Below are 230,686 nucleotides of genomic sequence, written 5' to 3' on the forward strand. Positions count from 1 at the left end.
CGGCCCTTCATCATTTCGCGACCGGCCTTGGCCAGGGCCACGAAGCTGTAGGCGCTGATGTCATGAGCGATGCGGAAACCTTCGCGCGTGGTGGCTTCGGTGAAGTCGCCATCGAGCTGGTCGCCAGGCGCGAAGCCGACCGAGTGAACGATCACGTCCAGGCCGTCCCACTTCTTGCTCAGCTCTTCGAAGACCTTGTTGATCTCTTCGTCGCTGGCCACATCGCAAGGGAAGCACAGCTCAGGGCCCGAACCCCAGCCTGCTGCGAACTCTTCGACACGACCCTTGAGTTTGTCGTTCTGGTAGGTGAAGGCAAGCTCTGCGCCTTCACGATGCATGGCGGCGGCAATACCGGATGCGATGGACAGTTTACTGGCGACACCGACGATCAGGACGCGCTTACCGGCGAGAAAACCCATGTGTTGTTCCTCTTCAGGTTCAGGTTAATCGACAGCTACCGGCGCCAGGAAGGCGGCCTCCAGCAGCTGCTGTGTATAAGGATGTTGCGGTGCGGCGAAGATATCCTGCGCTGCACCCTGTTCGACCACTTGGCCTTGCTTGACCACCATCAACTGGTGGCTCAGCGCTTTGACGACAGCCAGGTCATGGCTGATGAACAAATACGTCAGGTTGTACTTGGTTTGCAGCGAGCGAAGCAGCTCGACGACCTGACGCTGTACGGTCCGGTCGAGGGCCGAGGTCGGCTCGTCCAGCAAAATCAGCGCCGGCTTCAAGACCAGCGCACGTGCAATCGCGATCCGCTGGCGTTGGCCACCGGAGAACTCGTGAGGGTAGCGGTGCCGGGTATCCGGGTCCAGACCAACCTCCCTGAGCGCTTCGATAATCGCCGTCTGCTGTTCGGCGGCCGTACCCATGCCGTGGATTCGCAAGCCTTCGCCAACGATTTCAGCCACCGACATGCGCGGGCTCAAACTGCCAAACGGGTCCTGGAAAACCACTTGCATCTGCCTGCGCAGCGGACGGATTTGCTGTTGCGACAGGGATTCTAGCGCGTTGCCCTTGAACCGTATGATGCCCTGACTGCCGATCAGTCGAAGAATCGCCAGGCCCAGCGTCGATTTGCCCGACCCGCTTTCACCCACAATACCCAGTGTTTGCCCTTGCGGCAGGCTGAAACGTATGCCGTCCACCGCCTTGACGTGGTCGACCGTACGCTTGAGCAGGCCTTTTTTGATCGGGAACCAGACTTTCAGGTCCTCGACTTCAAGCAGCGGGGCGCCGGCGGCGTTGGTCGATGGACCGCCGCTGGGCTCCGCGCTGAGCAACACTTGGGTGTAAGGATGTTGCGGCGAACGGAACAATTCTTCGCACGATGCCTGTTCGACGATGCAACCGCGCTGCATGACACATACTCGGTTGGCTATTTGCCTTACCACGTTCAAATCGTGGCTGATCAGCAGCAGTGCCATGCCCAGGCGAGCCTGCAACTGCTTGAGCAGTTCGAGGATTTTCAGCTGTACCGTCACATCCAGCGCAGTGGTCGGTTCGTCGGCAATCAGCAGCTCGGGTTCATTGGCCAGGGCCATGGCGATCATCACACGCTGACGCTGGCCACCTGAAAGCTCGTGTGGCAGTGCTTTGAGGCGTTTGTGTGGCTCAGGTATGCCGACCAGATCGAGCAGCTCCAGCGTGCGCTCGGTGGCGGCCTTGCCAGTCAGGCCCTTGTGCAGGCCCAGCACCTCGTTGATCTGTTTTTCCACTGAATGCAGCGGATTGAGCGAGGTCATCGGTTCCTGGAAGATCATGGCGATGCGGTTGCCACGGATCGAACGCAGTTTTTTCTCTTCGACTTTCAGCAGGTCTTCACCCGCGTAGCGGATCGTGCCGCTCGGGTGGCTGGCGATGGGGTAGGGCAGCAGGCGCAGGATCGAGTGCGCGGTGACTGACTTGCCCGAACCGCTTTCGCCGACCAGCGCCAGCGTTTCACCGCGACGAATATCGAAGCTGATGTTCTCGACCACCCGTTGCCGCGAGTCGCCCGTCACGAACTCGACCGCCAGATCGCGGATTTCGATCAGATTGTCATTGTTCATCTTATTTCCTTGGGTCGAAAGCATCGCGGGCGGATTCGCCGATGAACACAAGCAGACTCAGCATGATGGCCAGCACAGCGAAGGCGCTGATGCCCAGCCAGGGCGCCTGCAGGTTGGATTTGCCCTGCGCTACCAGCTCGCCCAGTGACGGCGAGCCGGCGGGCAGGCCGAAGCCCAGAAAGTCCAGCGCCGTCAGGGTGCCGATGGCCCCGGTGAGAATGAACGGCAGAAAGGTCATGGTCGATACCATGGCGTTGGGCAGGATATGGCGGAACATGATTGCGCCGTTCTCCATGCCCAGCGCCCGCGCGGCCCTTACGTATTCCAGATTGCGGCCACGCAGGAACTCGGCGCGCACCACGTCCACCAGGCTCATCCAGGAAAACAACAGCATGATGCCCAACAACCACCAGAAGTTGGGTTGTACGAAGCTGGCAAGGATGATCAGCAGATACAGTACCGGCAGGCCCGACCAGACCTCGAGGAAGCGCTGGCCCAGCAGGTCGACCCAGCCGCCATAAAAGCCCTGCAAGGCGCCGGCGATGACGCCGATGATCGAGCTGAGGATGGTCAGGGTCAGGGCGAACAGTACCGAAATCCTGAAACCGTAGATCACCCGTGCCAGGACGTCACGGCCCTGATCATCGGTGCCCAGCAGGTTCTCCCGCGAAGGCGGCGCCGGAGCAGGGACTTTCAGGTCGTAGTTGATGCTCTGGTAGCTGAACGGGATGGGTGCCCACAGGGTCCAGCCATCCTTCGCGGCGAGCAGTTCCTTGATGTATGGGCTCTTGTAGTTGGCTTCCAGCGGGAATTCGCCACCGAAGGTGGTTTCCGGGTAACGCTCGAATACCGGGAAATACCAGTGGCCGTCGTAGCGCACAGCCAGCGGTTTATCGTTGGCGATCAGTTCGGCGCCCAGGCTCAGGCCGAACAGAATCAGGAACAGCCACAATGACCACCAGCCACGCCTGTTGGCCTTGAAGCGTTCGAAGCGACGGCGATTGAGAGGAGACAGCTTCATATCAATGCTTCCTGCTTTCGAAGTCGATGCGCGGGTCTACGAGGGTGTAGGTGATATCGCCGATCAGCTTCACCACCAGCCCCAGCAGGGTGAAGATGAACAGCGTGCCGAACACCACCGGATAGTCGCGGTTGATCGCGGCTTCAAAGCTCATCAGGCCCAGGCCGTCCAGCGAAAAGATCACTTCCACCAGCAGCGAGCCGGTGAAGAAGATACCGATGAACGCCGACGGGAAGCCGGCGATCACCAGCAGCATCGCGTTGCGAAACACATGGCCGTAGAGCACCTTGTGGTTGCTCAGGCCCTTGGCTTTGGCCGTGGTCACGTATTGCTTGCTGATTTCGTCGAGAAAGCTGTTCTTGGTCAGCAGCGTCATCGTGGCAAAGTTGCCGATCACCAGTGCGGTGACGGGCAATACCAGATGCCAGAAGTAATCGAATAGCTTGCCCAGCGTGCTCAGTTCGTCGTAGTTGTTGGAGGTCAGCCCGCGCAGTGGAAACCAGTTGAAGTAGCTGCCCCCGGCAAACACCACGATCAGCAGAATCGCGAACAGGAACGCCGGAATGGCATAGCCGACAATGATTGCCGAACTGGTCCATACGTCGAACTGGCTGCCGTGGCGCGTGGCCTTGGCAATCCCCAGCGGGATCGACACCAGGTACATGATCAGGGTGCTCCATAACCCGAGGGAAATGGACACCGGCATTTTCTCGACAATCAGGTCGATGACCTTGGCATCACGAAAGAAGCTGTCGCCGAAATCCAGCGTGGCGTAGTTCTTGATCATGATCCACAGGCGTTCCGGCGCCGACTTGTCGAAACCGTACATGCGTTCGATTTCCTTGATCAATGCCGGGTCCAGGCCTTGCGCGCCGCGGTAGTTGGAGCCGGCCACCGATACTTCGGCGCCGCCCCCGGCTATCCGGCTGGTGGCGCCATCGAAGCCTTCGATCTTGGCGATCATCTGTTCGACCGGGCCACCGGGGGCGGCCTGAATGATGACGAAGTTGATGATCAGGATGCCGAGCAGGGTAGGGATGATCAGCAGCAGCCGTCGCAGAATATAAGCCAGCATGTTATTGCTCCGCGTTCGCAGGCTTGGCCTGATCAGGGGCTGACGGGGTCGCGGCCACCGGTTTGACATCCGGCCTGGCCCACCAGGTCATCAGGCCGATATCGGAAAGTGCTTCGGCCTTGGGATGGTCGAGGTGATTCCAGTAAGCCACCCGCCAGGTCTTGATGTGCCAGTTCGGAACGACGTAAAAGCCCCACAGCAGCACACGGTCCAGTGCCTTGGTATGGGTGATCAGGCTTTGCCGTGAGTCGGCGTTGATCAGGCCGTTGACCAGCTCATCCACTGCAGGGTCCTTGAGGCCCATGAAGTTGCGGCTGCCCGGGTTGTCGGCGCTGGATGAGTCGAAGTACACGCGCTGCTCGTTACCTGGCGAGCTGGACTGCGGATAGCCAGTGACAATCATGTCGTAGTCCCGCGAGCGCAGGCGGTTGATGTATTGCGACACGTCGGCCCGACGAATCACCAGCTCGATACCCAAGTCGCTAAGGTTGCGCTTGTAAGGCAGCAGAATGCGCTCGAACTCGGTCTGGGCCATCAGAAACTCGATTTTTACCGGGTTGCCCTGCGCGTCGACCATCTTGTCGTCGACGATCTTCCAGCCCGCCTCCTGCAACAGCTGGAAGGCCCGGCGCTGCTGCGGACGGATCATACCGCTGCCATCGGTGACCGGCAGGGTGAAGGGTTCGCTGAACACGCGATCCGGAATCTTGCCGCGCAACGGTTCCAGAAGCTTGAGTTCTTCGGCAGACGGCAGGCCGCTGGCGGCCATTTCCGAGTTGTCAAAATAACTTTTGGTGCGGCTGTACGAGCCGTTGAACAGCTGTTTGTTGGTCCACTCGAAGTCCAGCAGCAGAGTCAGCGCCTCACGGACCCTGACGTCCTGAAACACGGGCTTGCGCAGGTTGAAGACAAAGCCCTGCATGCCCGTCGGGTTGCCATTGGGAAGCTCTTCCTTGATCAGCCTGCCGTCGCGCACTGCGGGCGTGTCGTAAGCGGTTGCCCAGTTCTTGGCACTGGTTTCCAGCCAATAGTCGAATTGCCCGGCCTTGCCGGCCTCCAGCGCTACCGTATTGTCGCGGTAGTAGTCGGTGGTCAGCACGTCAAAGTTGTAGAAACCCTTGTTGATTGGCAGGTCCTTTGCCCAGTAATCCTTGACCCGCTCATAACTCACCGAACGACCGGCCTTCACGTCGGCGACCTTGTAGGGGCCGCTGCCCAGCGGGAAGTCCAGGTTGCCCTTACTGAAATCGCGATCGGCCCAGAAATGCTTGGGCAGCACCGGCAACTGGCCAAGGATCAGCGGCAACTCGCGGCTGCCCTTGTGCTTGAACTTGAACAGCACGCGCAGCGGATCTTCGACGATGACCTGATCGACGTCGGCGTAGTAGCCCTTGTACATGGGCGAACCGTGCTCCATCAGGGTCTTGAAGCTGAATTCGACGTCGTCGGCGCGGATCGGGTGGCCGTCATGAAAGCGCGCCTCGGGGCGCAGATAGAAACGCACCCAGCTGTTGTCCGGGGACTTCTCGATCTTGCCCGCGATCAGTCCGTATTCAGTGAATGGCTCATCCAGGCTCGAGCGGGCAAGGGTGTCGTAGATCAGACCGATATCGTCTGCCGGTACGCCTTTGTTGATGAACGGGTTGAAGCTGTCAAAGCCGCCGAAGCCTGCCTGACGCAGCGTGCCGCCCTTGGGGGCATCCGGGTTCACGTAGTCGAAGTGCTTGAAATCAGCCGGGTACTTCGGCGCTTCGTCATACAGCGTCACGCCATGCTGAGGCGCAGCCTGTACTGTGCAGGCGAGGCTGGCCAGCAGCAGGCCTGCTGCCTGCGAGCGCAGGGAGTGCAGAGGGTTCATCGGGGCTTCTCCAGAGTCTTGAGCCACCACGCACGCAGCCCCAGAGTGTAGGGCGGTGTAGTGACCATGGCGAATCGGTTGCGATAGGCAAGCCGATGATTATTCAGATACCAGTTGGGGATGCTGTAGTGCTGAGACAGCAATACGCGGTCCAGCGCCCGCGCCGCGGCGACCTGTTCGTCCCGGGTTTGCGCGGCCAGCAGTTTGTTCAGCAGGGCATCGACCACGGGGTTGGCGATACCCGCGTAGTTCTTGCTGCCGTTGATCGCAGCCTGACTGGAATGGAAATACTGCCACTGCTCCAGACCGGGGCTCAGGGTCTGTTGCAGGGTCATTAGAATCATGTCGAAATCGAAACGGTCCAGACGTTGCTTGTACTGGGCGCGGTCGACGGTGCGCAGCCCTGCATTGATCCCCAGGCGGCGCAGGTCTTCGATGTAGGGTTGCAGAATGCGTTCGAGGTTGGGGTTGACCAGCAGGATCTCGAAGCGCAACGGTTGCTTGTCGGCATTGAGCAAACCCTTGTCCGACAGCGTCCAGCCAGCCTCGGCAAGCAGCTTCAGGGCCTTGCGCAAGGTCTCGCGCGGGATTGCGCCACCATCGGTTTTCGACGGGGCGAACGGCTGGGTGAACAGGCTGGCGGGCAACTGATCGCGGTAGGGCGCCAGGAGCAGCCATTCGGCCCCGGTCGGCAGGCCCGTCGCGGAAAACTCGCTGTTGGGGTAGTAGCTGATCGAGCGGTCATAGGCGTCGCTGAACAGCGTGCGGTTGGTCCATTCGAAATTGAACAGCAGACCCAGGGCTTCGCGCACGCGGATGTCGGCGAAGGCGGCGCGCCGGGTGTTCATGAACAGTCCCTGGGTCTGTGTCGGTATGCGGTGGGGGATCTGCGCCTTGATCACCTGACCATTGGCCACCGCGGGGAAGTCGTAGCCACTGGCCCAGTTCTTGGCCTGATGCTCGATGTAGATGTCGAATTCACCCGCTTTGAACGCTTCGAACGCCACGTCGCTGTCGCGATAGAACTCGACCTCGACCCGGTCGAAATTGTATTTGCCGCGGTTGACCGGCAAGTCCTTGCCCCAGTAATCCTTGACCCGCTCGAACACCAGTTGCCGACCCGGCTGCACGCGAGTGATGCGGTAAGGGCCACTGCCCAGCGGCGGCTCGAAGGTAGTCGCCTTGAAATCCCTGTCCTTCCAGTAATGTTGCGGCAACACCGGCAGTTCGCCCAGGCGCAGGATCAGCAGCGGGTTGCCCGAGCGCTTGAAGACAAACCGGATGCGATGACGGTTGAGAATGTCCACGCGCTGCACTTCCTGCAAGGCGGTGCGGTATTGGGGGTGACCGTCCTTGAGCAGTGTCCGGTAGGAAAACGCCACGTCGTAGGCGGTGATGGGCTTTCCGTCATGGAAGCGCGCCTGCGGGCGCAGGTTGAACACCACCCAGCTGCGGTCCTCGCTGTATTCCACCGACTGGGCGATCAGCCCGTAACTGGAGGTCGGTTCATCGCCGGATGGGTCGTATTGGCCTGTGCCGACCATCAGCGGTTCATTCAGCTCGTTGACACCATACTGCAGGAAGTTGCCAGTCGAGACCGGGCTGCTGCCCTTGAATGTGTAGGGGTTTAACGTGTCGAACGTGCCGAAGGCCATCATTCTCAGGGTGCCACCTTTCGGCGCCTCGGGATTGACCCAGTCGAAATGAGTGAAGCTGGCCGGGTACTTGAGAACACCAAACTGCGCGTAACCATGACTTTCGGTGATGGCTGCGTTGGCGCAGAAGCTCAAGGCCAGGCTGAGGGTCAGCAGGAAGGGACGTATCACGATCCAGACGGCCTGGGCTTTCGGGTCGCTAACAGTAACAGCTTGTTCCAGCTGGAAAAAGACTGCAGGTGATGGCGCTGCCGGGCTGCATCGGACACCCGCCCCAAGGTTATCGAAGGGCAAGTGGCCGTGCGCATCAGTGTGGCAGGTAAACGGTCAGGGTCTGGCCGGGTTTGAGAGCCTGCCCGCTACGTGGATTCCAGCGCTTGAGATGTTGCATCTCGACGTTGAAGCGCTTGGCGACCAGGTACATCGAGTCGCCTTTCTGGATCTTGTACTGCATGGATTTCTTTTCGCTGTCCTTGCCACCGGTGCTGGCGACCGACTTGCTGGCGGCTTTGCCGGCAGGTTTGCTGGTGTCCTGCATGACCAGCGTCTGGCCGACCTTGAGCTTCTTGCCGGTCAGCTTGTTCCAGCGTTGCAGGTCTTCGACATCCACCTTGTTGGCTTGCGCGATGGTGGTCAGGTTGTCACCGCTGCGCACCTTGTAGCTTCGGGTACGTGACGGCTTGTCGTTGCTGGCCAGCGCTTCGAACACGGGTTGTGAATTCTGCATGCCCGGCTTGACCGGTATGCTCAGTGATTGACCGACCTTCAGGCGGTTGCCGGACAGCTTGTTATTGCCCTTGAGCGAGCTGACCGTGACCTGATAACGACTGGCCAGGCTTTCCAGGGTATCGCCCTTGCGCACCCGATAAGGCTGCCAGGCGACCAGTTCTTCCTGTTTCATGGTCAGCAGGCTGGCCGTCAGCAGTTGCGCCTTGGAAGTGGGCACCAGCAGGTGCTGGGGGCCATCGACGGTCAGGCGCTTCTTGTAGGCGGGGTTGAGCTGGATAAGCTCGTCTTCGTCGATATCGGCGGCGCTGGCCACTTTGGACAGGTCGACACGCTTGTTGAGCTCGACGACTTCGAAGTAGGGCTGGTTGGCGATCGGGTTCAGATTGACGCCGTAAGCTTCCGGCGACAACACCACCTGGGACAGTGCCAGCAGCTTGGGCACGTAATCGCGGGTTTCCTGCGGCAGCGGCAGGTTCCAGTAATCGGTCGGCAGGTTGAGTTTGTCATTGCGCTCGATGGCGCGGCTCACCGTGCCTTCGCCGGCGTTGTAGGCTGCCAGGGCCAGCAGCCAGTCACCGTTGAACATGTCATGCAGGCGGGTCAGGTAATCCAGTGCCGCAACGGTCGAAGCCTGGATGTCGCGACGTCCGTCATAAAAGCTGGTCTGGCGCAGGTTGAAGTAACGCCCGGTCGACGGGATGAACTGCCAGAGGCCGACCGCCTGGCTGCGCGAAACGGCCATCGGGTTGTAGGCGCTTTCGATGACCGGAAGCAGCGCCAGTTCCAGCGGCATGTTGCGTTCTTCAAGGCGCTCGACGATGTAGTGCATGTACAGGCTGCCGCGCTCGCCAGCGTTTTCCAGAAAGGAAGGGTTGTTGGCGAACCACAGGCGCTGTTGATCGATGCGGGGGTTCTGATCATTGCCTTGTTGCAGTTGAAAGCCCTGACGCATGCGCTCCCAGACATCCTGTGGAGGTGCGAGAGGGGTGGCAGGCTTGTGCGACAGGAAAATCGGTTTTTGCTTGATGCTGGCGGCCAGGTTAGGCGCGCGATGGCTATTGACCGGGTCGACGCTGGCGGTGCTCTGGCAACCGGCCAGAAGGGCACTCGCGGTGACGGCCATGGCCTGAGCCAACCGAGTCAATGCGTCCGAATGTGAAGGCTTGCTGGTAGATGACGACATTGTTCGGGGGGTACATCCAGACGAAAATGTCGGGCGATTCTAGGAAGCAGCCTGCCGTCGGTCAACCTTTCAGAATTTTATTGCGGTTTTAAGGTCGGGTCAGAACTTATCTTTCCAGGCCCTCAAGCTGGCAAAGACCGCACTCTGCGAGGTGTTTTGCCCGCCGCTCCGTTCGTCCGCTTTTTCTTTAACGGATGTTTCCCCGGTACGCAGGAACGGATTGGTACGTTTTTCCAGGGCCAGATTCGACGGAAGACTGATGCGATTTTCGCTGCGCCAGCGCGTCACTTCGGCCAGGCGTTCGGCGATATCGACATTGTCGGGCTCGACGGCCTGCGCAAAGCGCAGATTGCTCAGCGTGTATTCGTGAGCGCAGTAGATCAGTGTGCTGTCCGGCAGATCGGCCAGGCGGCTGAGAGAATCGTGCATCTGTTGCGGCGTGCCCTCGAACAACCGTCCGCAGCCAGCAGCAAACAGCGTGTCGCCGCTGAACAGCAGGGGGGTCGTGGCGTCCTCGTGATAGAACGCGATATGCCCCAGCGTATGACCAGGGACCGCATGCACTACAAATTCAAGGCCCAGCACGGTCAGTCGGTCATTGTCGACCAGCGCGACATCGCGTGCCGGTATGGTTTCGGCTGCAGGGCCCAGCACGCGCGCCGCGGTCGACTGCTTGAGTTCCGCAACGCCGCCCACATGATCATTGTGATGGTGGGTGATCAGGATATCGGTCAGCCGGTAGTCGGGATTCTGCGCCAGCCAGCCCAGCACCGGCTTCGCGTCGCCCGGATCGACGACAGCGCACTGCTGGCTCGAAAGGTCTTGTAACAACCATATGTAGTTGTCATTGAAAGCAGGAAGGGCATGGATCTGTATCATGGCGCAGTTCGCATAGCGGCAGACAATGGTGCATCTTAGAGTCTGTTGCCGCTGTATGCGAGCACCTCTGGAGGAGAACTCATGACCGATGAAGCGTTCGCTCAGGCTGATCCTGAGTGGCTTGCATTGATCCGCGCTGCCCGTGAATGGCTTTCCGGGCCGCTCGGGCAGCTTCTGCTCGAAGAGGAACGGCGCATTCTCGACGAAGAGCTGGGGCGGTACTTCGGCGGCTATCTGGTGCATTACGGCCCGTCGGCGGAAAGCCCGCCAGTGGCTCCCCAGGTGCAGCGCAATGTACGCCTTGGTGCGCCGTTGCCGGGTGTCGAGATCGTCTGTGAGGAACAGGCGTGGCCATTGAGTGAGCACGCGGCCGATGTCGTGGTGTTGCAGCACGGCCTGGATTTCTGCCTGTCGCCCCACGGCCTGCTGCGCGAAGCGGCCAGCAGCGTGCGGCCGGGCGGGCACTTGCTGATTATCGGCATCAACCCCTGGAGCACCTGGGGCATACGTCACGTATTCGCGCGGGATGCGTTGCGCAAGGCGCGCTGCATTTCATCCTCGCGGGTCGCTGACTGGCTGAATCTGCTGGGCTTCGCGCTGGAGAAACGGCGCTTCGGATGCTATCGTCCGCCTCTTGCTTCAGCAGCATGGCAGTCGCGTCTTGCAGGGCTCGAACGCCTTGGCGAGGGGCGTCAGAGCCCCGGTGGCGGCTTCTATGTACTGGTGGCGCGCAAACTGGTGGTCGGCCTCAGGCCCTTGCGTCAGGTGCGCCGCGACCCCATTGGCAAACTGATCCCCATGCCGATGGCCAAGGTCAGCCGCAACACTCAGGACCAGGCTTGAATAACGCCTTGCTGCACATGAAGCCCATCATTCTGGAAAGGTCGTAATGAGCGATAGCGTTGAACTCTTCACCGACGGTGCCTGCAAGGGTAATCCTGGCCCGGGCGGTTGGGGGGCCCTGCTGGTGTGCAAGGGCGTCGAAAAAGAGTTGTGGGGTGGCGAAGCCAATACCACCAACAACCGGATGGAACTGACCGGTGCGATTCGCGGGCTTGAAGAACTCAAGCGCCCTTGCGAAGTGACGCTGGTGACCGACTCTCAGTACGTGATGAAAGGCATTACCGAGTGGATGGTCAACTGGAAGAAGCGCGGCTGGAAAACCGCTGCCAAGGAGCCTGTCAAAAACGCCGATCTGTGGCAGCTTCTGGATGAACAGGTCAGTCGCCACACGGTGAAATGGCAGTGGGTGCGCGGGCACATCGGCCACCCTGGCAACGAGCGTGCCGACCAGCTCGCCAACCGTGGCGTCGACGAAGTGCGCGGCATCCGGCACGGCTAGACGCGCACGGGCTTGCAACGGCCGCTGCGTGCTAGAATCGCGGCCTGTACATGAGGCAACAGTCAATGGCATTGCAAAACCTGGATAACAGATCCATCGTCCTCGATACCGAAACCACCGGTATGCCGGTGACGGATGGTCACCGCATCATCGAGATCGGTTGTGTCGAGTTGATCGGTCGCCGCCTGACCGGTCGGCATTTTCACGTTTACCTGCAACCTGATCGCGAAAGTGACGAAGGCGCGATCGGTGTTCACGGTATCACCAATGAATTTCTGGTCGGCAAGCCGCGGTTTGCCGAAGTCGCCGATGAATTCTTCGAGTTCATCAAAGGCGCGCAGCTGATCATTCACAACGCAGCGTTCGACGTTGGCTTCATCAACAACGAATTTGCCTTGATGGGTTCGCAGGACAGGGCTGATATCACCCAGCACTGTTCGATTCTCGACACCCTGATGATGGCGCGAGAGCGTCACCCGGGTCAGCGCAACAGTCTGGATGCACTCTGCAAGCGCTACGGCGTCGATAACTCGGGCCGTGAGCTGCACGGCGCATTGCTCGACTCCGAGATTCTGGCCGACGTCTATCTGGCGATGACCGGCGGTCAGACCAGCCTGTCGCTGGCCGGCAATGCTTCCGATGGCAACGGTTCGGGCGAAGGCTCTGGCAATCGTGGCAGCGAAATTCGCCGCCTGCCTGCCGATCGCAAGCCATGCCGCATCATTCGCGCCTCTGAAAGTGAGCTGGCCGAGCACGAAGTGCGTATGAGCACCATCGCCAAGGCTTGCGGTGCTCCTCCGCTCTGGGTACAGATGCTGGAAGCCGGAGCGCAGGCATCTTCCTGACAGCAAGCGGCAAAGGTGAAATGAGCGTGGCACATCCTGCTTTGAGCATTCGGGTTGCAGACGAATGCTTCGAGGACTACATCCTCAACAGCGAATTCACGTTTACAGTATTTGGCTATGCGCAGCCGCGTATCGGCGAGCCCGTGGATTCATGGCCGGTCGAGCTGGTCGAGCCGTACAGCAAGAATTATGGCATCGACTCTCAGGAATTTGCCGATCATCGTGAAGCCGCCACCAGTTCGGTGATGGTTGCCTGGCTGGATGACCACGCCGTCGGCCATATCGTGATGAGCACTCACTGGAGTGGATTCGCGTATATCGATGAGCTGGCAGTGGACGAGTCGGCGCGCCGTCATGGCGTCGCACGCTCGTTGCTCGACGCGGCGCAATTCTGGACTCGTAAGCGCAATCTGCCTGGCATCGTTCTGGAAACGCAGAACAATAACCTGGGGGCCTGCAGGCTGTATGAGAGTTGCGGGTACGTGGTAGGCGGGGTGGATCACATGCGCTATCGGGGCATTGATCCGAACACTCGTGAAACGGCGATTTTCTGGTATCTGATCTTTTCGGATTAACAGCTTCCCGCTGGCCATGCAGCCAAGGCGGGAATGCTGCCGTTATTACGTGGGTGTACGGGTAATTTTTATGCCCGATTGCACCAGCTCGAAGTCCTCACCACCCAAATGCTTGACCCGGTCGCCGATTGCCAGCCTGTAGGTGATCACCGGCTGACCGCCCTGCGCCTCATCCGGCTGCGATTCCTGGAACTCATGAACCGGATAAACGCGACCTTCGGCGTCCCTGGCATGAAATTGTCCGACGAGAACTGAAGCCATTTGCTCTGTAACCTCTGAAACTGAATATAACTGCTGGTTTACGAATCCATCGAGGCTAGTAGACCACTGATCTATAGGTGAGTTTGCCTTTGAGGGAAAAAATAATCCCTGCCGTTCAAGCGCGTAGGGAATTGACTGGCGCAAAGGTCGTCTAAACCCGGCTTCTGTTCTATACCTAACCTTCCCTTGAATCAGATGACGGATATTTTCATGAGCCAGGTTCATACCATTGCCGTATTGGTCGGCAGTCTGCGAAAAGAGTCCATCAACCGCAAGATCGCTCTTGCTCTGGCAGAACTGGCACCTGCCAGCCTGAAACTGAATATTGTCGAGATCGGTGATCTGCCGTTGTACAACGAAGACATCGATGGCGACTCACCGCCGCCTGCATACACCACCTTTCGCGAGCAACTGGGCGCTGCCGACGGCGTGCTGTTTGTTACCCCGGAATACAACCGCTCGGTGCCCGGTGCCCTGAAAAACGCCATCGACGTGGGCTCGCGTCCTTACGGCAAAAGTGCCTTCAACGGCAAGCCGGGCGCCGTGATCAGTGCCTCGCCGGGTGCTGTCGGTGGCTTTGGTGCCAACCATCACCTGCGTCAGTCGCTGGTGTTTCTGGACGTGCTGTGCCTTCAGCAGCCCGAAGCCTACCTGGGCGGCGCCGGGAGCTTTTTCGACGAGTCCGGCGCGTTGTCCGATAAAACCAGGCCCTTCCTGCAGAAGTTCATCGATGCCTTCGCCGCCTGGGTCGGGAAGAACGGCAGGGCTGCTGCCCACTGATTTTTTGACGAAGCGCGTCTGCCGATCGATTGCTTTATGTAACGCAGGCGCGTCGGTCCATCCCCATAAGCTGTTTCCTTTTTCTCTGCCACGCGCCTGGGCGCTGTGCGCAGAGGCGCCCTCCAAAGGAAACAGTACATGTCAGCAGCTCCCTATTTTTTCAGCGACTCTCTGCGCGCGCGCTTCACACAAGACATTCGGGACGCTATCGAACGGTCTCGAATCAGCCATGACGACGGCGCGTGGTTGCAGCTATTGGCTGCCGAAAGTAACGAGCCCACCAGCGATGCGGCTCCCCGAGTCGACCGGCTGCTGATAAGCGACGCGCAGCCCGTTAATGCGGAATTGGCCGCAGCCCTGTTCATCAGTGATGCCGCCAACCCCTCGGCGCGGGTCTTTCTCAGTACCCTGGCCTTCGGCATCGAGCAATTCGAGAGTCGCAGCGCGCTGTTCAACGCCTTGCAGCAGCGATTCGACGATATCACTGCCTTGTCGATCGTCGAGCGCGAACGCATCGAAGGCTCGCTGTTTGACGCCCGCACGCAGGCCGTGCTGCGCCAGCAGGCCGGGCATCTGCAGCGCCTGGCGGCCAGGTTGGAGGCGCTGCCTGATTTTCGACAGGCGACAGGCAAGGCCTTTCAGGATGTGCTGGTAGAAAGGGGCATCGACGTCGTTGCCCAGACCGTCCAGCTTGTGCACACGGCGCCCGGTGCTGCTCCGGCAGCGTCAACAGTCGTCGGAACTCAATACCTTGCCGATGCCGCCATGCAGGCGTTTTCCTACGAATCCCTGCCGCAAGGCCAGACACGTCGCTATCTGGATACCAAGGGGGCGGCGTTACCCGAGGCACAGGCGATCGTTTTCGATCAGGCGCTGGCAGACTCGGCTGCTTCAGTCGGCACCGCGTATGAGCAGTTGCTGTCTGACTACTGGACGTCTCAGGGGCAGGATGGGCGCACGCGTCGCGACCTCACCGCTGATGCGCTTGCAGAGTGTTTTCGCCAGCATCTGTTATCGGGCAGGGCGCACCGCAACATGACGGAGGCTGAATATCGCTGGCTGCTGACCCTGCTGCCTTCGCAGCCTGGCGGGCCCGCTGCGCCGGTGCCAAGGGTACGCAGGTTATCAGTTGTCGTGGCCGGCCAGGACCCCGTCAAGCTGGTCGGCGTATTCCTCATCGATTTCCCCGGAGAGGCGTCACCGGCGGTATTTCTCTATTCGTCATTGCCGGGCTTCCTGCGCTTCGGCGATCAGGCTCAGGCCACCGAGCATGTGCTGAGGGGCCCTTCACGCGCCGGACTGTTGTTTTACTCATCGTTGAATGATCATTCCGTCATCAGCCTGGAAGGTCAGCTTGAGCTGCGTCACGACACGCTCACCGAGGATTTTTTCAGCGAATTCATTGATGCCCTGATCGCCTTGCAAGAGCGCGACCTGCGCTACGTACTTGACCTGCCGGCCCTTCATTCCGAAAAAAATCCGGCTCGGATTGACGATGCACTGGACATCCGCAAGCTGCTCGATGGTCGGCTCTTGAACACGCACGACGCAGGGCGCTGGCGTCAGGACCGGCTGAGCTTTGACAGCGTCTGGGGGGCGGCTGCCCAGAGCAGTGTCAGTGAACGGCCGAACTTGATTTCAGACCCGTCCTACAACTGGATGGGCAAGTTGAAAAAGCTCGACGCCTTGCTCGGCAGCGTCGATGCCCTGCATCCCGGTGCAGACGGCTGCATGCATCGCGCGCTCAACCTCTATCTGGCTTTGATCGGCGGTCCGCCCCTTGATGCCCGCAAGCTTTGGGTGCAGGCGGATGTCGCTGAGGCGACGCCGGTGCCAGTGTTGACGCTGGCGCTTGAACGGGTGTGCGGTTACGCAAGCATCCCCCTGGCTGACAGCATCGTTCTCGCCGGGCAGATCACTCCGGTGGCGGATCAACCGGTGCAGCGTCTGTCGCTGGCATTGCTTGAGCAGATATTGATCTGCGTGCAGGCAGATTTTGCCCATCGCTTCGAGGGTCAGATCAGCGAGTTCTACTCACGTACGATTCGCCAACGCGATACCAGCATGCATCCCGACGTGATATCCGCCCTGGTCCGGGAGTACTCGCTGCGTCTTGAGTTGCTGGTCGAACGGCGCACGGCCACGCTGCCTGTCGCTTTCCTCGACAACGTACAGCAGGTCCTCGACAGGCCGTTGCCGGCACTTCGGCAGACGTTGGGCGAGGCGCGCGTCGATGTTTTTAGGGTGACGGTTCAGTACGACCCGCAGGTGCCCGTGGTCAAGGTAACCAATGCGTTTGTGGTCACTGGCAGGCTTCCCGACAGTAAGCCCGTCCTGTGGATCCTGGATCAGGGACTCGTCGGTTTTGAAACCCTGCAGGCGCTGGAAGAGTATGTCGCCGGGCGACTGACAAGCATGGAGCTGAGCTCGCAGGTGTCAGGCGTTATCGCTGAACCTGACCGACGCATGTTACTCGGCCAGCGTGCCCGTCGAGGGACGCTTGAACTCAAGGTCGTCCTGCAACCCATTGAAGGGCATTTCATCGAGGCATTGCAGCGCGACGAGGTCGAGCGCCAGCAGCGTACGGTGGCCGATCTTTATCGGCAGTCCATAGCCTGGCAGGTGCCGTCGGAACTGTTCGCCAACCTGCTGAGTGCCGCAGAGCGGGATGACCGAAATCGTCAGGCCCTCAATTCTCTGGGGGTTGCCATTCAGCTCATCATTTACAAAGCGCTCGTACCTTCATGGGTCAGCGAGGCGTCGAAGCGTGATCAGGTCATTCTGGTCGAGACCCTGCGACGGTTTTATGTGACCTGTGTCGGCGAGAAGGACTTTCTGTTCGATATTCCAAGCTTCTACGATTACTCCCTCAAGCAACTCAAGCGCAGGTTCGACAAGGACTTCGCAAAGCCTCGGCCTGATCCTGAAAACGTGCGTGTTTCGCTGACGCACTACGTCCCCGCCCCGGTGGCGCCGGGCGAGTTGCCCCAGTCGATACCTGCGGCTACCCAGGTCGTCAGCGAAAACCTGGTGGAATTTGCAATCAACCGCTTTCTGTCCAGGCAGGACGGGGTCATTCTGCTCTCCTCAAAGGATGGCACGCCGCTGGACGTGGCCCTGACACCTGTGTATCTGCGTGAGCTGGTGAGGTCGCTGGACATCGCCTCGGGTTACCGCACGATGCTGAACTCGGTGCTGGCCGAGACGAGGCCGGATTATCTCGAGCGCCGCAAACTGTTCGTCGAGCAGGTTCCTTCGCTGGATATTTTGCGAGCCTTTGCTTCCAAGCTGAAAAACGAGCTGTCCGAGCAGGCGTATCGGATTATCGAAAACGTACTGAGCATGCCTGATGCGGTCGCGCGCCTGCCGGTCAACGGCTGCCAGATGATCCTCAGTCCCTTGAAACTGCTGCCGGCCAAGGAGGGCTGGGAGCCGACCGTCGTGCTCAATACGTACCTGATGGGGCCAATGGAAAATCAGCCGGGACCGTGGGTGCTTTATGCGCCCCTGCACGACGAGTTCGTATTCAAGGAGTATCCCGACCAGGCTGCGCTGGTGCTTGATATTCACACTTCCGCCTATTTCCAAGCGTACATTCTGGACCGGATCGACCCCGATTTGCGCAAGATTTACGACAAGGGTGGCTTTGTGGAGCCGCACCTGCCTTTCAGTACCGAGTCCTCTTTCGATCTGCCGTTCGAGCGTGCTGCCCCTGTCACCGTGCAAATCGATCCCTATGAGGGGAATTGCCTGTTGCTGATGTTCAAGGGCGCTGTGGATATTCTGAAGTTGCAGGTCAAGCAGTACAGCGTCACCAATGCCGAACACCGCCGCGCGGCGACGCAGTATCTGTTCACGCTGGGCGCAGAGCAATTCATGGCGCTCATGCCCGGACGCCTGGGGGCACTGATCGGCATCATTCAGGGGGAGACATTGTTGAACCTGTCGCTCATCTCGGCAACGGATCAGCAATGGGGTCAGGCGATCTCGGAGTTCATGACGGCTCTGAGCGTGATGATTTCTTCCGGGCAGAACCCTGCGGAAGCCGCATCACTGACGTCTCATGAGACCAGCGCCTTGCTGGATGACCCAACGTCGCCCGACCCGCTTGTGCAATTGATCGATGCCGCTGATACGTTCGAGTTCTCTTGGGGCAACAGCTCTCTGACGCAACAGATACGGGAGCGTTTGCGCGAGTTCGAAGTTCACGACATAGCCTTGTACACGCTGCAACGCGATGAACTGTTAAGCGTCTACCGCGATCCTGTTACCGGCAGGGCGTATGCAGCCATAGGTGGGAAAACCTATGAGGTGCAGTCAGATGAGGACGGTTGGTTCATTGTGTCGGGCGACAGGATCGGTCCCTCGGTGAGTCTGGATGCGGATCAGCAATGGAAGCTGGACATCCAGGGCGGACTGCGCGGTGGAGGAGGGGCGCTTACCCGTATGGAGGGCAGTCTTGTCGACGATCTGGTTGATGAAATCATGGTTGTCAGCGCTCGAGGCATGCCCGAAATTCGTCATCGCCACCGGGATATGGCTTTGACCATCGAAGATGCCTGCCTGCAGGCGCAGCGCTATCTGGAAAACGCTCTGGACAACCTGACCAGACGCTTGCCGGACAACAAGCTGGATCCGCGTGCGGCGAAAATACTGAGCGATTTTTTTGCGCAGAAAGTGCCTGACGATCGACTCTACGAAGTGACTAAAAAAGCTGTCACCGGTCTGTATCAGGAGTTGATAGACCCTTCGCTGTCGCCCATCGACTCGCCGCGTTATGTGGTCGGAGTCAATCGAATGGGCAACGAATCGGCCAGCGCGTTCATCTTCGAAGCAGACCCGGCGCGGAGGATTTTTCTGACGGAGCAGTTTTTTCGACTGCCGACCTATCGATTGAAGCTCAGCGCGCAACGTGCCGGGGAGTTCAAGTTTCCTCAGCATTACCGGGCCGCGATCCTGATTCATGAGTTATCACATATGGTGCTGAAAACGGATGACATTGCTTACGTGGACTCACAGGCCCCATTCATCGATTTGCTTGAAGATGCACCGACCTATCGACTGCGGATCAGAAACGAACTGATTTATCAGCAGCAAAAGACGCTGTCCTTTCATACAGACCGCGACAAGTTGTTCAAGCAGCTGGACGAAGATTCGTGGCGCGACCTGAGGCGAATGGATGGTAATGGAAAACAGACGATTCTGCGCATCGCTGGCAAGAGCACGCTCGAAGAGGCGCGTGATGTGTTTTATGAAGACGTCCACAAGCGGGTCGACATCATGCTCAAAAATGCCGACTCGGTAGCCTTGCTGGTGACGTTGCTGGGGCGAGAGCGATTTGTGAAGCCCTGATGCTCTGCCCCGGCGTACCGCATTGAGCGGTCACTGCGCCTGAATCAGACCAGATAATGACGCAGTTCCCGGGCGATCAGCAGGCGCTGGATCTCACTGGAGCCTTCGTAAATCTGGGTGATGCGCGCGTCCCGGTAGAAACGCTCGACAGGGTAGTCCTCCAGGTAGCCATAGCCGCCATGAATCTGGATTGCCTTGGAGCACACCCATTCGGCCATTTCAGAAGCGAACAGCTTGGCCTGAGAGGCTTCCGACAGACACGCTTGCCCGGCGCTGCGCAGCCGCGCAGCGTGCAGGGTCAGCAGGCGGGCGGCGTTGATCCGGGTGTGCATATCGGCCAGCAGATTGGCAATACTTTGATGTTCGATGATCGGTTTGTCGAACTGCACCCGTTCACGCGCATACGCCAGCGCTGCTTCGAAGGCGGCGCGGGCGATTCCCAGTGCCTGCGCGGCGATGCCGATGCGGCCGCCTTCCAGGTTGGAGAGGGCGATAGACAGCCCCTTGCCACGCTCACCCAGCAGGTTGGCGGACGGGATTCGGCAGTTGTTCAAGGTGACCGCGCAGGTGTCCGATGCCCGGATGCCCATCTTGTGCTCGCTGCGATCCACCACGAAACCAGGGTTCTCGGTCGGTACCAGAAAGGCTGACAGGCCCTTTTTGCCGAGCGCCGGGTCGGTCACTGCAAACACGATAGCCAGTTGTGCCCGTTTGCCATTGCTGACGAACTGCTTGGCGCCGTTGATCACCCACTGATCACCCTGCAACTCGGCACGAGTGCGCAGGTTGTGGGCTTCAGAGCCTGCATGCGGTTCGGTAAGGCAGAAACAGCCGATGGCCCGGCCTGTGGCCAGTTTTTCCAGCCAGGCATGTTTCTGCTCATCGGTCCCGTAGTTGAGGACCGGCCCGCAGCCCACGGAACTGTGAACACTCATCAGCGTGCCGGTGGCGGCGTCGGCGGCGGAAATTTCCTCAACCGCCAGTGCATAGGCAACGTAGTCGATGTAAGTGCCACCCCATTGCTCTGGCACCACCATGCCCAGCAGGCCCAACTCACCGAGCTTGGCCACCAGCGCGTCATCGATCCAGCCGGCCTTTTCCCAGGCTTGGGCATGTGGGGCAATTTCGTTGCGGGCAAAGTCGCGCGCCATGTCGCGAATCATTACCTGTTCTTCGGTCAATTCAAGATCGTGCACGGCTCAATTCTCCAGACCGCTGAAGAAACTCTGCACCTGCGCGGCACTGACGTCCTGCGCGCTGGCGTGTTTCCATTGCGGCTTCTTGTCTTTATCGATGATCAGCGCGCGTATGCCTTCAATCAGGTCACCGCGTTCGAACCATTGGCGGTCCAGATGCAACTCCATGGCGAAGCAGGCCTGCAGCGGCAGATGACGACCACGGCGCAGCATTTCCAGAGTCACGGCCATGCCCAGCGGCGAATGAGCGTTCATTCGACTGACGGTATCCAGCGCCCACTCTCTGGTATCGCCGATGACCACTTGCTGAAGCTGTTCGAGCATGCTGGGGACATCCGGCAATCCGAAAAAGTGGTCGATGGCGTGGCGCAGGGCTTCCAGCGGCGGAGAGGGCAGGCGCTGGGTGGCCAGCTTGGCCAGCGCACCCTGCAGGTCCTTGAGTGGGGTCGACTTCCATTTCAGATGGTCGAGCATATGGTCGAGGCGCGGCAGGAGTTCGCTGTTCATCGACCAGTTGGCAAGGCCGCAGTACAGCGCATCGGCGGCACCGATCTGCGACCCCGTCACGCCCAGCCAGGTCCCCACTTCGCCGGGCAGCCGCGACAGAAAATAACTGCCGCCGACGTCAGGGAAATAACCAATGGCGACTTCGGGCATGCCGAGGCGGCTGCGTTCGGTGACCACGCGCAGGTCGGCTCCCTGAACCAGGCCCATGCCGCCGCCCAGCACCAGACCGTCCATCAGGGCCAGTACCGGCTTGCGGTAACGGTGAATGGCCAGATCCAGCTCGTACTCTTCGGCAAAAAATGTGTGATGCAGATCCTGGCCGTTCTGGTGGCTCTCATACAGTGAACGGATGTCGCCACCGGCGCAGAATGCCTTGCCGCCCGCACCACGCAGGACCACGGCATGAACCGAGGGGTCGTCGGCCCAGCGGTCAAGTTGCTGGCGAAGTGTGCGGACCATGTCCAGATCGATTGCGTTCAGGCCTTCCGGGCGATTGAGGGTCAAGTGACCAATGTGGTTACGCACGTCGACAACGATCGAATCCCTGCTGGCGGATGGTCGAACCGAGCGGGCCGATGAAACCTGTGAACTCATTCTGAACTCCTTGTTCGGTTGCGCTTTTTTCTTATTCGAGCGTTCGAGCGTCGCAGAAGATCCTAGCAGCGCAAATGTGCAAAGCAAAACTGCGTTTAAGCATAGTCTGAAGTTTCAGATATCCACTGTCTGGCGCATTCGCAACTGCTGGAGCGATGCTGTATTGCACTGACCAACGCGAATCATTGCCTGGCGGATGAGTATTATGACTGTCATTAATGTCACAAAAGGGAATTCCTCAGGTGTACCCCATGAAAGTCCCCGTTTCTGTCGTTTATGAGCGATAAGTATGCCCCACGCGAGTGGGCCGCCCACGAGCGTCCGACCATGCCTGGCTCGCCGTCGACGCCGCTGCATTCGACTGCGCGGCGTTGGGCGTTTGCTGTCGTAGGGGTGATCGTCGCGCTGACCGGTGGGCTCGGCAACGCACTGGTGGTCGCCAACCTGCCGTATCTGCAGGGCGCGCTGGGGGCGACGTCGCAGGACATCGCCTGGCTGCCGGCGGCCTACATCATGACGAACGTATCGATGAATCTGCTGCTGGTGAAGTTTCGTCAGCAATTCGGTCTGCGTGCGTTCACCGAGCTGTTTCTGGTGCTGTACGCGCTGGTGACGCTGGCGCATCTGTTCGTCAACGACATCGATTCGGCCATCGCTGTACGTGCGGCACACGGCATGGTTGGCGCTGCACTCAGCACCCTGGGGCTGTATTACATGATCCAGGCTTTCCCGCAGAAGTGGCGGCTCAAGGCGCTGGTACTCGGGCTTGGCACCGCCCAGCTGGCAACGCCGCTGGCGCGGCTGGTGTCGGAAGACTTGCTGCAAATTGCCCAGTGGCGTGGCCTTTATCTGTTCGAGCTGGGCATGGCGCTGCTCTCGCTGGGCTGCGTGCTGATGCTCAAACTGCCGCCTGGCGATCGCTTCAAGGCGTTCGAGAAGCTCGATTTCCTCACCTTCGGCCTGCTGGCCACCGGTTTTGCGCTGCTCTGTGCGGTGCTGTCGCTGGGGCGTATCGAATGGTGGCTGGAAGCGCAGTGGATTGGTATCGCCTCAGCGGCATCGATTGCGCTGATCTGCGCTGGACTGGCCATCGAGCATAACCGCAGCAATCCGTTGCTGATCACTCGCTGGCTGGGCAGTGGAGCGATTCTGCGCCTGGGCTTGGCCGTCATCCTGTTTCGCGTGGTGCTGTCCGAACAGTCGGTCGGCGCTGTCGGGTTTCTTCAGGCGCTGAACATGGGCAGTCAGCAGTTACACACGCTGTACCTGGTGATGCTGCTCGGCAGCGTTTCGGGGCTGGCGGTCAGTGCGCTGACCATCAATCCGGCACATCTGATCAAACCCTTGCTGATCTCCCTGGCGATGATGGCAATCGGTGCCTGGATGGACAGTCACTCCACCAACCTGACCCGCCAATCGAACATGTACCTCAGCCAGTTTCTGCTGGCCTTCGGCGGCACGTTTTTTCTCGGGCCTACCCTGGTGCTGGGGATCAGCGGCGTGCTGGCGAACCCGCATAACATGGTCAGTTTTTCGGTGTTGTTCGGGATCACTCAGAACATCGGCGGGCTGATCGGGTCTGCTGCATTGGGCACCTTTCAAGTGGTGCGCGAGAAGTTTCATTCCAGCCACATCGTTGAACACCTGACCCTCATCGATCCGCTGGTACAGGCGCGACTGCAGAGTTACAGCGCCAGCTACAGCTCGGTGATCGCCGACCCGTCGTTGCGCAACAGTCAGGGCATCCGCACGATGGCCACGGCCGCGACCCGGGAAGCCAATGTGCTGGCTTACAATGATGTGTTCATGCTGATCGCGCTGATTGCCGTGCTGACCATGATCTGGATTTCAGCCCGGGTCCTGTGGCTGAAAATGACCACTCAACCTCTGCCGCTGGCACCCATTGCACCTGCTGCTCCGCCCACCGTATCCAATTCCGGCGTTAAATCTTCATGACCGAATCCAAAACCCCAGATACCGAAGCCCCGCGCAACTCGCCGCCACCGGCTCCGTTGACGTCCCCGGTGACCAGCAAGCCGCGCTCGACCCGCAAGCGTGTCGTGTCTTCGGTGATTTTCGGCGCCGTTGCCCTGGCCGGGGTGCTGGTGGTGCTGTACGCCTGGCAACTTCCGCCGTTTGCCAGCCCGATCGAGAGCACCGAGAATGCGCAGGTCAAGGGCCAGACCACGCTGATCGGGCCGCAGCTGAGCGGGTATGTCTACGAAGTACCGGTGCAGGACTTCCAGTTCGTCAAGGCCGGTGATCTGTTGGTGCGTCTGGATGACCGTATCTATCGTCAGCGCCTGGATCAGGCCATTGCACAACTGGCTGTGCAGAAGGCCTCGCTGGCCAACAATCTGCAACAGCGGCGTAGTGCCGAAGCCACCATCGGCCAGCGCCAGGCCGAACTGCAGAACAGCATCGCCCAGAGCCGCAAGAGCGCTGCCGATCTGCGGCGTAATCAGGCGCTGGTGACCGACGGTTCGGTTTCGAAAAGCGAGCTGGATGTCACGCGTGCCGCCGACGCGCAGGCGAACGCTGCCGTTGCCGAAGCCAAGGCAGTCTTGCAGATCGCCCGTGAGGACCTGCAAACAGTCATCGTCAACCGTGGCTCGCTGGAAGCCTCGGTCGCCAATGCGCAAGCGGCTATCGAGCTGGCGCGCATCGACCTGGACAACACGCGTATCGTTGCCCCGCGTGACGGGCAGTTGGGGCAGATCGGCGTGCGTCTTGGTGCCTATGTCAATTCGGGTGCGCAGTTGATGGCACTGGTGCCCGAGCAGCGCTGGATCGTGGCGAACATGAAAGAAACCCAGATGGCCAATGTGCGCCTGGGGCAGCCGGTGAGCTTTACCGTCGATGCGCTCGACGGCCACCAGATGCACGGCCACGTACAACGAATTTCGCCCGCTGCGGGTTCGGAATTCAGCCTGCTGCCTGCCGACAACGCCACCGGCAACTTCGTGAAGATTTCCCAGCGTATCCCGGTACGCATCGTGGTCGATGCCGATCAGCCCATGCTTGAGCACCTGCGGCCTGGGATGTCGGTGGTCGTGAGCATCGACACCAGCGCGGACGGCGATGTGCCGCCTGATCCGGCGGTGCGCTGAACCTTTGGATCATCGCTGATGCTGGACGCGGGCAGGATTCGATGAGATGCAGTCATGACGCTCTGCGCCATCCACCCCTGATGCGAAACAACGTCATGCCTTACTCGCGGCCGCTGCCAACGCAGTGCTTTTCGACCGCGATGGCACAGACGATGCAGAGTGCGACGTAAGTGACGGCTGAGTCCTGGCCCTGATTCGGGGGTTGCCTGGCAGGACGCCAGGCAAACGCAACAGGCATCAGAACAGCTTGCTGAACACCCAATACAAAGAACCTGACAAGAGGATTGCCGCCGGCAGGGTCAGAACCCAGGCCGTGGCCAGATTGCGCAGGGTACGCATTTGCAGCCCCGAGCCATTGGCGACCATCGAACCGGCCACGCCGGACGACAGCACATGGGTCGTCGACACCGGCAGCCCGTACATGTCCGCCGCCCCGATCGTGAACATCGCCACGACCTCTGCCGACGCGCCCTGAGCGTAAGTCATGTGCGTCTTGCCGATGCGCTCGCCCACAGTCACCACGATACGCTTCCAGCCAACCATCGTGCCCAGCCCCAGGGCGATGGCCACGACAATCTTGACCCAGGTCGGAATGAACCGCGTGGCACTGTCGATCTGACCCTTGAACGCTTCAAGCTTGGTCCTGGTATCCGCGTCGAAATCGCCGACCTTGTTTTTCTCCATCAGGCGGATGGTTTCCGAGGTCAGGTACATGTCGTTACGCACGTTGGTCACCGCTTCGGCAGGCACCTTCGAGAGCGAGCCGTAGCTGGCGACCTGATTGCCGATCTTGCCGGTCATGACCGCCAGCGCAGGGATCAGGTCGGGGCCGGCCTGTTTGCTGACCAGATAATCGGACAGGGTCTTGCGCGAATCGGTCGGGGCGGGCAGGGGAACGCTGCGCATCAATGCCTGCTGGGTGACCTCTGCAATCGCACCGAACTGAGTGGCCTGATCGGCGGGCATGGTGCGGTTCAGCGCATAAGCCATCGGCAGGGTACCGACCAGAATCAACATGATCAGGCCCATGCCTTTCTGCCCGTCGTTGGAACCGTGCGCGAACGAAACGCCCGTGCAGGTCACAATCAGCATGGCGCGAATCCACAACGGTGGCGGCGCATTGCCTTCCGGAGCCTTGTACAGCGCGCGGTTCTTGATGAACATGCGCATGGCCAGCAACAGCAACGCGGCACAGCCGAAACCTACCAGTGGCGAGAGCAGCAGTGAGTAACCGATCTTGGTGGCCTGCGACCAGTCCACACCGCTGGTGCCGTCGCGGCCGTGCATCAGGGCGTTGGCGATGCCGACCCCGATGATCGAACCGATCAGCGTGTGTGACGAGGACGCCGGCAGACCCAGCCACCAGGTGCCGAGGTTCCAGATGATCGCCGCGATCAACAGCGCGAAGATCATCGCGAAGCCTGCCGATGAGCCGGTCTGCAGAATCAGTTCCACCGGCAGCAGGGCAATGATGCCGAATGCCACCGCGCCGCTGGAAAGCATCACGCCGAGAAAATTGAAAAAGCCCGACCAGACCACGGCAAAGCCCGGCGGGAGGGAGTGGGTGTAGATCACGGTGGCGACGGCGTTGGCCGTGTCATGAAAGCCGTTGACGAATTCGAATCCCAGCGCGATCAACAACGCTACACCCAACAGCACAAACGGGGTCCAGGTGGTGACCACCGTGCCCATGTCGTCAACGTCCTGTTTGAGGCTGTAGCCGGTGAACAGCAAGCCTGCGATAAGTATCGTGAAGAAAAGTATCATGGTCATTCGGCTGGGCTTGCGACCGAATTGACTCGCTGACAGGCTCGCCTTGCCGAGAGCGTCTGGAGACAGTGCGTTTGTAGCCATGTTCGCAATCCTGGATTGAAAGAATATTGACATGGTCATTGCAAAATGTGACAGAGATGCGACATGCCACCAATCAGTGCGCTTTTGCGCCAGATTTCTGACAACCGGCAGGCCGCTCAGTAGTCTCCGCGTTTGCGGAACGCCCAGCGCCCGGCAACCAGCGTGAAGGTCGCCACCAGCGCCACCAGAATCCAGAAGCCCTCAGGGTCGGACGCCAGCGGTACGCCCCCCACGTTCATGCCGAAAAAGCCGGCGACAATGTTGATCGGCAAGGCCAGAACAGTCACCACGGTCAGGGTAAACAGGGTTCTGCTGCTTTGTTCGTTGAGGTTGGCGGCAATTTCTTCCTGCAACAGTTTGATGCGCTCGCCCAGCGCCGTGAGGTCGTTGATCACCAGCGAGGACTCTTCGATGGACTGACGCAATGCCTGGACATCCTGTTCGCGCAACCATTGCGGAGGTTTGTGCAACAGGCGCATCAACGAACCGGGCTCCAGCGCCAGCAGGCGTTGCAGACGTACCAGCACCCGGCGCATGGCGCCGAGTTCGGAGCGATTGTTGCTCAGTCGCTGCGAAAGCAACTGGTCTTCGATGCGGTCGACGTTGACGCTGGTCTTGCGCAGAAACTGCGTCAGCACTTCGCCCTGATCGCTCAGCAAATGGGCGAGGAGTTCCAGCGGTGAGTCGAATTGCTCGCCGCGTTTGACTGCCGAGCGCAGCTTGTCCACCGAACGCAGCGGCTGCAGCCGGGCGGTGATCAGCAGACGCTGGCGGGCACATACCCACAAGGTGGAAATATCCGTTGAGAGTCTGTTGAAGTCGAACACCACGTCGTTGACGACCGCCAGCAACGTGGTATCCACGTGCTCGATCCGGGTCGAGCGCGAGCCCTCGTGCAATGCCTCGAAAAACTCTTCCGGAAGATCCAGCTGGGTTTTCATCCAGCGCTCGCAGGCCGCATGCGAGAGGTTCAGGTGCAGCCAGATGAAGTCGTTCTCTTCGGGAGGGTTTTGCAGGTAATCCAGCGCGGCAGCCGAACCGATTTCCTGGCCACTTTCACCGTGGCGAAACCGGAAGCCGTAGAGCAGACCGAAAAGGTCGGAGTCCTGATGATGGTGCGCGATACTGTGGTTCATGGCTGTCCACGTGCGGCCTGGCCCGGGCAGGGAGGCGAAGGCCGCATGATGACAAGGCGTTATTTCATATTTGTGACAGCTTGTTGCCGGGTGTGTCATCTGTCATACCGGCAAGCGGCTGGGTGGGCAGCCGTTCAGTCAATCGACAGCTCGCTGTCGCATTGACAGCGGTCAGACCATCGCCAGCGGCACCTTGCGAGTGGGCGCAGGCCATGCCAGATCGATATCGGCCAGATCACGCTCGGTCAGACGAATCTGCTCGGCCGCGATGTTCAGACGAATGTGTTCCGGGTTGGTCGCCTTGGGAATGGCGATCATGTTGTCCTGACGCAGCACCCAGGCCAAGGAAATCTGTGCCGGTGTTGCATCGTGGCGTTTGGCGATTTCGTGCAGGGCAGGGTGGTAGAGCAGATCGCCAGCCTGACCGATCGGGCAGTACGCCATCAACGGCAGATGACGGTCCGCGCTCCACAGCATCAGGTCGAACTCGATGCCGCGTTGCTCCGGGTTGTAGAGCACCTGATTGGTGGCACAACGCGGGTTGTTGAGCTCGATCATGTCCGGCACATCAAAGTTGGAAACACCCCAGGCACCGATTTTGCCCGCTTCACGCAGACGCTCGAATGCCTCGACCGTCTCGGTCAGCGGGTACTGGCCAGGCCAGTGCAGCAAGTACAGGTCGATGTAGTCGGTGTTCATTCGTCGCAGGCTGGCCTCGCACGCGGTCGGGATACCGGCGCGGCTGGCGTTGTGCGGGTAGACCTTGCTGACCACGAATACCTTGTCCCGCTGTCCGGCAATGGCTTGACCGACGATTTCCTCGGCTGCGCCATCGGCGTACATCTCGGCGGTGTCGATCAGGGTCAGGCCCTGTTCGATACCGAGGCACAGGCCCGCGATCTCTGCCGAGCGCTGATGCCCTTTTTCACCCATGTGCCAGGTGCCCTGACCCAGCACTGGTACGGTTCTGCCTGCCAGCTCCAGTGTGCGCATGTGACCCCCTGCAATTAAATAAGCAGCTAATGAGCGGTTGAATAAGCAGGTCTCAGGCAACAAGAGGCGCACGAGGTTCCGTACGCCCGCCAATCACCATGCAGATTTAAACCCGGAACTGCTTCAGCAAGGTGTTCAATTCTTCGCTCAACCCGCGCAGGTGCAGACTGGCCGAAGTCGACTGTTCGGCGGCCAGTGCCGTGCTCTGGGACAATTGTGCGGCCTGGGTAACGTTCTGGTTGATGTCATCCACCACGTGCGTCTGCTGCAGGGTGGCACTGGCGATGGAGGCGTTCAGGCTGTTGAGGTTGCGCAGCGCCTGACTGATTGAGGTCAGGCTCTGACCGGCCTGATTGGCCTGCTCGATGGTCAATTGCGAGGAACGGCTGCTGTCGCCGATCACCTTGACCGCTGCATCGGAATGCTTTTGCAGGCGTTCGATCATTGACTGGATTTCTGCGGTCGACTTCTGCGTGCGCTGGGCCAGCAGGCGCACTTCATCGGCCACCACGGCAAAGCCGCGGCCCTGCTCGCCGGCGCGCGCCGCTTCGATGGCTGCGTTCAGCGCCAGCAGGTTGGTCTGCTCGGCAATCGAACTGATCACTTCCAGCACGCTGCCGATCTGTGTGCTCTCGCTGGCCAGACTCTGCATCACTTGCACGGCCTGACCAATGGTGCTGGAGAGGTGTTCGATCTGGCGCAGGCTGTTATCGATATTGATTTGGCCCTGCTGTGCCTGCGACTCGGCATCGCGCATTTCGCTGGCGGCATGTTCAGCGTTCTTGGCCACGTCCTGCACGCCGTAGGTCACCTCGTTGACCGCCGTGGCAACCAGATCCATTTGCTGCGATTGTTTTTCGCTGCGGCCTTGCGCCTGTTCGGCGTCGCTGCCCAGATCGGTCGAGGCCTGGCCCAGCGCCACGGCAGAGTGCTGCAACTGACCGACGACATTGCGCAGCTTGGCGACAAAGGCATTGAAGTGCGTACCCAGTTCAGTGATTTCATCCTTGCCGTGGGTTTCCAGCGTGCGGGTCAGATCGCTTTCGCCACTGGCAATATCGGCCATCGCATCAACCGCCGCTCTGAGAGGGCGCACGATGCTGCGTACGATCATCACCAGCAGCAAGACCATGATCAGCACGATGCCGGCGATGAACATCCCGGCGTTCCACAGCTGTGTCTTGAACTCTGCCGCCACGTCGTCGACGTACACGCCGGAACCCAGAATCCAGCCCCATGGCTGAAACAGCTGCACGTAGGAGGTCTTTTTCACCGGCTCGCTGGCGCCGGGCTTGGGCCAGCGGTAATTCACCATCCCGGCACCCTGGGCTTTGACCAGCGTGACCATTTCGTTGAACACCGCAAAGCCATCCGGGTCCTTGATGGTCGACAGATCCTGGCCTTCAAGTTTGGGGTTGGTGGGGTGCATGATCATCACCGGGCGCAGGTCGTTGATCCAGAAGTAGTCGCTCTGGCTGTAACGCAGGCTCTTTATCTCTTTCAAGGCCTGCTGTTGCGCAGCCTCGCGTGTCATGCCGCCTGCAGCTTCAAGCCCCTGATAAAACGAGAGGATGCCGCTGGCAGTCTGCACCACATGCATGGTTTTCTCGGCCTTGGCCTGATACAGGTCGTTATGCAGCTGCCTGAGCAGCGTCGCCGACAGGACGAATAGCATCAGCACTGAAACGACAAGAATCAGCCACAGACGGCGACTGATGGACAAACTGCGCATACTCATGATTGGCATCCCATGCATTATTTTTTTTCTTCTGATGAATCCGATCCGCGCAACGCGCGATTCAGAGCCTTTCAAGCATCTCGGCGCATCCTGACCAAACATGAGCGGCCGGTCACACTTTTTAACGGCGTACACCGCTATGGCGAAAGGCTTACAGCAACAGACGCGATTGGCTCTATCGACGGACCCTCAGTGAATGTAGGATCCAATTCAACAGCTGCAGCGAAGGAACGCCGCAGTGATCAGGGAGGATCGACCATTGCCAGGAGGCTACTGACAGGATGTCGGAATGGTCATGTTGCAAAACCACCCGCTTCGGCGGGTTTTTTGCGTCTGCAGGAAAGCAGGGCGGGTTCAGCGGTCCGGCTCGCAGCCCTTGAGCACCAGCCTGAGGATGGTCCGGGTTGCCGCCTCGTAATCGGCGTCCTGCAGTTTTGCCTTGCCGGTGACCGTTGCGATCTGCCAGTCGAAATCGGCATAGGTCTGGGTCGCGGCCCAGATGGTGAACATCAGGTGATGAGGATCGAGCGGGGCGATCTGTCCGCTGTCGATCCAGGCCTGGATGCATTCGATGTTGTGCCGTGCCTGGCCATTGAGCTGTTCAATCTGCTGCGCTGTCAGGTGCGGGGCGCCATGCATGATCTCGCTGGCGAACACTTTCGAGGCGAAGGGCAGGTCGCGGGAAATCTGGATTTTCGAACGGATATAGCGGCTGAGGACTTCGGCAGGTATGCCTTCGGGATTGAAGGGTGTCGAGGCACGCAGAATGGGCTCGATGATGCTTTCCAGCACCTCGCGATAGAGGTTTTCCTTGGATTTGAAGTAGTAGTAGACGTTGGGCTTGGGGACACCGGCCTTGGCTGCGATGTCGCTGGTCTTGCTGGCGGCGAAGCCCTTGTCGGCAAACTCCTCGCTGGCAGCGCGCAGGATGAGTTCTTTGTTGCGCTCGCGGATACTGCTCATGACCCGGTTATTCCCTTGCCTGCATGGCGGTCGCGCATGTTAGCACCGGGTTTGCGCAGCGCTCAATGTTGACGGCCCGGGGCAGGGTTGCACCGGGCCGTCTACTCAGGCGCTCATCAGTTCCTGGACTCTGGCGGCCAACGCGTCAATCGCAAATGGCTTGGTCAGTACGCGCATTCCTGGCCCGAGCTGTTCGTCACCGATGGCGGCGTTTTCCGCGTAGCCGGTGATGAACAGTGTCTTCAGATGCGGGCGGACCTCGCGTCCGGCATCGGCCATTTGTCGTCCGTTCATGCCGCCCGGCAGGCCCACGTCAGTGATAAGCAGGTCGATATGCACATCCGAGCGCAGCAGTTTGAGGCCGGCCAGGCTGTCGGCGGCTTCGATCAGCGTATAGCCCAGGTCACCGAGGGCATCGGTGAGCAGCATGCGCACCGTGGGTTCGTCGTCCACGATCAGGATGGTTTCCCCGGACTGGGTAAACTCGAATGGCGCCTTGTGCACATCGCCTTCGTCCCTGGCCGCAGTACCCTCGTAGCGGGGCAGGTACAGCGATATCGCGGTTCCCTTGCCAACCTCAGACTGAATGCGCACGCGTCCGCCGGACTGATTGGCAAACCCGTAAATCATCGACAGGCCCAGCCCGGTGCCCTGACCAATGGGCTTGGTGGTGAAGAAGGGGTCGAATGCCTTGGCGATGACATCAGGCGTCATGCCGGTGCCGGTATCGGTCACGCACAGCGAAAGATAGTGGCCCTCAGGCATATCGTGTGCGCGTGCCACATCGCCGTCTATCCAGCGGTTGCTCGCCTCAATGGAGATGCGTCCGCCGTCCGGCATCGCATCGCGGGCGTTGATGCACAGATTCAACAGCGCGTTTTCCAGCTGGCTGGCATCGACCAGTGTCGGCCATAAACCCATGGCACCTATGGTCTCGACCACGATGCTGGGGCCGACCGTGCGCTGGATCAGATCGGTCATGCCTTTCATCAGCCTGTTCACGTCGGTCGGCTGCGGGTCCAGGGTCTGGCGTCGAGAGAAGGCCAGCAGCCGGTGCGTCAGGGCCGCTGCACGTTTGGCCGCGCCCTGGGCCGTCACGATGTACTTGTCAACCTCGCCCCAGCGGCCTTGCTCGATCCGCGAGCCCATCAGTTCCAGGGCGCCGGAAATGCCTGCCAGCAGGTTGTTGAAGTCGTGGGCGAGGCCACCGGTCAGTTGCCCGACCGCTTCCATTTTCTGTGACTGGCGCAGCTTCTCTTCGGCCTGCATGAGCTCGGTGGTGCGCGCTGCCACGCGTTGCTCAAGCGTGTCGTTGAGTGCCCGCAGCGCGGCAGTGGCACGGTCGCGTTCGGCTGCCACGGCGCGTCGTTCGTCAACGTTGATGAGCACACCGGGGAAGCTCAGTGGCGTGCCATCCTCCGCTCGGTCGACCCGGCCGTTGGCTTCGATCCAGTAGTAGACCCCGTCAGTACGACGAACGCGGTACTGGTGGGCGTAAACACGTCCGTTGGTGATGACCGCATTGATCGCATGGATCAGGCATTGCTTGTCTTCCGGGTGAACAGTGGCAATGACTTGCTCCAGACTCAGGCCTTCACGGCCCAGCCCGGGGTCCAGACCGAAGGCCTTGGCGAAGGCTTCGTCGACGGTAAAGCGATCGGTCGGCAAGTCCCAGTGCCAGGTGCCGATGATTGCACCGGCGGCCAGGGCGAGCTGAACACGGTCGATGTTTTCGCGTGCGACGGCCTCACTGGTGCGCAAGCGCTCCTCGGCATCGCGTCGCGCCGTCACATCGCTGAAGATCACCGCAATCTGCCGGTCAGCCGGCTCACCGACACGCACCGCCTTGACTTCGAACCAGCGCTCGAAAGCCTTGGCATAGTTCTCGAAACTGGCAGGCTCGCCGGTTTTTGCGACGTGCCCATAGGCTTCGAACCAGAACCGCTCCAGGTCCGGCGCGAACTCGGTCACCCACTTGCCGCGCAGATCGACGCCGGCCTGACGTTCAAAAGCGGGGTTGGCTTCGATGAAGCGGTAGTCCACGGGGCTGTCATCGGCATCGAACTTGACCTGAATGATGGCGAATGCAGCTTCGATGGTCTCCAGCATGGCCCTGGAGCGCTCTTCGCTCTGGCGCAGCGCCGTCTCGGCCTTGCGCATCTGTGACATGTCGAGCATTGCACCGATCATGCGCACCGCCTGGCCGTCGGTATTGCGTATTACATGGCCGCGGTCCAGTACATCGGCATAGGACCCGTCCAGCCGACGAAAGCGGTATTCATCCGTCCAGGCAGTGCCATTGCCGTCGATCACGGCGTGAATGGAGTTGTACACGCGGCTACGGTCGTCGGGATGGATCTGGCTGATCCACCAGTCACCAGAGTTGTCCAGGGTTGCCAGCGGGTGGCCGTAAGCCTCCTCAAGCGCGTCGTTCCAGAGCACCAGATTGGCTGCAAAGTCCCAGTCCCAGATCGCGTCGTTGGTCGCCTTGGCGGCCAGCCGATAACGTTCCTGGGCTTCCTCGGTCGCGCGGCGCGCCAAGTGCTCGCGGGTGCGATCGCGCAGGATCTTCACGAAACCGAGGTGCGTATTCCTTTCGTCGTAGAGCGGCATCATCTCGCCCGATGCCCAGAACAGCTCACCGTCCTTGCGCAGGTGCCAGCGCTCGTCCGACGCCCGGCCTACGCTCAGCGCCAGCTGCATTTCATGCTCTATCCGGTCGTTGGCCAGGTCTTCGGGCGTAAAGAAACGCTCGGCGCTCTGACCGACCATCTCATCCTGGGTCCAGCCCAGAACCTGTTCTGCGCCCGGGTTCCAGTCGGTAATGATGCCGTTGCCATCGGTCAGGATCATGGCGAAATCCATCGCGCTTTCAAAGACTGCGCGCTGGCGTGCCTCCTGGCCAACGGCTACGTGTCGAGGGGTATTCGTTGCGGCGTCGATGCCGGCTTCTTCAAGCATTCTGCGCAGGTCCACGATCTGCGCTTCAAGCTCTTCTCTTGTCAGGTCTTTCAGAGCGCCTCCCGCTCACACGTTATGTTCGGCATGGGCGGGCACTTGCCGGTGGCCTGCTTTGCACGTTGAATCCGGTCGTTATTGATATCTGCATTTGCCTGTGTGCGTCCCGGGCGCGAGTATCAGCGAATAGACCACTTTCTCTCGGCAGGCTGCACCTGATGTGCCTCTTTCTATGGCGACCACCATACAGTCATTGTCGCGCTTGAATTCACGTCCTGTCGTGACCGCAGCGCAGTGGCCGTGTCAGTGGACATCTGCCGACGAATCGGGTTTCGACGGATCAGGAATTTAAAGCAGCCATCGTGTCCTGAGCCGATTCAGGCGAGATGGTCAAGGCGCGGCGATTTGTCCGGGTATTCATCGGCCTGTGGAGGGCTTTCTTTATAGGGCGTCAGGTCAGGGGAACAACTTTGTTTGCAGGCTGCGCACATTGCTCATGACCTGATGCGAATTATGCTTGCGGGTCAGCCTTTTTTCAGGGGTTCTGCGGAGCGCATGCTAGGATTTACCCTTTCGTTATGCGAAACGTGCCCTTCGTATGTCCATCGATGCAAACAGTTCCGGTACACCCGCTGCAGCCAAGCAGCCCGCAGCCAAGCGTCGCCTGCCCAAGGGCGAGGTACGCAAGGCCGAAATCATCAAGGCGGCCATGACCCTCTTCGCTCGGGATGGGTATGCCGGCGCCTCGCTGACCAACATTGCCAAGGTGGCAGGTCTCTCCCAGGTCGGCCTGCTGCACCACTTCCCGACCAAACTGGTGCTGCTGCAAGCCGTTCTCGAACATCGCGACCAGTACATTGCCGCCAGGCTGCAGGATGCCGATCAGGTCGCTTCTCTGGATGGGTTCCTGTCGTTTCTGAAGCAGGTCCTGAGTTTCAGTATCGAAGACGCCGCGGTCAGCCAGGCGCTGATGATCATCAACACTGAAAGTCTCTCGGTGACGCATCCTGCACACCGCTGGTTCAGCGAGCGTTTCGCGATCGTGCACGGCCATCTTCAGGCGCACCTGAAGTTGCTGGTCGAGGCAGGCGAAATTCGAGCGGATGTTGACGCAAGGCAGATCAGCCTGGAGATAGCCGCCATGATGGATGGCATGCAGATTCAATGGCTTCGATCGCCAGGGGATGTGCAGATAGAGGCGGGGTTTGCCAGGTTTCTCGAACGACTGGCGCGGGATCTGGCTGCACGCTGAGTTGCGGGCATTTGCCAGGCAGGCATCGGTGGTCCTGTCGACCACCGATGCCTTTGGCATGTGAATGTTGCCTGGGATGAATGTGGCTTAGTAAGCCTGTTCTGCCTCGACCTGTACGGCCTTGCGCAGGGGGATCGGCAGCGGGTTGGAGTCGCGAGTGGTCAATTGCTCCGGGTACAGCGCTACAACCGTGCGGTCGAGCGTCAGGTTTTCCGAGTCCTTGCCCACCAGCACCTTGAACTTGCCAGGGTCAACGTTCCAGCTCACCGAGTTGGCTGAGTAGTAAGCGAACGAGCGCGAGTCCAGGGCAATGGTCACGGTCTTGCTTTCGCCAGGCTTCAGGTAAACCTTGGAAAAGCCCTTCAGCTCTTTTTCTGGACGATCAACCAGCGGCTTGGAAGGCTGCACGTACAACTGAGCCACTTCAAAACCGGCCTTGTCACCCGTGTTGGTAACCTTGAACGACGCTTGAATGGTCGCACCCGGTGCCAGCACGTTGCTCGACAGCTTCAGATCGCTGTACGCGTAAGTGGTATACGAAAGCCCGAAGCCGAATGGGTAGAGCGGTTTGGTGTGCTTCTTGTCGTAACCGCGATAGCCCAGGTACAGGCCTTCGCTATAGCTCATCTCGACAGGCGGGTTAGGGCTGCTGAAATAGTACGGCACCGGGTTCGAGTACGACGCATAGCTCGGATTGTCCTGCGCCTTCTTGTCCAGCGTGATCGGCAGCTTGCCCGATGGATTGACCTTGCCGAACAGGATTTCAGCAAGTGCCTGGCCGCCCTGTTGCCCTGGATACCAGGCATGCAGAGACGCCGCTACCTTGTCAGCCCACGGTTGCATGTCCATGCCACCGCCACCGTGCAGCACCACGATGGTTTTCGGGTTGGCTTTCTGAATGAAACCGATCAGCTCGGACTGAAATTGCGGCAGTTCGAACGGACGATCAAGCGACTCACCCTCGTACTCGAAGTTATTGCCGGCGGCTACCACGACAGCGTCGTAATCCCCCAGGTTCTTAGGTGGACGCAACGCTGCCCAGCTCATCTGCACGCCGTTCATGCCGCCCAGTACCGGGGTGAAGTTGCCCTTGAGCCGGCGGTATTCGAGGCGCACGTTGTATTCGCTGCCAGCCTTGAGGTTCACGGTTTTAACCGTCCGCGGAACCACTGGAATCAGGTCGAACGAGACTTGCGAGCCCTCGTCCTCGAGCACCAGTTCATCATTGATCCAGAGTTTATAGGCACCGTCCGCGCGGACCTTGAACACCTGTGGACCGGTGATCGTCGGTTTGATCTTGCCAGTGAAACGGGCCGAGAACGAGCCGGCTGAAGGGCTGTAGCCATTGACCGCGCTGCTGCCGTAATCAGTGACGTTGGTATTGGTAATCCAGTCCAGGTTGACGCCCGGTTCGATGCGGGTTGCCACCGGGTCGCCGGACAGCGAGGTGTTGGCGTAATACTCGGCTTTTACGCCGGTATTGCTGATCGCCTGTTGGTCACTGCCTGGCTGATACCAGACCGACGATTTGGGGTTGAGGCTCATCTGTGGCAGGTAGTCCACATTGGACGGGTCAGACGCCAGTTGCTTGAGTCCGCTCACTTCGGTGACATAGCTGGCCGGCGCCGAATAGGCAGTACCGAACGGCGCGGTCGGCGGCTGCATGGCCATGTCGCCAATCACGGCAATCCTTGCGTTTCTCGGCAATGGCAGGAGAGGTTTCTGACCGTCCACGGGCTCGTTGCGCAGCAGGACGATCGATTCGCGGGCCACGTTCAAGGCCGCCAGTTGCCCGTATTCACGATGCTCCAGTGGCTGCGCCTTGTTGATCCCCTTGTCAAAGCCGTAGCTGACCAGCGCTCTCAGGTTCCTGCGCACCTTGTCGTCGATCACGCTCTGGTGCAACTGACCATTCCAGACATAAGGCAGCAGTTTGGCTTCAGTAAACTGAAGGCCGCTGGGCATGTCGATATCGGTGCCTGCCCAGGCACCCTTGAAGGCGTCCTGAACCGAGTTGAAATCGCTCATGACGTTACCTTGAAAGCCCCACTGGCCTTTCAGGATATCGGTGATGAGGTGATGGTTTTCACACGCGTATTCACCGTTGATCTTGTTGTAGCCACACATGACCGAGGCAATATTGGCGTTCTTGACCAGCGACTCGAAGCCCGGCAGGTACAGCTCCTGCATCGCTCGTTCGTCAATCTTCACATCCAGATAATGACGGTTCGCTTCCTGCTCGTTCATCAGGTAATGCTTGGCGGCCGCCTGGATGCCTTGAACCTGGATACCGTTGGTGACTGCCGGTGCCAGTACTGCGCCGAGAAACGGATCTTCCCCGCTCATGTACTCAGCCGCCCGGCCGTTGAACGGCGTGCGGTACAGGTTGATGGCTGGTGACAGCATCTGCTGCCCACCCGCGATGCGGGTTTCGTAGCCGATGGCCAGACCGAATTCCTTGGCGCGATTGATGCTCCAGGTGGCCGCAAGTGCTGACGGGGAAGGGTACTGCGCGCCGAACGTCTTGCCGCCGACCAGTACACCCATGGCCGAGTCATAGGCGACCGTGCCCTGCAGGTTGAACTTGTCCAGCTTGGGAATCATGCGGCCGTCGTCAACGCGCGAAAAATTGATTTTTTCCGATTGCGTCATGTTGTCCAGCATCGCGCCTACGCGCGCTTCCACTTCATTGCCGGTCATCGGCGTGACAGCGAATACGCTGCCTGCCTGGGCGATACCGAGCGCCAACAGGCTCAGGCCCAGGCCTTGTTTGATCATGGACACGGAGTTATTCCTTACGTCATTCATAGGTTGATCGGTTGCAGTCAGTGGGTCACTCAGTGGTCTTCATTGCCGGCAGGGGCGTCAGCAGTGTCGATCGGCGCATCCACCACCGTTTGCGCGCCATTGGGCGTTTTCTGTACGGCAGCGTCGGCACCGGTGATCTGCTCACGCTGAGCATCGACTTCTGCGCGGCGCTCGCTCGACGTGGATGGCAGCGGGTTCTGCCTGTCAGCGGCAGACACCGGCAGGGCGGCAAGGGACATCAGTAAAGTGGCAACAACAGGCAGCAGGGGGCTGGCCATCGGGAGAATCTCCAAACAGAAATATGAAACAGGCAGACAGGCAAGTCGGCAGCTCAGGGCCGCTGACAGTTCATTCAAGGCGTGCGTGACAAACAGAAAATTGCTGAAAGGTAAAATACACGAATTAAATTTTATATAGTCGATAAGTGCTAAATTCTAGTAACGTATATTTGGTATTTAAGTTGTTTTAATTCCAGATTAATAACTTTTACGACAATATAATCGGGTATTTTTTGATTTTTTAGGGATTAATCATCTTTTTAAAAAGCAGAGTGGTCGCTCTGTTTTTTGGTTTTCTCTGGCTTTTCATGCGGTGGCGTGCTGATAAGCGCAAGTAGTGCTGACGCCTGAATACTGGCAGTGAGTGCCAGTATCATCACGTCGCTGTCAGGCCCGTTGAATAAAGTCCGGACGCTGTCGAGGAGCGTCTATATCTGCCTGGACTGGAGTGAACGCACCCCGCACATTGGTGGCGCTCTGGGGGCGGCGCTGCTGGAACTGATGCTCAAGGGTGGCTGGGTAAGCCACCATCTGGATTCCAGAGCGTTGAAGCTGACGCCCAAAGAGGCGGGCGGGATGGCGGAGGCGTTTGGGGTGTAAGGCGTAACCACGCCGCTACCGAGCATGTCCGGTAGCAGCGTGGCTCAGGTTCAGAAGCTGTACTTGGCCGTCAACGCATAGCTGCGCGGGTTGCCGTACACGTCGGTGGAGCCCCATACCGAGCTTGCGCCAATTGCCGTGTAGTAGGTGCGGTCGAAGATGTTGTTGGCGTTCAGTTGCAGGTCGAGGTTCTTGCTCACCTGATACCCCGCCATCAGGTCGGCGACGGCGTAGCTGCCCTGTTCCAGGCGATAGCTGCCATCGGTGAGTGCGATGTCGTTATACATGCGGCTCTGCCAGTAGACGTTGCCGCCGACACGCATTTTCTCCAGTGCGCCCTGCAGGCGATAGACCGTCGACACCTTGAACAGATGCTCGGGCGTGTCGGTGTCGAAACGCTGGTTCTTTTTCGTCGGATCGGCGTCCTTGAGGTAGTGGGTGCGGGCGTAGGTGTAGCCTGCGCCGACTTGCCAGTTCTCGGTCAGCGCGCCTTGCACTTCCATCTCGACGCCCTGACTGCGTACCAGACCGGCAGCGTCGTAACAGGTCAGGACCGCGCAGCCCGCCTGGGTCGGTGACTGGGTCTTGAGGTTTTTCTGGTCGATCTGGAACACCGCCAGGGAGGTATTGAGGGCGCCGTTGAAGTATTCACCCTTGATACCGACTTCATAGTTTTCGCCGACCACGGGCTTGAGCACCTTGCCGGACAGGTCCTGTGCGCTCTGCGGCTGAAAGACATCGGTGTAGCTGGTGTACAGCGAGTGGTGTTCATCCAGCTTATAGATCAGCCCTGCGTAGCGCGTCAGATTACGGGTGACTTTGTAGTCTTCATCGTCGGCGCGGTCATCGTAGTCGTACCAGTCCAGACGGCCGCCGAGGATCAGGGTCAGCGGATCGGCCAGGCTCAGGCGTGTGGTGAGATAGACGGCGTCCTGAGTGGCGATGCTGTGCGTCTTGCCATCGCGGACGAAGTCCGGCTTTGGCGCGCCGATGGGCAGACCAGTGTCGTAAGGGCTGTACTCCTTGCTGGTCTGGTCGTATACGCGCCGGCTGGTGCCGACCACCACTTCATGAGTGCGGCCGAAAGCTTCGACCGGTCCACTGGCATAGACATCGAAGGCGGTCTGCTTCTCTTCCGGCCTCGACTGGTAGGCCGTGGTTTCCAGCGGGCCGTTGTAGCGAGACAGATAGGTGCCCGAAAACAGGCCTTCCAGCGACGAGCTCGAGCCTGCTACGCGCAGTTTCCAGTCATTGTCGAAACGGTGCTCCAGCTCACCGAACACGGTGTCTATCTGGATTTTCTTGTTTTCCCAATCCGAGCCGGAATAGGTGGAGCGCGGCAGGTTCAGGTGGTGACCATCGACGCCGAGGGGCAGGCCGCCCCAGAAGTAGTTGGTCTGATCTTCCTGACGAGACAGGCCCAGGGTGGCGGTCGTCGCGTCACTCAGATCGGCTTCGACCACCCCGTAGAACACGCCGTGATCGCTCTTTTCCTTATCGCGGAAGCTGTTGGCATCCTGGTAGGAACCGACTATCCGGCCGCGAACCGTGCGGCTGTCGTTCAGTGGGCCGGACGCGTCAAACACGCCACGGTAATCGTCCCAGCTCCCGACCGTGCCGGTGAGGGTGACCTGTGGCACGGCGGTAGGGCGCTTGCGCACCATATTGATCGCTGCCGAAGGATTGCCAGACCCTGTCGCCAGGCCAGTCGCACCCCTGATCACCTCGACATGATCGAACATGGCCAGATTGGGTTGAACGCCTGCCGTGTAGCCCGAGTACGAGGCGGGCAGGCCGTCGTACATGATGTTGTCGATGTCGAAGCCGCGCGACGTGTAGGTTTGCCGACCGGGGCCGCTGGACTGATCAAGGAACAGACCGGGCGTGTACCTGACCACATCATTGATGCTGGTCATGGCCTGATCGTCCATGCGCTGACGGGTTACGACCGTCACGGCCTGCGGCGTTTCACGAATGGTCAGCGGCAACTTGGTCGCGGTCTGCATCGGGCCGGTGGTGTAGGACTGACTGCCTTCGGTGGTGGAGCCAAGTTGATCACTGCTGATCTGCGTGGCGCCCAGTTCCATAGTCGTGGCGGGCTGTTCCTCAGCGGCAAAGGCTGCCTGCGTGGTGGCAGCCCAGATGCCCATGGCCAGCAGACCCGGTGTGAAACGATTACTGCGTTGTGATTGTTGCCCCGACATGAACCCGACACTCCCTCGATGCCCTCCATGGCAGGATGATAATAGTGTTGATAATGGTTCGCATTAGTGTGACAGGTTGTTTCCCACAGAAAAAGACACTGCGAACAAATAGTTAACAAAATTTTCACATTCCACATTGAGGTCGGGCGTGTGTCGTCTTAAGGGGCTGATGGGTCTTCCATCGAGAAACGCTATGAAAATCTTGTACATGAAATTACATTGGTACAAGTTTTTATGACTGCGGAGCCTCTTCCATTGACCCAAGCCCCTCGTCTCCACCTGATCCTCGGCGATCAGCTTTCCTTCGATCTCGCATCCTTGGCGGGGCTGATCCCCGAGCGCGACACGGTCCTGATGGTCGAGGTCATGGAAGAGGCGAGTCATGTGCCGCATCATCCGCAGAAGATTGTGCTGATCTTCAGCGCCATGCGTCATTTTGCCGAGGCGCTGCGTGAGCGTGGTGTTCGGGTGCAGTACGTCATGCTCGATGATCCGCAGAACACAGGCTCGGTGCCGGGGGAGTTACAGCGCTGGCAGGCCCTGTTGCGAGCAGAAGAGCTGCACATCACCGAGTGCGGCGACTGGCGTCTGGAGCAGTCGATCAAGGACTGCGGGTTGCCCATCCAGTGGCACGCCGATACGCGCTTTCTCTGTTCCCGTGACGAGTTCTCGTCGTGGGCGCACGGCAAGAAGCAGTTGCGCATGGAGTTCTTCTATAGGGAGATGCGCCGCAAAAGCAGGCTGCTGTTGAACGGCGACGGTACGCCGGTCGGTGGTGCCTGGAACTTTGATGCCGAGAACCGCAAGGCGCTGCCCAAGGGCGTGGCAGCGCCATATCCGCTGCGCTTTTCCGCCGACACCATCACCTGCCAGGTACTGGAGCTGGTAGGTGAGCGCTTTGCCAGCCATTATGGCTCGCTGGATGATTTCGACTATCCGGTTACGCACGTCGATGCTCAAGCGCTATGGGAGTACTTTCTGGATTACGGCCTGGCCGGTTTCGGCGATTATCAGGACGCCATGGCCACTGGTGAGCCTTTTCTGTTTCATGCCCGGATCAGCGCGGCGCTGAACATCGGGCTGCTGGATTTACGCCAGGTGTGCAGTGACGTTGAATCCGCGTACTGGTCGGGCAGGGTGGGGCTGAATGCCGCCGAAGGTTTCATTCGCCAACTGATCGGCTGGCGTGAGTATGTGCGTGGCGTCTATTGGTTGAAAATGCCCGATTACGCGGGCGGTAATCTGTTCGGTAACAGCCGGCCGCTGCCCGCGTTTTACTGGACCGGCGAAACGAAGATGAACTGCATGAGTCAGGCCATTGGCCAGAGCCTGAAGCATGCCTACGCCCACCATATTCAGCGTCTGATGGTGACCGGCAACTTTGCCCTGCTTGCCGGCATCGTGCCGGAGCAGATCTGCGAGTGGTACCTGGCGATCTACATGGATGCCTTCGACTGGGTCGAGCTGCCCAATACGCTGGGCATGGTCATGCATGCGGATGGCGGCTATCTGGGCTCCAAACCTTATTGCGCCAGTGGCCAGTACATAAAACGCATGTCTGACTATTGCCGCGGCTGTGCGTACAAGGTCACTGAAAGCACCACTGAGGATGCCTGCCCGTTCAATGCGCTCTACTGGCATTTCCTGATGCGTCATGGCGACCTGTTACGTCGCAATCAGCGCATGGCGATTATCTATAAAAACCTTGATCGCATGGCTGAGCCCAAGCAACAGGCGCTCTGGGAGCGCGGTGAGCACTTGCTGGCCAGACTGGATGCCGGAGAGGCGCTTTGAAAAAGAGTGAGTTGCCGGTCAAAACCTGTGCGGTCTGCGGGCTGCCGTTTACCTGGCGCAAGAAGTGGGCGCGTTGCTGGGATGAGGTGCTTTATTGCTCTGAGCGTTGCCGGCGAAACAAGCGCACTGCAAGCCAATAGCGTTTTCAAAATATTTCGAAATGAAAAGCGCTGAACTATCGCTTGGTCAGCACGATCATTCCTTATGCGCATTCAGCGCGACCCCGACCTGCCAGCGCATCCGCGCTGAGTTTTGATCCAGGGTCGCCGAACGAAAAGGAGCCGTCATGACCGTAACCACCCATCCCGTCTACCGCTACACGCCAGGCCCGCTACATGCGACCTTGCTTGCCGGAACCGTGCCTTTGTTTCTCGGCGGCTTGCTGAGTGATATTGCCTATTACCAGACCTTTCAGGTTCAGTGGAGCAACTTTGCCGCCTGGCTGATCGCCGGAGGCCTGTTGTTCTGCGGGCTGGCGTTGCTGTTTGCGCTGGTCAATCTGGTTCGCGCCGATCACAAGGCCGGTCGTCCCGTGGTGTACTTCCTGTTGTTGCTGGTTACCTGGGTACTGGGTCTGGTCAATGCCTTCGAGCATGCGAAAGACGCCTGGGCGGTTATGCCGTCTGGCTTGATCCTGTCGGTCATTGTTACTGTTCTGGCCTGCGTTGCGACGTGGACCGGGCTCACCAGCCTGCGTTCCGGAGGTGCAGAATGAGAAATATCCACGCATTGACTGCATTGAGCATGGCGCTGCTGCTGAGCGCCTGCGGTGGTGAAGCCGACAGCACTCAGGCGCGCGGACCGGACCCGAAGTTGCCGGACCCGCAACGTGGCCTGTTGCCGAGCATGAAGATTGCCGAGCCGACGGCTTGGGGCGATCAGAAGCCTGCCGTGCCTGAGGGTTTCAGTATCACGGCGATTGCCAGTGATCTGAATATTCCACGTCAGTCCATCGTTTTGCCCAATGGCGACATTATCGTTGCCGAAGGGCGCGGCGGCAGCGCTGCCAAGCTCAAACCCAAAGACGTGATTGCCAGCGTCATCAAGGCCCAGGGCAACACCAAGGTCAAGAGCGGTAATCGTCTGACACTGTTGCGGGACGCGGACGGCGACGGCAAGTATGAGCTGAAAACGGTCTTTGCCGAGAACCTGAATGCGCCCTATGGCCTGGCCTTCGCGAACGGCAAGCTGTACGTGGCCAACCAGGATGCGCTGGTCAGCTTCGATTATCAGGAAGGTCAGACCAAGGCCAGCGGTGAGCCGACCAAGGTCACCGATTTGCCTGCGGCGATCAACCACCACTGGACCAAGTCGCTGACGGCAAGCGCTGATGGCCGCTACCTGTATGTCGGTATCGGCTCGAACAGCAACGTGACCGAGCGCGGCATGGAGGTCGAGATCGATCGGGCGATGGTCTGGCAGATCGACGCCGCCACTGGTGCGCACAAGCCTTATGCGACCGGTCTGCGCAACCCGACGGCACTGGCGATTCAACCGGGCACCGGGCAGTTGTGGACGGTGGTCAACGAGCGTGACGAGCTGGGGCCTGATCTGGTTCCGGATTACCTGACCTCGGTGAAGGAGGGCGCGTTCTACGGCTGGCCTTACAGCTATTGGGGCCAGAATGTCGACACGCGTGCCCAGCCGCAGAATCCGGCCAAAGTCGCTGCGGCGATCAAGCCTGATTACAGCCTTGGTTCGCATGTCGCCGCACTGGGCGTGTCGTTCTCGATCCCGGCCATGGGCGACAAGTTTGCCGACGGCGTGTTCGTTGGCGAGCACGGCAGTTGGAACCGCGATAACCCAGTGGGTTACAAGGTGATCTTTGTGCCGTTCAGCAATGGACGTCCTGCCGGCGAGCCTGTGGATTTCGCAACCGGTTTCCGCGGAGCTGACGGCAAGACTCGTGGCCGGCCAGTGGGCGTGACAGTTGATCCGAAAGGCGCACTCATCATCGCCGACGACCTGGCAAACACCGTCTGGAGAGTGACCCGCAACAAGTAGGTCACATGGCCTGGGGTCGTTGTTGAGTGATCGTTCCCAAGCTCTGCTTGGGAACGCCGTTCGTGAAGCTCTGCGTCAACCATGCAACCTCGACGCAGAGCATCGGCCTGATGGCCAGTCCTGGCTGAGCTTACCTCGCGTCATCCACACAAAATTCTTTCGCAAGGTGGCTTCGATACGGGCTTACACGTTAGGGTTGGCCGCATCCACGCGCTGGCCTGAGTGGCTGGTCGCTGACATTCCCGAATTCTGGAACCGCTGTGAGTCGCTTTGAAACCGCTGGAAATGTAGATACAAAACCCGCTTCATGGTGGGCCGTTGGTAGCGTATCGCTTGGGTCGTTCGCCACCGTCACCACTGAATTTCTGCCGGTCGGGCTGCTGCCCGATATCGCTCACGACCTGGGAACCAGCATCAGCCAGACAGGCTTGATGATGGCCGTTCCCGGCGTCCTCGCGGCCATTTCGGCACCGTCCTGTATTGCCCTGTTCAGTCATGTCGACCGCAAGCGCCTGTTGCTCGGACTGTTGTCGATATTGCTGGCATCCAACCTGATCGTCGCGCTGTCCACGCACTTCTGGCTGACCCTTGCGGGCAGGGTCCTGCTCGGCTTCGCGCTGGGCGGATTCTGGACGATTGCCGGTTCGCTCGGGCCTCGTTTGAGGCCGGGCAAGGAGGGCGTCAAGGCTACCGCCTATGTGCTGGCCGGCGTCTCGATCGGCACCGTCGCCGGGATTCCGGCCGGTACGTTGATCGGTGAAGCCTTCGGCTGGCGGGCGGCATTTGAAGCAGCGGCAGTGGTCACGGTGGCAGTGGGGTTGTTGATCGCATTCTTCCTGCCTGCGTTGCCGGGCGAGCGTTCTGCCGGCATCAGCCAGATGCTGTCATTGGCTGGCGAGCAGCGCATTCGTCGAATGTTCGCTGCCGCACTGTTGATCTATGTGGGGCACTTCGCGGCGTACACTTACCTCGCGCCCTTCGTGCAGGAATTCGCGCATATTCAGGGCCAGGCCCTGGGGGCATTGCTTTTCGCGTTCGGCCTGGCGGCGGTTGCAGGCAATCTGGCCGGTGGAGCCCTGGCGGCCAGAAGTGCGCCGTCCTCGGTGCTGATCATGACTCTGCTGATGCTGGGTTCGCTGACTGCGCTGCTGATGTTCGTCGGCAACCCGTGGCTGCTCTGGCCGGTGATTCTGGTCTGGGGGTTCGCTTTCGGGATGATCCCCATCACCACGCAGATCTGGTGTTTCGAAGCCTCCAATGATCGCGTGGAAGGTGTTCAGGCGCTGCTGGTCTGTGTGGTGAATCTGTCGATTGGCGGCGGGGCGTTCATTGGCGGCGTGGCGTCCGGTCGGGCCGGCTTCACCGCTGCCATCGTGATCGGCGCGGTGTGTGCCGCGCTGTCCATGCTCACCGTGATGCTGGCGATGCGCAGCTCAAGACCGGTCAGTTGCACAGACTGATCTGCCGATAGCGGAATACCGCGGCGATGCCGAATGCATCGTCGCGATACCTCATTGCACCCTCAGCCTGCCTTGAAAAACGCGACCTTGCGGGTCAGGCGATCCGCAAGCTGTGCCAGCTCCTCGCTGGCGGTAGCCACCTGCTGCGATCCATTGGCGGATTTGAGTGTCGAGTCGTGGATGCTGGTGATGTTCATCGCAACGTCTTCTGCCACTGAGCTCTGTTGAACCGAAGCGCTGGCGATCTGCGCGTTCATGTGATTGATCGCACTCACTTCCTGATTGATTCTCGACAGGGCGCTTTGGGCATTGCGTGTCTGCTCCACGGCGCGATTGACCAGTTCACAGCTGTCGCGCATGTTTTGTGCCGCGGTTTCAGTACCACCCTGCAGCGTGCTGATCATGTTTTGAATCTCCTGGGTCGACAGCTGGGTGCGATTGGCCAGCGAACGAACCTCATCGGCCACGACCGCAAAACCTCTGCCATGCTCGCCCGCGCGGGCGGCCTCAATGGCTGCGTTGAGCGCCAGCAGGTTGGTTTGCGAGGCAATCGAGTTGATCACCTCGATCACCGTTTCGATCTGCTCGCCGTGCCGTGACACCTGCTCCACGGTGCTGGTGGTTTCAGTCAGCGTGGCCGCCAGTTGTTCGATGGCGGTGGTCGTACCTTCGACGAGGCTGTTGCCGTTCGCCACCTCACTGTCAGCCAGGCGCGCAGCATCTGCGGCCTGTGCTGCGTAGCCCGAGACTTCACTGACCGTCGCGGCCATTTCACTGATCGCAGTGGCCACCTGTTCGGCTTCACGGGTCTGCACCATGATCTGGGTGTTGTTGGCGGAGGAGGCTGCCGACAGCACGGTAGAGGACTGGCTGACCTCCTGAGCGGCCATTCGCACTTCGGTAATGGTTTCCGAAAGACGGCTCAGCGCCGTTTTCAGCACACCCATGACGCTGTCGGGATACGCTGTGGTGATGGTTTGCTGCAGATCGCCCGCAGCCAGTCGGCGAATGGCCTCGGCAACGTCGACAGGCTCCGCGCCCAGCGTCTTTTTCACGAAGCGAATGATGAACGCCGACAGCGCAATGCTCAGCAGTACAGCGAACGCAGTGGCCAGCAGCATCAGGCCACGGAACTGGCTGGCGGTCGCCTGCACATTATCCAGCTGAACCCTGATCGAGGCTTCCTCATGGTCGATGAGCGCATTGATACGCTTCAGCCATTCGCTGTAGTCGCCGGAGGTCTGGCTCAGCAAAAGGGCCTGGGCACCGGCGATGTCTCCGGCACGGCGCAAGGCAATCACGCTCTTGGTAGAGCCGAGCGTTTGCTGTTCGATTTCCTTGATGCCACGCAGCAATTGGCGTTCCTCGGCACTTATATTCTGCTTGGCGAACAACTGCTCCATCGGTACAGCCGAGTCGACATAGTCCTTTTCAAGACGGGTCATCTCTGCCAGATGCAGCGCCAGGTCCTGATCGTTGTTGACCAGCACGGCATCGCGCAAAGCGATTGCACGGTTGTGCACGCTGCCCCGGAAGTTGATCGCATAGCGCTGTACCTTGGCGGCATTTTCGCCTACGTCTTCCAGGGTGCTGTCGATGAACCCGACCCGCTGAATGCCAACGGCTGTGATCAAGATGAGCAGCGAGACGACGGCGGCAAATCCCAAGCCGATGCGCGTAGCCAGAGAAACCTGATTTTTCATGAAATGAACCCGAAAGAGGCAAGAGAAAAAGTCGAATTAAATAATGGCAAAGAGCCTTTATTCAGAATGGCCTGACGATACCGCCCAGTCGACTGACTGACTAATAGATATTTGCGTACAGTGACATAGACAGGTGTTATTTCAGAACGGTGTGACAGTTACGAAAGCTGCGGTGCATTCTTTACGGGTATTCGTGGTCGCAGTCTCCAACAGGTAACCGGCGAGGCTCACGCCATTCGCCGGTCCCGGGGTTCTGCAGCGCCGGTCAGACGAAACCGGTCACTGCATGGGGCACGTACGGTGCCTCGAGGCGTTTGATGTCCTCATCACTGAGCACCAGTTGCAGTGCTGCGATGGCATCGTCCAGCTGCGTCGCCTTGGAAGCACCGACGATGGGCGCTGATACACCGCGTTTGGCCAACACCCAAGCCAGTGCGATTTGCGCCATCGGTACCCCGCGCTCTGCGGCAAGCTGCTCCACGGCATCGATCACTCGACCGTCTTCCTTTTCCGTCGCCTCGTAAAACGACTGGCCGGAAACGTCGGTTCTGGTCCGCTCGGTCTGCTGACCATGGGGCCTGGTCAGCCTGCCGCGTGCCATCGGGCTCCACGGCATCAGGCCGACACCCTGATCGATACACAGCGGGATCATCTCGCGCTCTTCTTCGCGATACACCAGGTTCAGGTAGTTCTGCATCGAGACGAACCTGCTCCAGCCATGCGCGGTTGCGACCTGCTGGGCTTTTGCGAACTGCCATGCGTACATGGAGGACGCGCCGATGTACCTGGCCTTGCCGGCCTTGACCACATCGTGCAGGGCTTCCATGGTTTCTTCGATGGGCGTGTCATAGTCCCAGCGATGGATCTGGTACAGGTCAACGTAGTCAGTGCCGAGTCGCGTCAGGCTCGCGTCGATACTGGACATGATGGCCTTGCGCGAGAGGCCCTTTTCGTTAGGGCGGGTCGAGCCTTCCCACATGTTCGCCGGAAAAAACACCTTCGTTGCGATCACGGTCTCGTCGCGACTCGTGAACTCTTTGAGCAATTTGCCGACGATGGTTTCCGAGGTGCCTGCCGAGTAGCTGTTGGCCGTGTCAAAAAAATTGATGCCTTGCTCGACGGCGTGTTTGATGATCGGCCTGCTTGCTTCTTCGCCCAGTGTCCAAGGGTGCGTTCCGGCATCGGGCTCGCCGAATGTCATGCATCCAAGGCACAGTCTGGAAATATCCAGTCCTGTGTTGCCAAGCTTTACGTAGTCCATGAATCCTCCATCTACCGTTGATTGATCAGTCGCCGAGCAGTTTTGCGTTTACAGATGGGGCAATGCCTGCCCGAAACAACTCTCTTTGGCGCGATTGGTTCTATAGTTCTAATTCTGTAGAACTATAAGCGACTGTGCACGATTCGGGAGAGCAATATGGCCAGGCTGGAACAGATAGGGTTTCTCGGTTTCGATGTATTCGGCACCGTTGTCGACTGGCGAAACGGCGTGGCGCGGGCCGCGGCGCCCTTTCTGCAGCGGCATGGCGTGGACATCGATCCCCTTGATTTTGCCGATCAGTGGCGGAGCCTGTATCAACCTTCCATGCAGCGCGTGCGTGCGGGTGAGCGCCCCTACGTGACACTCGATGTGCTCAACCGTGAGAGTCTCGAAACCGTGCTGGCGCGCCACGAGGTGGATTTCGGCAGCATCCCCGGGGCCGAGCTCGCCGAACTGAACAAGGCCTGGGAGCGGCTCGATCCATGGCCTGACTCGGTCGCAGGCCTGACCCGATTAAAGCGCAGATTCTCGATCGGTACGCTATCGAACGGACACATCGCCGGAATGCTCAACCTGGCTAAATTCGGCGGACTGCCCTGGGACGTCATCGTCGGCGCGGAGATCGCCGGCACCTACAAACCGATGCCCCAGACCTACCTGAAGTCTGCAAAAGCAGTGGGCCTGGCGCCGCATTGCGTCGCCATGGTGGCTGCGCATAACGCCGACCTGACTGCCGCACGTGCGAATGGCTTCAAGACCGTTTTCGTCCGACGCCCCGCCGAGCACGGGCCAGGCCAGACATCTGACCTGACCGCCGAACAGGACTGGGACGTGATCGTCGATTCCCTGACCGAAGCGGCTGACGCGCTCGATTGCTGAAGCGCCTGTTACCTGGGTGGACCGGTTACCCGCGCAAGTCTTTCCACATATGCACCTTGGCGACGAATCCGGTGCCTACAGCGACTGCAAGGGGTTCGATGCCAAAGGTCACGAAGCCCATGCGCTCGTACAGCCCGACTGCTTCGGCGTTGCCCTGCGTGACAGTGAGCTGGACGACCAGAAGCTTGGGCCGGGTTCGGGCATGGTCGAGCACGCTGCGTACCAATCGAGAGCCGATGCCTCTGTTCCTGTGCGCCAGTGGCACATACATGCCGAACAGGGTCGATTTGTGTCGGGCCTTCTTTCGGGTTTCGACGCAAAGGCCGGCTACACCCAGCAAGAGACCGTCTTCAACGGCGGCAAACACTACTTCGGTTGCGTCAGCGCTGTCATCGAGCCTCTTCTCCCACCACTGGGCAGGCAGCACTTCGCGCTCCTTCACGTCGGAGGTAAAGGCGTCTGGATGACGTTCATAGGCCTCGAGCATCAAGGCGCGATAGGCAGGTGCATCGGCCGGAGTCAGTCGTCGGTAGGTGAGGGTCATGGAGGCCGGGCTCGTGTGAGTCAGTTTTCGAGTATTGCATTGCGCGCGGGGAAAAGTCGCCGCCGGACGCTGAAATTTCAAACCGCTCTCCCGCCTGGACAGCAGTGCCGTTTGACGGACACTTTCGCGGTTTGTAACTTTTTGTTTGCCTCATCGCCGAAAATCGTGGTTATTATCCCCGGCGCCCAGGGCCAAAAACCCAGCGCCAATGACTGTCACGGGTTCACAGACTCCGCAGTCACAGCCGATCGGGTCCACCCTGGCGCTGACACCCCGGCGCAGGCCGTTCCCCGTCGTTGACCCTCAAACGGAAGATGAGGTTTCAATTGGTCACGCGGTATGCAAACGTCAGTTCCAAGGGCAGAGCGATCAGTCTCGTCAACGAGCCAGCCACCCCCCTTTCTGTAGGCGAGTCGCGCCTTGCCGCGTTCGTCTGTCATCCCTCTGCGATCCCCCCGAGCGCTTGCATGTCAGGTCATGACATGAGCCCGAGAGCCCGCGCCGCACCTTCTCCCTGAGTCTCGATGTTCATCCGGCATTTCTCATGCCGTGCCTGACGGGCTTGCTGCTCTGCGCTCCCGTCTGCTCATAAAAAAATAATCTGCTCACGGACGGTGATTTCTGATGGTCGACCAATCTTCCTCGCGCGGGACGGGCTTCGCTCATCCTGATACAGAGCAACCATTTGACCAAAACCAGTGTGTGCACGGCCTTTTCGAGGCACAGGTGCAGCGCAAGCCTGCCGCCATCGCGGCACGCTTCGAGCTGGACACGCTTGACTATGCGACGCTCAATACCCGTGCCAACCGTTTGGCCCACTACCTGCGCAGCCTCGGTGTCGGGCCGGATGTGCGTGTCGGGATTTGCCTGGAGCGCTCGCTGGACATGCTGGTCGGCGTGCTCGCGGTACTCAAGGCGGGCGGTGCCTACGTGCCGCTGGACCCCGCGTACCCGAAAGCCCGTCTGGCACACATGCTGGCAGACAGCACGCCACGCGTACTGCTGAGCCATGCTCCGGCGCGCGCGGCGTTGTTGGCGGCGCTGGAGAAGGTTGGAGTCGCAACGCAGGTGCTCGATCTGGCCGATAGCCGGCTGTGGGCAGCGCAGCCGACGCACAACCCTGACCCACACGCGGTTGGTCTGACGTCCCGCCATCTGGCGTACGTGATCTACACCTCGGGCTCCACCGGGACGCCCAAGGGGGTCATGGTCGAGCACCGTGGGCTGATCGCGGTCAGCGCCGCCTGGGAGCCGTTGTACGCGCTGCACAAGCCCCTCAATCACCTGCAAATGGCCGGGTTTTCCTTCGATGTGTTCAGCGCCGACCTGATCCGCGCACTGGGTTTTGGCGGCACGCTCGTGCTCTGTCCGCGAGACACGTTGATGGACCCACCTGCGCTGTATCGCCTGTTGAGCGAGGCGCGCATCGATTTCGCGGACTTCGTGCCTGCGGTGCTCAACCTGTTGCTGACCTGGACGCAGGAGGCAGGGCGCGACCTGTCGTTCATGAACACGGTGGTTTGCGGCTCGGACATCTGGACAGCGCACAGCGCGCGCCAACTGCGTGGGCTGTGTGGCGAGCCTGTACAAATCGTCCAAGCCTACGGTGTTACCGAAGCGAGCATCGACAGCACCTGTTTCGAGTTCGAGCCCGACAGCCACGTCGATGCGGTGCTGCCCATTGGGCGGGCGTTGGCCAACACGCGGATTTACCTGCTCGATACCGCTGGCGAGCGTGTTCCTCAGGGCGTGACCGGCGAACTGTACATCGGCGGCGCGGGGGTAGCGCGCGGCTACCTGAATTTGCCGGAACTGACCCGCGAGCGCTTCATCGACAGCCCGTTCGTGGCCGGTGAGCGGTTGTACCGCACTGGCGACCTGGCCCGCTATCGGGCTGACGGCCATCTGGAGTTTCTCGGGCGCAACGACTCGCAGGCCAAGCTGCGCGGCCTGCGCCTGGAACTGGGTGAAATCGAGGCGTGTCTGGCCGAGGTTGCCGGTGTGCGTGACAACGTGGTTGTGCTGCGCGAGGACAACGCGGGCGTGCCCAGGCTGATTGCCTACTTTCGCGAACAGACCGGCGCAGCGCTGACGCCCAAAAGCCTCCGCCAGCATCTGCAGCTCAGCCTGCCGGACTACATGATTCCTGCCGCGTTCGTACGTATGGACGCGCTGCCGCTGACCGCCAATGGCAAGCTGGACCGCATCGCACTGCCCGAGCCGGGGGATGACGCGTTCGATCGGCATGTTTTCGAAGCCGCGCAAGGCGCGCTGGAAATGGATATTGCGGCCATCTGGGCCGAGGTGCTGGGCGTCGAGCGAGTCGGTCGCCAGGATCACTTTTTTGCACTCGGCGGCCACTCGCTGCTGGTGATGCGCGTATTGGCCAAGGTTCGACAGACGCTGCATCTTGAGGTGTCACCCTCAGCCCTGTTTACCGCCCCCGTGCTGCAGCAGTTCGCCGAACGACTGAGCACTGCTCAGCAGGGCGACGCTCGTCCACCGATCATGGCTGTAGAACGTAGCGGGGCACACATGTTGTCGTCTGCTCAGCAGCGTCTGTGGTTTCTGGCGCAGATGGAAGGCGGCAACGCGGCCTACCACATGCCCTTGAACCTGCGCCTGCGCGGGCCGTTGCAAGTGGCCGCGCTGGAGCGCAGTTTCAATCAACTGGTGGCCCGCCACGAGGCGCTACGCACCACGTTTTTCGCGGTCGAGGGCGAGGGGCGGCAGCGCGTTGCGGCGGCGGGAGCGATCATTCCGTTGCCAGTCATCGATCTGCGCGGCGAGCACGATGCCCAGGCGCGTCTGCTGGCGTTGATCGACGCAGAGGGCAGCAAGCCGTTCGACCTGGCGGTGGGGCCGTTGATACGCGTCCGCCTGGTCAAACTGGCCGATGATGATCACGTGTTGTTACTGACCCAGCACCACATTGTTTCGGATGGCTGGTCGATGGGCGTGCTGACCCGCGAGTTGGGGCTGCTCTACGCAGCGGCTATTCAGCAACCGGCCGCGCTCGGGCAGTCCCTGGCACTGCCGCCGTTGCCTGTCCAGTATGTGGATTACGCGGCCTGGCAACGCCAGTGGCTGTCCGGTGAGGTGCTGGACGCGCAGCGGTGCTACTGGCGTGAAACCCTGAGCGGTGCGCCGCTACTGCTGGAGTTGCCCACCGATCACAAACGTCCGGCGGCCCAGGATTACCGCGGCGGCTTCGTGCCGCTGGTCTTTGACCGCGCGCTGACAGCACGGCTCCGAGTGTTGGCTACGCAGCAGGGCACCACGTTGTTCATGAACCTGCTGGCGGCCTGGTCGCTGCTGCTGATGCGTCTGTCAGGGCAGGATGACGTGGTCATTGGTGTGCCCTCGGCGAACCGCAGCCAGCATGAGCTGGAAGGGTTGATCGGGTTCTTCGTCAATACCCTGGCCCTGCGCATGACCCGCTCCGGCAGCCCGACGGTGGCCAACTGGCTGCAACAGGCGCGCAACGTAGCGCTTGCCGCTCAGGAACATCAGGACTTGCCGTTCGATCAAGTGGTGGAGTTGCTCAACCCGCCGCGCAGTCTGGCTTACAGCCCGGTGTTCCAGGTGTTGTTCGCCTGGGAGCAGCATCAGGATTCGGATCTGGAGTTGTCCGGGCTCGACGTCAGCGTGCTGCAAAGCGTCCAGCCAGTGGCCAAATTCGACCTGCAACTGGCACTCAGCGAACGTGACGGACAAATCGTCGGTGGCCTGGAATACGCGTCGGGGCTGTTCGAGCCGGAGACCGTGGTGCAGATGGGCGACTACCTGCGCCGCCTCCTCATGCAGATGGTTGAGGACAGCGAACAGCCGCTGGCGACGCTCGACCTGCTCAACGCCGAGCAGCACCGACGGATCGTCCACGACTGGAACCGCACCGAGCGCGAAACCTCGGCACAGCCCGATTGCGTCAAGCGCTTCGAAGCCGTGGCGCAGCACACACCCGACGCCGTGGCGTTGCTGGCCGATGAGCGAGCGCTGACTTACGCTGCGCTCAATCTGTCTGCCAACCGCCTGGCGAATTACCTGATCGAGCAGGGCGTGGGTCCCGAGCAGCGCGTGGGGCTGTGTCTGGAGCGCTCGCCGCAGATGATCATCGGCCTGCTGGCCATTCTCAAGACCGGCGCCGCTTACGTGCCGTTCGATCCGGCATATCCGGCCGAGCGGCTGGCGTTCATGTTCGCGGATGCCGCTCCAAGCCTGCTGCTGACCCAGACTGCACTGCGTGCCGGTCTGCCGCCATTGCCCGACACGCTGCCGATCTGCTGCCTCGACGTGGAGGCGCAGCGCTGGTCTGGGTATTCCGAGGCCAACCCGCAAGTCCCCGTCAGCCCCGGCAACCTGGCTTACGTGCTCTACACCTCCGGCTCGACCGGGCGGCCCAAGGGCGTGGCGCACAGTCGTGCCGCCCTGGATAACCTGATCGCCTGGCAACTGGAGCAAACGCCTGCGTCACAACGCGTGCTGCAATTCGCATCGTTGAATTTCGACGTGTCGTTTCAGGAGATCTGCAGCACGTTGTGCCAGGGTGGCAGCCTGGTGCTGATGAGCGAAGCCGGCCGCAAGGACCTCGCTGCGCTGCGTCCGACGCTGGTGGCCGAGGGCGTACAACGGGCGTTTCTGCCGTTCGCCGTGCTTCAGCAACTGGCCAGTTTCACTGAAACCGGCGCGTCGGTGCCGATGCCCTTGCCAAAGGGCGGCTGCGAAATCATCACCGCTGGCGAGGCGTTGCTCGTCAACGACGAACTGCGTGCCTTTGTCTGCGGCCTTGGCGGTGCACAACTGCACAACCAGTACGGCCCGACCGAAACCCACGTGGTCAGCCAGTTCAGCCTGAACTGTGACGACGCCACGCAGTGGCCGGACGCACCGCCGATTGGCCGGCCCATCGCCAATGCGCGTTTGTATGTGCTGGACGGCGACCTGAACCCGGTGCCGGTCGGCGTGGCAGGCGAGCTGTATATCGCCGGTGCGTGCCTGGCCCGGGGTTATCTGAATCGTCCGGACCTGAGCGCTGAACGCTTCCTGCCTGACCCGTTCAACCCACTGCCTGGTGCGCGCATGTACCGAAGCGGGGATCTGGCGCGGTTCCAGGCCGACGGCAATGTGCAGTACCTGGGGCGCATCGACCAGCAGGTCAAGTTGCGCGGTTTTCGCGTCGAGCTGGGCGAGATCGACAGCCTTCTGCACCAGCAACCCGGTGTGCAGGAAGCGGTGGTGCTGCTGCGCGAAGACGTGCCGGGCGACAAGCGTCTGGTGGCCTACGTGGTGGGGCCTGCAACCGCCGAAACGCTGCGTGCCGAGCTGCACCGCCACCTGCCGGAACACATGGTGCCGACGGCCTGGGTGGCGCTGGCGCAATTGCCGCTGACCCGCAACGGCAAGCTCGACCGTCAGGCGCTGCCGGTGCCAGAGCGGCAGGCCGCCAGTGCCTATGTGGCACCGCGCGACGAGACCGAGCGGCAGATGGTGTGCATCTGGGCCGAGGTGCTCAAGTGCCAGCAGGTTGGTATTCACGACAACTTTTTCGAGCTGGGCGGGCATTCGCTGCTGGCCACACGGATGATCTACATGATCAACCAGCGCATGGGCGCGCAACTGTCCCTGAGCAGCCTGTTCAAGACGCCGGTGCTGATGGACCTGGCCGAGCAGGTGCGGCTCGGGCGGGGTGACGGGCCTTCGCTCGACACACCCTTTGCCCCGATTGAAGCTGATCGCAGCGCACGTTTCGCGCCGTTTCCGTTGACCGACATCCAGCAGGCGTACTGGTTTGGCCGCGAAGCGTCGGTCAGCCTCGGCGGGGTCAGTGCCCACGGTTATGAAGAGCTGCGCATCCCCGGCCTTGATGTGCCACGTTTCGAGCAGGCGCTGAACCGCATGATCCAGCGGCATGACATGCTGCGCGTGGTGTTCCTCGGCGACGGCACGCAGCAGGTTCTCGACAGCGTGCCGACCTACCACATGCCACGCAACGATCTGCGCGGCCTGTCCGCCGACGCCGCGCAGCAGGCCCTGCAAGACACCCGCGAACGTCAGTCCCATCAGGTCCTGGACGCCGGTCGCTGGCCGTTGTTCGAGTTCAGTCTGTCGTTGCTCGATGAGGGCATCAGCCATCTGCACATCAGCCTTGATGCCCTGATCGTCGACGCCGCGAGTACGCAGATTCTGGCGCGCGAACTGATGGCATTTTATGCCGACCCGCAGTTGCAATTGCCCGAACCGGGTCTGACCTTTCGCGATTACGTGCTGGCCGAGCAGCGCTTGCGCAATGACAGCCGCTACGCACAGGCGCTGGACTACTGGCGCGAGAAGGTTGCCACGCTGGCACCTGCGCCGGACCTGCCGCTGGTGTGCCAGCCGGAAAGTATCAGCCAGCCGCACTTTACCCGCCGCGACCGCGAGCTTTCAGCGCTGCAGTGGTCACGGCTCAAGGAACTCGCCAGGCAATTTGCCGTGACGCCGTCGGTGATGCTGCTGACCGCGTTCAGCGAAGTGCTGGCGCTGTGGAGTCGGCAGCCGCGCTTCACGTTGAGCCTGCCGCTGTTCAACCGCATGCCGCTGCACCCGGATGTTGATGAAATCATCGGTGACTTCACCTCGCTGGTCTTGCTTGAGGTCAATCTCGACGGGGCCGCGAGCTTCATCGACAAGGCGCGTGCCGTGCAGGCACGGCTGTGGCAAGACATCGACCATTCGGTGGTCAGCGGGGTGCGCGTGCTGCGTGAATTGTCCCAGGCCCGTGGCGTGCAGCAGACCGCCATGCCGATCGTGTTCAACAGCACCCTGTCGGAAGCCGCGCCGGAGCTGGCCGAATTCAATCTTGCCGACGCCCTGAATGCCGAGCACATACACAGCATCACCCAGACCCCGCAGGTCTGGCTTGACCACACGTTGCTGGAGCTGGAAGGGCGCCTGCTGTTCAACTGGGACAGCATCGACGAGTTGTTTCCGCAAGGCCTGATCGAACAGATGTTTGTCGCCTACAACGCGCTGCTGGATCGCCTGCTGCAGGCCGATGCCTGGAGCGCCGGCACGGTGGACCTGATACCGCTGGCACGCTTGCCGGTGCCCGAGGCCGGGCCCTTTGACTCGGCGCTGATGCACGAACTGTTCGATCGCCAGGCACTCGCTGCGCCGGATGCGCTGGCGGTCATCGGCACCCAGCGGCAGTTGAGTTATCGCCAGCTGCGAGCCGAAGCGCGGCAACTGGCGGCGCTGCTTCAGCGTCGCGGCGTGGTGCCCAATCAACTGGTCGCGGTGGTCATGGAACGGGGCTGGGAACAGGTCGTCGCGACGCTGGCGATCCAGTACGCTGGCGGGGCCTACCTGCCGCTCGACCCGGCACTGCCGACCGAGCGTCTGGAGCACATCCTGCAACGCGCCGAAGCCAGCCTGGCGCTGACTCAGCCGGCACTGCTGCAACGTGTCGAGTGGCCGGCGCAGGTCCAGGTGATCAGCGTGAGCGACCCGATCATTGCCGACGCTGGCCTTTGCGATCAGTCCGAATTACACGCCGTGCATCTCACCCCGGACGATCTGGCCTATGTGATTTACACCTCGGGTTCGACCGGTCTGCCCAAGGGCGTGGTCATCGATCATCGCGGTGCGGTGAATACGCTGCTCGACATCAACCGGCGCTTTGCCGTCGGCGCTGCGGACCGGGTGCTGGCGGTTTCGTCGCTGAGTTTCGACCTGTCGGTCTATGACTTCTTCGGCACGCTGGCCGCTGGCGCGGCGGTGGTGTTGCTCGAACCGCAGCAGGCCCTCGACCCGGCGCACTGGCTGAAGCTGATCGAGCGGCATCAGGTCAGCCTGTGGAATTCGGTGCCAGCCTTGTTCGGCATGTTGCTGGAGTATGTGCAAGGCGAGCGCAGCGCGTTGCCGTCGTGCCTGCGCGTGGCGATGCTGTCAGGCGACTGGATTCCCCTGACGCTGCCAGAGCGTGCCTGGGCGCTGCAGCCGGCGTTGCAACTGATCAGCCTTGGCGGGGCGACCGAAGCGTCCATCTGGTCGATCCAGTATCCGCTGCAGCAGGTCGACCCCGCGTGGCGCAGTATTCCCTATGGCAAGGCGCTGGATCACCAGCGCTTCTATGTGCTGGATGACGCCTTGCAGGTTCGCCCGACCTGGGTGGCGGGTCAGTTGTATATCGGCGGTATTGGTCTGGCCAAGGGCTATTGGCGTGATGAAGCCCTGAGCGCCGGCAGTTTCTTCGCCCACCCGCTGACCGGCGAACGTCTGTATCGGACCGGCGATCTGGGGCGCTGGCTGCCCGACGGCAATATCGAGTTTCTCGGGCGGGAAGACACCCAGGTCAAGGTCCAGGGGCACCGCATCGAGCTGGGCGAGATCGAAGCGGCGCTCAATCGCCATCCCGGCGTGCAGAGCGCCGTGGTGCGGGTGCTCGGCGAAGCGCTGGGCGAGAAGCGGCTTGCGGGTTATGTACTCAAGGCCGATCCCTCGTTGCAGGCCCTTGATTTTGCCCAGTACCTGGCAGACAAACTGCCGGCCTACATGGTGCCGACTTCGTTTACCTTCGTGCAGGAGTGGCCGCTGTCGGCCAATGGCAAGGTCGACAAGAAGCGCCTGCCGCAGCCAGCGCAGATTCAGGATGCCGGCCCCGCGCTGGAAGTGGAGGGGCCACAGGAGCAACAACTGGTGATGATCGTGCAGGGCGTGCTCAAGCGTGCTTCGATCGCTGCCGACGCCAATTTGCTCAACCTGGGCGCCACCTCGATCGACATTGTCAGGATCAGCAATGCGCTGTCCGGCGAACTGCAGTTCCGTCCCAACGTTGCGCAATTGCTGGCACAGCCGACCTTGCTCAACCTGCTCGGCATGTACCGCCGGAATCTGGCCAACGGCAGTGTGGTCGACAGCGTTCGGCAGCGCGCGGGTTCGTCCGAGCAGGTGATCGAGGATCCGCAGCAGCGGGCGCGCTTCAAGGCTGACCAGCGCGGTCGGCGGACGTTCACCCCAGAGGTTGCGGCGCTGAATCTTGCGCGTCCGGATGATCCGGCGTTCGCGCGGCGCTTCAGCGATTACCGCTCGGTACGCCAATTCGCTGACCGACCCATTCCGACCGAGGCGTTTGCCGGGTTACTGGCCAGCCTGGCGCAGGGGCAATTGCACGGCGAGGTCAAATACCAGTTCCCGTCCGCAGGCGGCCTGTACCCGATCCAGTGCTACCTGTACGTCAAACCGCAGCGGGTAAACGGCGTCGCTGCCGGCGCCTATTACTACGACCCGGTTCAACACCGCCTGCTGATGCTCGACAGCGAGCCGCTCGACCCTGACACCTACGATTATTTCGTCAACCGCCCGGTGTATGAAAACGCCGCGTTCTCGCTGTTCTTCATCGCCGACATGGCCGCGATCCGGCCGCTGTATGGCGAGCGCAGTCGCGACTTCTGTCATATCGAAGCCGGGGGCATGGCGCAATTGTTGACCATGACGGCGGTGGAGCAGGGCCTTGGCCTGTGTGGCATGGGCTCGCTCGAAGAGCAGCAATTGTCGGCCCTGTTCGACCTGGGACCGAATCATCAGTTGATCTACTCGATGGTGGGCGGCCTGCGCACTGCCGACGAACAACGCCGCGCGCAGGTCGAGGCGTTCGCCTCTTCCGCGGATCAAACGGACGACGCCAGCGACATGGAGGAGATAGAGATATGAATGCCTATCAATTGCTGGAGTTGTTCGGTCGCCACGCCGTGGTGCTTGAAGTGGACGGCGAGAAACTGCGTTGCAAGGCGCCGCGCGGCTTTCTGAATGACGAGATGTTGCAGGCGCTCAAGCAGCACAAGGCAGAGCTGATTGCCTTGCTGAGCGGCACCGACCCGGCCGCGATTCCTCGGCGTGCCGCCGGGCAAACGGCTGTTCCGCTGTCGTTTTCACAACGCCAGCTGTGGTTTCTCGATCAGATGGAACCGGGCAATGCGTTCTATAACGTGCCCACTGCGGTGCGGCTGAAAGGCGTGCTGGATGTATCGGCGCTGGAGCGGGCGCTGAACGAATTGATCACGCGCCATGAAATATTGCGCACCACGTTTGCCAGCGTGGACGGCGAGCCACGGCAGATCGTGCACCCGGCGATGCCGCTGGTGATGCCACGTGTCGACCTGCGTAACCTGTCGCCGACGGCGCGCCAAGCGCAGGTCAGCATGGCGGTGGAGCAGGAGGCCAAAGCACCGTTTGACCTGGCCGGCGGCCCGTTGCTGCGTGCCTCGCTGCTGCGTTTGGCGGATGAGGAATATCTCTGGTTGTACAGCGTGCACCACATCATCGCCGATGGCTGGTCGATGGGCGTGATCCTTCAGGAAGTGAGTACCGTGTATGGCGATTTTCTGCGCGGTCAGGCGTCCAGTCTGGCGCCGCTGGCGGTGCAGTACGCTGATTACGCCTGCTGGCAGCAACAGCGGCTGAGCGACGAGGCGCTGGCCGGGCAACTGGACTTCTGGCAGCGCACGCTGGCCGACGCGCCACCGCTGCTCGACATGCCCGCCGACCGGCCGCGTCCGACCGTGCAGCGCTACGTCGGGGCGACCTTCAGCTCGACGGTCGACGGCACCACCTTGCGTGCGCTCAATGCGCTGGCCAGACAGACCCAAGGCACGCTGTTCAACGTGCTGATCGGCGCGCTGTCGGTCCTGCTCTGGCGCCACAGCGGTCAGCGGGACCTGTGCATCGGCACGCCATTCGCCAACCGCAGCCGTCCCGAAATCGAGCCGCTGATCGGCCATTTCGTCAACACTCAAGTGATTCGCCAGCGTCTCGATCCGCAGCAGACCTTTGCCGAGCTGTTGCGCGAAGTACGCGCCACTCTGCTGGATATCCATGCGCATCAGGATGTGCCTTTCGACCGCGTGGTGGAAGCCGTCAACCCGCAACGCGATACCGCGTATTCGCCTCTGTTTCAGGTCATGATGGTGTTGCAGAACACCCCAGGCAATGCCGCACAGATGCCGGGCCTGAGCATGACGCCATACGGCACCGGGAGCGCCACGGCCAAGTTCGACCTGGCGTTCGAATGGGTTGAGCGCGACGGTGTGCTGAGCCTGCTGGTGGAATACAACACCGACCTGTTCGACCAGACCAGCATTGAGCGCCTGAGCGGGCATTATCGTCAGCTGCTGGAACAGGTGGCGCTGAACCCCAAGCAGTCTGTGGGTGCTCTGGCGCTGATCAGCGATGCCGAACGTGAACAGATTCTGAATGAGTGGAACAGCCCGGCACCGCTGGCCCAGCCCGTCGACTGCGTGCATCGCCTGATCGAGGCTCAGGTCACGCGTCGGCAGGCCGAGTGTGCGGTCATTTTCGAAGGTCGATCGCTGAGCTACAGCCAGCTCAACAGTCAGGCCAACCGCCTGGCGCATCACTTGCTCACCCTCGGCGTCGGCCCGGATGTGCGCGTGGCGGTGTGTATCGAACGTTCGCTGGAACTGCCGGTGGCCTTGCTGGCGGTGCTCAAGGCCGGGGGCGCCTATGTGCCGCTGGACCCGGATTATCCGTCAGGGCGCCTGCGGCATATTCTCGATGACACGTCCCCGGTAGTACTGCTAGCCCAAGGGCCGACGCGCAAGATCCTGCGCGAGGCCCTGCAAGGTGCGGATTTCGAGGTGCCGATCCTCGACGTGCAGGCCGATGCCGTGCTCTGGGCCGAGTGCCCGTCGGACAATCCGCAGCCGCAGCGTGTCGCGGTGAACGCCGACCATCTGGCGTATGTGCTGTACACCTCCGGCACCACGGGGCTGCCCAAGGGGGCGATGGTCACGCATCGCGGGCTGAGCAACCTGCTGCTCTGGTGTCAGCAGTTCTGCGGCGAACGCGGGAGCATGCTGCACAAGATTCCATTCGGTTTCGACGCTTCGGCCTGGGAGATCTTCTGGCCGTTGCTCACCGGGGGCAGGCTGGTCATCGCCCGTCCCGGCGGGCATTTCGAGCCCGGTTACCTGGCGCAGGTGGTACGCGAACAAAGCGTCACCGCGATGGTGTTCGTGCCGGCCATGTTGCAACTGTTTCTGGAGGTCGAAGAGGTCAGCGCCTGTCACACCCTGAAGGATGTGTTCAGTGGCGGCGGGGAGCTGTCGCCCGCAGTGGCCAGGCTGTTTCAGGCGCGTCTGCCACATGCCCGCCTGCATAACGTCTATGGTCCGACCGAAACCACAGTGATCAGCAGTGTCTGGACGCTGGAGCCCGGTGCCGACGTTCCGCCGCGCCAATTGCCCATTGGTCGGCCCATCGCCAACACCCGTTTTTACGTGCTCGACGAGCGTGATGCGCCGGTGCCGGCCGGGGTCACCGGTCAGTTGCACATTGGTGGTGTCGGCGTTGCACGGGGTTATCTGGGGCTGGACGAGCTCACTGCCGAACGGTTTATCGATAACCCGTTCGTTGCCGGTGACCGGTTGTACCGCAGCGGCGATCTGGCGCGTTATCGTCCGGACGGTCAGTTGGAGTTTATCGGTCGCAACGACTTTCAGGTCAAGTTGCGCGGCATTCGCCTGGAACTGAGTGAAATCGAAGCGCGGCTCGACCTGTTCCCCGGTATTCGCACCAGTGTGGCGTTGATCGTCGGTGACAGCGCGCAGAACCAGCGCCTGGTGGCGTGCTGCGTCACCGACAGCGCAGTGGACGAATCCGCACTGCGTGCGCACCTGGCAACGACCCTGTCCAGCGCCGTCATGCCCAGCGCTTATCTGTGGCTGGACGCCTTGCCGCTGACGGTCAACGGCAAGATCGACCGTGCCGCCCTGGCGGCACTGGCCGATCAGGATCTGGCCGACCGGCAGGTCAACCTCGGCAGCCCCAGAGACCATATCGAGCTGACCCTGTATCAGATCTGGAAAGACCTGCTGCTGGTGCCGCAGATCGGCATTCGCGACAACTTCTTCAACGTCGGCGGGACATCGATTGCGGCGATCAAGATGGCCTACGAAATTGGCCGGGCGTTCAGCGTCGAGGTGCCTGTGCGTGTGATCCTCGGCCACCCGACCATCGAGGCGCTGGGCGGCTGGCTGCGTACCGGCGCCAGCCTGGCCGCGGCGCAGGACAACCTGATCGAATTCCGGCGCGGTGCCGGGCAACGCAACGTGGTGTGCATTCACCCGGCGGGCGGCACGGCGTTCTGCTACCTGTCGCTGGCCAAGGAGCTGCCGGAAAGCATCGGTGTATACGGTGTGCAATCGCCGGGGTTGAACCCTGGAGAAAGCACCGAGCCGAGCGTTGAAGCAATGGCCGACGCCTATCTGCGGCGGATCGCAGCGTTGACCTCACAACCGCTGGTGCTCACCGGGCTGTCGTTCGGTGGTCTGGTGGCGTACGAAATGGCCCGGCTTCTGACGGCTGCCGGCCATCGTCAGGTGACGGTGGTGCTGCTCGATACCCAGGGTTCGGATGACCCGGGGTTCCGGCAACAGATCGGGACGGTGGACATGGCTGAGTTCCGCGACAAACTGGTGCGCTTCAACGGCATGTACCCCGGCATCGAAGACGCGCAGGTCGAGCGGTATTTCCATCTTTACAACCACAACCGTCTGGCTATGGCCGCTTACGAGTGTGCGCCACACGCCGGACGCATCGTGTTGATTCAGGCCCGTGAAGGCTTCAGCCGCACGCAGTTGCATGAGCTGCGCAGCTTCTGGCGTCGCCGCGCGGGTGACGGTTACAAGGCCCGGCTGGTGCACGGCGGGCACTGGGACATGCTGGAAAGTGCCGAGGTGCATCGTGTCTCGCAGACGCTCAGGCAAGAGTTGCAACGTTTCGACACGCAGGAGGCGCGATGATGAGTCGGCACGAGGAGAATATCGCCCGCAACTCCATGACCCTGCTGTCGCGTTTTGCCGAGCAGGTACGCCGTAATCCTCAGGCGCTCGCCGTAATCGACCGGCAGGTACGGCTGACCTACGCGCAATTGGCCAGCGCCAGTGAACGCATCGCCAAAGGGCTGCTGGCACAAGGCGCAGGCCCTGCGGAGCCGATTGCCCTGTGCATACCGCGCGGCTGGCAATGGGTCGCCACGATAATCGCCGTGCTGAAAGTCGGGGCTGTGGTGGTGCCGCTGGATCGGGCCAGCCCGGCCCGGCGTCGACAGCTGATGCTCGACGACGGGGGTTGCGTCGGGCTGGTGACCCTCGGCGAAGACGCGGACACCTTGGCAGCGCCACAACGTGGCTGGTACGTCAGCGTCGAAACCCTGCTGGAATTCCCCGATCAACCGGCACTGCCGCTGCCCGAGGATTTCGCTGCGTCGAGTTTCCTGTTCTACACCTCAGGCACCACCGGCACCCCGAAGGCTGTGGAGGTGGGCGAGCGCGGCCTGTTGCGTCTGGCCCGGACCGACGGCTGCCTCGACATTCGCGCAGGCGAGCGCGTGGCCTGCCTGTCCAACCCGGCGTTCGATGCCTGTAATTTCGAACTGTGGGCACCGCTGCTCAACGGCGGTTGCTGCGTCATCATTGCCGACGCAGACCTGCAGGACGCGCAACAGCTGGCCAGCGTGCTGGAAACGCAGCGGGTCGACAGCCTGTTCATGACCGTTTCGCTGTTCAACACCTTGAGCGCAGATAACCCCACCTGTTTCGCCAGCCTGCGCCAGGTGCTGATCGGCGGTGAGCAGGTCAGCGCCGCGGCGGTGCGTGCCTGGTATCAGGCCAATCCCGACAGCCGCTGCCGGATTTTCAACGCCTACGGACCCACTGAATGCACCACCTTCGCCGTGTGCTATCCGATCCCCCGCGACTTTTCCGGTGATGCGGTGCCGATCGGTCGGCCATTGCCCGACACCGGCGTGCAAGTGCTCGACCCGCAACAGCGCCCGGTTGCTCAAGGCGAGGCGGGTGAGCTTTACCTGAGCGGCAGCGGGATCGCACGCGGTTACCGCAACCGTCCCGCAGAGACCGCGCAGCATTTCCTGCGCCTGCCGACAATCGAGGCCGGTGACGTGCTGCATTACCGAACCGGCGATCAGGTGCGGGTCAATGGCGACGGGCTGATCGAGTACCTGGGGCGGATTGACCGTCAGGTGAAGGTCCGCGGTTTTCGCATCGAGCCGGGCGAGGTCGAGCAGCGTATTCTGGAGCACCCGAAGGTGGCGCAGGTGCATGTCTGTACGCGCAGGCAGGCAGCTGAAGACCACCAGTTGCTGGCCTTCATCGTGCCGCGCGAAGCGCTGGACTATCGCGATTTCGATCAGCACCTGCGCGAAAACCTGGCGGTATGGATGCGCCCGCATCAACTGTTTGTGCTGCAGCGCCTGCCGTTGACCCGCAATGGCAAGATCGATCAGCGTGCGCTGCTGGAGCAGCCCTTGAAGCCGTGGCGACCACAGGCCGGTTCACGTCCTGACGAGCAACACTCGCCCACGCTGGACTGGCTGCTGACCCGGGCCCGCAGGTTGCTGGCGCAACCTGAGCTGAACGGCGAGGATGACTGGCTGGGCAGCGGCGGCGACTCGCTCAAGGCCATGCGTTTGCGCTCTGCAATCCGCACACACTGGCGCCGGGAAATCACCCTGGGTGCGCTGCTGAGCGAATCGTTTTCGGCACTGGCCGAGCGCCTTGGCGATGATCAGGGTGCGGAATCTGCCTATCCGCCCGCGCCGCCCGTCAACCGTTCAGGGCGTGCGCCGGCCACTGCCGAGCAAAGTCGCCTGTGGTTGATGCAGCAGCGCGCGCCGCAGGCGACGGCCTACAACGTGCCAATCATCCTGCACCTGGCGGCAGGCGTGGAGCTGAACGCATTGGCCGACGCCGTGCAGCGCCTGCTGACCCGGCACAGCGGGCTGCGCACGGCGTTCGTGTCCGCTGCTGAAGGGCTGCATCAGCAGGTTCACCAACGGGACGCGGTGTGCCAGAGCTTTGCCACAGGAGCGTTCAGTGAACAGACCTGGCGCAGCTTTGCAGCCCTGGTGTTCGGTACACCTTTCGATCTGGCAACATCGGCGCTGTGTAAGGCCTGGCTGCTGCCGTTTGCCGATGGCAGCTGTCGCTTGCTGCTGAACCTGCACCACGTGGCCATCGACGGCTGGTCGATGAACCTGTTGTTCGATGATCTGGTGCAACTGTACGACGATGCGCTGCAGGGGCGGCCGAGTGCCGAAACCTCGCCCGGTCTGGGCACGCTGGAGTTCGCACTCTGGCAACGGCAATGGCGTGTCGACCCGCGTTACCGCGATCAGCGCCGCGCCCTGGCCGGGTTGCACCGTCAGCACCCGGCGCCTTCGCCCGCGCTGCTGCCGGTTCGTGAGCCAGACCCGCAGGCACGGCTCTATCGTCAGCCGCTGGGAGCCACGCGCAGTGCTGCACTGGATCGGTTTTGCAGCCGCCAGCGCGTCACTCGTTATGAGGTGCTGTTCAGCGTTTATGCCTGGAGCATTTACGCCCTGACCGGTTGTGAACGGCCACGCATCGCCAGCCCGGTATCCAACCGTCCGCTGAGCGAATTCGAAGACGCAATCGGGATGTTCGCCAACACTGTGCTGATCCCCACGGCGTTCGACGGCGACAAGGCGCTCGACCAGCAGCTGCATCAGCAAACCGCCACGGTGCGTGAGGTGCTGGCCTTGCAGGACGTCGCTCTGGCGGACCTGGTGGAAGACCTGCGGCTGTCGTCGAGCAGTGCGCTGTTCGATTTCATGTTCGTGCTGGAGAACACCGACTACGCCAGGCTGGCCCATACCGGCCTGCGGGCCACGCTGGAATTCAACGAGACGGTGCAGGCCAAGTGCCCCCTGACCTTGCTGGTGGTCGATGCCGGGTCCCAACTGGAATGCTGGTGGGAGTACCAGTGCAGTTATTTCGATGCGGCACAAATGGTCGCCGTCAATCGGCTGTTGCAACAGGGGCTTGATCTGCTACTGGAGAAGCCGTCGGCCACCCTCGATGCGCTGCTCACGCCTTACCGCTTCAGCCTGCCGCCCGCCAGTCAGGGCGGCAGCGCTGAGCCGCCGTTCAACACCGTGGCCGACTGGTTCGCCTATCAGGTCAGTTGCACGCCGGATGCTCCGGCACTGGTCGCCGATCAGCAGTGCATCAGCTACGCCGAACTGGATGCACTGGCCGATACGCTGGCGGCCACCCTGATCGAGCAGTGTCCGTTGCCGGAGGAAAATGGTGCGCCGCTGCAAGTGGTCCTGTACCTCGAGGCGTCGGTCGAGCACATCGTGGCCTTGCTGGCGCTGGCCAGGCTCAACCTGACGGCTGTGCCCCTCGATCCTGGCTATCCGCTGGCGGTGCAGCGTCAGGTCATGCAGCAGGCACAACCCGGCTGTGTGCTGTACAGCGCGGCCACCGAGGCGGCACTGGAGCAATTGAACGCAGACCGACAGATCTGTCATCGGGTCGACCTGAGCGCTGCGGCACGACCGTTCGAGCGTCGCCGTCACGCGGGGCAACGACCGTTGTACACGCTGTTCACGTCCGGTTCGACGGGCACCCCGAAAGGGGTTCAGGTGCCGGACCGGACCCTTTGCAATCTGTTGCACTGGCAGCGCAATGAGGGGCAGTTGCCAGCGAAGTCAGTGACCCTGCAATTCTCCATGCTGTCGTTCGATGTGTCGTTTCAGGAGATTTTCAGCACCCTCTGCGGCGGAGGCTGTTACCACCTGATCAACCCGCGCTGGCGGCAGGATGCCCAGGCATTGCTGAGCTATCTGGTGCAGACGCGCATCGAGCGGTTGTTCCTGCCATGCGTGGCCTTGCAGCATCTGGCGCAGACCGCTGTCAGCCAGGGCGTGTATCCGCAGGCGTTGCGCGAAGTGATCACGGCGGGCGAGCAACTGCTGTGCACCGAGGCATTGCGCAACTGGTTCGGCGGCATACCCCAGGCACGGCTGTTCAATCATTACGGCCCGACCGAAACCCACGTGGTCAGCGCCTGGCGCTTGCCTGCGGCGGTTCAGGACTGGCCGCTGCGCGCGCCGATCGGGCGTGCAGTGAGCAATGCACGTCTGCTGCTGGTGGATGAACACGACCGGCCGGTGCCGCGTGGCAGTCAGGGCTATCTGCTGGTGGCAGGGCCGATGATTTCGCGCTGCTACCTCGCTGACCCGGTGCTGAATGCCGCGCGCTTTGTCGAGTTGCCGCAAGCTGAGGGCATGACCCTGTTCTATCGCTCCGGGGATCTTGCGCGGGCTGATGAAAACGCCTGCCTGCACTACCTGGGTCGGGACGATCAGCAGATCAAGATCAGTGGCCAGCGTCTTGAACTGGGGCAGATCGAGGCCGCGCTGATGCAGGTCGCTCAGGTGAGCAACGCGGTGGTGGCCACGCAGGGTGAGCCGCCCCGGCTGGTGGCCTGGTTGCACAGCGAGGGTACGCTGCCCGATGCACAGCAGTTTGACCGACAGATCAGCCTGCACCTGCCAGCGCATGTGCGTATTGACGAGTACCGGCGGGTTGTCACCTGGCCGCGCACGCCGAGCGGCAAGGTTGATCGCAGGGCGCTGGGAGATCTGGGCGAGGTGTTGCAACGGCAGCGCACCGGGCTGCCTGCGGCGCCGTTGAGCGCACTTGAACAGCAATTGAGCGAGTTGTTCGTGGCGGTCATCGGTCGCGACATCGAGCCTGATCAGACCTTCTTCGAAGCCGGCGCCACCAGCCTTGGCCTGATGCGCCTGCACGCCCGTTACAACGAAGCACTGCCGCAGCCGGTGGCAATGGCAGCGTTGTTCGAGCATGTCAGCGTGCGTCGCCTGGCGCAGCATTTGTCCTTACCAGCAGGGCAAATGCCCGCGGCTGCTGAGGGCAATGAGCGAGGTGCCAAGGCTGGCGAACAACCCATGGCGATCATCGGCATGTCGGTGAATGTGGCCGGGGCGAGCAACCTCGCCGAGTTCTGGGCGATGGTCCAAGGAAACCGGTTGGGCATCGAGCAGTTCGACGCCGCCGAAGGGCTGCTCGGAGCGCGCAGTCAACTGACCGGCCTGCTGGATTTCGATCCCGAGTATTTCGGCATCAGCCTGCAGGAAGCACGGTTGATGGACCCGCAACAGCGGCACCTGCTGATGGGCTGTGTGCAGGCATTGCAACATGCCGGGCTCACGCCCAAAGCCGACGGTCCGCGCATCGGCCTGATCGCCAGTTGCGGCGAAACCACGTATTTCCAGCAAATGCTGCGAGAAACCGCTGAGGGTGATCTGCCGGACGGCTTTCAGATGGCGCTGCACCACGACAAGGACTTTCTGGCCACCAAGGCGGCTTACCACCTCGACCTCGGCGGCCCGGCACTCAGCGTCCAGGCGGCATGCGGCAGCTCGCTGATTGCCGTGCACCTGGCGGCGGCGATGCTGCGTCAGGGCGACAGTGACGTGATGTTGGCCGCCGGGGTGTTGATCGACCCGACTCTGACCGATGGCTACCGCTATCGTCCACAGCACATTTTTTCCCGCGACGGGCTGTGTCGCCCGTTCAGTGACGACGCCAGCGGCACCATCGGTGCCAGCGGTTATGGTGTGGTAGTACTTAAACCGCTGGACCGTGCCCAGGCCGACGGCGACCGGATCTACGCACTGGTCGAAGCCTCTGCGCTGAACAACGATGGCCGCGCCAAGATGAGTTACACCGCGCCGTCGGTGGCGGGGCAGAGTGCTGTGATCAGCGAGGCGTTGCGCAAGGCCGGGGTCAGTGGCGCCGACATGGGCTACATCGAGGCCCACGGTACCGGCACACTGTTGGGCGACCCGATTGAAGTGGCTGCCTTGACCAAGGCGTTCGGCGCGGCGCCGGCCGCCAGTTGCGCACTGGCTTCAGTGAAAAGCCAGGTGGGTCATCTGGGCGCGGCTGCCGGCGTGGTCGGGTTGATTCGCGCGACGCTTGCCGTGTTCCACGGAGTGATCCCGCCCAACCTCGGCTTTGCCCGAATCAATCCTCAAGTCGATCTGCAGCGCTCGCCATTCTACATACCCAGCACCTCACGGCCCTGGCCCGAGGGGCGTCGGCGTCTGGCCGGGGTCAGCAGTTTCGGCATCGGCGGCACCAACGCGCATGTGATTGTCGGCGCCGCGCCGCAGCAGACAGACCGCGTCGAGGATTGCCCGGCGTGCCTGCTGCTGTCAGCGCACAGCCGTACTGCCCTGGAGCGGGACATGCTGGCGATTGAAGCCTGGCTCAACGCCTTTCCCGAGCAGCAGGCCGCGTTGCTGCGTTACCTGCAAAACGGTCGACGCGCGTTGCCCTGGCGCTTCGCGATGATCTGCCCGCCCGGTCAGACGCCGCGCCTGCAAGCCTCGTTGATCCAGGAGGTGAAGCTTTCTGACGTGCGAGTAAACGCCAGCGAGCATTCGCCGCAGGCTCTGCTGGACGCCTGGTATGCGGGGGCCAGTATCGAAGGGTCGACCGGTTCGGCGCCGCCACCCTGGGACTTGCCACCGTCGGCATTCGATCTGCAGACCTTTCGCTTCAAAGCGGCCGCTCGCACCGAACTGCAGAAATCGTCAGTCGTCGAGCGTCAGCCGCTGGCGGACTGGTTCTATCAGCGTCAGTGGCAGCGGGTAAACCGTCTGCGTACAAACCCGACTGGCGAGGGTCGTGAAGTGCTGGTGGTGTGCAGCCATGAGCGTCTGGATGCCACCACGCTTGGCAGCCTGCAGAGCGTCTATCGGCACGTCATTGAGGTGCAGGCCGGCAATGGCTACCAGCAGCTTGGCCTGAATCGTTATGAGCTCGACCCGCTGGACCCTGTGGCGTTGGGTCGACTGATCACTGCGCTCGATCAGAGTGGGCAGACGGCGACCGAACTGGACTGGCTGCATGCCTTGCCGCTGTCGGTGGGCGGGGCGGTTGACGAGCAAAGCCTGGCGGCCGCGCAATGGGCCTGTCTGGATACGCTCAGCGCGTTGTTGCAGGCCTGGGGGCAGAACGCACAGAAGACCGCCCTGCGGCTCTGGCTGCTGTCCTGGCAAGCGTGCCCGGTGAACGGCCAGGTCATGCGTCCGGAACTGGCGGCGCTGGCCGGTATCACCGAAGTGGCGCCGCAGGAGTACCCAATACGCTGTCACTGGCTGGACCTGCCCACGGCGCAGTTGAGCACCCAAGCTCCGCACCTCGCGGCGCTGCTTGCCGAACCGGCGTCGCTGCCGCGACGCATGGCCATTCGTGATGGTTATCTGTGGCAGCCACAGCTGCTGGCCAGTCCGCTGGCGGCTCCGACGGCGGCTTCGAATCTGCTGCCGGCGAACGGCACGTTCCTGGTGCTGGGCGGCACAGGCGGCATCGGTCGTACCTTGTGTGAACACCTGCTGCGATCCGGCCAGCGCCGGGTAGTGCTGCTGTCGCGAGGTGGCGGGTGCCCGAAAGAACTGGACGCCTATGCTTCGCGCATCGACAGCATCGCTGCGGATATCGCCGACCTGGCGCGCTGGCCCACGGTGCTGGAACACTTGCGTGAGCGTTATGGGCACTTTGACGGCGTGATTCACGCGGCTGGCACCGGAGCAGGCAGTCTGATCCGTCAGCGCGATGCCCAGGTGCTGTCTGGGGCGATGGCCAGCAAGACCCGCGGCATGCTGGCGGTCGAAGCGTTGATCAAGCAGATGACGCCTGGGTTTGTGCTGTACTGCTCTTCGATGTCGGCACTGTTCGGCGGCGCCGGGCACCTGGACTATGCCGCCGCGAGTGCCGTGCTTGACGGTTTCACCCACTACCGTGCACACGCCGAAAATGGCTGTGTGCGTCTGGGCATCAACTGGGACATCTGGCGCGATGTCGGCATGGCCGCTGCCAGTGGTGTCGGGGATGACGCGCATCAGCGACACCTGGCGGTCGGCATGTCGGCACAGGAGGGTTGCTGGGTATTCGATGCAGCCATGACGGCTCAACTGCCGCAACTGCTGATCTCGACCACCGATCCGGACACGGCGCGACAGTTTTACCCGGTTCGCCACAGCGCAGGTTCGACGCTGGCCGACACTGCGCCAGTGCTGGCGGCAGACACTGCAGCGCCGGACCGTCTGCCCGAGCATCTGCATGACTGCCTGTGCAAATGGCTCGGCGTGAGTGTGCTGCAGCCGGATGCTTCGCTCTATGAGCTGGGCGCCGATTCTCTGACCCTGCTGGACCTGATCGACGAACTGCAGGCCGCGACTGGCGTGGTCTTCCAGTTGTCGCAGTTCAGCCACAAGGTCAGCCTGGCCGAGGTGCTGGCGCTGGTGCGGACGTCAGTGCCCGAACCGGCTGCGGACGAAAACCAGTGGGCTGATGCAGTGAGGATCGATCAGTGGCATGCGGGCGCGGGCCGCGAGCGCCTGTATCTGATTCACCCGGTGGGTGGCGACGTGCAGGCGTATCGCGAGCTGGCCTCGGCGCTGCACCCTGATCTGGGCGTGTGGGTGATCGCCGATCCGGCCTTGCGCCTGCCCGAACTGCCGAACATCAGCGTGGATGAGCGCGCGCAGCTGTATCTCAAGGCGTTGCAGGCCCATCACCCCGACGGCACGGCATGGCGTCTGGCTGGCTGGTCGTTCGGCGCATGGGTGACGCAGGCGATGTGCAGCCTGCTGACGGAGGATTGCGAGCAGCCGTTGTTGTACCTGATCGATCCCCCCGCGCCGGATGCGGGTAACGAGCTGGCGCAGATCGGTGAAGCGCAGATTCAGCAGGTCTTCCAGCGCGAGTTTTCTGCACGGCGCGGCCTCAACACAGCCACCGGCACGACCAGCGAAGACACATCGCGTTACCTGCAAAGCCTGATTGTCTGCTGCCAGAACAACATGGCGAGCATGGCGGGCCACCGGCCCGTGGCGTTGTCGCGCACTCCCGTGCGGCTATTCATTGCCACGCAGCCCAATCCTTATGGCATGGGCAGCGCCTGGCGGATGGCCGATCTGCAGCGGGCCTGGCAAGGGCTGTTGCCGCACCTGCTGAGCTGGCAAGCACTGGACACCGATCACTACGGCATTGTCGCAGCGCCCTGGGCGCAGGTGATGGCCGAGATGATCAATGCCGATCTGTCGGCGGAGCAGGGCTGAACGTCAGCGGCAGGCTTTTCAGGCGGGGCTTATGTCCCCGCAAACGAACCACGGGCATGGTGATCGGCCATGCCAACAACCTGAAGGTGAGGGATCATGGATCAAATGGCACTCAAGGCCATAGAAGGCATCGCAGGCGCCGTGCGTGCGCCGTATCAGAGCATCACGGTCGACCGCCTGACACCGATCATCGGTGCCGAGGTCAGCGGTGTCGATCTGTCGCAGCCACCCAGTGCGGAGCAGTTGACGGAAATCCGCCGGGCCTTTCTGGAAAATCATGTGCTGGTGTTTCGCGATCAGCACCTGACGGTCGAACAGCACAAGGCGTTCGGCCGACTGTTTGGTCCGTTGCGCGCCTTGCCGGTGGACAGCATCGATGGCGATGACCCGGAACTGGTCGTGGTGCGCGCCAATGCGCAATCGCGTTTCGCTGCGGGCGAGCTATGGCACACCGACGGCACCGCTGATCTAGAGCCTTCAATGGGCTCGATGCTGTACGTCAAGGAAACCCCCGCCATCGGCACCGGCGGCGACACACTGTTTGCCAATATGCACCTGGCCATTGAAATGCTCTCGCCGGCGATGCAGCAGTTTCTCGGCGGGCTGACAGCCATTCACGATGGCGAGATTCCGTGGAAAGGCTATCAGCCGCCCGCCAACCTTCCGAAAAGCGAACACCCGGTGGTGGTTCGCCACCCTGAAACTGGGCGCCGCAGCCTATTCGTGAATTCCGGGTTCACCTCGCATATCGTGCAACTCTCGCCCGGCGAGAGCCGCACCGTACTGAATATGCTGTTCGATCTGATCGCCCGCGAACCCTGCCTCAGTTGCCGCGTGCGCTGGGAACCGAACACGCTGGTGTTCTGGGATAACCGCTGCACCCAGCATCACGCGGTGTGGGATTACTTCCCGCACTCGCGCTATGGCGAGCGAGTGACGATTCTCGGAGGGCGGCCCCAGGCCTGAAGGTGTTTGCGATTGACCGGCGAACGCCGGTCAGTTGCTTCATCAGCGCAGTGGCAGGTGGTATATCAGGTCGTCGAACCACTGATCGCCGATTTGATAGGCCTGCGGGACACGGCGCTCGAAGGTAAAGCCGCATTTCTCCAGAACCTTGCAGGAAGCGATGTTGCCGTCGGTCACGGTCGATTCCAGTGAATCCAGGCCGATGGCTGTTGCGTAGTCGATGATTGCGCGGCGTGACTCGGTGCCGAAGCCCTTGCCTTGATGTTCCGGCAGTAACAGACAGCCCACTTCGGCATGACCCGGCGACAGGATGCGAAAGCCGCTGACCCCCAGCTCTGCATCGTTTTGTGTGTCGGTGACCACCAGGCACAGCCAGTGATCGGACTCCGGCGTCCATTCGGGGAGGCGATGATCGAAGCCTTTGCGGATCTGCGCTTCTTCGATTTCTCCGAATACGTAGCGCATGGTCTCGGGCTCGGAGTGCAGCCTGAAAAACAGCGGCCAGTCGCTGGCGAGCAGGGTTCGCAGATAAAGTCGTTCGGTGTGTAGTTCCAGCATCCGTTGCTCCCGGGACAATCAAAAAAGGCACAGGGTTTTGTACCCGGCCTGCGGCCAATGATCAATAATGCACGCGCATTTCATTGCCATTGCTCACGGCAATCGTGGCGCAACGAGGCAGGGTCACATCCTTCTGCAGGTCAGGGACGAGTCAATGGCATTTCGCGTATTGGTCATCGGCGGCTACGGCAACTTCGGCAGCCTTATCTGCAATCATCTGGCGATGATGCCGGACATCGAACTGGTCATTTCCGGTCGCGACCCGCGCAAGCTGGCGGAAAAGGTTGCCGCACTGCAAACACTGGCTGGCAGATTCTGCGAGAGCTGGTGCGTGGACATCATGCAGGACGGCGCGGACAGTGAGCTGGGTGAATTGGGCATTGATCTGCTTATCCACACGGCGGGGCCTTTTCAGGGGCAGTCGTATGCCGTGGCCCGGCATTGCATTAAGGCGGGTGTGAATTATTGCGACCTGGCGGATTGCCGGGCATTTGTCGCCGGTATCGCCGGCCTCGATGCCCAGGCGCGTGAGGCAGGTGTCAGCGTGTTGAGCGGTTGCAGCTCGGTGCCGACGCTTTCGGCGGCCATCATCGATCAGCATCGCCAGCGTTTTCTGCGCATCGATTCGATAGAGCATGGCATCTCCTCGGCAGCGAAAATGCCCGGTCTGTCGACCGTGCGTGGCGTACTGGCCAATGCCGGGCGGCCGATCAGGCAACTGCGCAACGGCAAGGTCCACGAAGTCCATGGCTGGATGGACCTGACCCTGCGCCGGATGCCCGGCATGGGCACACGGCTGGTGGCCAATGTCGACGTCCCGGACCTGGATGTATTCGCGACACGTTATGCCGCGCAGCATCTGAGCTTCAAGGCCGGCTCCGCGCTCAAGGCCGGCGGCATCGCGACCTGGCTGCTGGCGCTGGCGATTCGCTGTGGGCTGCTGCGCGATCCTGCGTCATGGGCCGAGCGCCTGTACCGTTGGGGCGCGCGCTTTGAACAGTGGGGTGATCGAAAGAGCGCGATGTACATCGATGTCGATGGCGTCGACTTCACCGGCCAGCCGTTGTACATGCGTGCGCAATTGACTGCACTGAACGACAAGGGCCCGGAGATCCCCGGCAGTGCTGCCGTCGCGCTGAGCAGCAAAATGGCCGGTGGCTATCGCCCACAACCGGGCGCACGGGCCTGCGTCGGAGAAATCACCGTAGACGAGTACCTGGCAGCGATCAACGAGCCGGAAAACATCCGACTGGATGTTCATTTCACCGACCGCAACGTCTGACGCTGTTGCCAATCTCCGATGGCTCCGTACAGGCGAAGATCAAGGCAGTTTCATTGCGTGATCTTCCGGTTTCGCGCGGTGCCAATCATCGGAAAAATTCTGCTCAGGCGATTTAAATAAATATTCATCATCGCGCGCCGGCCCCGTAATTCATGGGCTTCAGGGTGCCTTCGATTGGCGCGTGCGTGATTCCGATAACGTTAACTATCAAGTTAAATCTTTCAGCGCCGACTCACGGGTATTCCGAAAAATCAAAGGCACACATGCAATGAGCGCAAAATGGTTGGACAATCTGAAAGTCAGCAAGAAGCTCGGGCTGGGCTTTGCCGCTATTTTGCTCGGAGTACTGACCGTCACCGTCATCGGCTACTCCAGCACCAACCTGCTGATCGAGCGCATGGGCAAAAGCAGCAAGGTCGCCGAGATCAAGGCTGACGTCCTGAATGCCCGGATTGCTGCGCAAGCCTATGCGACCGGCCCTACCGCCGCAGGTGTGCAGAATTACGCCAGCGCGCTGGATACCTTGAGCCGCAGTGTCGATCAGGGCCTGCAGGTGTTCGTGATCTCGAGCAACCTCGCCAAGCTGCGCGAGATCAAGGAGCAGGTGGGCGGTCTGAAGCAGACCTTCGACCAATTGGTGGGCATCAATCAGAAAGTCGACGAGGCGTTGAAACCGATCATCAAGGTGTCCGATGACGTCAGCGCGACCTTCGAGAATCTGCTGAACAAGACCATTGACGACACCTTGCGCTCGCCAAATGAAACCGGCATCAGGCAGGTCAAGATCGCTGGCGACCTGCGTAACGGCATGACCAATTTCCGTCTGGTGTTTCGCCGCTACCTGAGCGTTCCGAATGCCGACAACCGTCAGGCCACCTATAAGGCCGCCGACGCCCTGATCGCACAAGTGGACGCCGCTCGCAGCCAATTGCCTGTCGAGGCAAATGCTGCAGTGGATGCCGCGCTGGTGGCGTTGAAACAATACAAGGTCCTGATGTCGTCGATTTCGGACATGCTTCAGCAGACCGAGCAGATCCGCAACGATCTGCAACAGCAATCCGTAGCGACCGCAGCCCGTGCCGATGATCTGGCAGCGCTGCAGGTCATCAGTGCCAAGAAGGAACAACAAACCGCTGTGGTGCAATTGCTCAGCGTAGCGCTGGTCGTGCTGCTGGTCGGCATCTTTGCTGCGTTCCTGATCACGCGTCAGATTACCGTGCCGTTGAACAGCACCGTGATTGCGGCGCGCCGGATTGCCGACGGTGATCTGACCCATGACAGCAGCACCACCCGCCAGGACGAACTGGGCCTGCTGCAGAACACCATGCAGCACATGACTGTTTCGCTGCGCGGCCTGATCGGTGGCATCGGCAACGGTGTTACGCAGATCGCCACGGCGGCCGAACAATTGTCTGCGGTCAGCGAGCAGACCAGCGCGGGTGTCACCCTGCAGAAAAACGAAGTCGATCAGGTCGCCACTGCCATGAACGAAATGGCCTCTACCGTACAGGAAGTGGCGCGCAACACCGAAGACGCTTCGCAAGCCGCCAAACAGGCCAGCGAGCGCGCTGCCCACGGTAGCAGTGTGGTGCAGCATGCTACGCGCGAAATCGGGCAATTGGCCGGTGAAGTGCAGCAATTGGGTGAAGCCATGCAGCGTCTGACCGAAGACAGCGGCAAGATCGGCAGCGTGATTGACGTGATCAAGGCGGTCGCCGAGCAAACCAACCTGCTGGCGCTCAACGCAGCCATCGAGGCCGCAAGGGCAGGCGAGCAGGGTCGCGGTTTTGCCGTGGTGGCTGACGAAGTCCGCTCGCTGGCTCAGCGTACGCAGAACTCCACAACTGAAATCGAAGCGCTGATCCAGGCGTTGCAAAAAGGTACAGGCGCCGCCTCGGGCCTGATGGACGCCAGCCTGCAGCGCACTGAAGGCACCGTGGTGCTGGCTCGTCAGGCCGAACAGGCGCTGGTGGAAATCAACCAGTCCATCGGCACCATCGAACAGATGAGTCAGCAGATTTCCGCCGCGGCCGAGCAACAGAGCGCCGTGACCGAAGAAATCAACCGCAGCGTACTCAGCGTTCGCGACATTGCCGATCAGTCCGCTTCTGCCACTGAGCAAAGCGCTGCGTCGACCGTCGAGCTGGCCCGTCTGGGCAGCGATTTGCAGAGCATGGTCGCGCGTTTCAAGATTTAACCTGCGCCAGGCTCTGTACGAAAAGTCGGCGAGCGAAGGTCAGGCGAGGCAAAAACAGGCGAGGAACGGCCGGGGTCGCGTTCGACTCTACGTGTTGTAAATGAGCATTCCGATTGGACTCGCCTCCGACCCTGTTTTTAACGAAGCATCACCGAGCGCAGCCACTTTTCGTACAGAGCCTAAGCAAAGTCGATCTCCTGACCCCATCAGGAGGCCGACTGCCGTTGTTCCGCCCGCACCACCATCCACACGCCGATACCTGACACCGCCATGCCTGACGCCATCTGCCAGGACAGCGGTTCGTCGAACATCGCCCAGGCCCAGAGCATCGTCACCGGTGGGCTGAGGTACAGCACGCTGGCGACGCGGGTCGCCGTCGCGCGGCGCAGACACACCCAATACAGTCCGTACCCGCCCAGGGTTGCCAGACCCACCGTCCATAGCACGCTCAGCGCAAAGCCGGTACTGGCTACAGGCGCCAGGCTGCCCTGTGTGCCCTGAATAATCGCGAAGGCCATGCTGGAAACAGCGCATTGCAGCCACAGGTTGGGCAGCAGTGCCATAGGCTGCGCGGTGCTGGACTGTTTCTGCCACAGCGTCGCGATGGCCAGTGACAACATGCCCAGCAGCGGCAGGCCGTAGGCCCACAACGGTGCGTCACCTACCGCCAGCGCGCTGTAGGTCACCAGCACTACACCGATCAGCCCGACCAACAGTCCCGCCCAGATTTGCCAGGCCAGCCGTTGTCCGAGCACCACTGCCGCCAGGAGCGCCATGCCCATGGGCAACAAATCGGCAAACAGTGCGGCGAGTCCGGCGGGCACGCCCAGCGCAATGCCCTGCGTGACACCGGCGACGTAGCCGGCCATGGCCAGCAGGCCGATACCTGCGTTTTTCAGCAGCGTGGCCGGCGCGATCGATCTCAGTTGCCTGGCGACAAAAGGCAGCAGGATCAGGGTGACCACCACACAGCGCCAGAACACCACCAGCAGCGGCGGCGCATGTTCCAGCGAAAAGCGTGCGCCGACGAAACCCGAACTCCAGGTCAGAACCAGCGCAGCTTCAAGCAGGGGCAAGGGAATGGCCTGGTGCCAGGCAGGCCGCGAGACGCTCGGAGCAATCGACAGGTATGAGTTCATGGACGCAGGTTACGAAAACGGCGTAGTCTAATAAATCAAAATTAAATGCATGACTTATTCAGGAAATCTGAATCATGACGGCCATTCTCGACATCGAACTGGTGCGCACCTTCCATGCGGTGGCGCGGATAGGAAAGTTTTCGGCGGCTGCCGAACAACTTCATAAAAGCCCGGCAGCAGTAAGTGTGCATATCCAGCGCCTCGAGGCCGTGGCGGGCGGGCGCTTGCTCAACCGTGACAACCAGGCGGTGTCGCTGACGGCATTGGGCAAGCGCCTGCTGTTGTCGACGACAGAGTTGCTGTCCACGCATGACCGGGTGCTGGCGGATCTGCAAGGTACTCATCTGGCCGGACGCATCACGCTGGGGGTTCCGGATGAGTACGCCGTGCATGTCATTCGCGACATCCTGCCAGTGTTCGCGGCCGCGTGGCCCAATGTCGTGCTGGAGTTGAAATCCGCACCCAGCTACTCCCTGCGCGAGCAGGTTGTGCGTGGCAAGTTGCAGACAGCAGTGATCGCGCAACCCAAAGGGCAACTGAGTGCTGATACGCAGTTTCTGGTATCGACCAAGCCGGTCTGGGTCGGGCCGGCCAGTGCCGCACTGGCATCTGCGGACCCGTTGCCGCTGGCGATTCACGCAGCGCAATGTCCTTATCGTGAAGCCATGCTGGCGTCACTCAAAGACAACGGCCGCAAAACCCGTGTAGTTCTCGAAAGCCCGTCCAACCAAGCGATCAAAGCCTGTGTGGAAGCGGGTCTGGCGATCAGCCTCATCGATCGGAGCGGGGTCACGGAAGCCATGCAGATTCTTGATGACCTGCCTGAAATACCCGAGCACGAAATCGTCTTCCTGCGCTCGCTGTCGTCGCAGAACGACGAGGCGGTGAGCCTGCTGGCGCAGGCGCTGCAGAAGTATTTTCGGGTTTAGCCGGCAACACTGCAGCCGAAGTGTGTTATCGACTGCAGGAACGCTTTCGGCTCAACCGTCCTTGAACAGAAAGCTGTAGGCATTCAACGCCGGCACGCCGCCCAGGTGGGCGTAGAGCACTTTCGAGCCTTCGGGGAATTCGCCGTTGCGCACCATGTCGATCATGCCGTGCATGGATTTGCCTTCGTAGACCGGGTCGGTCAATACGCCCTCCAGGCGGGCGCAGAGGCGGATGGCTTCGAGGGTGCCATCGTTCGGCAGGCCGTATTCCGGGTAGGCATAGCGGGTGTCGAGCACCACGTCTTCGGCGGTGATTTCGCGGCCCAGCTCCACCAGTTTTGCGGTGTTCTGAGCGATACGCAGAACCTGCGCGCGGGTCTTTTCCGGTTTGGCCGACGCGTCGACACCGATCACACGCTGTGCCCGGCCATCGGCAGCGAATCCCACCAGCATGCCTGCGTGAGTACTGCCGGTTACCGAGCAGACCACGATGTAGTCGAACTTGAAGCCCAGTTCTTCTTCCTGCTGGCGCACTTCATCGGCAAAACGCACGAACCCCAGGCCGCCATAAGGGTGCTCCGAGCAGCCCGCTGGAATCGGAAACGGTTTGCCGCCGCTTTCCTCGACGTCGGCCATGGCCTTTTCCCAGCTCGGGCGAATGCCAATATCGAAGCCTGCCGAATCCAGGCGCACATCGGCGCCCATGATGCGCGACATCTCGATATTGCCGACCCGGTCGTACAACGCGTCGGAATAGTTGACCCAATTCTCCTGAACCAGCACGCACTTCATGCCCAGATGCGCCGCGACGGCTGCCACCTGACGGGTCTGGTTGGACTGGATGCCACCGATCGACACCAATGTGTCGTAGCCGCCGTCGATGGCTTCCGGCACCAGGTATTCCAGTTTGCGGGTCTTGTTGCCGCCGAAGGCCAGACCGCTGTTGCAATCCTCGCGCTTGGCATACAGCTCGACCTTGCCGCCCAGATGCTCACTCAAGCGTTTCAGTGGGGTAATAGGCGAGGGGCCGAAGGTCAGAGGGTAGCGCTTGAACTTGCTCAGGTTCATATCGGGTCTCCGTTGATAAGTTGATCCGGGCACTGAAGGTGGAACTCGATGTGTTTATCGAGCGGCCCGGCATGGCTCCCATCATAGGAAAACTGCGAATAATCGTGGTTGCAAAGAATTGTCTATCTACAAAATAAGCGTTAGCCTGAACACAACTAAACAGATTTTTATTGTGTGAATTTTATTATGAAAGCAATAAATGAACGCACTAAAAAGTCCGGTGCTGACATGACGCCGCTGCTGGACAGGATTGACCGCGCCATCCTCAAGACCCTGCAACGTGACGCGTCCATTTCCAATGTGGCACTTGCCGAGAAGGTCAAACTGAGTCCGCCTGCGTGCCTGCGGCGCGTCGAGCGGCTGAAAGAGGCGGGCGTGATCAAGGGCGTGGTGGCGTTGCTCAATGGCGATGTTCTGGACGCAGGCATGGTGGTGCTGATCGGTGTCGTACTGGACCGCTCGACACCGGATTCATTTGCTCAATTCGAAGCCGCCGCGCAGAAGGTTTCCGGCTGTATGGAGTTTCATGTCGTCACCGGCGAGTTCGACTACTTCATGTTGCTGCGCACCAGGGACAGTCAGAGCTTCAACCGCCTGCACGCCGAACAGTTACTGTACTTGCCCGGTGTCAGACAGATCCGTTCGTTCATGGGGCTGCGTCAGGTCGTTTCCACGACACAGTTGCCCATTTGACGGTTTCGGCGTGGCCTGTTTGCTGCATGCAGCGTCAAACGTTCACGTCTGACCAAGGTCAGAGTTGCTGACTGCCACATGATTGACTCTGGCGCATGATTCAATCAGCGCCGTTTCTTTTTTTACTTGCTCAAGGATTTTCATTTTGGCTGCTGGAAGCTTGCTTACCCTGCTTGACGATATTGCGACGTTGCTCGATGACGTGGCGCTGGCCACGAAGAAGACGGCGGGTGTGCTGGGTGATGATCTGGCGCTCAATGCCCAGCAGGTCACCGGTGTTTCAGCGGATCGCGAATTGCCGGTTGTCTGGGCCGTGGCCAAGGGGTCATTGCTCAACAAGGCCATTCTGGTTCCGGCAGCGCTGTTGATCAGTGCCTTCGCACCCTGGGCGATTCTGCCGTTGCTGATGATCGGCGGTGCGTTTCTGTGCTTCGAGGGCTTCGAGAAAATCGCCCATAAATGGCTGCATCCCGAAACCGGTGAAGAGCATGAGCAGCGCAAGCAGGCGTCGACGGATGCGTCCGTGGACATGGTGGCGTTCGAAAAGGAGCGCGTAAAAGGCGCGATTCGCACGGACTTCATTCTTTCCGCGGAAATCATCGTGCTCGCGCTGGGCGTGGTCTCGGCCAGACCCTTCATGGATCAGGTCGGTGTGCTGGTCATCGTCGCAGTGCTGATCACCGTGGGGGTCTACGGGCTGGTGGCCGGTATCGTCAAACTCGACGACCTGGGCCTGTACCTGAAGAAAAGCGCAGCTTCGGTGTCACAAAAGATCGGTGCCGGCCTGCTGTGGCTGGCACCGGTGTTGATGAAAGTGCTGTCGATCGTCGGTACTGCCGCCATGTTCATGGTCGGCGGCGGGATCCTGGTCCACGGTCTGCCGTTCGCTCATCATTGGGTCGAAGGCGTGACTGAAGCGGCAGCCGGTACGGTTGGCGGTCTGTCGATGATCGTTCCGACGCTGATCGATGCTGTTGCCGGGATCATTGCCGGTGCCGTGCTGGTGCTGGTCGTGACGCTGGTTGGCAAGGTCTGGAAAGCTACGAAGGAGTGAGTGGAGCCGGTCATCCACACTTCTGATCCAGGGCCGTGGGCGCGAGCCGGGCGACGCTTAGCTTGCTCGCGAAGGGGCTGGTACAGCCAACCGAAGGGTGTCTGAAACACCGCCTTCGCGAGCAAGCTCGCTCCCACAGAGACCTATGTAACGTAGAGCTTGGGAGTGAGCGTCATCACCGTCAAACAACGTGCTTAGAAGAACACCTTCACCAGCAAACTCGCGGTGTTCTGATCGGTGTCGAAGGAGCTGGTGTCCTTGATGCCGTATTTGTTGGTCCAGTAGTCGTACTCAATACCCACGTAGAGCTGCCGCTCCGGGTAATTCAGTGCCTTGCCCAGGTCATACTTGATCTGCGGGTTGAAGTGCAGGTTGGAGTGGTAAGTGCCACGCGAGGTCTTGTCGTTGTCGACCACCCAGTCCATGAAGCCGTCGATCAGCACATCCGATTTGCCCACCGGGATGGTGTAGGACCACACCGGAGTGATCTGCCACACGCCGTCGCCCGGGCGATTGCCTTCGGTCTGGCGCTGGTAGAAGTTAAGCTGGAAGTAGTCGAAACCCGGTATCTTCAGGTCGAACGCCGGACCGATCAGGTACGACTCGTTATCGCCTTCACCGAACTCGTAAGTTGCGGCAATCAGCACATCGCTGATCGGCCCGAACTCGAACTTCTGGCCGAAGATCTTGCCCAGCGACAGGCGTGGCGAGAACTCGCCGTAATAGGTGTTATCGCCAGCGGTTGCGTCTTTCTTGCCGTTGTAGAAGATCTTGTCGACGAAGAAGAAGTTGTCGCCGTACTTCCAGCTGTCCGCGTGCTCAAAGGTAAAGGTCTGCTGATTTTCCGGGTTGACAGCAAAGTCTCGTCCATTGAGATAGGTCAGGCTATTACTCTGCCACTGGAAGATATCCCCTGCCATGGCGGGTGCGGCAGCCAGCAGACTGCTGGCCAGTAATGCACTGGAAATCGTACGGTTCATGCGGTGAGCCCCTTGATGTAGATCGTGATTTTTTCGGACTGGCGCTCTATGCGTGACGCCTTGTCGGTGGTTGCAATAATTTGTCTGTCTGGTCAGCTTTGTGTTGTTAGCAAGAGCTGCGCCAATCAGTGAAAAAAAGTTTAAGTAACCCTTCAAACCGATATCGAAGTGTCGATTTCAGGTCTTTTTTTCCAATGCACAGCGTTCTGCGTGCCGTTCAGCCAGTGGGCCGCCCGGTCGGGTTCAGTTAGCGGGAAAGTGGTGGGCGGGTTGGCAGCGGCGGCGGAGGATACTGACTCGCGTCGCCGTGCTCAAGTGCTCCAGAGCAGGGCGTCTGGAGCGAAAACAGGGCAATGCCCGTTGCTTCAGTTGATGTGCGCGCCCTGATCGATCCAGGCGCCTACCAGATCACGTTCCTGCTGGGTCATCTGGGTAATATTGCCCAGCGGCATGATCGGCGCGGTGATCGCCTGCGCCTTGATACGCGGTGCCTGTTGCTGAATCTGCTCAGGCGTATCGAACATCACGCCGGCCGGAGCGACGCTGAACAACTGACTGGTAGGCGTGGCCGAGTGACAGACCGAGCAACGTTGCCGAATGACGTCGTGCACCGTGTTGAAGTCTGCACCTGCCACCTTGGCAGGTTCGGGCTGGGCAGACGCTGCCTGGGCAGGCGCAGCGGCGGGTTGCGCAGGTTGCTCATCAGCCCGATGACCGCCGACCGCTGTACCGGGCAGTGGCTGATAGACGATCCTGGCCGGTGGTTGCGCAGGGCCGGTGACATACGCCAGGCACAGCATGCCCAGCGCCGCGACCGGCAGGGTCCAGGCGAAGCGGTGGCTGTTGTGCCGCGTATTGAAGTAATGGCGGACCAGCACGGCCAGCAGCGCGATGCCTGCGAGAATCAGCCAGTTGTACTCACTGCCGTAAGTGCTTGGAAAGTGATTGCTGATCATGATGAACAGCACAGGCAGAGTGAAGTAGTTGTTGTGCCGTGAACGTAACAGGCCCTTTGCCGGCAGGCTTGGGTCCGGCGTACGGTTCTCGGCAATGGCGGCTACCAGCGCGCGCTGGGCCGGCATGATGATGCGGAACACGTTGCCGACCATGATGGTGCCCATGATCGCGCCCACATGCAGATAGGCACCGCGACCGCTGAACACTTTGCTGAACCCGTATGCCGCCGCGACCAGCAGCACGAACAGGACCACGCCCAGCAGGGCAGGGCGCTTGCCCAGTGGCGAGTCACACAGAAAGCTGTAGATGAACCAGCCGACGAACAACGAACCCAGGCCGATGTGCACGCCCTCGGCACCACTCAGGCTGCTGCCCGGTGCCAGCAGGTACAGCGTCGGGTTGGCGTAGAACACCACGCACAACAGCGCGACCCCTGACAGCCAGGTCGAATAGGCTTCCCATTTGAACCAGTGCAGATTCTCCGGCATGGTCGGCGGTGCGAGCTTGTACTTCTCCAGGTGGTAGATGCCGCCGCCGTGGATCGCCCACAGATCACCCGACAGGCCTTCACGCGGGTTACTGCGGTTGAGGTTGTTCTCCAGCCAGACGAAGTAGAACGATGCGCCGATCCAGGCGACGCCGACAATCATGTGAATCCAGCGCACGCCCAGATTCAGCCATTCCATCATATGTGCCAGCACGGTGTTTACCCTTCCAGTGGGTGGGGATCGAGAACCAGCAACTGGCTCTCGGCAAAGTAATGCTCGTCGCAGTTGTTGCCTTCGCCACTGCGATCAACCACCAGGAAGTCATCCCGCTTTTCGATCGTCAGCACCGGATGGTGCCAGACGCCGCGATGGTAATTGACACCCTGCCTGCCGTTCGACACGAAGGCGCGGGTCAGCTCTGATTCAGGCACATCGCCAACCGGCGCGACCACGATCAGAAAGGGGTTGCCGAGCAACGGCACGAACGCCTGACTGCCCAGCGGATGACGCTCCAGCATGCCGATGGTCAACGGCATCGGCAGCGCTTCGGCGCGGAAGATGCTGATGATCGCCTTGTCTTCCGGCTGCGCGGTCTGCACATCAGCCAGACGATGAAAGCGCATGGTCGAGCCGTTATTGATCATGAAGTGATCGCTGCCGTCGGTTTCAATCACATCACCGAATGGCGCAAAGGCTTCCTTGGTCAGTGGCTCGATTATCAGTTTGCGCATGCGGGTTCTTCTTCAATGGTTTTGAGGGTGGGTCGTTTGCACATTCGTATTGATGACTATCGTGCCAATGCTCTGCGTTGGCATGCATTTCGTGACGCTCTGCGTCACAACTCTACGCCGCGCCACACATACTCAAGACTGGACGCAGAGCGTCCGGAACTGCATTCCCACGCAGAGCGTGGGAACGATAGCCTGTTGCCTTCTGCTGACTTCCGACGCGTTGTTACCTGGCCACCTTGCCCAGTACTCGCAGGCGGCTCACGCCCCCGTCCGGGAATACGTTCAGGCGGATGTGGGTGATCGGGCCGATCGCCTTGATCTGCTCGGCGAACTCGTGTTCTGCGTGCATGGTCAGCTTCTGGCTGGGCAGCAACTCGCGCCAGAACAGGCTCTGGGTTTCGATCTGGCTGTCGGTGCCACCCTTGACCAGAGCGCCCTGAATCGAGCAGCTGTCCGGGTAGTTACCTTTGAAGTGCAGGGTATCGACGATGACTTTCTCGACTTCGCCCTTATGCCCGAGTGCCACAATCACCCAATCGTTGCCGGGTGTGCGGCGGCGCGCGGTTTCCCAGCCGTCGCCCATGTTCACACCGCGCCCAGGGTTGAGGATATTGCTCATGCTGCCGTAATGCTCATCGGAGCAGGCAATCGATCGGCCGCCATTGAGCGCTGCAACCAGATCGATCTGCTCGTCCTCGCTGACTTTCGACCAGTCGCGATGCGGTACACCGTACACGCGCAGACGCGCGACGCCGCCATCCGGGTAGATGTTGAAGCGCAGGTGGCTGAACGCCTGATCGTTGCTGATCTCGTGGTAATGATGGCTGTTGCCTTGCAGCTCCACAGACGGCAGCACTTCGGTCCAGGCAGTGTTTTCATCGGGCTCGCCCGACGCCAGGAAGCACGCCTCCAGCGACGCGGAAGGCGGGAAGTTGCCGGTGAAAAACGAGGTGTCGATGTCCACACCCTTGATGGTTCCTGCCACACCGAGGCGAATCACTGCGCTGTCGTACCCTTCGAAACGCTTGCGGCGCGACTCCCAGCCGTCCATCCACTTGCCGTTGTCGTCGAACACGCCTTCTTTCCAGACGGCCGGGGTCGGCTGGAACAGCCGGTTGGCGTCGGCGAACCAGTCATCGGTGACCGAAAGGATTTTGGTGCCCAGACGTGCGTCGGCCAGGTTCACGAACTTCTCGAACGGTGCGGCGTAAACTTTCATGCTCTTTGTCTGCCTTCTGAATACGGTTATGACTGCGACGCTCAAAGCGCCTGTAGACGAAACAGTGCGATCTTGTTGATCTCGGCCAGGGCGCAAGCAAACTCGGCCTCGGGCGAGTGGTGGATGCGTTGTTCGAACGCTGCCAGAATTTTGTGCCTGTCGCTGCCCTTGACCGCCATGATGAACGGAAAGCCGAAGCGGGCCTTGTAAGCCTCGTTCAGCTCGGTAAAGCGCTGGAACTCCTCAGGCGTGCAGTGGTGGATACCGGCGCCGGCCTGTTCATCGGTACTGGCCTGAGTCAGCTCGCCCTGGACGGCAGCCTTGCCTGCCAGGTCCGGGTGGGCATTGATCAGTGCCAGTTGTTGCTCGTGTGTGGCACCCAGCAGGATCTCGCTCATGCGTGCGTGAAGGGTCTCGACCTGATCGAGATGCGCGCCTGTGCTTTGGTCGAACGCTTGCTGCGCGACCCACGGTGAGTGTTCGTAGATATCGGCAAAGGCCGCGATGAACGCCTCCCGGCCCAGGCTTGAAGGTGTCAGTGTCTTGAACGTGCTCATTGCTCGGCCTTGCCGCTAAACGGATGTTCAGTGTGCCAGTGCCGGGCGATATCGACACGACGGGTAAACCACACCTGCTCATGGCCTTTGGCGTACTCGATGAAACGCTTGAGTGCGGCGAGGCGGGCGGGGCGGCCGATCAGGCGGCAATGCAGGCCGATGGAAAGCATCTTCGGTGCGTCTTCGCCTTCGGCATACAGCACGTCGAACGCATCCTTGAGGTACTGAAAGAACTGCTCGCCATTGTTGAAGCCCTGCACCTGGGTGAAACGCATGTCGTTGGTGTCCAGGGTGTACGGAATCACCAGATGAGGCTTACCGGTCGGGTTGTTCGGCTCCCAGTACGGCAGGTCGTCGTCGTAGGTGTCGCAATCATAGAGAAACCCGCCTTCCTCCATGACCAGGCGCCGGGTGTTGGGGCCGGTGCGCCCGGTGTACCAGCCCAACGGCCGTTCGCCGCTGATGTCGGTGAGGATCTGGATCGCCTGGCGCATGTGCTCACGCTCCTGGGCTTCGTCCATGTTCTGGTAGTCGATCCAGCGATAGCCGTGGCTGCAGATCTCATGACCTTCGGCGACCATGGCGCGGATTACATTCGGATGACGTTGCGCAGCCATGGCCACGGCAAAAATGGTCAGGGGGATATCGAACTGCCTGAACAGCTTGAGAATGCGCCACACACCGGCGCGGCTGCCGTACTCGTACAGCGACTCCATGCTCATGTTGCGCTGGCCCTGGAGTGGCTGCGCGGCAACCATCTCGGACAGAAAGGCTTCTGATTCCTTGTCGCCATGCAGAATATTGCGCTCGCCACCTTCCTCGTAATTCAGCACGAAAGACAAGGCAATGCGCGCATTACCCGGCCAGCGTGGGTGAGGCGGGTTGTTGCCGTAACCGATCAGGTCGCGTGGGTAGTCAGCGCTCACTGCAAGCTTCCTTTTTCTACATGGGGTGCGTTGGATGCGTTAAGTCAGGTGCAATGCCAAGAGCGGTCAAGGCACTGTTGAGTCAAGATTGTATACAATTTTGTTTTCAGCTTGTAACCCTGTACGTTTCTGCACCGAAGCGTCTCGATAAGCGTAAAACAAGCAAGAAACCTGCCTGACTGGTCAGCTAATCGTAAAAAACCTGATATTTTTCCTCTGCTTCCTATATCTCTGGCCAATCCTGCGCCCAGTCGGCGTCCTGGCCACGGGCTGTTGAACGATCAGGAATTTATTGTGTACAGCTTTTCCCGAAAGTGTCTTAATCGGTCGCAATCGCACGATGTAGAGCACTTCATTGGTGCACTGCTTGACCATGGCCGGATGTGAGGAGTGAAGTTTTGGGAAAATTGACCACACATGTACTGGATGCCGCCCACGGCTGCCCAGGCAGCGCCATCCACATCGAGCTGTACCGGGTCGAAGGCCAGCAACTGCTGCACGTTGTCAGTGCGCTCACCAATAGCGACGGACGTTGCGATGCGCCGCTGTTGCAGGGCGAGGCCTATCAATCCGGCGTCTATCAGTTGCACTTCAAGGCTGGCGATTATTACCGCGCGCGGGGCGTGGCCCTGAATGAGCCTGCCTTTCTCGATGAGGTGGTGCTGCGCTTCGGCATTGATGCAGGTCAGGAACACTTTCATGTGCCGCTGTTAATCTCGCCATACAGCTACTCGACGTACAGGGGCAGCTGAATACCTCTTGCCCGCCCCACACTGCGGGCTTTTTTTTGCGCGTGTCTGCGCTTTTGCCCTGTGTACAATGCGCCAGTCCCGATGCCGTCATCCACCTGCGCACGAGTGCCCATGAACGACCAGTCCCTGCCCCTCAAGAAACAGCCGCGCAGCCTTGGCTCAAGCCGTAACGTCACGCAGGACGATGTCGTTTACGAACATGTCTTCGATGCCATTCTGGAACAGCGGCTGGCGCCGGGTACCAAATTGAGTGAAGAGGCGCTGGGCGAGATTTTCGGTGTGAGCCGTACCATCATTCGTCGCGCCCTGTCGCGGTTGGGCCATGAGGGCGTCGTGCTGCTGCGCCCCAACCGTGGCGCGGTGGTCTCCAGCCCCAGCGTTGAAGAGGCGCGGCAGGTGTTTTTCGCCCGGCGTATGGTCGAGAAGGCAATCACTGAACTGGCGGTCGAGCACGCCACTGCCGAGCAACTGGCCGAGCTGCGCCAGATGGTCAGCGACGAGCGCGACAGCTTCGCCCGCGGTGATCGGGGTGCCGGTATTCGTTTGTCCGGCGAATTCCATCTTCAGTTGGCCGTGGCCGCTAGAAACGCGCCGCTGATCAGCTTCCAGCGCAGCCTGGTGTCGCAGACCTCGCTGATCATTGCCCAGTACGAAACCGGCAATCGCACGCACTGTTCCTACAATGAGCACAGCCAGTTGATCGACGCCATCGAAGCCCGTAATGCGGCACTGGCCGTCGAATTGATGATGCATCACATGGACCACATCGACAGCAAACTCAACCTTGACGAAGACAGCGCCACGGATGATTTGCATGCGGTGTTCTCGCACGTCATGGGCCGGAAAAAACCGGGGCGTTGAGGCTGTGTGGATGAACAATTATCGTGCGACGCAGAGCGTCGCGACCTGCATTCCCACGCGGAGCGTGAGGAACGATCATCTCAACTATCGTGCTGATGTTCTGCATCGGTCTGAACAGACAATCCGATTATCGTGCGACGCTCAGCGTCGTCATGCCGTTCCGGACGCTCTGCGTCCTCTTGGCGACGCAGAGCGTCGAGGAACCAGCATCTCAACTATCGTGCTGATGTTCTGCGTCGGTCTGAACAGACAATCCGATTATCGTGCGACGCTCAGCGTCGTCATGCCGTTCCGGACGCTCTGCGTCCTCTTGGCGACGCAGAGTGTCGAGACCTGCATTCCCACGCTGGAGCGTGAGTGGCGAGAGTTGTCCTGAGAGCAGGTTCAACTCCGCTCATGCACCAATCGCCCACCTGACCAGGTCTGCTTCACAGTCCGGTCATCACCAATCGTCATCAGCACGAACAGAATCTCTTCGATGCCTTTGGCTTGCTTCAAACGATACGACAGCAGCGGGGTGGCGTTGTAGTCGAGCACCAGGAAGTCAGCCTCGTTGCCTGGCTTCAGGCTGCCGACCTTGTCTTCCAGGCGCAGTGCCCGCGCGCCGCCCAGCGTCGCCAGGTACAGCGACTTGAACGGATTGAGCCGCGCGCCCTGCATCTGCATGACCTTGTAGGCCTCGTTGAGGGTCTGCAGAATCGAAAAACTGGTGCCGCCGCCCACGTCGGTACCCAGACCGACATTCACCTTGTGCTTCTCGGCCATCGGCAAGTTGAACAGGCCGCTGCCCAGAAACAGGTTGGAGGTCGGGCAGAAAGCAATCGCCGAACCGGTCTGCGCCAGTCGGGCGCATTGTTCGTCGCACAGGTGCACGCCATGGGCGAACACCGAGCGCTCGCCGAGCAGGTTGAAGTGATCGTAGACGTCCAGGTAATGCTTGCGCTCCGGGAACAGCGCCTTGACCCACTCGATCTCCTGAAGGTTCTCGCTGATGTGGGTCTGCAGGTACAGGCCGGGGTATTCGGTCAGCAACTGGCCGGCCAGACTCAACTGCTCCGGGCTACTGGTTGGCGCGAATCGTGGGGTCACTGCGTAGCTCAAACGCCCTTTTCCATGCCAGCGTTCGATCAACGCCTTGCTGTCGGCATACCCGGATTCTGGCGTATCGACCAGGTAGTCCGGCGCATTGCGGTCCATCATCACCTTGCCGGCGATCATGCGCAGATCAAGTGCCTGCGCCGCGCTGAAAAACGCCTCGACCGATTCCTTGTGCACGCTGCCGAACACCAGTGCCGTGGTTGTACCGTTGCGCAGCAGTTCCTTGATGAAGATGTCGGCCACCTGTGCTGAATGCGCGGGGTCGGCGAACTGGCTTTCGCAGGGGAAGGTGTAGGTGTTGAGCCAGTCCAGCAACTGCTCGCCGTAGGCGCCGATCATGCCGGTTTGCGGCAAGTGAATATGGGTGTCGATGAACCCCGGTGTGATGAGTGCGTCCGGGTACTCGATCAGCTCGACATCGTCGTCGAGGCGCTCCAGCAGATCGGCAGCGTGACCCACCGAAACGATCTTGCCGTCCTCGACCAGCAGCAAGCCGTCGGCAAAGTATTCACAGGATGCCTCCAGCGCCACTTCGGCCGGGTCGGCGAGGCTGTGAACGATGGCGGCGCGGTAGGCTTTACGGCGGGAAACTGAACTCATGGCACTCTCGTTGTGACTCATTGCGACTGACTGCGGCGCGATGCAGGCAGCAGTCTGGCGATAGGTTCGGCGTTGGCGGTGTGTTGGCCAAAGCTGACATTGTAAGTGGCGATTATTTCCGCGGCGATCGACACCGCGATCTCGATGGGCAGCTTGCCTTTGACCTCGGCCAGGCCCATCGGGCAACGCATGCGTTGCAGCAGACTGGCGTCGAAACCGCGTTCCCGCAAGCGATGTTCGAACTTGACCCGTTTGGTTTTCGAGCCGATCAGTCCGAAGTAACCGAAGTCACCACGCCCGAGGATGGCGGCGGTCAGTTCCAGATCCAGTTGATGGTTGTGGGTCATCACGACGCAATAGGTGCCCACAGGCAGTTGCGCGACCTCGTCGACCGGCTCGTCATTGACGATCTTCATCACGCCATCGGGCATCGACTCGGGGAATTCATGCTCGCGGCTGTCGATCCAGCGCACCCGGCAGGGCAGGCTGGCCAGCAGCGGCACCAGCGCGCGGCCGACATGACCGGCACCGAACACGGCGATCTGCGCGACGGGCTCGCCCATCGGTTCGAACAACAGCACGTTCACGCCGCCGCAGCACTGGCCCAGGCTTGCACCCAGGTTGAAACGTTCCAGGCGCGTCTGCCGTGTGCCGCTGGCAAGCATCTCGCGGGCGATCTCCATGGCCTTGTATTCCAGGTGGCCGCCACCGATGGTGTCGTGGATGCGCTCGGCGCAGACCACCATTTTCGATCCGGCATTGCGCGGCGTGGAGCCCAGCTCCTCGATGATCGTCACCAGAATGCCGGGTTCACCACGGGCCTGCAGCTCGGCCAGGGCGCTGATCCAGTTGTTCATTTCTGCTCCAGGACAGAGTGATCCAGGCCAGGCGCCTTCGCGAGCAAGCTGGCTCCCACGGGGGCATCCTGAATAGGTAAGGGCGAGCCTGGCGAAGCTTCACTTGTCCGCGAAGAGGCTGAAACAATCGGCTCGGCGCCTTCGCTGGATGCGCGACGCGCGGCGCTGTTCTGGCGCATCTGTTCACAGCCCCACAGCACTTTTTCCGGCGTCGCCGGGGCGTCGATGTTTGGTTGATGACGGTAGTCACCCAGGCTCGCCACGGCGTCCTTGATCGCGCACCAGGCGGCGATGCCGAGCATGAACGGCGGTTCGCCAACGGCCTTGGAATGAAACACCGTGTCTTCCGGGTTCTTGCGGTTCTCTACCAGCTTGATGCGCAGATCGAGCGGCATGTCCGCCACTGCCGGGATCTTGTAGGACGCCGGGCCGCTGGTCATCAGCTTGCCCTTGTCATTCCACACCAGTTCCTCGGTGGTCAGCCAGCCGGCGCCTTGAATGTAGCCGCCTTCGACCTGACCGATATCGATGGCCGGGTTAAGCGACGCGCCGACGTCGTGCAGGATGTCGGTGCGCAACATCTTGTATTCGCCGGTCAGCGTATCGACGATGACTTCCACGCAGGCTGCGCCAAAGGCGTAGTAATAGAACGGCCGGCCACGCGCCTGGCTGCGGTCGTAAAAAATCTTCGGCGTCTTGTAATAGCCGGTGCTGGACAGCGACACCTGGCCCATCCATGCCAATTGCGCCAGTTCGGCGAACGGCAGGAACAGCTCGCCGATCCGCACATGGCCATTGCGGAACTCGACGTCCGCTTCGCTCACCTGATAGTGCCTGGCGGCAAACTCCACCAGCCTTTGCTTGAGGATTTCAGCGGCATTCTGTGCCGCCTTACCGTTCAGGTCCGTACCGCTCGAAGCGGCAGTGGGCGAGGTGTTGGGCACCTTGTCTGTGTTGGTCGCGGTGATCTGGATGCGCTCGATGTCCACCTGGAACACCTCGGCCACGACCTGCGCAACCTTGGTGTTCAAGCCCTGGCCCATTTCGGTGCCGCCATGGTTCAGGTGGATGCTGCCGTCGGTGTAGATATGAATCAGCGCACCGGCCTGATTGAGAAAACTGGCGGTAAACGAGATACCGAACTTGACCGGCGTCAGCGCCAGGCCTTTTTTCAGCACCGGGCTGCCGGCATTGAACGCATGAATCGCTTCGCGGCGCTCGGCGTACTGGCTGCTTTGCTCGAGGTCGGCGGTCATCTCTTCCAGCAGGTTGTGTTCGACCGTCTGGTAATAGTGGGTGACGTTACGCTCGGTCTTGCCGTAATAGTTGGCCTTGCGCACGTGCAGCGGGTCCTTGCCCAGGAAACGTGCAATGCAGTCCATGACCTCTTCGATGGCGACCATGCCCTGCGGGCCGCCAAAGCCCCGGTAGGCGGTGTTGGAGGCGGTGTGCGTCTTGCAGCGGTGGCCGTTGACGGTGGCTTCACCGAGGTAATAGGCGTTGTCGGCATGAAACATGGCGCGGTCGACGATGGACGCCGACAGGTCCGGCGAATAGCCGCAGTTGCCGGCCAGATCCAGTTGTATGCCCTGCAAGCGACCGTCATCATCGAAACCCACGTCGTACTCGATGTAGAACGGGTGGCGCTTGCCGGTCATCTGCATGTCTTCGAAGCGTTGCAGGCGCATCTTGGTGGGCTGGCCGGTCAAGCGGGCAATCACGGCGCACAGGCAGGCCGGGCTGGCCGCCTGGGTTTCCTTGCCGCCAAAACCACCGCCCATGCGCCGCATGTCGACCACGATGCGGTTCATTGGCACGCCCAGCACCTCGGACACCAGCTTCTGGATTTCCGTGGGGTTCTGGGTCGAGCAATAGACGATCATGCCGCCGTCTTCGGTCGGCATCACCGACGAGATCTGGGTTTCCAGGTAAAAATGTTCCTGGCCGCCAATGTGCAGGTTGCCCTGCAGGCGGTGGGTTGCGCTCGCCAGCGCAGCGGCAGAGTCGCCACGCTTGTGCGTATGGCTGTCGAGCACGAAGTGTTTCTGGCGCAGGGCCTGGACCACATCCAGCACCGGTTCCAGGTCTTCGTATTCGATGATCGCCGCCATGGCCGCCTGGCGTGCAATGTCCAGGTCGCGAGCCGCCACGGCGAGCACCGGTTGCCCGACGAACTCCACCTTATCGATGGCCAGCAGTGGGTCGCCGGGCAGCAACGGCCCGATGTCCTTGAGCCCCGGAATATCCTGATGGGTAATCGCGATGCGTACACCTTCGAAGGCGTAGCAGGGCGAGGTATCGATGCTGACGATACGCGCATGGGCACGGTCGGAAAGACGTGCGTACACGTGCAACTGGTTGGGAAATTCCAGACGATCGTCAATGTACACCGCTTCGCCGGACACGTGCTTGTCGGCACTGTCGTGCTTGACGCTGCGGCCGACGCCGGTGTTCAGGCCTTGTTGAAATACTGCAAGCATCTCGGCCTGGGTGAGGTGTGGGGAATGCTCAGACATAGTCAGTCACCCGCGTTGGAACGGCTGGGGTCTGTAACTCGATGAAGTACTTGCGCAGCAGGTTTTGCGCGCTCAACAGGCGGTATTCCTTGCTTGCGCGGAAATCCGACAGCGGAGTGAAATCCTCGCTCAGTGCAGTGCAGGCGCGTTCGACGGCTGCATGGCTCCATGGTTGCCCGATCAGCGCCTCTTCGCAGGCCGCTGCACGTTTCGGAATCGCCGCCATGCCGCCGAACGCCACGCGAGCCTCGTGGACCATGCCATCTTCCAGGGTCAGGCGAAAAGCCGCGCAGACCGCCGAGATGTCGTCATCGAGCCGCTTGGAGACTTTATAGGCGCGGAAGATCTGCCGCGATGTGGCGGTGGGCACGATGATCTTTTCGATGAACTCGCTTTCCTGGCGGGCCGTGACCTTGTAGTCGATGAAATAGTCTTCCAGCGCCAAAGTACGCTGACTGTTGCCTTTGCGCAGCACGACCTGCGCGCCAAGGGCGATCAGCAGCGGCGGGGAATCGCCGATGGGGGAGGCGTTGCCGATGTTGCCACCCAGCGTGCCCTGATTGCGGATCTGCAACGAGGCGAAGCGCTGCAGTAACTCGCCAAAGTCCGGGTACTCGGCCTTGAGTGCGGCATAACAATCGGTCAGCGGAGTCGCTGCGCCGATCTCCAGGCGGTCGTCGAAACGCTTCACGCCCTTCATCTCGTCGATGTGTCCGACGTAAATCATCACCGGCAACTGTTTGTGAAACTGCGTGACTTCCAGAGCCAGATCGGTGCCTCCGGCCAGCAGGCGCGCCTGCGGATGGCTGTCGTAGAGGTCCGCCAGATCCGCCACGGTCAGCGGAATGAAGCAGCGTTTTTCGCCGTCATTCAGTTCATCGGTGCCGGCCGGAGCGATGGCGCGCAAGCGTTCGACGGTCTGCGCCTGGCGCTGATCGAACTGATCCGGCAGGCGCTGCGCGCAAGACTGCTCGGCGGCGGCCAGAATAGGGCGGTAGCCGGTGCAGCGACACAGGTTGCCGGCCAGGGCTTCGTGGGCCTGATGGGCATCGGCTTCGCTGCTGTTCTTTTGCAGGGCAAACAGCGACATCACAAAGCCCGGGGTACAAAAGCCGCATTGCGAGCCATGACACTCGACCATCGCCTTCTGCACGCTGTGCAACTGGCCCTGATGCCTGAGGTCTTCGACGCTGATCAATTGCTTGCCGTGCAGCGACGCCATAAATGTCAGGCACGAATTGAGGCTGCGATAACGCAGCGTTTGCTCGCCGTCAGCGTCACTGTGCAACTCGCCCACCACGACGGTGCAGGCACCGCAGTCACCACTGGCACAACCTTCCTTGGTACCGGGCTTGTGTGCCTGCTCACGCAGGTAGGTCAGCACGGTCATGTTCGGATTCAGGCTGCGCTCGGTTTTTAGCTCTTGGTTCAAAAGGAACTGAATCACGGCGCAAAGCCCTCACGTTTATTGTCATCAGACATGTCGATGAATCTATCAGCTCTGTTTATTGGGTCAATTTGTTTCTGACTTCGGAGTCAGGAAATTGAGTTTTTCGGCGATCTGCCGATCAAACAACCTCTGGTTCTTGAATCGCCTGCCGGGTGTATTCAAGGTTTTGCGTATTTCGTGCCAGTTTCCGTGTTTATGGCCCTGCGCCACCCGTGCCGGTTGCGATACACTCCGCGACTTGCATGCTGAACTGGTTTTTTCTGAAGGATAGTCATGACGTTCAAGGCCCCGGACAGCCTCGCTGAGCAAATTGCTCATCATCTTGCCGAGCGGATCATTCGCGGTGAGCTCAAGCCTGGAGAGCGTATTCAGGAGCAGAAAGTCACGCAGGCGTTGAACGTCAGCCGTGGCTCCGTGCGCGAAGCACTGCTGATTCTGGAGCGCCGCCACCTGGTGGTGATCCTGCCGCGTCGTGGCGCGCAGGTCACGGTGCTCAACGCCCATAACGTCACCAGCCTGTGCTGCCTGATGAGCGAGCTTTACATTCTGCTGGCCAATGCGGTGGTCGAGCGCTGGAAGACCGAGGACGATCTTGCGCCGTTTCTGCAGATACAACAGCGTCTGCAGGGCAGTTTCCAGCAGCAGGACGTCAACGCATTCGTCGAAGAGAGCTTCAATGTGATGCGCGCGGCCTATCCTTTCGCCAACAACCCGTACCTCGAGGAAACCGTCGAGAACCTGCAGCCTTCCATGAGCCGCAGCTATTTCCTCGCGCTCGAGCAACGCAAGGCTGATATGGGTGACTACCTGGCATTGTTCGACGAACTGCTTGGCGCAGTGGTGGCGCGGGACATACCGAAGATTCGTGTCGTGCTGGTCAGCTACTGTCAGCGCAGCTGCCAGCTGGTGCTGGCCGCCCTGGCAAAGGGCTGACGCCGTGCGCCTGAAGTGCATCAAGCTGGCGGGGTTCAAATCTTTCGTCGACCCCACCACGGTGAACTTCCCCAGCAACATGGCGGCTGTCGTCGGCCCCAATGGCTGTGGCAAATCCAATATCATCGACGCCGTGCGCTGGGTGATGGGCGAAAGCTCGGCCAAGAACCTGCGCGGCGAGTCGATGACCGACGTCATCTTCAACGGCTCCACCAGCCGCAAACCGGTCAGCCAGGCCAGCATCGAACTGGTCTTCGACAACTCGGACGGCACGCTGGTCGGCGAGTACGCGGCGTATGCGGAAATCTCCATTCGCCGCAAAGTGACCCGCGACAGTCAGAACAGCTACTACCTCAACGGCACCAAATGCCGCCGTCGCGACATCACCGACATCTTCCTCGGCACCGGCCTGGGGCCGCGCAGCTATTCGATCATCGAACAGGGCATGATCTCCAAGCTGATCGAAGCCAAGCCCGAAGACCTGCGCAACTTCATCGAAGAGGCCGCAGGGATTTCCAAGTACAAGGAGCGGCGCCGGGAAACCGAAAACCGCATTCGTCGCACCCACGAGAACCTGGCGCGTCTGACCGACCTGCGTGAAGAGCTCGAGCGTCAGCTGGAGCGTCTGCACCGACAGGCTCAGGCCGCCGAGAAGTATCAGGAATACAAGGCCGAAGAGCGTCAGTTGAAAGCGCAATTGTCGGCCCTGCGCTGGCAGGCGCTGAATGATCTGGTGGGGCAGCGCGAGGCGGTGATTGGCAATCAGGAGGTCGGCTTCGAGGCGCTGGTGGCCGATCAGCGCAGTGCCGATGCCAGTATCGAAAGGCTGCGCGACGGCCACCATGACCTGTCCGAGCGCTTTAACCTGGTGCAGGGCCGCTTTTATTCGGTCGGCGGCGACATTGCCCGCGTCGAGCAGAGCATTCAGCACGGTCAGCAGCGGCTGCGCCAATTGCAGGATGACCTGCGCGAAGCCGAGCGTGCCCGCCAGGAAACCGAATCGCACCTTGGGCACGACACCACCTTGCTCGCCACCCTCGGCGAAGAGCTGGAGATGCTCGAGCCCGAGCAGGAAATGACCAGCGCCGCCGCCGAGGAGTCGGCCATCGCTCTGGAAGACGCCGAAGCGGCCATGCAGGGCTGGCAGGAGAAGTGGGACGTCTTCAATCAGCAATCCGCCGAGCCGCAGCGTCAGGCACAGGTCCAGCAGTCACGCATTCAACAGCTGGAACAGAGCATCGAACGCCTTGCAGAGCGCCAGCGGCGGCTGGCCGAAGAGCGTCAACTGCTGGCCGCTGACCCGGAAGATGCGGCCATTCTGGAATTGAGCGAAGACCTCGCCACCCGTGACATGACCCTTGAAGAGCTGCACATGGGCGAGGAGCAGGCGGTCGAGCGTCTTGAACAATTGCGCGAGGCGTTGCAGCACGCCAGCCAGGCGCAACAGCAGGCGCAGGGCGAGCTGCAACGGCTCAACGGCCGGTTAGCGTCCCTGGAAGCGTTGCAGCAGGCGGCACTTGACCCGGACACCGGCACTGCCGAGTGGCTGCGGGATCAGCAACTGGCCGAACGGCCGCGTCTGGCCGAGGGGCTGAGCGTCGAAGCCGGCTGGGAACTGGCCTTGGAAACCGTGCTTGGCGCGGATTTGCAGGCCGTGTTGGTGGATGACTTCGACGGGCTCGATCTGGCCGGTTTTCAGCAGGGCGATCTGCGCTTGATCAGTGCGGGTGCCGACACGGTTCGCGCGCCCGGTAGTTTGCTGGAAAAGGTCGACAGCACGGTTGATCTGTCCGCCTGGCTGGGTCAGGTGATACCGGTGGAGAACCTGGACCAGGCGCTGGCGCGGCGTGCACAACTCAGCGCCGGGCAAAGCCTGATCAGCCGTGACGGCTACTGGGTGGGGCGGCACTTTTTGCGTGTACGCCGCGCCAGCGAAGCGCAGAGCGGGGTGCTGGCGCGCGGTCAGGAATTGCAGCAGCTGGGTCTGGAGCGCGACGAGCGCGAAGCGACTCTGGCCACCCTGGAAGAGCAGTTGCTGGTCTTGCGCGAGCAGCAGTCGCAGCAGGAAGACGCTCGTGAGCAGTTGCGCCGTCGCGTGCAGGACGAAACCCGTCAGCAAAGCGAACTGAAAGCGCAGTTGTCGGCGGTCCGGGTAAAAGTCGAGCAGTTGACCCTGCGGCGCTCTCGTCTTGATGAAGAATTGGCCGAGTTGGGTGAGCAACGCGCTGTCGAGCACGAGCACCTCGGCGAATCGCGCCTGCAATTGCAGGATGCACTGGACAGCATGGCGCAGGATACCGAGCAGCGCGAGGTGCTGCAGGCCCAGCGTGATGCGCTGCGTGAGCGTCTGGACCGGATACGTCAGGATGCGCGGCAGCACAAGGATCACAGTCATCAGCTGGCGGTGCGTCTGGGCTCGATCAAGGCGCAATACGATTCGACCCGTCAGGCGCTGGAGCGCCTGCGCATGCAGTCCGAAAGGCTGACCGAGAAGCGCGAGCAACTGAGCCTGAATCTGGAGGAGGGCGAGGCACCGCTCGAAGAACTGCGCCTCAAGCTTGAAGAACTGCTGGAGCGGCGCATGGTGGTCGATGACGAAATGCGCATCGCCAAGAACGCACTCGAAGACGCTGACCGCGAATTGCGCGAGGCAGAAAAGCGCCGCACCCAGGCCGAGCAGCAATCGCAGCTGCTGCGTGGCCAGCTGGAACAACAGCGTCTGGAGTGGCAGGCGCTGACGGTGCGTCGCAAAGCCTTGCAGGACCAGTTGCATGAAGACGGCTATGACCTGCATGGCGTGCTTGCGACACTGACGCCGGAAGCCAGCGAACAGGCTGCCGAGCAGCAACTGGAAAGCATCGCCGGGCGTATTCAGCGCCTGGGCGCGATCAACCTCGCGGCCATCGACGAGTATCAGCAGCAGTCCGAGCGCAAGCGCTATCTGGATGCGCAGGATGCCGATCTGGTCGAAGCGCTGGACACTCTGGAAAACGTCATTCGCAAGATCGACAAGGAGACCCGAAACCGCTTCAAGGATACCTTCGATCAGATAAACAGCGGAATTCAGGCACTTTTCCCAAAAGTTTTCGGTGGCGGCTCCGCTTATTTGGAACTGACGGGCGAAGATTTACTCGATACTGGGGTGACAATCATGGCGCGTCCCCCCGGCAAGAAGAACAGCACCATTCATTTGCTGTCGGGTGGTGAAAAAGCCCTGACGGCGCTGGCGCTGGTTTTTGCCATTTTCAAACTCAATCCTGCGCCGTTTTGCATGCTTGACGAGGTGGATGCGCCGCTGGATGACGCCAACGTGGGTCGCTATGCACGTTTGGTGAAAGAAATGTCACAAACGGTGCAGTTCATCTATATCACCCACAACAAGATCGCCATGGAAATGGCTGATCAGCTGATGGGGGTAACGATGCACGAGCCCGGCTGTTCGCGGCTGGTGGCGGTGGATGTGGAGCAGGCGATGGCGCTGGTGGATGCCTGATTCGACGCCTCGTTTTGCGGGCAAGTGGCTGTCCAGAGGCCTGAAAACGAGACGCTGGTACATGAGATGGCAACTTGGGCGGCGAAGAGACGTAACAGACGGTGTAAAGTTACCTTTGGTCGTGCTAGTTTAGTGACCACTTTTTATTTTCGCGTGGGCGAATTGCCAGTCAGAACATAGACTTGGCACCACGTATTAAAGGGGTTTAGGCCCTTATTTTCAGATTTCTTCATTAGAGGCACTGGATTACATGGAAATCGGTCTGCGCGAGTGGCTGATCGTCATCGGCATAATAGTCATCGCCGGTATTCTCTTTGATGGCTGGCGCCGTATGCGCGGCAGCAAGGGTAAATTGAAATTCAGACTGGATCGGAGCTTCTCCAACCTTCCGGATGAAGAAGAGACCACGTCTGCCGAACTGCTCGGGCCGCCTCGTGTGCTGGATACCCACAAGGAGCCGCAGCTCGACGAGCACGATCTGCCGTCCATGAGCGCCAGCCCGCGTGAAGGCAAGCGTGGCAACAGCGAGAAGCGCAGTGACAAGAAGCGCAAGGATGAGCCACAGCAGGGCGACCTGAACCTGGATCTCGACGGCCCGAGCCTGTTTACCGCACGCGACGACGATTTCCCGGACGACAAGCCGGCCCAGCGCATCACCGAAGACAAGGACCTGCCTCCGGTAGAGGAAGTGCTGGTCATCAGCGTGATCTCGCGCAGCGAAGGCGGTTTCAAGGGCCCGGCGCTGTTGCAGAACATTCTGGAAAGCGGCCTGCGTTTCGGTGAGATGGATATTTTCCACCGTCACGAGAGCATGGCTGGCAACGGCGAAGTGCTGTTCTCGATGGCCAATGCGGTCAAGCCCGGCGTGTTCGACCTGGACGATATCGACCATTTCAGCACCCGTGCAGTGAGCTTCTTCCTCGGCTTGCCAGGCCCTCGTCATCCCAAGCAGGCATTCGACGTGATGGTTGCCGCCGCTCGCAAGCTGGCTCACGAGCTGGATGGCGAACTGAAGGATGATCAGCGCAGCGTCATGACCGCCCAGACCATCGAGCATTATCGCCAGCGCATCGTCGAGTTCGAGCGTCGGGCGTTGACCCAGCGTCGCGGTTGAGCGAACCCTTGGGCAGGTCTCCGATCATGAGCGTGCTGCGGCCCGCTCTGGCGGGGCCTGACCTGAACAGAACAGAGCCAACAGATTAAGCAGCCTCGGCTGCTTTTTTGCTTTTTGAGAGAACACCGTATGAAGGCCGTCGAAACCCGAATCCTCGAACTGCGTGCACAGCTGGATGAGCACAACTACCGCTACCACGTTCTGGATGAGCCGAGCATTCCGGATGTCGAGTACGACCGCCTGTTTCACGAGCTCAAGGCTTTGGAGGCGGAAAACCCTCATCTGGTCACTCCCGATTCGCCGACGCAGCGGGTCGGAAGCGCGGCCTTGTCGGCGTTTACCCAGGTGCGCCACGAAATGCCGATGCTCAGCCTGGGCAACGCGTTCGAAGAAAACGACATGCTCGAATTCGATCGCCGGGTCACCGAGGGGCTGGATCTGCCAGCCGGCGACCTGTTTGGCGAAGGCAGCAAGGTGCAGTACAGCTGCGAGCCCAAGCTGGACGGTCTGGCAGTCAGCCTGCTGTATCGCGACGGCGCGCTGGTACGGGGGGCGACGCGCGGCGACGGCACCACCGGCGAAGACATCAGCGTCAATGTGCGCACAGTGCGCAACATCCCGCTCAAGCTGCAGGGCAAAGGCTGGCCGGATGTGCTGGAAGTGCGCGGTGAAGTGTTCATGTCCAAGGCCGGTTTCGAGCGCCTCAACGCCAGTCAGCTGGAAATCGGCGGCAAGACCTTCGCCAACCCGCGCAACGCAGCGGCAGGCAGCCTGCGTCAGCTGGATTCCAAGATCACGGCCAACCGGCCGCTGGAGTTTTGCTGCTATGGCCTGGGCCAGACGTCGGCGGAAATCGCCGACACTCATATTGGCGTGCTTGAAACGTTGAAAAAATGGGGCATGCCGGTCAGTCGCGAGCTGAAACTGGCGAATGGCGTCGAGGAGTGCCTGGCCTATTACCGCGATATCGGTGAGCGACGCCTGACGCTGACTTACGAGATCGACGGCGTGGTGTTCAAGGTCAATAACCTGGCAGCGCAGCGCGAACTGGGCTTCCGCGCCCGTGAGCCGCGCTGGGCGATTGCCCACAAATTCCCCGCCATGGAAGAACTGACCGAACTGCTGGATGTCGAGTTCCAGGTAGGCCGCACGGGCGCAGTAACGCCGGTCGCGCGGCTCAAGCCGGTCAAGGTGGCAGGCGTCATGGTCGCCAACGCCACGCTGCATAACATGGACGAAGTGGCGCGGCTCGGCCTGATGATTGGCGACACGGTAATCATCCGGCGTGCCGGTGACGTGATTCCGCAGGTAGTGCAGGTGGTTGCCGAGCGCCGCCCCGAGGATGCCAGGGCGGTGCAGGTTCCACAGACCTGCCCGGTGTGCGGCTCGCATGTCGAGCGCACGCAGCTGATCAAACGCAGCAAAGGCAAGGAAACCGTCACCGAGGGCGCGGTGTATCGCTGTGTCGGGCGTCTGGCCTGCGGTGCGCAACTCAAGCAGGCGATCATTCATTACGTATCGCGTCGCGCCATGGACATCGAAGGGCTGGGTGACAAGACCATCGAGCAACTGGTCGATGAGAAACTCATCGGCTCGCCTGCCGATCTGTACAAACTGAAATACGAACAGATCATCGACCTGGAAGGCTTCGCGGAAATCTCCAGCAATAAACTGCTCAAGGCCATCGCCGACAGCCGACAGCCGACCCTGGCGCGTTTCATCTATGCCTTGGGCATTCCCGATGTGGGTGAGGAGACGGCCAAGGTCCTGGCGCGTTCGCTGGCGTCGCTGGAGCGTGTCCAACAGGCCTTGCCGGAAGTGCTGACCTACCTGCCGGATGTCGGCCTGGAAGTCGCATACGAGATTCACAGCTTCTTCGAGGACGAGCACAACCGTAGCGTCATCGATGCGCTGCTCGGTGAATGCGGTTTGCAATTGCAGGACCAGGGCGAGCTGGGCGCCGAGTTCGCGGCCAGCACCACGCTGGAAGGGATGATCGACAAACTGAACATTCCGTCGGTAGGGCCGGGTGCTGCGCAGAAACTGGCGGACCGGTTCGGTACGCTGGAAGCCATCATCAGTGCCGACTGGCTGGACATGCGTCAGGCACTGCCGGAGAAGCAGGCCAAGTCGGTTCGCGATTTCTTCGACGACAGCGCAAACGCCGAGCGCGCCCGCGCCATCGAAGCCCAGCTCAAGGACTTCGGCATGCACTGGCGCAGCGAGAAAAAAACCGTCGAAGGTTTGCCGCTGGCTGGCCAGACCTGGGTACTGACCGGCTCGCTGGAGCGCATGAGCCGCGATGTCGCCAAGGAAAAGCTCGAAAGCCTCGGTGCCAAGGTGTCCGGCTCGGTCTCGGCCAAGACCCACACCGTGGTTGCCGGGCCGGGTGCCGGCTCGAAGCTGACCAAGGCCAACGAACTCGGCCTTACCGTGCTGGACGAAGATGCACTGCTCAAACGCTTGGCCGAGCTGGGTGTGGCGGTTGATTGAGGAAGACCGACGCTCCGTATGCCCTGATTATCGTGCGACGCTCCGCGTCGCATGCAGTTCTGGACGCTCTGCGTCCGGTCTTAAGTGTGATGGCGCAGCGCAGATCTGTGACGCGGAGCGTCACGCACGGCATTCCCACGCTGGAGCGTGCGGAACGATAATCCCGACTACCGTGCGATGCTCTGCTTAGGCATGTCTTGATCATCGTGCGACGCTCCGCGTCGCATGCAGTTCTGGACGCTCTGCGTCCGGTCTTGAGTGTGATGGTGCGGCGTAGATCTTTTGCGCGCAGCGTCACGCACTGCATTCCCACGCTGGAGCGTGAGGAACGATAATCCCGACTACCGTGCGACGCACCGTTTTGGCCCATGAACACGCCGTAAGCCTCATCATCCATGCCGCTCGATAATATTTTGAACCCCTGAAGCGTCGGTATGATCTAGTCCATGCAAGGTCAACGGGAGATCGCCATGTATCGCTTTTTCGAGCAACTGAGTTCACGCATCACCGCCCCATTTGTCGGCGAATCCAAACGTAACAGCAAGGTCTGGCAGTGCACCTGTGGCCAGTCGGTGTTTTTCCCCAATACCCAATGCCTGGCCTGTTCTGCAGCGCTGGGCTACCTGCCTGAGCAGGGGCGTGTCGCTACGCTCGAAGCGGGGCCTGAGCCTACTACCTGGCGCCTGAGCGATGAGCCGGGTGCCGGGCTGTATCGGCGTTGCGCCAACCTCGGCACCCCGGCAGCCTGTAACTGGCTTTTTCCAGAGCATAATTCCGGCGAATTCTGTGTTGCGTGCAGCCTCAATCACACCATTCCCGACCTGTCGGTGGTTGAAAACGGCGAGCGCTGGCGCAAGGTCGAGACCGCCAAACGGCGTCTGGTCGCGCAGCTGATTTCCCTGGGCCTGCAGGTCATTCCCAAGACTGTCGACGAAGAGACCGGCCTGGCCTTCGACTTCGTCGGTGTCGATCTGGAGGGCAACCTGCCAACCACAGGCCATGCCAACGGCCTGATCACCCTGAACATCGAAGAAGCCGACGACGCACACCGTGAAGCGATGCGCGTGCAGCTGCACGAACCCTATCGCACCTTGCTTGGCCATTTCCGTCATGAAGTCGGCCACTACTACTGGGATCGGCTCATCGCCAATACCCACTGGCAGGACAGTTATCGCAACCTGTTCGGCGACGAGCGCGCCAGCTACGCCGACGCGCTCGATCATCACTACCAGAACGGTGCGCCGGACAACTGGCAGGAAAGCTTCGTCAGTGCCTACGCGACCATGCATCCGTGGGAAGACTGGGCCGAAACCTGGGCGCATTACCTGCACATGATGGATGCGGTCGACACCGCGCTGGGGTTTGGCATGAGCGCTCGCGACATGGAGCTCGACTACCAGCCGTTTCCGCTGGAAGTGCTCTACGACCCTCAGCATCCGGGCGGCCCGGCGTTCCTGTCGTTCGTCAATGCCTGGATCGAGCTGGCGAGCATGCTCAACGAGTTGTCACGCAGCATGGGGCAGCCGGATTTCTATCCGTTCGTGCTGCCTCAAGCGGTCATCGCCAAGCTGCACTTCATCCACCTGGTTATTCAGGATGCCGGTGGCAAGGCCGATGAGGTTTTGCAGGCCCAGTAACGCGGGCCATGCCTGACACGCTTCGGCGGCGTGTCAGGCCTTTGTGCAAAAGCGGCTCAAAGCGTCAGGGTCAGCCTGCGCTCGAAACCGATCCGCCCGCGATACGCCTCACCGGTATCGATCCAGCCCTGGCCGGTATAAAGCCCGATGGCGGCCGAGTTGTCCGCATCCACCGACAGCATCAATTGAGTGATGTCCGGCCATTTCAGGCGCAACGCCGCAGGCAACGCTTGCAGGCACGCCTTGCCCAGCCCCTTGCCCTGTTCACGGTGATCGATCTGCAACGCATGCAGTGTCGCCGTCAGAGCCTCCTGAGCCCAGTGCGGCAGACAATCATCGCGCTTGAGCAGGAAGAACCCCACCGGCTTCTCGTCACCAAGCAGCGCGAAGCCGCAAATATTCGGGCTGGGTCTGACCAGAAGCGTATTGAGCGCGGTATAGATGTCGCCGGAGAACTGTATCTGTTCCTGCGTAACCTCGAGGTATCCGAGCTGTTGGCGTTGAGAGGCGCTGAGGTCGTGGTAGTCGACCAATCGAGTCTGCATGAGCAACCTGCTGGCTGATTATGGTTGAGGCGGGCAGGGTACAGGATCGAATGGCGCCGTTTCGAGGATTTGTAACGCTGATGACCGGCACGCAGTTGCCTTTCAGCCCCGGCACACAAGTGCTTGAGCCCCCTCGAAATTTTTATCCGCGGCAACGGTTGTAAACTCGCGCAAGACCGGTACAATGGCGCGGCTCGCCAACTGGTGAGTGTCGTTATGGTGACCCCATCGGTCCCCCCGCAACGATTACCCGTGAACCTGGTCAGATCCGGAAGGAAGCAGCCACAGCGGGAACATTGTGTGCCGGGGTGTGGCTGGTGGGGGCACCACCTATCTCTAGGTCCTTTTCTGAAAGTGGCCTGCTCGTAAAAATGAAAGCCTATTCCTGTTTCGACGGCGCCCTGCGCTGGCGAGAACTTCGTGCGTCTGTAAAAACAGTCTGCCCGGCACGGAGATAACCGCCGGATGTCTCCAGGCCGGCGGTTAATCCTGCATGGCCTGCCTTACTGCCATCGTGCCAGGAAGATGGAGCGACCACTCTGATGGGGCGAGCGGTGTACCAGTTTGGGAATGCTGTCTTCGCAAATACCTTTGCCCGCAAAGAAATAGAAGCGGTCTTGCTTGGCTTCTCTGGTTCTCTGCTCGACCGCCCTGGCATCCAGAGGCGTCATTTTCCCAAAATGCCCCGCTTCAAATATTCCTTCTGATTCTGCGCGCTTCACGTATTCGGTGCCGCGCCCCTCGATGGTGGCGATGCAGATGACCTTTTTCGGCCCCTTATCCTGATGCCATTGGTCTGCGCCCTGATTTTTGGCCCTTCGCAGTTGGAACTCATGAGGCCTCAATTGTTGTTGCTTCCCGGTAAGAGTGGTTGCAATGTCCTTCGCTACGGCTGTCGTTGATCGTTCGTAGTCGGTTGCTTTCAAATCAATAACCTTTCCAACGGTCTCCTGTCTCCAGGCGGGGTTACTGAGACTGCTTTGCTCATGCAAAAAACGTCTTGTAGGTTCTGCTATGGGAACGGTGAAATACCCTTTCTCCATGAGTTTTGCCGTCTTTTCCTGAATCTGTTCCGGCTTCAGCTTCAACTCATCAAAAGGCTGGGGCTGGGTGTAGTAAGCGATGTGCCAACTCCGCCGCGAATGCCGTAGGTCACGGATATTTTCCTCTGCTTGAATGTGGTGTTAACCACGAATTGGCCTTTTGGGCCGCTTGAACGCTTGGGGCTTGGTAGCCCGTCGCTCGGGGCCGTGAGTGGCAACTCATTGAGGAGAGGTTCCATGCTGTCCGATCAGTTTCGACGAACAGTGAAAACTCGGTGTGCGTTCAGGTGATCGATCAATAGCCAATTCAACTGAACCCTCACTTCCACACATCCCCTAACTCCTTACGCGTCGCTTGAAACCGTTTTACGGCAAGGGGCAATTCAAGTCGCTGCGGGTGTCACGGGCTTTTCGGTCAGGCGTCTCGCAGCAGTGGAGCCGGGGGCCGGATGGAACAGGACATCATCAGATTTTTCACAGACTCGCAATTTCTGGGCATATCGCTCGCCAACTGGATACTGGCTATTTTCGCCTCGACCCTGAGTTTTATTCTGGTCAGGGGCGTGATCGGTTTTGTGCTCAGAAAGATGCGCTCGCGTGCGGATGCGCCCAGCACGCATATGCGATACATCGTGGTGCAGGTGCTGTCGGGCACCAGTAATACGTTATTGCTGCTGGCTTCCATTCTGATCGGCATCGGCATGCTCGATCTGCCGGAGCGCTGGCTCGGGCGGGTCAGCAGTCTGTGGTTCGTGGTCGCCGCATTACAGGTCGGGCTGTGGGCGAACCGGGCAATCGCGCTCGCCTTGCAGCGCTACTTCGTGCGTCACAACGCTGGTGGCACCTTTCAGGGCAGCGCGCTGGCTACGTTGAGTCTGTGGGGGGCGAAGGTGCTGCTGTGGGCCACGGTGGTCATGGCGATGCTGTCGAACGTCGGGGTCAATATCACCGCGTTCGTCGCCAGCCTCGGGGTCGGCGGCATTGCGGTCGCACTCGCGGTGCAGAACATTCTGGGCGACGTGTTTGCTTCGCTATCCATCGCCGTGGACAAGCCTTTCGAGGTTGGCGACTTCATCGTCGTCGGTGCGTTGTCCGGCACGGTCGAGCACGTGGGCCTGAAGACCACGCGGATCCGCAGCCTGGGTGGCGAGCAGATCGTGATGGCCAACGCCGACATGATCAACAACACCATCCAGAACTACAAACGCTTGCAGGAGCGACGCATTGTCTTCGAATTCAGGCTGACCTATGACTGCTCGGTCGATCAGATAAGGGAAGTGCCGAAGAAAGTCGAAGCGATCATCAACGCGCAGAAGCTGGCGCGTTTCGACCGTTCGCATTTTCGGGGGTTTGGCGAGACATCGCTGGAGTTCGAGACCGTTTTTATCGTGCTCGACCCCAGCTACAACGTCTATATGGATGTGCAGCAGGCGATCAATCTGGACATCATGGAAGCCTTTGCCGAACTGGACGTGCGTTTCGCGTTCCCGTCCCGCACGGTGTACGTGGCGTCCCTGCCACCGGTGAAAACCGCTCGTCCGACTGCGCTGGAGGCTGCCGACGCGACCACCTGACGGGATCAGGCCGGAAACTGCAGCGCGTTGGTCAGGTCGCCCATCGGCGCCTGGCCACGCGCGATCATGGCCTCGTCACGGCGTTTCAGGCCGTCGAGTTTTTCCAGGCCATGCACGCGGGTGATCAGGCGCAGGATCGAGGCGGTGTCGTAAACCGTGTGGTCGACCTTGCCCTTGCGGGCGAAAGGGGAGATGACCAGAGCGGGAATGCGCGTGCCGGGCCCGAAGCGGTCGCCTTTTGGCGGCGCGACATGGTCCCACCAGCCGCCGTTCTCGTCGAAGGTGAGGACGATCACCATGTTGTCCCACTGCGGGCTCTTGCGCAGCACCTTGATCACCCGGTCGATGTGCCGGTCACCCGAAGCAACGTCGGCGTAACCGGCGTGCATGTTCAGGTTGCCCTGGGGCTTGTAGAAGGTTACCGCAGGCAACTTGCCCGCTTCGGCATCGGCGAGAAAGCGATTGGTGCTCGACTCGTCACCCAGCCCGCCGTCACGCAGGCGCTTCTTGCGCTCTTCAGGGTGCTGCGGCCCCTGCTGCTTGAAGTAGTTGAACGGCTGGTGATGGTATTGAAAGTTGGGGATTTTCGGGATCCCGGTGGAGTCCTTGAATTCATCCAGCGTCACTTGCCAGGCACCGGCGTACCAGGCCCAGTCAACATTCCTTTTCGACAGCTTGTCACCGATGTGCTCGTGGCTTTGCGGAACCAGCACGTTGGGCAGATCCGGTTTCGAGTAATCAGGGTTTTGCGGGTCGCGCAGCCAGGTTGGCCAGTAGGGCGGGGCCATGGTGTTGACGGCGTAGTTGTCCGGCGTGATGGCGCTGGGGCCAAATTGTGGCGGTCCGTCCATGGCGCTGGCCGGCGACTTGTCGAGCGGTTTGAGGCGCGGATCCTGCGGGTTGAAACTCTGCAAGGTAGCGATTTGCGACTTGGCCGGAGATTCGGCGGCGTTCGGGTAAATAGGCGCGGTGGCTGAAATCAGGTACTGGTGATTGAGGAACGAGCCGCCGAAAGCACCCTGAAAGAAGTTGTCACACAGCACGAACTCCTCGGCCACGTCCCACAGGCGCAGCGAATACTGAGTCTGTGCATAGTTGCCCATGGTCAGGCCGCCCGCATCCGCCCAGGCCACGAAGCGATCGTTCTTGCCGTCGTTGATCTGCATCTGGTTCTGGTAAAACACGTGCCACAGATCGCGGGTCACCAGGCTCAGCGGCAGGTCTTCACCGTTCGGTCCCTTGAGCGGGAACGGCGCGTTGGGCAGGTCTTGCTGAAACTGCTCGCCTACCGGATAAGTCACGCCATCGACGGTTTGCGGTCCTACCTGCAGCACGCCGCCCCAGGCAGGTGGCAGTTTGGACAATCGCGTGCCGTCGCGGTCGCGCTGCTCGTAATCGGAAGGCCTGAGCGAGGAGAGCGGCTTTTCGACACCGGGGAAATCGCCGAACAGGTTATTGAAGCTGCGGTTCTCGGCGTAGATCACCACAATGGTTTTCACATTTTCGCGCAAGGCGCGATCCAGCGCGGGTCCGGCAAGGTGATGATGCCGTTCGTTGTCGCCGGGCGGCTTCTCGTGGGCGGAAACGTAGCTGCTAAGGGTGACACCTGCACCCAAGGCAGCCATCCCGCCCAGAAAACGACGGCGGCTGGGGTTTTCGTTGGTATCTTCGTCGTCTGGTCTGTCGCTCATCGCCAAATACTCGCGCTGGTTAATGTGTTACCAAAGATTTCACGCGAGCGTAACCATGGAATATGACGCTATTGCGACAGCGCAGATGAAGGATCAGGGGGCCGTGGCCGTTGTGTAGTGATCGATGATCTTCTGGATCTCGCCCGACAGACGCATCTGCACCAGCGTGCGCAAAATTCTGCCCACTGGCAGGTCGGGGTTATTGCGGATCAGGCAGGCGGCTGGTTGTTCGGCGACCAGTGATATCGGCTTGAGCCTCTTGCCGACAGGCAGGTTCCGGTTGGTCCATTCGAGGATCAACTGATTGGTCACCGCGTAGTTGTAGCGCCCGGCCATCAGCTTGCCGAGCGTCTGATTCTGGGTGCGCGCGTCTTCACGGACCAGTTTGTGATTCTCGAAAAGGTGCTCCAGGGCCGGGTAGTTGTAGCCCAGCACGGTGCCGACGGTTTCGTTGTCGAACTGCTCGGGGTAGGGGCCGGCAGCCGTCGCCGCCGAAGCGACCAGCCAGTCGCGCTGATAGAGAATCGGCAGGCTCCAGAGATAATCCCCGGACAAGTCCGGGTACCACGCCTGGGCGCTGTAGCAGTGCATATCGACTTCGCCGCGCTCCAGCGCCGACTGGATGCGCAGGCGCGGCATTACGTGATAACTGGCCTCGAGGCCCACGTGGTGCGCAAGGCTTTGCATGATGTCGAACAGAATGCCGGATTCGGGACGAAAGTCGGTGATGTGCATCATCGGCATGGTCCAGCCTTCATTGACCGCAAAGCTCAAGGTCCTCTGCGCCGCGCTGCCGTTTTGCGGCACCAGCAATAGCAGGCAGGCCGCCGCTGCACGAGGCAGCCGCGGCGTGGTGAAGGCCCGAATAAAGCGCGTCAATAGAGTCATTTGCACAGCTTAGCCACAATAGAGACGGACACCAGATGCAATTTTGCCCCTGCTCGGCTAGCATTGGCGGTCTTCCGCTTACCAGTTGCGACGGTTTTAAATGAGTTATCAGGTTCTTGCACGTAAATGGCGTCCGCGCTCGTTCCGCGAAATGGTCGGCCAGGCTCATGTGTTGAAGGCCCTGATCAACGCGCTGGACAGCCAGCGCCTGCACCATGCCTATCTGTTTACCGGCACACGGGGCGTCGGCAAGACGACTATCGCGCGGATCATCGCCAAGTGCCTGAACTGTGAAACCGGCATCACCTCGACGCCCTGCGGCACCTGCTCGGTGTGCAAGGAGATCGACGAGGGCCGTTTCGTCGATCTGATCGAAATCGACGCCGCCAGCCGTACCAAGGTCGAAGATACGCGCGAGCTGCTGGATAACGTGCAGTACGCGCCGAGTCGCGGTCGCTTCAAGGTCTACCTGATCGACGAAGTGCACATGCTGTCCAGCCACTCGTTCAACGCCTTGCTCAAGACGCTTGAAGAGCCGCCGCCCTACGTCAAGTTCATCCTTGCCACCACCGATCCGCAAAAGCTGCCGGCGACCATTCTTTCGCGTTGCCTGCAGTTCTCGCTGAAAAACATGACGCCTGAACGCGTGGTCGAGCATCTGACCCACGTGCTGGGCGTCGAGAACGTACCGTTCGAAGACGACGCGCTGTGGTTGCTCGGGCGCGCCGCCGACGGTTCGATGCGTGATGCAATGAGCCTCACCGATCAGGCCATTGCCTTCGGTGAAGGCAAGGTCATGGCTGCCGATGTACGTGCCATGCTTGGCACGCTGGACCACGGTCAGGTCTTCGATGTACTGACCGCATTGCTGGAAGGCGATGCGCGTGGCGTGCTGGAGGCGGTACGCCACTTGGCCGAGCAGGGCCCTGACTGGAACGGCGTGCTCTCGGAAATTCTCAACGTGCTGCACCGTGTGGCGATTGCCCAGGCGTTGCCGGAAGGCGTCGACAACGGTCATGGCGATCGTGACCGGGTGCTGGCCCTGGCGCAGGCCCTGCCCGCCGAAGACGTACAGTTTTACTACCAGATGGGCTTGATTGGTCGTCGTGACCTGCCGCTGGCCCCTGATCCGCGTGGTGGCTTCGAGATGGTCCTGCTACGCATGCTGGCGTTTCGTCCTGCCGACAGCGAGGACGCGCCGAGGCAGCCGCTAAAGCCAGTGGGGATCAGCCAGGCCACGGTTGATTCCCGAAAAGCAGTGGCTGATGCGACACCTGTTGCATCGGCAACTTCCGCAGTGTCGACCGCCCCGGTGATGGCTGCACCTGATCCGGCCTTCGAAGCGCTGCCGCCTGCAGCGGCTCCGATGCCGGCCGCCGTCCGGCCAGCGCCCGCGGTACAACCGGAATCGAAGCCAGAGCCACAAGCCGCGCCGGTTGAAGACCTCGACCTGCCGTGGAACGAGCCGAAATCCCCGGCTGCCGAACCCGCCGCCGAAACTGCGCCTGATACCGAAGCCGCTGCCGAGCCAGTAGCCGAGCCGGTTCTGGAGACCGTTTCCGAGCAGCCCGACCTGACGCCCATGCCGACGCCTGCGCCCGCCAGCCCGGTGCCGGCCGCACCTGAAGCCGAACCGGCGCAGCCGGTTGCCGAGCAACAGGACACGCCGGCAATGCTCGAAGCCATCCCGGACTCTGCGTATCTGTCCATGCACACCGATTCGATGTCTTCCGACTCCGGGCCGATGGGCCGTGATGACGAACCGCCAGCGGACGACGATTACGTCGAGCCGGACATCGATATAGATCCGGCGTCCTACAGCTATCTGGATGAGCTGGCCCACGAAAGTGTCGTCGAACTTGAAGCCGTCGAGCCGGAGCCCGCTCCTGCCGCCAAACCGGCCACCGGTCTTGCGGCCGAATGGCTGGACGTGTTTCCCAAGCTGCCGATCTCCGGGATGACCGGCAGCATCGCGGCCAACTGCACATTGATTTCAGTCGATGGCGACCACTGGCTGCTGCACCTGGACCCTGCGCACAGCGCGCTGTTCAACTCGACGCAGCAGCGGCGCCTGAACGATGCGTTGAACCAGTATCATGGGCGCACGATCAATCTGAGTATCGAGCTGATCAAGCCCGAGCAGGAAACCCCTGCGCAGGCTGCTTCACGGCTGCGGGCCGAGCGCCAGCGCCAGGCCGAAGCCTCGATCCAGGCCGACCCGTACATCCAGCAGATGCTGCAACAGTTTGGCGCTGTGATCCGGGAAGACACGATCAAGCCCGTTGACACACCTGCGGCGCAGGCTCAATAACTGAACACAGGGCGCCGCTGGCGCCACGCAAACGAACCATCCATTTTCGAGGAGATATCCCATGATGAAAGGTGGCATGGCTGGCCTGATGAAGCAGGCGCAGCAAATGCAGGAAAAAATGGCCAAGATGCAGGAAGAACTGGCCAACGCGGAAGTCACCGGTCAATCGGGCGCAGGCCTGGTCAGCGTGGTGATGACCGGTCGTCATGACGTCAAGCGCATCAATCTGGATGACAGCCTGATGCAGGAAGACAAGGAAGTGCTGGAAGACCTGATCGCCGCCGCCGTCAACGACGCCGTGCGCAAGATCGAGCAGGCCAGCCAGGACAAGACGGCTTCCATGACGGCTGGCATGCAGTTGCCGCCCGGTATGAAGCTGCCGTTCTGACGCTCGCCCGGGTCATGATCAGTGCCAGGCCCTGTGCCTGGCATTTTTCTGTCTGCTGTCTGGCCGCGCGCCGCCATTCGGCGCCGGTATAACCATCAGCATTTGGCCTGACCGACCGAATTGAGCGACAATCGTCCCCCGTCTCTGGAGTGCCCCATGTCTGAGCCCATTGAAAACCTCACTGTCGACGCCGAGCTGGACGCCGTCGGGCTATTTTGTCCGGAGCCGGTGATGATGTTGCACCAGAAGGTGCGTGACCTGCCCGCGGGCGGTCTACTCAAGGTCATTGCAACCGATCCGTCCACGCGTCGCGATATCCCGAAATTCTGTGTATTTCTCGGTCATGAACTGGTTGCGGAGCAAGCCGAAGAGGGCACGTTCCTGTACTGGATCCGCAAGAAGTCCGACTGATCACCACATCGCTACAACCCGCGCCTGTTCACGACGCACCTGTTCCCGATTCGAGCAGGTCCCTGTTCGCCAGACCCAGAGAGTCTTCCATGCGCATTGTTGCTGACGAAAATATTCCCCTGCTCGACGCTTTTTTTGCTCATTTCGGTGAGATTCATCGCTTGCCGGGCCGCGCCATGGACCGAGCCGCTGTGGCGGATGCCGACATCCTGCTGGTTCGCTCGGTCACCGCCGTGACCCGCGAACTGCTTGAGGGCAGCCCGGTGCGTTTTGTCGGGACCTGCACCATCGGCACCGATCACCTGGATCTGGACTGGTTTCAGCAAGCCGGTATCCAGTGGGCAAGCGCTCCGGGCTGCAATGCGCGTGGTGTGGTGGACTATGTCCTTGGCAGCCTGCTGACCCTGGCTGAAATCGAAGGGGTCGATCTTGCGCAGCGCACTTACGGTGTGGTCGGTGCAGGGCAGGTGGGTGGTCGGCTGATCAGCGTATTGAAGGCACTGGGCTGGAACGTGCTGGTCTGCGATCCGCCACGCCAGGCTGCCGAAGGCGGCGACTTCGTCAGCCTTGACGAGATCCTGCAGCGCTGTGACGTGATCAGCCTGCACACGCCTCTGAACAAAACCGGGGCGTCACCGACCTGGCACTTGCTCGACGACGCGCGTTTGCGTCAGCTCGGCCAGGGCGCCTGGCTGATCAATGCCAGCCGTGGCGCCGTAGTGGATAACGCGGCGTTGCACGACGTGCTGCTTGAGCGGGAAGACCTGCAGGCCGTACTGGATGTGTGGGAGGGCGAGCCGCAGGTCAACGTCGCGCTGGCTGACTTGTGCGTTCTGGGTACACCGCATATCGCCGGTTACAGCCTGGATGGCAGGCAGCGCGGTACTGCACAGATCTATCAGGCGTTGTGTGGCTTTCTTGATCAGCCTGCGACGATCGAGCTGGACGATCTGCTGCCAAAACCCTGGCTGGCGCAGGTCAGTCTCGACGCGGCCTGCGACCCGGTCTGGGCGCTTAACATGTTGTGCCGCGGCGTGTATGACCCGCGACGTGACGATGCGGATTTCCGCCGCAGCCTGACCGGTGACACCGCCAGCCAGCGTCTGGCCTTCGATGCATTGCGCAAGCAGTACCCGCCACGCCGGGAAATCGAAGGGCTGAAGGTTCATCTGGAGGGAGAATCCGAGGCATTGGCACAACTGGTGCGGGCGCTGGGTGCAGTGCTGGTCTGATCGCCAACCGGGTCATCAGGCAATAAAAAACCCGACCGAGTGGTCGGGTTTCAAATATCTGGTACGGCTTGGTTTTATTTTTCCGGGGTTACCCAGTGCTTGTCGCATTCCTGGCAGGCAGCCTGAACCATTTCTTCGGTGATCAGGACTTCTTGTCCGTGCTGGTCAAGAATGGCACCGCCAACCGGCAGATTAGGCGTGGCTCGAACAACCTGAACTTCATTGCTGCGCTCTTGCGGGTTCATGGTGTTTCTCCTTTCATCAGGTAACGGCGTTAAGTTAACCGCGCTTGATGACCGGTCCGTGACAGGTACTGTCAGCCGCTCAAACGCGCTGCAAGTGCAACAGATATGATGCAAATCTGCCAGCAGGCGCTTAGATCGATGTCTTATAGCGGCCTCTGTAAAGCAGTCATAACCTGACTCTGGAAGCCAGCCGCAAGTTCATTCGAAATGATGTTCGGCGCCCCGGCCACACAGGTGTAGGCTTTGCAACTCAGACAGATCGGGCACACAGGCAGGTTCATCGTTCATGATTTCACGGATTACCCGACGTCATCGCCAGGCCTTGCGTCTGGCTGCGAGCTTCATCGCGCCGTATCGCTGGCAAGCGCTCGGCGCGTTGTTGGCATTGGTCATCACCGCAGGTATCACCCTGTCGATCGGGCAGGGCATCAAACTGATGGTCGATCAGGGTTTCATGACCCGCTCACCGCAACTGCTCGAGCGCTCGATCGGGTTTTTCATGCTGCTGACGGTCGGCCTCGCCGTCGGAACCTTCGCCCGCTTCTATCTGGTGTCGTGGATCGGCGAGCGTGTGGTTGCCGACTTGCGCAAGAAAGTATTCGATCACCTGATCGAACTGCATCCGGGCTTCTACGAAAACAATCGCAGTTCGGAAATCCAGTCGCGACTGACCGCCGACACCACGCTGTTGCAGTCGGTCATCGGCTCGTCACTGTCGATGTTCCTGCGCAACGCGCTGATGGTCATTGGCGGCATCGTGTTGTTGTTCATCACCAACCCCAAACTCACCAGTATCGTGGTGGTGGCGTTGCCGCTGATCATCGCACCCATTCTCATGTTCGGGCGGCGGGTACGAAATCTGTCGCGCGAAAGTCAGGACCGGGTTGCCAATGTCGGCAGTTACGTGGCCGAAGCCCTGGGGCAGATCAAGACAGTGCAGGCGTACAACCATCAGCAGCAGGACAAGCAGCGTTTTTCGCATACGGTGGAGCAGGCGTTCGAGACCGCTCGTAAACGTATCCTGCAGCGCTCATGGCTGATCACGCTGGTGATCGTTCTGGTGCTGGGTGCCGTGGCGGTGATGTTGTGGGTCGGCGGTATGGACGTGATCAGCGGCCGCATCTCAAGCGGTGAGCTGGCAGCGTTCGTGTTCTACGCGCTGATGGTCGGTATGGCGTTCGGTACGTTGAGCGAGGTGATTGGCGATCTGCAGCGCGCCGCCGGTGCCGCAGAGAGGATCGGCGAGCTGCTTCAGGCACGCAGCGAGATCAGTGTGCCGACCACGGATCTGCAGAGCCTGCCGCAGCGCATCAGTGGGCGTCTGGCGCTGGAGAATGTCACCTTCGCCTACCCATCGCGTCCTGAGCGCAATGCGCTGGATAACCTGACCCTGAGCATCGAGCCCGGTGAAACCCTGGCGCTGGTCGGGCCCTCCGGTGCGGGCAAGTCGACCATTCTGGATCTGCTGTTGCGTTTTTACGACCCGATTCAAGGGCGCATTCTGATCGAGGGCGTGCCGATCGCGCAGCTCGATCCCCATGATCTGCGCCGCTGCTTCGCGCTGGTTTCACAATCGCCCGCCCTGTTTTTCGGCAGCGTCGAGGACAATATTCGTTACGGTAACGCCACTGCGAGCCTTGAGCAGGTACAGGCTGCGGCGCGCATTGCCCATGCGCACGAGTTCATTCTCGACATGGCCAACGGCTACGGTACGCATCTGGGTGAGGGCGGGGTGGGATTGTCCGGCGGACAGCGTCAGCGTCTGGCGATTGCCCGTGCCTTGCTGGTCGATGCGCCGATTCTGCTGCTGGACGAGGCGACCAGTGCGCTGGATGCGCAGAGTGAGCACTTGATTCAACAGGCCCTGCCGAGCCTGATGCAGGGGCGTACGACGCTGGTCATCGCCCACCGGCTGGCCACGGTGCAGAATGCCGACCGGATTGCCGTCATGGATCAGGGGCGGTTGGTGGCCGTGGGCACCCATCAGCAGTTGATCGCCAGCAACCCGCTTTATGCGCGACTGGCGGCGTTGCAGTTCAATGCCGGGGTTGAGTAGGAGAGGGCGAGGAGGGGCTGTGGGCAACGTGGGAGGTCAAGCCTCCCACTCGCTGAGTCTCAGCGATATTCGCACAGGTAGGCGGTATCGACTTTGACCTTGAGCTGGAACTTGCTGTTGGCCGGTACGTTGAACTGGTTGCCGGTGGCAAAGGTTTCCCAGTCAGTGCTGTCCGGAAGCTTCACGCTCAATTCGCCGGAGATCACATGCATGATTTCCCGTTGCGCCGTACCGAACTCATATTCGCCCGCTGCCATGACACCGATGGTTGCCTCACCATCGGCCTGCGTGAAGGCGATGGATTTGACGGTGCCGTCGAAGTACTCGTTGACCTTGAACATGGGCGATTCCTTTTGAAAGGGCTGAAAATGGCTCGCCAGTATGCCCAACACGTTAAAACTCGTCACGCCCCTTGCACATCGACGCTGACGAAACGTCGACCTGCAGCGGCATTCAGTTGGGCAGAATCAACGGCAGCAGCCTGGCAGTATTGCGCGCATCGACCAAGGCGCGGTGCTGTTGCCCGCTGAACTGCATGCCTGCCAGTTGCAAGGCACTGTTCAGCCCCATCGGTTTCTGCAAATGGCGAGCCTGGGCGAAACGCTGTTTGAGATTGACGTGCGGCATGCTGGACAGTGCACTGTCGAGGTGATGCTGACGCCATTCCTCTTCCAGTTGCTGACGATCGTAATCCCCCCAACTGGCCCAGCCCACGATACGTGCACGGTGATGGCTCAACCAGCGCTCGAACTGCGGCCACACCGTCGTCAGCGGTGCAGCGCTGTCGATGCTGCTCTGGTTGATATGGGTCAGCTCGCGGCAGAAATGGGTCAGCAGCGGCCTGCGCGCCGGGCGCACGAAGCGTTCGAAATGGTCCAGCTCGCGTCCGTCCTGATTGACCAGTGTCGCGCCTATCTCGATGACTTCCATTTCTGCGACCGGCCACCCACCTTCTTCGGTCGTAGCCTCAAGATCAATCACCAGCCAGTGCGGCATCATCAAGCTTCCTTACGATAGTCAATGGCTTGAGCGTAGCCAGATTAACCCGTTGCGCACACCCTGAGCCTTGCATCGGCACCCTTGTTGTAACGACTGCCCCTACAGTGACCACGGGTGATTGCATTGGTGCCTCGCAGGCGGCTGTCACTTGCCTGGGCGAATACCGCAAGGATGCCGCAGAGCGCTGACGCCGTCGATTTGACAGTTGTTTAAATCATGGAAACCGCATAGTTTGAACGGCTTTGATTGATGTCGTGTTTTATGAAAAGACTTGCAGTGTTAATTGACGGTGTGGCGCGCAAGATCGTTACCGGCGTCATGCTCTTCATTCCGTTGATGGCAACGCCGCAGGTCTTCGCCGCGCAGATCGTGCGCGTGGCCGCAGTGCACTTCCCCCCTTATATGGTGCGCCCTGAAAAAGGTGAAGACGCCGGTCTTTTACCCAGGTTGATCGACGCCCTGAATGGCGAGCAGGACGACTACGAATTCGTGATGATCCCGACCTCGGTGCCCCGGCGTTTTCGTGATTTCACGGAAGGGCGTTTCGATGTTGCAGTCTTCGAAAACCCTGACTGGGGCTGGAAGGACATTCCACATGAACAGCTCGATATGGGGCTCGAGGATGCCGAGGTCTATGTGGCGCGCCGGGAAGAAGGGCGGGGGCAGGATTACTTCGACACCCTGGCTGACAAACGTCTGGCATTGTTCAGTGGCTATCATTATGGATTTGCCAACTTCAATACCGATCAGAAGTACCTGAGCGAGCACTTCACCATTACCTCCACGTACTCCCACGACAGCAACTTGCTGATGGTGGTGCGCGGCCGCGCCGATATTGCACCCGTTACCCGTTCGTACCTGATTGATTTCATGGCGCATAACAAGGATGAAGCGGCGCAGTTGATGGTGTCCGACCGTGTCGATCAGATCTACCGTCAATATGCGTTGTTGCGCCCGAACGGCAACATTGATGTTTCGCACTTCAGGCAATTACTGGAGAGGTTGCGTGCAGATGGGCAGTTGGCGAAGATTTTCGAGCCGCTAAATATCAAGGTGCTTCCGATAAACGCCGAGATGCCTGACAAGTAGCGGGTGGCAGGTGTCCGCCTGCCACCCGGAGGCACTTAGCGGTCCTTGGCGTCCTTGGCATCCATTTCTGCGTTGCGCTCGTGGACGCGCTTGAGCTGTTCTTCAGTGAGGGGCAGTTTCTTGGCTGTGTCGCGCAGCATCATCAGACCGCCGACGACCGAGCCAATGGCTACGAGCAGAATTAACCAGGCATACCAGGGCATAGCGCTCTCCTTGTTGTGATACCGGTTTGAGCAGCACGGCTACCCAATGGTTCAAGTGTATGCGCCTTGAAGGGGTTGCGTGCGAAAGCATTCGCCCGCAACCCGAAGAACTCCGGTGATCAATCCCCGGTCAGCATCGCGTCGGTCGGCGCGTCGGCACGGGATTTGGCGGTCAGACTGAAGTAGATAAAGCCGATGGCCATCAGGCCCAGGAAAATCAGGCCGATCAGTGCGTTGAACCAGGCCATTGCCACCAGGCACACGACGGCCAGCGCCAGAGCGATGCCGGGCACCACTGGATAACCGGGTGCGCGGAACGTGCGCTCCAGGCCAGGCTCGGTCTTGCGCAGTTTGAACAGGCTGAGCATGCTCATGATGTACATGACGATGGCGCCGAACACGGCCATGGTGATCATCGCAGCGGTCAGCGTCATGCCGCTCAGGTTGATCAGGCCGTCGCTGTAGATCGCGGCGATGCCGATCAGGCCGCCGGCGATGATTGCCCGGTGCGGTGTCTGGAAGCGCGAGAGCCTGGCCAGCGAGGCGGGCAGGTAGCCAGCGCGGGCGAGGGCAAAGAACTGGCGCGAGTAACCCATGATGATCCCGTGGAAGCTGGCGACCAGGCCGAACAGGCCGATCCACACCAGCATGTGCAGCCAGCCGGAGCTGTCACCGACCACGGCTTTCATGGCTTGCGGCAGGGGATCGTTGATGTTGGCCAGGGTGCGCCAGTCACCCACGCCACCGGCAAACAGCATGACGCCGATCGCCAGTATCACCAAGGTCAGAATGCCGCTGATATAGGCCTTCGGGATGGTACGTTTCGGGTCCTTGGCTTCTTCGGCGGCCATTGCAGCGCCTTCGATGGCCAGAAAGAACCAGATAGCGAAGGGAATGGCAGCGAACATGCCGGCAATGGCTTCGGGTCCGAAAGTCTGCGAACCGGCCCAGCCGTTCAGGGCGAAGTTGCTGAAGCTGAACGCAGGTGCAACCACGCCCATGAACACCAGCAACTCGGCCACAGCCAGAATGCACACCACCAGCTCGAAGGTTGCCGCGAGCTTCACGCCCACGATGTTGAGCGCCATGAACACGATGTAGGCGCCGACTGCCGCATGCTTGGGGTCAAGACCCGGGTATTGCACGTTGAGGTACGCACCGATTGCCATGGCAATCGCCGGTGGCGCAAAGACGAATTCGATCAGCGTGGCCATGCCGGCGATCAGTCCGCCTTTTTCGCCAAAGGCGCGACGGCTGTAGGCGAACGGACCGCCCGCGTGGGGGATGGCAGTGGTGAGCTCGGTAAAACTGAAGATGAAACAGGTGTACATGGTTGCAACCATCAGGGCTGTTACCAAAAAGCCCAACGTACCCGCGACGCCCCAGCCGTAGCTCCAGCCAAAGTATTCGCCGGAAATCACCAGCCCTACCGCGATTCCCCATAAATGAATCGTGCCGAGCGTCGGCTTGAGTTGTGTGCTCATTGTTCTCTCCCTGGGATTCGATAAACGTTGAAACATCCTGTTGCAGAGGCCGTGCCAGTGCACGCATCGGTGTCGTGATGCTTCAAAACGGGTCGTTTACAGAACGTCAGGGTGAATCGATTCAACTCGTTGTAAAGCTTTGGTCCGGATTGGTGCGGCGATGACCGCCAGGGGTGCATGGAATTCAGAGGTGTCAGGACGCTGTTCGGGCAAATGCCGATCTACGGGTCCCGCCAGTGCGCCGGTTCAGCTACAATGCGCGCCGATTTCGACTTACCTGAGACCACGCTCATGTCCGCCTGCCAGACTCCTGTCATCGTTGCCCTGGATTTTCCGACCCGCGAAGCCGCCTTGCGCCTGGCTGATCAGCTCGATCCCAAACTGTGCAGGGTCAAAGTTGGCAAGGAACTGTTCACCAGTTGCGCGGCCGACATTGTCGAGACCCTGCGCCACAGGGGCTTCGAGGTGTTTCTGGATCTGAAATTCCACGACATCCCCAACACCACGGCGATGGCGGTCAAGGCGGCGGCCGAGATGGGCGTGTGGATGGTCAACGTGCACTGCTCGGGTGGCCTGCGCATGATGGCGGCCTGTCGGGAAGTGCTTGAGCAGCGCACCGGTCCACAGCCGCTGCTGATCGGTGTGACCGTTCTGACCAGCATGGAACGTGAGGACCTGGCCGGTATCGGCCTGGACATCGACCCGCAGGTGCAGGTGCTGCGCCTCGCTGCTCTGGCCGAGAAGGCCGGGATGGATGGTCTGGTCTGCTCGGCGCTGGAAGCGCAGGCTCTGAAAGCCGCTCACCCGTCATTGCAACTGGTGACACCCGGCATTCGTCCGGCGGGCAGTGCGCACGACGACCAGCGTCGTATCCTGACCCCCCGTCAGGCACTGGATGCAGGCTCTGACTACCTTGTCATCGGCCGCCCGATCAGCCAGGCGGCTGACCCGGCGAAGGCCCTGGCGGCGGTGGTTGGCGAGCTGGCTTGAGTGGATGGTTCGTAGCGTCACGGCTCTTTACCTGCATCGTGGGGAAGGGCTGTGACGCTGCGAAAACCCTGCGGGTTTATTCCACTTTCAGGATCAGCTTGCCCTGATTCTCACCGCTGAACAGCATCTGGAAGGTTTCCGGGAACGTCTCGAGGCCTTCCACGATATGCTCCTTGCTCTTGAGCTTGCCTTCCTTGATCCAGCCGGCCATGACCTGGCCCGCTTCTGCAAAGCGCTCTGGGTGGTCCAGTACGATGAAGCCTTCCATACGTGCACGGTTGACCAGCAGCGACATGTAGTTGGCCGGGCCTTTGATCGCCTTGGTGCTGTTGTACTGGCTGATGGCGCCACAGATCACCACTCGCGCGCCGACCGCCAGTTGGCTGAGTGCCGCATCGAGGATGTCGCCACCGACGTTGTCGAAGTACACATTTACGCCATCCGGGCAGTGACGTTTCAGACCGTCCATGACGTCTTCGGATTTGTAGTCGATGGCGGCGTCAAAGCCCAGCTCCTCGGTCAGCAGACGGCATTTTTCCGTGCCTCCCGCAATGCCGACGACCCGGCATCCCTTGAGCTTGGCGATCTGCCCGGCCACGCTGCCGACAGCGCCTGCCGCACCGGAAATCACCACGGTGTCACCGCTTTTCGGTTGGCCGACGTCCAGCAGCGCCAGGTAGGCGGTCATGCCGGTCATGCCCAGTGCTGACAGATAAAGGGGCAGTGGCGCAAGGTTCGTGTCCACCGTGTAGAAACCCTTCGGTTCACCAGCAAAGTAGTCCTGCACGCCCAGGGCGCCCTGAACATGGTCACCTACGGCGAACTTGGGGTTTTTCGATTCAATTACTTCACCCACGCCGAGGGCACGCATTACTTCGCCCAGCTTTACGGCTGGAATGTAGGATTTGCCGTCATTCATCCAGCCACGCATTGCCGGGTCCAGTGACAGGTATTTGCTCCTGACCAGAATCTGCCCGTCGGCAAGTGCGCTGACCGGGACTTCCTGATAGGTGAAGTCTTCACGGCGCGCATCGCCCGAAGGGCGCTTGGCGAGCAGGAACTGGCGGTTGGAAAGATCGGTCATGGCAGGGTCTCCTGAAAAGGGTTCAAGAATGGATTCAAACGCTCATCGCGCCATTCGGACAAGAAGCGATCACCCAGCGAATGCCGTTTGATCCATGTGATTGATAGGAGTCCGTTGCGCCGCTGGCGTTCAGACGGATCTGCGGATGAGCCATGCTGATGACGGATATGGCTTGAGTCGCGCCCCCTCAGTGCTCTAGGCTCTGTACGAAAAGTGGCTGCGCTCGGTGATGCTGCGTTAAACACAGGCTCGGAATGTTCATTTACAACACGTACACTCCGCTTCCTCGCCTGTTTTTGCCTTGCCTGACCTTCGCTCGCCGACTTTTCGTACAGAACCTAGATTCCTAGTTCGATCAACGCTTGGACGACCGTGATGCCTGCCACCTCTTCAAACACTCTTCACCCCCGGGCTCTGCGAGCTGGCGACGCCGTGGCACTGGTCTCTCCGGCAAGCCCTGTGGACCCCGGCAAGATCCAGGCGGCGGTGGCGGTACTTGAGGGGTGGGGGCTGCGCCCGCGGGTCTATCCGCATGCGCTGGGCAACTACTCGTTCTATTCGGGGACCGATGAAGAGCGGCTCGCCGACCTCAACGCCGCGCTGGCCGACCCGGAAATCCGCGCGGTCATCTGCACTCGCGGTGGCTATGGCGTGCAAAGGATTGTCCAGCAGGTGGATATGGACGCGGTGCGTCGTGATCCCAAGCTGGTGACTGGCTTTTCTGACATCACCGCGTTGCACGGTGCGCTGTGGAACCATGCGCGCCTGGCGACCATTCATGGACCGGTCGCTTCGCAGCTGGAACGTGGCGGTCTGTTCGTCAGCGGTATGCGCCATGTGTTGATGAGCACAGAGCCGGTCCTGCTCAAGGCTGATCCGGCCTCGCCAACGGCCAGGGTCAGAACCGCTGGCAGCGCACAGGGCCTGCTGTTGGGCGGTAACCTGTGCATCCTCGATACCTCTGTGGGTACGCCGTTCATGCCTGACCTGAGCGGCGCCATCCTGCTCATCGAAGAGGTCAACGAACCCGCCTACCGGGTCGACCGCATGCTCACCCACCTGGGCAACTGCGGGATTCTTGCGTCTCTGGCCGGCATTGCCGTCGGCGAATTTACCCCTGCTCCAAACACTGGCCGCACCATCAGCCCCGCGGATGTGCTGCTGGAGCGGCTGGGCAGTCTCGGCATCCCGGTGCTCGGCGGTCTGCCGGTAGGGCACGGAGATCCCAATCAGGCCGTGCCCCTGGGTACCCAGGCGATACTCGATGCCGACGCCGGAACCCTGCTGGTAGCGGCTGCCGCGCGTAGTTGATGTCTCTGCCGCGCTGCCAGCGGTTGGCCTAATCGGCCTTGCGTGTGTTCAGGATCAGCAAGGTCAGCAAACCCGCGACGATGCCCCAGAATGCCGAGCCTATGGAAAACAGCGTGAGTCCCGAGGCGGTTACCATGAAGGTGATCAAGGCGGGTTCGCGTTCCCTCGGTTCGGCCATCGCAACGGTCAGGCCATTGGTGATCGACCCGAGCAGCGCCAGCGCGGCAATCGAGAGCATCAGTTCCTTGGGGAACGCACTGAACAGACCCGCCAGGGTGGCACCGAAAATGCCGGCTATCGCATAGAAAATCCCGCACCAGATCGCCGCTGTATAGCGTTTGGACTTGTCCTCGTGCGCATGAGGGCTGGTACAGATGGCGGCACTGATCGCGGCCAGATTGATCCCGTGGCAGCCAAACGGTGCCGTGAGCAATGAGGCAAAGCCTGTCACCGATATCAGCGGCGAAACAGGCGGGAAGTAGCCATCGGCTCGCAACACGGCCACACCCGGCATGTTCTGCGAGGTCATGGCCACCACGAACAGCGGGATGCCAATGCTCACTGTCGCTGCCCATGAAAACGCCGGGGTGGTCCAGACCGGTATGGCGACTTCCAGCGCCAGGCCGTCAAAGTTCAGCAAACCCAGCATGCCAGAGATGCCGATACCGACCAGCAGCGCGAGCAGCACCGAGTAGCGCGGCGACAGGCGCTTGACCAGCAGGTAAGTGAAAAACATGCCCATTACCAGGCTGGTGTGGTGCTGTGCGGCAATAAAGATCTCACTGCCGATCCGGAACAGAATCCCTGCCAGCAAGGCCGCAGCCAGCGACGCTGGCAGACGCCGCACAATGCGCTCGAAACTGCCGGTCACCCCGCACAGAATCACCAGCAGCGCGCTGGTGATGAACGCGCCAATGGCCTGCGGGTAGCTGACGCCGCCCAGGCTGGTGATCAGCAGTGCGGCGCCGGGTGTCGACCACGCCACGGTAATTGGCATGCGGTAGCGCAGCGAGAGGCCGATGCTGCACACCGCCATGCCCATGAACAGCGCCCACAGCCACGATGAAATCTGCACGCTGCTCAGCCCTGCCGCCTGGCCCGCCTGGAAAATCAACACCAGCGAACTGGTGCAGCCGGTCATCATGGCGATGAAACCGGCAACCACCGCCGACGGCGATGAGTCTGTCAGCGGGCGCAATGGCACCTTCAGGGATTGGTTCATGCTGGGCGTTCCTTGAAACGGGCAGGTAGCAAAGGGCGCCAAGCCTAAACGCATGGCTGCTGCGCCTTGCAATACAGCGACATGAGTAAACGCCAGCACAGTTGCAGCTGCGGCGTTTACTCGGCGTCAGCCCCGGCCGGACAGGCGCCGGATTGCAGGGTCTGCCCCAGCGCCCGATTGACCGTCAGCCAGCCATCCACGGCATCCTGACCTGCTTCGGCGAACACCCGCTGCAGCAGTTTGACCTGTTCGCGGCGCAAGCCCTGTTCAAAGAGGGCGCCTTCATCGGTGAGGCCCAGCAGTCGTTTGCGCTTGTCATTTTCGGGGGCAGCGCTGTGCACCAGATTCATGGCGATCAGCTGACGTAGCGGGGCATTGAGGGCCTGTTTGCTGACGCCCAATACGGTGAGCAGCTCCTTGACGCTCAGGCCGGGGTAACGGGCGATGAAAAATACGATGCGCTGGTGCACGCGACTGAAGCCGCGTCTGGCCAGCATTTCATCAGCCTTGGCAGTGAATGCCTGATAGCCGAAGAAGAACGCTTCCATGGCCATTTGTTGATTGGCAGGTTTTTTAAGGTCAAGCATGTTGACGTATCCGGGTTGATCGTCGTAATTTGAGTCAACCAGTTTGACGTATTTCCAATTGTCTCGGCTACAGGTAACTGCCATGGCTTTCTCCGAACGCGTTTCCCGTCTGAAAAGTTCTCTGATTCGCGAGATCCTCGCCGCCGCTCAGCGCCCGGAAGTGATGTCGTTCGCCGGTGGGCTGCCCGCCGAGTCAATGCTGCCCAAAGTGGAGTGGGCCGACATGCCCGTTGCGCTGGGTCAGTACGGCATGAGCGAGGGCGAGCCTGCGCTGCGTGAAGCGCTGGCCGCCGATGCCCGCGCTCTGGGTATCGACTGCGACGCCCGTCAGGTAATGGTGGTCAGTGGTTCTCAGCAGACACTGGACCTGGCCGCCAAGCTGTATATCGACAAAGGCACCGAAATTCTCCTCGAGGCGCCCACCTATCTGGCGGCGTTGCAGATATTCCAGCTGTTCGGCGCCGACTGCATCACCGTGCCGTTGCAGGCCGAAGGCCCGGACCTGCTTGCGATGCGTCAGCGTCTGGAACAGCACAAACCAGCCTTCGCCTACCTCATCCCGACGTTCCAGAACCCCTCGGCGGTGCGCTACAGCCAGGCCAGTCGCGATGCCGTTGCGGCCTTGCTCGATGAGTTCGGTGTCACGTTGATCGAGGACGAACCGTACCGTGAACTAAGTTTTGACGGCGGCAGTGCCAGGCCGATTGTCAGCAGTCTGAAAACGGCCAGCTGGATTTATACCGGCACGGTTTCCAAGACACTGCTGCCAGGCCTGCGGGTGGGTTATCTGATCGCCAGCCCCGATCTGTTTCCGCACTTGCTGCGTCTGAAGCAGTCGGCCGATCTGCATACCAATCGCCTCGGCCAGTGGCAGGCCTTGCAGTGGATTGGTACTGAGCACTATCGTGAGCATCTGGTGACGCTGTGCGAGTTTTACCGGGGCCGTCGTGATGCGTTCGAGAGTGCCTTGCAAACGCATTTTTCAGACCTGGCCACCTGGAACAGCCCGCAAGGCGGACTGTTCTTCTGGTTGACGCTGAAGCAGCCGCTGGATACGCGCACCTTGCTGGATGCAGCGCTGGCGCACGATGTGGCGTTCATGCCGGGCGAACCTTTTTTCGCCGATCCGGACGCCAATCACGGTCACTTGCGGCTCAATTTCAGCCATATCGACCCTGCACGGCTCGATGAGGGTATAAAACGTCTGGCGTCGGTGGTCCGCGCAGCACACCTTCTGCAAGCCGCCTGATTCAAGACGTCAACATAGACGCAGCAAGGGAGCAGTCTGATGTACAAGGTTTATGGCGATTACAACTCGGGCAACTGCTACAAGGTCAAGCTGATGCTTAATCTGCTGGGCAGTGAGTACGAGTGGGTGCCGGTCGATATTCTCAACGGCGAAACACAGACCCCGGCGTTTCTGGAAAAGAACCCCAACGGCAAGATTCCGGTGCTGGAGCTGGAGGATGGCACTTGCCTGTGGGAGTCCAACGCGATTCTCAACTTTCTGGCTGACGGCTCTTCGTACCTGCCAAGCGAACCGAGGTTGCGCACCCAGGTGCTGCAATGGCAGTTCTTCGAACAGTACAGCCATGAGCCGTCGGTCGCGGTGGCCCGTTTCATCCAGTTCTACCTGGGCTTGCCGGCTGAACGCATGACCGAGTATCGCGCCATGCAGAAAGCCGGCTATCGCGCACTGGCGGTCATGGAGCAGCAGCTCGACCGTACGCCGTTTCTGGTCGGCGAGAATTTCTCCATCGCCGACATTGCCTTGTATGCCTACACCCACGTCGCGCATCAGGGCGGTTTCGATCTGGCACCCTATACCGGGATCCGCCGTTGGCTGGGTCGGGTCAAGGCACAGCCGGGTTATATCGGTATGCTGGACTGACACATCCGTCATTTGAACAAAGGGAAATGTATGCGCGTTTCAATCGTACTTCTGGGTGCTTTCATTGCGCTGGGTATCGGCTGCTCGGCCCAGGCCGAGGACTGCGACGCCAATCAGGCCAGCATGAACCGCTGCGCTGCCAATCAGCAGGCAGCGCTCGATGCCGAGCTCAACAAGCAGTACAACGCGCAAATGGCGTGGTTGAAGACCCCGGCGAAAAAGCAGGCACTCAAGGACGCACAACGAAAGTGGATAGCCCTGCGTGATGCCGATTGCCTGTATCAGGCGGGCAAGCCCGAGGATTCAGGCTCTGTCTGGCCGTTGCTGCAATCGCAATGCCTGGCCGAGCAGACCCGTGTGCGTCTCAAGCAGCTGCAAGCCTATGTGGCTTGCCGCGAGGAAGGTTGCCCGCGCTGAGAGGCGCCGGGCAAACAGCGGTCAGATCGCTCCGAAGCGCTGGTTCAAATAGTCGATGATCACCTTGGATTCATACATCCATACGGTTTTGTCGCCTTCCTCGATGCGCAGGCAAGGCACCTTGATCCTGCCGCCCTCGTTGAGCAGTGTCTGGCGATCAAGCTCATTGTTTTTCGCATCGCGCAACGCGACCGGAACATTCAGGCGGCGCAGGGCGCGACGCGTCTTCACGCAGAACGGGCAGGCATGGAACTGATACAGCGTCAGGTCCTGAGCCGCTTCAGCGACAGCCGCCTGGGCCTGCGGGTCACGTTTTTTCCTGCTCGGGCGAGTCAGGAAATCAATGCCGATGACGAGTTGGCCGAGGCCGACTCTTAACGCTTTCATGAACAAGGTCATACCTCTTGCGGGCGGTGGCGTGGCCAGCCGTGCATTCAGCGTGCCTCACGGCAGGTGAACGCAGGCTGAACGGTCACTTGATCAGGCTGAGAAACTCGCTGCGGGTGGCCGCGTTTTCACGGAACTCGCCCAGCATCACCGAGGTGATCATGGCCGAGTTCTGCTTCTCGACGCCACGCATCATCATGCACATGTGCTTGGCTTCGATCACCACCGCAACGCCCAGCGCGCCGGTGACCTGCTGAATGGCCTCGGCGATCTGGCGGCTCAGGTTTTCCTGGATCTGCAGACGGCGGGCATACATGTCGACGATCCGCGCTACTTTCGACAAACCAAGCACCTTGCCCTGCGGGATGTAGGCCACGTGTGCCTTGCCAATGAACGGCAGCAGATGGTGCTCGCACAGTGAGTACAGCTCGATGTCCTTGACCATCACCATTTCACTGGCATCGGAGCTGAACAGCGCGCCGTTGGTCACTTCTTCCAGGGTCTGCGCGTAGCCGCGACACAGATACTGCATGGCCTTGGCGGCGCGCTTGGGGGTGTCCAGCAGACCTTCGCGCGAGACGTCCTCGCCCAGTTGCCCGAGGATGGCGGTGTAATTCTGTTCCAGTGTCACAGAGGGTGATTCCGTATAGGTTTCAGAGCGGTACGTTTGGGGCTGTACCGATTTTTTACCAATCGAACTGGTGTCCCGTTTGCCGATCCCGCTCCAGTGGAATTGGGCGATTTCGCATACGTGACCTGCGGATCTCGTTGATTGGCGATGAATGCGGGGTTTATCCCGGCGATTGGGCACATGGTAGCGTAGGTGTGCTCGCAGTTGTACTGCCGTGGCCTCGTAATGCTTTCGCAATCAGCTCCGGTTTTTAGACTTTGCCCGGCATTGCGCTATAGCCAGGTGCTTTCCAGCGTCGCTGGACCAAGCGAAGGTGTGCACATAACGCACGAATCGGCATTTCGAGAGAAGATGAGTATGAGTCACGATCAAGTCATAAAGCGGATGCGCGAAGACCTTGAGCAGTTGGGCAACGAGGTCCGCAATATGTCTGCCCATGAACCACGAAACGTCCTGGTGTCTGCTGCATCCGGTGCAGTATTTGCTCTGGTTTTTTCATGGCTTGCATTCAAGGTCTGGTTCTGAACGCCTGCGAGAGCTAGGCCACGGCAGTTAATCGCCTGAGTCAGGCCAAGGCCATATGGCTTTTTTGTGTCTGACGGCCCGTGTCTTGTTTGCCCTTGGAAATCCGCTTTTACAGCTTTTGTATCCTCTCGCTTACACGTTGGCGACCAGATCGCTACCCACTTCTGACGTCCATCACGGTCTGAGTAGGCAGGTCATCAATCCATTGCCTGTCTAGAGAGTAAACCCGGATGTTGAGTCGAGTAGCAAAAATAGCGTTGTTCGCGATTGTACTGTCGTCCGTTTCCGGCTGCTGGCCGTTCTGGCCTGGCCCGGGCGGACATGGCGGCGGCGGTGGCGGTCACCATGAAGGCGGTGGCCCTGGTCCTGGCGGCCCTGGCCCGGGTCGCTGACTCACCAGCAGGGCGGCGGTTCGCTGCCCGGCGTACAGGGTCTGACTGACTGGAAGGGCGCGGCGGGTTCTACTCGTCGCGCCCTTCCATCATGGTGCGCCTGAGTATCACGTACACCGCACCCGCACCGCCATGCTTGGCCAGGCATGAACAAAAGCCCAGTACCTGCGGATGCTGACGCAGCCAGGTGTTGACGTGGCTTTTGATCATCGGTCGCTTGCCGTCCAGGCGTACCGCCTTGCCATGGGTGACACGTACGCAGCGTATTTCCAGACGCGTCGCTTCAGCCAGAAACTCCCACAGCGTCTCTCGCGCCACTTCCACGCTCATGCCATGCAGGTCAAGGCTGCCCTCGAAGCTGATCTGCCCGAGTTTGAGCTTGCGCATCTGACCTTCCTGCACGCCGTCACGCGACCAGCTCAGGATATCCTCAGGACCGACGTCGATCACGAATTGATCCGACAAGCCGTCGACGGTCACCGAGTCGGTACGCACGGTTGCCGACTGGCGCAGACGGGCCAGCATTTTTCGATCGGTCTTGGGTTTGCCGACATCGGCGTGTTCATGCTTGAGCGGCTTGACGCCGCGTGTCTCGCTTCTGAACAGGGAAAAATCGTCGTCTTGCATGTGGCCTCCGCGAAGGAGGCCATTCTAACCGCTCAGGCGAGAGGGTCAGTTGTGTTTTTTCATCAGATGCGAAGAGATACTCAAGCCGCCGCCACTGCGCTGACGACGGCAGCGGCGCCATAGCCAGACGCCCATGTACAGCACCAGCAATCCGCCGATGGCGACAAACGCCGCGCCGCCCGGGCTGGCATTCAGTTCGCCCAGCATCTGCGGGTGAACCGTGAGGCTGGATGCACCGGCAACTGCCAGCAACAGGCCTGCGACCACAAGGAGCAGTGCGATCAGCGTGCCGATGCGTTTGCCCCAGTTGCCCTGACCCCTGGGGCGCAGGCGACGTGCATCGAAACCATCTGACGTTTTCATGCCTTTTCCTCAACAGGTATCAGCTCAATGGAGTATCGGCGCTCTGACCCGGGGAAGGAGGGGTGGTTCCCGCCTCCGGGACGATCCATGACGGCAAAGGATGGGCGGTTATGTGAACGCTGTCACACGCTCCTTCGCCTGTGTAGCGTCAGACAAGGTCTTTGGTCAGAGCCAGGGTGGCGAAGTTGTCGGCCATGATTGCCATCTCGGTCCTGTGCACGACCTCAGCGCTGACCACACCGTGCGGGCTCGGCAGGTCACGGGTTGCGCAGGCATCGTCGACCAGGGTGCAGCGATAGCCGTAGTCCTTGGTGGCGCGAACCGTGGTGCTGATACTCGAATGGCTCATGAAGCCGCAGACGATCAGGTCCAGGTGCCCCAGGCTCTGCAGCAGTTCATGCAGTCCGGTGCCATTGAAGGCATTGGGCAGGCGTTTTTCGACCAGATGTTCATCACCCTGCGGCAACAGCTCCGGCACCAGTTCGCCGCGCTCGCCATGTGGATCGAACGGGCCGCCCACAGTGCCCAGATGGCGGATGTGAACAATCGGGCACTTGACCGCCCGTGCTTTTTCGACCAGTCGGCCGATGTTGGCCATCGCTTCCCTGACGCCGGTCAGGGCCAGCGGGCCGCGAAGGTATTCTTTTTGCGCGTCGATGATGATCAGCGTCGCGTTACTCAGATGGGCAGGCGCATGCACCCGGCCACTGAGTTGAAACATGGTCTTTAAATCGGACATTCACGGGCTCCTTGGTGTGGGGCTTTTGCGACATTGTCCTCTGGCTGAAGCGTTCTGGGAATGGCAACCATCGCAAGCCACGGTTTTTATGGCCTGCAGGGCAGTTGGAGGAGGGGATGGATGGCGGTTTGCCTTGATGGCGGTACGCGAATCATGGAAACTTCCCCGCCTATCGGGTACGAAGAATGCACGTTGTTCGTAACCAGACTGTTCACCGAGGCTCGTCTTACAACAGTTCGTGCCTTTCAAGGAGTTTGTCCATGATCACTTCCCGTCTGCGTACCGTGCGCGACCATATACGCTGGGCCGTCAGCCGCTTTCACGAGGAAGACGTATTTTTCGGTCATGGCACCGACAATGCCTGGGATGAAGCGCGGCAACTGGTACTGGGCGCACTGCACCTGCCTTGGGAAATTGCCGACAGCTACCTGGATTGCCGCCTGGAAGTCGACGAAATATCCGAACTGCAACGCTTGATCAAGCGGCGCATCGATGACCGTGTGCCGACCCCATACCTGCTGGGCGAGGCCTGGTTCTGTGGCATGTCGTTCATTGTCGATGACCGCGTCCTGATCCCGCGCTCACCTATTGCCGAGCTGATCGAAGAGCGTTTCGCCCCTTGGCTGGCCGACGAGCCGGCGCGGATTCTCGACCTGTGCACTGGCTCCGGTTGCATCGGTATCGCCTGTGCCGATGTGTTCCCGGAAGCCGAGGTGGCCCTGGCCGACCTGTCCTACGACGCGCTGGAAGTGGCCAACCAGAACATCGAACGTCACGGCATGGAGGACCGGGTCTACACCGTTCAGGGCGACGGATTCGACGGCCTGCCGGGTCAGCGCTTTGACCTGATCGTTTCCAACCCGCCCTATGTGGACGCCGAAGACTTTGCCGATATGCCTGACGAGTATCAGCATGAGCCGGAGCTGGCGCTGGCCTGTGGCAGCGATGGCCTGAACCTGGTCCGCCGCATGCTCGCCCAGGCCGCCGATCATCTCAACGAGAAGGGCCTGTTGATTGTCGAGGTCGGCAATAGCCAGGTGCACGTGCAGGCGCTGTATCCGGAGGTCGATTTCGCCTGGCTGGACTTCCAGCGGGGCGGGCATGGTGTGTTCATGCTCACGGCAGAACAGTGCCGCGACCATCAGGCATTGTTCCAGTCGAAGGTTTGAGCTCAACAACTGCGATAAGCGGCTGAGACCAAAGGGAGGCTGATATCAGCCTCCCTTTTTATCGGCGTGTCTTTTATCGGTGCGTCGCGATCCAGATCAGCAGTCCGGCCTGAAAGACCGCGAAGGTCACCAGGCAGGCAATCGTGAAGCGCAGGCCGCTGTCCTCACGCTTGTATTTGCTCACCCGGTCTTCATGCTGACGGATCGTCACCTCCTGTTCGATCAGGTTTTTCTCGGCCTTTTCCAGCATTTGCGAGGCTTCGAGAATCTCGATGATCTGCACCTTGTCGTTGTTCCAGGTGCTGTGCAGGTTGCCGACGTGTACATCCTTGATCGCGCCTTTCATGTGCTGGGCATCGGCATACGTCACTTCAAAGCCCAGAGTGCGCAGAAAGTGATCGCGACGCAGACGTGTGTCTTCGTTCAGACCGTCCTTGCTGGCCAGCGCCACGCCTTCAATCTTGTAGGAAGACCATCTTTTCTGCGCCCAATGCACCGCATGCGCAATCATGAAGCGCCCGATGCCGCGGTTCCATGGCTCGATCTGCAAGCCTGACTCGGGACCGAAGCGCACCATGCGCTTTTCGTGGTCGGCCCAGATATCCAGATGGTTCTGTTCCTTGCGGACCCGCTGACCTGGCAATTGCACCGTGATCCGCAGCAGGCTCAAGGCCTTGCTGTGCCGCTCGGCACGCCCGAACTGTACGAAGCGCAGAGGGCGGCCGCCGGTAGCACGGTCGGTAGGCAGTGGCGACAGACGCAGCATCTGAAAGCTTTCGGGCAGAACGTCTTCCCACGGCTGCGGGGGTACTGGCACTGCGACTTCTGCGCTGGCCGGTTCTGCGAGGGTTTCAGTCATGGTAGTTGCGTCTGTCATAAGGGTGTCCTTTCCTGGGCCTTGCCCCGGAGCATGTTTGCCGGGGCATAAAGGTGCCGAAACACTAAGGTGCCGGAACACAGGGCCAGCACATTGCTATCGGCCAGATTTGCCAGGACTGAAGGGCTATTGACTCGTGCGCGTCAGATCTTTTTTCCGTGTGGGGCGTCCGGGGCAGGGAGTGCCTTGATGAAGCTCAGGATCCGCTCGGTCACTTCACTGGCCAGCGGCTGGGTCGGATTGCGGTAGGAGAGCAGTTGCTGCTGCAAATCGTCCGGGACGATGCGCAGCACATGATTCATGCCGTCGATCAGGGCCAGTTGGGCGTCCGGTTTGGCTTTCTGCAGCAGCAGCGCGTCGCCCACACCGACCTGAATATCGTTGCGACCCTGAACGATCAGCGCCGGAATGTGCAAGGCACCGAAAGCCGCCGCCGGATCCTGGCGGAACAGCGAGATCAGGTACGGCTGGACACTGGGGCGGAACACCACTTCCAGCTCGGCGGGCACGTTGTCATCGGTCTTGCCAGCCTTGAGTTCGTCGAGCAACTGATCGCTGCGCTGCAGCAGGTCCGGTGGCAGGCGCTCCTGAAACTGTTCACGCAGCACCTGATCCACCGGGCGTCCGGTGCCGGCCACGGAAATCAGCGCTGCTGCACCTACCTTCTCAGCCGCCAGCGTCGCCACCAGCGCACCTTCGCTGTGGCCCAACAGAATCAACTGGCCCAGGCGCGGGTTGGCTTTCAGTGCTCTGGCCCAGAGCTGGACATCGGCCACGTAGCGCTCGACGCTCAGGTTGCGTTCATCCGGTGTGACCGCCTTGCTGGCCGCGACGCCACGTTTGTCGTAGCGCACGCTGGCGATATTGTTGCTGGCCAGGATCACTGCCAGGCGTTTCATGCTGTCGTTGCGTCCACCTTCCGGGTTGTTGCCGTCGCGGTCGGTGGGGCCGGAACCGGCGACGATCAGCACCACCGGCACCGGTTTGTCGGAACGCGGCATCAGCAGCGTGCCGTACAGCTTGCCGTTTTCGGTGTCCACGCTTATCGGCCGCTGCACCGTGCCGGGGGCCGCAGCGCTGGCGGTCGCGGCGGCCAGGCTCAGGATCAGGGTTATCGGCAGGGCCAGCAGACGCAGCGCGTTGGGAACTCGAAGCAGGGAAATACCGGATAACATCGCAAGGCCATCATTGGGGGAGTCACGCTTGGACGCACGCCGTGACAGAAGGTTCGAGGATGAACTGAACCGCGAGCCTGCGTATACTGGCGCGCTTGGTTTAACGATCTGGTTTTTTGGCTGATTTTTCGGAGCGCCCGCATGTCCGGCAACACTTTCGGCAAGCTGTTCACTGTCACCACCGCCGGCGAAAGCCACGGCCCGGCGCTGGTCGCTATCGTCGACGGCTGCCCGCCGGGGCTGGAGCTGGACCTGCAAGACCTGCAGCGCGACCTGGATCGGCGCAAGCCGGGCACCAGCCGCCATACCACGCAGCGTCAGGAGGCCGATGAAGTCGAGATTCTCTCGGGTGTCTTCGAGGGCAAGACCACTGGTGCGTCCATCGGCCTGCTGATCCGCAACACCGATCAGAAGTCCAAGGACTATTCGGCGATCAAGGACCTGTTCCGCCCGGCCCACGCCGATTACACCTATCACCACAAGTACGGCATCCGCGATTACCGCGGTGGTGGCCGCAGTTCGGCAAGGGAAACCGCCATGCGTGTGGCCGCAGGGGCCATTGCCAAGAAGTATCTGGCAAGCCAGGGCATCGTCATTCGCGGCTACATGAGCCAGCTTGGCCCGATCCAGATCCCGTTCAAGACCTGGGATTCGGTCGAAGACAACGCGTTTTTCTGCCCCGACCCTGACAAGGTGCCGGAACTGGAAGCCTACATGGACCAGCTGCGCCGTGATCAGGACTCGGTCGGTGCGAAAATCACCGTGGTCGCAGAAGGCGTGATGCCGGGGCTCGGCGAGCCGATCTTCGATCGTCTGGACGCTGAGCTCGCCCACGCGCTGATGAGCATCAACGCGGTCAAGGGTGTGGAGATCGGTGCCGGTTTCGACTGTGTTGCCCAGCGCGGCACCGAGCACCGCGACGAGATGACGCCCCAGGGTTTCCTGTCCAATCACGCGGGCGGCATTCTCGGCGGCATTTCCTCCGGCCAGCCGATCATCGCGCATCTGGCGCTCAAGCCGACCTCCAGCATCACCACGCCAGGGCGTTCGATCGATGTCGATGGCAACGCCGCCGACGTGATCACCAAAGGTCGGCATGACCCGTGTGTCGGCATCCGTGCCACACCGATTGCCGAGGCAATGATGGCCATCGTTCTGCTGGATCATCTGCTGCGTCATCGCGGTCAGAACGCTGACGTCAGCGTCAACACGCCTGTGCTGGGGCAGGTGTAATGCACGCTGTTACGGTTGCGGACTGCTAGCGTGGCGCAACCTGCCGGCGGACAGCTGCCTTACTGGCGGCTGTCCGGGTTCTACGTATGCTATTTCGCCTTGCTGGGCCTGTCGGCGCCTTTCATGGCCCTTTACCTGCATCATCTGGGTTTTTCCAGCGCACGGATCGGCGAACTGGTCGCCATCCCCATGCTGATGCGCTGCGTTGCGCCCAATCTCTGGGGGTGGCTGGGTGATCACACCGGTTGGCGTCTGACCATTGTGCGGTCTGGCGCCATCTGCACATTACTGGCGTTTTCGCTGATCCTGGTCGAAAAAAGCTATGCCTGGCTGGCGATGGTCATGGCGCTCTACGCGTTCTTCTGGCACGCCGTGCTGCCGCAGTTCGAAGTCATCACCCTGGCACACCTGCAAGGCCAGACCTCGCGTTACAGCCAGATCCGCCTGTGGGGCTCGATCGGTTTCATTCTGGCGGTCGTGGTGCTGGGGCGGGTGTTCGAATGGTTCAGCCTGGACCTGTTCCCCTACATCGCACTGGCGATCATGTCCGGTATCGTTGTCAGCAGCTGGTGGGTGCCGAATGCGCATCCAGCACCGTCGAGCCTTGAAACCGGGCCGGGCGGCTTTCTCAGGCAACTGACGCGCCCCGGTGTATTGGCGTTCTACCTCAGTGTCGCGCTGATGGTGCTCAGCCATGGCCCGTATTACACCTTTTTGACCCTGCACCTCGAAGCGCTTGGTTACAGCCGGGGCCTGATCGGCCTGCTGTGGGCGGTCGGCGTGGTGGCCGAAGTGCTGATGTTCACGGTCATGAGTCGGATTCTGCAGCGCTTCACCGTGCGCCAGGTACTCTTCGCCAGCTTTCTGCTGGCCGCATTGCGCTGGCTGCTGCTGGGGCTGTTTGCCGATCACCTCACCGCGCTGCTGATTGCGCAGGTGATGCACGCCGCGACATTCGGCAGCTTTCACGCCGCTGCCATTCACTTCGTGCAAAGTAGCTTCGGTCCGCGTCAGCAAGGTCAAGGGCAGGCGCTTTATGCCGCCTTGTCCGGCGTCGGCGGGGCGTTGGGTGCTCTGTATTCCGGTTACAGCTGGAACGCACTGGGCCCGGTCTGGACCTTTGCCATCGCCAGCCTTGCAGCCTTGGCCGCTGCCGTCATGATTGTCACACCCAAGAAAGAGGAAGGTGTATGAGCCGCGAACAATTGAGCCTGGAAATCATCGAGGCCGGGCGTTTTCTGTACGGCCGTGGCTGGTCGCCTGCCACCAGCAGCAATTACTCTGCGCGTCTTTCTGCCAGCGAGGCGCTGTTGACCGTGTCCGGCAAGCACAAGGGCCAGTTGGGCCCTGACGATGTGTTGGCCACCGATCTGGCTGGCAACAGCCTGGAACCCGGTAAAAAACCGTCTGCCGAGACCTTGCTGCATACCCAGTTGTACAGCTGCAGGCCGCAGGTCGGCGCCGTGCTGCACACCCACTCGGTCAACGCGACCGTGTTGTCGAGGCTGACCACGGCCGATCATCTGGTGTTCGAGGATTACGAACTGCAAAAGGCCTTTAGCGGCGTGGTGACTCATGAGTCGCAGGTCGTGGTGCCGATTTTCGACAACGATCAGGATATTGCCCGCCTCGCGGCAAAGGTGCAGCCTTGGCTGGACGCCCATCCCGAGTGCGCCGGCTACCTGATCCGCGGTCATGGCCTCTACACCTGGGGCGCTAAAATGAGCGACGCCTTGCGCCAGATCGAAGCGTTCGAGTTCCTGTTCGAGTGCGAACTGAAAATGCGCGCGGTATTGAACCGCTGATCGTATCCCGCCCAAACCAGCCTGTAAGCCTGACCGGCCTGTAAAAGCCGGAAGGCGTTGCACCAAACCGAGGATTTCACGCATGAGCAGCCTGTCCGTTTATCACGTTTCAAGCCCTGATATGCCCAACAAGGTGCTGACCCATCTGGAAGACATCGCGTCGACGCTGGCCGAGCAAGGGGTTGCGTTCGACCGCTGGGAGGCCGCGACGCCGATCACCCCCGGTGCCAGTCAGGAAGAGGTGATCAGCGCCTATCGCACCCAGATCGACAAGCTGATGACCGAGCGCGGTTATGTCACCGTGGACGTCATCAGTCTCAACAGCGATCATCCGCAAAAAGCCGAATTGCGCGCCAAATTTCTTGAAGAGCACCGCCACGGTGAAGACGAAGTACGCTTTTTTGTCGCCGGGCGCGGCTTGTTCACCCTGCACATCGACGACTATGTGTACGCCGTGTTGTGTGAAAAGAACGACTTGATTTCCGTACCGGCCGGCACGCGGCACTGGTTCGATATGGGCGAAAACCCGCACTTCGTTGCCATCCGCCTGTTCAACAACCCTGAAGGCTGGGTGGCCAATTTTACCGGTGAAGACATTGCCGGCCGTTTTCCACGGCTGGAAGACTGAGAGGAGCCCGATTCTGATGCCCATCAAAGCTATCCTCACGGATATCGAAGGCACCACCAGTGCAGTGAGTTTCGTGTTCGACGTGTTGTTTCCGTTCGCCAGAAAGCACTTGCCCGCATTCGTTCGCGAAAATGCCGAGCAACCGGCCGTGGCGCAGCAGCTGCAGGCGGTACGCGAGCAGGCCGCTGAACCGGACGCTGATGTCGAGCGCGTCATTGCACTTCTGCTGGAGTGGATCGCCGAGGACCGCAAGGCCACACCGCTCAAGGCCCTGCAGGGCATGGTCTGGGAGCAGGGCTACAGCGCCGGACAGCTCAAGGGCCATGTTTATCCGGATGCTGTCGAGGCCTTGAAACACTGGCATCAACAGGGTTACCGGCTTTACGTTTATTCCTCGGGCTCGATTCAGGCTCAACAATTGATTTTCGGCTGCTCCGAGGCGGGCGACCTGTCCGGCCTGTTCAGCGGTTACTTCGATACGACGTCCGGCCCCAAACGCGAAGCGCAGTCCTACCGGACGATAGCGCAGGCAATGGACTGTCCTGCCGGGGAGATTCTGTTCCTGTCGGATATCGTCGAAGAACTCGATGCCGCACAGTCCGCCGGCATGGCCACATGTGGTCTTGCGCGTGATGGCGGGGCACTTGCCGGGCACCGACATGTGGCCAGTTTTGCGCTTATCGATCCAGCGTCCTTCTAGAAAACTCCCGCCTGCTGTGCGCGGCATCGCCCTGATGCCGCTGCATTGAAATATGCCTGCCACAAGGCTCACACATTACTTTTGTAGGTCTTTTCCTGTTATCGAGTGAGCTGTTGCCTGGTCGAAAGTGCGTTGAATCTGTTTGTTCTGTTCGCGGTTTTTCAACGTGATTATTCGTGTAAGTTCTGCGCCATCGTCACCGGGGTCACGGACAACACCTGTACCGACTGCCGGGCGAAGAAGGAGCGGCAGCGATGGGCAGTGCCATGACAGAAAGCGCAACCAGGGACTTATTGATACAGCAGATGGTGAGCACGATTACCGAGCTCGATGGGCAGACTGCCATCGAAAACGCACTTGAGTGGTTACGGCGCGAATGCAGCAGCGAGCGCGCGATGTTCTTTCAGTTCAAGGGCCCGGTGTTGCTGACATTCATCACGTCCAGCGTCGACGATGCCTGGGGCGAGGCCTACCGCCAGCACGATTTGATCACGCAGGACCCGGTGATCCGTTGTTATCGCAATCAACTGGGCTTCCTGAACTGGCAGGATGCGTTCAGGCAATACCCGGTCTCCGCCTTTTATAACGAGCTCGTCGATGCCTGTGAACTGCTTCCGGCCATCTCCTACGGCTACACCAATCATTGCCGTGGTGCCGACAGCGTGACATCGGTCTGTACCCTGGGCGAAGTTGAGCGTCCCATCAGCGCTGAACAAAAGTACCTCATGAGCAGTCTCATGCCAGTGCTGCACAGTGTCGCGCGTGGTCTGAAGTTCTGTTCACGCGGTCTGACTCATCGCGAACTGGAAGTGTTGCAGTGGGCCAGAGACGGGAAAACGGCCTGGGAGATCTCGATGATCCGCGACGTATCGGAATCGACGGTGAAGTATCACCTCAAGACCATCTACTCCAAGCTGGGCGTTGCCAACAGGGCACAGGCGGTGGGCGAAGCACTTTGTCGTGGTCTGATCAGATAGTCGGCCGACAAAACGCAGGCAAAAAAAAGCCGCGAGAACAAAGTGTAATCGCGGCAAACAAGGGATGAGAGAGCGTAAAGCGGGTGCCACCCAAGAGGGTGGCGGGCAAAATCAATGTGTGTGGTACGTCGGCAGATCAAAACGGTGCTGGCTTTGCAGCATCGAGATAGCTGGCAGCTCGCTGGCTTGTGCAGCCAGGTCGCGGCGGATGGCGCTGATTACCCATTCCAGTTGAACTGGTGTGTGCAACTGAGCATAAGAGACTGAGCGACGGATCTGCTTACCATCCTGGGTACGCAGTGACAACAGAACACCACCATCTGGGCGCGGCTGGGTAGTAACGGTGTAGTCGGAGAATACGGAAGCGAATTTTTCTTGAATAAAAGTCATGTGAGGCGGCTCCATTGCTCATGGGATAACAAGCTTGCAAGTACTATTGCAGTGTCTGTGCCAGTCTTTCCCTTAAAATAAATCCTTTAAAATCAATGACTTGAAATATCCTCTAATTTCAGGCTTCGTGCATTTTGCATGAACACCCTTCGTGCGCCCTGCATTTTGCCGTTTCCTGCACGATGGGGATCGGGCAGAAGGGGGATTGCATGGATAGCGGCGATCAGGAGCAGGCATTGCGCATCCGCGTCGATGCTGATCGAACAGCTGGCGAGACTTGAGGTCAGTGTGTGTATCGACGCCGGGTCAACGCATGCCCGGAGTACCGTGCGCCAAGGAGTAGTTAATGACCGATACAGATATCAGCGCTTCGAAAACCATGACTGAAGACGAAGCCGCCGAGTTCGCCGAACAGGTATTCGATGTGGCTCGCCAGGGAAATGCAGTCATGCTGGAGCGCCTGCTTGAAAAGGGTCTGCCTGCAGATCTGCGCAACCACAAAGGCGATACGCTGCTGATGCTGGCCAGCTATCACTGCCATGCGGATGCGGTCCGTGTGCTACTGAACCACAAGGCTGATCCTGAAATCCGCAACGATAACGGCCAAAGCCCCATCGCCGGTGCAGCGTTCAAGGGCGATCTGGCGGTGGTCAGGTTGCTGGTCGAGGCGGGTGCCGACATAGACGGTGCCTCTGCCGATGGCCGTACCGCATTGATGATGGCGGCGATGTTCAATCGCAACGAAATAGTCGATTACCTGATCAGTCAGGGCGCGGACCCGCATGCCACTGACGCCAAGGGCATCACTGCACTGGGCGCCGCTCAGGCAATGGGCGCGACCGTCACCATTGAGCAGTTGACCAGAATGGGCGTGCAGCCAGCCCGGTCCTGACAGCGAGGCATGAACACATAGAGGCGCGATGGATTTACCGTTATCCTTCGCGCCTCTTTTTTTGCCCGCTATCAGGATCGCCCCCCATGAAAGACTCACTGGTCGAATTAATCAGCAAAGTCAGCTCCGGCTGCATGGGCGACGATGAAATCGTGCATATCGCCGATGAAGCCGCGCAGGCGTATGCCGATCCGCAGGCATTTCTGGCCGCCAACCCTGATATCAACTACGACGATACATTCCCGATCCCGCTGGGCGAGTGGGTCGTGGTGGGCAGTCTGCCGGAAACCGTGCTGTTCCAGGCCGACAGCTACATGGACCTGTTCGAGCAGATCGTTCAGTCGTTTGGCAAGGACGTGACCTTCAACATCAAGCCCAGGCAGCTGGCCAAGGTAGAGCCGCTGGTCGCGCTCAATCGCATTCAGATTCAGTTGAGCAGCATGAACAAGGAGATGGGCGGCTATGTGCTGATGAACTTCAGCCAGCCACTGGATGACGAGTTGCAAGCGGTGCTGGTATACGGCCGTGATGAAGCGCGTGTAGTCGAGCTGGCAGCATCGGCAGGCATCCATGCCGCACCTGCACTGCAGGCATTGCGCGGTTAACCCAGCGCCGTATCGAGAAACATCATCACCGCAAAGCCGCCCATAAGGCCCAGGGTTGCCGAGGTCTGATGGCCATTGCGGTGGGTTTCCGGGATGACTTCATGGGACACCACGAAGATCATCGCGCCTGCTGCCAGCCCCATGCTCAGCGGATAGGCGATGGCAAAGCCGCTGGAGATACCCAGGCCCACCAGTGAGCCCAGTGGCTCCATGAGCCCGGAACCGATGGCCACCAGCATCGCCTTGAAGGCTGACAGGCCGGTGGCGCGCAGGGCCAGCGCAATGGCCAGACCTTCGGGAATGTCCTGAATGGCGATGGCGGTGGTCAATGGCAGGCCGACATTCATGTCGCCGCTGGCGAAACTGACGCCAATCGCCATGCCCTCAGGCAGGTTATGCAGGGTGATCGCCAGCACGAACAGCCAGACCCGACTGATTCGCTCCGAATGAGGTCCCTGGCGGCCTACGCTTTCATGCTCGTGCGGGGTGAATTTGTCCAGTCCCAGCATCAGCAGCACACCCAGTCCCAGACCGGCAACAACCGTCGCAGCGGCCCATGGGCCGCTGTCGGTAATGTCCCGGGCGGCTTCCAGGCCTGGAAGAATCAGCGAGAACGAACTGGCCGCCAGCATCATTCCGGCGGCAAAGCCGAGCATGATGTCCTGAGCGCGTTGCGAAACATTGCGCAGGGCAACCGCCATCACGGCGCCTAGCGCCGTGGCCAGAAAACCCGCGATGCCGCCCAGCAGGGCGTGATTGAAGTTGACCTCACTGGTGCCATGGAAGGCGTTATAAAGACTGATGCCAACGAGGCCGACGACGATCAGCAGGGCGAGGGCAAAGCCCAGGCTCACCAGTGGGCTGCCCTGGAACTGGTTTAACCAGGCCGCCCAGGGCGTTCGGGGTTGTGCGGGCGTAGGCATTGACAGGCTACCTTTGATAAAGGGGGAGCGATGGTGACTGAAATACAAAGTCGACCCCGTCTGGGAGCCCGAGAATATAAGGTTGGTTCAACGGAACCCCCGAACGGCGCTACTATCCTAGGAGGGTAAGCATTCAATTTAGGGGCAACACCATGGGTTCTAGCTTCAACGGCCTGGTCGGCTTGATCATTCTGGCGCTCGATATCTGGGCCATCATCAACGTCTTGAAAAGCGGTGCCGAGACCGGCAAGAAAATCCTCTGGGTATTGCTGATCGTACTGCTTCCTGTGGTAGGCCTGATCATCTGGGCAATCCTCGGACCGCGTGGCAACGTACGCATGTGATGCGTCCACACGCTGGGCAAAACAACGCTTGATTACCTTGGGTAATCAGGCGTTTTTCGTTTCATGCGCCAGGCATTCGCAGCGGCAATGGCACGCCAGGCTGCATAGAGGTTCGACCTGTCATGTTCCTCGACGTAGAATGCGCGCCTTTGTTGTGGGCGGTCGGCCGTCCTGTCATCAGTACCCAGCGGGAGCTTACCCATGAGCGATTATCAGGAAACGTTATACGAAGGCTACGGCCAGCGCTTTCGTATGGAAAAAATGCTTCACGAAGTACGTACCGATCACCAGCACCTGGTGATCTTCCAGAACCCGCGCATGGGCCGTGTCATGGCGCTGGACGGCGTCATTCAGACCACCGAAGCTGACGAGTTCATCTACCACGAAATGCTCACCCATGTGCCGATTCTGGCGCACGGTGCAGCCAAGCGTGTGTTGATCATCGGCGGCGGCGACGGCGGTATGCTACGTGAAGTCGCCAAGCACATGAGCGTCGAACACATCACCATGGTCGAGATCGATGCGACCGTGGTCGAGATGTGCAAGGAATATCTGCCCAATCATTCCAGCGGCGCCTTTGACGATTCGCGTCTGAACCTGGTCATCGACGACGGCATGCGCTTCGTCGCGACCACCGAAGAAAAGTTCGACGTGATCATCTCCGACTCCACCGATCCGATCGGCCCGGGTGAAGTCCTGTTCTCGGAAAACTTTTATCAGGCCTGCCATCGCTGCCTCAACGAAGGCGGCATTCTGGTCACCCAGAACGGCACGCCCTTCATGCAGTTGAGCGGTGTGCAGACCACGGCCGGGCGTATGAACGGTCTGTTTGCCGACTGGCATTTCTATCACGCTGCCATCCCGACCTACATCGGCGGAGCGATGACCTTCGCCTGGGGCTCGACCGACAAGAGCTATCGCAAATTGCCGCTGGAAACCCTGCGTCAGCGTTTCTCGGGCAGCGGTATTGTTACGCGTTATTACAATCCGGAAGTCCACATCGGTGCGTTCGCCTTGCCGCAGTACGTTCTGCAGGCCGTGGGCAAGGCCAGCAACGACTGATGAGTCGGTCCGGCTTCTCGAGCCGGATTCTCTCGAGCGTCGCCTGCAAGGCTTTATAAGCGCTTAATTCGCGACAGAAATTTCACACGTTCTGTCACAGAATTGCGCGCGAAGCTGAACAGGCACGCGTCTTCATGGGCTGACCTGGCCCCTGGCGACCCGCAATCAAGTAATATCTGCGCCCTGTCGCGCGCCGTCTGCCTCAAGAGCAAGGCGGCGCTGCACCCTGAACCTACCCCTGAATCCACCGGATCCTGACAACCATGGCCAAAACGGACGCCCAGATTCATCGGCAAGCCCGCCTGCAAAATCCCACTGTCAAATCGCATCTGGCTTACATCCTGCTCAGTGGCTTCGCCCTGATGGTGATGTATACGCTGTTGCGTATCGGTCTGCTGGTCTACAACCGCGAGATGATTGGCGACACGCCTGCCTCGACGTTCCTTGAAGCACTGTTCAACGGCACGCGCTTCGACCTGCGCCTGACCATGTACCTGTTGATTCCGCTGGTGCTGTCGCTGTTCAGCGCACGCGCCATGGCGGCACGCGGGTTCTTCCGTTTCTGGCTGACCGTGGTCGGCAGCATCACGCTGTTCTTCGGCTTGATGGAAATGGACTTCTACCGTGAGTTTCACCAGCGCCTGAACGGCCTGGTGTTTCAGTACGTCAAGGAAGACCCGAAGACTGTCCTGAGCATGCTCTGGTACGGTTTCCCGGTGGTCCGTTACCTGCTGGCATGGGCCGTGGTGACCTGGCTGCTGAGTCTGGTGTTCAAGGGTATTGACCGTGCAACCCGTCCACGTGTTGCTGCAAAAACCAGTCCGGAGGCCACTCGTTCCATTGCGCCTTGGTATGTGCGCGCCGGTGTGTTCGTGCTGGTGTTGCTGGTCATGGTGGTCTGCATCCGTGGCACCTTGCGCCAGGGCCCGCCTTTGCGCTGGGGCGACGCCTACACCACCGAGTCCAATTTCGCCAACCAGTTGGGGCTCAATGGCACTCTGACGCTGATCACGGCGGCCAAGAGCCGTATGTCCGAAGATCGCGACAACATCTGGAAAGCCACGCTGCCACAGAACGAGGCCCAGCAGACCGTGCGCGACATGCTGCTGACACCGAATGACAAGCTGGTCGAGCCGGATATTGCCGCTGTGCGTCGCGACTTCACGCCACCGGCAGAGAACACCTTGCCGATCCGCAACGTGGTGGTGATCCTGATGGAAAGCTTTGCCGGTCACTCGGTAGGCGCCCTGGGCAACGATGCCAACATCACGCCGTACTTCGACAAGTTGTCCAAGGAAGGCCTGTTGTTCGATCACTTCTTCTCCAACGGTACCCACACCCACCAGGGCATGTTCGCCACCATGGCGTGCTTCCCGAACCTGCCGGGCTTCGAGTACCTGATGCAAACGCCGGAAGGCAGCCACAAGCTGTCGGGTCTTCCGCAATTGCTGAGTACGGGCCGCAACTACGACGACGTCTACGTCTATAACGGCAACTTTGCCTGGGACAACCAGTCGGGTTTCTTCAGCAACCAGGGCATGACCAACTTCGTCGGCCGCGAGGACTTCGTCAATCCGGTGTTCTCCGATCCGACCTGGGGTGTTTCCGACCAGGACATGTTCGACCGTGGTGCGCAGGAGCTCAAGGCCCGTCAGGACGGCAAGCCGTTCTATGCCTTGTTGCAGACCCTGTCCAACCACACGCCGTATGCGCTGCCGGATCCTCTGCCGGTCGAGCGCGTCACCGGGCATGGCTCGCTGGACGAGCATTTGACCGCCATGCGTTATGCCGACTGGGCGCTCGGCCAGTTCTTCGAGAAGGCCAAAAAAGAGCCTTACTACAAGAACACGTTGTTCGTGGTGCTGGGCGACCATGGTTTTGGTAACGATAAGCAACTGACTGAAATGGACCTGGGCCGTTTCAACGTGCCTCTGCTGCTGATCGGCCCTGGTGTGCAGGAGAAGTTCGGCCAGCGCAGCAGCATTGTGGGTACGCAGGTCGACGTAGTACCGACCATCATGGGGCGTCTGGGTGGCCTGAACCGCAACCAGTGCTGGGGCCGCGATCTGCTGAACCTGCCTGAGGGTGACAAGGGCTTCGGTGTGATCAAGCCGTCGGGCAGTGAGCAGGTGGTCGCTATCATCAGCGGCAATCGCATCCTGATCGAACCGACCGAGATGCCTGCCAAGCTGTTGACCTACACGCTCGGTGCCAAGCCGCATGCCGAAGAAGTGCCTGATGCGCCGGACACGCAGGAGCTCAAGCGCAAGCTGGAAAGCTTCCTGCAGACGGCCACCAAGAGCCTGCTGGACAACACGGCCGGTGTAGAAGCCAGCAAAAACCGCAACTAATGACAACCGACTCGTCCGGCTGACCGGCGAGTCGAATCAGTCTGGCGACAAGGGCCCTCGGCATTGACTGCGAGGGTCTTTTTTTTACCCGTCATGGGTGGCCCTGCGGCGTAATCGGTTGAACGAATGCGCGGGCCAAAAGGTCCAGATCACATAAGCCAGAGTGCCTGGCTTCGTATGGGAGGCATTGATGAAACAGTGGGCCATTTTGTATCTGGACAAGGATGGTGTGCAGCAGCGCCGCGAGGCTGGTTTTGATGAGCGTCCCAGTGAGGAAGAGGCTGCGCGTTTCCTGCGCAAGGACCTTTACCCAATGACCGACGAGCTGGATCTCAATGATCTTGACGGGCGTACTGAGGAGCCTACCGTGAAGACGCTCAAGGACCATAACAGTGTGCAGATTATTTCCATTACAGAAGTTGCCTGATCTGCGCTGATTCAAAAACCTTTTCGTGGCAACCACTTGGCATCCGGCCCACGATGGGGCTACTCTGCAGATGAGGCTGTTCAGACGGCCTCTGACATCTCGATACCCGACCGGCGCCAAGCCTGGTCCGGTCAGCTACATGCTTGATTCCCCACGCCGGATTATCTGTCGTGAGGCGGCCCCCGAGGACTCGGCGGTCGCTCTGGAAGAGTTGAAACTCTATCTATCGTTGCATAGGAGGACGTTTCATGAGCACAGCCTATCAAGAGGACATCAGCAGTAACGTACTGCGCCGCATGAAAGAAGGCGGTTTTGACTTCGCGCGAATCTATCCCATCGAGTTCTACGCCATCTTCCCGGATGAGGAACGGGCACGGCAGGCCGCAGAGCAATTTCGCGGCGAATCCCTCAACACCCAGGTAAACGTACGTGATGACGGCCATTGGCACCTGCAATTGAGCAAAGTCATGTACGCGACTTATCACGGCATTGGTGACTTCGAGCAGGACTTCCAGACGGTCATTTCACCTATGGACGGCGAAGTCGAGGGATGGGGCGTTACTCAGGAGATCAGAAGACTGCACGCTTGATGGCTGCGGATTGTCAGGCATACACCACCGGCTGATTCGGGACACGTTCCGGATCGGCCGGTTCTGTTTTCGGCCCGCGTTCATAAACAGTGGTCAAAAAAAAGCCACTCAAACGAGTGGCGCAAAGGGAAGTCTGTTTAAAATCCGCAGGCGTTCTTCATCTGCTGGACAAAATATCGGTTGCGGCAAAAAACGGCGTTTGGTGCCCTGTTTGCTCGGTTGCTGTGGAGTGTGGCGAACTAATGCTGTTGGCGGAAATCAACTCTGACTATGCTGATCATAGATTTCACGGTTGAATGACGCTTCCGAATGAGGCGCAAAAGAATTGGCTTGGGCGTTTAGTGCACAGGAATGGTGCGTAGAACGTCGAGTGTTTACCTAACCTTTTGAAATTAAAGCGTTTATGCCGGTGGCACGGGCTTTGCGATGGTCTTGGTGTCCATGGTGACAAGGAGTACGGCATGATCCGCACCTTTTATGACGAGATGTACGATGCGGGCGGCGTAGTCCGTCCGCACTATCGGGAGTTCGCCCGCTGGCTGGGTGATACGCCTCCCGAGCTTTTGGCTCAACGCAGGCGCGAAGCTGATCTGCTGTTTCACCGTGCCGGGATCACGTTCACACTCTATGGTGATGAGCAGGGCACCGAGCGGCTTATCCCTTTCGATACCATCCCGCGCAGCATCCCGGCCAGCGAATGGCGGGTTGTCGAGCGTGGCTGCATTCAGCGCGTCAAGGCGCTGAACATGTTTCTCGCGGATCTGTATCACGACCAGCGCATTATCAAGGCCGGGATCATTCCCGCCGAACAGGTGCTGGCCAACGAGCAGTACCAGTTGGCAATGCAGGGCCTGAATCTGCACCGCGATCTGTACTCGCATATTTCCGGCGTCGATCTGGTGCGCGACGGTGATGGCACGTATTACGTGCTGGAAGACAACCTGCGCACTCCGAGCGGCGTGAGCTACATGCTCGAAGACCGCAAGATGATGATGCGCCTGTTTCCGGAGCTGTTTTCCGCACAGCGCATTGCGCCGATCGATCATTACCCGAACCTGTTGCTCGACACGCTCAAGAGTTCCAGCCATCTGGACAACCCGAGTGTCGTGGTGCTGACGCCTGGCCGCTTCAACAGCGCCTTTTTCGAGCATGCGTTTCTGGCTCGCGAGATGGGCGTTGAACTGGTGGAAGGTGCCGACCTGTTTGTCCGTGATGACCGCGTGTTCATGCGCACCACCGACGGCCCGAAAGCCGTTGATGTGATCTATCGTCGTCTCGATGACGCATTCCTCGATCCGCTGGCCTTCAACCCTGATTCGATGCTGGGCGTTCCTGGGCTGCTGTCTGCCTATCGATCCGGCAATGTGGTGCTGGCCAATGCCATCGGTACCGGCGTCGCGGATGACAAGTCGGTTTACCCCTACGTCACCGACATGATTCGCTTCTATCTGGATGAAGAGCCGATTCTCAAAAACGTGCCGACCTGGCAGTGCCGCAAGCCGGAAGAGCTGTCCCATGTGCTGGCCAACCTCGGCGATCTGGTCGTCAAGGAAACCCAGGGCTCCGGTGGCTACGGCATGCTGGTCGGCCCCGCAGCGACCGCCGCCGAGATCGAAGCCTTCCGGGCACGCCTCAAGGCCAAGCCGCATGCGTACATCGCCCAACCCACCTTGTGCCTGTCGACCTGTCCGACCTTTGTCGAGAACGGCATCGCCCCGCGACATATCGATTTGCGCCCGTTTGTTCTGTCCGGTCGTGAAACCCGCGTTGTGCCTGGCGGGCTTACCCGAGTGGCCTTGCGTGAAGGCTCACTGGTGGTCAATTCGTCACAGGGTGGCGGAACCAAAGACACCTGGGTGGTCGAGGATTAAGGATGCCTGCCAATGTTAAGTAGAACTGCCTCTGATCTTTTCTGGATGTCGCGTTACCTGGAGCGAGCGGAGAACCTCGCCCGCATGCTGGACGTGAGCTATTCGCTGTCGCTGATGCCGCAGGACGGGCGGGGCGACGGGCTGGATGAAATAGCCATGCCGTTGCTGATCACCGGAACGCTGGAAACCTATATCGAGCGTCATGGCGAGCTGCATGCCGAGCGCATGCTGCATTTCTTTGCCCTGGACGCCACCAACCCCGCCAGCATCTACAGCTGCCTGGGCGCAGCGAGGGCCAGTGCGCACGCGGTGCGCGGGCGCATCACCGCAGACATGTGGGAGAACATCAACTCCACCTGGCTGGAGATTCGCGGCATCGCCCAGCAGGGCCTGACCCGCTACGGCATGAGCCGTTTCTGTGAATGGGTCAAGGAGCGTTCGCACCTGTTCCGTGGCGCGACCTACGGCACCATCATGCGTAACGATGCGTTCCGTTTCATCCGTCTGGGCACGTTCATCGAGCGCGCCGACAACACCATGCGCATGCTCGATGCCCGCTATGAAATGCTTGAATTGCGTGGGCCACAGGCCAATGCTGCGGCAGACAACTCGGCGGCCGGTTATTACCAGTGGAGCGCCTTGCTGCGCGCACTGTCCTCGTTCGAGGCTTACACTGAAGTCTATCGGGATGCGCCAGGCGCGCGTCAGGTTGCTGAACTGTTGTTGCTGCGTGCTGACATTCCACGCTCGCTACGCGCGTGCCTGGAAGAGATGGACGTCATTCTGGCCAGCCTGCCGGGCGTCAACGGGCGTCCCGCACAGCGCATGGCGGCCGAGATGGATGCCAGATTGCGCTACACCAGCATCGACGAGATCCTGGCTGAAGGCCTGCACGAGTGGTTGAACGAATTCATTCCGCTGCTGGCCCAACTGGGTGATGCCATTCACACTTCGTACCTGGAGGCTGCATGAGACTTTCGATAAGCCATGAGACCACCTATCACTACGATGACCAGGTGCGCTCGAGTATCCAGTATCTGCGCCTGACGCCTCACGACAGTGAGCGCCAGCAAGTGCTCAGCTGGCAGCTGACGTTGCCACGTCCGGTGCGTGCGCAGATCGATCCCTTTGGCAATATCCTGCACGTCCTGAGCCTGGAAGAGCCGCACGAAGCGATCATCATCGGCGCGCGCGGGCAGGTGGAAATCGACGAAACCCGCGAGGCCGAGCACGAAAGCCAGTCGGCATTACCGTTTTTGCGCGTGACGCGACTGACCGAGCCTGACGAAGCGATTCGCAGTTTTGCGGCGATGGAGTGTCGCAAGCGGGCTGACCGCACAGGGTTGATCGACCTGATGCAGGCGCTCAACCAGCACATGACCTACACCCAGGGCGCGACCGAAGTGGACACCAGTGCCGCGCAGGCCTTCGCCGGACGCTCTGGCGTCTGTCAGGACCATACTCATGCGTTTCTGGCCTGTGCCCGCAGCCTTGGGGTGCCGGCCCGTTATGTTTCCGGTTATCTGTGCAGCGAAGACAGCGAGCATCTGTCCAGCCACGCCTGGGCCGAGGCCTGGATAGACGACGCCTGGTACAGTTTCGATGTCACCAATCAGTTGGCGATCCCCGAGCGCCATTTGAAACTGGCGGTCGGGCTGGACTATCTGGACGCCTGTCCGGTGCGCGGCATGCGGCGCGGCGGCGGATCCGAGCAGATGCACGCCAAGGTCGTGGTGTCGCCCATGACCGGCACGCCGAAAGTGAAAACCCGCGTGCAAGTCCAGACGCAGCATCAGTAACCCGCAGCGGGTCTGCGCATCATGAAATGGCCGGGCTCAACTACCCGGCCATTGTTCATTCGGCAGGGTCGTCGGTGATGTCGTAGAGCGCGTTATGCAGCTCTTCATAGTTGCCGCCATTGATGACGCTGAAGTAGCCCGCAGCCCTGAGCTGTTCCTGAGCCTTGTCGGCCTTGCTGTCCGTGCTGCTGAAAATGACGAACACGGCATTGCGGTCGTTGAGCACCTGTTTCATCTGATTGACCAACCGTCGGTCATCGACGCGTACGGCGTTCAGTACCGTGCCTGCGTCATAGTCGGTCTGGCTACGTACATCCATTGCCAGTTTGCCTTCCTTCAACGCTGCCACGGCCGCAGCCTGATCGACCATCCCCGCGTGTGCTGCGAAGCTGCTGACAAGTGCCCAAACAGCAATCCATTGGCGCATAAACCCACCTCCCTCAGTGCGAATGGAAAGAGTTGCACAGTTGAACATAGTTCGAAAGCGCGTGGATCAGCCAAACAATCGATTCAGGTTAGGCACGATCAATAACAGCGCAGTGGTAAAGAGGATCAATCCCGCCTGACGTACTTTGGAGTGCTTGAACTTGAACATGGCTGACCGCCTTTTGTTGTTATTCCTGAGCGACAGAAGCAGGCCGATCCGCAAAACGGATCATCGACTGCTGGCAAGGTTGCGCATTGAACAGGTGGGTCCGGTCATTCGACCGCTGGCCCGAGCGCTGAAAGGATTTTGCGCGCTTCCTGTTACAGATCTAACCATAGAGCCGAGGTGCCCTGGAGTTTAGAACTGTTGGGAATCTAAAATTGCTTATCTAGAAGCGAAAGCTATTATCGGAAGGGGCGCTGAATCAACAGGCCTTTTCTAGACGCTTCGTCTTTGCCCGTCAGCTTTGCACCGTTCGTCCGGGACAGATTTTTCCTACATGGAATAAACGTCTGAAGCGGGACGGGGCACTGCTTGATTTGCCGAGGCCTTCAAGGCAGGCTCTGCCGGTGCGCTACTGCCTCATTACTGCTTCAGGATCCCTTTTATGTCTTTACGCATCTGTATTCTGGAAACCGACAATCTGCGACCTGAACTGGTCGAGCAATATCACGGGTATGGGCGGATGTTCGAATTACTCTTCGCTCGCCAGCCCATCGCCGCAGAGCTGACGGTTTACAACGTGGTGCAGGGCGACTATCCACCTTCAGACGAGCAGTTCGATGCTTACCTGGTGACCGGCAGCAAGGCCGACTCATTTGGCACCGACCCCTGGATTCAGACCTTGAAGGTCTATCTGCTGGAACTGTATCAGCGCGGCGAAAAACTGCTGGGCATCTGCTTCGGTCACCAGTTGCTGGCCTTACTGCTGGGCGGCAGGACCGAGCGTGCCGTGCAGGGGTGGGGCGTCGGGATTCACCATTATCAACTGGCCCCCGCCAGGCCGTGGATGACACCGGCGATGGACACGCTCACGCTGCTGATCAGTCATCAGGATCAGGTCACCGCGCTGCCCGAGAACGCCACGGTCATTGCGTCCAGCGAGTTCTGCCCGTTTGCGGCTTACCATATCAATGATCAGGTGCTGTGTTTCCAGGGGCATCCCGAGTTCATCCATGATTTTTCACGCACCTTGCTTGACCTTCGTCAGGAAGCGCTGGGCGAGCAGATTTACAAGCAGGGTGTGGCCAGCCTTGACCACGACCATCATGGCGCGACAGTGGCGGAATGGATGATGCGCTTTGTGGCGCACAAACCGGAAAAACAGTCAGTCTGACCCGGCGCATGGCCCATCGTCATGCGTTCGCCGGACTGTTTGAATGAGGTTGCAGTGGCGGGTTTATAGCCAGCCGGAGCGCTTGAAGCTGGCGAACAGTGCCGTACACCCGCCCAGAATGACGCCCAGCACGATGAAGTAGCCGTATTCCCACTTGAGTTCAGGCATGTTCTCGAAATTCATGCCGTAGATGCCGGCAATCGCTGTCGGGAACGCCAGAATCGCTGCCCAACCGGCGAACTTGCGTTGCACGATGCTCTGCCGCGAAGACTCCAGCAGCAGGCCGATTTCGATCGTCTGGCTGGCGATGTCACACAGGTTGCCCAGGTCTTCCATCTGGCGCTTGACGTGAATTTCGACATCGCGAAAGTAGGGGCGCATGTTCTTGTCGATGAACGGAAAACTCAGTCTCTGCAATTCTTCGCCCACTTCCACCATGGGTGCCACGTAGCGACGCATGCGTAACAGGTCGCGGCGCAGGGCATGAATGTGCTGGATGTCGGACTCGCGCAACGAGCCACCGATGACGCTCTGCTCCAGTTGCTCGAGCTCGGCGTGAATGGCTTCGGTCACCGGCTGATAGTTCTCGGTCACGAAGTCCAGAAGCGCGTAGAGCACGAAGTCTTCGCCGTGCTCCAGCAGCAGTGGTCTGGCCTCGCAACGCTGACGCACCAGCCCGTAGGACTTGGAGTGGCCGTTGCGCGAGGTGATGACATAGCCCTTGCCGGCGAAGATATGGGTTTCGATGAACAGCAGCTTGCCGTTGTCGCGTACGGGGGCGTAAGTCACGATGAACAGTGCATCGCCAAAGGTTTCCAGCTTCGGACGGCTATGCACCTCCAGCGCGTCTTCAAGGGCCAGCTCATGCAGATTGAACTGCTCCTTGAGGCTGGTCAGCTCCGCGTTGGTGGGCTGCTCCAGTCCTATCCAGACAAAGTGATCGGGCTTGGCTGCCCAGGCGGCGCCCTCATCGAGGGTGATATCACGGACTTTTTTACCCTTGCTGTACACCGCTGCTGCAACAACTCGACCCATGGTGCTATCGCTTCTTCAATTTGTCAGTGGCGCAAAAACATGCGCGGTCGCTGATCAGATTGATCAAATGCGTATGAGTTCGCCGATAAACGAAAGCCCGTTGGCGCGGGCTTCGGTCGAGCCTCAGAGCATGTGCTGCCGATCCTGTTCGATCGCTGCCTCCAGCGTGTCGAGCAAGGCCTTTCTGACCTTGAGTTTGGTCTTCCTGTGCGCGCTCATGTTGATCTTCTTCAATTGCCCGGCGACGGCCAGCGCGGTGCTCTGCAGCTCCTCGACGCTGACCACGCGGTCGAGGAAGCCGGCGGCCATCGCTGCTTCAGGGTCGAACATCTCGGCGTTGATCACTGAGCGATTGAACGCCGATTTGCGCAGGCGATCGCGCGCCAGCTCTATACCGGCATGGTGCATGGTCATGCCGATCTGCACTTCGTTCAGACCGATACTGAATGGCCCGGCGACACCGATTCGATAATCGGCGGACAGCAGCAGAAAGGCGCCCTTGGCAACCGCGTGGCCGGGGCAGGCGACGATGATCGGGAAGGGGTGCGACAGCATGCGCCGCGCCAGCGTCGAGCCCTGTGCGACCAGCTCGATCGCGGCCTCGGGGCTGGAGGTCATGACCTTGAGGTCGTAACCGCCCGACAGAATGCCCGGCTGGCCGGTGAGAATAACGATGGCCCGATCCTTTTCGGCCTGGTCCAGCGCGGCGTTGAACGCAACGATCACGTCCGGGGAAATGGCATTGACCTTGCCGTTGTTCAGGGTCAGCGTGGCGACACCGTCGTCCAGATGGTATGAGACCAGATCACTCATGACGTGATTCCTTTATTGAAGTGAGCAGACGTTACTCATCCATAGGGAGCAGGTAAAGCGCTGACTGCCGGGTCACTGAATGGCGTGCCGATCAATGGCGGATTCAGCGCCGACTGCGCTCTGCGTCATGGCTGGATATCGTTGAATCCGCAATATTCTTCCCAGTCCATCCCCAGCGCTTCGGCGACCTGACGGTGTGCTTCCAGACGCATGCTCTGCAACTGTTCGGGCGACTCGGCAATCAGTTCCAGCGCCAGCTCCCAGGTTTCGAGACCCTGGCTCTCGGCCTCATCTTCGAACGCCCACTGCACTTGCTGCTTTTGCTCCTTGGGGCTCAACGCGCTGATCTCATCCTTCAGGGTCGGATGGGTCGCGAGGTATTTCGCCAGCGCGGCCTCGTTCCACTCAAGCGTATTCATGTGGTTTTTCCTCAAACGTTTCGATAGCCAGGCTGTCTCTTGGAATAGCCCGGCAAGACGGCGTGATTGTGAGGGAGGTGGCCTTTGGTGTCAGCACTTGCAAGCGGCTGTCCGCACGAATTTATCGATCACTTGAAGAGGAGCCTGTCGTTATGATCAAAGTCAGCGTGCTGTATGCGTATGAAGAGGGTGCCCGTTTCGACCACGATTACTATCGTGACAAACACATGCCGCTGGTGCAGGAGCTGATGGGCACGTACTGCAAGGGTTACAGCGTGGACCGAGGCATAGGCGGGGCAACGCCAGGCTCGGACCCCGTGTATATCGGCATGTGCCACATTTATTGTGATTCCATTGAAGACTTTGAAGCCGGCATGGGGCCGCATTCAAAACAGATCAATGCCGATATCATCAACTACACCGACCTGATCCCTGAAATTCAGATCAGCGAAGTGCGCGCCGATGTGAAAAACGTTCTGTAAGTTATCGAGCGCTGTCCTGGAGGGCCGGCCGTTTTTTCGAGGACATTCCACCCGACGGATCGAAACACTGACTGTCGTAGTGCGGGCTTTGGCACTGCGAGGGGACGTTCGGGGGAGGCGGGCGGTTTCGCTGGAAAGCCTTGTAGCGCTCGGTCTCGATCACCTGCACCCGAGTGCGACCGCCGACCTTCAGGTATTCGGTCGCCTTGAGGTTGGTCTTGTGAACATAGTCCAACGGCTCGTCGTCCCCTCGCATGTATGGCGGCCCCTGGCGTTGCAATGCGCTTTGCGCGCTTTCATCGCAGGGGATGGATGCATAACTCACCTTGCCCTGAGGTGATGTGCATTTGAAGATCTCGCCGTATGTTGCGCCACTGCCCAGCAAAGCAAACATCGACAGCGTTATTGAAAGCCTTTTCATGATGTACTCCCGGTAGACGCAAGCATGGCGCAAGGCTATCATTTGCTCTTTGCCGCTGCCATATCCCTCTGCCAGGTCCGTTCGTCAGACACATCGCACGGCTGTGTCCACAGGCTCTCTGACTATCAGGTCCTGAATTTAACAAACGGAGGCGCACATGACCGGCACCCAGCCAGGCAGCAGCAACGGAAACAACAACGATCAGGGTTTCGACGAGAAGTCGCCGGACGCCAAAGACCCGCAGATCGACCCTACTGAGCCTGCAAAGACTCCTGCGACCGAAAAAGGCAGCAAGGATGATTACCCGCCTTACACACCGGACAAGTAACTGACAGATTGCCCTCGGTGAGTACCGGGGGCGATTTATAGCCGAATCTCGCTTTACCCCTTCGTACTACTTGTTGGCATCCAGGTATTCCAGCAGATCTTCCATTCGCTCATCGTTACCCATCCACCACAGTTTCATGCGAGTGCCGGGGACAACTTCGCTCGGGTCCTTGATATACGTGCGCAACTCTTCGCGCGTCCAGACCAGCCCCGAGTTCTTCATCGCGTCGGTGTAAACGTAGCCTTCCTGTTGCCCCGCCTGACGACCAATGATGCCGTTGAGGGGCGGGCCAAATGCGCTGCGTGCAGAAGGGCCGATCTTGTGACAGCCCGAGCAGAGGCGGGTGAAGACTGCTTTCCCGGCCTCTGCATCGCCCGCGCCTTGAGCAAGCGCAGGCAGGGCCAGTGCCAACAGGAGTAATGCGGTTTTTTTCATCGGTCATCCACAGCGCGTTCGGCCTTTTGCTCAAAAGTGGCAAATCTTAGCGCAATTATCGCGGGATCACTTGCTGGCCGGTATCTGGCTCGACAGTTCGTCGAAGTCACGCTTGTAACTCGCCATCTCGGCTGCGCTGACAAAGCTCTGCTCAAGAACCAGCTTCTTCGCTCCGGCTTCGATGGTCTCCAACTGGTGAAGAAAGCGCTTTTTCTTTCTGGCTTCCATTCGCGTGCCAGCCTCATCGATAGCTGTGCGTAGCTCAGTTGCTCGCTGGTTTACGAAATCCTGGCCTCGACGATCAACGGTGAGCCCGTCGTTTTCGACATAGCCCTCCAGCCCGGTTTTCTTCAACACCAGCCAAAGCGCCTGATCCGGCGTGAACGTGCCCTTGAATTTCTTGACCTTTCTGCTGCTGTCCGCGCCCAGATCGACCTTCACCGGGCAGCCGGATCGGTGCGCAAGTTGCTGCAAGGCCTCGTCCAGACGTTGCGAGGGCATGTCATACGCCACCGGCGTCATCTGACACGCAGCGAACGCGGGAGCAGCCGCCAGACACGCAACGGCGAGGAGCAGTTTTTTCAGGGTGTTTTTCATGATTGCAGGGTTTCATCCGGGAGGTAGGGCTTGGAAATCGTTTTCTGCATGATGTTCCCTGTCTGCCCGACGCTTGCTTGAGCAGTCGTGTCCCTGATGTCTCTTGACCCATGCCAGACGCTGCATGCTCAAATCGCAGACAAAGAAAAGCCCGCGATGGGGGGTAGCGGGCTTAAGGTCTTGCTGGGAATTGAGTTAACAATAAACCCGCGAACGTGAAAAAAGCGTGAACTGCCAGATACAATTTACAAACAATTCAAATCACGGCTCGCCGTCCCAGTAATCGAGGTTTTCCGTGGTCCGCTGGTTGGCGGTGAACACCCGGGTTCCCTGCACTGAAACCATCGCCTGATACTTCCCCGAGTCCGGGTATTCACAAACCTCCGGCGTTTCCCGAGTGCTGATCGACAGGTACTTCAGCGGCGCCTGCGAGGTGTTGATTATCTGATGAGGATATTCGGAGCCAGCCGGGATAAACACGATGTCACCCGTTCTGATCGGCAGCATCTCACCCGCAACACGCAAACTGCCTTCACCCTCGACGATCACGAACATCTCTTCCTGCACATGATGAAAATGATAAGGGCAGGAGCGCTTGCCCGGCGCCACGACATCAATCGAGGCCCCCAGCTTTTGCGCGGCCGTGCCTGTGCCCAGGCGGGCTGCCGAGCTTTCATAGAGCGGTTCACGAACTTCATGTTCGAGGTGAGCCTCATTGAAATTGCGAATCAGACGAGACGCCAGTTCACGTGCGCGTTCATTCATGTCGGTCGACGCTCGATGAGTTCAGAAGAGGGTACTTTAGACCAGAGCGCGTGAGGTGTTGCAGGCAGTTACCTCGATCAGGAAAAAACAGCCCCAGGCAGCCGCCACAAAAAGCCCGCCGCGCCGCATGCATCCGTTGCGCAACTCGGAAACCTATTCACCTGAAACTCGTCTACACTTCAAATCACGATTTGGCCCTTACCAGAGGACGCACCATGTTTTCAAAACCCGACATTCAGCGCGTTCTTGAGACAGCTTTTCTGCCTTCCAGGTGCGAGTGCGTTGTAGCGCCGAATGAAACCTTCTCGGTGAAGCTTCTCCACCCCGAGTCAGGTGATATCCAGCTCTACGTAACGGGCTTGTCCTTGTCCGAGGTAGAGAGCAGCCGATCCATCGCGCGGCTGGTGCTTTCGCTGAGAGAACAGAGAGATCTGATGGGGTTGATGGATTTGTCCATGAGGAGGATGGCGTAGGGACTGGGATCGGATTTTGATTGGGATTATTTGATTGCTTTCAGAAAGTCCTATCGCTGCCAGGCTTATCGTGTGTATTCGCTCATGCGGCGTCTGACAGCCGATTTTTGATATGTCAGAAACCATAAAGCCCTTAATTGCTCTCAGAATTCAGAGGCTTTGCGTTTATCTACATGGCGGTGACGGAGGGTTTCTCAAGTAGCCGTCAATGGCGTGGTGCGATACCGGAGCGTCTACCCTCGCGATTCCATCACCAAGACAATGACTTGATGCTTTCCCGAGAAACGAACCTTGAGTTGGGCCTGAGGTTGATTCCCTCTCGTAAGGAAAGCTGCGGTGCTCGCGGTTTGAATACACAACACTGTGCACAACTACCGGCGCCCGATGACAGGAGTCGCATTTGCACATGGATCGTCAAAAATGATGGGAACCGCAATCACGGTGCCAGCAAGTCATGTCCCACCTTTACCTCAGTTCGTACAGCCGCAGAGGCGTTGCCATTGAGTGAACTACGCTGGGAGAGGTTCGAAAAGCTCACCCGCATGGATTTAGAAAAGGCCTGTGCGGCGTTCTTCGCCGGAGGCTGGTTGGCGAGGATTGATATGTTCTACATCGCCTTTGCAATATCGACTGGATTGCGTCGGGTCGCAGGCGTCTCCGCTTGGGCTTGAATTTGCCGGCGGCAACCGACCGCTATCGGACGCTCCTAGGTGCTGGTCGGTGGAGGTTGCTAACGAAGGTTGGTTTGGGTTGCTATTATAGCTACTATTTAACCTAGGCGGTCAAACCTTGTAGGTAAGAACCGCTTTATGGCAGAGATTGCGCGCCAACATTGTTTAGGGTTCCATTTATGGAAAACTATATTTTTCTCTTTCAGGGGATTGCATTAAAATGACAGAACGCAACATGCCAGAACTGATTCGACAGTATCGGGAATTAAAACCGAAGGTTGAACGTTTGAGAGGTAATTTGGTTGCCGCCTTGGAAGACATGATTGCTCAAAAAAATGTGCCTATATTCACAATCGAATCCAGAATCAAGGATGAAAATTCCCTTCTCGAAAAAATCTCAAGAAAGGGCTATGAGGCACAGATTGAAAATATCGACGACCTATGCGGAATTCGAGTGATCTGTTACTATCAAACCGATATTGTCATAACTTGCAAATTGATCGACGATGAATTTGATATAGTTTCCAAAGAAGATAAGCAAGATGAGTTAGACGACAATCAATTTGGCTATAGATCATTTCACTATGTCGTAAAATTAAAAAGTGAGTGGTTGACACACCCGGCCGCCAGAGGCCTCGACGGATTGAAGGCCGAAATTCAGGTCCGTACTATGCTTATGCATACTTGGTCCGCTATCAGCCATAAGTTGCTTTACAAAAGAGCATCTGACGTGCCGCCGCAGCTACGCCGAAAGCTTAACCGACTTAGCGCACTGATTGAATTAGCGGACGAACAATTTGATGCTATAAAAGACATGAAAATCGAGTACAAAAACGATTTTTCTAGATCGAACCAAGACTTCAGTAATCTAGATGAGCTTAATTCAGACAGTTTGCTAGCTCTACGTGATAGGTACTTTAATAAACGAAACTACAATGATGAGGATATACCTAGCTTACTCGAAGATATTCGGGAGGCAGGCTTTACCCTCAAAGAACTAATTGAAAATATTGAACATGCAATTCCTATTTTGAATGGCATGGAAGTTGAAGAGGCTGATTGCGCTGACAGCGAACTGCCGATGTGGGGGTTCTCAGGTGTGATCAGAACAATTCTAGATCTCACAAGCGATGATTTCTATCACAGCAGAGAACACACGTTGCCTGATTACGTTAGAGCCTCTAGAGATAAATATCGACAGGTCTTGAATTCGCAAATTTAGACGAGTATTAGACTGATATTTGAGCGATCCCGCAATGCAAAAACCATACTTAAACACGGACGTGATTTTACAAAAAATGTATTTATAGACTAATACTCTAGAGCCAAAGAAATGGCAGCGGATGTTGTCTTGTACCCCACCTCAAGCGCATCTTGAAACTGGATCGCTTGCGACTACGAGGGATGAGTTCACGTTAGCGGCTGCGGTACAGAACCTGCGCCGACTGGCCAGATCCTCCCACAGGATAGTACGCCTGCTTCAAGCAAAAACCCTTAAATCAACCCTCTGACAAAAGCAGCAACGGTCAACGAAGTACCGAAAAGCCACTTAACAGTGGTGAATAGATTCTTTGATAGGGCCAGCTCAACGTCAGGTTTCCTGAGAAATCGACCTTTTCAACAGAGTCGGCTAAAGCGGTCAGATAGAATATCTACGAAACCATGAGGGATTACATGAAGCATTGGTCCGACGCATTATGAACTTCAATGCGTTAGCAGTTACTTATATATTCAGGTGCGGAAGGTTAAGTGGCTTCGCTCTCAAGCTTTGAGAGCTCAAGATCGTCGCAATTCTCTCATTATGCGTATCCGGAAAGTAGATTTTCCCAGACGATCTTGTGATAGCGGTATACAGCAATGATAGCTTTTTTGACAGCTCGGTTTTACTTCTCAGATCAGAAAAATAGTATAAGTCCTCAGAAATTGCCATTCTCGGAAACTCGTAGTTTTTCACTGTAAATACTGTGGCCAACAACGGACGTGACGGTTTTCCATCAGCGAGCTCAGCCAATTTTGCGCATTGGTAAAGCCCGGAAACACCAAATTTGGTACCCACAACTTCGAGCCATTGCTCAACCCTGAGAAAGGCGTCGTTCCACTTCATTTCCGAATGCAATTGTTCCCAGCTTCCGAAGCGAGCAATCGCCCCGTGACTCGGACGCTTGTCATGCATATATAAATAAAGGCATCCCTCTAGGAATGGTTCGAACTGATTGGTCCAGTCAATGACCGCTGCACCTTGGCTCGAATTACGATTGCGAATTAACCAGTCGAAAATACCCCATTCATCGGCCACCAGAATTACCGAGGGTTCAGGAGGGAATGAGTCCGCTCGATAGTCAGCCACCACTGTGTCTTTCGCCTTATCAGCTACAAACGGTAGTGCGCTTGCGTCTGGGAAATCAGCTAAAAGTGGGTTTATATAGTCGGCCAATGCTGGGCCTGCTCGTAACGAGATAGCCATTTCGCGATGGCGGATCCTCGCGTTATGGGTTATGTATCGCCCTTGCAGATTTTGGAACTGGTCCCCCAAAGTAATTACAGTTTGAGGCGACCTGTCGAGGATATCGACCATTGGCTCGCTCAAGTCATGGCCTTCGTCAACAATTACTGTATCGATAGATTCAGGTAAATTAAGCTTTGATAAAGCCAATTGTTTAACTCGGTGGTAGCCACGCACCGGAAGTGGATCTTCCTCTTCCTCAAAGCTTGTCATCTTGAACCAAAGCTTTCCTGCCACGGCCGCTAATATTTCTTGTTCCGAAGTCGAGAGCCAGCGGACCTGATCGTAGGGTATATGACTGATAGTGATCCGGGCATCGTTTGAAAAGCAAAACTTGGCGATAACCGACCAGCAAAGAGCCGCCACACGGGCAGCATTACGATTACCGATTGAGCTGATCCCTGCCTTTTCTGCGAGCGCTGAATAAGAGAGTGGCAATCTCGAAATCGCCTTCAACCTCTTCTCAAGAGCCTTGTTCCCACCCGACAGAAGTCTGGTAGCCATCCACCTGAATGTTACCGCCCAGACGTGATCCTCGGAAAATCGAGCTCGTATGGGTTTTAGCTTCGCTTCCACATCGGCGAGGAATAGGATTCTACGCTCAGGCATAAGAGCCAGTATCTCATTCAGCACAAAGGATTTCCCGGTGCCCGCGTGAGCTTGGGCATCGATGGAATCCTCCATATTTGCCCTAATGTTCTGAACCAACCGAAGCTGGTGATCGCTTAGCTTTACTACCAAACCGCTGGCGCGAACATGCTCATATTTGATAGCACCTAATGAAGCTGTATGTTGCTTCGCATAATCGAAATTCCAGGTGCCATCGGGATGAATGTACTGACGGCGAGCAACCGATTCTTTGTCCATCAGACTGATCTCGACTGCCAATGCTTGGAGAAGCCCCACTTCAAAATCGACTAGGCTGTATGCCCCGGCCAAAGCCGATCTCAGCTTATCGGAGTGATGAGTCAGCAGATTTGCAAACACTCTCTCCATCTCCAGAGGCGAGCGGACGGGCAGCTTAGGCAGCTGGAGCACGTAGAGAATCGCAGCTACCTCATAGCGAGACAGACGAACCACATCCAGAGAAAACCCGCTTGAAAGCGCAGCGCTGAGATTTTCACTGAGAGGCAGGTACCAGCGAGGTTTCTTCATGAAAATCATATCTCCCAAAAATTTAGCGCCGGACTTACCAGAGCTTTAGGCTAACCTAAGCGGCGTGCGATATAGCAATAATCTACTCAAGCTATGCTTTCGGAGCTGGATGATTGCTCATCATTCGCTCAAACGGACCTATTATATCCGGGTCACCTGAATGTTTCGGTGCGATTGCTCCAGAAAAGACGGTGCAAGGTATTGCGTAAAATTTCACGACGTTCGTATGCTGATAGGGCCGCATGGATGAGCACAAGCGGCCTAAGCTGGAGCTTTCCTCTCACACCCGATTACTGCCTTTCCTGAAGTGCTGCAAACGATCCATAGCAGCCCTTCGTGATGCCCTAACCACAGCTACACTTAGGGAGTTTTTTATGCAAGAGGACGTAGAGTAAGCAGCTTGCTTGAATATATGGGAACCGGCCATCGCTTGGCCGTTAAGCAGCAGTAACAATCGAACCTTCTAGGGCCGGTCTCCGGGCGGCCTTTGATCATTCAACCGCATTCAAACGGCGGGTAGCTTTTCAATTGGAAACGACATGGACGTTTACTACGTTGGTACCGATAAAGCCAAACGCACTGCGCTGCTCGCTTCTGATGCAGACGTAATCCTATTGCTATTTGACCGCTGGGACGATTTCAACTTCAAGACGACCTTCCCGACGTATTGTCGGATTAGCGGTCAGGTCGTCGAGCTATGCCCTATCCGAATTCTTTTTGATGAACAAAAGGTTTCCTTTAGCTTTCTCGATGAGCTTGTGGCTAACGGTTGGGATGGGAAATTTCCCGTACAGGGCGTGCACTATATCTCCACACCCCATTCGCTCACTTTTTACGAACAGATTGATGGGCATCTTGATTTGAGGACTGCCGCTGAGGTTGCTCAGGTTCTGTGCGACGCCAGCTTCATGGTCCACATCGCTGCTGACCCTGATAGCCTGAGGTTGACCCAAAGCGAAGGTTTCTCCAACTCACTACAGCGTGAGCGGGCTTCGGTAGCTGCCTTTTTGGATGGATGGCGTTTCTTCCAGCAGCTCGGAATTAGCATTGGCAACTTGGTGTTCAACTTCAAAGACACCGAGGGCGTCGTACAGCCTCTGCAGCTCAATTTCGGTGCGAATAGCCCGCTACCGCATGACATCAATGTGCTGATAGGGCCAAATGGTGTAGGCAAATCTCAAACCCTAATTCAACTGGTGAGATCTTGGCTCAAACTCAATCCGACCGAAAAGGAGGACGTGGGCTTTCAAGAAGCGGTCAATATCAATCATGTTGTCGTAGTATCTTACAGCCCTTTCGAATTGTTTCCGATGAGTAGTGAGGGGGATCGCCACTATGACCCTGGGGAGCGATCTGACCAGGGGGTATATCAGTACTTTGGCCTCAGAGCCTTCTACCCCATTACCGATGAGTTAGGCCAGGAGCGTCACGGCATAAGGCTCTCACGAGATTGGCCGCGTCGAAATGCGGCTTACTCACTCATACAATGCGTGGCTGATGACCAGCGTTATGGAGCGATCAAGACTTGGTCAGCGAAGATCAAGACACTCAAAGACGTTCTGCAAGACGCCATAGAATTTGATGAGATTGCCCTTGGGATGACCGGCCACTTCGAGGAGGACGCGTTTTTTGAAGAGCCCACTTGGGTTTCAAGTTTAATTGAGGTCGAGCCACAGGAAGGTGAAGCCAACTTGCCTGAGGTCTACCTGCTTGTGGTTCCAACTGAAGTGCATGCGTTAAGAGTCGATGGTATGAAAAAGTACGTGCATGATCGCTCCGGCATCGTATTCATAAAGGATGGCCAGCCTGTACAACTCAGCTCCGGTCAGCGACTTTTTTCATACATTGTCGCCAACATTCTTGGGGCAATGCGCCGCAACAGCTTGATCGTGATAGATGAGCCTGAGCTTTTCCTGCATCCGACACTAGAGATTGCATTCATAGGTATGCTTAAACAGCTCTTGGCCAGCTATGCCTCGAAAGCCCTGCTCGCGACGCATTCTCTTGTTACTGTCCGAGAACTTCCAAGACACTGTGTGCACGTGTACGAGCGCACGCCCGACGGAGTGTTCATAAATCATCCGCCGTTTGAAACTTTTGGCGGTGACATTCAGCGAATCTCCTCTTACGTTTTCGGCGATAAGTCAGTCTCAAAACCATTCGAGGAATGGCTAAAAGTCAAGTTGCTGGATTACGGATCTGCTGACGCTTTGATAAATGCGCTTGGGGATAATATCAACGAAGAAATGCTGATCCAGATTCACGCGATGGCGGAGGGTAAATGGTGATACGTCTGGACTTACCGCATTTTCATCTAAGTGAACTTGAGATTGTCGATCAACTGGTGCTGGAGCGACAAAATGGCATCAATCGACTCTATTTCACCTCCATCCACGCAGAGTGGCGCGCGCGCGTGGGCCTTTACGTTGCTGTGAATGGAAACCCTGAGGCTATAGCGCCTTGGCCTGACTTGAGGGCTAAAGGGGTAGGAGACAGGTTCAGGAATCTCTATCTTTCACCTGGAGCTGAGTCAGTTCAAAAGCCCATTCTGGATGCGCTAAGACGGCGTACATTAACGTATTGCCCTGCATGTGGAGAGGATGGAACACCAAACACTTTGGATCACTACCTACCCAAAGATACCTACCCAGAGTTTGCTGTCTGTCCCGTGAACCTGTTCCCGATGTGTGATATCTGTCAGGGAGCCAAAGGGACAAAGCTGCTGAGCACTGACAATGAGCGATTGTTTTTGCACCCCTACTTTGATGCGTTCATTGATACTCAGCTTGTCGAGTTGACCATTGTCGGCCCATACAATGCACCGGAAGCAATATACCTTAGGGCGGCGGCCGGCCTATCTGACGCCAGCCGTTTTTTGATAGAGAGACACTTGCGAGAGTTGAGCATCCCGTCGCGTTACTCCCGTTACTTTTCCGAAGCTTATCTTCGTCTTTTGCGGCATATACAACTTATGAGAAGTAAGGGGTCCGACATCTGCTCAAGGCTTGAGGACTTCAGAGACATGGAAGCATTGAAGTCCGTGAATGCTTGGGGGCACATTTTCTATGATGGAGTCCTGCGCGACAACGCCCTGGTAGATTATTTATTAAACAGTCCGGACCTTCCTCAAGTATAGGTTTTCTATGGAAGGTGAATCACCCTGAATCTTTTGCACTCGATGACCGCTTCTGGCCGATAGCAGCTCAATCACAGCGGGCAGCCACCGACCCAAGGCGGCCATGTCTTGGGTCTCTAATGGCTCAGGTGCTGATGATGGATAGGGCAGGCCAAATAGCTGCTCAGCTTTTTGATCAAATACGGTCAAGACAAAGCGCCTTTTTTCTACCTGGATTTTTGCTGTTAGTCTAACGACGAGGTTGAAAGAATCGTCGATTCCGTGTCGTTGATGCCACAGATTACCAATCCGTACACGATCCGTCCGCGTCTGATAGTGATGGCCTTCCGGCTGATTGCTTTCTCGTTTTACAGCTTCCCTTAAGCCTCCCCGCGCAAGATAAATATGCAAATACCCGGAGTGTCAGGAGCCTGGTGCAAAGCCGAAATGATAGCTCATTCCCAGCCCGTTCAAACCCGACTGAACTGTGAAGCCCTCCCGAGGCCTGAATTTAACCCCCCTTAAGGAGCCAGCCCCATGAACAGCGATCAACTCAATCAATACGACGCCGAGCGCCTTCACCAGCGAGTAGCGGCCGAACTGGGCATTACGGCCGAAGAGCTGACCACCTGGATGATCAACGATATCGAACGCGTGACCGAAGGCGGCAAGGACGTTGGGCACATGGTGGTCTTTCGCGAGTCGACCCCTGCGGAGGTTCTCGACAAGGTTCAGCACAAGCAAAGCCATTTCACGGCCATGACCGGTGTGATCGATCTGAGCTAAGTGCAGCGGGCTTTGATGTTCAAAGCCCGCAGACTCAATAGCCTGCCCCGGTGCCTGCGCCTGTCACGATCGCAATCCCGGAACTGGTCCCCAGGCGTGTTGCGCCGGCTTCAATCATCGCTCTGGCCGTGGCTACGTCACGCACCCCGCCAGACGCCTTGACGCCGATGTCAGGCCCTACCACACGGCGCATCAGCGCCACATCCTCGAGCGTTGCGCCACTGCGGCTGAAGCCGGTGGAGGTCTTGACGAATGCCACGCCCAGCTCGCGGCAGATCTCGCAGGCGCGGACCTTCTGCGCTTCATCGAGCAGGCAGGTTTCCAGGATCACTTTGAGCGGCACCTTGCCACAGGCTTGCAGCACTGCGGCGATATCGTCGCGGACCTCATCCAACAGGCCGTCCTTGAGCCAGCCGATGTTCAGCACCATGTCGATTTCCTGAGCGCCGGCAGCGATCGTCAGGGCTGCTTCCGACGCCTTGCTGGCACTCAGCCCGGCGCCCAGCGGAAAGCCCACCACCGCACAGACCTTCACGGCAGAGCCCGCCAGTTGTCGAGCGGTAAAAGGCACCTGGCCGGAGTTCACGCATACCGAGTAGAAACCGTGCTCCCGGGCTTCGGCGCAAAGTGTTGCAATCTGCTCTCGGCTGGCATCCGCCGCCAACAAGGTGTGATCGATGGTCTGGGCCAGTGCAGCGGGTTCGAGTGAATTCATCAAGGGATTCCTGTCATCAGTAAAAACACTTGGGTGGATACCCATAAGTTAAAAAATTAACACTTGGTGTTACTCTAGCGACACCTCCAACGGATTGCCGGGATGCCCATGGACGTCAAGAAAAACGACCGCATCAAACAGATTCAACAGGCCCTGCAAGATCAGAAAGCCATCCATCTGCGGGAGATGGCGGCGCTGCTCGATGTGTCCGAAATGACCTTGCGCCGTGACCTCAGCCGGCACCCCGAGCAGTTACGGCTGCTGGGCGGCTACATCACCCGCGCCCATGATGATCCTGAACCGGGGGATTACCGGGTCAGCGAGCAGGACACCCGTCATGTCGAGGAGAAGCGCCGCATCGGCAAGCTGGCCGCCACCTTCATCCGGCCTGGCGACACGGTGTTTTTCGACTGTGGCACGACGATCCCCTTCGTGGTCGATTTCATCCCCGACGAGCTGGAGTTCACCGCGGTGTGCAACTCGCTCAACGTGCTGCTCAAGCTGCAACAGAAACCCAACTGCAGCATCGTCCTGTGCGGCGGCATGTTCCACCGCAAGAACCAGGTGTTCGAGAGCCATGCCGAAACCAGCATCCTCGATGGCGTGCGCCTGACCTGGGCCTTTGTCTCGGCGGCCGGGGTCAGCCTGGACTGCGGTGTCACCTGCTTCAACTTCCACGAAGTGGAGGTCAAGCAGAAGGTCATGCGCCAGGCCCGGCAAAGCCTGCTGCTGGCCGATCACTCTAAATTCGACGCCGTACGCACTGCGCACTTCGGTGCCTTGAGCGATTTCCATTGCGTGGTCAGCGACAAGAAAATCCCGCGTAGCTACCGCGAGGCCATCGAGGCTGGCGGGGCGCAGCTTGTAATCTAGAAGCATCACGGTTGCAGCGCCCGGCGTTCGGCTGCGTTCAGGTAACCGGTGGTCAGGCTGAACTCGGCGCTGGCACCGGGCGCGAGGCTGCGCACGTTGCCTTTGGCGAGTTCGGCGCGGTAGCCCTCCGGTTCACAGGTGGCCGGCAAGATGAAGGCCGCCACCTGCTGATCGGTGTTATGCAGGATCCAGCGCGCGGCATGTTCAAATTGCAGGGGGCTGTAGCGGGTGTAGAACGCCGCGCCGTCGGGATGATCAAGGAAGAAGTGCGCCTGCCCCTGAGCGTCGCTGCGCACGTCGTCGAAGAAGCAGACGATTTCCGGGTCATACAGCGCGGGCGAGTCGAGCACCTTGAGGCGGGTCGAGTCCTCGCTCAGTTCTGCTATATAGGCGCTCCAGGTCGGCGTCGGCCGCACATGGGCCGGCACGCTGGCACGCACCCGTGTGCGCTCGCAGCCCAAGGGCTGGGTGAGGCGGGCGCCGTCGACGTAGGCGTAGTTCATGTGCGCCATGTACATCAGGTCCATGGGCTTGCCGGCCATATTGACCACCTGCATGCCGATCTCGAACAGCCCGCTGGCCGGGCGCAGGGTCACGCTCGGACTGGCCCGGTAATGGTCGCCGAAGCCCTGCACGTATTCGCAGGTGCCGCCGAGGCGCAGATAAGCGCCGTGCTCGTCTTCACCTGCCTGCAGCCAGGCATCGTCCATCGGTGCGCAGGGCATTTCGCCGTGCAGCGCATGGTCATCCTCGGGCCCCGGGCAACCGTTGCGCAGCAGGCCGCTGTGAAACATGAAACAGCCGTAGGTGCCGATCACACTGGCACTGGGCCGCGGCTGGGTGAACATATTGAGCATGGTCAAATCAACGCCGTCGAATTCGGCCGACCAGATCATTTGCCCCTGCCAGGGCAGGATCACCAGCTTGCCGCGGCTGTTTTCCAGTGAAAGCGCCTTGACCCCGCTGGGGTAGGTCCAGGCACGCACGCTGAAATTCGCGGATTCGAGCAGCAGCCGGCTGGTCTGGTCCCAGAGCTGAGGGTAGAGCGGCAGGCGCAACGTTTCGCCACTCATTGCGCCACCGCCGTGGCCGAGCCACCCAGCACCGGTTGCGGCTGACGTATGCAGTACACTGCGTACATCACGATAGCCACGAAGCACAGCAGTGGCACGCTGTAGGCAATCTGCATGTTGCCGCCATTGGCATCGCTGAGCAGGCCCTGGAAGATCGGCATCACGCCACCGCCAACGATGCTCATCACCAGCAACGAGCCGCCGACACCGGTGTCCTCGCCGAGACCGTCAATGGTCAGACCATAGATGGTCGGCCAGCAAGGCCCGAGAAACACACTGACCCCTACGGCGGCATACACCGCAGTGATATTCGGCACCAGGATGGTGTAGGCCAGCAGCGCGATGCACAGCACGCCATACACCGCGAGAACTTTGGCCGGATGCATTTTGCGCATCAGCAGGTTGGCGATCATCTTGCCGATGAAATAGGCAGCAAAGGTGGTCAGCAGGAACCACGAGGCACTGCGCTCGTTCATGCCGCCCATTTGCATGGCCAGGCGAATGGTGAAGCTCCACACCCCGACCTGCGCGCCCACGTATAGAAACTGCGCCAGTACACCGAAGCAGAAGCGTGGATTGCGACGCAGGCGGCCGAGGCTCTGGCCGATGCTCGAACGCGATTCCCTGACGGTGCCGTTGCCCTTGCACGCGGGGAAGCGGGTGATGGCGATCAGGATGAACATCAATATGAGTACCGCGATCATCCATTTGTACGGCAGAAGGGTCGACTGGATCATTTGCAATTGCTGCGCCGCTGCCTCACTGGCGCTCATCTGGGCCAGCTGTTCGCTGGTGGCGTCGGTGTCCTTGAACATTACGAAGCTGCCGACGTACACCCCGGTCATGGCGCCGAACGGGTGGAAGGTCTGCGAGATGTTCAGGCGCCGTGTGCCGGTTTCCCGCGGCCCCATCAGTGTCGAATAGGTGTTGCACGCGGTCTCGAGAAACGACAGGCCGGCGGCGATGACGAACAGTGCCATCAGGAACATGCCGTACTTGGCGGTCGACGCCGCTGGAAAGAACAGGGCGCAGCCGAACAGGTACAGCATCAGGCCGATGAGGATGGTGGTCTTGTAGCTGAAGCGACGCACCACCAGTGCCGCCGGAATGGCGACGAAAAAGTAGCCCAGGTAGAACGCCGACTGGACGAAAGCGGTCTGGAAGTCGCTGAGCAGGAAGGCCTTCTTGAAGTGCGCGATCAGCACGTCGTTCATGCTCGCGGCCGCCGCCCACAGGGCAAAGATGCTGCAGAGCAGGATGAAGGCGAACCACGGCGTGCGGTTCAGGTAGAACCCGTCCGGGGTTTGTTGCAGCGCAGGCTTATTCATTATTGTTCTCCGCGAGATGCTGGTGAGTTTCAGTTGGCCGATGCGTCGAGGAAGCGCGCAAACGTCGGCGCATCGGGGTAAGAAGATTGCGTGCCGAGGCCGGTGACCGAGCAGGCCGAGTAGGCCACCGCCTGGTGCATGGCCTGGCGAATATTGCCGTCCTGGCTCCAGTGCCGGGCGAAGCAGCCAATGAAGGCGTCACCTGCACCCGTGGTGTCGCGCGCCTGAACCTTGACCCCTGGCACCTGCCACTCGCCTTCGGCGCCGACGTACAGCGCCCCTTGTTCGCCCAGGGTGACGATGACGTGACGTACGCCCAGCGCGACCAATTGGCGTGCCGCCTGAGCCGCTTCCTCGGCGCACGTCACCGGCTGGCCGCTGATCAGTGCCAGCTCGCTTTCGTTGGGGATCAGGAAATCCAGCTGCGCCAAGTGCTCGCGGCTCAGGCCGGTCAAGGCCGGGGCGGGGTTGAGCAGCACCGGGATGGCATGCCGGTAAGCGAAGGCGATGGCGTGGTAAACGGTCGCCAGCTCGACTTCCAGTTGCAGCACGATCAAAGCGCAATCGCGCAGCTGCGCCTCGGCCCGGTCGATATCGGCCGGGCTCAGGTGGGCATTGGCACCTTTGACGATGAGGATGCTGTTATGGGAGTTCTCCTGGACGAAGATCGGCGCCACGCCGCTCGACACGCCCGGCACCCGTTCGACGAAGCGTGTATCAATGCCCAGCCGTTGAAAATTGGCCAGGGTGGTATCAGCAAAAGCATCGTCGCCGACCTTGCTGAGCATCAGCACGTCCGCGCCCAACAGCGCTGCGGCAGCGGCCTGATTGGCACCCTTGCCGCCGCAGCCCATGGCAAAACGCGGTGCTTCGAGCGTCTCGCCTTGGGCAGGCATGCGTTCGATGTAAGTAATCAGGTCGACCATGTTGCTGCCGATGACTGCAATCTTGCTCATTGTTATTTTGACCTCACCAGCGCCGATGGAAGCCTCGACGGCTTTATTTATGTTATTTAAATAACATTTTCTGTGAGGATTCAATCTTTATTTTTTGATATGAGCGTGCGCTATCAAAACGCCTGTAGGGCGTTTTTGTGGCCGTTCCGGATTGGAGGCAGGGTTGTCGCGCGCGTGAGGCGTGCCCCTGAGTAATTGATTCCACGGCTATTTTTTCAGACCCCAGAAACCACAAAACCCCTGAATTCGTTGAAGAATTCAGGGGTTTTGTGTATTTCAAATATGGCGGTGAAGGAGGGATTCGAACCCTCGATACAATTTCTTGTATACACACTTTCCAGGCGTGCTCCTTAAGCCACTCGGACACCTCACCGTATCTCGACGACAACGTTGTGTCTGTCGAGGCGCGCTAATGTAGTCGAAACCTTTTCCTAACGCAAAACTTTTTTTCAGATTTTTCATGCGCTTAAGCAAATAAACGCTTATGTGCCACTGAAAAGCCCAAGACGGCGGTGCGACGCTGAGGCGCAGCGCCGCTCGTCTCGTGAAGTTCAGGCGCTAAAGCCGCCATCGATGGTCAGGCTGGCACCGGTGATGTAGCTCGCTTCCGGCCCAGCGAGGTAGGCAACGAAGCTGGCAATTTCTTCGCTGGTGCCGTAGCGGGGCAGGGCCATCAGTGCTTTCAGGGTTTCGGCGAATTCGCCCTGCGCCGGGTTCATGTCGGTGTCCACCGGGCCGGGCTGGACGTTGTTGACGGTGATGCCCTGCGGGCCGAGGTCGCGGGCCATGCCTTTGGTCAGGCCGATCAGCGCCGACTTGCTCATGGCGTACGTGGCACCGCCCGCAAAGGGCATGCGATCGGCGTTGGTGCTGCCGATGTTGATGATGCGGCCGCCTTCTTCCATGTGCCGAGCGGCTTCCTGGCTGGCGATGAACACGCTGCGCACGTTGATTGCCAGAGTTTTGTCGAAGTCCTTCATGCTGAATTCATTGAGCGGCGCAATGGCCAGAATGCCGGCGTTGTTGACCAGAATATCCAGCCTGCCTAGGGTCTCGGCGGTGGTCTGTACGGCCTGGCGGATGGCTTTTTCGTCGGCGCTGTCTGCGCGAATGGCCAGGGCCCGGCCGCCGTTGGCGACGATGCTGTCCTGAATCTCCAGAGCGTTGACCTCGGAGCTGACGTAGGTAAACGCCACGGCAGCGCCTTCTTTGGCCAGGCGCTGGACGATGGCCGCGCCGATACCGCGTGAGCCGCCCTGCACGAGCGCTACTTTGCCGGCGAGTTTAAGGTGTTCGATCATGATGTTCTCCTTGGGGGCAGGTCTCGGACAGGCCTGAGCCTATCGACGATTGCGACCAGAATAGACCTTGATTGCGATAGTCTTGCTGAACCAAAAGTTCGGACTGATTCATCATGGATATTCAAGGCAACAGCGCGCTGATCCTGATCGACATGCAGCAGGGCATCAATCACCCCAAGCTGGGGCGGCGTAACAATCCGCAGGCCGAGGCGAATATCGGCGCGCTGCTGAGTGCCTGGCGACAATCCGGGCGGCCGGTGATTCATGTCCGGCATTTCTCGACGTCGCCGCAATCAGTGTTCTGGCCGGAGCAGTCGGGGGTCGAGTACCAGCCAGCGTTCTTGCCGCACGCCGATGAGCGGGAATTGAGCAAGCAGGTGCCTGACGCGTTTTGCGGATCGTTTCTGGAGATGTGGTTACGTTCGGACGGGATTGGGCAGGTGGTGATTGTCGGCGTGATCACCAGCAATTCGGTCGAGTCCACCGCGCGCAGTGGCGGCAATCTGGGGTTTGATGTGCTGGTCGCGCACGATGCCTGCTTTACCTTCGATCAACAGGACTTCTTCGGCACGCCGCGCAGTGCCGAGGACGTGCATGCAATGTCGCTGGCCAACCTGCACGGTGAATACGCCACGGTCCTGTCCACGGCGCAAATTCTCCAGCAGGTTGCTGTCGAATAAGCGCCGGACGGGTTTACTTGCGGGTTTTCTTCGGGGCTGCGGGAAGCGGGGCGAACAGTGCCTGCAAATCTTCGTCGCGCAATTTCCAGTCGCCGCTGGTGCGACCGTCAAGCACACCCGAGGCCAGCGCTGATTTTTCCCGTTGCAGGCGCTGGATTTTCTCTTCCACGGTGCCGCGCGCGATCATCTTGTAGACGAACACCGGCTTGTCCTGGCCGATACGGTACGCGCGGTCGGTCGCCTGATTTTCCGCTGCCGGGTTCCACCACGGGTCGTAGTGGATCACCGTATCGGCGGCGGTCAGGTTGAGGCCGGTGCCGCCTGCTTTGAGGCTGATCAGGAAGATCGGCAGCTTGCCACTCTGGAAATCATGGATCGGTGTGCGGCGATCGCGAGTCGACCCGGTCAGCAGGGCGTAGGCGATACCGCGTTGCTTGAGCTCTTCCTCGATCAGGCTGAGCATCGAAGTGAACTGCGAGAACAACAGAATCTTGCGACCTTCGGCCAGCAGTTCTTCGAACATCTCCATCAGGCTGTTGAGCTTGCCCGAGGTGCCCTGTTTGCTGTTGACCGGCATGTCCTGATTGACCAGACGCAGGTCGCAGCACACCTGACGCAGCTTGAGCAGCGCTTCGAGAATGATGATCTGGCTGCGTGCCACGCCTTTGCGGGTGATTTCGTCCCTGACCTTTTTATCCATCGCCAGGCGCACGGTTTCGTACACATCGCGCTGCGCGTCGTTGAGGTCTACCCAGTGGATGATCTCGGTCTTGGGTGGCAGTTCGGTCGCGACCTGTTCCTTGGTGCGACGCAGCAGGAACGGCTTGATGCGCGCATTGAGGTGATGCAAGCGGTCCTGATTGCCGTGCTTTTCGATCGCCGTGCGGTAATTGCTGTTGAATTCCTTGCTGTTGCCCAGCCAACCGGGCATCAGGAAGTGAAACAGCGACCACAGCTCGCCCAGGTGGTTTTCCAGTGGCGTACCGCTCAGGCACAGGCGCTGGCGGGCGTTGAGGTTGCGTGCGGCCTGGGCGGCCTTGCTGTTGGGGTTCTTGATGTACTGCGCTTCATCGAGAATCAGCACGTGGAAGGGCTGTTTTTCGAGCAGTTCCAGGTCCCGTGGCAACAGCGCGTAGGTGGTCAGGATCAGGTCGTAATCCTGAAGATTGCCGGCGTCCTGGTGGCGATTGGCGCCGTACAGAGCCAGCACTTTCAAATCCGGGGTGAAGTGCTCGGACTCGTCCAGCCAGTTGGGTATCAGGCTGGTCGGCATGACCGCCAGCGCCGGGCGGTCGAGGCGTCCGGCCTGTTTTTCCATCAGCAGATGAGCGAGGGTCTGCAGGGTCTTGCCCAGGCCCATGTCGTCGGCCAGCACACCGCCGACTTCCAGCTCGCGCAGCGACTGCATCCAGCTCAGGCCTTCCAGCTGATACGGGCGCAGCGTGGCGTTCAGGCCATCGGGCAGGCTGACCGGCGCGTCCTTGATGTTGATCAGGCGTTCGGCAAAGTGACGCAGGCGGTCGCCGCCCTGCCAGGTCAGCGGCAGGTCTTCGAGCTGGGTAAGGCGCGCCGCATCGGCTTTACTCATGCGCAGCGCGTTGTTGCCCTCCTGACGCCAGTAGAAGTCCCCCAGCGTCGCCAGTACCGGCTTGAGTCGGCCATAGGGCAGGGCGATCTGTACCGGGCTGCCGCCGCTTTGCGTGAAGTGGTTGAGCTGCACCAGCAATTGTTCTTCGTCGCCGCGCTTGGCCACGGCCGACGGGCTCATCAGTTCGGGATGGCTGCGGATCAGGTTGATCAGAATCGGCAGCAGGCTCAGGCGCTCGCCGTTGACGATGATGCCCAGTTCCAGGTCGAACCAGTCGCGTTCGTTCTCTTCGTCGATGACCGCGTACCAGTCTTCCACCGGCGTGACGTCGAAACCGAACTCGTCCTGAATGTCGATTTCCCAGCCTTGCTCGCGCAGTCGCGGCAGGTCATCAAGGACAAAGTGCAGCCAGGCCTTGTCGTTGGGCAGTTCGTACATGTCGCCGGCGCTGTCGGGCAACGCCTTGCTTTGCCGGGTGGCGACCTTGAAGCCCAGATCGGCCAGTTCCTGACGCAACTGCCGCTCCCGTTCGCCCTGACGACGGATGCGCAGGGTTTCGGTGTCGGTGTGTTCGATGATGTCGCTTTTCTGATTCACCAGATCGCTGCCCAGCGAACTGACCAGAATGCTGACGTTGGTGGTGCCGACCGCGTAATGCTTGCCGTAGGCAAAGGCCAGCGCGGCACGGTGCTGAATGTGCCGCTGCATGCGCCCGTTGCGCGGCTCGTAGGCACTGAACTCGATGCTGGCCAGAATCAGCCTGGGCCGTGGCTGCAGGTCATCGATCAGGCGCTCCGGCAGCCTGGGTTTTTGCTCGACGGGCTTTTCCGGCTCTTGCTGGTGCGAGGCCAGTGCGGCCTGCAGCAACGGACGGTTTTGCGGGTCCTGCAGAAACAGCAGGGCAGCCACGCAATGTTTGCAATCGTTGCGAACCGGGCAAGTGCATTTGCAAGTCAGGTAATTCTTGTAGCGATCGGGGTCCTTGAACAGCAGTGTCTGGGTATAGATTTCCAGGCCCGAGCCCCGACAGGCGGTGCGGATGATCTGCGGGCTGGAGTCTTCCAGCACGATGCGTTTTTGCCGGGCGTAGTCGCGCCCTCGCTCAAGCGTTCGCTCGTGGAATAGGTCTGTCCAGGCCGCAGCCAGGACTTTTTCGAGAATGGACGACAAGTTTTAAAAAGCCCTACGCCGCAGCGATGCTCAAAAAGAAAGGGGACGCCCGGGCGTCCCTTGCGTACGTAAAGATCAAAGAGGAGAAACCTTGATCAGCAACGCGAGGTTGCCGTTGTCCAGATAGGTCAGCTCACCGTTCTTTACCCTGGCAGTCTGCTTCAATCGTTCACTGCTGATGACCACGCCATGCGGGTCCAGCTGGTTGACCCAGAATTGTGCACCAATATCGGTGAAGCGTGCCATCGCCAGACTCACTGTACCTTCGATCGGGAAATGCCCAAGCCGCTCTTCACCATTGGTGATGGCGACTTTGCCCGGTTCGCTGCCGATGCTCTGCTGCCAGGCGCGCTGCATCAGCACTTCATAGTTGCCACTGCCTTGCAGTTTGCTCGCCAGATCATTGAGGGCGGGGCTTCGTTCATCGTTCGCGTCGATCTTCTGTGCGCCCTTGTCCCAGTTTTCCGGTACAAGCTGGCGGGTCGAGGCCGGCTCGCCGTTCTGGCGAAACAGCAGAATCTCGACCTGATACAGGCCGTCGGCGAACGCGGTCGGCGCGATCAGCGTCAGCAGCAGGATCAATGAACGAAACAGACGCATGCGTGAATCCTTCAAGCAGTTTTCGGGGTCAGGCGCTCAAGCAGCGCTTCGATCGTGTTGAAGCGCTCTTCCGGGCGCTCCATGGGAACCATGAATTTGAACAGCGTGGCACCTTCGAACTTGTAGCGGTTGGGCTGGCTCTGGATCAGCTTGATCAGGGTCAGTGGGTCAACCGGCGTCTCGGCCGCGAACTCGATACGGCCACCTTGCGGGCCACCGTCGATTTTCCGGATGCCCAGCTGTTCGGCGTGCAGTTTGAGCAGCGTGATACGCACCAGATTCTTGGTCGGTTCCGGAAGCAGGCCGAAGCGGTCGATCATTTCGACCTGCAGGTCCTTGAGGGCCTCTTCGTCGGCGGCGTTTGCAATGCGCTTGTAGAGAATCAGGCGCGTATGCACATCCGGCAGGTAGGCTTCGGGGATCAGTGCCGGCACGCGCAGGTTGATTTCCGGTCCGCCGCCCAGCGGCTGGTCGAGATTGGGCTGCTCGCCCTTGCGAATCGACTTCACCGCGCGCTCGAGCATTTCCATGTACAGGGTGAAGCCCACCGCCTGGATCTGGCCGCTCTGGCCGTCACCGAGCAGTTCGCCTGCGCCACGGATCTCCAGGTCGTTGGTGGCGAGCACGAAGCCCGCGCCCAGGTCCTGGGTGTTGGCAATCGCTTCCAGACGCTTTTCGGCATCCGGGGTGATCTGTTTGCGTGGCGGGGTCAGCAGGTAGGCATAGGCCTGGTGGTGACTGCGCCCGACGCGACCGCGCAACTGGTGCAACTGGGCAAGACCGAACTTGTCGGCGCGCTCGATGATGATGGTGTTGGCGCTCGGTACGTCGATGCCGGTCTCGATGATGGTCGAGGCGATCAGCACATTGAAGCGCTTGTGGTAGAAGTCGCTCATCACCTGTTCGAGTTCGCGCTCGCGCATCTGCCCGTGGCCGATGCCGATACGCGCCTCCGGCACCAGTTCGGCCAGATCGGCGGCGCATTTCTCGATGGTCTTGACGTCGTTGTGCAGGTAATAGACCTGGCCGCCGCGCAACAGCTCGCGCAGCAGGGCTTCCTTGATGGTCGGCTTGTTCTGCTCCATCACGAAAGTGCGCACCGACAGCCTGCGCGCCGGTGGCGTGGCGATGATCGACAGATCACGCATGCCCGACACGGCCATGTTCAGGGTGCGCGGGATCGGCGTTGCAGTCAGGGTCAGAATATCGACCTCGCTGCGCAGCGCCTTGAGCTGTTCCTTCTGGCGCACGCCAAACCGGTGTTCTTCGTCGATGATCACCAGACCGAGGTTCTTGATCTTGACGTCATCCTGCAACAGCTTGTGCGTCCCGATAACGATGTCGATCTTGCCCTCGGCCAGATCGGCAACCGCGGCGCTGACTTCCTTGGCCGACTTGAAGCGGCTCATCACCTCGACGGTCACCGGCCAGTCGGCGAAACGGTCGCGGAAACTGTTGTAGTGCTGCTGGGCGAGCAGGGTGGTCGGCACCAGAATGGCCACCTGACGCCCGCCATGCACGGCGATGAAGGCAGCGCGCATGGCCACCTCGGTCTTGCCGAAGCCCACGTCGCCACAGACCAGCCGATCCATCGGCTTGGGCGCCAGCATGTCGGCGCGCACGGCATCGATGGTGGTCTGCTGGTCCGGTGTTTCTTCGAACGGGAAGCCTGCGCTGAAGGTCGCGTAATCGGCTTTCGGGTCGGCAAACGCATAACCTTCGCGGGCTGCGCGACGCGCGTAGATATCCAGCAGCTCGGCCGCCACGTCACGCACCTGCTCGGCAGCCTTGCGCTTGGCTTTCTGCCAGGTTTCCGAGCCCAGGCGGTGCAGCGGCGCGGTTTCATCGTCGCTGCCGGTGTAGCGGGCAATCAGGTGCAGGTTGGCGACCGGGACGTACAGCTTGGCGTCTTCGGCGTAGGCCAGCATCAGGAATTCGGCGACCTGGTTTTCAACTTCCAAGGTCGCGAGCCCGAGATAACGACCTACACCATGATCGATGTGCACCACCGGCGCGCCTTCGCGCAGCTCGGTGAGGTTCTTGATGACTGCATCGTTATTGCCGCCGTCGGTGCGCTTTTCGCGGCGACGGCGTTGCATGACGCGCTGGCCGAACAGCGGGCTTTCTGCGATCAGCGCCAGGGCTGGCTGTTCCAGCAGCAGGCCTTCGTCAAGCGGCGCGATGGTGATCGCCAGCCGGTCCTTGCCGTCGACGAAGTCCAGCCAGCTGTCGACGGTCTTGGGTCGCAGCTTGAGGCGTTCGAGCAGTTCCAGCAGCACTTCCCGGCGCCCGGCGGACTCGGCGGTGAACAGCACGCGACCGGGGAAGTCATCCAGAAAATTCGACAGGGCCGCCAGTGGTTGAGTGGCCTTGGCTTCGATGGACAGGTCCGGCAGGGACTGCGCCGGGAAGCGCTCGCGTCCGGCACCGGCGTCGACATCCTGCTGGCTGGCGACCACGCGCGGCCAGTTTTTCAGGCGCGCGAAGCAGTCTTCTACCGGGAGAAACAACTCGGCTGGCGGCAGCAGCGGCCGGGCCGGATCGACGCGGCGTTCTTCATAGCGGTTGCGCACGTCGTTCCAGAAGTTCTCGGCAGCCTGTTCGATGCCCGGCAGGGAGAACACCTGGGTGTCCTGCGGCAGGTAATCGAACAGCGTCGAGGTTTCCTCGAAGAACAACGGGATGTAGTACTCGATGCCGGCAGGCGTGATGCCGCTGCTCAAGTCCTGGAAAATCGGGCTGCGCCGGAAGTCCACGTCGAAGCGCTCGCGAAAGCGCGCCTTGAAGCGTGTGACTTCCTCTTTCTGCAGCGGGAATTCACGGGCGGGCAACAGGCGTACCGACTCGACCTTGTCGATGGAGCGCTGAGTGTCCGGGTCGAAGGTACGCAGCGTTTCGATCTCATCGTCGAACAGGTCGATACGAAACGGCAGCTTGCTGCCCATCGGGAACAGATCGATCAGCGCCCCGCGCACGGTGAACTCGCCGTGTTCGTAGACCGTGTCCACATACCGGTAGCCGCTGGCTTCCAGACGCGTACGCATGGCTTCCACATCGAGCTTCTGGCCAACATCCAGCACCAGGCTGCTGCCGAGCAGGAATTTGGTCGGCGCCAGTCTGTGTAGGGCGGTGGTGATGGGAACTACCAAAACGCCATGCTCCAGTTCCGGCAGGCGATAGAGGCTGGCAATACGCTGGGAAATAATGTCCTGGTGCGGCGAAAACAGGTCGTAGGGCAGGGTTTCCCAGTCCGGGAAGTGCAGAACCGGCAGCGTAGGCGCAAAAAACTTCAGCTCTTGCTCGAGCCGCTCGGCGCTTTGGCTGTCGGCGGTCAGGAGCAGGGTGAAGCGTTTCGCCGCGCTGGCGGCTTCGGCAATGGCCAGGCTCAGTGTGGCACCGGGAAGATTGCCCCAGTGTTGTTTGCCTGCAGCGGCAGAAAGATGCGGTAGACGCAGAACTGGCACGGGAAGGTCGGGCTCCAGGCGTTGCAACAGGGGCGGCGATTGTAACGGGGGAAGGTGGTGGCTGTCAGTTTTCCGGAGTATTACCGAGTGTTTACGGGCGAAAATTATGTAGTGCGCGTCGATATGACAGCCGTGCATTGCTCATAAACAAAGGCGCGGTCATAATGTAGCCCCTTTTTTCAGCCCCTACATGTGGAAGGTTCCCGTGACTCAGAAGCCCGACCAGTGTCTTGGTGAATGGATTGATCGTGAAGCTCTCGCCGAAGCGATGATCCCGCTCATCGGTCAGCTCTACCGCAATAATAATGTGGTGAGCTCGATCTATGGCCGTAGCCTGATCAACCGTTCAGTCATCGCGATTCTCAAAGCTCACCGCTTTGCGCGTCATCGTCAGTCCGATGCGGTTGAGTTGTCCGTACACGAGACGTTCCCGCTGATCAAGGCGATGAGCGAGCTCAAGCTGGGTGCCGCTTCGGTGGACCTGGGCAAGCTGGCCGTGAAGTTCAAGACCGAAGGCAATGGTCGCACGCCAGAGCAGTTCGTTCGCGAAGAACTGGCCAGTGTAGTGGGTCAGCAGGGCACCAGCCCACGCAAGGGCACCGATGTCGTGCTGTACGGTTTCGGTCGTATCGGCCGCCTGCTGGCGCGGATCCTGATCGAGAAGACCGGTGGTGGCGACGGCCTGCGTCTGCGCGCCATCGTGGTCCGCAAGGGCGCGGAAAACGATCTGGTCAAGCGCGCCAGCCTGCTGCGCCGTGACTCGGTTCACGGTCCGTTCGATGGCACCATCACCATCGACGAAGCCAACAGCACGCTCACCGCCAACGGCAACCTGATTCAGGTGATCTACGCCAAGAACCCGTCCGAGGTGGATTACACCCAGTACGGTATCAAGGACGCTCTGCTGGTGGACAACACCGGTGTATGGCGTGATGCCGACGGTCTGGGTCAGCATCTGGCCTGCCCGGGCATCGACCGCGTGGTCCTGACCGCGCCGGGCAAGGGCAAGCTGAAGAACATCGTGCACGGTATCAACCACGGTGAAATCACTGCGGACGACAAGATCGTCTCGGCGGCATCCTGCACCACCAACGCCATCGTGCCGGTGCTCAAGGCGGTCAACGACAAGTTCGGCATCACCAACGGTCACGTCGAAACGGTGCACTCGTACACCAACGACCAGAACCTGATCGACAACTTCCACAAGGGCGACCGTCGTGGCCGTAGCGCTGCATTGAACATGGTCATCACCGAAACCGGTGCCGCTACCGCTGCTGCCAAGGCATTGCCTGAGCTGGCCGGCAAGCTGACCGGCAACGCTATTCGCGTTCCGACGCCGAACGTGTCCATGGCCATTCTCAACCTCAACCTCGAGAAGCAGACCACTCGCGAAGAAATGAACGAGTACCTGCGCTACATGGCGCTGCACTCGGACCTGCACAAGCAGATCGACTTCGTGAACTCGCAGGAAGTGGTCTCCACTGACTTCGTCGGCTCGCGTCACGCCGGTGTGGTGGACGCCGAAGCGACCATCGTCAATGACAACCGCGTTGTGCTGTACGTCTGGTACGACAACGAATTCGGTTACAGCCATCAGGTAGTTCGCGTGATGGAAGACATGGCAGACGTCAATCCGCCAGCATTCCCGCAGTAAACGTTGAACGCTTGAGCTGCCCGGTCTGACCGGGGCAGCAGATAAACGGGCCGATCCCTGCGCAAGCAGGCTTCGGCCCGTTTTGTTTTGTGGCTGGCCATGAGAATCTGTCACGCGCAGATTTTCTGGACGATGGAGTATCAAGGATGAGCAGTTCGGCCCTGGACGGTTCGCAACACCCCCTCAAAAGCAGCTTCTTCCTGCTGTTTCTGACGATCTTCATCCCCTTCGGGCTGGGGCATTTCGTTTCCTACCTGTTTCGTACCGTCAATGCAGTGATCTACGTCGATCTGCAAACTGACCTGAGCTTGCCCGCCAGCAGTCTGGGTTTGCTGACCGGCGTGTACTTTCTGACCTTCGCCGCCGCGCAGATTCCGCTCGGCGTCATGCTGGACCGCTATGGGCCACGCAGCGTTCAGGCGCCGATGCTGTTGTTCGCGGTTGCCGGTTCGGTCATCTTCAGTATTTCCAGCACCGAAACCGGGTTGTTGATCGGGCGTGGTCTGATCGGCCTGGGGGTAGCGGGTTCGCTTATGAGCGCCATCAAGGCGTGTGCCATCTGGTTGCCGGTCGAGCGTTTGCCACTGAGTACCGCCTGTCTGCTGTCGATTGGCGGGCTGGGCGCGATGGCGTCGACTACGCCTTTGCATGTGCTGCTGAGCTGGTTGACCTGGCGAGAAGCATTTCTTGTTCTGGCGCTGCTGACCTTTTGTGTGGCGGTGGTCATACACCTCAGCGTCCCCAAAGCCTACGAAAACAAAAACACGCGATACAGCGATATGTTTGCCGCGGTCGGCAAACTGTACTCGTCGTGGACGTTCTGGCGTCTGGCGCTGTACTCGGTGTTCGCGCACGCCATCTACATGTCGGTCCTGTCTCTTTGGATGGGGCCGTGGTTACGTGATATGGCGGGCTTGAGCGATTCCGGGATGGCCAATGTGCTGTTGTTCGGAGCTATCGCGATGGTGGCGGGATCTCTGACGTTCGGCGCGATCACCGATTATCTGCGCAGGTTCGGTGTGCAGCCGATCATGATCTGTGGCACCGGTATGGTGATCTTTATCGGTTTTCAGGTGCTGATGGCCAGCGGCTTGCCGGTATCGCCTTACCTGATTGCCATGGGCTTCAGCTTCTTCGGCACCTCGACGACCATGAACTACGCCATTGTGGCGCAATCGGTATCACCGGAACTGGCGGGCAGGGTGAGTTCTTCATTCAATCTGGTGGTATTCGTGCTGGCGTTTTTCCTCCAGTGGCTGATGGGCGCTGTCCTTAATCTATGGCCAGCATCTCAGGGGGCCGGTCACTCGTTCGAGGCTTACCAGTGGTCGTTGGGCCTCATGATTGCCCTGCAATTGCCTGGCGTGCTGCTCTGGCTCAGCTTCCGTCCCTGGAAACGCAGGGCCTGAAACGCAAAACCCCGGCCGAGAGTCTCTCAAGCCGGGGTTTTCTTTTGCGATGCAGCGATCGATCAGCTGGCGGAAGCCGCCACAGGCGCTTCAAGCTTTTGCCCGCCCTTGCGGAACAGCACCAGCGTGGCCACCAGGCCCAGCACTGCTGCGCCGGTCAGCCAGATGCCTGGCGCTGCCTTGTTGCCCAATTCGTGAATCAGGTAAGTACAGGCCGCCGGGGTGAAGCCGCCGAAGGTCGCGGTCGCCAGGCTGTAGGCCAGCGAGAAACCCGTGGTGCGGACTTCGACCGGCATGATCTCGGTCAGCGCCACGACCATCGCGCCGTTGTAGGAGCCGTACAGGAACGAGAACCACAACTCGACCATCAGCAGATTGCCGAAGCTCGGGTGTGCGACCAGCCACGACAGGGCAGGGTAGGCAGTGGCGATGGCCAGCACGGTTGCGGCAATCAGCAGCGGCTTGCGGCCGATGCGATCGGAGAACGAACCCATGATCGGCAGCCAGATGAAGTTGGACACACCCACGCAGACCGTCACCAGCAGGCTTTCCAGGTCGGTCAGGTTCAGTTCGTTCTTGCCGAAGGTCGGAGTGTAGGCGGTGATCAGGTAGAACGACACGGTGGTCATCACCACCAATGCCATGCCGCCCAGTACCAGGCCAAAGTTCTGGCTGATGGAGCGCACCACTTCACGCAGCGTTGGGCGATGGGTACGGGCTTCGAACTCCGGGGACTCTTCCAGCGAGCGACGGATGATGAAGATCGCCGGCACGATCAGGCAGCCGATCAGGAACGGCACGCGCCAGCCCCATTCGCCCATCTGCTCAGGGCTCAGCCAGTGGTTCAGACCCACGCCCAGCAAGCCGGCGAAGACCACGGCGGCCTGTTGGCTGGCGGACTGCCAGCTGACGAAGAAGCCTTTGCGGCCCGGTGTCGAGATTTCAGCCAGATACACCGAAACGCCACCCAGTTCCACACCCGCTGAGAAACCTTGCAGCAAACGACCGAGCAGCACCAGCAAGGGGGCGATGACACCCAGTGTGGCGTAGCCCGGCACGCAGGCAATCAACAGAGTGCCCATTGCCATCATCGCAAGGGTGATAATCAGCCCTTTGCGACGCCCGTGACGGTCGATGTAAGCACCGAGAAAAATCGCGCCCAGAGGACGCATGAGGAAGCCTGCGCCGAAGGTCGCCAGCGACAGCATCAACGAAGCGAAAGCGCTGTCGGAAGGGAAGAAGGTTTTTGCGATGGCTGTGGCGTAGAAGCCATAGACCATGAAATCGAACATCTCGAGGAAGTTACCGCTGACAACGCGAAAGATCGCTTTGCCCTTACTTGTTGTGGAGGCCATTTAGTTACTCGCTCAGGCTCGTCGGCTTGGAGTCCGTTGTCGTTTTTATCCCGTTCGCATCGTCACTTCGTGTGTGCAACTGGCGATGCGCACTTGTAACAGTATGTGTAACAGGGCTCAAAGACAACCGTTTCGGCGATTTGCTATCGGTTAACTGACGCTTGACAGGTCAAGACAATTGAGATCTTGCGGCGTGTCATTTTGATGAAACCTGATGAACAGGCATGTCACGCAGGGATCATAAGTCGCCTTCGACCACTCAATATGCCGGTTGGCCTTGTATTGGGGTTGTTCACGGGGTGTCAGGGCGGGTTTATGGACGCTTTTCTGTCTTGTTCGCTGATGGCGGCAAGTCACTTTGAAGGTTTTTATAGTGCGGGGCATGGGTTTGCGTAGGTTTGGCAAGGTTGCAGGGTGCCTCGTGTTGCTGGTGTGCGGTGGTTGTGGCCAGGAACGCAAGCTGGAAAGCTTTGGCGGGCCGACCATGGGCAGCCATTATTCCGTGATGTATGCGCGCGCTTCCGGGCAGCCAGAGCCTGCGGCTGTGCGTCCCGAGGTTGAAGCGATTCTGGACGAGGTCGATCAGCAGATGTCGCTCTGGCGCACTGATTCTGATATCGAACGCTTCAATGCATTGCCTGCCAATAGCTGCCAGGCGATGCCGGAATCGGTCTTGAAGATGATCGGTGTGGGCGAACAGCTATCGCAGGAGAGCGACGGTGCCTTCGATCTGACGATCAAGCCGCTGATGGACCTGTGGGGATTGGGGCCTCATATGCTGTTCGAGCAGATGCCGCTGGTGCGGCAACTGGCCCGGACTCAGGCGCTGGTCGGCTATCGCAACCTGCGCATCGTCGGCGACCGGTTGTGCAAGAGTGCTGCCGTGCAAGTGGACCTCAACAGCATCGCCGCCGGCTATGCGGTAGATCGCATCAGCGAGCGGATGGACGCGCTCGGCTTGCACGATTATCTGGTGCAGGCTACGGGTGAACTGAAAGTCAGCGGGCTAAAGCCTGACGGCTCGCCCTGGCGAGTGACGCTCGATGCGCCGCTCGATGATGGCAATGTCACGCAAAAGGTATTTCCGCTGAAGGGCTACGCCGTATCTACGTCGGGCGACTATCGTCGTTACATCGACCATGACGGGTGGCGCATTTCCGATACGCTCGATGCCTTGACCGGTAAGCCGACCAGCCACGGCCTGGCGTCGGTGACCGTCATTCATCCCTCGGCGCTGATGGCCGACGGTCTGTCCTCCCTGCTGTTGATTCTCGGCCCGCAACAGGGCTGGAATTATGCGCAAGAACATAAAATCCCTGCTTTTTTTGTGATTCGTGCCGATAAGCGCTTTATCATCCGCAGCAACGCGTCGTTTGATCGTCTGGTCGTGGAGCAGTCGCGCTAATTCAACATGCCGGATCAGCCGGTCACTGGCGCCTCGTGCAGACAAAAATTGGCCTTCGACGCGACCAAGGGTTAATGTTCGCCGCCTCGGTGTAGCGCTAGACTGCGCCGCGTGATTTAGCCAGAGATGCCAGAGTGGCGCCTCGGTCTGTTTAAAGGAGTACGCATGGCTGTCTACAACTACGACGTAGTGGTACTGGGTTCCGGCCCTGCCGGAGAAGGCGCGGCAATGAACGCCGCCAAGGCGGGGCGCAAGGTCGCCATGGTCGACAGCCGTCGGCAGGTGGGCGGTAACTGCACCCATTTGGGTACCATTCCGTCCAAGGCCCTGCGTCACTCGGTCAAGCAGATCATTCAGTTCAACACCAATCCCATGTTCCGTGCCATCGGCGAGCCGCGCTGGTTTTCGTTTCCGGATGTGTTGAAAAACGCCGAAATGGTCATCTCCAAGCAAGTGGCCTCGCGCACCAGTTACTACGCCCGTAACCGCGTCGACGTGTTCTTCGGCACCGGCAGTTTTGCCGACGAGACCAGCATCAACGTGGTCTGCACCAACGGTGTGGTGGAAAAGCTGGTGGCCAACCAGATCATCATCGCCACCGGTTCGCGCCCTTATCGGCCGGCCGATATCGATTTCAGTCACAAACGCATCTACGACAGCGACACCATCCTCAGCCTGGGCCATACCCCGCGCAAGCTGATCATTTATGGCGCCGGTGTGATCGGCTGTGAATACGCCTCGATCTTCAGTGGCCTTGGCGTGCTGGTCGAGCTGGTCGATAACCGCGACCAGTTGCTGAGCTTCCTGGATTCGGAAATTTCCCAGGCGCTGAGCTATCACTTCAGTAACAACAACGTGATGGTTCGCCACAACGAAGAATACGAGAAGGTCGAAGGTCTGGATAACGGCGTTATCCTGCACCTCAAGTCCGGCAAGAAGATCAAGGCCGATGCCTTGCTGTGGTGCAACGGCCGTACCGGCAACACCGACAAGCTGGGTCTTGAGAACATCGGTCTGAAGGCCAACGGCCGTGGTCAGATCGAAGTGGACGAGACCTACCGCACCAGCGTTTCCAACGTCTACGGCGCCGGCGATGTGATTGGCTGGCCAAGCCTGGCCAGTGCGGCTTACGATCAGGGTCGTTCGGCAGCGGGCAGTATGGTCGACAATGGCAGCTGGCGTTATGTCAACGATGTGCCGACCGGGATCTACACCATTCCCGAGATCAGTTCGATCGGCAAGAACGAACACGAACTGACGCAGGCCAAGGTGCCTTACGAAGTGGGCAAGGCGTTCTTCAAGGGCATGGCGCGTGCGCAGATTTCCGGGGAGCGGGTCGGGATGCTGAAGATCCTGTTCCACCGCGAGACGCTCGAAGTGCTGGGCGTGCATTGCTTCGGTGACCAGGCGTCCGAGATCGTGCACATCGGTCAGGCAATCATGAGCCAGCCGGGTGAAGCGAACACCATGAAGTACTTCGTCAACACCACCTTCAACTACCCGACCATGGCCGAAGCCTATCGGGTAGCTGCATACGACGGCCTCAACCGGCTTTTTTAAGCGACTCCGGCCGGTGGCCTGAGCCGGCCGGGGAGACCGATTTCAGCGATTCCCGAGCGTGGCAGTGGCCAAACCGGGAAAGTCTGTAATCAGGCTGTCGACGCCGAAATCAGCGAGCCTGCGCATCAAGGCAGGCTCGTTGACTGTCCATACCGACACATGCAGGCCCTGACGCTGTGCTTTCTGCAGACGCTCCGGGGTACACAGTGTCCAGTTCAATGCCAGAATTTCACAGCCGTAACTCTGGGCGACCTTCAGCGGGTCAAGCCAGGCGTACTCGGCTACCAGCCCGCGCGAGATGTCCGGCGTCAGGTCCAGCGCGGCGCGCAGTACTTCGCGAGAGCTGGAGGTGATCGTCACCTTGTCCAGCAAGCCATGGCGCTGAGCCATTTCACGAATCGCCAGCACGGTGTTGGCGGCGCGAGTGCGTGAAGCGCTTTTGACCTCCAGCTGCCAGTGCTCGAAATCGCATTGTTCGAAGAGTTCTTCCAGGCGTGGAATCGGGCACGGTGAGACCCAGCCAGGGCCACCCTTGCGTGCGTCATACGTCACCAGATCGGCTGCCAGGTGTTCATTGACCTTGCCGCGCCGGTCGGTGGTGCGCTTGAGGGTAGGGTCGTGAATGACCATCAACTCCCCGTCCTTTGAAAGGTGCAGGTCCAGTTCACAGCGGCGCACGCCGTGCTTGAGGCATTCCTGAAAGCTGGTCAGGGTGTTTTCCGGTGCTTCGCCCTTGGCGCCGCGGTGGCCGTAGATAAGGGTCACGTTTACTCCTGGCTACTGCTGATAGTGAAAAAGGGGCAGGGCGTTCAATTTCCGGAGGGCTGGCCCTGTTCCAGTGCTTGACGTCGCTGCTGAGCCTGACGCTGCAACACATGACGGGCGAGTAACTGGCGCTGGGCGTCCGGAAGATTGACAAAGTCGGTGCTGACATCGAAGTTGCCGTCTGCCAGCGTGTCGCACTGCGAAACCCTCGCGCGCAGCATCAGACCCGCGGCCTGTGGCATGAGCACCATCTTGATCGACAGCTGTTCGCCGACGGCAAAAGCCTCTTGCGAATTGAACTGGATCCCGCCTTCGGACAGTTTGACCGGCTGGGGAGCGCCCAGTTTGCCCAGTGCGGTGTGGGCAACCACTTCGCCCAGCAGGTCGATGCGCTTGCTCAGCGACTTGAGAAAACTGTTCAGCACCCGGTCGCGCTCGTCGAGCTGGCGCATCAGATGCTGCGACTCGAACTCGCTGACGTGCAGCTCGCTGAGCAGGTCGAACAGCGTCGAGGTGTCCTGCATGGCATCCTGGCTTGCCTGATCGGCGGCAGACAGGGGGTTAATTTCCAGTGCGACGCTGTCGTCGATACGGTAGTATTCGCGGCGTCCTGCTTCATCTAATGTCGACATGGCGAACCCAAGCTAGCGGCGGTGGTCAGAGAGTTTCGAGTGTAAAGCTGCACGTCAAGGCCCGCCACACGGACGTCCTCATTCCTGCGAACAAATTCCTACATGTTCAGACCTCTTTTTGTATTTATCGGCACGCGCTACACCCGTGCGAAGCGACGCAATCATTTTGTTTCCTTCATCTCCCTGACATCCATGATCGGCCTCGCCCTGGGCGTTGTGGTCATGATAGTCGTGTTATCGGTGATGAATGGTTTCGATCACGAAATGCGTACCCGTGTGCTCGGCATGGTGCCGCACGCGACCATCGAATCCGCTGACCCGATCACCGACTGGCGCGGTCTGGCCGCGAAGGTTCAGGAAAACCCGCAGGTGCTGGCCGTGGCGCCGTTCACCCAGATGCAGGGTTTGCTGACTCACGACGGCAAGGTCCAGAAAGTGCTGCTCAACGGTATCGACCCGCTTGAAGAGCGCAAGGTCTCGATCATTGACCACTTCATCAAGCAGGGCCAGCTCGACAGTCTTTCGCCCGGCAGCTTCGGCATCATGATCGGCGACAAGGCCGCGGCCAAGCTGGGCGTCGGCATCGGTGACAAACTGACCTTCGTTGCACCTGAAGTAACGGTGACGCCGGCCGGGATGTTCCCGCGCATGAAGCGTTTCGAGGTGACCGGCATCTTTCACGTCGGCGCTGGCGAAATCGACGGTTTCCTCGGGCTGACCAACCTCGATGACCTGGGCCGTCTGCACCGCTGGAAGCCCAATCAGGTGCAGGGCCTGCGTCTCAAGTTCGACGACCTGTTCGCCGCGCCACGTACCTCGTGGGAAATCGCGCAGAAGCTGGGCGAAAACAATTTCTACTCGCGTGACTGGACGCGCACCCACGGCAACCTGTATCAGGCCATCCGCATGGAAAAGGCCATGATCGGTCTGTTGCTGCTGCTGATCGTGGCGGTGGCGGCTTTCAATATCATTTCCACGCTGGTGATGGTGGTCAATGACAAGAAGGGCGACATCGCCATTCTGCGTACCCTGGGCGCTACGCCGCGACAGATCATGGCGATATTCATGGTCCAGGGCACGGTGATCGGCGTGGTCGGTACGCTGATCGGCGCGGCACTGGGTATTCTGGCGGCGCTCAATGTCAGCGCAGCCATTGCTGCACTCGAAGGGCTGATCGGCCACAAGTTTCTCAACGCCGACGTCTACTTCATCGATTACCTGCCTTCGCAACTGATGGCCCAGGACGTGTTCCAGGTCTGCGGTGCAGCGTTGGTCCTGAGTTTCCTCGCCACCCTGTATCCCGCCTGGCGTGCTGCGCGCACCCAGCCGGCGGAGGCGTTACGTTATGAGTGAGTCGGGCATGTCTGATAAAGCAGTATTGAGTTGCCGCAACCTGGGTAAATCCTACGAGGAAGGCCCGGAATCCGTGGTGGTGTTGTCCGGTCTGCAGCTGGAGTTGCACCCCGGCGAGCGTGTCGCGATCGTCGGCAGTTCGGGGTCGGGCAAAAGTACCTTGCTCAACCTGCTGGGTGGGCTGGATACGCCGTCCGAAGGCAGTGTGTGGCTCGCGGGCGAAGAGTTGTCGGCGCTGGGCGAAAAGGCCCGAGGCCTGCTGCGTAACCGGGCGCTGGGTTTCGTCTACCAGTTCCACCATCTGCTGCCGGAATTCACTGCGCTTGAAAACGTCTGCATGCCATTGCTGATCGGCCGTACGCCCATCCCTGAAGCCCGCAAGCGTTCCACCGCACTGCTGGAGCGTGTCGGTCTCGGGCATCGTCTGGCGCACAAGCCTTCGGAGCTGTCCGGTGGCGAGCGTCAGCGTGTGGCAATTGCCCGTGCCTTGATCAATCAGCCGGGTCTGGTGATGCTCGACGAGCCTACCGGCAACCTCGATCACCACACGGCGCAGGGCATTCAGGACCTGATGCGTGAATTGAGCACGTCGTCGCGCACGGCGTTTCTGATCGTGACCCATGACATGAACCTGGCCCGGCAAATGGACCGTGTCCTGCGTCTGGAAGACGGCCGCCTCGTCGAGGCCTGATCGACCCGGCCCGGCGCCATTCATCGCGTCGGGTTCCAGTTTTTATACGGTGTATTTTTCCACGGTGCTTCGCGAATGTTCAGACCGTTACCCATCTTCATCGGCATGCGCTATACCCGCGCCAAACGCCGCAAAAGCTTCATCTCGTTCATTTCGATGACCTCGATGATCGGTCTGGCACTCGGTGTCCTGGCGATGATCGTGGTGCTGTCGGTCATGAACGGTTTCCAGCGGGAAATGAGCTCGCGGATTCTCGGCATGGTGCCGCACGCGGTCATTGCCGGTACCACGCCGGTCGATGACTGGAAACCGCTGGCCGACGCTGCGCTGAAAAACCCTGAAGTCACTGCTGCCGTGCCGTTCACCGACATGGAAGGCATGCTGTCCTACAAGGGCTCGATGCAGCCGATCCAGATCAGCGGTGTCGACCCGGCGCTGGAACATGAAGTGTCGATCGTCACGCAGCACATCACCCGCGGAAGCCTCGAAGACCTCAAGCCGGGCGAGTTCGGCGTGGTGCTCGGTGATATCACCGCACGCCGCTTTCGTTTGACCATCGGCGACAAGCTGACCCTGATCGTGCCGGAAGTGAGCAGCGCCCCTGGCGGCATCACGCCGCGCCTGCAACGCCTGACTGTCGTGGGTATCTTCAAGGTCGGTGCCGAGCTGGACGGTTCGATGGGCCTGATCAACATCGCCGATGCGGCACAGATGCAGCGCTGGCAGCCGAACCAGGTTCAGGGTGTGCGACTGGCGCTCAAGGATCTGTACAAGGCGCCTCAGGTGTCCACCGCCATTGCCGCCGGCCTCGGTGAGGGCTATCGCGCCGATGACTGGACCCACACTCAGGGCAGCCTGTTCAGCGCCATGAAGATGGAAAAGACCATGATCGGTCTGTTGCTGCTGATGATCGTCGCCGTGGCGGCGTTCAACATCATTGCCACGCTGATCATGGTGGTCAACGACAAGGGCGCAGATATCGCCATCCTGCGCACCATCGGCGCCACGCCGCGGCAGATCATGGCGATTTTCGTGGTCCAGGGCACCGTCATCGGCATTGTCGGTACATTGATCGGCGGCATCCTGGGGATTATTGCAGCGCTGAACGTCAGCAGCCTGGTGGGCTGGATCGAGCGGGTCAGCGGCCAGCACATCTTCAGTTCCGATGTGTATTTCATCAGCAACCTGCCGTCCGAACTGCAGGCCGGTGACGTGCTGCTGATCTGCAGTGCCGGGTTTATCCTGAGCTTTCTGGCGACCATCTACCCCGCATGGCGCGCCGCGCAGATCCAGCCAGCGCACGCACTGCGTTACGAGTGACAGGGCCTTAGACACCTTCGTCGAGGCCGCACGGCGGCCTGCGCGGGTGGCGGGGCAAGGCTGATTTCGCTGAAAGCCCCGCGCAAACGCTATAAACTCGCCGCGTTAATTCATGATCCAGGTATCGCCATGCATCCCGCAGCCGAACACTCGCCGCTGGGCAAGTCCAGTGAGTACATCGCCACCTACACGCCGTCTCTGTTGTTCCCGATTCCTCGTGCCGCAAAATGGGCCGAGCTTGGGCTCACCGCGCAGACGCTGCCTTATCAGGGTGTCGATTTCTGGAACTGCTACGAGCTGTCATGGCTGCTGCCTTCCGGCAAGCCGGTGGTGGCCATTGGCGAATTCAGTATTCCGGCCGAATCGCCGAACATCATCGAATCGAAGTCGTTCAAGCTGTACCTCAATTCGCTGAATCAGACAGCTTTCGCGAGCGTCGAACAGCTGCAGACCACCCTTGAGCAGGATCTGTCGGCCGCGGCGGGCAAGCCGGTCGGGGTGCGTATTCGCAGTCTGGCGGCGATCGAAGAAGAAGGTGTCGCGGCTTTGCCGGGCGTATGTATCGACGACCTGGACATCTCGGTCAGCAGCTATGACCGGCCGCAGCCCGAGTTGCTGCATTGTGATGACTCGCGGGTGGTGGAAGAGAGCGTGCACAGTCACCTGCTCAAGTCCAACTGCCCGGTCACCAGTCAGCCCGACTGGGGCAGTGTAGTCGTCGAATATCGCGGCGCGGCGCTGGATCATGCCAGCCTGCTGGCGTATATCGTCAGCTTCCGCCAGCAGTCGGACTTTCACGAGCAGTGTGTGGAAAGAATCTTCCTCGACCTGCAGCGTTTGCTCAAACCGGAAAAACTGACGGTTTACGCACGCTACGTGCGCCGCGGGGGTCTGGATATCAACCCGTATCGCAGCACAGAAACGCTGGACGTGAGCAATCGCAGGCTGGCGCGGCAGTAATAGCGTCTGCCGCCAAGGGCGTGGACGCAGAGCGTCCGGAACGGCATTCCCACGCGGAGCGTGAGGAACGATAGGTGTGTGGGCATGCATTGGGTGACGCTCTGCGTCAAAACTCTGCGTCGCACCGCGCATCAGCGGCCGGACGCAGAGCCATTAGAACGGCATCCCCCAATCAGACCCCGATATTGCCTAGCGTCTGCACGATGTTGCGCAAGGTGCCGGCGATGGTCGGATGCTCCAGCTCGAAACGCTCGACGGCCAGATTCACGCCATCAGCCAGGCTGCTGTCCTGCTCGTGGGTGGCCTGTTCCAGCTGAATTTTAGTTTCAATTTGTTGCATGAGTTCGTGCAGGTTTTCCCGCTCGGACTCTGACATCGGCGGGTTATGCTCCAGTTGCTCGCGCAGGGTATTGAGTTGCTCTTGCAGTTCGCGGGCGGGCATGACGTGCTCCTTGATTGATAAGTCTGTCTCATGGACTTCGCCGGAGCGTTAAAGGTCCATGTTCACTCAAGACTAATCCAGTCAACGCCTTGCTGCATATGTATCAGGGTTTTTCGCCCTTGCTGCGTCGCAGGGCAATGTCGGCCAGGCAGGATTCCAGTTCACCCAGGTGGTCGATCACCGAATGCACGCCCAGCGAATAGAGTTTAAGCGTGGCCTGTGCGCGTCGCTGTTCGCGTTCTGCATCGCCGAGTGCCTGCCATTGTGAAGGCGAGAGCCCGCACAGTGGTCCGCAGGATGCCAGGCCAATGGTCCACAGTCCGGCGTTCAGTCCGGACTGCAACAGGCGCGGGTCGCCGCTGATCAGGACGCAACCATCCAGGTGGCTGACTTTCAGGGCCATCAATGCCATCCAGCAGGCATCCGGGGCGGGCCAGCCTGCAGTGGGGCGGGGCGCGGGAATCATCCAGTCATTCACCGGCACAGCCAGTGCGCTGCTCACGCTTTCAGGCAGTTCCTCAAGCCAGGCGCAAGGCATGCTCTGCTCGCGCAGGGTCTGCAGAATAGCCTCTGCGCCCGGTGTGAACTGTGTGTGCTCATGGCCGGGTGCGCGCGAGTTCGCGGCCTGCGCACCGAAGTCCACCAGGCAGCCGCTCAGGCCGAACAGCAGGGCAGGGAAGGTTGGCAAAGGCGTGATGACCGGGGCGAGCATGAGGATCTCTCTGAAATATCGAGAAACGCTACCGATCTTTTGTGACACTTCGATGAATGTGCGATGACGGGGTTTATGCGGAACCCTTTGCTGACAGACCTGCCTTATTCTCGACAGAAGGCTTTATACTCCCTGTCCTAGCGTGTGGGGCGTAGCACCCGCGTCATTATTTCGATATCTCGATCAGGAGTGTCAGCTATGCCCGTGACCGGTGCAGGCTTTATCAAACGTTTGGTGCAATTGTCCCTGTGTGCAGGCATCGCGCTGGTTCCAGTAGCCGTTCAGGCCGCTGAGGACGATCCCTGGGAAGGTATCAACCGTTCCATTTTCACCTTCAACGATACCCTTGATGCCTACACGCTCAAGCCGCTGGCCAAGGGGTATCAGTACATCGCGCCGCAATTCGTCGAAGACGGTATCCATAACTTCTTCAGCAACATCGGCGATGTCGGCAACCTGGCGAACAACGTGCTGCAGGCCAAGCCTGAAGCGGCGGGCGTCGACACGGCGCGCCTGATCGTCAACACTACTTTCGGTCTGCTGGGCTTCATCGACGTGGGTACCCGCATGGGCCTGCAGCGCAACGATGAAGACTTCGGTCAGACGCTGGGCTACTGGGGCGTGCCGAGCGGCCCGTTCGTGGTCATTCCGTTTCTGGGGCCAAGCACCGTACGTGATGCGTTCGCCAAGTACCCGGACACCTACACCTCGCCTTACCGCTACATCGATCATGTCCCGACCCGTAACACGGCGCTGGGCGTCAACCTGGTCGATACGCGGGCCAGCCTGCTGTCTGCCGAGCGCATGGTCAGTGGCGATCGCTACACCTTCATTCGCAATGCCTATTTGCAGAACCGCGAGTTCAAGGTCAAGGATGGCAAGGTCGAAGACGATTTTTAATCGCTGCTTTGCCTCTGCATGAATCAATAAAGGCGACCCTGGGTCGCCTTTATTATTTTGTAAAAATGTGAACCTGTTCCGCCTGTTTTCATTTCATCGAGACGATTGAAAGCCCCAGTTTCTGTACGCCACCTTCTTCATCATTCACCCAGACCACCTCGGTTTCGGCTTCAAGCCCCTTGAGCGCAGGATGGTCAGAGTCAATGCGCACGCTGAGTTTGTCTCCGACCTGGAACAAGCGTGGCGCCTGAACCTGCATGCCGGAGCTTGAAAGATCAATGCATACGGCAGGGATGACCTGGCCGGCGTGGATCAGGTTGACGTCTGCATCGACGCGCATGCGGATGTAATCCCGCTTTTCCTCGTAGTCGCGATCATTTCGACTCATGTACAGTCCTTCGTTTTAGTTGCTGATTTGTGAGTTCTTATAACTCTGGGTGATTTGCGATGTAAAGAGCGCAAAGTGAGGGTAGGAGCATGCTTGAAACACCCGTCGGATGGGAGTACCGTCTGCGCCTTGAAGGGCACCTCTGAAACACGACAGACTTATCAAGTTACTGCGTGTTATTGCGGAGAGGCTAGAAGCGAATCCAGTAAGCGGTTTCCGGTAATCCCGGGCCGCCTACGCCAACCTGATCTGGCGCCGTTTGCCCCCATGCCAAAAACCAGTGCCAAGCTGCTGATTATCGATGACGACGACGTAGTGCGCGCAAGCCTTGCCGCCTACCTTGAAGACAGTGGCTTCAGCGTTCTGCAAGCGAGTAATGGCTTGCAGGGAATTCAGATATTCGAGCAGGAGAACCCCGATCTGGTGGTCTGCGATCTTCGCATGCCACAGATGGGCGGGCTTGAGCTGATCCGTCAGGTCACCGCCATCGCTCCGCAGACGCCTGTCATCGTCGTTTCCGGTGCGGGCGTGATGAGCGATGCAGTCGAGGCCTTGCGCCTTGGCGCTGCCGACTACCTGATCAAGCCTCTCGAAGATCTTGCCGTGCTCGAGCATTCGGTGCGCCGTGCGCTGGATCGGGCGCGCCTGCTCACTGAAAACCAGGTCTACCGCGAAAAGCTGGAAAAGGCCAATCGCGAACTCGAAGCCAGCCTTCACCTGTTGCAGGAAGACCAGGACGCAGGTCGGCAAGTGCAGATGAACATGCTGCCAATCACTCCGTGGTCGATTGATGCATTCAAGTTTGCCCACCAGATCATTCCGTCGTTGTACCTGTCCGGCGATTTTGTCGATTATTTCAGGGTCGACGAGCGGCGTGTCGCTTTTTACCTGGCCGATGTTTCAGGTCATGGGGCGTCATCGGCATTCATTACCGTACTGCTGAAGTTCATGACCACGCGGCTGCTGTTCGAGTCCAAGCGTGGCGGAACGCTTCCGGAGTTCAAGCCATCGGATGTGCTGGGGCATATCAATCGCGGCCTTATCAGTTGCAAGCTGGGCAAGCACGTTACGATGGTCGGCGGTGTCATCGATGAAGAGTCAGGTAAACTGACGTACGCAGTGGGCGGACATCTGCCACTGCCTGTGTTGTATTCCGAAGGGCAGGCGCATTATCTGGAAGGTCGTGGACTGCCGGTCGGGTTGTTCAATGAGGCCACCTATCAGGATCATGAAATTGATCTGCCCGAGTCCTTCAGTCTGACCATGTTGTCTGATGGCATACTGGACTTGTTACCCGGTGATACACTCAAAGAGAAAGAAGCCGTCCTTCCCGAATTGGTCAAGACGGCTGGCGGCAGCCTGGATGGCTTGCAGCGGGTTTTTGAATTGGCAACGCTAGGGGAGATGCCGGATGATATCGCCTTGTTAGTGTTAAGCAGGAATCTTGAATGAGTACCGGTAGAATCCAGTTCGCCGAGCAGGAAGGCACCTTCGTTCTCAAGTTCGTGGGTGAAGTACGGTTGACGCTGTGTTCGGCCCTGGATGCGACTATCGAGCGCATCTTCACTGCGCTGAATTTCTCGGCGGTGGTCATTGACCTGACCGAAACGCGCAGCATTGACAGCACCACGCTTGGCCTGCTGGCCAAACTCTCGATTCTGTCACGCCAGAAGGTGGGCCTGTTACCGACGCTCGTGACCACTCACGAGGACATCACGCGCCTGTTGCAGTCGATGGGCTTTGATCAGGTCTTCAACATCGTTGACCGGCCTCTGCCGCGGCCTGAGTGCCTGACTGATCTGCCTTCACAGGACCAGTGCGAAGAAGTGGTGAAGGCCAAGGTGCTCGAAGCGCACAAGATCCTGATGGGCCTCAACGATTCCAATCGTGAAGCGTTCCATGATCTGGTCAATGCACTGGAAGGTCAGCGCTAGGCCGCTGCGCTGAATCGCAGGCAGCAAAAAGGGCGGCATCCGCGAGGATGCCGCCCTTTTTTTCGTATCAGGCTTTCTTGGCAGGAAGCAGCGCTTCCAGTTTTTCCTGATCGCGAGCGAACTGACGAATGCCTTCAGCCAGTTTCTCGGTGGCCATGGCATCTTCGTTGGAATTCCAGCGGAACTGGCTCTCGGTCAGGCTCTGACGTGGCTCGCCTGCATTATTGCCCGGAGCAAGCTTGCGCTCCAGTGTGCCGGTGTCTTCGGCCAATTGTTTGAGCAGCTCGGTGCTGATGGTCAGACGATCACAACCGGCCAACTGTTCGATCTGATTCAAGTTGCGGAAGCTGGCACCCATCACGACAGTCTTGAAGTCGTTGGCCTTGTAATAATTGTAGATGCGCGTTACCGACTGCACGCCCGGGTCTTCTGCACCAGTGTAATCGGTGCCTGTCGACTTCTTGTACCAGTCGTAGATGCGGCCCACGAACGGCGAAATCAGGAAGACGCCAGCCTCGGCGCAAGCGACAGCCTGGGCGAAGGAAAACAGCAACGTCAGGTTGGTCTGGATACCTTTCTTCTCAAGGTATTCGGCGGCGCGGATGCCTTCCCAAGTGGAGGCAAGCTTCACCAGCACGCGATCATTTTCGACACCGGCAGCGTTGTAAAGCCCGATCAGGCGTTCACTGCGTTCGATCAGAGCGTTGGTGTCAAAGGACAGTCGGGCATCCACTTCAGTGGACACGCGGCCGGGTACAACCTTGAGAATCTCCTGACCGATGGCCACTGCGAAATGATCGCAGGCCAGGCCTATGTCGCCCTTGCCAAGGGCGAATGCCTCCTCGAGCATCGCTTTGTTGCTTTCGCTCGAAGCGGCCTTGAGCAGCAAAGAAGGGTTGGTGGTTGCATCTTGAGGCTTGAGGCTCTTGATTGCGCCGAAGTCGCCGGTGTCAGCAACAACGGTGGTGAATTTCTTGAGTTGATCCAGCTTGGAAGTCATGAGCGTGCTCTGTCCTGTGCGGTTGGATGACATTACCCGAGCGCTGCCGACCACTCAAGGCCGCAGCGTTTACTGCTGCCGATGATAGGCCCTGAGGGACGGCGTTGTCGTGAATACCTTTGTCTAGAGTGTTTTTGAGCCTCGCACAGACCGCTTGTTCCCTTGATGTGAATTTAACCTCTTGAAGAGCGGCCTGCACGTTGCGCAATGGGCGCGAACATCAGCTTACCGTGCCTTCGACAGAAGGCCGCGGCGCTGGGGTGAGCCGGGTTCGCAATCAGACCGGGCTGTGGCGTCGAGTGGCGCATTGGGGTAAAGATGCTGTTCAACTCGCGATGATCTGAAGGAACCAGCATGCATTCACGACGCTTCCCCCTCACTGCCGCCATCGGACTTTCCCTGGTTTCCATGGGTCTGTTTTCCATAGCTGCCAATGCCGCCGAGCTGTCACCCGATCAGTTGCTGAAAAAAGCCCAGGCCGAACAACCGGCCTACCTCGACACTGTCCGGCAACTGGTCGATATCGACACAGGCACCGGCGAGGCACCCGGGCTGAAGACCGTCAGCGCGATGCTGGTCGAACGTCTCAAGGCGCTTGGCGCTGAAGTCTCCACCACGCCGGCAGATCCTTCGGCGGGGGACAATATCGTCGGCACGTTCAAAGGCGACGGCACGCGTTCTTTTCTGTTGATGGTCCACTACGACACGGTGTTCGGGCCGGGCACTGCCGCCAAGCGTCCCTTCAGGCTCGACAGCGAGCGCGCCTATGGGCCAGGGGTGGCAGATGCCAAGGGCGGCGTGGCGATGATTCTGCACGCACTGCAGTTGTTGCAGAATGAGCACTTCAAGGAGTTCGGTACGCTCACTGTGCTCTTTAACCCGGACGAGGAGACCGGCTCCAGCGGTTCGAAAAAAGTCATCGCCGAACTCGCTCGCCAGCATGACTACGTGTTTTCGTACGAGCCGCCTGACAAGGATGCCGTCACCGTCGCCACCAACGGCATCAATGGCCTGCTCCTCGATGTCAAAGGCAAATCATCACATGCGGGCTCCGCTCCCGAGGCCGGGCGCAATGCCGCCATCGAGCTGGCGCATCAGTTGCTGCAGCTTAAGGACCTCGGCGACCCAGGCAAAGGCACGACCGTCAACTGGACACTGATCAAGGGCGGGGAGAAGCGCAACATCATTCCATCCAGCGCATCAGCCGAGGCGGACATGCGCTATTCCGACCTCAGCGAGAGCGATCGCGTACTGGCTGATGGCCAAAAAATCGTGAAGAAGACACTGGTCGATGGCACCGAAGTGACCTTGCGAATGGAAAAAGGCCGACCGCCGCTGGCCAGAAACCCTGGCTCCGAACAGCTGGCGAAAACCGCGCAGGCGCTTTACCAGAAAACAGGCCGCACTCTGGAGCCGATTGCCATGCGTTTCGGTACCGATGCGGGCTATGCCTACGTACCGGGGAGTGCAAAACCTGCGGTACTCGAAACCATGGGCGTGGTCGGCGCCGGTCTGCATGCCGACGATGAATACATTGAGTTGTCGAGCATCGCGCCCAGGCTTTACCTGACCGTGGCGCTGATTACGCAGTTGTCGAAGGGCGATGCTGCGCCCTGACGACTCGTGAGGGGAGCGTTGACAGGCGTGGTCTGCGGGCCACGCCATCTGTCGATGCGTGGGGCATTGCGATTGACCTGATCACCGATAAATGATTAACTGTATATATATACAGTTTATCAGAAAAGGCTCGCCTCATGAGTGTTACATTCCTTGGCCCGTTGTCGGCAGGGGGCATCAAGCTTCCGTTCATATCGCTGTCGTCCGTTGGCTCCAGATCGCCAGTGGTCGAGAAGCATGTTTCCATCGCCGAGCTTTGCGAGGTCCGTGAGCCGCACGCCTACCTGGCCATGATCGAAGACCAAGGCATGCAAGGGGGCGGCATGTGCAGCGGGGACATGCTGGTGGTCGACCGCAGCCAGTACGCTGAGCACGGTGACATCGTCGTTGCCTCGCTCAATGCACGGCAGATCTGCCGGCGTCTGCACATGCGCGGCGATGTGGTGATTCTGGAATCGCAAAATCCGGATTACCCACCACTGCGTGTCACCGACAACGATGACCTGATCATTCTGGGCGTGGTCACCTATAGCCTGAAAAACCTGCTGGAGGGCCGCGCTGCATCATCAGCTCATCGATGAACAGACGCATGTCCTTGCATTGCAAGGCGCTGCGTGATCTGCTGCCCACTCTTTGGCTTTTATCGGAATACCGAGCGCATGCAAGAACGACTTGACCAGCTACGGCTCCCCAAGCCTGTACAGGGAGCAATCAGTGATCTGGTAAGGGCGCTCGACGCAACCAGCACATGCGCCGACGTGGAAGCCGAAGCCGCGTTGCAGATTGAATACATTCACGGTCTTGAGACCAGCAGAAAGTTGCGCCCAGCGGATGCCGAAGCGCTTTACATCATTTTCGACGACGCAGTTCAGGCTCGCTTACAGGCACTTTCCGATTAGATCCGGTATTCCATTAGTCCGCTGACTGTGTGAACTTCACTCCAGATTTTATCTGTCCGCAGGGTCGGGACGGGTGCCCGTCTCACTCTACGAACCTGCAATCTGCGGAGTTCATGTTCAGGTTTGAATGGCTATGCGTTTATCAGGCTTCATCCTCGAAAACATCGAACCTATCGTGCGCGAGTGGACCGATTTCGCACGCACCCTGTCTCCGGCCGGTGAGCCTTTGGATACCACAGAGCTCAGGGACCATGTCGAGCAAATGCTGCGGGCGATCGCCACTGATCTGGAAACGGATCAGTCGTTGCAACAGCAGGTCGACAAATCGCAGGGCCACGGCGTGTCACATGAACAAACCGCAGCCAAAAGCCACGCGATCACTCGACTGATGTCGGGCTTCACCATCGATCAGGTGGTTTCGGAGTTTCGGGCATTACGGGCGAGCGTGATCAAACAGTGGATGTCGCGAGAAGCGCTGGACACTCAACAGCAGATCGAAGACATGATTCGTTTCAACGAGGCGATAGATCAGGCCCTGGCCGAGTCTATCTCCAGCTATACCAGCGCGATTCAGGCATCACGCAATATATTTCTTGGCATCCTCGGGCACGATTTGCGTACCCCGCTAAGCGCCATACTGCTGGGGGCCGACGTATTGCTGCGCACCCATGATCTGGGCGCGCGGCCAACCAAGGTTGCATCGAGGATCTACTCCAGCGTGAAGCGGGCCAACCAGATCGTCGGCGATCTGCTCGACTTCACGCGCTCACAGATCGGTCCCGGCATCCCGTTGAAAAAGACCAAAATAGACATGCAACCGATCTGCGTTCGCATCGTTGACGAATCGAGTACCGTCAACCCGGAAGCAGACATTCGCTTGACGTCGGAGGACCCGGTCATCGGCCGCTTCGATGGCGATCGACTGGAGCAGGTCTTCTCGAACCTCATCGGCAACGCCATACAGCACGGCAATAGCTGCGATCCCGTCGAAGTGACGCTGGCCGTTTCGGAGGGCGAGCTGCGCTTTATCGTCCACAACACCGGCAGCCCGATTCCCGCAGATGTGCTGCCGTTCATCTTCAACCCGATGGACCGCTACTCACCCGAAAAGATGACCGACAACGGACCTTATTCAAGCCTGGGACTGGGTCTGTTCATCGTCGACAGGATTGTCGACGCGCACGGCGGGCGTATCGAGGTGACGTCGAAAGCGGATCATGGGACTACGTTTGCGGTGTTCATTCCGTTGAGTGCGGGGTGAGGTGGGGGCGGTTGTCAGTCAGAGGTGTATATCCGACACCGACACACATAGTGTCCCGGTCTTGCTCCTGAGGTGAGGACCTGCTTTCAAGCATCTTGCGGGCGACAGAGATGCCCGCTTGATCAATTCCGAAAGACCTCAAACTTATCCATCAAAACCTTCCCAATTTACAGCCATCCAGCGGCATCAATTGGCTAACGTGGCTGCACAACGACGCCCGATGATAGAATGCCTCCATACTTCTCTCCGAGCTACCGACGCTAATGTCATCCGCAAGCCCCGATAAAAGGCGCTCGTTCACGCGCCGCTTCTCCGTCGCTCCGATGATGGACTGGACCGACCACCACTGCCGCTACTTCATGCGCAAGCTCTCAAAGCATGCCTTGCTCTACACCGAGATGGTCACCACCGGCGCCTTGCTGCATGGCGACCGCGAGCGGTTCCTACGGCATGATGAAACCGAGCATCCGTTGGCGTTGCAGTTGGGTGGCAGTACGGCGGCGGATCTGGCTGCGTGTTCGCGTCTGGCGGAAGAGGCAGGGTATGACGAGGTCAATCTGAACGTCGGTTGCCCGAGTGACCGGGTGCAGAACAACATGATCGGTGCGTGCCTGATGGCGCATCCTGCGCTGGTGGCGGATTGCGTCAAGGCGATGCGCGATGCGGTTGGTATTCCGGTTACGGTCAAGCACCGGATCGGTATCAATGGCCGTGACAGCTACGCCGAGTTGTGTGATTTCGTCGGCAAGGTTCAGGAGGCGGGTTGCCAGAGTTTCACGGTTCACGCGCGTATCGCGATTCTCGAAGGGCTTTCTCCCAAGGAAAACCGCGATATTCCGCCACTGCGTTATGACGTAGTGGCGCAGTTGAAGTCTGACTTTCCTGACCTGGAGATTGTGCTCAACGGCGGCATCAAGACGCTAGAGCAGTGCAGTGAGCATTTGCAGTCGTTCGATGGCGTCATGCTGGGGCGTGAGGCTTACCACAACCCGTATCTGTTGGCGCATGTCGATCAGCAGTTGTTCGGCAGCACGGCGCCGGTCATCAGTCGTTACGACGCGTTGGAGTCGATGCGGCCGTACATTGCGGAGCACATTGCCAGCGGCGGCAATATGCACCACGTCACCCGGCATATGCTCGGTCTGGGCCTGGGTTTCCCTGGTGCGCGACGCTTCCGGCAGTTGCTGTCGGTTGACATACACAAGGCCGAAAACCCGATGCTGTTGCTGGATCAGGCCGCGGCGTTTCTGCAGGGGCATTGATCGCATGTGCCGTGAATTGATCTGAGTTGAGCCGAATCAAAGGAAACGCTTATTCCAGTAGCGGCGTTATCGGGCTGCGGTTATGTTGAGCGCATAACCCAACAAGGAAAACGCCCATGCACAAAGTTCTGGTTCCTTTCGACGGCTCCGAGCACGCCATGCGTGCCTTGGGCTATGTCATCGAGTTGTCTGGTGAACTCACCAAGTCGCTCGAGGTACATATCCTGAATGTGCAGGCCAGCCCCATCGATTACAGCCTTTATCTGGCTCCCGACATGATTGATGGCGTCAAAGCCGGCTTGACCAATGAAGGCAAGCGGGTGCTGGCTGATGCGGTTGCATTGTTGACTGCTGCTGGTGTGCCGTTTCAGGCCCACGTCGATCTGGGCAACGTGGCAGAACAGGTCGAGGCTGAGGTTCAGCGGCTCGGCTGCGACGCCGTGGTCATGGGCACCCGCGGGCTCGGTAACTTTGGCGGCCTGCTGCTGGGCTCCGTGGCCACGCGGGTGATCCACGAAGCATCGGTGCCGGTGACGCTGATCAAATAATCACTGCTGCGCCAGCGTTCGCGGCTGGCGCAGCAGCTCGATATTTTCCGCAGGCACCAGCTCGCGCAGCGATTTATACAGTGCGCGGGTTTCCAGCAGGTTCCAGATGCGCAGCATGGTTTCCAGGGCATCCAGCGGCTTGCTGATGAAGTCCCGCGCGCCCAGCGCCAGTGCGCGCAGGCGGGTATCGCGTGTCGCGTCGGCGGTCAGCACCATGATCGGCAGGTAGTCATTGGCCGGTATGCGCCGGTTGAGCTGCTCCAGCACCGCAAAGCCATCGAATTCGGGCATGTGCAGATCGAGCACAACCAGGTCGGGCTCGAAGCTGTTGAACAGATCCAGCGTGCGCAACGGCTCGGTGCTGCTCAGGACGTTGGTCAGCCCCTCGCGGGCAAGCAGTTGCTCCATCAGATCGAGGTTGGGCCGTTGGTCATCAATGATCAGAATGCGAAAGTCGCCGGTCATGTGGGCTCCGGTAAATACTGGTCCAGGAGGGCAAGAAACACCGGCACCTGGATGGGTTTGATCACAATGGCCGTGGCTCCGGCCTGTTTCAGTTCGCGATGGGCTTTATCACTGGTGTCGGCAGTGATCATCAGCACCGGTGTGTGAGCAGTAGCCGGCAGGCGTCGCAGACGTTGCAGCACCTCAAGCCCCTTGATGTCCGGCAGGCTGAGGTCGAGAAGAATCAGCTGTGGCGCATGCTGGCGCGCCAGATCAAGCCCCAGCTGGCCCTGCATGCTCGACAGCAACTGGATACCCGGTCTGCGTTGCAGCAGCGTTTCAATCAAGGCCATGCTCGACAGATTGTCTTCGATGCACAGCAGCTTGCCATGATAGGCCGGGCGGGCAGGCGAGCGGACATCCGGCGTTATCTCGAGAGCAGTGTCAGCTTGACGCGGCGGTTTGGCGGCGGGCGGCTGCACCCGCACAAGCGGCAGCGCGAGTATGAACCGGCAGCCCTCGTCCGGTGTGTTCTGTACGGACAGCGTGCCGTGCATCATCTCCAGCATGCTTTTGCTCAGCGCCAGTCCCAGCCCGGTGCCTTCGACGCTCGGGTTGGCGTCCAGCCGCTCGAACGGCTTGAACAGCTGTCCGATACGCTCCGGCGCAATCCCGTAGCCGGTGTCCACTACGCTGACCGTCACCTGCTCGGTAGTCTGCTCGATTTCAATCCGCACCTGGCCAGCGGGCCGATTGTATTTGATCGCGTTGGACAGCAGGTTCAACAACACCTGAATCAAGCGCTGTCGGTCAGCGACCACGCCGATCTCGTCAGGCAGATTCGGCAAGGGCTTCAACTCGATATTGGCGTCGGCAGCCATCGGCGAGACCAACACCAGCGCTTCTTCAAGCACGCTCGACAGGGATACGGGCTCGAGGACCAGGGAAACATGCCCGGCTTCGATTCTGGCGATATCGAGTACTTCATTGATCAGCTTCAGCAAATGCTGGCCCGCTCGCAGAATATGACCGATTTGCGGGCGCTGGCTGGCGGGCGAGTCCATGTCCAGCAACTGGGCAAAGCCCAGAATCGAGTTCAGCGGTGTGCGCAGTTCATGACTCATGCGCGACAGGAATTCACTTTTGGCCCGGCTGGCGCGTTCGGCTTCCTCACGCGCAGTACCCAGAGCAATTTCGGCAACGCGACGATCACTGATGTCACGGGTGATCTTGGAAAAACCGCGCAGCTCGTCATTGCTGTCGTATTGCGCGGTGATCACCACACTGGCCCAGAAACGGCTGCCGTCCTTGCGTTGGCGCCAGCCTTCCTCGGTATACCGGCCGTTGACGGTGGCCTCATGCAATGCCATGTCGGGGTGTTGCGGACATTCCTGCTGCAGATAGAACACAGAAAAGTGCTGGCCGATGATCTCTTGTTCCGTGTAGCCCTTGATACGCTCGGCTCCTGCGTTCCAGGTGGTGATGTAGCCATTGCGGTCCAGCGCGAAGATGCCGTAGTCCTTGACCCCTTCGATGATCAGCCGCAAACGCTCCTCGTTGTCGCGCAGTGCGCGTTCACGTTCGGCCAGCAGCTGGCCGGCCTCGACCAGACGAGTGCCGAGCTGGCCGATCTCGTCCTTTTCAGGCGGTTGGGGCAGCAGCGGATGCCCGAGCGCCAGACGCTGGGCGTTGCGCTGCACCTGATGCACTCTGGCGACGATGCCTTTGGACAGCATCAACACGGCAAGAATGGCACCGAAGATGCCGCAGGCTGCGGCCAGCAGAGTCGATAGCAGCAGGCGCTCGCGAGTGGCTGCCGCAGCCTCGGTACGTTCGGCGAGCAGCGCGTCTTCACGCTCGCGCATGATGCCGATGCGTTCGCGCAACTGGTCGAGCACGTACTTGTTTTCGATCAGGATGCGGGCGACGGTTTCTTGATCTTGCCTATCCATCGAGCGCAGTTTTTCCAGGCCTTCGACCTTGGTGTTGATCAGCGGCTCGATGGCTTTCAGGTGTTCGCGCATCTGCTCGTCACGCACATTGGTGTTGAGCCGGGTCAGCGCCGCCTCGATCAGCGGTTGCGCGTTGAGGTAGCCGGGCAGGAAGTCTTCCCGGTGAGTCAGCAGGTAGCCACGTACGCTGGCCGCACCTTCTGCGATCTGCGTATGAAGGGTCTGAATGTCGCCTTGCACAAGCAGCACGCGCCTTACGTCCTCCTCTGCCTGAGCGGTCTGGCGCTCGGCGATATAGATCAGCACCAGCGAGAACATGAGAATCGCCAGTGGCAGCGAAATGGCCACCAGCGCCTTGCCGCGTAGCGGAAGGTCTTCCCAGCGACTGCTGGAGTTTGCGGTCATTGCCAGTCGCTCGTTGATTGGCTCACCAGCCCCAGCGCCACACCGCGTACCGCCGCCTGAGTGCGGTCCGAGGCGCCGAGTTTGCCGATGACCTTTTCCACGTGGGCCTTGGCCGTGCCGGTGGTGATGCCAAGTTTTTCGCCGATTTCCCGATTGCTGAAGCCGCCCGCCACCAGCCCGAGCACCTGGCGTTCACGCGGGGTGAGGGTTTCCGGCAGGGCTGCGCCACTGGTATTGCGTTCGGTCATGCGCCGCAGCAGGCGCGCGCTGACGGCGCTGTTCAGTGCTTCTTCACCACGCGCCACGCGTTGCAGGCCGTCGATCACTTCGTCGCGGCTGGCATCCTTGAGCAGATAGCCCACCGCGCCCGCGCTGATGGCGGCTTCCAGGTGATCGGTGCTGTCGTCCATGGTGAAAATCACCACTTTCAGATCCGGCATGCGCTGCTGGAGAATCCGCGCAGCGCCCAGCCCGTTGAGCACCGGCATACGGATGTCGAGGATGGCGATGTCCGGTTGCAGCTCCTGGCACAGATCGATGGCTTGCTGGCCGTCGGCCGCCTGACCGACCACTTCGAACTCCGGATGCCCCGCCAGCAGTGAGACGAACCCGGTACGCGTCACTTCATGATCGTCCGCCAAAACCAGTCGTACAGTGTCAGTCATGTCATTGCCTTGTCTGCGGTAAAAGGAACGATGGCGCGCAGTCGGGTGCCGTGCCCGGGCCGACTGACGCAGGTCAGACGGCCGCCGAGCAGGCTGGCGCGCTCTTGCATGGCCACCAGGCCCAGTTTCTGCACGCCTTTGTCATTGAACGGTTTTTGGGTGACGAAACCACTGCCGTTGTCTTCGAGCAGCAGTGAAATGTGCTCTTCACTCAGTTCCAGAGCCAATTCTACGTTGCTCGCAGCGGCGTGTTTGAGCACATTGTTGATGCCTTCCTGGGCAATACGGAACAGGGCGATTTCCAGGTGGCTGGGCAGGCGGGTCAGGGAGCGCGACTGCCAGTGCACCGCGATTCCGGCTTCGCGCAACCGGTCAGCTTCCTTGTCGACCGCCTGCAGCAGGCCGAAATCGTCCAGCACGCTTGGCCGCAAGCCACTGATCAGTTGGCGACCTTCGCCCACGCAGTGCTGCGCCAGCTTGAGAATGGCCTGCAGATCGGCGTCCAGCGGCTCAGGCAGATCAGGACAGCGACCGGCAAAACCCTGCAGCCGCTGGTGCAGCCCGGCCAGGGTCTGGGCCAGCCCATCATGCAGGTCGTAGGCCACGCGTTTGCGTTCATCTTCCTGAGCGGTGAACAACTGGCGGACCAGCTCGGACATGGTCTGTTCTCTGACCACCAGCGCATCAAGCAGCCGATTGTTCTCCAGGTGTGCCGCCAGCAACGTCGCCAGCAATTGCAGCGACTCGATGTCCTCATTGTCCGGCGTATTGATGCCCACGCTGTTGGCCAGCAGCAGGGTGCCAAAAGAGCCTTCGTCGGCGCCGCGCAACGGTAACAGCAGCATGCACGGCAGGTCGGCATCGGGCCGCTCCAGCCACTGCGGGCCGATGGCCAGCGGGTCGGCAGCGGTCTCAAGTGTCGCCAGGCGTTCTGCACTGCCATGACGGGCGGTGGTCTGCACACCGGTGTCGGCGCTCCATTCCAGCAGCAGGCCATGGTCCATCGCCACGAATGCGCACGCGCGTTGCAGCACGCGCTGGCGCATGGCCTGAGGTGGCAGATGGGTCAGCTCCTGGCCGGTATCCACCAGCAGGCGAAGCCGTGCGGCACGGCTTTGCGACTGGCGATACTGGTTACGAATGGCCAGTGCGCTTGCCGGATCATGGGGGGGGCTTTGCATGGGATGCTCCAGCGAGGGTTGATGCCCGCGCGGGCATAACAGAAGTAAGGCTATTAGAACTGTATCAGGAGGTGAAGCCTATCTGCCGATCGGCATACACAGTTAACCCCGGTTGGCCGATGGCGAGCCGTGGCGGGGAGGGCAAAGTGGCACTCACTGAATCCCTGAACAGATCCCCGTAGGAGAGTAGCGATGAAAATGAAATTGACCGCCCTGGCCCTGTTGCTGGCTGTGAGTGCGCCGATGGTCCACGCCGCCGCCGAGCCTTCCGGCTACACCTATCGCATGGTGGCCGAGACCCCAAGCAACGTGAACGACAAGGAGATCGCCAGTCTGTTCGACCGCTGGAACAAGGCCCTGAAGACCGGCAGCTCGCAGACTGTGGTGTCGCTCTATGCACCGGACGCAGTTCTGCAGCCGACCGTTTCGAACAAGGTCCGGGCAACGCCTGCGGAGATCAAGGACTACTTCGATCACTTCCTGGCGCTCAAGCCGGCCGGTGAGATCAACTACCGGGAAATCCGCCGCCTGGGTCCGGATGCAGCGGTGGACAGTGGTGTCTACACGTTCACCCTGACCGCCGCTGACGGCAAGAAGAGCACAGTCCAGGCGCGCTATACCTTTCTGTACCACCGCGTCGGCAACGAGTGGAAGATTCTCAACCACCATTCCTCGGCGATGCCGGAAGTACAGCCCGAGTATCAGGTCAGCCGCTGATCTGTTATCCGCCAGGCGGAAAACAAAAAATCCGGAGCCAGTGCTCCGGATTTTTTTGCCTGTCTGAACCGCTCGCTGTCAGGCTTCGGCCTGTGCGCCATTGACCTTGCGGCAATGAATCAGCGCATCGCGAATCATGAAGTTGACCAGCGTCGGCGACACACCCAGTTCCTTGGCAATGTCCTTTTGCGGCACGCCGTGCAGGCGGTACATCTCGAATGCATAGCGAGTGCGGGGCGGCAGCTCGGTCAGGGCATCGGCAATTTTCTCCAGGCTGGAGAAGTTGATGTGCGAGATTTCCGGCGAGGCACCTTGAATCACCACGTTCAGCCCCTCGGCCTCCGGGCCGGTGTATTTCTGTTCGAGCGCCTGTTTGCGGTAATGATCGATGGCCAGGTTGCGCACGATCTGAAACAGGTAACTGAGCTGGGCCTTGAAGGTCAGCGTGGCCTGAGGTGCCGAGCGCAGTCTGAAAAAGGCATCCTGCACGACGTCTTCGGCGCGCGAGCGACAACCCACGATGCGGGCCGCAATCTTGACCAGCAGCAAGTAGTTATCGACGAAGGCCTGGAGTAAGGGTGAGTCGCACTTACTTGTGATTACGTGTTCCGTCATGGAATTCACCTTGCTGCTTCAACAATGGAGGGGAGGGCCGCATGGAGGGGCAGCACCGTCACATGGGGCGACAAATTAGCCTTAATGATAATTATTGTCAAATGCGAAATCCAATCAGTGCACTTTAAAAGGGCGCTTTCATCGGGCCTGTTCTCGCTGCGTGCATCCGCCTAATTATTTGCAGACGCCATCCGTTCTCATTGGTGACAGGCCCGACCACGGTTGCGGCCAGGGAATACCTCAGGAGAACCCCATGCGTTCCGATCACGCGCATCGCCGCCTTTACATCCGCACCCACAGACAGGCGGTTTCGATATGAGCACGCCGGTGAGCCTGACGCTGTTCTGTCTGCCTTATTCCGGGGCCAGCGCGATGTTCTACAGCCCTTGGCGGCGCAAATTGCCGGAGTGGCTGAACGTGCGCCCGCTGGAGCTTCCCGGTCGTGGCATGCGCATGGACGAGCCCTTGCAGATCGACATCGTGCAACTGGCCAATCATCTGGCCGACGAAATCAGCGCCGAGCTGGACAAGCCCTATGCGTTGTTTGGCCACAGTCTGGGCGGGCTGCTGGCCTTTGAGCTGGCGCACGCCTTGCGCGAGCGCGGTCTGCCCGCACCGCTGGCGCTGTTCGCATCAGCGACTGCCGGTCCGGTGCGCCGCGATGTCAGCGAATACGTCGCCGCCAAGACCGATGCGCAACTGATCGACCGGCTGCGCACGCTCAAGGGCACCGGCGAAAACGTCATCGCCAATCAGGAACTCATGCAGTTGATGCTGCCGATCCTGCGCGCCGATTTTCTGCTCTGCGGCAGCTTTGTGTACGGCAGGCGCGAGCCGCTCAGCGTGCCGATCCATGTATTTGGCGGCAAACAGGACAGCATCAGCGTCCAGGAACTGCTCGACTGGCAGGAAGAGACCCGCACCGGATTCTCTCTGGACATGTTCGAGGGCCATCACTTTTATCTGGTCGACGAGCAAACACAGCTGCTCCGCCTGCTGCGGCGCTATTGCGAACAGCACCTGGCCCGCTGGCGCAACAGCACCTCACGGCAAATGAACCGGGCCGCCGGTTGACCCTGTTTGCCTCGCGCGCGGCCTCTCTGCAGGGCGCGCGTCTTTTTTGAAATTCAGATTTTATCTGGCACGCCGAATCTAGCAGGAACCCCATCATGGATGCGTTTGAACTCCCCGACACTCTGGCTCAGGCTCTTCAGCGTCGCGCCTTGCACAGGCCGGATCGGCTGGCGCTGCGTTTTCTCACCGATGAGAAAGACCAGGGCCTGGTGTTGACCTACCGTGATCTGGACCTGCGCGCGCGGACCATCGCTGCTGCGTTGCAACGTCAGGCCGTGCCGGGGGATCGGGCGATTCTGCTGTTCCATAGCGGGCCGGACTATGTCGCGGCGTTCTTCGGCTGCCTGTATGCCGGGGTCATTGCCGTGCCGGCTTATCCGCCGGAATCCAACCGTCGCCATCACCAGGAGCGCCTGCTGTCGATCATCGCCGATGCCGAGCCGCGTCTGCTGCTGACCGGTTCCGATTTGCAGCCGGCCTTGCTGCAGATGGACGAGTTGACCGCCGCCGATGCGCCGCCACAGCTCTGTGTCGACACGTTGCCTGCTGCCCCGGCACGAGACTGGCAGGGCCCGCAGTTGCAGGCCGACGACATCGCATTCCTGCAATACACCTCGGGCTCGACCGCGCTGCCCAAGGGCGTGCAGGTCACGCATGGCAATCTGGTCGCCAACGAGTTACTGATCCGCCACGGCTTCGGCATCGACCTCAACCCGGACGACGTGATTGTCAGCTGGCTGCCGCTGTACCACGACATGGGCCTGATCGGCGGCTTGTTGCAGCCGATTTTCAGTGGTGTCCCGTGCATCCTGATGGCCCCCGCGTACTTCCTTGCCCGGCCATTGCGCTGGCTGGAAGCCATCAGTGAATACGGCGGCACCATCAGCGGTGGGCCTGACTTTGCCTACCAGCTGTGCAGCGCACGGGTCAGCGAGTCGGCGCTGGAGCGTCTGGACCTGAGTCGCTGGCGCGTGGCGTATTCGGGCTCCGAGCCGATTCGCGAAGACAGCCTGAGGGCATTTGCCGAGAAATTCGCCAGTTGCGGCTTCACGCCTGACAGCTTCATGGCGTCCTACGGCCTGGCCGAAGCGACGCTGTATGTGGCCGGTGGCAAGCGCGGCAAGGGTATTCCATCGTTGCGCCTGAATGCGCAGGCGCTGGCGCGCAACGTCGTAGAACCGGGCGACGGTCAGCCGGTCATGAGCTGCGGCACAGGCCAGCCAGGGCATGGCGTACTGATTGCCGACCCGGCCAGCCTGCAGGTGCTCGACGAAAATCAGGTTGGCGAAGTCTGGGCCAGCGGGCCGAGCATCGCCCACGGCTATTGGCGCAACCCTGAGGCCACCGCCAAGGCATTCGTGCAGCATGCCGGGCAGACCTGGCTGCGCACCGGCGACCTGGGTTTTCAGCGTCACGGCGAGCTGTACATCACCGGTCGCTTGAAGGACATGCTGATTGTTCGTGGCCATAACCTGTACCCGCAGGACATCGAAAAGCTCATCGAGAGTGAGGTGGATGTCGTGCGCAAAGGCCGTGTGGCGGCGTTTGCCGTCACTCAGGACGGTAACGAAGGCATCGGCATTACTGCTGAAATCAGTCGCAGCGTGCAGAAAATCCTCACGCCCGAAGCGTTGATTAAAATCATCCGGCAGACCGTGGCCGAGGCGTTTCAGGAAGCGCCGAGTGTCGTGGTGCTGCTCAATCCGGGCGCGCTGCCCAAGACCTCCAGCGGCAAATTGCAACGCTCGGCCTGCCGCACGCGTCTGGCCGACGGCAGCCTGGACAGCTACGCGGTGTTCCCCGCGAGCGATACCACTCTTTCAGGCTGTGCCCCAAGCAGCGGCTCGGACCTGCAAGCGCAGATTACCACAGTCTGGTGCGAGCAGTTGCAGTGTGAGCAGGTCAGTGCCGACGACCATTTCTTCCTGCTGGGCGGCAACTCGATTATCGCGACTCAGGTGGTGGCCCGCCTGCGCGAAACGCTGGGGATCGACCTGAACCTGCGACTGCTCTTTGAAGCGCCGACGCTGGCGGCCTTCGCGGCGCAGGTCGAAGCGCTGCAGGTCGCCGCCTTGCAAGGCGACAGCCAGACGCAGAGCGCCATCGCCCGATTGCCCGGCAACGAGCATCTGCCACAGTCCATGGCCCAGAACCGCCTGTGGTTCCTCTGGCAGCTCGATCCGCACAGCAGCGCCTACAACATTCCCGGTGGGCTTCACTTGCGCGGTGAACTCGACAGCACTGCATTGCGCACCAGCTTCCAACGCCTGATCGAGCGTCATGAATCGCTGCGTACGCGCTTCTACGAACAGGGCGGTGTGGCCCTGCAACGTATCGACGCGTCCAGTGAATTCCACCTCGACACCCTCGATATCAGCGATCTGCCCAGCACCGAGCGTCAGGCACGGGCCGTGGCAATTCGCGAACAGCAGGCGCGTCTGCCGTTCGATCTGCAACATGGTCCATTACTGCGCGTCACGTTGTTGCAACTGGACGAAGAAGAGCATCAATTGCTGGTCACACTGCACCACATCATTGCCGATGGCTGGTCGCTGAATGTGCTGATCGACGAGTTCTCGCGCCTTTATGCCTCGGCCGTTCAGGGCCAGACCCTGGAGCTGACACCGTTACCGCTACGTTATGCCGATTACGGTCAATGGCAGCGCGAATGGCTGGCGAACGGCGAGGCCGAGCGCCAGTTGGCTTACTGGCAGCAGCAACTGGGTGATGAACAACCGGTACTGACGCTGAACACCGACCATCCGCGTTCGGCCCGTCAGCAGCACAGCGCTTCGCGCTACAGCCTGCGCTTGACTGCCGAACTGAGCACCGCCGTGCGCAACACCGCGCAAGCCTGGCAGTCGACGTCGTTCATGTTCCTGCTGGCAGGGTTCCAGACCCTGTTGCATCGTTACAGCGGGCAAGCCGACATTCGTATCGGTGTGCCCGGCGCCAATCGGCCACGCCATGAAACCCAGGGCCTGATCGGCTTCTTCATCAACACCCTGGTGCTGCGCGCAGAGCTGGACCCGCGTCTGCCATTCTCGACCCTGCTGGCCCAGACCCGGCAGGCGGCGCTTGAAGCCCAGGCCCATCAGGACGTGCCGTTCGAGCAACTGGTCGAAGCGTTTCCGCAGGCGCGCGAGCACGGTCTGTTTCAAGTCATGTTCAACCATCAGCAACGCGACCTCGGCGCACTGCGTCGTTTGCCGGGGCTGCTGGCCGAAGAGCTGCCGTGGCACAGCCGCGAGGCCAAGTTCGATCTGCAACTGCACAGCGAGGAGGACCGCAATGGTCGCCTGACGCTGTCTTTCGATTACGCTGACGAACTGTTCGAGCACGACACCATCGTCGCCATGGCTCGGCACTATGTACGGCTGCTGACGCAGGTCAGCCAGCAGGCACAGCTCGCGCTGGGTGATGTGCAACTGCTCAGCGCCGAGGAGCAGGAGCAACAGGCGCAATGGAGCGCCGCGCCTTGCGCAGCGGCCACGTTGTGGTTGCCTGATCTGCTGGACCGCCAGGCGCGGCAGACCCCGGAACGTATTGCGCTGGTGTGGGAGGGGGGCAGCCTCGACTTCGCCGGCCTGCACACGCAGGCCAACCGCCTGGCGCATTACCTGCGCGACAAGGGCGTTGGTCCGGACATCAAGGTGGCGATCGCCGCCGAGCGTTCGCCGCAGCTGTTGATCGGGCTGCTGGCGATCCTCAAGGCGGGCGGGGCGTACGTGCCGCTGGACCCGGACTATCCGATGGATCGACTCGCCTACATGCTCCAGGACAGCGGGGTCGAACTGCTGTTGACCCAGAGCCATCTGCTGGGCGACCTGCCGAGCGCCGAAGGCGTGTGCACGGTCGCGATGGATAGGCTGCACCTGGACAACTGGCCGGTCAGCGCGCCGCGTCTGAACCTGCACGGCGACAACCTGGCGTACGTGATTTATACCTCCGGCTCGACCGGTCAGCCCAAAGGCGTCGGCAACACCCATGCGGCACTGGCCGAACGCCTGCAATGGATGCAGGACACCTACGCGCTGGATGAAAGCGACGTGCTGATGCAGAAGGCACCGATCAGCTTCGACGTCTCGGTGTGGGAGTGCTTCTGGCCACTGATCACCGGCTGCCGTCTGCTGCTGGCAGGCCCTGGTGAACACCGCGACCCGCAGCGCATCGCGCAGCTGATCAACGCGTATTCGGTCACCACGCTGCACTTCGTGCCGCCGCTGCTGCAACTGTTCATCGATGAGCCGCTGGCGCAACAGTGCAGCAGCCTGCGTCGTCTGTTCTCTGGCGGCGAAGCATTGCCCGGCGAGCTGCGCAACCGGGTGCTGGAGCAACTGCCCGGCGTACAGCTGCACAACCGCTATGGCCCGACTGAAACCGCGATCAACGTCACCCACTGGCAGTGCCGGATCAGCGACGGCCTGCGTTCGCCGATCGGCCGTCCGCTGGGCAATGTGCTGTGCCGGGTGCTGGACAGCGAACTGAATCCGCTGCCACGCGGGGTGGCCGGTGAGTTGTGCATCGGCGGCATCGGTCTGGCGCGCGGTTATCTGAAGCGTCCCGGGCTGACCGCCGAGCGCTTTGTCGCCGATCCGCTGGGGCAAGTGGGTGAGCGCCTGTACCGCACAGGGGACCTGGTACGCTGGGGCACTGATGGCGCGCTGGAATACCTTGGCCGTCTGGATCAGCAGGTCAAACTGCGCGGTTTTCGCGTCGAACCACAAGAGATCGAAGCCCGCCTGCTGGCCCAGCCAGGCGTAGGCCAGGCAGCCGTGCTGCTGCGCGAAACCGTTGCCGGGCCGCAACTGATCGGTTACTACACCGCCGAAGCAGGCCAGAGCGTCGAGGCCGAGCGGATCAAGTCGGCGCTGGCCCTGGAACTGCCGGATTACATGGTCCCGGCGCAGCTGGTGCGTCTCGACAGCATGCCCCTGAGCCCGAGCGGCAAGCTGGATCGCCGCGCCTTGCCCGAGCCGCAATGGCAGACCCGCGAGCATGTCGAGCCGCAGACCGATCTGCAAAAACAGATCGCCGCTGTCTGGCGACAGGTGCTGGGTGTGCCGCGTGTCGGCCTGCGCGATGATTTCTTCGAACTGGGCGGGCACTCGTTATTGGCCACGCAGATCATTTCCCGCGTGCGGCAGGCGTGCGACATCGACCTGCCGTTGCGGGCGCTGTTCGAAGCCAGCGAGCTGGGCGCGTTTGCCGAACAGGTTGAGTGCATTCAGCAGTCAGGTGCACGCAGCAGCCTGCAGCCGATTGCCCGTGTCGACCGCAGCCAGCCGGTGCCGTTGTCCTATTCCCAGCAGCGCATGTGGTTCCTCTGGCAAATGGAGCCGGACAGCCCGGCCTACAACGTCGGCGGCATGGCGCGCCTGAAAGGCGTGCTGAACATCGAGTGTTTCGAGGCAGCGCTGCAAGCCTTGATTCTGCGCCACGAAACCCTGCGCACCACGTTCCCGAGCGTCAACGGCGTAGCGTGCCAGAAGGTCAGCGAGCAGTCCGGCCTGTGCGTGCAATGGCAGGACTACTCGACATTGCCCGCCGAGCTTCGTCAGCAGCGCATTCAGGCGCTGGCCGACAGTGAGGCGCACCAGCCCTTCGATCTGGAAACCGGACCGTTGCTGCGCGCGTGTCTGGTCAAGTCGAGCGACCTTGAGCATTACTTCGTCCTGACCCTGCACCACATCGTCACCGAAGGCTGGGCGATGGACATTTTCGCCCGCGAACTGGGACAGCTTTACGAGGCCTTCCTCGAAGGACGACCTTCGCCGCTGGAACCGCTGGCAGTGCACTACCTGGATTACAGCGTCTGGCAACGGCAGTGGATGGAAGCCGGTGAACGCCAGCGCCAGCTCGATTACTGGACCGCACAGCTGGGCAACGAGCACCCATTGCTGGAGCTGCCTGCGGACCGACCGCGTCCGCCGGTGCAAAGCCATCAGGGCGAACTGTATCGCTTCGACCTGAACGCCGACCTGGCCGCGAAAGTTCGTGCATTCAATGCCCGCAATGGCCTGACCCTGTTCATGACCATGACCGCCACCCTGGCGGTATTGCTCTACCGCTACAGCGGCCAGAACGACCTGCGCATCGGCGCACCGGTGGCCAACCGTATCCGTCCAGAAAGCGAAGGGCTGATCGGCGCGTTCCTCAATACCCAGGTGCTGCGCGTGCAGCTTGACGGGCAGATGAGCGTCGCCCAGTTGTTCGAACAGGTTCGCCACACGGTGATCGAAGGCCAGTCACATCAGGACCTGCCGTTCGATCATCTGGTCGAAGCCCTGCAACCGCCACGCAGCGCCGCCTACAACCCGCTGTTTCAGGTGATGTGCAACGTGCAGCGCTGGGAATTCCAGCAGAGTCGCGAACTGCCGGGCATGACCGTCGAGTACCTGGTCAACGATGCGCGGGCCACCAAGTTCGACCTCAATCTGGAAGTCACCGAACTGGATCACCGACTGGGTTGCTGCCTGACCTACAGCACCGATCTGTTCGACGAACCGCGCATCGCGCAGATGGCCGAGCACTGGCTGAACCTGCTGCAGGCGCTGCTCGCTGATCCACAACAACGCCTGAGTGAATTGCCGCTGCTGCAGGACACAGAGCGTCAGCAACTGCTCGACAGCCTCGGCGTCGAAGCGGGTGAGCAGCGGCTCGACCAGTGCATTCACAGCCTGTTCGCCGAACAGGCACAACGGCGTGCAGACGCGCCGGCGCTGACCTTCGCCGGGCAAACCCTCAGCTACGCCGAGCTGGACGCCAAGGCCAACCAATTGGCCTGGATGCTCCGCGAGCGCGGCGTCGACCCGCAGGTTCGCGTCGGTCTGGCGCTGCCGCGCTCGCTGGACATGGTCGTCGGCCTGCTGGCGATCCTCAAGGCTGGCGGTGCCTACGTGCCGCTCGACCCGGAATACCCGCTGGAACGCCTGCACTACATGATCGAAGACAGCGGCGTCGGGCTGCTGCTGAGCGATCGTGCCCTGTTTGCCGCATTGGGTGAGTTGCCTGAGGGTGTTGCCCGCTGGTGCCTGGAAGATGATCAGCCATTGCTGGCGTCCTGCCCAACCTGTGAGCTGCCGTTCATCAACCTGCCGCAGCACCAAGCGTACCTGATCTACACCTCCGGATCGACCGGCAAACCCAAAGGCGTGGTGGTGTCCCACGGTGAAATCGCCATGCATTGCCAGGCGGTGATCCGGCGCTTCGACATGCGCCCTGACGACTGCGAGCTGCATTTCTACTCGATTAATTTCGATGCTGCCACCGAGCGCCTGCTGGTGCCCTTGCTCAGCGGTGCACGCGTGGTGCTGCGTGCTCAGGGGCAGTGGGACGCCGAAGAAATCTGCACGCTGATTCGCCAGCAACAGGTCAATATTCTCGGCTTCACGCCCAGCTATGGCAGCCAGTTGGCGCAGTGGCTGGCAACCCAGGGCCAGACCCTGCCGGTGCGCATGTGCATCACCGGCGGCGAAGCGCTGACCGGCGAACACCTGCAACGTATCCGTGCAGTGTTCCAGCCCGAGCTGTTGTTCAATGCTTATGGCCCGACCGAAACCGTGGTCATGCCGCTGGCCAGCCTGGCCCCGCAGCAACTGGAGGAGGGCGAAGCCAGCGTGCCGATCGGTCGCGTGGTCGGCGCAAGGGTGGCTTACATTCTCGACGCCGATCTGGCGCTGGTGCCCCAGGGCGCGAGCGGTGAGCTGTACATCGGCGGAGCGGGCCTGGCGCAGGGCTATCACCAGCGCCCCTGCATGACTGCCGAACGCTTCGTGGCCGATCCATTCGCCAGCAACGGCGGGCGTCTGTACCGAACCGGCGATCTGGTGCGCCAGCGCGCCGACGGTTTGGTGGAATACCTGGGGCGTATCGACCATCAGGTGAAGATTCGCGGCTTCCGCATCGAGCTGGGTGAAATCGAGACCCGTCTGCTGGAGCATGCAGCGATCCGCGAAGCCATTGTGCTGGCGCTGGACACGCCGTCGGGCAAGCAACTGGCGGGCTATCTGGTCAGCGATGTGGCCGGGCAGGGCGACGAGCAGCAGACGCAATTGCGTGAAGCGCTCAAATCGCACCTCAAGGCGCAACTGCCGGACTATATGGTGCCGACCCACCTGATCCTGCTCGACAGCATGCCGCTGACCGCCAACGGCAAACTCGACCGCCGCGCCTTGCCTGCACCAGACCCGGAACTCAATCGTCAACACTACGTAGCGCCCGCCAGTGAGCTGGAACAGCAGTTGGCGGCAATCTGGTGTGCGGTGCTGAACGTGGAAAAAGTCGGCCTCAACGACAACTTCTTTGAACTGGGCGGCGATTCGATCCTGTCGATTCAGGTGGTCAGCCGGGCGCGTCAGTCGGGCATTCATTTCAGCCCGCGTGATCTGTTCCAGCACCAGACCGTACAGACCCTGGCCGCCGTGGCGACCACTCGCGAATTGATTCAGGCCGAGCAGGGCCAGCTTGACGGTGCTTGCGGCCTGACGCCGATTCAGCACTGGTTTTTCGACACGCCTATCCCCGAGCGTCAGCACTGGAACCAGTCGCTGCTGCTGGAGCCGCTCAGCGCCCTGGACCCGAACCTGCTGGAGCAGGCGTTGCGTGCGCTACTCGAACAACACGATGCCCTGCGCCTGAGTTTCACCGAGCACGAGGGTACGTGGCAGGCAGAACACCGCGCAGTGACCGCCGACACCCTGTTGATTCGGGCGCGGGTCACCGACATGGCCGAATGCGCAGCCCTGTACGCCGACACCCAGCGCAGTCTCGATCTGCAAGACGGTCCGCTGCTGCGCGCCTTGCTGGTCGATGGGCCGCAGGGCCGGCAACGGTTGCTGATGGTGATTCATCACCTGGTGATCGATGGCGTGTCGTGGCGTGTGCTGCTCGACGATCTGCAAAACGCTTATCGTCAACTGCGCGACGCGGCGTCTGTGCGCTTTACGGCGAAGACCAGCGCCTTCCGCGACTGGGCCGCGCGTCTGCAGGCCTATGCAGGCAATGAATCGTTACGTGAAGAACTGCAGCTGTGGCAGCGCCAGCTGGGCGGTCCTGCGACGACTCTGCCGTGCCATAACCCGCAGGGCGGTCAGCAGAATCTGCATGCGCAGACGGTCAGCGTGCGACTGGATGCCGAACGTACCCGGCAATTGCTGCAACAGGCGCCGAGTGCCTACCGAACCCAGGTCAACGACCTGCTGCTGACCGCGCTGGCCCAGGTGGTCTGCCGTTGGAGCGGGCAGCCGTCGACGCTGATCCAGCTTGAGGGTCACGGCCGTGAAAACCTGTTCGATGACATCGACCTGACCCGCACGGTGGGCTGGTTCACCAGCGCCTATCCGCTGCGCCTGACGCCAGCGCCGGCTGCCGATTCGGCACCGGGCGACTCGATCAAGGCGATCAAGGAGCAACTGCGTCAGGTGCCGCACAAGGGGCTGGGCTATGGCGTGCTGCGCTACCTGGCCGACAGTGCCAGCAAGGCTGCCATGCAGGCGCTGCCAGTGGCGCCGATCACCTTCAACTACCTCGGCCAGTTCGATCAGAGCTTCGCTGAAGACGCGCTGTTCCGTCCGCTGGAAGAGTCGCCAGGCGCGGCCCACGACCCGCAGGCGCCGTTGCCCAACGAACTGAGCATCGACAGTCAGGTGTATGGCGGCGAGTTGTTGCTGCGCTGGACCTTCAGTGCCGAGCGCTATGAACCGGCTGCCATCGAAGCGCTGGCACAGGATTACCTGGCCTGCCTGCAGGCGCTGATTGCCCATTGCCTGAGCGATGGCAGCGGTGGCCTGACGCCGTCGGACTTCCCGCTGGCCGATCTGGATCAGGCGCAACTGGATGCGCTGCCGGTTGCTGCGACGCACATCGAGGACGTCTACCCGCTGACACCAATGCAAGAGGGCATGCTGCTGCACACCCTGCTGGAACCGGGCACCGGCCTGTATTACATGCAGGACCGCTACCGCATCAACAGCGCGCTCGACCCAGAGCGTTTTGCCCAGGCCTGGCAGGCGGTGATCGCCCGTCATGAAGCGCTGCGCGCCTCGTTCTGCTGGGATATCGGCGAAACCATGCTGCAGGTCATTCACAAGCCGGGCAGCACGCCAATCGATTATCTGGACTGGCGTGAGGTGCCAGCGGAGCAGCAGGAGCCGCGTCTGCAGGCCTTGCTCAAGTCCGAGCGCGAGGCCGGTTTCAATCTGCTTGATCAGCCGCCGTTCCACCTGCGCCTGATCCGCATCGATGAAGCGCGCTACTGGTTCATGATGAGTAACCACCACATCCTGATCGATGCCTGGTGCCGCTCGCTGCTGATGAACGATTTCTTCGACATCTACACTGCGCTGGGCGAAGGCCGCGATGCGCGACTGGCCCCCGCACCGCGCTATCGCGACTACATCGGCTGGTTGCAACGCCGAGGACTGACGCAGGCGCGTGACTGGTGGCGAGATAACCTGCGCGGCTTCGAGCAGCCTACGCCGATCCCCAGCGACCGGCCGTTCCTGCGTGAACATGCCGGCGACAGCGGTGGCATGGTGGTGGGCGACTGCTACACCCGTCTCGATGAACGCGACGGTGCACAGCTGCGCGAACTGGCGCAGCAGCATCAACTGACCGTCAACACCTTCGCCCAGGCGGCGTGGGCGCTGACCCTGCGGCGCATGAGCGGTGAGCGCGACGTGGTGTTCGGCGTTACCGTGGCCGGGCGGCCGGTGGAACTGCCGCAGATGCAGCGCACGGTCGGCTTGTTCATCAATACCGTCGCCCTGCGTGTCGGCATGCCGGCTGACGACCAGCGTTGCAGCGTTCGCCAGTGGCTCGGCCAGTTGCTGGACAGCAACATGCAACTGCGCGAGTACGAATACCTGCCGCTGGTGACCATTCAGGAAAACAGCGAGCTGCCCAAGGGCCAGCCACTGTTCGACAGCCTGTTCGTGTTCGAGAACGCGCCGGTCGAGGTCTCGGTGCTGGACCGTGCGCAAAGCCTGAATGCCACCTCGGATTCCGGTCGTACCCACACCAACTACCCGCTGACCGCAGTCTGCTATCCGGGCGATGACTTGGGTCTGCACCTGTCCTACGACCAGCGCTATTTCGACGAATCCACCGTGCAGAGGATTCTTGGTGAGTTCAAGCGCCTGCTGCTGGCGCTGGTCGAAGGCTTCCATGGCGACATGGCCGAACTGGCGCTGGTCAGTGAGCAGGAACGCGCTTTCCTGATCGACGGTTGCAACCAGAGTGACCATGCTTACCCGCTGGATAAAAGCTATGTCGAGCTGTTCGAAGCGCAGGTCGCGGCGCATCCGGAGCGCATTGCGGTCAGTTGCCTAGAGCGCCAGCTCAGCTATGCCGAGCTGAATATCGCCAGCAACCGTCTGGGCCATGCCCTGATCGAGGCCGGTGTCGGGTTCGATCAGCCAGTTGCCTTGCTGGCCGAGCGCGGTGTTGAATTGCTCGGCATGATCATCGGCAGCTTCAAGGCCGGTGCCGGTTACCTGCCGCTGGACCCGGCACTGCCGAACTCGCGTCTGAGCGGCATCATCGGCCAGAGCGCCACACCGCTGCTGGTGTGCAGCGCTGAGTGCCTGGAACAGGGCAGGGCGCTGCTCGAAGCACTGCCTGAAGGGCGCCGACCGCAGTTGCGGGTCTGGGAAGACGTGCAGCAGAGCGATTCCGCGCAGCACGATCCTGGTCGCTACAGCGCGCCGGACAACCTCGCTTATGTAATCTTTACCTCAGGCTCCACCGGGCTGCCGAAGGGCGTGATGGTCGAGCAGCGCGGCATGCTCAATAACCAGTTGAGCAAGGTGCCTTACCTGAGCCTGAGCGACCGCGATGTGATCGCCCAGACCGCCTCGCAGAGTTTCGACATTTCGGTCTGGCAGTTCCTCGCCGCGCCGCTGTTCGGTGCTCGGGTGGACATCGTGCCGAACGACATCGCCCGCGATCCGCAGGCGCTGTTGGCGCATGTTCAGGCACAGCGCATCAGCGTGCTGGAAAGCGTGCCGTCGCTGATCAACGGCCTGCTCGCCGAACCGCAGGCAGCGCTCGACGGCCTGCGCTGGATGCTGCCGACCGGTGAAGCCATGCCGCCGGAACTGGCCAGCCAGTGGCTGCAACGTTACCCGCAGATCGGCCTGGTGAATGCCTATGGTCCGGCTGAATGCTCTGATGACGTGGCGTTCTTCCGGGTCGATGCGCAGTCCACTCGCAGCGCTTATCTGCCGATCGGTTCGCCGACCGACAATAATCGTCTGTACCTGCTCGATGATGCGCTGGACCTCGTGCCGCTGGGTGCGGTTGGTGAGCTATGTGTGGCCGGGGCCGGTGTCGGTCGTGGTTATGTCGCTGACCCTTCGCGCAGCGTACCGGTATTCGTACCGCATCCGTTCGGTGCGCCGGGCGAACGTCTGTACCGCACCGGTGACCTGGCGCGGCGCCGCAAGGACGGCGTGCTGGAGTACGTCGGCCGGGTTGATCATCAGGTGAAGATTCGTGGTTATCGCATCGAGCTGGGCGAAATCGAAACCCGTCTGCTGGAGCATCCCGCTATCCGTGAGTCAGTGGTGCTGGACGTCGACGGCCCATTGGGCAAGGTGCTGGCGGCCTACCTGGTGCCGCGCTCCGCGACGCAGGATCATGAGGCCCTGCGTGACGAGGTGAAAGGCCACCTCAAGGCCAGCCTGCCGGACTACATGGTGCCGACGCATCTGGTGCTACTGGAGGCCATGCCGCTGACCCCGAACGGCAAGCTGGACCGCAAGGCCCTGCCGGCGCCGGACGTCAGCCTGGCGCAGCAGGATTACCTGGCACCACAGACGGAAATGGAGCAGCAGCTGGCAACGATCTGGGCTGATGTGCTCAAGGTCGAGCGCGTGGGCATTACCGACAATTTCTTCGAGTTGGGCGGGCACTCGCTGCTCGCGACCCAGGTGGTGACCCGTGCGCAGAAGCGCTTGCAGCGTAACGTGCCGTTGCGGGCAATGTTCGAATTCAACACCGTTCAGGCGTTGGCGCAGCATCTGGAAAGCGTTGGAGGAGCACAGGTCGACGAGCAGAAATTCGACCGTCTGGCGGACTTGATGGCGGAACTGGAAGGGCTCTGATCAGCCTCTCGTCGGTGCGACGGGGCTGCGGATAAAAAACTCGTTACTGGGTGTAAATCCGCAGCTCGCTGGCGCGTTTTCAAAGGACCGAACACACACCTGAGTCGGCATGCGCCGACGCCCATGCTTCAGGTTATTCAAGACTCGTATTGAGGGTTGCACAGATGTCAGTCGCTACCAGGTTTATCGATGATCAGCCGACACGGGTTGCCCCGGCTGCGGCTGAGATGCTCTACCAGTTCGACGAGTCGCCACTGCTGGCCCGGCAGAGTCGCCAGGAGTCCAACGCACGCAGCTACCCGCGGCGCATACCGCTGGCGCTCAAACGCGCCAAAGGTATTCATGTCGAGGACGTCGAAGGGCGGCGCTTCATCGATTGCCTGGCAGGCGCGGGCACCTTGGCGCTCGGGCATAACCATGCGGTGATTATCGAAGCGATCCAGCAAGTGATCACCGACGAGTTGCCGCTGCACACCCTGGACCTCACCACGCCGGTCAAGGACCAGTTCGTTCAGGACCTGTTCGGCCTGCTGCCACCAGCGCTGGCCGATGACGCGAAGATTCAGTTTTGCGGCCCGACCGGTACCGATGCGGTGGAAGCCGCGTTGAAGCTGGTGCGTACCGCCACCGGACGCAGCACGGTGTTGTCATTTCAGGGGGGTTATCACGGCATGAGCCAGGGCGCGTTGAGCCTGATGGGCAGCCTGGGGCCGAAAAAGCCGCTGGGTGCGTTGCTCGGTACAGGCGTGCAGTTTCTGCCATACCCCTACGATTACCGCTGCCCGTTCGGGCTCGGCGGCGAACAGGGCGTGCGCGCCAACCTGCATTACCTGGAAAACCTGCTCAACGACCCGGAAGCTGGCGTGCAATTGCCCGCGGCGGTCATCCTTGAAGTGGTGCAGGGCGAGGGCGGAGTGATCCCTGCTGATCTGGACTGGCTGCGCGGCGTGCGGCGTATCACCGAAAAGGCCGGCGTGGCGCTGATCGTCGATGAAATCCAGAGTGGTTTCGCGCGCACCGGCAAGATGTTTGCCTTCGAGCATGCCGGAATCATCCCGGACGTGGTGGTCATGTCCAAAGCCATCGGCGGCAGCTTGCCGTTGGCGGTTGTAGTCTATCGTTCCTGGCTGGACACCTGGCTGCCGGGCGCACACGCCGGGACGTTTCGCGGCAACCAGATGGCCATGGCTACCGGTTCTGCCGTAATGCGCTATCTTCAGGAGCACTCTATTTGCGAACACGCGACAGCCATGGGCGCGCGGCTGTCCGGGCATTTGCGTGCCTTGCAGCGTGACTTCCCGCAACTGGGCGATATTCGCGGGCGCGGGCTGATGCTCGGTGTCGAGCTGGTCGACCCGTCCGGTGCATGCGATGCACAGGGTCATCCTCCGGTATTTGCGCGTCTGGCCCCGCTGATCCAGCGTGAATGCCTCAAGCGCGGGCTGATTCTGGAGCTGGGTGGGCGACATGCCAGCGTGGTACGTTTTCTGCCACCGCTGATCATCACCGCCGAGCAGATCGACGAAGTGGCAGAGATCTTCGGTCGCGCGTTGAATGCCGCTGTCGCCCAGGTTTAATTTTTCGACGTAGTGATACGTTCAATCCCTATAGCTGCCATGAATTGGCACGGCAGCCCTGAACACACATGGAGAGCAGCAATGACTTCAGTATTCGATCGGGAAGACATCGTCTTTCAAGTTGTAGTCAACCACGAAGAACAGTATTCCATCTGGCCCGACTACAAGGCGATCCCCAACGGCTGGCGCACCGTGGGCAAAAGCGGCTTCAAGAAAGAATGCCTGGCCTACATCGAAGAAGTCTGGACCGACATGCGCCC

General features: G+C 60.1%; 178 protein-coding genes, 1 tRNA gene, 1 other RNA gene and 3 pseudogenes (2 of these 183 running past the window's edge). 96 read left to right on the plus strand and 87 right to left on the minus strand.

The window, feature by feature from the left end; all coding sequences use genetic code 11:
- The 8 genes from fabI to gloB form a co-directional block, all read right to left on the minus strand.
- A protein-coding gene (gene fabI / locus PI739_RS03870) for an enoyl-ACP reductase FabI (protein ID WP_003368564.1) crosses the window boundary here: on the minus strand, positions 1-419 show its 5' portion. The gene continues 376 nt to the left of window position 1, outside the view; 419 of the gene's 795 nt are visible here — the first part of the coding sequence; the start codon lies at positions 417-419; its stop codon lies off the left edge, out of view.
- Between the two features lie 24 nt (positions 420-443).
- Positions 444-2,054: an ABC transporter ATP-binding protein gene (locus PI739_RS03875; protein WP_054081163.1), complete on the minus strand. Its 1,611-nt coding sequence runs from the start codon at positions 2,052-2,054 to the stop codon at positions 444-446.
- Between the two features lies 1 nt (position 2,055).
- Positions 2,056-3,075, minus strand: a complete 1,020-nt coding sequence (locus PI739_RS03880) for an ABC transporter permease (protein ID WP_003368568.1) — start codon at positions 3,073-3,075, stop codon at positions 2,056-2,058.
- A gap of 1 nt (position 3,076) precedes the next feature.
- Positions 3,077-4,150, minus strand: a complete 1,074-nt coding sequence (locus tag PI739_RS03885; protein ID WP_004414031.1) for a microcin C ABC transporter permease YejB — start codon at positions 4,148-4,150, stop codon at positions 3,077-3,079.
- Between the two features lies 1 nt (position 4,151).
- Positions 4,152-6,008: an extracellular solute-binding protein gene (locus tag PI739_RS03890; protein WP_003368572.1), complete on the minus strand. Its 1,857-nt coding sequence runs from the start codon at positions 6,006-6,008 to the stop codon at positions 4,152-4,154.
- Positions 6,005-7,834, minus strand: coding sequence for an extracellular solute-binding protein (locus tag PI739_RS03895; RefSeq protein WP_004414028.1), 1,830 nt, complete (start codon positions 7,832-7,834; stop codon positions 6,005-6,007). The genes PI739_RS03890 and PI739_RS03895 overlap by 4 nt, the downstream gene beginning before the upstream one ends.
- 136 nt (positions 7,835-7,970) lie before the next feature.
- Positions 7,971-9,575 (minus strand): lytic transglycosylase domain-containing protein, encoded by a 1,605-nt coding sequence (locus PI739_RS03900; protein WP_054081162.1) that lies wholly within the window; start codon positions 9,573-9,575, stop codon positions 7,971-7,973.
- A gap of 99 nt (positions 9,576-9,674) precedes the next feature.
- A complete protein-coding gene (gene gloB / locus PI739_RS03905) occupies positions 9,675-10,454 on the minus strand; it encodes a hydroxyacylglutathione hydrolase (RefSeq protein WP_004414025.1) in 780 nt (259 codons plus the stop codon).
- A gap of 81 nt (positions 10,455-10,535) precedes the next feature.
- Here gloB and PI739_RS03910 point away from each other — a divergent pair, with 81 nt between their 5' ends.
- From PI739_RS03910 to PI739_RS03925, 4 genes are all read left to right on the plus strand, one after another.
- Positions 10,536-11,297 carry a methyltransferase domain-containing protein gene (locus PI739_RS03910; protein ID WP_004414023.1) on the plus strand — a complete coding sequence of 254 codons (762 nt, stop codon included), beginning with the start codon at positions 10,536-10,538 and terminating at the stop codon, positions 11,295-11,297.
- Between the two features lie 46 nt (positions 11,298-11,343).
- Positions 11,344-11,796, plus strand: a complete 453-nt coding sequence (gene rnhA, locus PI739_RS03915; protein ID WP_003368579.1) for a ribonuclease HI — start codon at positions 11,344-11,346, stop codon at positions 11,794-11,796.
- A gap of 65 nt (positions 11,797-11,861) precedes the next feature.
- Positions 11,862-12,641, plus strand: coding sequence for a DNA polymerase III subunit epsilon (dnaQ, locus tag PI739_RS03920; protein ID WP_003368580.1), 780 nt, complete (start codon positions 11,862-11,864; stop codon positions 12,639-12,641).
- A gap of 20 nt (positions 12,642-12,661) precedes the next feature.
- A complete protein-coding gene (locus PI739_RS03925) occupies positions 12,662-13,216 on the plus strand; it encodes a GNAT family N-acetyltransferase (protein ID WP_054081161.1) in 555 nt (184 codons plus the stop codon).
- Positions 13,217-13,261: 45 nt separating this feature from the next.
- On the opposite strand, the gene PI739_RS03930 is transcribed toward PI739_RS03925, so the two are convergent.
- Complete coding sequence (locus PI739_RS03930; protein ID WP_004414020.1) at positions 13,262-13,477, minus strand: hypothetical protein; 216 nt, start codon at positions 13,475-13,477, stop codon at positions 13,262-13,264.
- Positions 13,478-13,687: 210 nt separating this feature from the next.
- On the opposite strand from PI739_RS03930, the gene PI739_RS03935 reads away from it, so the two are divergent.
- Together PI739_RS03935 and PI739_RS03940 are read left to right on the plus strand one after the other, a co-directional pair.
- Positions 13,688-14,257, plus strand: coding sequence for an NADPH-dependent FMN reductase (locus PI739_RS03935; RefSeq protein WP_054081194.1), 570 nt, complete (start codon positions 13,688-13,690; stop codon positions 14,255-14,257).
- A 138-nt stretch (positions 14,258-14,395) separates the two neighbouring features.
- Entirely contained in the window at positions 14,396-19,609 is a 5,214-nt protein-coding gene (locus PI739_RS03940; RefSeq protein ID WP_054081160.1) for a dermonecrotic toxin domain-containing protein, read from the plus strand.
- A gap of 44 nt (positions 19,610-19,653) precedes the next feature.
- Here the strand turns inward: PI739_RS03940 and PI739_RS03945 are convergent, their stop codons facing one another.
- On the minus strand, positions 19,654-20,805 hold the full coding sequence (locus PI739_RS03945; protein ID WP_044308625.1) for an acyl-CoA dehydrogenase family protein: 1,152 nt from the start codon (positions 20,803-20,805) through the stop codon (positions 19,654-19,656).
- Between the two features lie 3 nt (positions 20,806-20,808).
- Complete coding sequence (locus PI739_RS03950) at positions 20,809-21,906, minus strand: enoyl-CoA hydratase/isomerase family protein (RefSeq protein WP_054081159.1); 1,098 nt, start codon at positions 21,904-21,906, stop codon at positions 20,809-20,811.
- Positions 21,907-22,182: 276 nt separating this feature from the next.
- On the opposite strand from PI739_RS03950, the gene PI739_RS03955 reads away from it, so the two are divergent.
- Together PI739_RS03955 and PI739_RS03960 are read left to right on the plus strand one after the other, a co-directional pair.
- Positions 22,183-23,862: an MFS transporter gene (locus PI739_RS03955; RefSeq protein WP_054081158.1), complete on the plus strand. Its 1,680-nt coding sequence runs from the start codon at positions 22,183-22,185 to the stop codon at positions 23,860-23,862.
- On the plus strand, positions 23,859-25,016 hold the full coding sequence (locus tag PI739_RS03960) for an HlyD family secretion protein (protein WP_003368589.1): 1,158 nt from the start codon (positions 23,859-23,861) through the stop codon (positions 25,014-25,016). The genes PI739_RS03955 and PI739_RS03960 overlap by 4 nt, the downstream gene beginning before the upstream one ends.
- Before the next feature lie 237 nt (positions 25,017-25,253).
- Here PI739_RS03960 and PI739_RS03965 read toward each other — a convergent pair whose 3' ends face one another.
- The 6 genes from PI739_RS03965 to PI739_RS03990 form a co-directional block, all read right to left on the minus strand.
- Positions 25,254-26,870 carry an inorganic phosphate transporter gene (locus PI739_RS03965; protein ID WP_024662568.1) on the minus strand — a complete coding sequence of 539 codons (1,617 nt, stop codon included), beginning with the start codon at positions 26,868-26,870 and terminating at the stop codon, positions 25,254-25,256.
- 116 nt (positions 26,871-26,986) lie between these two features.
- A complete protein-coding gene (locus PI739_RS03970; protein WP_003368594.1) occupies positions 26,987-28,006 on the minus strand; it encodes a transporter in 1,020 nt (339 codons plus the stop codon).
- Between the two features lie 171 nt (positions 28,007-28,177).
- On the minus strand, positions 28,178-28,999 hold the full coding sequence (locus tag PI739_RS03975) for an aldo/keto reductase (protein WP_003315245.1): 822 nt from the start codon (positions 28,997-28,999) through the stop codon (positions 28,178-28,180).
- Between the two features lie 106 nt (positions 29,000-29,105).
- A complete protein-coding gene (locus PI739_RS03980) occupies positions 29,106-30,737 on the minus strand; it encodes a methyl-accepting chemotaxis protein (protein WP_054081193.1) in 1,632 nt (543 codons plus the stop codon).
- A gap of 354 nt (positions 30,738-31,091) precedes the next feature.
- Positions 31,092-31,700 carry a TetR/AcrR family transcriptional regulator gene (locus tag PI739_RS03985; protein WP_003368596.1) on the minus strand — a complete coding sequence of 203 codons (609 nt, stop codon included), beginning with the start codon at positions 31,698-31,700 and terminating at the stop codon, positions 31,092-31,094.
- Between the two features lie 105 nt (positions 31,701-31,805).
- Positions 31,806-34,661 (minus strand): PAS domain-containing hybrid sensor histidine kinase/response regulator, encoded by a 2,856-nt coding sequence (locus tag PI739_RS03990; RefSeq protein ID WP_004414005.1) that lies wholly within the window; start codon positions 34,659-34,661, stop codon positions 31,806-31,808.
- Positions 34,662-35,256: 595 nt separating this feature from the next.
- Between PI739_RS03990 and PI739_RS03995 the strand changes: the two genes are divergently transcribed.
- Positions 35,257-35,910 (plus strand): TetR/AcrR family transcriptional regulator, encoded by a 654-nt coding sequence (locus PI739_RS03995; RefSeq protein WP_003368599.1) that lies wholly within the window; start codon positions 35,257-35,259, stop codon positions 35,908-35,910.
- Positions 35,911-35,997: 87 nt separating this feature from the next.
- Here the strand turns inward: PI739_RS03995 and PI739_RS04000 are convergent, their stop codons facing one another.
- Both PI739_RS04000 and PI739_RS04005 read right to left on the minus strand, forming a co-directional pair.
- Positions 35,998-38,688: a beta-glucosidase gene (locus tag PI739_RS04000; protein WP_004414002.1), complete on the minus strand. Its 2,691-nt coding sequence runs from the start codon at positions 38,686-38,688 to the stop codon at positions 35,998-36,000.
- 59 nt (positions 38,689-38,747) lie between these two features.
- Positions 38,748-38,996, minus strand: coding sequence for a hypothetical protein (locus tag PI739_RS04005; protein WP_002552767.1), 249 nt, complete (start codon positions 38,994-38,996; stop codon positions 38,748-38,750).
- Positions 38,997-39,416: 420 nt separating this feature from the next.
- On the opposite strand from PI739_RS04005, the pseudogene PI739_RS04010 reads away from it, so the two are divergent.
- Positions 39,417-39,596, plus strand: a pseudogene (locus tag PI739_RS04010) (ArsR family transcriptional regulator); the annotation flags it as partial.
- A 50-nt stretch (positions 39,597-39,646) separates the two neighbouring features.
- Here the strand turns inward: PI739_RS04010 and PI739_RS04015 are convergent.
- Positions 39,647-41,800, minus strand: a complete 2,154-nt coding sequence (locus PI739_RS04015; protein WP_271351491.1) for a TonB-dependent siderophore receptor — start codon at positions 41,798-41,800, stop codon at positions 39,647-39,649.
- 234 nt (positions 41,801-42,034) lie between these two features.
- Between PI739_RS04015 and PI739_RS04020 the strand changes: the two genes are divergently transcribed.
- The 5 genes from PI739_RS04020 to PI739_RS04040 all read left to right on the plus strand — a co-directional run bounded on the left by PI739_RS04020 (position 42,035) and on the right by PI739_RS04040 (position 47,058).
- Positions 42,035-43,594 carry a cryptochrome/photolyase family protein gene (locus tag PI739_RS04020; protein WP_096121042.1) on the plus strand — a complete coding sequence of 520 codons (1,560 nt, stop codon included), beginning with the start codon at positions 42,035-42,037 and terminating at the stop codon, positions 43,592-43,594.
- The gene (locus tag PI739_RS04025; RefSeq protein ID WP_003368606.1) at positions 43,591-43,734 is read left to right on the plus strand and encodes a DUF2256 domain-containing protein; all 144 of its coding nucleotides are present in this window, start codon (positions 43,591-43,593) and stop codon (positions 43,732-43,734) included. Before PI739_RS04020 ends, PI739_RS04025 begins: the two co-directional genes overlap by 4 nt.
- A gap of 146 nt (positions 43,735-43,880) precedes the next feature.
- Positions 43,881-44,309, plus strand: coding sequence for a DUF2231 domain-containing protein (locus PI739_RS04030; protein WP_003368607.1), 429 nt, complete (start codon positions 43,881-43,883; stop codon positions 44,307-44,309).
- On the plus strand, positions 44,306-45,598 hold the full coding sequence (locus tag PI739_RS04035; RefSeq protein WP_004413994.1) for a PQQ-dependent sugar dehydrogenase: 1,293 nt from the start codon (positions 44,306-44,308) through the stop codon (positions 45,596-45,598). The genes PI739_RS04030 and PI739_RS04035 overlap by 4 nt, the downstream gene beginning before the upstream one ends.
- A gap of 260 nt (positions 45,599-45,858) precedes the next feature.
- The gene (locus PI739_RS04040) at positions 45,859-47,058 is read left to right on the plus strand and encodes an MFS transporter (RefSeq protein ID WP_058415904.1); all 1,200 of its coding nucleotides are present in this window, start codon (positions 45,859-45,861) and stop codon (positions 47,056-47,058) included.
- A 62-nt stretch (positions 47,059-47,120) separates the two neighbouring features.
- Here PI739_RS04040 and PI739_RS04045 read toward each other — a convergent pair whose 3' ends face one another.
- On the minus strand, positions 47,121-48,761 hold the full coding sequence (locus PI739_RS04045; RefSeq protein WP_024662578.1) for a methyl-accepting chemotaxis protein: 1,641 nt from the start codon (positions 48,759-48,761) through the stop codon (positions 47,121-47,123).
- A 265-nt stretch (positions 48,762-49,026) separates the two neighbouring features.
- On the minus strand, positions 49,027-50,022 hold the full coding sequence (locus tag PI739_RS04050) for an aldo/keto reductase (protein WP_271351492.1): 996 nt from the start codon (positions 50,020-50,022) through the stop codon (positions 49,027-49,029).
- A gap of 156 nt (positions 50,023-50,178) precedes the next feature.
- Between PI739_RS04050 and PI739_RS04055 the strand changes: the two genes are divergently transcribed.
- Positions 50,179-50,901 (plus strand): haloacid dehalogenase type II, encoded by a 723-nt coding sequence (locus tag PI739_RS04055; RefSeq protein ID WP_096106943.1) that lies wholly within the window; start codon positions 50,179-50,181, stop codon positions 50,899-50,901.
- A 25-nt stretch (positions 50,902-50,926) separates the two neighbouring features.
- On the opposite strand, the gene PI739_RS04060 is transcribed toward PI739_RS04055, so the two are convergent.
- Positions 50,927-51,445 carry a GNAT family N-acetyltransferase gene (locus PI739_RS04060; RefSeq protein ID WP_003371404.1) on the minus strand — a complete coding sequence of 173 codons (519 nt, stop codon included), beginning with the start codon at positions 51,443-51,445 and terminating at the stop codon, positions 50,927-50,929.
- Positions 51,446-52,069: 624 nt separating this feature from the next.
- On the opposite strand from PI739_RS04060, the gene PI739_RS04065 reads away from it, so the two are divergent.
- From PI739_RS04065 to PI739_RS04080, 4 genes are all read left to right on the plus strand, one after another.
- Complete coding sequence (locus PI739_RS04065; RefSeq protein ID WP_271351494.1) at positions 52,070-61,135, plus strand: non-ribosomal peptide synthetase; 9,066 nt, start codon at positions 52,070-52,072, stop codon at positions 61,133-61,135.
- A complete protein-coding gene (locus PI739_RS04070; protein WP_271351495.1) occupies positions 61,132-65,244 on the plus strand; it encodes a non-ribosomal peptide synthetase in 4,113 nt (1,370 codons plus the stop codon). Before PI739_RS04065 ends, PI739_RS04070 begins: the two co-directional genes overlap by 4 nt.
- On the plus strand, positions 65,241-74,423 hold the full coding sequence (locus PI739_RS04075; RefSeq protein WP_408637155.1) for a hybrid non-ribosomal peptide synthetase/type I polyketide synthase: 9,183 nt from the start codon (positions 65,241-65,243) through the stop codon (positions 74,421-74,423). The genes PI739_RS04070 and PI739_RS04075 overlap by 4 nt, the downstream gene beginning before the upstream one ends.
- A gap of 96 nt (positions 74,424-74,519) precedes the next feature.
- Complete coding sequence (locus PI739_RS04080) at positions 74,520-75,389, plus strand: TauD/TfdA dioxygenase family protein (RefSeq protein WP_003371417.1); 870 nt, start codon at positions 74,520-74,522, stop codon at positions 75,387-75,389.
- Between the two features lie 42 nt (positions 75,390-75,431).
- Here the strand turns inward: PI739_RS04080 and PI739_RS04085 are convergent, their stop codons facing one another.
- Entirely contained in the window at positions 75,432-75,947 is a 516-nt protein-coding gene (locus tag PI739_RS04085; protein WP_004413976.1) for a GNAT family N-acetyltransferase, read from the minus strand.
- Between the two features lie 154 nt (positions 75,948-76,101).
- Here PI739_RS04085 and PI739_RS04090 point away from each other — a divergent pair, with 154 nt between their 5' ends.
- The 3 genes and pseudogenes from PI739_RS04090 to PI739_RS24810 all read left to right on the plus strand — a co-directional run bounded on the left by PI739_RS04090 (position 76,102) and on the right by PI739_RS24810 (position 79,426).
- Positions 76,102-77,229 carry a saccharopine dehydrogenase family protein gene (locus tag PI739_RS04090; protein ID WP_248680687.1) on the plus strand — a complete coding sequence of 376 codons (1,128 nt, stop codon included), beginning with the start codon at positions 76,102-76,104 and terminating at the stop codon, positions 77,227-77,229.
- Positions 77,230-77,626: 397 nt separating this feature from the next.
- Positions 77,627-78,520: pseudogene (locus PI739_RS24805) on the plus strand (methyl-accepting chemotaxis protein); the annotation flags it as partial.
- Between the two features lie 201 nt (positions 78,521-78,721).
- Entirely contained in the window at positions 78,722-79,426 is a 705-nt protein-coding gene (locus tag PI739_RS24810) for a methyl-accepting chemotaxis protein (protein ID WP_371124565.1), read from the plus strand.
- A gap of 206 nt (positions 79,427-79,632) precedes the next feature.
- Here the strand turns inward: PI739_RS24810 and PI739_RS04100 are convergent, their stop codons facing one another.
- Positions 79,633-80,565, minus strand: a complete 933-nt coding sequence (locus PI739_RS04100) for a DMT family transporter (RefSeq protein ID WP_248680686.1) — start codon at positions 80,563-80,565, stop codon at positions 79,633-79,635.
- Positions 80,566-80,639: 74 nt separating this feature from the next.
- Here PI739_RS04100 and PI739_RS04105 point away from each other — a divergent pair, with 74 nt between their 5' ends.
- On the plus strand, positions 80,640-81,494 hold the full coding sequence (locus PI739_RS04105) for a LysR family transcriptional regulator (RefSeq protein ID WP_060708847.1): 855 nt from the start codon (positions 80,640-80,642) through the stop codon (positions 81,492-81,494).
- Positions 81,495-81,545: 51 nt separating this feature from the next.
- Here PI739_RS04105 and PI739_RS04110 read toward each other — a convergent pair whose 3' ends face one another.
- Positions 81,546-82,562: a 1-aminocyclopropane-1-carboxylate deaminase gene (locus PI739_RS04110; RefSeq protein ID WP_248672035.1), complete on the minus strand. Its 1,017-nt coding sequence runs from the start codon at positions 82,560-82,562 to the stop codon at positions 81,546-81,548.
- A 186-nt stretch (positions 82,563-82,748) separates the two neighbouring features.
- Here PI739_RS04110 and PI739_RS04115 point away from each other — a divergent pair, with 186 nt between their 5' ends.
- Positions 82,749-83,255 carry an Lrp/AsnC family transcriptional regulator gene (locus PI739_RS04115; RefSeq protein WP_058397692.1) on the plus strand — a complete coding sequence of 169 codons (507 nt, stop codon included), beginning with the start codon at positions 82,749-82,751 and terminating at the stop codon, positions 83,253-83,255.
- Positions 83,256-83,400: 145 nt separating this feature from the next.
- Entirely contained in the window at positions 83,401-84,309 is a 909-nt protein-coding gene (locus PI739_RS04120; protein WP_060708848.1) for a DUF808 domain-containing protein, read from the plus strand.
- 194 nt (positions 84,310-84,503) lie between these two features.
- On the opposite strand, the gene PI739_RS04125 is transcribed toward PI739_RS04120, so the two are convergent.
- The 6 genes from PI739_RS04125 to puuE all read right to left on the minus strand — a co-directional run bounded on the left by PI739_RS04125 (position 84,504) and on the right by puuE (position 90,167).
- On the minus strand, positions 84,504-85,289 hold the full coding sequence (locus PI739_RS04125; RefSeq protein WP_003423373.1) for an outer membrane protein OmpK: 786 nt from the start codon (positions 85,287-85,289) through the stop codon (positions 84,504-84,506).
- Between the two features lie 365 nt (positions 85,290-85,654).
- Positions 85,655-86,947 (minus strand): urate hydroxylase PuuD, encoded by a 1,293-nt coding sequence (locus PI739_RS04130; protein WP_004413965.1) that lies wholly within the window; start codon positions 86,945-86,947, stop codon positions 85,655-85,657.
- Between the two features lie 5 nt (positions 86,948-86,952).
- On the minus strand, positions 86,953-87,465 hold the full coding sequence (locus PI739_RS04135; protein ID WP_003371439.1) for an ureidoglycolate lyase: 513 nt from the start codon (positions 87,463-87,465) through the stop codon (positions 86,953-86,955).
- A 223-nt stretch (positions 87,466-87,688) separates the two neighbouring features.
- Positions 87,689-88,684: an allantoicase gene (gene alc, locus PI739_RS04140; protein ID WP_003371441.1), complete on the minus strand. Its 996-nt coding sequence runs from the start codon at positions 88,682-88,684 to the stop codon at positions 87,689-87,691.
- A 41-nt stretch (positions 88,685-88,725) separates the two neighbouring features.
- Positions 88,726-89,241 carry a 2-oxo-4-hydroxy-4-carboxy-5-ureidoimidazoline decarboxylase gene (uraD, locus tag PI739_RS04145; RefSeq protein WP_002552800.1) on the minus strand — a complete coding sequence of 172 codons (516 nt, stop codon included), beginning with the start codon at positions 89,239-89,241 and terminating at the stop codon, positions 88,726-88,728.
- Positions 89,238-90,167, minus strand: coding sequence for an allantoinase PuuE (gene puuE / locus PI739_RS04150; protein ID WP_271351499.1), 930 nt, complete (start codon positions 90,165-90,167; stop codon positions 89,238-89,240). Before puuE ends, uraD begins: the two co-directional genes overlap by 4 nt.
- Positions 90,168-90,565: 398 nt before the next feature.
- Here puuE and uraH point away from each other — a divergent pair, with 398 nt between their 5' ends.
- Complete coding sequence (gene uraH, locus PI739_RS04155) at positions 90,566-90,919, plus strand: hydroxyisourate hydrolase (protein WP_004413963.1); 354 nt, start codon at positions 90,566-90,568, stop codon at positions 90,917-90,919.
- A 111-nt stretch (positions 90,920-91,030) separates the two neighbouring features.
- A complete protein-coding gene (locus PI739_RS04160) occupies positions 91,031-91,780 on the plus strand; it encodes a GntR family transcriptional regulator (protein ID WP_054081144.1) in 750 nt (249 codons plus the stop codon).
- A 384-nt stretch (positions 91,781-92,164) separates the two neighbouring features.
- On the opposite strand, the gene guaD is transcribed toward PI739_RS04160, so the two are convergent.
- Genes guaD through xdhA form a run of 4 tightly spaced genes read right to left on the minus strand, consistent with a single transcriptional unit; the run spans position 92,165 to position 98,298 of the window.
- On the minus strand, positions 92,165-93,478 hold the full coding sequence (gene guaD, locus PI739_RS04165; RefSeq protein WP_054081143.1) for a guanine deaminase: 1,314 nt from the start codon (positions 93,476-93,478) through the stop codon (positions 92,165-92,167).
- Between the two features lie 17 nt (positions 93,479-93,495).
- Complete coding sequence (xdhC, locus tag PI739_RS04170) at positions 93,496-94,335, minus strand: xanthine dehydrogenase accessory protein XdhC (protein ID WP_003371452.1); 840 nt, start codon at positions 94,333-94,335, stop codon at positions 93,496-93,498.
- Entirely contained in the window at positions 94,332-96,851 is a 2,520-nt protein-coding gene (gene xdhB / locus PI739_RS04175) for a xanthine dehydrogenase molybdopterin binding subunit (RefSeq protein WP_054081142.1), read from the minus strand. The genes xdhC and xdhB overlap by 4 nt, the downstream gene beginning before the upstream one ends.
- The gene (gene xdhA, locus PI739_RS04180; protein ID WP_054081141.1) at positions 96,844-98,298 is read right to left on the minus strand and encodes a xanthine dehydrogenase small subunit; all 1,455 of its coding nucleotides are present in this window, start codon (positions 98,296-98,298) and stop codon (positions 96,844-96,846) included. Before xdhA ends, xdhB begins: the two co-directional genes overlap by 8 nt.
- A 276-nt stretch (positions 98,299-98,574) precedes the next feature.
- On the opposite strand from xdhA, the gene PI739_RS04185 reads away from it, so the two are divergent.
- From PI739_RS04185 to PI739_RS04205, 5 genes are all read left to right on the plus strand, one after another.
- Positions 98,575-99,234, plus strand: coding sequence for a GntR family transcriptional regulator (locus tag PI739_RS04185; protein WP_003371456.1), 660 nt, complete (start codon positions 98,575-98,577; stop codon positions 99,232-99,234).
- A gap of 4 nt (positions 99,235-99,238) precedes the next feature.
- Positions 99,239-102,727, plus strand: coding sequence for a chromosome segregation protein SMC (gene smc / locus PI739_RS04190; protein WP_054081140.1), 3,489 nt, complete (start codon positions 99,239-99,241; stop codon positions 102,725-102,727).
- Between the two features lie 250 nt (positions 102,728-102,977).
- On the plus strand, positions 102,978-103,841 hold the full coding sequence (gene zipA / locus PI739_RS04195) for a cell division protein ZipA (protein ID WP_003371459.1): 864 nt from the start codon (positions 102,978-102,980) through the stop codon (positions 103,839-103,841).
- 129 nt (positions 103,842-103,970) lie between these two features.
- Positions 103,971-106,334: an NAD-dependent DNA ligase LigA gene (gene ligA, locus PI739_RS04200; RefSeq protein ID WP_004413950.1), complete on the plus strand. Its 2,364-nt coding sequence runs from the start codon at positions 103,971-103,973 to the stop codon at positions 106,332-106,334.
- Positions 106,335-106,804: 470 nt separating this feature from the next.
- The gene (locus PI739_RS04205; protein WP_003371461.1) at positions 106,805-107,971 is read left to right on the plus strand and encodes a zinc-binding metallopeptidase family protein; all 1,167 of its coding nucleotides are present in this window, start codon (positions 106,805-106,807) and stop codon (positions 107,969-107,971) included.
- 56 nt (positions 107,972-108,027) lie between these two features.
- Here the strand turns inward: PI739_RS04205 and PI739_RS04210 are convergent, their stop codons facing one another.
- Entirely contained in the window at positions 108,028-108,516 is a 489-nt protein-coding gene (locus tag PI739_RS04210) for a GNAT family N-acetyltransferase (protein WP_003371464.1), read from the minus strand.
- 226 nt (positions 108,517-108,742) lie between these two features.
- On the opposite strand from PI739_RS04210, the gene ffs reads away from it, so the two are divergent.
- Positions 108,743-108,839, plus strand: an RNA gene (gene ffs, locus PI739_RS04215) — signal recognition particle sRNA small type.
- A 180-nt stretch (positions 108,840-109,019) separates the two neighbouring features.
- Here ffs and PI739_RS04220 read toward each other — a convergent pair.
- A pseudogene (locus PI739_RS04220) lies at positions 109,020-109,672 on the minus strand (DUF1826 domain-containing protein).
- A gap of 336 nt (positions 109,673-110,008) precedes the next feature.
- Between PI739_RS04220 and PI739_RS04225 the strand changes: the two are divergent.
- Positions 110,009-111,133: a mechanosensitive ion channel family protein gene (locus PI739_RS04225; protein ID WP_003315176.1), complete on the plus strand. Its 1,125-nt coding sequence runs from the start codon at positions 110,009-110,011 to the stop codon at positions 111,131-111,133.
- A gap of 5 nt (positions 111,134-111,138) precedes the next feature.
- Here the strand turns inward: PI739_RS04225 and acpA are convergent, their stop codons facing one another.
- Positions 111,139-112,824 carry an acid phosphatase gene (gene acpA / locus PI739_RS04230; protein ID WP_004413947.1) on the minus strand — a complete coding sequence of 562 codons (1,686 nt, stop codon included), beginning with the start codon at positions 112,822-112,824 and terminating at the stop codon, positions 111,139-111,141.
- A gap of 93 nt (positions 112,825-112,917) precedes the next feature.
- A complete protein-coding gene (locus PI739_RS04235) occupies positions 112,918-113,712 on the minus strand; it encodes a substrate-binding periplasmic protein (protein WP_054081138.1) in 795 nt (264 codons plus the stop codon).
- 100 nt (positions 113,713-113,812) lie between these two features.
- Here PI739_RS04235 and dnaX point away from each other — a divergent pair, with 100 nt between their 5' ends.
- The 4 genes from dnaX to pdxB all read left to right on the plus strand — a co-directional run bounded on the left by dnaX (position 113,813) and on the right by pdxB (position 118,054).
- Positions 113,813-116,023, plus strand: coding sequence for a DNA polymerase III subunit gamma/tau (dnaX, locus tag PI739_RS04240; RefSeq protein ID WP_060708856.1), 2,211 nt, complete (start codon positions 113,813-113,815; stop codon positions 116,021-116,023).
- Positions 116,024-116,084: 61 nt separating this feature from the next.
- Positions 116,085-116,411: a YbaB/EbfC family nucleoid-associated protein gene (locus PI739_RS04245; RefSeq protein ID WP_002552818.1), complete on the plus strand. Its 327-nt coding sequence runs from the start codon at positions 116,085-116,087 to the stop codon at positions 116,409-116,411.
- Positions 116,412-116,567: 156 nt separating this feature from the next.
- A complete protein-coding gene (gene tusA / locus PI739_RS04250; RefSeq protein WP_003371482.1) occupies positions 116,568-116,822 on the plus strand; it encodes a sulfurtransferase TusA in 255 nt (84 codons plus the stop codon).
- Between the two features lie 89 nt (positions 116,823-116,911).
- Positions 116,912-118,054: a 4-phosphoerythronate dehydrogenase PdxB gene (gene pdxB / locus PI739_RS04255; protein ID WP_003436743.1), complete on the plus strand. Its 1,143-nt coding sequence runs from the start codon at positions 116,912-116,914 to the stop codon at positions 118,052-118,054.
- A 74-nt stretch (positions 118,055-118,128) separates the two neighbouring features.
- On the opposite strand, the gene PI739_RS04260 is transcribed toward pdxB, so the two are convergent.
- Entirely contained in the window at positions 118,129-118,299 is a 171-nt protein-coding gene (locus PI739_RS04260) for a PA1571 family protein (protein ID WP_003371488.1), read from the minus strand.
- A 286-nt stretch (positions 118,300-118,585) separates the two neighbouring features.
- Here PI739_RS04260 and PI739_RS04265 point away from each other — a divergent pair, with 286 nt between their 5' ends.
- Positions 118,586-120,355 carry an ABC transporter transmembrane domain-containing protein gene (locus PI739_RS04265; protein WP_024663020.1) on the plus strand — a complete coding sequence of 590 codons (1,770 nt, stop codon included), beginning with the start codon at positions 118,586-118,588 and terminating at the stop codon, positions 120,353-120,355.
- A gap of 59 nt (positions 120,356-120,414) precedes the next feature.
- On the opposite strand, the gene ppnP is transcribed toward PI739_RS04265, so the two are convergent.
- On the minus strand, positions 120,415-120,696 hold the full coding sequence (gene ppnP, locus PI739_RS04270) for a pyrimidine/purine nucleoside phosphorylase (protein WP_003371493.1): 282 nt from the start codon (positions 120,694-120,696) through the stop codon (positions 120,415-120,417).
- Positions 120,697-120,808: 112 nt separating this feature from the next.
- The gene (locus tag PI739_RS04275) at positions 120,809-121,351 is read right to left on the minus strand and encodes a 3'-5' exonuclease (protein ID WP_003371494.1); all 543 of its coding nucleotides are present in this window, start codon (positions 121,349-121,351) and stop codon (positions 120,809-120,811) included.
- Positions 121,352-121,603: 252 nt separating this feature from the next.
- Between PI739_RS04275 and PI739_RS04280 the strand changes: the two genes are divergently transcribed.
- Complete coding sequence (locus tag PI739_RS04280) at positions 121,604-122,443, plus strand: substrate-binding periplasmic protein (protein ID WP_032609972.1); 840 nt, start codon at positions 121,604-121,606, stop codon at positions 122,441-122,443.
- 35 nt (positions 122,444-122,478) lie between these two features.
- Here the strand turns inward: PI739_RS04280 and PI739_RS04285 are convergent, their stop codons facing one another.
- Both PI739_RS04285 and eat read right to left on the minus strand, forming a co-directional pair.
- Positions 122,479-122,646, minus strand: a complete 168-nt coding sequence (locus tag PI739_RS04285) for a DUF2897 family protein (RefSeq protein ID WP_003371498.1) — start codon at positions 122,644-122,646, stop codon at positions 122,479-122,481.
- A gap of 119 nt (positions 122,647-122,765) precedes the next feature.
- On the minus strand, positions 122,766-124,130 hold the full coding sequence (gene eat, locus PI739_RS04290) for an ethanolamine permease (RefSeq protein ID WP_054081137.1): 1,365 nt from the start codon (positions 124,128-124,130) through the stop codon (positions 122,766-122,768).
- A gap of 291 nt (positions 124,131-124,421) precedes the next feature.
- Here eat and pyrF point away from each other — a divergent pair, with 291 nt between their 5' ends.
- On the plus strand, positions 124,422-125,120 hold the full coding sequence (gene pyrF / locus PI739_RS04295) for an orotidine-5'-phosphate decarboxylase (RefSeq protein WP_271351504.1): 699 nt from the start codon (positions 124,422-124,424) through the stop codon (positions 125,118-125,120).
- A gap of 76 nt (positions 125,121-125,196) precedes the next feature.
- Here pyrF and PI739_RS04300 read toward each other — a convergent pair whose 3' ends face one another.
- A complete protein-coding gene (locus tag PI739_RS04300) occupies positions 125,197-126,204 on the minus strand; it encodes an NADP-dependent oxidoreductase (RefSeq protein WP_003436735.1) in 1,008 nt (335 codons plus the stop codon).
- Between the two features lie 375 nt (positions 126,205-126,579).
- Here PI739_RS04300 and PI739_RS04305 point away from each other — a divergent pair, with 375 nt between their 5' ends.
- The gene (locus tag PI739_RS04305; RefSeq protein WP_074808009.1) at positions 126,580-127,515 is read left to right on the plus strand and encodes a S66 peptidase family protein; all 936 of its coding nucleotides are present in this window, start codon (positions 126,580-126,582) and stop codon (positions 127,513-127,515) included.
- Between the two features lie 28 nt (positions 127,516-127,543).
- Here PI739_RS04305 and PI739_RS04310 read toward each other — a convergent pair whose 3' ends face one another.
- Both PI739_RS04310 and PI739_RS04315 read right to left on the minus strand, forming a co-directional pair.
- Positions 127,544-128,737, minus strand: a complete 1,194-nt coding sequence (locus PI739_RS04310; protein ID WP_024663024.1) for a benzoate/H(+) symporter BenE family transporter — start codon at positions 128,735-128,737, stop codon at positions 127,544-127,546.
- A gap of 116 nt (positions 128,738-128,853) precedes the next feature.
- Entirely contained in the window at positions 128,854-129,324 is a 471-nt protein-coding gene (locus PI739_RS04315) for a MarR family transcriptional regulator (RefSeq protein ID WP_042931015.1), read from the minus strand.
- An 82-nt stretch (positions 129,325-129,406) separates the two neighbouring features.
- On the opposite strand from PI739_RS04315, the gene PI739_RS04320 reads away from it, so the two are divergent.
- From PI739_RS04320 to PI739_RS04330, 3 genes are read left to right on the plus strand one after another with little or no spacing between them, the layout of a single operon-like run.
- Positions 129,407-130,573, plus strand: coding sequence for an aminotransferase-like domain-containing protein (locus tag PI739_RS04320; RefSeq protein ID WP_003436731.1), 1,167 nt, complete (start codon positions 129,407-129,409; stop codon positions 130,571-130,573).
- 39 nt (positions 130,574-130,612) lie between these two features.
- Positions 130,613-131,215 (plus strand): glutathione S-transferase family protein, encoded by a 603-nt coding sequence (locus PI739_RS04325; RefSeq protein ID WP_271351505.1) that lies wholly within the window; start codon positions 130,613-130,615, stop codon positions 131,213-131,215.
- Between the two features lie 30 nt (positions 131,216-131,245).
- Entirely contained in the window at positions 131,246-131,632 is a 387-nt protein-coding gene (locus PI739_RS04330; protein ID WP_271351506.1) for a lysozyme inhibitor LprI family protein, read from the plus strand.
- A 21-nt stretch (positions 131,633-131,653) separates the two neighbouring features.
- Here the strand turns inward: PI739_RS04330 and PI739_RS04335 are convergent, their stop codons facing one another.
- Together PI739_RS04335 and folE are read right to left on the minus strand one after the other, a co-directional pair.
- Entirely contained in the window at positions 131,654-132,031 is a 378-nt protein-coding gene (locus PI739_RS04335) for a glutaredoxin family protein (protein ID WP_003315148.1), read from the minus strand.
- Between the two features lie 73 nt (positions 132,032-132,104).
- A complete protein-coding gene (gene folE, locus PI739_RS04340) occupies positions 132,105-132,650 on the minus strand; it encodes a GTP cyclohydrolase I FolE (protein WP_010427107.1) in 546 nt (181 codons plus the stop codon).
- Positions 132,651-133,007: 357 nt separating this feature from the next.
- Here folE and PI739_RS04345 point away from each other — a divergent pair, with 357 nt between their 5' ends.
- The gene (locus tag PI739_RS04345; protein ID WP_003371518.1) at positions 133,008-133,175 is read left to right on the plus strand and encodes a hypothetical protein; all 168 of its coding nucleotides are present in this window, start codon (positions 133,008-133,010) and stop codon (positions 133,173-133,175) included.
- Between the two features lie 461 nt (positions 133,176-133,636).
- On the opposite strand, the gene PI739_RS04350 is transcribed toward PI739_RS04345, so the two are convergent.
- The 3 genes from PI739_RS04350 to PI739_RS04360 form a co-directional block, all read right to left on the minus strand.
- Positions 133,637-134,194: a Smr/MutS family protein gene (locus tag PI739_RS04350; protein ID WP_003436724.1), complete on the minus strand. Its 558-nt coding sequence runs from the start codon at positions 134,192-134,194 to the stop codon at positions 133,637-133,639.
- A gap of 45 nt (positions 134,195-134,239) precedes the next feature.
- On the minus strand, positions 134,240-134,557 hold the full coding sequence (locus tag PI739_RS04355; protein WP_003371523.1) for a hypothetical protein: 318 nt from the start codon (positions 134,555-134,557) through the stop codon (positions 134,240-134,242).
- Between the two features lie 148 nt (positions 134,558-134,705).
- On the minus strand, positions 134,706-135,296 hold the full coding sequence (locus PI739_RS04360; RefSeq protein WP_003315142.1) for a cysteine hydrolase family protein: 591 nt from the start codon (positions 135,294-135,296) through the stop codon (positions 134,706-134,708).
- A gap of 260 nt (positions 135,297-135,556) precedes the next feature.
- On the opposite strand from PI739_RS04360, the gene prmB reads away from it, so the two are divergent.
- Entirely contained in the window at positions 135,557-136,465 is a 909-nt protein-coding gene (gene prmB, locus PI739_RS04365) for a 50S ribosomal protein L3 N(5)-glutamine methyltransferase (RefSeq protein ID WP_003371525.1), read from the plus strand.
- Between the two features lie 73 nt (positions 136,466-136,538).
- On the opposite strand, the gene PI739_RS04370 is transcribed toward prmB, so the two are convergent.
- Both PI739_RS04370 and PI739_RS04375 read right to left on the minus strand, forming a co-directional pair.
- Positions 136,539-137,342 carry a hypothetical protein gene (locus PI739_RS04370; protein WP_003315140.1) on the minus strand — a complete coding sequence of 268 codons (804 nt, stop codon included), beginning with the start codon at positions 137,340-137,342 and terminating at the stop codon, positions 136,539-136,541.
- A gap of 143 nt (positions 137,343-137,485) precedes the next feature.
- Positions 137,486-138,517 carry an alpha/beta hydrolase gene (locus tag PI739_RS04375; protein WP_003436719.1) on the minus strand — a complete coding sequence of 344 codons (1,032 nt, stop codon included), beginning with the start codon at positions 138,515-138,517 and terminating at the stop codon, positions 137,486-137,488.
- Between the two features lie 141 nt (positions 138,518-138,658).
- Here PI739_RS04375 and aroC point away from each other — a divergent pair, with 141 nt between their 5' ends.
- The 6 genes from aroC (at position 138,659) to PI739_RS04405 (ending at position 143,860) form a co-directional block, all read left to right on the plus strand.
- Positions 138,659-139,750, plus strand: coding sequence for a chorismate synthase (gene aroC, locus PI739_RS04380; protein ID WP_003436716.1), 1,092 nt, complete (start codon positions 138,659-138,661; stop codon positions 139,748-139,750).
- Between the two features lie 30 nt (positions 139,751-139,780).
- Positions 139,781-140,944, plus strand: a complete 1,164-nt coding sequence (locus PI739_RS04385) for an MFS transporter (protein WP_003371532.1) — start codon at positions 139,781-139,783, stop codon at positions 140,942-140,944.
- Positions 140,941-141,555, plus strand: coding sequence for a methylthioribulose 1-phosphate dehydratase (locus tag PI739_RS04390; RefSeq protein WP_003371534.1), 615 nt, complete (start codon positions 140,941-140,943; stop codon positions 141,553-141,555). Before PI739_RS04385 ends, PI739_RS04390 begins: the two co-directional genes overlap by 4 nt.
- Positions 141,556-141,637: 82 nt before the next feature.
- A complete protein-coding gene (locus tag PI739_RS04395) occupies positions 141,638-142,183 on the plus strand; it encodes a 1,2-dihydroxy-3-keto-5-methylthiopentene dioxygenase (protein ID WP_054081134.1) in 546 nt (181 codons plus the stop codon).
- 16 nt (positions 142,184-142,199) lie between these two features.
- A complete protein-coding gene (gene mtnC, locus PI739_RS04400) occupies positions 142,200-142,883 on the plus strand; it encodes an acireductone synthase (RefSeq protein WP_103735599.1) in 684 nt (227 codons plus the stop codon).
- Positions 142,884-143,137: 254 nt separating this feature from the next.
- Complete coding sequence (locus tag PI739_RS04405) at positions 143,138-143,860, plus strand: helix-turn-helix transcriptional regulator (protein WP_271351507.1); 723 nt, start codon at positions 143,138-143,140, stop codon at positions 143,858-143,860.
- A gap of 111 nt (positions 143,861-143,971) precedes the next feature.
- On the opposite strand, the gene PI739_RS04410 is transcribed toward PI739_RS04405, so the two are convergent.
- Positions 143,972-144,250, minus strand: coding sequence for a DUF3509 domain-containing protein (locus PI739_RS04410; protein WP_271351508.1), 279 nt, complete (start codon positions 144,248-144,250; stop codon positions 143,972-143,974).
- Positions 144,251-144,596: 346 nt separating this feature from the next.
- Here PI739_RS04410 and PI739_RS04415 point away from each other — a divergent pair, with 346 nt between their 5' ends.
- Both PI739_RS04415 and PI739_RS04420 read left to right on the plus strand, forming a co-directional pair.
- Positions 144,597-145,142 carry an ankyrin repeat domain-containing protein gene (locus PI739_RS04415; protein WP_003436706.1) on the plus strand — a complete coding sequence of 182 codons (546 nt, stop codon included), beginning with the start codon at positions 144,597-144,599 and terminating at the stop codon, positions 145,140-145,142.
- Between the two features lie 86 nt (positions 145,143-145,228).
- Entirely contained in the window at positions 145,229-145,747 is a 519-nt protein-coding gene (locus tag PI739_RS04420) for a hypothetical protein (protein WP_003371543.1), read from the plus strand.
- Here the strand turns inward: PI739_RS04420 and PI739_RS04425 are convergent.
- On the minus strand, positions 145,744-146,670 hold the full coding sequence (locus PI739_RS04425; protein ID WP_003436702.1) for a ZIP family metal transporter: 927 nt from the start codon (positions 146,668-146,670) through the stop codon (positions 145,744-145,746). The two genes, PI739_RS04420 and PI739_RS04425, sit on opposite strands and share 4 nt — an antisense overlap.
- A 152-nt stretch (positions 146,671-146,822) precedes the next feature.
- Between PI739_RS04425 and PI739_RS04430 the strand changes: the two genes are divergently transcribed.
- From PI739_RS04430 to PI739_RS04465, 8 genes are all read left to right on the plus strand, one after another.
- Positions 146,823-147,014: a PLDc N-terminal domain-containing protein gene (locus PI739_RS04430; protein WP_003315122.1), complete on the plus strand. Its 192-nt coding sequence runs from the start codon at positions 146,823-146,825 to the stop codon at positions 147,012-147,014.
- Between the two features lie 201 nt (positions 147,015-147,215).
- Positions 147,216-148,076, plus strand: coding sequence for a polyamine aminopropyltransferase (gene speE / locus PI739_RS04435; protein ID WP_003371548.1), 861 nt, complete (start codon positions 147,216-147,218; stop codon positions 148,074-148,076).
- A 263-nt stretch (positions 148,077-148,339) separates the two neighbouring features.
- On the plus strand, positions 148,340-150,427 hold the full coding sequence (locus tag PI739_RS04440) for an LTA synthase family protein (RefSeq protein ID WP_271351509.1): 2,088 nt from the start codon (positions 148,340-148,342) through the stop codon (positions 150,425-150,427).
- A 190-nt stretch (positions 150,428-150,617) separates the two neighbouring features.
- Positions 150,618-150,854 (plus strand): hypothetical protein, encoded by a 237-nt coding sequence (locus PI739_RS04445; protein ID WP_003436696.1) that lies wholly within the window; start codon positions 150,618-150,620, stop codon positions 150,852-150,854.
- A gap of 248 nt (positions 150,855-151,102) precedes the next feature.
- Positions 151,103-151,444: a ribonuclease E inhibitor RraB gene (locus PI739_RS04450; RefSeq protein WP_003371555.1), complete on the plus strand. Its 342-nt coding sequence runs from the start codon at positions 151,103-151,105 to the stop codon at positions 151,442-151,444.
- 461 nt (positions 151,445-151,905) lie between these two features.
- Positions 151,906-153,315, plus strand: a complete 1,410-nt coding sequence (locus tag PI739_RS04455; protein WP_003371557.1) for a circularly permuted type 2 ATP-grasp protein — start codon at positions 151,906-151,908, stop codon at positions 153,313-153,315.
- A gap of 12 nt (positions 153,316-153,327) precedes the next feature.
- The gene (locus PI739_RS04460) at positions 153,328-154,287 is read left to right on the plus strand and encodes an alpha-E domain-containing protein (RefSeq protein ID WP_003371559.1); all 960 of its coding nucleotides are present in this window, start codon (positions 153,328-153,330) and stop codon (positions 154,285-154,287) included.
- A complete protein-coding gene (locus PI739_RS04465) occupies positions 154,284-155,114 on the plus strand; it encodes a transglutaminase family protein (protein ID WP_003371560.1) in 831 nt (276 codons plus the stop codon). Before PI739_RS04460 ends, PI739_RS04465 begins: the two co-directional genes overlap by 4 nt.
- Before the next feature lie 55 nt (positions 155,115-155,169).
- Here the strand turns inward: PI739_RS04465 and PI739_RS04470 are convergent, their stop codons facing one another.
- Positions 155,170-155,541, minus strand: coding sequence for a rhodanese-like domain-containing protein (locus tag PI739_RS04470; RefSeq protein WP_005731508.1), 372 nt, complete (start codon positions 155,539-155,541; stop codon positions 155,170-155,172).
- A 607-nt stretch (positions 155,542-156,148) separates the two neighbouring features.
- On the opposite strand from PI739_RS04470, the gene PI739_RS04475 reads away from it, so the two are divergent.
- Complete coding sequence (locus tag PI739_RS04475; protein ID WP_271351510.1) at positions 156,149-156,877, plus strand: amidotransferase; 729 nt, start codon at positions 156,149-156,151, stop codon at positions 156,875-156,877.
- 63 nt (positions 156,878-156,940) lie between these two features.
- On the opposite strand, the gene PI739_RS04480 is transcribed toward PI739_RS04475, so the two are convergent.
- The 3 genes from PI739_RS04480 to PI739_RS04490 form a co-directional block, all read right to left on the minus strand.
- Positions 156,941-157,912: a magnesium and cobalt transport protein CorA gene (locus PI739_RS04480; protein ID WP_003371567.1), complete on the minus strand. Its 972-nt coding sequence runs from the start codon at positions 157,910-157,912 to the stop codon at positions 156,941-156,943.
- A 123-nt stretch (positions 157,913-158,035) separates the two neighbouring features.
- Positions 158,036-158,725 (minus strand): crotonase/enoyl-CoA hydratase family protein, encoded by a 690-nt coding sequence (locus PI739_RS04485; RefSeq protein ID WP_003371569.1) that lies wholly within the window; start codon positions 158,723-158,725, stop codon positions 158,036-158,038.
- A gap of 125 nt (positions 158,726-158,850) precedes the next feature.
- On the minus strand, positions 158,851-159,144 hold the full coding sequence (locus PI739_RS04490) for a DUF6388 family protein (RefSeq protein ID WP_044309813.1): 294 nt from the start codon (positions 159,142-159,144) through the stop codon (positions 158,851-158,853).
- Between the two features lie 152 nt (positions 159,145-159,296).
- On the opposite strand from PI739_RS04490, the gene PI739_RS04495 reads away from it, so the two are divergent.
- Complete coding sequence (locus tag PI739_RS04495) at positions 159,297-159,626, plus strand: EthD family reductase (protein ID WP_003371573.1); 330 nt, start codon at positions 159,297-159,299, stop codon at positions 159,624-159,626.
- A 1-nt stretch (position 159,627) separates the two neighbouring features.
- On the opposite strand, the gene PI739_RS04500 is transcribed toward PI739_RS04495, so the two are convergent.
- Positions 159,628-160,047, minus strand: a complete 420-nt coding sequence (locus PI739_RS04500) for a hypothetical protein (protein WP_058396616.1) — start codon at positions 160,045-160,047, stop codon at positions 159,628-159,630.
- 157 nt (positions 160,048-160,204) lie between these two features.
- Here PI739_RS04500 and PI739_RS04505 point away from each other — a divergent pair, with 157 nt between their 5' ends.
- On the plus strand, positions 160,205-160,375 hold the full coding sequence (locus PI739_RS04505) for a DUF6021 family protein (protein WP_003371575.1): 171 nt from the start codon (positions 160,205-160,207) through the stop codon (positions 160,373-160,375).
- 66 nt (positions 160,376-160,441) lie between these two features.
- Here PI739_RS04505 and PI739_RS04510 read toward each other — a convergent pair whose 3' ends face one another.
- The 3 genes from PI739_RS04510 to PI739_RS04520 all read right to left on the minus strand — a co-directional run bounded on the left by PI739_RS04510 (position 160,442) and on the right by PI739_RS04520 (position 162,172).
- Positions 160,442-160,810: a c-type cytochrome gene (locus PI739_RS04510; RefSeq protein ID WP_044309816.1), complete on the minus strand. Its 369-nt coding sequence runs from the start codon at positions 160,808-160,810 to the stop codon at positions 160,442-160,444.
- Between the two features lie 66 nt (positions 160,811-160,876).
- Positions 160,877-161,407: a hypothetical protein gene (locus PI739_RS04515; protein ID WP_003436676.1), complete on the minus strand. Its 531-nt coding sequence runs from the start codon at positions 161,405-161,407 to the stop codon at positions 160,877-160,879.
- A 261-nt stretch (positions 161,408-161,668) separates the two neighbouring features.
- Positions 161,669-162,172 carry a cupin domain-containing protein gene (locus PI739_RS04520; protein WP_058396589.1) on the minus strand — a complete coding sequence of 168 codons (504 nt, stop codon included), beginning with the start codon at positions 162,170-162,172 and terminating at the stop codon, positions 161,669-161,671.
- 215 nt (positions 162,173-162,387) lie between these two features.
- On the opposite strand from PI739_RS04520, the gene PI739_RS04525 reads away from it, so the two are divergent.
- Both PI739_RS04525 and PI739_RS04530 read left to right on the plus strand, forming a co-directional pair.
- Positions 162,388-162,645, plus strand: coding sequence for a DUF1652 domain-containing protein (locus tag PI739_RS04525; protein WP_003436671.1), 258 nt, complete (start codon positions 162,388-162,390; stop codon positions 162,643-162,645).
- Between the two features lie 906 nt (positions 162,646-163,551).
- The gene (locus PI739_RS04530; RefSeq protein WP_074808029.1) at positions 163,552-164,538 is read left to right on the plus strand and encodes a GTP pyrophosphokinase; all 987 of its coding nucleotides are present in this window, start codon (positions 163,552-163,554) and stop codon (positions 164,536-164,538) included.
- 501 nt (positions 164,539-165,039) lie between these two features.
- Here the strand turns inward: PI739_RS04530 and PI739_RS04535 are convergent.
- Positions 165,040-166,974 carry a hypothetical protein gene (locus PI739_RS04535; RefSeq protein ID WP_248672042.1) on the minus strand — a complete coding sequence of 645 codons (1,935 nt, stop codon included), beginning with the start codon at positions 166,972-166,974 and terminating at the stop codon, positions 165,040-165,042.
- A gap of 539 nt (positions 166,975-167,513) precedes the next feature.
- Here PI739_RS04535 and PI739_RS04540 point away from each other — a divergent pair.
- From PI739_RS04540 to PI739_RS04550, 3 genes are all read left to right on the plus strand, one after another.
- Positions 167,514-169,262 (plus strand): ATP-binding protein, encoded by a 1,749-nt coding sequence (locus PI739_RS04540; protein WP_074808035.1) that lies wholly within the window; start codon positions 167,514-167,516, stop codon positions 169,260-169,262.
- Positions 169,256-170,110, plus strand: a complete 855-nt coding sequence (locus tag PI739_RS04545) for a hypothetical protein (protein ID WP_271351512.1) — start codon at positions 169,256-169,258, stop codon at positions 170,108-170,110. The genes PI739_RS04540 and PI739_RS04545 overlap by 7 nt, the downstream gene beginning before the upstream one ends.
- A 516-nt stretch (positions 170,111-170,626) precedes the next feature.
- A complete protein-coding gene (locus PI739_RS04550; protein ID WP_032698248.1) occupies positions 170,627-170,875 on the plus strand; it encodes a hypothetical protein in 249 nt (82 codons plus the stop codon).
- A gap of 34 nt (positions 170,876-170,909) precedes the next feature.
- Here PI739_RS04550 and deoC read toward each other — a convergent pair whose 3' ends face one another.
- A complete protein-coding gene (deoC, locus tag PI739_RS04555) occupies positions 170,910-171,590 on the minus strand; it encodes a deoxyribose-phosphate aldolase (protein WP_248671449.1) in 681 nt (226 codons plus the stop codon).
- A gap of 108 nt (positions 171,591-171,698) precedes the next feature.
- Between deoC and deoR the strand changes: the two genes are divergently transcribed.
- A complete protein-coding gene (gene deoR, locus PI739_RS04560) occupies positions 171,699-172,463 on the plus strand; it encodes a DNA-binding transcriptional repressor DeoR (protein WP_042931039.1) in 765 nt (254 codons plus the stop codon).
- Positions 172,464-172,468: 5 nt separating this feature from the next.
- Here deoR and PI739_RS04565 read toward each other — a convergent pair whose 3' ends face one another.
- The 5 genes from PI739_RS04565 to PI739_RS04585 all read right to left on the minus strand — a co-directional run bounded on the left by PI739_RS04565 (position 172,469) and on the right by PI739_RS04585 (position 177,121).
- Positions 172,469-173,536, minus strand: coding sequence for an aldose 1-epimerase family protein (locus PI739_RS04565; RefSeq protein WP_003371589.1), 1,068 nt, complete (start codon positions 173,534-173,536; stop codon positions 172,469-172,471).
- Positions 173,533-174,864 carry an L-fucose:H+ symporter permease gene (gene fucP / locus PI739_RS04570; protein ID WP_054081129.1) on the minus strand — a complete coding sequence of 444 codons (1,332 nt, stop codon included), beginning with the start codon at positions 174,862-174,864 and terminating at the stop codon, positions 173,533-173,535. The genes PI739_RS04565 and fucP overlap by 4 nt, the downstream gene beginning before the upstream one ends.
- A gap of 29 nt (positions 174,865-174,893) precedes the next feature.
- On the minus strand, positions 174,894-175,820 hold the full coding sequence (gene rbsK, locus PI739_RS04575) for a ribokinase (protein WP_054081128.1): 927 nt from the start codon (positions 175,818-175,820) through the stop codon (positions 174,894-174,896).
- A 283-nt stretch (positions 175,821-176,103) separates the two neighbouring features.
- Positions 176,104-176,193 (minus strand) — tRNA-Ser (locus tag PI739_RS04580).
- A gap of 178 nt (positions 176,194-176,371) precedes the next feature.
- Entirely contained in the window at positions 176,372-177,121 is a 750-nt protein-coding gene (locus PI739_RS04585) for a 3-oxoacyl-ACP reductase family protein (RefSeq protein WP_003371598.1), read from the minus strand.
- Positions 177,122-177,234: 113 nt separating this feature from the next.
- On the opposite strand from PI739_RS04585, the gene PI739_RS04590 reads away from it, so the two are divergent.
- Positions 177,235-177,801, plus strand: a complete 567-nt coding sequence (locus PI739_RS04590; protein WP_271351513.1) for a cysteine hydrolase family protein — start codon at positions 177,235-177,237, stop codon at positions 177,799-177,801.
- A gap of 13 nt (positions 177,802-177,814) precedes the next feature.
- Here the strand turns inward: PI739_RS04590 and PI739_RS04595 are convergent, their stop codons facing one another.
- The 3 genes from PI739_RS04595 to mfd form a co-directional block, all read right to left on the minus strand.
- Positions 177,815-180,559: a DEAD/DEAH box helicase gene (locus PI739_RS04595; protein ID WP_003371603.1), complete on the minus strand. Its 2,745-nt coding sequence runs from the start codon at positions 180,557-180,559 to the stop codon at positions 177,815-177,817.
- A gap of 75 nt (positions 180,560-180,634) precedes the next feature.
- Positions 180,635-181,159 carry a CsiV family protein gene (locus tag PI739_RS04600; RefSeq protein WP_003436629.1) on the minus strand — a complete coding sequence of 175 codons (525 nt, stop codon included), beginning with the start codon at positions 181,157-181,159 and terminating at the stop codon, positions 180,635-180,637.
- 11 nt (positions 181,160-181,170) lie between these two features.
- Positions 181,171-184,623 carry a transcription-repair coupling factor gene (gene mfd, locus PI739_RS04605; RefSeq protein ID WP_003436628.1) on the minus strand — a complete coding sequence of 1,151 codons (3,453 nt, stop codon included), beginning with the start codon at positions 184,621-184,623 and terminating at the stop codon, positions 181,171-181,173.
- Between the two features lie 190 nt (positions 184,624-184,813).
- Between mfd and PI739_RS04610 the strand changes: the two genes are divergently transcribed.
- Both PI739_RS04610 and PI739_RS04615 read left to right on the plus strand, forming a co-directional pair.
- Entirely contained in the window at positions 184,814-186,277 is a 1,464-nt protein-coding gene (locus PI739_RS04610) for a glyceraldehyde-3-phosphate dehydrogenase (RefSeq protein WP_003371610.1), read from the plus strand.
- Between the two features lie 146 nt (positions 186,278-186,423).
- Positions 186,424-187,686 carry an MFS transporter gene (locus tag PI739_RS04615; protein ID WP_248680674.1) on the plus strand — a complete coding sequence of 421 codons (1,263 nt, stop codon included), beginning with the start codon at positions 186,424-186,426 and terminating at the stop codon, positions 187,684-187,686.
- A gap of 62 nt (positions 187,687-187,748) precedes the next feature.
- Here PI739_RS04615 and tcuC read toward each other — a convergent pair whose 3' ends face one another.
- Complete coding sequence (gene tcuC, locus PI739_RS04620) at positions 187,749-189,041, minus strand: MFS transporter (protein ID WP_003415899.1); 1,293 nt, start codon at positions 189,039-189,041, stop codon at positions 187,749-187,751.
- Positions 189,042-189,423: 382 nt separating this feature from the next.
- Here tcuC and PI739_RS04625 point away from each other — a divergent pair, with 382 nt between their 5' ends.
- Positions 189,424-190,446: an FAD:protein FMN transferase gene (locus tag PI739_RS04625; protein WP_161437871.1), complete on the plus strand. Its 1,023-nt coding sequence runs from the start codon at positions 189,424-189,426 to the stop codon at positions 190,444-190,446.
- Between the two features lie 165 nt (positions 190,447-190,611).
- A complete protein-coding gene (gene sthA / locus PI739_RS04630) occupies positions 190,612-192,006 on the plus strand; it encodes a Si-specific NAD(P)(+) transhydrogenase (protein ID WP_003436620.1) in 1,395 nt (464 codons plus the stop codon).
- A 42-nt stretch (positions 192,007-192,048) separates the two neighbouring features.
- Here the strand turns inward: sthA and PI739_RS04635 are convergent, their stop codons facing one another.
- Entirely contained in the window at positions 192,049-192,771 is a 723-nt protein-coding gene (locus tag PI739_RS04635) for a glycerophosphodiester phosphodiesterase (protein WP_058415942.1), read from the minus strand.
- A 44-nt stretch (positions 192,772-192,815) separates the two neighbouring features.
- On the minus strand, positions 192,816-193,403 hold the full coding sequence (locus PI739_RS04640; protein WP_187809631.1) for a PilZ domain-containing protein: 588 nt from the start codon (positions 193,401-193,403) through the stop codon (positions 192,816-192,818).
- 102 nt (positions 193,404-193,505) lie between these two features.
- On the opposite strand from PI739_RS04640, the gene PI739_RS04645 reads away from it, so the two are divergent.
- From PI739_RS04645 to queF, 4 genes are all read left to right on the plus strand, one after another.
- Positions 193,506-194,756, plus strand: a complete 1,251-nt coding sequence (locus PI739_RS04645; protein ID WP_003315078.1) for a lipoprotein-releasing ABC transporter permease subunit — start codon at positions 193,506-193,508, stop codon at positions 194,754-194,756.
- A 7-nt stretch (positions 194,757-194,763) separates the two neighbouring features.
- Positions 194,764-195,447, plus strand: a complete 684-nt coding sequence (gene lolD / locus PI739_RS04650; protein WP_016567727.1) for a lipoprotein-releasing ABC transporter ATP-binding protein LolD — start codon at positions 194,764-194,766, stop codon at positions 195,445-195,447.
- A gap of 75 nt (positions 195,448-195,522) precedes the next feature.
- On the plus strand, positions 195,523-196,767 hold the full coding sequence (locus tag PI739_RS04655) for a lipoprotein-releasing ABC transporter permease subunit (protein WP_003371628.1): 1,245 nt from the start codon (positions 195,523-195,525) through the stop codon (positions 196,765-196,767).
- Positions 196,768-196,896: 129 nt separating this feature from the next.
- On the plus strand, positions 196,897-197,727 hold the full coding sequence (queF, locus tag PI739_RS04660) for an NADPH-dependent 7-cyano-7-deazaguanine reductase QueF (protein WP_271351514.1): 831 nt from the start codon (positions 196,897-196,899) through the stop codon (positions 197,725-197,727).
- Positions 197,728-197,899: 172 nt separating this feature from the next.
- Here the strand turns inward: queF and PI739_RS04665 are convergent, their stop codons facing one another.
- Together PI739_RS04665 and PI739_RS04670 are read right to left on the minus strand one after the other, a co-directional pair.
- Complete coding sequence (locus tag PI739_RS04665) at positions 197,900-198,169, minus strand: DUF4404 family protein (RefSeq protein ID WP_003315072.1); 270 nt, start codon at positions 198,167-198,169, stop codon at positions 197,900-197,902.
- Between the two features lie 103 nt (positions 198,170-198,272).
- Positions 198,273-198,881, minus strand: a complete 609-nt coding sequence (locus PI739_RS04670) for an HAD superfamily inactivated hydrolase PcrP (protein WP_003436603.1) — start codon at positions 198,879-198,881, stop codon at positions 198,273-198,275.
- 198 nt (positions 198,882-199,079) lie between these two features.
- Here PI739_RS04670 and PI739_RS04675 point away from each other — a divergent pair, with 198 nt between their 5' ends.
- A complete protein-coding gene (locus PI739_RS04675) occupies positions 199,080-199,781 on the plus strand; it encodes an MlaA family lipoprotein (protein ID WP_003371636.1) in 702 nt (233 codons plus the stop codon).
- An 88-nt stretch (positions 199,782-199,869) separates the two neighbouring features.
- Here the strand turns inward: PI739_RS04675 and PI739_RS04680 are convergent, their stop codons facing one another.
- Positions 199,870-200,169 (minus strand): PilZ domain-containing protein, encoded by a 300-nt coding sequence (locus PI739_RS04680; protein ID WP_003371638.1) that lies wholly within the window; start codon positions 200,167-200,169, stop codon positions 199,870-199,872.
- Positions 200,170-200,436: 267 nt separating this feature from the next.
- On the opposite strand from PI739_RS04680, the gene rssB reads away from it, so the two are divergent.
- The gene (rssB, locus tag PI739_RS04685) at positions 200,437-201,621 is read left to right on the plus strand and encodes a two-component system response regulator RssB (RefSeq protein WP_003315068.1); all 1,185 of its coding nucleotides are present in this window, start codon (positions 200,437-200,439) and stop codon (positions 201,619-201,621) included.
- A complete protein-coding gene (gene rssC, locus PI739_RS04690) occupies positions 201,618-202,103 on the plus strand; it encodes an anti-sigma factor antagonist RssC (RefSeq protein WP_003315067.1) in 486 nt (161 codons plus the stop codon). The genes rssB and rssC overlap by 4 nt, the downstream gene beginning before the upstream one ends.
- 67 nt (positions 202,104-202,170) lie before the next feature.
- Here the strand turns inward: rssC and tal are convergent, their stop codons facing one another.
- The gene (gene tal / locus PI739_RS04695; RefSeq protein WP_003371640.1) at positions 202,171-203,103 is read right to left on the minus strand and encodes a transaldolase; all 933 of its coding nucleotides are present in this window, start codon (positions 203,101-203,103) and stop codon (positions 202,171-202,173) included.
- Positions 203,104-203,457: 354 nt separating this feature from the next.
- Between tal and PI739_RS04700 the strand changes: the two genes are divergently transcribed.
- From PI739_RS04700 to PI739_RS04725, 6 genes are all read left to right on the plus strand, one after another.
- Positions 203,458-204,720: a M20/M25/M40 family metallo-hydrolase gene (locus tag PI739_RS04700; protein WP_271351515.1), complete on the plus strand. Its 1,263-nt coding sequence runs from the start codon at positions 203,458-203,460 to the stop codon at positions 204,718-204,720.
- 137 nt (positions 204,721-204,857) lie between these two features.
- Entirely contained in the window at positions 204,858-205,301 is a 444-nt protein-coding gene (locus tag PI739_RS04705; protein WP_271351516.1) for a S24 family peptidase, read from the plus strand.
- A 78-nt stretch (positions 205,302-205,379) separates the two neighbouring features.
- Positions 205,380-205,619 carry a hypothetical protein gene (locus PI739_RS04710; protein ID WP_003436596.1) on the plus strand — a complete coding sequence of 80 codons (240 nt, stop codon included), beginning with the start codon at positions 205,380-205,382 and terminating at the stop codon, positions 205,617-205,619.
- A 133-nt stretch (positions 205,620-205,752) separates the two neighbouring features.
- Positions 205,753-206,880 (plus strand): sensor histidine kinase, encoded by a 1,128-nt coding sequence (locus PI739_RS04715; RefSeq protein ID WP_003436595.1) that lies wholly within the window; start codon positions 205,753-205,755, stop codon positions 206,878-206,880.
- A gap of 263 nt (positions 206,881-207,143) precedes the next feature.
- Entirely contained in the window at positions 207,144-208,142 is a 999-nt protein-coding gene (dusA, locus tag PI739_RS04720) for a tRNA dihydrouridine(20/20a) synthase DusA (RefSeq protein ID WP_271351518.1), read from the plus strand.
- A gap of 116 nt (positions 208,143-208,258) precedes the next feature.
- Positions 208,259-208,690 carry a universal stress protein gene (locus PI739_RS04725; protein ID WP_003371651.1) on the plus strand — a complete coding sequence of 144 codons (432 nt, stop codon included), beginning with the start codon at positions 208,259-208,261 and terminating at the stop codon, positions 208,688-208,690.
- Here PI739_RS04725 and PI739_RS04730 read toward each other — a convergent pair whose 3' ends face one another.
- From PI739_RS04730 to PI739_RS04745, 4 genes are read right to left on the minus strand one after another with little or no spacing between them, the layout of a single operon-like run.
- Positions 208,691-209,155 carry a response regulator gene (locus tag PI739_RS04730; protein WP_003406975.1) on the minus strand — a complete coding sequence of 155 codons (465 nt, stop codon included), beginning with the start codon at positions 209,153-209,155 and terminating at the stop codon, positions 208,691-208,693.
- Positions 209,152-211,491 (minus strand): ATP-binding protein, encoded by a 2,340-nt coding sequence (locus tag PI739_RS04735; RefSeq protein ID WP_271351519.1) that lies wholly within the window; start codon positions 211,489-211,491, stop codon positions 209,152-209,154. The genes PI739_RS04730 and PI739_RS04735 overlap by 4 nt, the downstream gene beginning before the upstream one ends.
- Complete coding sequence (locus PI739_RS04740; RefSeq protein ID WP_003371654.1) at positions 211,488-212,156, minus strand: response regulator; 669 nt, start codon at positions 212,154-212,156, stop codon at positions 211,488-211,490. The genes PI739_RS04735 and PI739_RS04740 overlap by 4 nt, the downstream gene beginning before the upstream one ends.
- Entirely contained in the window at positions 212,153-213,337 is a 1,185-nt protein-coding gene (locus PI739_RS04745) for a sensor histidine kinase (protein ID WP_096128568.1), read from the minus strand. Before PI739_RS04745 ends, PI739_RS04740 begins: the two co-directional genes overlap by 4 nt.
- 192 nt (positions 213,338-213,529) lie before the next feature.
- On the opposite strand from PI739_RS04745, the gene PI739_RS04750 reads away from it, so the two are divergent.
- Entirely contained in the window at positions 213,530-214,054 is a 525-nt protein-coding gene (locus PI739_RS04750) for an SgcJ/EcaC family oxidoreductase (protein WP_003371658.1), read from the plus strand.
- A 78-nt stretch (positions 214,055-214,132) separates the two neighbouring features.
- On the opposite strand, the gene PI739_RS04755 is transcribed toward PI739_RS04750, so the two are convergent.
- Complete coding sequence (locus tag PI739_RS04755; protein ID WP_003319375.1) at positions 214,133-214,669, minus strand: RNA polymerase factor sigma-70; 537 nt, start codon at positions 214,667-214,669, stop codon at positions 214,133-214,135.
- Positions 214,670-214,984: 315 nt separating this feature from the next.
- Here PI739_RS04755 and PI739_RS04760 point away from each other — a divergent pair, with 315 nt between their 5' ends.
- From PI739_RS04760 to PI739_RS04775, 4 genes are all read left to right on the plus strand, one after another.
- Positions 214,985-215,743 carry a thioesterase II family protein gene (locus PI739_RS04760; RefSeq protein WP_271351521.1) on the plus strand — a complete coding sequence of 253 codons (759 nt, stop codon included), beginning with the start codon at positions 214,985-214,987 and terminating at the stop codon, positions 215,741-215,743.
- A 95-nt stretch (positions 215,744-215,838) separates the two neighbouring features.
- Complete coding sequence (locus PI739_RS04765) at positions 215,839-228,849, plus strand: non-ribosomal peptide synthetase (RefSeq protein ID WP_271351522.1); 13,011 nt, start codon at positions 215,839-215,841, stop codon at positions 228,847-228,849.
- Positions 228,850-229,013: 164 nt separating this feature from the next.
- Complete coding sequence (locus tag PI739_RS04770; protein WP_058415952.1) at positions 229,014-230,426, plus strand: aspartate aminotransferase family protein; 1,413 nt, start codon at positions 229,014-229,016, stop codon at positions 230,424-230,426.
- Positions 230,427-230,507: 81 nt separating this feature from the next.
- Positions 230,508-230,686, plus strand: partial view of an MbtH family protein gene (locus tag PI739_RS04775; protein ID WP_003304661.1) — the 5' portion only. Its footprint extends 40 nt past the window's final position; the window shows 179 of its 219 coding nt (coding positions 1-179); its start codon is at positions 230,508-230,510; its stop codon lies beyond the right edge, outside the window.

This window comes from Pseudomonas cerasi, from assembly GCF_027983475.1.
GTDB classification, from domain to species: Bacteria; Pseudomonadota; Gammaproteobacteria; order Pseudomonadales; family Pseudomonadaceae; genus Aquipseudomonas; species Aquipseudomonas cerasi.

Excerpts from the sequence above, each read along its gene's own strand:
- rssB (WP_003315068.1), top strand. The coding sequence starts at position 200,437 with ATGCCAAAAACCAGTGCCAAGCTGCTGATTATCGATGACGACGACGTA.
- PI739_RS03960 (WP_003368589.1), top strand. The coding sequence starts at position 23,859 with ATGACCGAATCCAAAACCCCAGATACCGAAGCCCCGCGCAACTCGCCG.
- PI739_RS04505 (WP_003371575.1), top strand. The coding sequence starts at position 160,205 with ATGACCGGCACCCAGCCAGGCAGCAGCAACGGAAACAACAACGATCAG.
- PI739_RS04100 (WP_248680686.1), bottom strand. The coding sequence starts at position 80,565 with ATGAACTCATACCTGTCGATTGCTCCGAGCGTCTCGCGGCCTGCCTGG.
- PI739_RS04640 (WP_187809631.1), bottom strand. The coding sequence starts at position 193,403 with ATGTCGACATTAGATGAAGCAGGACGCCGCGAATACTACCGTATCGAC.
- PI739_RS04030 (WP_003368607.1), top strand. The coding sequence starts at position 43,881 with ATGACCGTAACCACCCATCCCGTCTACCGCTACACGCCAGGCCCGCTA.
- PI739_RS04075 (WP_408637155.1), top strand. The coding sequence starts at position 65,241 with ATGATGAGTCGGCACGAGGAGAATATCGCCCGCAACTCCATGACCCTG.
- PI739_RS04410 (WP_271351508.1), bottom strand. The coding sequence starts at position 144,250 with ATGACTTTTATTCAAGAAAAATTCGCTTCCGTATTCTCCGACTACACC.
- PI739_RS04115 (WP_058397692.1), top strand. The coding sequence starts at position 82,749 with ATGAAAGCAATAAATGAACGCACTAAAAAGTCCGGTGCTGACATGACG.
- PI739_RS04390 (WP_003371534.1), top strand. The coding sequence starts at position 140,941 with ATGAGCCGCGAACAATTGAGCCTGGAAATCATCGAGGCCGGGCGTTTT.
- PI739_RS03990 (WP_004414005.1), bottom strand. The coding sequence starts at position 34,661 with ATGCTTGAAGAAGCCGGCATCGACGCCGCAACGAATACCCCTCGACAC.
- PI739_RS04450 (WP_003371555.1), top strand. The coding sequence starts at position 151,103 with ATGAGCACAGCCTATCAAGAGGACATCAGCAGTAACGTACTGCGCCGC.
- PI739_RS04550 (WP_032698248.1), top strand. The coding sequence starts at position 170,627 with ATGAACAGCGATCAACTCAATCAATACGACGCCGAGCGCCTTCACCAG.
- deoC (WP_248671449.1), bottom strand. The coding sequence starts at position 171,590 with ATGAATTCACTCGAACCCGCTGCACTGGCCCAGACCATCGATCACACC.
- PI739_RS04420 (WP_003371543.1), top strand. The coding sequence starts at position 145,229 with ATGAAAGACTCACTGGTCGAATTAATCAGCAAAGTCAGCTCCGGCTGC.
- PI739_RS04675 (WP_003371636.1), top strand. The coding sequence starts at position 199,080 with ATGCCCGTGACCGGTGCAGGCTTTATCAAACGTTTGGTGCAATTGTCC.
- PI739_RS03875 (WP_054081163.1), bottom strand. The coding sequence starts at position 2,054 with ATGAACAATGACAATCTGATCGAAATCCGCGATCTGGCGGTCGAGTTC.
- dnaX (WP_060708856.1), top strand. The coding sequence starts at position 113,813 with ATGAGTTATCAGGTTCTTGCACGTAAATGGCGTCCGCGCTCGTTCCGC.
- PI739_RS03985 (WP_003368596.1), bottom strand. The coding sequence starts at position 31,700 with ATGAGCAGTATCCGCGAGCGCAACAAAGAACTCATCCTGCGCGCTGCC.
- PI739_RS04750 (WP_003371658.1), top strand. The coding sequence starts at position 213,530 with ATGAAAATGAAATTGACCGCCCTGGCCCTGTTGCTGGCTGTGAGTGCG.
- PI739_RS04000 (WP_004414002.1), bottom strand. The coding sequence starts at position 38,688 with ATGATCAAACAAGGCCTGGGCCTGAGCCTGTTGGCGCTCGGTATCGCC.
- PI739_RS04680 (WP_003371638.1), bottom strand. The coding sequence starts at position 200,169 with ATGAGTCGAAATGATCGCGACTACGAGGAAAAGCGGGATTACATCCGC.
- PI739_RS04525 (WP_003436671.1), top strand. The coding sequence starts at position 162,388 with ATGTTTTCAAAACCCGACATTCAGCGCGTTCTTGAGACAGCTTTTCTG.
- PI739_RS04445 (WP_003436696.1), top strand. The coding sequence starts at position 150,618 with ATGAAACAGTGGGCCATTTTGTATCTGGACAAGGATGGTGTGCAGCAG.
- PI739_RS04475 (WP_271351510.1), top strand. The coding sequence starts at position 156,149 with ATGTCTTTACGCATCTGTATTCTGGAAACCGACAATCTGCGACCTGAA.
- PI739_RS04465 (WP_003371560.1), top strand. The coding sequence starts at position 154,284 with ATGAGACTTTCGATAAGCCATGAGACCACCTATCACTACGATGACCAG.
- PI739_RS04405 (WP_271351507.1), top strand. The coding sequence starts at position 143,138 with ATGGGCAGTGCCATGACAGAAAGCGCAACCAGGGACTTATTGATACAG.
- tal (WP_003371640.1), bottom strand. The coding sequence starts at position 203,103 with ATGACTTCCAAGCTGGATCAACTCAAGAAATTCACCACCGTTGTTGCT.
- dnaQ (WP_003368580.1), top strand. The coding sequence starts at position 11,862 with ATGGCATTGCAAAACCTGGATAACAGATCCATCGTCCTCGATACCGAA.
- PI739_RS04275 (WP_003371494.1), bottom strand. The coding sequence starts at position 121,351 with ATGCCGCACTGGCTGGTGATTGATCTTGAGGCTACGACCGAAGAAGGT.
- pyrF (WP_271351504.1), top strand. The coding sequence starts at position 124,422 with ATGTCCGCCTGCCAGACTCCTGTCATCGTTGCCCTGGATTTTCCGACC.
- PI739_RS04005 (WP_002552767.1), bottom strand. The coding sequence starts at position 38,996 with ATGGCCAGCCCCCTGCTGCCTGTTGTTGCCACTTTACTGATGTCCCTT.
- PI739_RS04210 (WP_003371464.1), bottom strand. The coding sequence starts at position 108,516 with ATGCAGACTCGATTGGTCGACTACCACGACCTCAGCGCCTCTCAACGC.
- PI739_RS04065 (WP_271351494.1), top strand. The coding sequence starts at position 52,070 with ATGGTCGACCAATCTTCCTCGCGCGGGACGGGCTTCGCTCATCCTGAT.
- acpA (WP_004413947.1), bottom strand. The coding sequence starts at position 112,824 with ATGAGCGACAGACCAGACGACGAAGATACCAACGAAAACCCCAGCCGC.
- PI739_RS04335 (WP_003315148.1), bottom strand. The coding sequence starts at position 132,031 with ATGACCTTGTTCATGAAAGCGTTAAGAGTCGGCCTCGGCCAACTCGTC.
- PI739_RS03965 (WP_024662568.1), bottom strand. The coding sequence starts at position 26,870 with ATGGCTACAAACGCACTGTCTCCAGACGCTCTCGGCAAGGCGAGCCTG.
- aroC (WP_003436716.1), top strand. The coding sequence starts at position 138,659 with ATGTCCGGCAACACTTTCGGCAAGCTGTTCACTGTCACCACCGCCGGC.
- PI739_RS03935 (WP_054081194.1), top strand. The coding sequence starts at position 13,688 with ATGAGCCAGGTTCATACCATTGCCGTATTGGTCGGCAGTCTGCGAAAA.
- mtnC (WP_103735599.1), top strand. The coding sequence starts at position 142,200 with ATGCCCATCAAAGCTATCCTCACGGATATCGAAGGCACCACCAGTGCA.
- fucP (WP_054081129.1), bottom strand. The coding sequence starts at position 174,864 with ATGAATAAGCCTGCGCTGCAACAAACCCCGGACGGGTTCTACCTGAAC.
- PI739_RS03890 (WP_003368572.1), bottom strand. The coding sequence starts at position 6,008 with ATGAACCCTCTGCACTCCCTGCGCTCGCAGGCAGCAGGCCTGCTGCTG.
- uraD (WP_002552800.1), bottom strand. The coding sequence starts at position 89,241 with ATGAGCACGTTCAAGACACTGACACCTTCAAGCCTGGGCCGGGAGGCG.
- PI739_RS04440 (WP_271351509.1), top strand. The coding sequence starts at position 148,340 with ATGGCCAAAACGGACGCCCAGATTCATCGGCAAGCCCGCCTGCAAAAT.
- PI739_RS04060 (WP_003371404.1), bottom strand. The coding sequence starts at position 51,445 with ATGACCCTCACCTACCGACGACTGACTCCGGCCGATGCACCTGCCTAT.
- queF (WP_271351514.1), top strand. The coding sequence starts at position 196,897 with ATGCATCCCGCAGCCGAACACTCGCCGCTGGGCAAGTCCAGTGAGTAC.
- PI739_RS04345 (WP_003371518.1), top strand. The coding sequence starts at position 133,008 with ATGAGTCACGATCAAGTCATAAAGCGGATGCGCGAAGACCTTGAGCAG.
- PI739_RS03880 (WP_003368568.1), bottom strand. The coding sequence starts at position 3,075 with ATGAAGCTGTCTCCTCTCAATCGCCGTCGCTTCGAACGCTTCAAGGCC.
- PI739_RS04375 (WP_003436719.1), bottom strand. The coding sequence starts at position 138,517 with ATGTTATCCGGTATTTCCCTGCTTCGAGTTCCCAACGCGCTGCGTCTG.
- PI739_RS04510 (WP_044309816.1), bottom strand. The coding sequence starts at position 160,810 with ATGAAAAAAACCGCATTACTCCTGTTGGCACTGGCCCTGCCTGCGCTT.
- PI739_RS04565 (WP_003371589.1), bottom strand. The coding sequence starts at position 173,536 with ATGAGTGGCGAAACGTTGCGCCTGCCGCTCTACCCTCAGCTCTGGGAC.
- PI739_RS04530 (WP_074808029.1), top strand. The coding sequence starts at position 163,552 with ATGCCAGAACTGATTCGACAGTATCGGGAATTAAAACCGAAGGTTGAA.
- PI739_RS04455 (WP_003371557.1), top strand. The coding sequence starts at position 151,906 with ATGATCCGCACCTTTTATGACGAGATGTACGATGCGGGCGGCGTAGTC.
- PI739_RS04545 (WP_271351512.1), top strand. The coding sequence starts at position 169,256 with ATGGTGATACGTCTGGACTTACCGCATTTTCATCTAAGTGAACTTGAG.
- deoR (WP_042931039.1), top strand. The coding sequence starts at position 171,699 with ATGGACGTCAAGAAAAACGACCGCATCAAACAGATTCAACAGGCCCTG.
- PI739_RS04320 (WP_003436731.1), top strand. The coding sequence starts at position 129,407 with ATGGCTTTCTCCGAACGCGTTTCCCGTCTGAAAAGTTCTCTGATTCGC.
- PI739_RS04670 (WP_003436603.1), bottom strand. The coding sequence starts at position 198,881 with ATGCTCGCCCCGGTCATCACGCCTTTGCCAACCTTCCCTGCCCTGCTG.
- PI739_RS03930 (WP_004414020.1), bottom strand. The coding sequence starts at position 13,477 with ATGGCTTCAGTTCTCGTCGGACAATTTCATGCCAGGGACGCCGAAGGT.
- sthA (WP_003436620.1), top strand. The coding sequence starts at position 190,612 with ATGGCTGTCTACAACTACGACGTAGTGGTACTGGGTTCCGGCCCTGCC.
- PI739_RS04470 (WP_005731508.1), bottom strand. The coding sequence starts at position 155,541 with ATGCGCCAATGGATTGCTGTTTGGGCACTTGTCAGCAGCTTCGCAGCA.
- PI739_RS04425 (WP_003436702.1), bottom strand. The coding sequence starts at position 146,670 with ATGCCTACGCCCGCACAACCCCGAACGCCCTGGGCGGCCTGGTTAAAC.
- PI739_RS04045 (WP_024662578.1), bottom strand. The coding sequence starts at position 48,761 with ATGAAAAATCAGGTTTCTCTGGCTACGCGCATCGGCTTGGGATTTGCC.
- ligA (WP_004413950.1), top strand. The coding sequence starts at position 103,971 with ATGAAGGCCGTCGAAACCCGAATCCTCGAACTGCGTGCACAGCTGGAT.
- PI739_RS04665 (WP_003315072.1), bottom strand. The coding sequence starts at position 198,169 with ATGCCCGCCCGCGAACTGCAAGAGCAACTCAATACCCTGCGCGAGCAA.
- PI739_RS03900 (WP_054081162.1), bottom strand. The coding sequence starts at position 9,575 with ATGTCGTCATCTACCAGCAAGCCTTCACATTCGGACGCATTGACTCGG.
- PI739_RS03995 (WP_003368599.1), top strand. The coding sequence starts at position 35,257 with ATGTCCATCGATGCAAACAGTTCCGGTACACCCGCTGCAGCCAAGCAG.
- PI739_RS04205 (WP_003371461.1), top strand. The coding sequence starts at position 106,805 with ATGTATCGCTTTTTCGAGCAACTGAGTTCACGCATCACCGCCCCATTT.
- rnhA (WP_003368579.1), top strand. The coding sequence starts at position 11,344 with ATGAGCGATAGCGTTGAACTCTTCACCGACGGTGCCTGCAAGGGTAAT.
- PI739_RS04285 (WP_003371498.1), bottom strand. The coding sequence starts at position 122,646 with ATGCCCTGGTATGCCTGGTTAATTCTGCTCGTAGCCATTGGCTCGGTC.
- PI739_RS04590 (WP_271351513.1), top strand. The coding sequence starts at position 177,235 with ATGGATATTCAAGGCAACAGCGCGCTGATCCTGATCGACATGCAGCAG.
- PI739_RS04460 (WP_003371559.1), top strand. The coding sequence starts at position 153,328 with ATGTTAAGTAGAACTGCCTCTGATCTTTTCTGGATGTCGCGTTACCTG.
- PI739_RS04520 (WP_058396589.1), bottom strand. The coding sequence starts at position 162,172 with ATGAATGAACGCGCACGTGAACTGGCGTCTCGTCTGATTCGCAATTTC.
- PI739_RS04495 (WP_003371573.1), top strand. The coding sequence starts at position 159,297 with ATGATCAAAGTCAGCGTGCTGTATGCGTATGAAGAGGGTGCCCGTTTC.
- PI739_RS04370 (WP_003315140.1), bottom strand. The coding sequence starts at position 137,342 with ATGACAGACGCAACTACCATGACTGAAACCCTCGCAGAACCGGCCAGC.
- pdxB (WP_003436743.1), top strand. The coding sequence starts at position 116,912 with ATGCGCATTGTTGCTGACGAAAATATTCCCCTGCTCGACGCTTTTTTT.
- PI739_RS04645 (WP_003315078.1), top strand. The coding sequence starts at position 193,506 with ATGTTCAGACCTCTTTTTGTATTTATCGGCACGCGCTACACCCGTGCG.
- zipA (WP_003371459.1), top strand. The coding sequence starts at position 102,978 with ATGGAAATCGGTCTGCGCGAGTGGCTGATCGTCATCGGCATAATAGTC.
- PI739_RS04300 (WP_003436735.1), bottom strand. The coding sequence starts at position 126,204 with ATGACCGATCTTTCCAACCGCCAGTTCCTGCTCGCCAAGCGCCCTTCG.
- PI739_RS03885 (WP_004414031.1), bottom strand. The coding sequence starts at position 4,150 with ATGCTGGCTTATATTCTGCGACGGCTGCTGCTGATCATCCCTACCCTG.
- tusA (WP_003371482.1), top strand. The coding sequence starts at position 116,568 with ATGTCTGAGCCCATTGAAAACCTCACTGTCGACGCCGAGCTGGACGCC.
- PI739_RS04735 (WP_271351519.1), bottom strand. The coding sequence starts at position 211,491 with ATGACCGCAAACTCCAGCAGTCGCTGGGAAGACCTTCCGCTACGCGGC.
- PI739_RS04085 (WP_004413976.1), bottom strand. The coding sequence starts at position 75,947 with ATGCTGGAACTACACACCGAACGACTTTATCTGCGAACCCTGCTCGCC.
- lolD (WP_016567727.1), top strand. The coding sequence starts at position 194,764 with ATGTCTGATAAAGCAGTATTGAGTTGCCGCAACCTGGGTAAATCCTAC.
- PI739_RS04430 (WP_003315122.1), top strand. The coding sequence starts at position 146,823 with ATGGGTTCTAGCTTCAACGGCCTGGTCGGCTTGATCATTCTGGCGCTC.
- PI739_RS04480 (WP_003371567.1), bottom strand. The coding sequence starts at position 157,912 with ATGGGTCGAGTTGTTGCAGCAGCGGTGTACAGCAAGGGTAAAAAAGTC.
- PI739_RS04110 (WP_248672035.1), bottom strand. The coding sequence starts at position 82,562 with ATGAACCTGAGCAAGTTCAAGCGCTACCCTCTGACCTTCGGCCCCTCG.
- rbsK (WP_054081128.1), bottom strand. The coding sequence starts at position 175,820 with ATGAGCAAGATTGCAGTCATCGGCAGCAACATGGTCGACCTGATTACT.
- PI739_RS04395 (WP_054081134.1), top strand. The coding sequence starts at position 141,638 with ATGAGCAGCCTGTCCGTTTATCACGTTTCAAGCCCTGATATGCCCAAC.
- prmB (WP_003371525.1), top strand. The coding sequence starts at position 135,557 with ATGATCACTTCCCGTCTGCGTACCGTGCGCGACCATATACGCTGGGCC.
- PI739_RS03970 (WP_003368594.1), bottom strand. The coding sequence starts at position 28,006 with ATGAACCACAGTATCGCGCACCATCATCAGGACTCCGACCTTTTCGGT.
- PI739_RS04655 (WP_003371628.1), top strand. The coding sequence starts at position 195,523 with ATGTTCAGACCGTTACCCATCTTCATCGGCATGCGCTATACCCGCGCC.
- xdhB (WP_054081142.1), bottom strand. The coding sequence starts at position 96,851 with ATGTCTGAGCATTCCCCACACCTCACCCAGGCCGAGATGCTTGCAGTA.
- PI739_RS03980 (WP_054081193.1), bottom strand. The coding sequence starts at position 30,737 with ATGAGTATGCGCAGTTTGTCCATCAGTCGCCGTCTGTGGCTGATTCTT.
- PI739_RS04015 (WP_271351491.1), bottom strand. The coding sequence starts at position 41,800 with ATGTCGGGGCAACAATCACAACGCAGTAATCGTTTCACACCGGGTCTG.
- PI739_RS04625 (WP_161437871.1), top strand. The coding sequence starts at position 189,424 with ATGGGTTTGCGTAGGTTTGGCAAGGTTGCAGGGTGCCTCGTGTTGCTG.
- PI739_RS04135 (WP_003371439.1), bottom strand. The coding sequence starts at position 87,465 with ATGCGCAAACTGATAATCGAGCCACTGACCAAGGAAGCCTTTGCGCCA.
- PI739_RS04350 (WP_003436724.1), bottom strand. The coding sequence starts at position 134,194 with ATGCAAGACGACGATTTTTCCCTGTTCAGAAGCGAGACACGCGGCGTC.
- PI739_RS04055 (WP_096106943.1), top strand. The coding sequence starts at position 50,179 with ATGGCCAGGCTGGAACAGATAGGGTTTCTCGGTTTCGATGTATTCGGC.
- PI739_RS04515 (WP_003436676.1), bottom strand. The coding sequence starts at position 161,407 with ATGAAAAACACCCTGAAAAAACTGCTCCTCGCCGTTGCGTGTCTGGCG.
- PI739_RS04280 (WP_032609972.1), top strand. The coding sequence starts at position 121,604 with ATGTCGTGTTTTATGAAAAGACTTGCAGTGTTAATTGACGGTGTGGCG.
- PI739_RS04315 (WP_042931015.1), bottom strand. The coding sequence starts at position 129,324 with ATGCTTGACCTTAAAAAACCTGCCAATCAACAAATGGCCATGGAAGCG.
- PI739_RS03925 (WP_054081161.1), top strand. The coding sequence starts at position 12,662 with ATGAGCGTGGCACATCCTGCTTTGAGCATTCGGGTTGCAGACGAATGC.
- PI739_RS03975 (WP_003315245.1), bottom strand. The coding sequence starts at position 28,999 with ATGCGCACACTGGAGCTGGCAGGCAGAACCGTACCAGTGCTGGGTCAG.
- PI739_RS04610 (WP_003371610.1), top strand. The coding sequence starts at position 184,814 with ATGTGGAAGGTTCCCGTGACTCAGAAGCCCGACCAGTGTCTTGGTGAA.
- PI739_RS04705 (WP_271351516.1), top strand. The coding sequence starts at position 204,858 with ATGAGTGTTACATTCCTTGGCCCGTTGTCGGCAGGGGGCATCAAGCTT.
- PI739_RS04600 (WP_003436629.1), bottom strand. The coding sequence starts at position 181,159 with ATGCGTCTGTTTCGTTCATTGATCCTGCTGCTGACGCTGATCGCGCCG.
- PI739_RS04710 (WP_003436596.1), top strand. The coding sequence starts at position 205,380 with ATGCAAGAACGACTTGACCAGCTACGGCTCCCCAAGCCTGTACAGGGA.
- PI739_RS04260 (WP_003371488.1), bottom strand. The coding sequence starts at position 118,299 with ATGAACCCGCAAGAGCGCAGCAATGAAGTTCAGGTTGTTCGAGCCACG.
- PI739_RS03950 (WP_054081159.1), bottom strand. The coding sequence starts at position 21,906 with ATGAGTTCACAGGTTTCATCGGCCCGCTCGGTTCGACCATCCGCCAGC.
- gloB (WP_004414025.1), bottom strand. The coding sequence starts at position 10,454 with ATGATACAGATCCATGCCCTTCCTGCTTTCAATGACAACTACATATGG.
- rssC (WP_003315067.1), top strand. The coding sequence starts at position 201,618 with ATGAGTACCGGTAGAATCCAGTTCGCCGAGCAGGAAGGCACCTTCGTT.
- PI739_RS03955 (WP_054081158.1), top strand. The coding sequence starts at position 22,183 with ATGAGCGATAAGTATGCCCCACGCGAGTGGGCCGCCCACGAGCGTCCG.
- PI739_RS04615 (WP_248680674.1), top strand. The coding sequence starts at position 186,424 with ATGAGCAGTTCGGCCCTGGACGGTTCGCAACACCCCCTCAAAAGCAGC.
- PI739_RS04355 (WP_003371523.1), bottom strand. The coding sequence starts at position 134,557 with ATGAAAACGTCAGATGGTTTCGATGCACGTCGCCTGCGCCCCAGGGGT.
- PI739_RS04305 (WP_074808009.1), top strand. The coding sequence starts at position 126,580 with ATGCCTGCCACCTCTTCAAACACTCTTCACCCCCGGGCTCTGCGAGCT.
- PI739_RS04125 (WP_003423373.1), bottom strand. The coding sequence starts at position 85,289 with ATGAACCGTACGATTTCCAGTGCATTACTGGCCAGCAGTCTGCTGGCT.
- PI739_RS04585 (WP_003371598.1), bottom strand. The coding sequence starts at position 177,121 with ATGATCGAACACCTTAAACTCGCCGGCAAAGTAGCGCTCGTGCAGGGC.
- PI739_RS04225 (WP_003315176.1), top strand. The coding sequence starts at position 110,009 with ATGGAACAGGACATCATCAGATTTTTCACAGACTCGCAATTTCTGGGC.
- PI739_RS04265 (WP_024663020.1), top strand. The coding sequence starts at position 118,586 with ATGATTTCACGGATTACCCGACGTCATCGCCAGGCCTTGCGTCTGGCT.
- PI739_RS24810 (WP_371124565.1), top strand. The coding sequence starts at position 78,722 with ATGGCCTCTACCGTACAGGAAGTGGCGCGCAACACCGAAGACGCTTCG.
- PI739_RS04490 (WP_044309813.1), bottom strand. The coding sequence starts at position 159,144 with ATGAATACGCTTGAGTGGAACGAGGCCGCGCTGGCGAAATACCTCGCG.
- PI739_RS04235 (WP_054081138.1), bottom strand. The coding sequence starts at position 113,712 with ATGACTCTATTGACGCGCTTTATTCGGGCCTTCACCACGCCGCGGCTG.
- PI739_RS04050 (WP_271351492.1), bottom strand. The coding sequence starts at position 50,022 with ATGGACTACGTAAAGCTTGGCAACACAGGACTGGATATTTCCAGACTG.
- PI739_RS04730 (WP_003406975.1), bottom strand. The coding sequence starts at position 209,155 with ATGACCGGCGACTTTCGCATTCTGATCATTGATGACCAACGGCCCAAC.
- PI739_RS04080 (WP_003371417.1), top strand. The coding sequence starts at position 74,520 with ATGGATCAAATGGCACTCAAGGCCATAGAAGGCATCGCAGGCGCCGTG.
- PI739_RS04535 (WP_248672042.1), bottom strand. The coding sequence starts at position 166,974 with ATGAAGAAACCTCGCTGGTACCTGCCTCTCAGTGAAAATCTCAGCGCT.
- PI739_RS04020 (WP_096121042.1), top strand. The coding sequence starts at position 42,035 with ATGACTGCGGAGCCTCTTCCATTGACCCAAGCCCCTCGTCTCCACCTG.
- PI739_RS04185 (WP_003371456.1), top strand. The coding sequence starts at position 98,575 with ATGACGTTCAAGGCCCCGGACAGCCTCGCTGAGCAAATTGCTCATCAT.
- PI739_RS04070 (WP_271351495.1), top strand. The coding sequence starts at position 61,132 with ATGAATGCCTATCAATTGCTGGAGTTGTTCGGTCGCCACGCCGTGGTG.
- tcuC (WP_003415899.1), bottom strand. The coding sequence starts at position 189,041 with ATGGCCTCCACAACAAGTAAGGGCAAAGCGATCTTTCGCGTTGTCAGC.
- alc (WP_003371441.1), bottom strand. The coding sequence starts at position 88,684 with ATGAAAGTTTACGCCGCACCGTTCGAGAAGTTCGTGAACCTGGCCGAC.
- PI739_RS04770 (WP_058415952.1), top strand. The coding sequence starts at position 229,014 with ATGTCAGTCGCTACCAGGTTTATCGATGATCAGCCGACACGGGTTGCC.
- PI739_RS04500 (WP_058396616.1), bottom strand. The coding sequence starts at position 160,047 with ATGAAAAGGCTTTCAATAACGCTGTCGATGTTTGCTTTGCTGGGCAGT.
- PI739_RS04765 (WP_271351522.1), top strand. The coding sequence starts at position 215,839 with ATGGATGCGTTTGAACTCCCCGACACTCTGGCTCAGGCTCTTCAGCGT.
- PI739_RS04700 (WP_271351515.1), top strand. The coding sequence starts at position 203,458 with ATGCATTCACGACGCTTCCCCCTCACTGCCGCCATCGGACTTTCCCTG.
- PI739_RS04485 (WP_003371569.1), bottom strand. The coding sequence starts at position 158,725 with ATGAGTGATCTGGTCTCATACCATCTGGACGACGGTGTCGCCACGCTG.
- PI739_RS04760 (WP_271351521.1), top strand. The coding sequence starts at position 214,985 with ATGAGCACGCCGGTGAGCCTGACGCTGTTCTGTCTGCCTTATTCCGGG.
- PI739_RS04740 (WP_003371654.1), bottom strand. The coding sequence starts at position 212,156 with ATGACTGACACTGTACGACTGGTTTTGGCGGACGATCATGAAGTGACG.
- PI739_RS04755 (WP_003319375.1), bottom strand. The coding sequence starts at position 214,669 with ATGACGGAACACGTAATCACAAGTAAGTGCGACTCACCCTTACTCCAG.
- ppnP (WP_003371493.1), bottom strand. The coding sequence starts at position 120,696 with ATGTTCAAGGTCAACGAGTACTTCGACGGCACCGTCAAATCCATCGCC.
- PI739_RS04715 (WP_003436595.1), top strand. The coding sequence starts at position 205,753 with ATGCGTTTATCAGGCTTCATCCTCGAAAACATCGAACCTATCGTGCGC.
- PI739_RS04415 (WP_003436706.1), top strand. The coding sequence starts at position 144,597 with ATGACCGATACAGATATCAGCGCTTCGAAAACCATGACTGAAGACGAA.
- PI739_RS04540 (WP_074808035.1), top strand. The coding sequence starts at position 167,514 with ATGGACGTTTACTACGTTGGTACCGATAAAGCCAAACGCACTGCGCTG.
- speE (WP_003371548.1), top strand. The coding sequence starts at position 147,216 with ATGAGCGATTATCAGGAAACGTTATACGAAGGCTACGGCCAGCGCTTT.
- dusA (WP_271351518.1), top strand. The coding sequence starts at position 207,144 with ATGTCATCCGCAAGCCCCGATAAAAGGCGCTCGTTCACGCGCCGCTTC.
- PI739_RS04105 (WP_060708847.1), top strand. The coding sequence starts at position 80,640 with ATGACGGCCATTCTCGACATCGAACTGGTGCGCACCTTCCATGCGGTG.
- PI739_RS04330 (WP_271351506.1), top strand. The coding sequence starts at position 131,246 with ATGCGCGTTTCAATCGTACTTCTGGGTGCTTTCATTGCGCTGGGTATC.
- xdhC (WP_003371452.1), bottom strand. The coding sequence starts at position 94,335 with ATGAACAACTGGATCAGCGCCCTGGCCGAGCTGCAGGCCCGTGGTGAA.
- PI739_RS04090 (WP_248680687.1), top strand. The coding sequence starts at position 76,102 with ATGGCATTTCGCGTATTGGTCATCGGCGGCTACGGCAACTTCGGCAGC.
- PI739_RS04325 (WP_271351505.1), top strand. The coding sequence starts at position 130,613 with ATGTACAAGGTTTATGGCGATTACAACTCGGGCAACTGCTACAAGGTC.
- PI739_RS04160 (WP_054081144.1), top strand. The coding sequence starts at position 91,031 with ATGAACGACCAGTCCCTGCCCCTCAAGAAACAGCCGCGCAGCCTTGGC.
- PI739_RS04725 (WP_003371651.1), top strand. The coding sequence starts at position 208,259 with ATGCACAAAGTTCTGGTTCCTTTCGACGGCTCCGAGCACGCCATGCGT.
- PI739_RS04360 (WP_003315142.1), bottom strand. The coding sequence starts at position 135,296 with ATGTCCGATTTAAAGACCATGTTTCAACTCAGTGGCCGGGTGCATGCG.
- PI739_RS04745 (WP_096128568.1), bottom strand. The coding sequence starts at position 213,337 with ATGCAAAGCCCCCCCCATGATCCGGCAAGCGCACTGGCCATTCGTAAC.
- guaD (WP_054081143.1), bottom strand. The coding sequence starts at position 93,478 with ATGAGTTCAGTTTCCCGCCGTAAAGCCTACCGCGCCGCCATCGTTCAC.
- PI739_RS04310 (WP_024663024.1), bottom strand. The coding sequence starts at position 128,737 with ATGAACCAATCCCTGAAGGTGCCATTGCGCCCGCTGACAGACTCATCG.
- PI739_RS04035 (WP_004413994.1), top strand. The coding sequence starts at position 44,306 with ATGAGAAATATCCACGCATTGACTGCATTGAGCATGGCGCTGCTGCTG.
- PI739_RS04245 (WP_002552818.1), top strand. The coding sequence starts at position 116,085 with ATGATGAAAGGTGGCATGGCTGGCCTGATGAAGCAGGCGCAGCAAATG.
- PI739_RS03940 (WP_054081160.1), top strand. The coding sequence starts at position 14,396 with ATGTCAGCAGCTCCCTATTTTTTCAGCGACTCTCTGCGCGCGCGCTTC.
- eat (WP_054081137.1), bottom strand. The coding sequence starts at position 124,130 with ATGAGCACACAACTCAAGCCGACGCTCGGCACGATTCATTTATGGGGA.
- PI739_RS03910 (WP_004414023.1), top strand. The coding sequence starts at position 10,536 with ATGACCGATGAAGCGTTCGCTCAGGCTGATCCTGAGTGGCTTGCATTG.